Here is a 230,686-nt window from a genome sequence, read left to right as displayed (position 1 = left end):
GTAGATGTATTGGCAGAAGCTACATGTACAAATGACCAAGGAGAAATTCTAATTGACCCAACAGGTGGATATGCTCCTTATAACATTGTTATGACCAATACAACAACAGGTCAGCCGGCATATATCGCAACAGGCGTACAGTCAGTTGTGTTCACGGGACTCTCTGCGGGTAATTTTGATATTACGGTTACCGATGCATCTGGATGTCCACGTTCATATTCTGAGGTGTTGAATCCTGCAACTCCAATTGTGGCTAATGCTACACCATTGATAACCGATTTAGCTTGTTACGGGGATACCGGAGCAGTAGTCACTGCTAATGTTATTGGCGGAGGTAGTGGTAGTTATGAGTATCAATTAAACTATTACGATGACGCAGGTGTAACAATTACATTTACTACCGGTCAACAGCTAAACCCTAGTTTTAACGATCTTGGAGCGGGTATTTATAGCATAACCGTTAGCGATGGATGGAACTGTGATGTTACTACCAACACTGTAGAAGTTAGGGAACCAACACCAGTAGAGGCATTTTTAATACGAACGGATCCTTTAACATGTGCTACTGGGGCAGCATTTGAACTAACGACAATTGGAGGCAGTGGTACCTATGAGTACAGTTTAGACAATGTTACGTTCATGCCTATGACAAGTAACCCAATGGGATTACCTGCTACGGGTTCGTTCCCAGCGGGAACCTACCAATATTATGTCAGGGATGCTGTAAACGGTTGTGAAGCAGCAGTATCTAATGCGATTACCGAAGATCCCATTGAGCCTTTGACTTTAATAGTAGACCAAACAGCAGCATTTATTAACTGCACAGGGGAAAGTACCGCGGTTATTTATGCCGAAGCAACTGGTGGTCTTGGTAATTATGAGTATGAGTTGTTCACAGATGCTTCACTAGCGTTGGCTACCCGTATCGGAGGACCTCAACCTACAGGTATATTTAGAAATCTGGCAGCAGGAACCTATTATGTTACCGTTACCAGCGAAGACTGTAACACCTTACCGGAAGAAGTCATAATAGCAGAACCTATACCGTTATCGTACTCAGACGAAGCGTTGAATATTACTTGTGCAGGGGAAGATAATGGTAGTATTACGGTTACGCTATCTGGAGGCGCGGGTGGATATCTATATGCAATTTCACCCAATCTGGATCAATTTGACACTATAAATACGTTTACAGATCTTGCCCCAGGTGATTATACAGTTATTGCTCAGGATCAGAATGGATGTTTTGAATATTTAACATATACCATTTTAGAACCCACTGTTTTAATGGTAGGTACTACGTCAACTCCAGAAATATGTGTGGGTAGCCAAGACGGCACTATTACCTTGAACGTAACGGGAGGAACAGCACCATATAGCACCGCATTGAATGCTAATGATGATTCAGATTTTGTTGCGGATAGATTGGATTTCATGGATATGGCCGCGGGTAACTATCTAATTTTTGTAAGGGATGCCAATGGTTGTGAAACTAATTTGGTAGTAGATATTGCAGCGGGTGTAAATCTTAATGCAGAAGTAAGCCCTGTGTATGAGTGTACGGGTGATACCCCAGATAATTATGTAAATATTACACTGGAAGACCCAACCGTAATTGGCGATGTACTTTATGCGTTGGATTCAGTTGACCCATCTGCGATGCAATTAAATCCTGATTTCAGGAGTATTGCACCAGGGAATCACTACATAACTATTGCCCATGCCAATGGATGTATTTTAACAATAGACTTTACCATAGAGAATTTTGACCCTTTAACATTGTCGTTGGAGCAGCAAAACATGAATGAGATAACTGCAATAGCAGAAGGAGGTAGGGGCGAGTACACCTATTATTTTGATGGAATTGATAACGGAAATGACAACACGTATTACATAACCAGAACCGACACATATGAAGTTAGGGTGGTAGATGAGAATGGTTGTGAGTCAATTGCGAATATTTTCATGGAGTTCATAGATATAGAAATTCCTAATTTCTTTACCCCTGATGGTGATGGCAATAACGATTTCTGGATACCAAGAAACATGGAGCAGTTCCCAGAAATACTAATAAAAATATTTGATCGTTATGGTAGAGTAGTTTCCAGACAAGCCGTTGATGCCCAAGGATGGGACGGCAAATATGAAGGAAAGGAATTACCAACAGGTGACTATTGGTATGTAATTCAACTAAACGGAGAAGCCGATGATAGAGAATTTGTAGGACATTTTACCCTTTACAGATAAAACTTAACCTAAAAATTATGCGTAATAAATTATTGACCTTGGTGTTTTTCATTAGCGCCTTTGCCCTTAAAGGTCAGGAACTTACCATTCCACAACTCTCCCAATATTTGGCAGACAACCCTTTTGTGATGTCCCCAACGTATGCGGGAATTGGTGACCATGTAAAAATAAGGGTAAATGGTCTTACACAATGGGTAGGGATTAAGGATGCTCCAGACACACAGTCACTGGCAGCAGATATGCGCGTGGGAGAGAAATCAGGTATTGGGGCCTTGCTTTATAACGACAGTAATGGTGAGACCAAACAAAGAGGGGCCCGAGTTTCTTTTGCACACCATTTGACTTTAGATAGGTACGATGATGAGTTTTTATCTTTTGGGATTTCCTATAATTTTAATCAATTTAGAATAGATATTGAAAACTTTGACGCTTTAGACCCTAGTGTTACCGATGACCGCGCAACTACCAACCATAACTTTGATGTAGGTTTGTTGTACCGTTATGATAAATTTTATATAAGCGCTAATGCTTCTAACATACTGGATAAGGATTTATCAAAATTTAACCCAATTTTTGAACCGAATAGGCTAAGGAATTATTATGTTTATACGGGCTACAGATACACAAAGAACAGAAGTAGTAATCTAGAGATAGAACCCTCAGTGTTTTTTCAGCTTTTTGAAAGTGATGGTCGTTCTGTGACAGATTTGAACGTTAAATTTAGATGGTATGATTTTGAGGATTATTACTATGCAGGAGTTACTTACCGTTTTTTAAATGATCAAATAGGTAATCCTTTATATATTGCCCCTATTGTTGGGTTCAAGAAAAGTAATTTCTATTTTGGCTATTCTTATCAAGTAATTTTAAATGAAATTTTAGGGTATAGCTCTGGTACACATGTGGTTACTTTAGGAGTAGACCTTTTTCAAGGAATCAGTAATTGTAGGTGCACCTATTAAATTCTAGTTTCTTTGTTTTATGTTTGCCATATAACGTAAAGGATAACATGGGAAAAGTACAGGTAGAGAATATAAAAGCCTATGCATATCATGGCTGTTTGGCCGAAGAAACAAGAATCGGTAGTGATTATCTTGTGAATGTAACGGTAGAGGCAGACCTTTCCAAAGCCGCGCTTACAGACGCCTTAAAAGACACCGTGGACTATGTTCACATAAATAAAATTGTTAAGGAGGAGATGGCAATTCCCTCTAAATTACTGGAACATGTTGCCAAGCGCATAAGCGACCGTATTTTTGTTGAAATACCCATGGTCTTGGAATCTAGCATATCAGTATCTAAAATTAGCCCTCCAATTAACGGTGATGTTGAAAAAGTCACCATTAGTATTAATTCAAAAAGAACATGATATTATATTTTTGATACCTTGGAATAAGGTACTACATTTGCATTCCTAAAACAAGGCATCGTGGCCGAGTGGCTAGGCAGAGCTCTGCAAAAGCTTGTACAGCGGTTCGAATCCGCTCGATGCCTCAAAAAAACCCCCTCCAATAATTGGAGGGGGTTTTTATTTTTAAAATTAAGGGGTATATTTTTAACTAAAAACACCATAGATTGCATCTAAGAATTAAGGCTGTAACATATAAACAAGGAATATGGCAGGAATAAAATATATTGCGATAGTTTTTGCCCCTTCATAATCCTGCGCCATTCTTTGACCAAAAAGCAACATTAATAGTGCGATACACGAAAAAATAGCACCATACCTTGCCAAGGTAACATCAGCCATTGTCAGAATTTGATACACGCCCAATAGGCAAAGAACACCTGAAATGACTTCCGTGATCAAAACAATCACCAATAATAAGGGCACTATTTTTTTTAATGGTGTTTTGGCAAAATGTCCTTTTAACCAATCAAGGTTACCTTGCCAGTTAATAACCTTATCAATACCACTTTGTACAAAAGTGATAATTAAGAAAACTAGTAATAGAATTTCAGTGGCATAATTTAGGATGGATGACATACTATCAGGTTATTTCTGTTGCTTTTTTATGCAAAAGACGGGTTAGTTTAATTGATAAATCTGTGAATATTATTTTCGCATTACCATTACGTTCTATATGATAAATAGCATTTTCTAGTTCTTCTGTAATGGTAAGGATATTATTCTCATGTATAAAGGGGGCAAATTTTTTAAGTTGAAATCCTTCTGCATGTATTTTCATGTAGGCAAGTTCATCAACGCCATAGTTTAGTAACAAAGCTTGCCGCATTACGGCCATACAAAAGTTTAAAAATTTCTTCTGTGTCTCCCTGCCCGTTTTCGCCAGTTCCTCGCTCCAAAGAATAAGTTCATGAATAACAGCTTTATTTCCTTTGGCCTTAAAGGCACTGCGTACCCATTGTACAAACCACTTTTCAAAAATTAGATCTTCTGAATCTTGGTTTAATAGGTCTAGGGCTTTGTTGAAATTTCCATTGGCTTCATGGGCTATCTGCATAGCTTCTTCATGAGACGCCCCATTATTTATAAGTGCTTTTGCTATTGTATCTTCTGCCAGAGGTGGGAAGTGTAAAATTTGACACCTAGATTTTATGGTTTGTATAATTTGTTCCTCATCTTGGCACAGCAACAGAAATATAGTTTTTTCTGGCGGTTCTTCAATTAGCTTTAGAAGTTTGTTTGCAGCCGCATTGTTCATTCTTTCCGCCATCCATATCATCATCACTTTATATCCTCCTTCATAGGACTTTAGGGATAACTTTTTTACAATTTCTTGTGCTTCGTCTACGCCTATCTGCCCTTGCTTTTTTTCTATTTCTATCAACTGATACCAATCAAAAAGATTTCCGTACGGTTGCTCTTGTGCAAATTGACGCCACTCATGTATATAATGGTCGCTTACAGCATGTGATTTTACTTTATCAGAATTGGCCACCGGAAAGGCAAAATGCATATCAGGATGGGAAAACGAGCTAAATTTTAAGTTGCAAACGGAGTTCCCACTGTTATTTTCTCCATCGGTATTGTTACATATAATATACTGCGCATAGGCCAGAGCCATAGGTAAAAGGCCACACCCCTCAGGCCCAACAAATAACTGTGCGTGAGGAATTCTGCCTGCGTCCGCACTCATTGACAAATGTTTTTTTATGTGGGCAAGCCCAAGTATATCCTTAAATAACATCGATTCAAATATAGTTGTTTTTAAGGCATTACAGAATTGCAGCGTGCTGTTATAAATTATATACCCTAGTACTTTATACACTTCGCATTAATCTTTACATTTGCGACTTACTATAAAGAAAAATCTCATGAAACTATTGGACGACTATAATTTTGAAAATAAAAAAGCATTGATACGGGTTGACTTTAATGTGCCTTTAAATGAGGATTTTGAAGTGACTGACACGAATAGGATAGAAGCTGCAAAACCAACCATAATAAAAGTGTTGGAAGATGGCGGCAGCGCTGTGTTAATGAGTCATTTAGGAAGACCAAACGGCGAAAGAAATCCCGACATGTCATTAAAACATATTTGCGCGAAGGTTTCTGAGATAATTGGGGTAACTGTCAAATTTGTAGATGATTGTGTTGGTGATAAAGCAGAGCAGGCTGTTTCTGAACTTCAAAATGGGGAAGTACTTTTATTAGAGAACTTAAGGTACCATGCAGAGGAGGAGAAAGGAGATGAGACATTTGCAGAGCAGTTATCCAAATTAGGGGATATTTATGTTAACGATGCATTTGGAACGGCTCACCGAGCGCATGCATCAACAACAATAGTGGCTAAGTTTTTTCCTGGAAACAAATGTTTTGGATATTTATTGGCTAAAGAGATAGATGCTATTGAAAAGGTAATGAGAACAGGAGAGAAACCTATTTTGGCAATTTTAGGAGGTGCGAAGGTGTCCTCCAAAATCACCATTATTGAGAATATCTTGGATAAGGTAGATGACTTGATCATTGGCGGGGGAATGACCTATACCTTTATAAAAGCACAAGGCGGACAGGTTGGCGACTCAATATGTGAGGATGACAAAATGGAATTGGCCTTGGATATTTTAAAACAAGCCAAGGAAAAGGGTGTTAATGTGCATATTCCGGTTGATGTTTTGGCTGCTGATGATTTTAGCAATACAGCAAATACTAAAGTGGTGGACGTAGACAAGATTCCTGCCGGATGGCAAGGGTTGGATGCCGGACCAAAAACATTAGAGAACTTCAAATCAGTAATATTAGGTGCAAAAACAATACTTTGGAACGGGCCAGTTGGTGTATTTGAAATGGAAAGTTTCGCAAAAGGCACCATTGCAGTAGGGAATTTTATTGATCAGGCTACACAAAACGGGGCATTTTCACTTGTCGGTGGTGGAGATTCCGTAGCTGCTGTAAAACAATTCGGTTTTGAGGATAAAGTAAGTTATGTGTCTACTGGTGGAGGGGCAATGTTAGAAAGTCTTGAGGGTAAAACATTACCGGGAATTGCTGCAATATTAGATTAGCAAGGGCATTATCGATAAACGGCACATATCGATATTAATCGTATTTTAAGAGATTAAATTTTATTCTCACAAAAAAATGTACGATTTTCGTTAGTCCCGCTAAGATAAAAATGCCATTATGGATAAGACAATTTATAACCTTATATCTTTTTTAGGCTTTTTACTGCTGTCGTTTTCAATTTTGGCACAGGAAAAGCCTACTTTAATTAGTGCTGATGGTACTGGTACATCATCTATGGCTACTGTCGCAACCGATTCGTTGATTTCCAGTAACGACATACCAATCGAACTAGATTCTGTAGTCAGTTTTGCAGATTCGCCTATTACGTTGTTTAAATCGCCAAATTCTGGCGGGTATGATTTAAAAGACCATGAGCTTGCAGCAAAGTATGACAGCCTATGGATGCAGGAATTGGTGCAAAATGCACCACTTTTTGAGGAAATGTATGAGGAAGTGGCCCATTTAGACCCTAATGCCACCTATGATATCGAGATAAATACCGACACCTTAAAAATGCGTTTAAAAAGGTTGAACCAAAAAACACCTTTTAACGTTGCCTATAACCCTTCATTAGAAAGCGTCATTAAATCTTTTTTAACCCGCAAAAGAGAACTAATGGAAAGAATGCTAACAGTGAGCCAATTTTACTTTCCATTATTTGAGCAGCAATTGGACAATTATGACATTCCTTTAGAAATGAAATATCTGTCTATTATAGAGTCTGCACTTAATCCAAAGGCAAAATCTAGGGTAGGAGCCACAGGTTTATGGCAATTTATGTATGGCACCGGTAAAATGTACAAATTAGATGTTACCAGTTATGTAGATGAACGCAGTGACCCAATTAAATCTACCGAAGCCGCTTGTAAATACTTATCAAGATTGTATGGTATTTTCAATGATTGGGACTTGGCACTTGCAGCATATAATTCTGGTCCAGGCAATGTGAACAAGGCAATACGAAGATCAGGGGGATATAAAAATTATTGGAATATTAGAAGAAACCTTCCAAGGGAAACGGCAGGCTATGTGCCGGCATTTTTAGCGACAATGTATTTGTTTGAATATGCCGAAGAACACGGTTTAAAAGGAAAGAAAGTCGATCGTCCCTTTTTTGAAACGGACACGATACATGTGAAAAGTCTGATTACTTTTGACCAAATTTCTGAGTTGGTTGGGATAAGTAAGGATGAATTAAAAATTTTAAATCCTTCCTATAAGCTAGAGGCCATACCTTTTATTAAAGGAGAAAACTATTCGTTACGTTTGCCTGTAGACTTAATGGGTAGGTTTGTTGCCAATGAAGAGGCAATCTATGCACACGTTGATAAGGAGCTCAAAAGCAAGGAAAGTCCGCTGCCCCAATTGGTACAACAGGCTCAAAACGACAGAATACGTTATAAGGTACGTAGTGGGGATTATTTAGGCAAAATTGCCGAACGATATGGAGTTGGTGTAAGCCAAATTAAAAACTGGAACGGTTTGTCAAGTAATAATTTACGAATTGGCCAACGTCTTACCATTTTTCCAAGAAAAAACAGTAGCGCCCTAGTGAAACCAAAAGACACGCCTACTAGAACTGCTGTTGTAAGTAATTCAAAGGTGCACGAAGTACGTAGTGGAGACTCACTATGGACTATTTCTAGAAAATATCCTGGAGTTAGTATTGAAAATTTACGAAAATGGAACGGTATTAGTGGTAACAATCTAAAACCAGGCACAAAATTAAAATTGTGCGATTGTTCATCGTAAAATTGAAATACAAAAAATGAAAAAATCAACTACACTTTTAGCGTTGTTAGTAATGCTAATACTATCCTGCAAGCAGGACAAAAATCAAGATTTTCTACCCAATTCCATTGGCGCCTACAACACACTTACAGTTGTAATTGAGAATGAACTTTGGAAAAGTGAGGTTGGTGACAAGATTCGAGAGCATTTTGCCGCACCGGCCTTAGGCTTAACATGGGACGAGGCTTTATTTAGTATAACCCAAATACCACCACAAGTTTTTTCAGGTTCCGTAAGAAATACAAGGTCTGTACTTTATGTTATGGAAGATTCTTTAGATTTAGCACACATGAAAAAAAACATGTATGCCAAACCTCAAAACGTAGGTGTTATCAAAGGAAGAAACAAACGAGAGATAATCGAAAACTTAAATGAAAAGGCACCAAGTTTTGTAGAGACCTATAAAGACTTAGAGCTTGCTGAGGCCCAAAAGCGATTTTTAAAGTCTTTAAGTAAGGAGAAAGCACTTGAAGATAAGTTTGGGATCAACCTAAATGTACCATCTATTTATAAAGTTGGCCGTGAAGAGGACAACTTTGTTTGGATTGACAGGCAGATACAAAAAGGGAACATGAACATTATTGCATATAGTGTACCCTGGGATACTTTTAAGAACGACACCACTTTTGTACAGGACATTATAAAAATGAGGGATTCTATAGGCAAGTTATATGTTCCCGGAACAGATGTGCCTAATAAGGAAAACTATATGGTTACAGAAAAGGCCTTTTCCCCTTATGTATTTCCTGCGGAAATAGCTGGGCGTAAAGCGGCCGAAGTTCGAGGTATTTGGGAAATGTCCGGATATCCCATGGCTGGCCCATTTCTAACCTATATTATTAATGATAAGCCTAATAACAGAAAGTTAGTGCTAGAAGGCTTTACATTTGCTCCAGCAACAGAAAAAAGGGATTATATGTTTGAATTGGAGGCCATTTTAAAAACAGTAAGTTTTAAAAAGCTCTAACCTAATGTAAATTTTATATACAGAAAAAGGCTTGAGGATTACCTCAAGCCTTTTTCTGTATATAAACTATTTATTTCTTATTAAAGGTTGCTAAAGGAAAAACCTGTAGATACCCTAAAAATAAAGGCATATAAGGCCAATGCAATAAGTGCAAAACATATCCATGAAAATATTTTGAAGTAATTTTCTAACAAGTAGCTTTTCCAATTTCTAAAGGCTTCAATATATATTTCTTTAACGAGTAAAATTTTATCCATATGTGAGCTTTTTTTGGTTATCAACATAAAGAAAGGCACTAATATTCAGAGTAATGAATAGTTTAGACAAAAGGAAAATTTATACTATGAAAAACAATCCTTATTTTATAAAATCTACCAATTACACAAATAAACGATATATGGATTTAGAACTGGAAAGGCTTTTCTTGGTATTAGGAAACGGGCCAAGGAGTAACCATAATAGAACATTGAGGAATTTTACAATCTTGGGAATTGTTTTAGAAAACAAACTCGGATACTAATATAGTTTTACATCTAACTAGGAATAAAAAAAGGCCATTGAGAATACAATGGCCTTAAATATTCAATAATATTAATAGTTACATTTTTACGATTATAAATTCAGACCTACGGTTTAAGTAATGCTGTTTTTCTGTACAGCGTATACTGCCATCACATTCATTTAATAACCTATTTTCACCATACCCAATCGCGCTTTCAATACGTTCTGGCGCAATACCTTTAGAGATGATATAGTCCCGGGTTGATTTTGCCCTTTTGTCAGACAGGTATTCGTTGTAAACCTTACTACCTCTTGAATCCGTATGTGATTCAATTTTAATGACCATTTCAGGATACTCGGTCATCACTTCTACCAATTTATCAAGCTCAAAAGTAGCATCATTTCTAATATATGATCTATCGAAATCAAAATGAATCATTTCTGTTTTAAGCTTACGTATGCCTTCTTCTACAGCTATCATGTCTTTAAGTTTACGCATGGTAATATCAACATTAATAGTGTCATTCTCTGTAGTGGTCACCATATGCTCATCAACAAAATAAGTTTCTTTGTTTGTTTTTAGGTTATATCTAGTTTCAGAGTCCAAGTCTTCAAAAACAAAACTACCCTCTTCATCTGTTTCAATCTCTTTTAGTTTTATATTATTTTCATCTAAAAGTTCAACTAATGCTTTGGGCATTACATCCCCAGTTACTAAATCTGTAACCACACCAGCTATGGCATTTACATTTTCGGGCACCTCTTCTATCATTAGCTTTTTGAATGAATAAAGATCATCACGGCCTTTCCCGCCAATCCTATTGGATGCAAAATATCCTTTTTGTGTTTCCTCATTAATAATATATGAAAAATCATCTTTGTTACTGTTTATGGGCTTTCCTAGATTTTTAACGTTAGTAAATCCACCCTCATCGTTTATAAGTGCTTCATAGATGTCTAATCCACCTAGTCCGGGATGACCGTTTGAAGAGAAATATAGTTTGCCTTCGTCAACAAACGGAAACATTTCTTTCTGCTCTGTATTGACTTCTGGCCCTAAGTTTCTTGGCGTAGAAAAACTACCATCTTCACCAATATCAGTCACAAAAATATCTGTTTCTCCGATGCTTCCTGGCATATCGGAAACGAAGTACATTTTTTTGCCGTCTTTACTAAGTGCTGGATGCCCTGTAGAGTATTCGTCACTATTAAAGGAAACCTCAGTCGCTTCAGACCATTCTCCGTTTATTTTTTGAGAGCGGTAAATCTTTAAATTGTTTATCCCATTTTTATCTCTACGAAGTTTTTTACCATAATTATTGCGGGTAAAATACATGGTCTCGCCATTGGGTGAAAAGGTAACAGACGCTTCATGATATTTTGTGTTGATAGATTTTGAAAATTTTATAGCATTTTTTAGCTCTGATGTTTCTTCGTTTAATTTGGAAACATAAAGATCAAGATAGGGTTGGTTATCCCATTTATACCGTCTGGTACTAAATACGGAAGAATCCATAGCAGATGCAAAAACAACTTCATCAGTATTTAGAAACATTGGAGAAAATTCTGAATATTTGGTGTTCACCTTTAAGTTTTTAATTTCAAATTGGTCTTTAGAACTTAAAAGGTTATCTAGAATTGCTTCTCGTTGTTCATCGGATATTTTCTTTATATTTATGTCGGATTTTATCTTTTTATCATAAAGGCGCATTAAACGCTTTGATCGGGCATATTTCCCCGTTCCTTTTAAGGAATGCGCATATTTGAAAATATTGTCCGCCGATAATTCGTCCTGATATTTTTCATATAATATAGTATACCATTTATAAGCTTGCTCCATATTGGTGTTGAAATAGTGTGCATCCCCCGCTTTTTGTAAAACTTCAAACGAGTAATTATCATGGTCTTTTGATAAGGCTATTTCATATAATTTAGCTGCTTCTGCATACCACATTTTATCAAAATATTCATCTGCTCTCTCAATGAGTTTTGATTTAGGTGGGCTGTTGCTTATTTTAAAGCTATTATTTTTATCTGCACTTAAATGGGATGGCTCTAATTTGGCCTTATCGCGAATAAGCGTTTCATAAGTAACTTCTTCTAAGCTTATGTTTTCTGTATTTGGAACACTATTGGAAATTTTTAGCAACCACATGTCATCTTTAAATTTTCCATTAAAATTGGTTTTGCAATCCTCCAATGCGCTTTGCCATGTCATATAGTGGTTTAGATAAAAATAAAATAAATTGTTCTGTGTATTTTTTAAATAGCCAGAATTAAACCCTTTCTTATTGAACTTTTTAACTTGCTTGTCAAGTTTACCCTTTTTGCTATAAACGCCTGAAATAACATAGTAACCATTTTTTACATTTTCTAGATTTTCAATTTTTCTATATGGAATGTCATTTTGTTCTGCGGCTTTGTTAAATGCCAGTTCATCTGCTTGTTCATCTACTTGTTCTGAAGCTTTAGTAGATTCCTTAATAGTACTATATGCAATATCTTCTTTATGTTCGGACAGCAGATTATTCTGATAATCTTGGGCATAAAAGCCCATAGATAAAAAAAGTAATGTAATCGAAACTATTGTTTTCATGCTTTATAAATCAATTGACACAGTGCCTTAATGATAGTTGGTGATAATCAAAAAATAAGATGGATTTTTCCAATTTAATTTCGAAAGTAACCCTAAAGCCGTAAAAGTTTTATTTTTTGTTGTGAAAGGCTGGTTATTTGTCGTGTGTTGCCTATTAATAGGCAGGTAACATTTTTTAAAAAGCCAATTTAAACCAGTTTGATTGGTGCATGTATTGTAAGAAACTTCATTTTTTTAACAAAAAAAAGCGCCAATATTATTGGCGCTTTATACAGTGTTTTATTTGAAAACTAATCTTTCTTTTCGTCTTCAACAACCTCATCTTCCTTTGAGGCATCTTTGAATTCTTTAATACCACTTCCAAGACCTCTCATTAGTTCCGGAATTTTTTTTCCTCCAAAAAGTAAAAGAACAACTAATACTACTATGGCTATTTGCCACGGTCCTATGGCTAAGAATATATTTGCTAATGTCATATCAAAATCTTTTAAAGCGATTACAAAGGTACTAAAAACTAAGATAGTTTACTAAATTATTAACGATTGTGATCTTTATTAAATAGTTTAAGCTAAACTTCCGTTAAATCTTAGAGATACACCAATAAAGAAACTAATTGTTAGTTTATATTTTTTATGTGGAAACACGGTCAATATCAATTCTAAACATATCTTTGTTGTAATGGCCAAAAAAGTAAAAAAAAGAAAAGAAATAAAACGAAAGCTCCTTCATAAGTATAGGCTTGTAATACTTAATGAAAGTACTTTTGAGGAAAAAATATCTTTTAAGCTAAGTAGATTAAATGTTTTTGTAACAGGTTCTTTATTTATGATAGGGTTAATTGGGCTAACCATCTTATTGATAGCTTTTACACCCTTGCGTGAATATATTCCAGGGTATTCATCAACAAAACTTAAAAAACAGGCAACGGATTTAACCTATAAAACGGATTCGTTAGTCAGAACCTTAAATTATACCAATAGGTATTTGGATAATATAAGAATGGTTTTGAAAGGTGACATTGAGAATAACCAAATTAATAGGGACTCTCTATTTGAACAGTTTAAGATAGATCCATCAACTGTAGATCTAACACCAACAAAGGAAGACTCTCTTTTAAGGGCAGAGGTAGCTTTGGAGGACAAATACAACTTATTTGAAAATAATACCACAACAAGAAATTTAATTCTTTTCCCCCCAATTTCGGGTTCGGTATCCATGAATTATGATGTGCAACAAAAACATTATGCCGTAGACGTAGTTGCAACACAAGACACCCCAGTAAAAGCGGTAGCCAATGGTACGGTTATATTTGCAGAATGGACCGCAGATACGGGTTATGTAGTTCTCTTGGAACATGAAGGTGGTTTATTAAGTGTATATAAACACAATGGCTCGTTAGCAAAAAGCCAAGGAACTGTTGTTCGTGGAGGTGAAGTAATTGCCTCTATTGGAAATACCGGTGAATATAGTACTGGCCCACATCTACATTTTGAGCTGTGGGACAATGGTAACCCTGTAGATCCTTTAGATTATATAGACTTTAATTAATAGGTATGTCTTTAAAAGCATTCGCTGCTAAATTTTTTGCAAAATATATTACACAACAAACCCAAAAATGGGTTTCTAGGCCTTTAGACACACAACAAGCAGTGTTTAATGATCTTATTAGCAAGGCAATTGGAACAAAGTTTGGCAAAGATCATAATTTTGCTGCGATAAGATCCTTTAAGGATTTTGCAGAATACGTGCCAATTAGGGATTACGAAGATTTTAAGCCCTATGTAAATCTAGTTTTACAAGGAGAGGAAAATATATTATGGCCTGGAAAGCCCATTTATTTTGCAAAAACTTCAGGCACTACAAGTGGTGCAAAATACATTCCCATAACCAAGAGTTCTATTAAATGCCAGGTTGAGGCATCGCGAAATGCAATTCTAACTTATATTGATGAAACAGGAAGGGCTAATTTTGTAGATGGAAAAATGATTTTCCTTCAAGGGAGTCCCGTTCTTGACGAAAAAAATGGAATTAAACTTGGCAGATTATCGGGTATTTCTGCGCATTACGTTCCAAATTATTTACAGAAAAATAGATTACCTAGTTGGGAAACAAATTGCATAGAAGACTGGGAAACTAAAGTTAATGCAATAGTTGAGGAAACTAGAAATGAGGATATGACGGTTATTGCCGGAATACCTTCATGGATTCAAATGTATTTTGAAAAATTAAAAGAGACCACCAAAAAGCCCATCGGTGAGCTTTTTGAAAATTTTGAATTGTTTATTTATGGCGGAGTTAATTACGAACCCTATAGGAGTAAGTTTGAGAATTTAATAGGACGAAAAGTTGCCAGTATAGAGCTATTTCCTGCTAGTGAAGGTTTCTTTGCATACCAAGATTCACAAAAGGAAAAGGGTATGTTGTTGTTGTTAAATTCTGGCATCTTTTATGAATTTGTTAAGGCTGATGAATTCTTTAACGAACATCGGAATCGTATAACGCTCAAAGATGTTGAAGTTGGAGTTGATTATGTCATGATAATTTCCACAAATGCTGGTTTATGGGCTTACAATCTTGGAGATACCATTCGGTTTATTTCTATGGGCCCCTATAAAATAGTGGTTTCAGGGAGGATAAAGCATTTTATATCTGCATTTGGCGAACATGTTATTGCAAAAGAAGTAGAGGAAGCCATGATGGCTGCAATATCAAAAACGGATGCCCGTGTAAACGAATTTACGGTGGCTCCGCAGATAACACCAAACAATAACGAACTACCCTATCATGAATGGTTTATTGAATTTGAACATAAACCAACAGATATGGATTTGTTCATTAAAACACTTGATAAAACATTGCAAGAACAAAATAGTTATTATTTTGATTTGATTGATGGTAAAATTCTACAGAGGCTAAAAATCACCCCAATAAAAGTAGGTGGCTTTAAAGAATATATGAAGTCTATTGGAAAACTTGGGGGTCAAAATAAAGTACAACGTTTATCCAATGATCGAAGCGTTGCCAATCTACTCATTTTGCAAAAGGAAGCTTAAGACCTTATTTAATAAATCTTAAATCGTAATTTTGTAAGAAGTTTTTTATGGAAAAAACAGTAATAACTACGCGCGCACAGGAATCTACCAATGCAATAGAACGCATGTATATTACTATGCGTCATCTTTTTAACAGAGGTTTTTATAAACCAAATGGTATTTCTGGTGATGCCCTTAAAAATGCACTTCTATCATTACGACCAGAAATTTATGGCACTATAGCAGAAGAAAAGACCGAGCTCAACGGATTAATTTATGTGCTTGAGCGTTTGCCAGAAGGAATAGAACAATGTAGGTTTATCAATTTAACTTCAGATGAGGGTTATGGCATATCTCACATGAGCCCCATAGTACCCCCAAAAAGAAGGAGAAATTGTTATCGAATAGATGATGAGCAAATGAATATTGAGATTACCAGAGGCAGGTCTGATATTTATGACATCCTAACACACCTTACTTTTCTTTTTATAGAATCTGAAAAGATTTGCAAAAAAATACTTATTCCCAATACCGAGAAAACCATTAGGGATTGGACCAAGTTAGAAGAAGCTTTGAAAAAAGAGGAATTGTCGCAATCTGATAAAGAAATAGCATTAATTCATACGGCAAATATTCTAGGTCGTTCTTTTGAGGAAATATTGGAAATTTACAGTAAGCTTGCTACTAAAAGTAATCCAGAACGCTTTTTAAAAATTATTTTCTGGTTAGGAAAGCTAGCCCTTGAAGAAGAAGTAACTGGGGAAAAAAGGGCAATCACCTTTAGTTCCTTACTTAGGGAAAGGCTAGGACATCACATTCATGGGGAACGTTGGGCCACCAATATTAAAAATCTTTTAAAGGAGCATAAATTATTACAACGGCCAATTCATATTATTTCCGCTAATATGCATAGTGTTATGAACTCATTGTTCGCAAAACACACCTTGCAGGAAGAACTATCGGACTTCAGTGAATTGGAGATTTATGAAGCACTCAGCGCACCTGATAATGTAATCTTAAGAAACAAGGTTAAAGAGGTCGCGGAAAATAACGGAATGATAACTTTGGATGACATATCGGGCACTAATATAGATGTTCAAATATTTGATACGGCAAAATTTGGCCAGAACATATGTTCCTATCAATTTACTGAAAACCAAGATGATAAAAAACCTGTTATCTTTGTGATGGATTATGCATTTGGAGAGCAAGCATATGAAACAATAGACGAGCTATTGAAACCATTTGGAAAAAGTAAAAAAAGTGAATCATTGTTAAATGTTATTTCTATATCCATTATGGGAAAAGCTGGTATTTTGGAAGGTGGCAAGGGGGATTTAATGATTCCTTCCGCACATATTTTTGAGGGCACCGCCGATAACTATCCGTTTAAGAATGAGTTATGTGCCAAAGATTTTGAGGGGTATGGTTTAAAGATTTTTGAAGGCACAATGGTTACGGTTTTAGGAACATCACTTCAAAATAAGGATATATTGAAATTTTTTCATAACTCAACTTGGAATGTGATAGGATTGGAAATGGAAGGAGTTCATTATCAAAAAGCAATTCAGTCCGCATCAAAAATCAGAAAGAGTATACGTGAAGATGTAAAAGTTATGTATGCGTATTATGCATCGGACAATCCATTAGAAACGGGGAGTACTTTGGCATCTGGAGGATTAGGGACAACGGGTGTAAAACCAACGTATTTGATTACAGATAGAATATTAAAAAAAATAGTTAATAGCGATTCATAAATTATGGCAGACCAACAAACTACTAATTCAACTAGTTCAGATGAAATTGATTTGGGACAGTTGTTTAAATTGATAAAGAAAGGATTTGATTCTGTTTTTAGATTTATACTTAGGGTATTTCTTTACCTTAAGAAAAATATTATTATACTCATTACCCTGACTGCGATAGGCTTAGCTTTAGGCTATGTCTTAAACAAGATTACTTCTAAAAAATTAAAGACCGAAATTATAGTAAAACCACAACTGGAGAGTAAAAATTATTTATATGAAGTTATAAATGAAATAGACGCCAATTTGAAATCTAATGATACGGTTTTTTTCAAAAATATGGGTGTTAATATTTCAGATACAAAGGGTCTAGAAATCACAATTAGTAGAGTTGAAGGAGATGTAAGTTCTGAAGGTGATATAAAGTATTTGGAATTACTACAAAGTTTTGAGAATACGGCTGCAATTTCAGATATTCTAAGGACAGAATTACAAAATAAAAGTTCCTACAATCATAAGATTACTTTATTTTACAAAGACCCTATAAAAGGCCAAAAAGTAATAGATAAACTAGTTAATTATTTAAATACAAACAAGTATTTTGAAGAACTTATCGAAGTGTCTAGGTCAAATGCAAAAAATAGGATTTCACAGAATCAGAAATTATTGGAACAAGTAGATGAGATTATTTCCAATTATGCCAAGAAAATGGTTAGGGATGATAATGTTTCAAGTAACGATAGAATTGTGCTGGACAATCAAGAAACAGTAAATATTACGGGTCTGTTCAGTCTTAAAAATAATTTAATCCAAGATATTGAAAGTAAAAAATTAGAACTGATAAGGATAAATGAACCAATTAAAGTGATAAACTTAGGGAAACCTCAAGTAGTGCAAAAATCATTTTTTGGAAAGAATATTGTTTTGATTCCATTACTGTTTTTGACAATCTTCTTTTTAATGTCCTTTATCAAATTTCTTAATAAGAAAACAAAAGAATTATACTAAAGAAATCTATGAATTTATTGATTACAGGTGGAGCAGGTTTTATTGGATCTCATGTAGTGAGAAGATTTGCGCAAAGTTATCCAAATTACCACATCTACAATTTAGATGCGCTTACCTATGCCGGTAACCTTGAAAATTTAAAGGATATTGAGGATTTGCCTAATTACCATTTTATTAAAGGGAATATAGTAGATGAACCCTTTATAAATGACTTGTTTGATAAAATTAATTTTGATGGTGTCATTCATTTGGCAGCAGAGTCACATGTAGATCGGTCAATTGAAGATCCATTATCATTTGTAAGAACAAATGTTATTGGAACTGTAAATTTGTTAAATGCTGCAAAAAGAATATGGTCTAATTCGTATGATAAAAAACGATTTTATCATGTTAGTACAGATGAGGTCTATGGCTCCTTAGGTCAAGAGGGCTTATTTACGGAAACTACTTCATATGATCCCAATTCACCATATTCAGCTTCAAAAGCTAGTTCAGACCACTTTGTAAGGGCTTATGGAGAAACATATAAGCTACCCTTTGTAATTACCAATTGTTCTAATAATTATGGGCCTTTTCATTTCCCTGAAAAGTTAATCCCTCTATTTATAAACAACATTATTCAAAATAAACCATTACCTGTATATGGTGATGGAAAATATACTAGAGATTGGCTTTATGTGGAGGATCACGCAAGGGCAATAGACTTGGTTTTTCATAGAGGAAAAAATCATGAGACCTATAATATTGGCGGTTTCAATGAATGGCAAAATATAGATTTAGTAAAATTACTCTGTAGGGTAATGGACAAAAAATTAGGTAGGCATGCCGGTTCATCCAAAAATCTAATTACTTATGTAAAAGATAGACCAGGACATGATTTAAGGTATGCGATTGATGCCACCAAAATAAACAAGGAATTAGGGTGGGAGCCTTCAGTTACTTTTGAAGAAGGATTGGAAAAAACTGTAGAGTGGTACCTAAATAACTCTGAATGGCTCAAAAATGTAACTTCTGGCGATTACCAAGAATATTATTCTAAAATGTATTCTTAAACGCCATAAATACTATATATGAAAGGAATAATTCTAGCAGGCGGTTCTGGTACTAGGCTTCACCCACTAACACTTTCGGTTAGTAAACAATTGATGCCTATTTATGATAAGCCAATGATATATTATCCCCTGTCTACTTTAATGTATGCAGGTATTCGAGAAATTTTAATAATATCAACCCCTAAGGATTTACCCCTTTTTGAAGAGTTATTGGGAGATGGTAAAAGATATGGCTGTACCTTCTCTTATGCGGTTCAAGAATTACCCAATGGTCTCGCGGAGGCTTTTATAATTGGGGCTGATTTTATAGGTAAAGATAAAGTAGCATTGATTTTAGGAGATAATATTTTTTATGGATCCGGCTTAGCAAAGTTACTACAAACAAATAATGATCCAGATGGGGGAATTATTTACGCCTACAGGGTTCATGATCCTGAACGTTATGGGGTTGTGGAATTTGATGACGATGGCATCGCCATTAGTATAGAGGAAAAGCCATTAGAACCAAAATCGAATTATGCTGTTCCAGGTATTTATTTTTATGATAACGATGTTGTAGAAATAGCGGCAAATATTCCTCCAAGTCCAAGAGGCGAACTTGAAATTACCGATGTAAATAAAGAATATTTAAAACGGAACAAGTTGAGTGTAAGTATCCTCGATAGAGGAACTGCGTGGTTAGATACCGGCACATTTCAATCTTTAATGCAAGCTTCTCAATTTGTAGAAGTCATAGAGGAAAGACAAGGGCTTAAAATAGGTGCAATTGAAGGTGCTGCATACGAAATGGGGTATATCAATAAGGAACAATTTAAAAAATTGGCAGAGCCGCTTATGAAAAGTGGTTACGGTAAGAATCTATTAGGAATATTAAACAAGAATAAATGAAGTTTACCGAAACCAAACTTAAAGGATGTTTTGTTTTAGAACCCAAAGTATTTGCAGATGATAGAGGATATTTTTTTGAGTCCTTTAATAAAGGAGCATTCACTTCTGGCATTGGAAAAAGCATAAATTTTGTGCAGGATAATCAATCCTATTCTACATATGGTGTCATAAGAGCAATACATTATCAGTTAGGGGAGCATGCACAGGCAAAATTGGCAAGGGTCTTAAGCGGTAAGGTTCTTGATGTAGCTGTAGATTTAAGAAAATCTTCACCTACGTTTGGAGAGCATATTGCCATAGAATTGAGTGAGGAGAATAAAAAGCAACTTTTTATTCCAAGAGGTTTCGGTCATGGTTTTTCAGTATTATCTGATACGGCGGAGTTTTTTTATAAATGTGATAATTACTACAATAAGGAGTCTGAAGGCGGTATTATTTACAATGACTCAACATTACAAATAGACTGGAATTTAGCTCCAGAGGACATTAAGGTTTCTGATAAAGATTTGTTTTTGCCAACCTTAAATGAAGCGAGATTATGAAAAACATTCTTGTAACTGGCGGTAAGGGGCAATTGGCTAGCTGTATTAAAGATGTATCAGGAAATTTAGACAATCTGAACTTTATTTATGTAGATATTGATCAATTAGATATTACAGATATAAAATCGGTAAAAACCTTTTTTAAAAAAAATAACGTTTCATATTGCATTAATTGTGCCGCATACACCGCAGTTGATAAGGCAGAGTCAGACAAAGAATTCGCCGAAATGGTAAATGTCCTAGGGGCAAAAAATCTTGCAATAACTTGTGATTCGAATGACGCGGTTTTAATACATATTTCCACTGATTTTGTTTTCGATGGGACGCATACAAAACTTTATAAGGAGGAAGACGAGGCAAATCCCTTAAGTGTATATGGGTTGACCAAACTTAATGGTGAGTTAGTCATAGCCGACGTTTTAAAGAAACATATTATTATTAGAACGTCTTGGTTGTACTCAGAACATGGTCAAAATTTTTTAAAAACCATGATGAAGTTAGGTTCAGAAAGAGATAGCCTAGGAGTAGTAGTAGATCAAATTGGCACACCCACTTATGCGGGTGACTTAGCAAAAGCCATTGTATCAATAATTGACAAAGAAAAAACTAGTTATGGCACCTATCACTATAGCAACGAAGGTGTCGCTAGCTGGTATGATTTTGCCAAAGCTATTTTTGATATTAGCGGTATTAATGTGGACCTGTCACCAATTAAAACAGAAGCATACCCTACACCAGCGGTTAGACCTAGATATAGTGTAATGGATAAGTCTAAAATTAAGCAAGAACTAAAATTTAATATACCCAATTGGAGAGATAGTTTAAAGATATGTCTTACGAATTTACAGAACATTACCCATGATCTCTAATTACACATCAAGTCAACTACGAAAACATCTTAAATTTTCTTTTATTAATAAAATAAGAGCATTCTATCATTCTTTTAGGCTTGGTAAGTTGGGTAATAATGTATTTATTGACAAGGATGTTTCTCTTTTAAGATTTCCAAAAAACATATTAATTAATAATGAGGTAGTTTTAAAAAAAGGAGTTAATATTTGTTCGTGCAATAATAAGGCAATAATTAGTATAGGAGAAAGAACAACAGTTGGCTTCTATACTTTTATTTATGCTTCTGAAGGAATAAGAATAGGGAATGATTGTTTAATAGCCCCTTTTGTTTATATTGTTGATAGTGATCACTCTATCGAGTTGGGAACAAATATCAATTTACAACTTAATAAAACTGCAGAAATTATAATAGAAGATGATGTTTGGATTGCAACAGGCGCAAAAATATTAAAAGGAGTTACCATTGGTAAAGGATCTGTAATAGCCGCTGGCGCACTTGTTAAGGAAGATGTAGCACCAAATAGTATTGTGGGTGGAATCCCCGCAAAATTAATAAGCAAAAGAGAATGACAGGTATAATTGTTTTATGTAGGTACAATTCTTCGAGATTACCTGGAAAAATATTAAAAAAAATAAATGGCAAGCCAATACTCGAATATATTATAGAAAGATTGGATGGTCTTAAGAAGCATTACCCATTTGTAATTTGTACATCTTTAGAAAAAACAGATGAACCAATAATTACGTATTGTAAAAACAATAACATTGATTATTACAGAGGCCCACTAGACAATGTGGCCCTTAGGTTTCTTGATTGTGCTAAAAAAAAAGGTTTTGATAATGCGGTGAGAATAAACGGTGATAATCTTTTTTTAGACACTTCTTTAATTCTAACCTTAATAGAAAAAATAGAATCAAAACAGTTAGACTTTATTTCAAATGTAAAAGATAGGACTTACCCAAAAGGTATGAGTATTGAGATTGTAAATTTAAAATTTTATGAAAAGTCTTATCCTTTGTTTAAACCAGAAGACCTTGAACATGTGATGACATATTTTTATAGAGGAGATTTAGATAACATAGAGTATGTGTATAATCCAAAGAAAATGAATAGCACGGTTAATCTAGCTATAGATACTCAAGAAGATTTTGAGAATGCCCAATTAATTTTAGACTATATGCAAGAAAACCATACCACTTATGATTACAATGATATAATAAATATTTATTCAAAAATAGGATAGTTATGACCAATACTTGGAAAGGAAAACACGGACCTTTACTAATTGCTGAAATTGGGGGAAACCATGAAGGAAATTTTGAATACGCATTAAAGTTGACCAAATTAGCAATTGAGGCAAATGTCGATTTTGTTAAATTTCAACTTTACTCCGGTGATAGTTTGGTGAGTAAATTAGAATCTCCAACGCGAAACAAACACTTTAAAAAGTTTGAATTATCAAAAGAAAACTATTTGGAATTGGCCCTGCTTTGTGAAAAAAATGGAACCAGGTTTATGGCCTCTGTATGGAACCCAGACTACGTTTCTTGGATAGATGAACACAATTCAATATACAAAATAGGTTCCGGAGATTTAACAGCTTACCCTGTATTAAAGCAATTTACAAAACTCAAAAAGCCTATAATTCTCTCGACTGGCCTCTCCACATTCGATGATGTTGTAGGTGCTGTTAACTTTATTCAAGAACAAGAAGAAATTTATAAGGACCCAAATTATCTTTCAATTCTTCAATGCACATCCATGTATCCTATTCCTTACAGTGATGCGAACTTAAACGTAATGGACAGCTTAAACAATTTATTTGGCTTGCCCGTTGGATATTCTGACCACACAGAAGGCAAAAAGGCACTAGTAACAGCTGTAGCTAAAGGGGCTAAAATTCTTGAATTTCATTTTACAGATTCTAGAGAAAATAAAACTTTTAGAGACCATATGGTATCATTGACAAGAGATGAGGTTTTGGAAATGATTGAAGAAATAAAAGAAATTGAAGAATTGATAGGGAGTAAAATAAAAAAACCTTTACCAGTGGAAGGGGAACATGTTACTACTTTTAGAAGAGCTGTTTATCCTCTAAAAAACTTGAAAAAAGGGACTCTTCTTACTGAGTCCAATCTCACCGTCTTAAGGCCTAATCATGGTATTGATGCTAGAGAATATTACAATGTAATAGGAAAAAAATTAAAGGTAGATGTTAAAGAACATCAAAAATTATCTTGGGATATATTAGAATAAGCTATGTTGTTTTTTTTATTGAAATGGTATTATGGCATTAAACCTAAAGTTATGGGAAGAACATATAGACTCTTGTTTTCCCACAAAAATCTAAAGATAGGTAGAAACTTTCAATGCTATACATTCCCTAAAATACTTTTAGATAAAACAGCTAAAATACAAATTGGCGATAATGTTGTTCTAAGAAGAAATGTCGAAATAAGGGCACATGGTAATTCAACACTTAACCTAGGCAATCATTGTAGAATTGACAGGGGTGTTAGATTGCTTGCGGCCAATAACGCGAAACTTCATCTTGGAAACAATGTACGTATTGGGCTTTATTCTGTTTTTAATGGAGGAGACTCTATTACCATAGGTGATAAAACATTAATATCTGGCTTTGTATATTTGCAAACAAGCATGCATAATTTCCAAGGCAAGACAGAAATACAATCACAAGGTTATGCACATAAGCCTATTGTTCTTGGTGAAGATGTATGGATTGGAACGCACGCGGTAATTTTTCCTGGGGTACTTTTAGAAAAAGGATGTGTTGTTGGAAGTTCATCAATAGTAAATAAATCTTTTGAATCATATTCGGTTATAGCAGGCTCCCCTGCAAAAATTTTAAAGAACAGAGAATTTTAAATAGATATGAAATCACCATTAGTAACTGTTTACATTACAAATTATAATTATGGAAAATTCATTAGAAAGGCTATTGAAAGCATTTTAAACCAAACCTTAAAGGATATTGAATTAATCATTATTGATGATGGTTCCACCGATAATTCAAAAGATATTATTGAAGAATATTCCAACCATGACATAATATCTATAATATATCAAAAAAATAGAGGGTTAAACATAACCAACAATGTAGCCTTAAAGGCGTCTAAAGGCAAATATATAGTTAGATTAGATGCGGATGATTATATGGAGTTGAATGCTTTAAAAAAAATGTCAGATTTTCTAGAAAATGATGATGAATTAGGGTTAATATTTCCGAATTATTACATTGTTGATATAGATGGCAATGAGTTGTCGGAAATAAAAAGGCATGATTTTAAGAAAGAGGTAAATATTTTGGACCAACCTGCTCATGGCGCTTGCACGATGATCAGAACAAACTATTTAAAGGAAATAGGGGGTTATGACGAAAGTTATAGATGTCAAGATGGGTATGAGTTGTGGGTTAAATTCATTAATAAATTTAAAGTTACCAATATTAACGAAACACTGTTTTCATACCGTCGACACAATAATAACCTTACTAACAATGAGAATAGAATTTTAGGGACTCGTCAAAGAATTAAACAAGCCTATGTAAGTAAGAATAATTTAAATTTACCTAGAACTACTGCAATTATTCCTTTAAGGCCTAATTATGACACTGCACTGGAGCTTTTTGGTAATGTAACATTTTTGGAAGTTAAAATTAATGAACTTGTTAAAGCTACAAATGTATCTGAGATAATTGTGACAACAAGTGATAAAAGGATTGAAACTTTTGTTTTAGAAAAGGGCTTAAACGTAACTTTTGTTAAACGTCCTGAAATAACAGAAAGAATAAATGTCTCCTTATTTCAAACCTTAGTATTTTTAGAAAATAACAACTATTTAAATAATAGTGACGCTTGCCTTTTTTGTGCAGTCTCCTTTCCCTTTGTGAATGCTGGTATTATTGATGATGCAGTAAATACGTTATCTATTTTTAAAGCCGATTCATTAATAAGTGTTCGTCCAGAGGGCAATAAATTTTATAGGCATACAGGAGATGGTATGCAAGCAATTCTTAAGCAGGACATGTTTACTAAAATGGAAAGAGAATCCATATATAAATATACAGGAGGTGTGTTACTTTCAAATAAAAAAAGTGCTCTTAAAAATGGAAAATTAGTTCATGGGAATGTTGGGCACATTGTCGTTGGGGAACAAGCATCTTTAAATGTTGACTCAAGTTTTGAAAGAAAAGTATCTTATTCACTACTGGCAGAACAACAAATTGAAAAAACTACAGTTTAAAAGGCATCTTAAAAAAGATAGTATTCTTAACCTATGTTTGAGAGGGCTTACAATACTTTGTAAGTTTTTACTATCAATTTTGATAGTTAAAAAATTAAGTGTAAATGATTTAGGTGTTTTTGGGATTTTTCAAACGACAATTACGCTAGTAATTTATATACTTGGTTTTGATTTTTACACATATAATGCAAGAGAGTTAATAAAAAATGAAAGAGGCTCTATAAATTATTATATAGGTAATCAGGCCGTTTTTCATTTACTAGTGTATCTCATTGTATTACCATTATCTTTTTTTTTATTCCTTAAAAATATAATTAATATAGAGTACGTCTTGTACTTCTACATTATCTTGGTATTTGAACATATTTCTCAAGAAATATATAGAATGCTAATAGCGATAAAGAAATCTGTTATAGCATCGCTAACCCTTTTTTTAAGATCTGGATTATGGGTTTTAATGCTTTTCATGTTTTGGGAGTTGATATATGGTAAGGCTGAAATTAGTTTAGTTTTTAGCTTGTGGATTGTTGGAGTTATAATTTCTATTATTGTTGGCGTTGTATTCTTAAAATTTAAGCCTAGGTTTAAGGTAGATTTATATTGGATTGGAAAAGGCATAAAAATGTCTTTACCCTTTCTAATTGCGACAATTTTTTACAAGATAATTGAATTTTCAGGGCGTTATTTCTTAGATTTTTACTGGACTAAAGAAGAGGTTGGAATTTTTACTTTTTATTCGGGAATTTCAAATGCTATGTTTGTGTTTGTGCAATCAATGGTGATAGTTGTAATGTCTCCATACTTAATAGAAAGTTCTAATATAGGCAAAGAAGAATTTTTTAAAGTTTTCAAGAAATACAAAAAGCAAATTATAACAACAACCATTATTGGCTTTTTGTTGGCATGTATATGTATATATCCTTTACTTTTTATAATAGGCAATGAACTCTTATTAAAGAATATAGATGTTTTTCTATTATTATTGTTAGCAGTAGTTTTCTTTTGTTTTTCTTATATTCCACATTATGGTTTATATGTTTACCATCAAGACAAACAACTATTATCTACATCAATAATGGGTGCATGCGTCGTGGTTTTACTTAATTTTAGTCTTGTGCCGAGATTTGGCGTTTTAGGCGCTTCTTTTGCTCAGGTAATAAGTATGTTTACACTCTTTATTTCTAAATGGTTTATATATAGAAAATTTAAAAATGAAAATTGAAAAACAGACCAATATTTTTATAGCCCACACTCCATTACAAAATTTTATTGCCACTGAAATTGTAAAGCAATTTTTCATGGAAGACAATTTTGAAAATAGGTTATATACATCAGTATTTGTAGAAGGAGACAGTTTGTTTGAAGAAAGATATTTTATTAATAAAAAGGGAGGATTTAAAAAAATATTTCAATTTGCAAAAATTAAGCGCCAAATCAATAGATTGCTAAAAGAAGGGAATGGTAATATATTTATACCCCACACAGCTGCATTATTGGACAATTATTATTTTTATGACTTTCCATTGGAAAGGTATAATGTAAAGATAAATTTTTATTATGAAGGAATTTTATACTTTTATCACTACCTAGAACCTTATAAAACACACACACATTTAGTACGTAAAACTATTGGTTTTTTAAGTGGTTTTAATTACAGAATAGAGCCAGAAATATTGCCGGTTAATAATGATAAAGTAAATAAAATATTTACAATTTTAAAAAAATTCACACTTGGTCCTAAGGAAAAACTAAATGAAATCTCCTTACTGCAAGAAGGCTATACCCCTCAACCTGGTAATATTCTTATTTTGGGTGGCAAACCAACTTTACTGAATAACGAAGAAGTAATATCTCTCTATAATGAAATGATTGAATTTATTCTTAACCTTGAATTAAAAACACAAATATTTTTCAAAGGACACCACGCAGATGTTTCTAACAACTTTGAAAAAGCAAATATAGGACGTATTAATATAATTGACATAACTAGGAATAGTCCGGTAGAAGAGGTGATTGAAGATTTTTCACCAAGTATTATATTATCTTATCCTTCATCTGGCTTAGTCAATTTAAAAGCAATGTATGGCGAAAATATTGAGGTTAATAGTTATTATATTAGGCAAAAGAATGAACACCTATCTAAATTATGGCCTATTTTTGATGAGCTTCAAATAAAAAAGATACTTATATAATTATTGGCGATGGCAAAATTCTTTAAGATAAATTTTGTTATATTTTTGACTATTGTTTTTGGTTGCAAGGGGCCATCTAAAAACATAGAACCCGCTTTACAAGATAAATTGGCAATAAGTTTTGACGCAATATTTTACGCTGATGATGAGCTTCAATTATATTACAAAACGAAGGAAGGAATATATACAGAAGAAAAAAGTATAAAATTACAATTAGAAGGGTCGGATAGTTTTCAGAAAATCCAATTTGTTCTTGATCAATTAATTTTCCCTCAAAATATTAGAATAGACTTAGGAAAAAACAAGGAGCAAAAAATTATTAGAATAGAAAATTTTCGGTTCAATTATAATAATCAAAAGCATGTTTTAACAGATCAAGAGTTTAAGAAATATTTTGTGCCTAATAAATATATAAAGGCCAACTTTAACAATCTCACTTTTACACCTTTGGTAATTGATAAGCTCTATGACCCTTACCTTAGTTCCTATGATATATCCTACTTTGTTAATAAACTAATTTTATATTAATTAAGGTTCGGTTAATGAGTAATGGAAAAATGAAGGAGAATAAAATTTTCACACTATTATGTTTGGCATTTTTAGGCATCTGCTATTTGTTTCCATTCTCCACCATTTTTTTTGCTTCTATGGGCAAGGTTTCATTTTGGCAATTTGGTGCATTGACCATTCCTTCCTTAATCTTGTTCCTAGTTGTTGTTTTTCTATCTATTTGGAAAAGAAAATTATACTTTTTATTTCTTGTTTTTATAATTTTAGCATTTCCTGCACCAATAGATGATATCTTTCCCAGTATCCCATTAACAAACCCTAATGATAGGACCCAGGTGGTTTTTCCTCTTATAACAAGAATAGATATCTATTTAATCCTTGGTATTTTATTGAAATTGTTAAATGGCTCTGCCAAAATAAAACCAGTGAAATTCACCTTAGTAATAAAGATATTCCTATCATTATTTTTTGTTGTATTCATTGTTAACAGTTTAAAATCTGAGGACTTATGGGATTTTAACTTGTTATTATCTTATTCTTTTCACTTGCGTTATTTTATATTGTTCTTAATACTTCTTCAGTTGTACGATATAGGTAAGTATCAAAAACAAATTCTAATAGGTTTCGTTATAAGTATATTCTTTCTCTTTTTTGAAGCAAGCATAAACACTGTCATAAGAGGCTCTGGCAGACTTTTAAGCGGAAGCTTGTCGCTTAACACTTTTGCAAATATTTCTGCCGCAATTGCTCTTTATATTGGATTTGTGACAATGAAATCTCAAATTTCTAAGTTTTGGGGACTCTTAACTATTTTTATTTCTATTTTAATTTTAATTGGTTCTGGTACAAGAGGGGCATTTTTGGCCTTGGTTTTAGCATATATTATTATTTATCTAACGGCTAATCATAAAAAATTTGTTTTAAATTTTTTAAAAGTTGGCATAGGGCTTTTAAGTTTAGTGGTTGTTTATTTTATTGCTTCTTCTAATCAATGGATACCAGAACGATTTTCTGTAAATGAGATTTCTAAGAAAATAAAGGTTGATTTTTCAAAAAGTAATTTATCTAATGTTATAAAAGTTAAGGTTACCGAAGAAACAACTTCTATAAAATCTAGGATTGACCTTTTTGATAGTTCGTTAAATATGATAATGGAAAATCCCTGGACTGGGATTGGAGTAGGAAGGTGGAATAGATATAAAAACGATTATAGCATATCCAATAGAGTCCCAAATGTACTTTTAGACACTCATAATGATTATTTGGCATTAACAACTCAATATGGTCTTCCATTAGGTTTATTATTTGCATATGTAATTTTTTTATATCCAATGGTGTTACATAAAAGAACCAATTATAAGGGCAGTGGACCGCTAAATTGGCTCTTTGTGATTAATTTTGTGATGGCTATAGCGGCAATTTCTAATGCAGGATTTTTTAAGCATCAAGTTTCTGCGATGTTGCTTTTTAGTATGTGCTGCAACTTAAAAATGTATACAGAAAATGAAAAAACTTAAAAAGTTTTTTGGTCAATTTAACGCTTTACAATGGAGTGCGATTTTTTTTTCAATCTCTTTTGGTTTTGGCATGGCGGTAAATTCAATAGGTTTTTTTTTGTTTTGCTTAACTGGTTTTTCATATAGTATTATAGATTTTAGAAATAATGAACTTTTGGTAAAGAGTGAAATATTATTGTATGTAACTATAGGCTATTTTGGATTAATAGTGGTTAGAGAGGTATTTGCTAACATATCCACTACACTAGATATAATTTATTATAACTTGCCCTTTCTTTTTATTCCAATAATATTTTTATTTCAATCCATAAGACTTACAAAGTGTAAAGAAGCAGTGTTTATTGCTTTTTTGGCAGGAATGGTTTTGAATGCAATTGTCAATTTAAGTTTTGGCATATATAGAGGCATACTAGTATGGGAGAATGGTATTAGTTTCTGGTATTTTACCTACAATTTTTTATCTGAGCCGTTTGGCATTCAACCAATATATTTAGGATACTTTTATGTAATTGCTTTGTTAATTTTATTTCATTTTAAGGGTTATATAAAAATCTCATTACTTTTCTATTTTATTATAACACTTTTAACTTTAAGTATTTTTCTTTTGGCAGCTAGGAATGCTATATTAAGTATGATAATTCTCATGCCATTTTATTTATTTATATCTAAAACAATATCAATAAAAAAAGCGTTCATATTCCTCGGTATTGTAATTATATGCTTTATTGGAGCATTACAGAACCCAGTGGTGAAGAATAGAATTATGAAAGTGTCCAATAAAGGAAATTTTTATTCTGGTTCTTCCTTACGTTCTAATATTTGGCAAAGTGCATTATCAGTGTCAAATAAAAATTTTGTATGGGGGTTAGGTGAAGATAAGGCTGGTTTATTGCTTCATAAGGAGTTTGAAAAAAGAGGTTTAGAAGTACCCTTAAAATATAAGTATCATTCTCATAATCAATTTTTACATACATTGATTCAATATGGGGCAATGGGAGTTGTTTTTTTAATAACATTATTTATAATTGCAATATGGACAGCATGGAAAAATGAAAATTATTTAGGTTTAACTTTTACTCTTTTATTCCTTCTTACAATAATGACAGAAGCAGTATTTACAAGACAATGGGGGCAGCTTAGCTATGTCTATTTTACTTGTTGGTTAGTATTTAGTCTAAAGAATGATAAGGGCTTAAATACTTATCACATATTTAGGCTCCAACAAAAAGTATAACATAAATGAAAAAATGGTTAATTTCTAAAATTACTGATTTTGAAAATTGGGACTGTATAGCTGCGTTAGATGATTTTTCATACCCTTGGTTAAATGAAGTTTCTCCAAAAACAGAATTTCGTGGCTATTACGATACAAACTTTTTTCATTTCCACTTTACTGCTTATGGAAGTGTCCCAAAGGTATATGTTGAAACTAACGATAAATTGGAGGTTAGATTTTCAGAAAGAGTTGAATTGTTTTTTAGAGGTAATGATAAAATGCAACCTTACTACTGTTTAGAAATGGATCCAAGAGGCCGCGTATTAGATTACAAAGCGAATATGTATCGCAAGTTTGATAGAAGTTGGACTTGGCCCGACTCTTTAGGTATTAAGATAAAATGTGATCGTGAAAAGTACACTTTAGAGGGTCGTATAAAATTAAAAAGATTAAAGGAATTAGGTTTGTTAAGTTCATTTGAAATACAAATAGGACTATACAGAGGTCAGTGTGTTAGTCTTGACAGGAAAAGTGAATCAATAAAATGGATAAGTTGGGTGGATCCAAAAACTAAAAATCCAGATTTTCATGTCCCATCATCTTTTGGAATATTAAGATTAAGATAATTTCATTACTACACGATTTTGATTTATTAGCTCTCAAATTGATATAGACTTGCTTCTGTATGACTCGTTCTTTTTATTTTAAAGGGTATATTTGTTAAGAGAAGCTTTAGATTAATGAAAATCGGAATAATAGGTACAAGAGGAATACCCAATAACCATGGAGGTTTTGAACAATTCGCAGAATATTTATCCAAATATTTGGTTGAAGAAGGCCATGACGTTTATGTCTATAATTCCCATGCACATCCATATCAGAAAAAGACCTGGAACGGGGTTTATATAATTCACAAGAATGACCCTGAGGACAACATTGGTACTTTTGGTCAATTTATTTATGATTTTAATTGCATCATAGATAGTAGAAAAAGAAATTTTGACATAATTCTTCAATTGGGTTATACAAGTAGCTCTATCTGGGGTTGGTTGCTTCCAAAAAAATCTATAATCGTTACTAATATGGATGGTTTGGAATGGAAAAGGAGCAAGTATTCTAAACCAGTACAAATATTTTTAAAAATCGCAGAAAGTTTAGCAATAAGGACTAGTGATTTTTTGGTTGCTGACTCGATAGGTATCCAGGATTATCTTAACGAGAAATACAAGACTGTTTCCGAATATATTGCATATGGTGCGGAGTTATTCACAAACCCGCAAGAAATAGTTTTGGAGTCGTATGGTGTGGAAAAACATTCCTTTGATCTCTTAATCGCAAGGTTGGAACCAGAAAATAATATTGAAGTGATTTTGGATGGTGTAGTTATGAGTGGTATAAATAGATCTTTTTTGGTAATAGGTAAGCATGATACAAAGTTCGGGGAATATTTAAAAAGGAAATTTAGCAGATCCACTAACATTATATTTCTAGGAGGAATTTATAATCTGAATCATTTAAATAATTTAAGGTATTTTTCTAACCTTTATTTTCATGGACATTCAGTTGGGGGTACCAATCCGTCCCTTTTGGAGGCTATGGCAAGTAATAGTCTAATTATTGCTAATGATAATATCTTTAACAAGGGTGTTTTGGGTGATAATGCATATTATTTTAAAAATAGTGATGATGTGGCCATATTATTACAAAAGAATAAGATGGAAGCTTCAGAATTTTTGACAATTAATGCCGGAAAGATTAAAAATGAGTTAAACTGGAATAGTATAAATAAGAAATATGAAACTTATCTATTAAGTATTTTGCAAAAATCATGAAATTTTAATTGGATGATTTTGGATATATCTATTTGCACAATTATAAAAACTTATACTTAGCATTATTGTAAACAATGTTTTTCAAACAAGGCAGATATTCTGGATTTATTACACCCTTATCTTATTTTTTGGATTTGCTGGTAATAAATCTGTTTACCAATTTTTTACCTATCAATTTTCAAAATCCGTGGCTTTTTCATAGTTATATCTCCTTAGCTTGGTTAATTCTTTCCTTTAAAAATGAGTTTTATGTAGTTCACCGGTATTCTAAAGTGGTGGTTGTAGTTAGAAAACTATTTACGCAATTTGTTTTCTTTTTTCTCATTCTGTATGCCTATATAGGCTTTTTTAAACAGCCTTTAATGAGTAGGTTGGCTCTTGGCAAGTATTTTCTTTTAGTGTTTTTAGGTGTTGCTTTTCTCAAATTTTTGAATTATTTTCTTTTAAATACGTATAGAGAACGCATTAAGGGAAACCTACGTAATGTTGTTGTTATAGGTAAAAGTAAGAAGGCCAATCAATTGATCGACATATTCAATGAAAGAAGGGAATTTGGTTTTAATTTTATCGCTCAGTTTACACCCAGAGACAAAGGTTTTGAATTGTTGAAATGTTTTCAATTTATTGTAAAGAATAACATAGATGAAATATACTGTTCGGTTTCTGAGTTAAAGAATGATGAATTAACAGCATTCATTAACTTTGCCGACAATAATTTGAAAACACTAAAATTCTTACCTGATAATAAGAACATTTTTTCGAAGAAATTAAAGTTTGAATACTATGATTATCTTCCTATTCTTTCATTAAGGGATATACCTTTACACAACTCGTTAAATGGGGCGTTAAAAAGATTGTTTGATATATTGTTTTCAATATTTGTGATTTTCGGTATTTTAATCTGGTTAGGGCCTTTAATGGCGCTATTAATTAGATTGGAATCAAGAGGGCCAGTGTTTTTCATTCAAAAACGCACCGGTTTTGATAACCGTGAGTTTCAGTGTTTTAAATTTCGTTCTATGGCAATGAATGATTCTGCAGATGATAGACAAGCTGGTAAGAATGATATGCGGGTAACCAAAATCGGTAAGTTCATTCGCAAAACAAGTATTGATGAACTTCCACAGTTCTATAATGTTTTATTTGGGAATATGTCTGTAGTTGGTCCACGACCACATATGTTAAAACATACTGATGAGTATGCTAATCGTGTAGATAAATATATGCTTCGCCATTTTGTAAAACCAGGCATCACCGGTTTGGCACAAGTAAGGGGGTATAGAGGGGAAATAGAAAAGGATAGTGATATACAAAATAGAATAAAGTTTGATATTTTTTATGTGGAGAACTGGTCGTTTTTTCTAGATTTAAAAATCATTGTCCAAACTATTTTAAACGCTATTAAAGGGGAGGAAAAAGCATATTAATATGAAAAGAATTTTGATTACTGGCGCTGCGGGTTTTTTAGGCTCTCATTTGTGCGATCGTTTTGTGGCCGAGGGGTTTCATGTTATTGGTATGGATAATTTAATAACTGGTGATCTTAAAAATATAGCACACTTGTTTCCTTTAGAACGATTTGAGTTTCACCACCATGATGTTTCCACGTTTGTACATCTAGAAGGAAATTTAGACTATATATTGCATTTTGCATCGCCAGCAAGTCCTATAGATTATCTAAAAATACCAATTGAGACCTTAAAAGTGGGCTCTTTAGGCACCTTAAATCTTTTAGGACTCGCGAAAACTAAAAATGCCAGAATATTGGTTGCTTCCACTTCTGAAGTTTATGGAGATCCATTGGTACACCCACAAAATGAAGATTATTATGGTAATGTTAGCCCGGTAGGGCCTAGAGGGGTTTATGATGAGGCAAAACGTTTTATGGAATCTATAACTATGGCATATCATAGACATCATGGACTTGAAACACGTATAGTCCGCATTTTTAATACGTATGGTACGCGTATGCGTTTAAATGATGGCAGGGTGGTACCAGCTTTTATGGGTCAAGCCATACGAGGTGAGGATTTAACGGTTTTTGGTGATGGTTTGCAGACGAGGTCTTTCTGCTATATCGATGACCAAGTAGAAGGAATATACCGTTTGTTATTTAGTGATTATCCTGAACCCGTTAATATTGGCAATCCTCATGAAACTACTATTTTGGAATTTGCAGAAGAAATTATTGCGTTGACAGGAACGAATCAAAAGATTATATATAAGCCTTTGCCAAAGGATGACCCATTGCAAAGACAACCGGATATTACAAGGGCGCAGGAGATTTTGGGATGGGAGCCAAAAGTAAATCGTAAAGACGGCCTTAAAATCGTATATGATTATTTTAAGTCCTTATCTCCAGAAGAACTTCAAAAAAAGGAACATAGGAATTTCTCCAGTATTTAAAGATAAATTTCTTAACAAGACTTATTTTTGTAAAAATCACTTTAAATGAAAATTCTTATTCTTGGTTCCGGTGGTAGGGAACATGCCATTGCTTGGAAGTTATCACAAAGTAAAAAGCTCAAAGAATTAATTATTGCTCCAGGAAATGCTGGTACGGCACAAATTGCAAAAAATATACCAATTGGTGTAAACGATTTTGTGGCGATTAAAAAACTTGTTCTGGACTACGGTATAAATATGGTTGTAGTGGGTCCTGAAGACCCCTTGGTCAATGGTGTTCACGATTTCTTTTTAAAGGATTCCAAGCTCAAAGGTATCCCCGTGATTGGTCCGGAAAAAGCGGCTGCAAACTTAGAAGGCAGCAAAGAGTTTGCCAAGGAATTTATGATGAAGCATAATATACCTACAGCCCAATACGAAAGCTTTACAGCTAAAACTATAGATAAAGGTTATCTGTTTTTAGAAAAATTAGATCCGCCTTATGTTTTAAAGGCAGATGGTCTTGCAGCGGGTAAAGGTGTGGTTATCCTGAACAATTTGGAAGAGGCCAAGGCAGAACTTAAATCCATGTTGTTGGATGAAAAGTTTGGATCAGCAAGTACAACAGTGGTTATAGAGGAGTTTTTAGATGGTATAGAACTTAGTGTATTTGTACTTACCGATGGTAAAAATTATAAGGTTCTCCCAACTGCAAAAGATTATAAGCGTATTGGTGAAGGCGATACGGGACTTAACACGGGAGGCATGGGTGCAATTTCCCCTGTTCCCTTTGCGAACAAGGAGCTTATGGACAAGATAGAGCGCCTAATAGTAAAACCTACAGTAGAAGGTCTTAAAACGGATAACTTGCCGTACAAAGGCTTTATTTTTATTGGCTTGATAAAAGTAGGTGAGGAACCTAAGGTTATTGAATATAATGTAAGACTAGGCGATCCAGAAACCGAGGTCGTTTTACCAAGAATCCAGAATGATCTTGTTGAACTGTTTGAAGCGGTTGCAGAAGAAAGATTGGATGAGATAGATTTGAAAATAGACCCACGCACCGCTACTACGGTTATGACCGTTTCTGGAGGTTATCCTGGTAGTTATGAAAAAGGCAAGGTTATCTCGGGCATGGATACTATTGATGGTTCTTTAGTGTTTCATGCTGGTACAACGCATGATAAGGATGGCAATGTAGTTACCAATGGCGGTCGTGTAATGGCGATAACCTCTTTCGGACCAGATTTTAAATCGGCTTTGGCGTTATCGTATAAAAACGTGAAAAAACTTTCCTTTGAAGGAATGAACTATAGAAAGGATTTAGGTTTTGATCTTTAAAAAAAGTTCAAAACCTTATATACCTTAATTACTTAAGGCGTGTCTATAAATAAGAATGGGAAGAAATTGACTTATCCTCTTCGCCATTATCGTTGTATTTTTTCAATTGCAACATCCAATAAACAAAGGCAGCAAAACCAATGATCATGAATAACCAATTCAATGCATTGGAAACGGTCCAGCTTTCAACAAATCGGAAAAAATCGAATGGTGCAAAAAGCACATTTACGAATAAATCCTCGATACCTTCAAAAAATGACTTCATCTTATTCTATATTTACAACACAAAAGTATAAAAATCATAGATGATTTCAAGCATTTTTGGAAAAACAAAGCCCATCAATTTTATAATCCTAATGGGTTTTCTCTTTGTTTTTTACTGGACAGTTCAGATTTCCCTGTTTAAAATAGAATTGGATACTGAATCCGTTATACTTAAATCCTTAGTTTTAAGTGTATTATTGTTTAGTGTATTTGTGGTCGATTTTATCATAAAAAGAAACAAGATCACTTCACCAAATTCTTATGGAATACTTTATTTTACCCTATTAATACTAGTATTCCCGGAGACACTCAATGATAATAATGCCATAGTATGCTCCTTTTTTCTGTTACTGGCAATACGAAGATTACTAAGTATAAAATCCCTTAAGAATATAAAGGTGAAAATATTCGATGCTTCATTATGGATTTTAATGTCTAGTATTTTTTACAATTGGGCAATACTATTTTTAATACTCGTGTTTGTATCAATATACATTTACGATCCAAAAAACATAAGAAATTGGTTGGTTGTTATAGCGGCAACCTTCTGTTATTTTGTATTGCTATACGCAGTACTAACACTTATAAATCTAACGAACTATTTAGAAACACACTACAACTATACATTTAACAACAATGTTTTAACAGCTTCATATTGGACATCTAGTGTAAAAATGCTTCTGTATACCATCATAAATATTTTCTTAGGGTCTATAGGGTTTTTAAGGTTAGGAAAATCTGGAGTTGGAAAAATAACTACATTACGTTTGGTTTCCTTGTCATTTGTTTTGGGGTTATTGGCAAATTTGTTGTTGCTCAGAGAATCAAATAGTGCTATTTTGATAACCTTCTTCCCTGCTGTTATCTTTATTACAAATTATTTAGAGTCCTTAAAACGAAAAAATGTCTTAGAGGTTATTTTAATGTTGAGTGTATTTGTTCCATTGATAGTGTTTATTTCTAAACTTCTAATTTCCTAATTAAGGGTATCTTTGTATAAAAAATAGGACATGTTCAGTACTTTGGCATTTAAAATTTTTGAAGAAAGCATCAATACATATCACATAAAAGATGATGTGTATCAGATATTTAGTAACCCATATCCCAAGGATAGTATTGAACACTTATTATATAGAAAAAATTGGATCGATACAGTTCAGTGGCATTATGAGGATATTATACGTGACCCAGAAATTCACCCTGTTGCCGCATTAGACTTAAAAAGAAAAATAGACGCTAGTAACCAGGATAGAACCGATTTGGTTGAGTATATTGATAGCTATTTTTTAAATAAGTACCAATCGGCAGATATTAGGGGAAACGCTACAATTAATACCGAGAGCCCTGCTTGGGCAATAGACCGATTGTCCATTTTGGCACTTAAGATTTATCATATGAACGAAGAAGCTACTAGAAAAGATGCCTCCGCGGAACATTTGATAAAATGCCAAGCTAAATTGCAGGTTTTGTTAGCGCAAAAACAAGACCTCTCTACGGCAATAGACCAGTTACTTTCAGATATCGAAGCCGGTATTAAATATATGAAAGTGTACAAACAAATGAAGATGTACAATGATGAGGAGTTAAACCCCGTTCTTCGTGGTCAAAAGTAAACTTGAGCATCTATTAGTCATACGATTGTCCGCAATGGGTGACGTTGCAATGACCGTTCCTGTGCTTATGGCACTTAAAAAAGAATATCCAACACTGCATATAACAGTTCTCACAAAAAATCTTTACGAACCTATTTTGTCCCAAATTCCCGATGTTAAGGTATTCCCCGTCGAGGTAAAAGGAAAACATAAAGGAATTATTGGAATTTGGAAACTTTATAAAGAACTACAAATTCTAAAAATAGATGCAGTGGCCGATCTGCATAATGTACTTAGAAGTAATTTACTAAAACAGTTCTTCAAACTAATGGGCACCCCCTTTAATCAATTAGATAAGGGAAGGCCTGAAAAGAAGGCATTAATTGCTTTAAAGAACAAGGTTTTCAAACCATTGAAACCAACACATGAGCGTTATGCCGATGTGTTCCGTTCCCTTGGTTTTGAATTTACCTTGAACAAAGAAGCTGTTCTTGCCAAATTAAATGTTGAATCTGTATTAGGTTCTAAACTTGGTTTAACCAATAAAAAATGTATTGGTATTGCACCATTTGCCGCTTTTAAAGGGAAAATGTATCCCATAGAACTAATGGAACAAGTAGTTTCGCTTTTATCGGATTTAGAGGGGTATCAAATTTTGCTTTTTGGAGGTGGGGAAAAGGAAAAAAAGCAGTTAGAGGTATGGGCCAATTCTTACGATAATTGTACAAATGTTGTAGATAAAGTTTCCTTTTCAGAAGAATTAACAGTGATATCCAATCTGGAGCTTATGATTTCAATGGATAGTGGTAATGGGCATTTGGCTGCGATGTATGGCGTTCCTGTACTAACATTATGGGGTGTAACCCACCCTTATGCTGGGTTTGTCCCTTTTGGTCAGGATATTTCTAATCAAATTTTAGCAGATCGGGGAAGATATCCTTTAATTCCAACTTCGGTTTACGGTAACAAAGTCCTTAATGGTTATGAAAGGGTTATGGAAACCATTTCCCCCAATGAGATATGTCAAAAGGTAAAATCTATGTTAAAAATCACCTGATTAAACAGGTATATTCTTAGCCTCCAAAGACCTGAAATATTGGCGTAGCTGACCCATAAAACGATATTTTTTGGCACTCGGCGCTACACCTACCATCAAGGTTCGAATTCCAAAATAGGAGCTCATAAGGTATGTTGCTACCGCTTCACAATCTACATGACGATCTAAATAACCATTGAACTTTCCTTTTTGTAAGGCAGAGACCAAGTTAACTTCCCATAAGGAAACAATATCATTCAAATGCCTCATGATGGTATCATTCTTACCTTGAAACTCTGTAAGAAAGTTACTTAGGATACAGCCAAAATCCATTTCGTTATGTACTGCTGTTTCTAGGGCATCTTCAAAACAATTGCTGATAAGATTTAGAGGGTTTTTATGTCCTTCAATGGGTTCTATTAAACAACTATATACTTTTCTGGCCAAAAGATTTTGAATAATTTGTATAAAAAAGTCTTCTTTAGATTCGAAATGATAGTAGAAAGCACCTTTAGAAAGGTTTAATTTCTTCAAAATATCGTCTACACTAGTATTGTAGTAACCTTGTGCATAAAATAACTCTAAACCGGTAACTTGCATTTTTTGCATGGTAGCCATGCGTTTTAACGTTTTGTCCATAATTTCAAGATTTGGGTTAATCCGACCGTTTGGTCTCTACAAAGAACTGGTGAAGTATATCTCAAAGTGGTTTCTTTGGACGTAGATAATCAAAAAATCGATGAAAGTTTAAAAATCCGATGTATGACAATTAATTTTAAATTTGGTACAAACCAAGCGGTCGGTTTAAGTGTTCAAAAGTTAGGTTCATTCAACTATTATTTCAAGTAAATAAATTGTATTTATAATGGTTTGCATATGAATCAGATTATCAATAAAAATTAGAAAAGCCGTTCCATACTATACTGGAACGGCTTTTTTTATAAAATGTAAATCAAATTAGCAACATCCTCCACCGTCATAATGATAGGTAGATGTACTGATAAAAATATCCTCCCTACCTAAGGATGTCAAAGCACCCGCAGTTTTATCACAAATGGCCAAAGGTTGATTTTTAAGTAATACGTGACCTTTTTTATCGTCAAAGTAATCCTCAGAACCATAGTAGATAGCTGCTTTTCCGGTAAAAACACAAGGCCCGTCTTCTGGCATCGGGTCTTTAATGGCCGCAACCTCAATAGATTCTATATAGATAAGTTCATCTGTTGGGTAGTTTTTTGGGTCTAGGATACGGTAGGGCTTTCTTGCCCTAATTTCGATGGTCCCGAAACCAACATCGGTCAATGCTTTTATATACTCTTTTATCGGCAGGCTTCCGCTTAGACACAATGCCCTTAAACGGTCATCATTTCTTAGTGTATCGTTCATTTCTTGTTCACAGGTTGGATCACTCATCACTAACTTGCCATGTGGCTTTAAAACCCGGTACATCTCTTCTATAGCACGTTTAAGGTCTTCTGCCTTGAAGATGTTGAAAAGGCAGTTCTGCGCGGCCACGTCAATAGTATTGTCCTCTACAGGCAGGTTAAGGGCATCGCCTTTTTTTAGTTCTATAAATTCTGATTTAAACCAAGTGTTTTGAGCCTCTGCTACCTTGAAGTTTTTTCTACTGGCTTCAAGCATTTCATCAACGACGTCCACCCCTATAACACCTCCTTTCTGGCGATTAAAATAGGAGAATTGTAAAAGTTCCATACCCCCTCCTACGCCTACATAAAGCATTTTGGGGTTGTTGGATAGATCTCTAGCGTGAACGGTACTACCACAACCATAATTCATTTCCTGCATTATTTTAGGAATCTTTAATCCAGGTAACTCCCAAATAGGATTGGTGGTACAACAAAGACCCACATCAGGGGTTAATGCTGCTTGCTTATACAAATCGTTAGTGGCTTCTAAATAACTCATAGTATTTTGTTTTTTTGATTACGTGCCCAATTTTCATGAGCTGTTTTATAAAATAGGTCTAAGACCTTTATGCTACTGTTCCTTGGCAACTGCTTCCTGCGCCAGCGGTACAGCCATAGCAATGTTGGGAAATGATAATGTTTCTGTCGTTTAAAAAATCTTCGTTATAATCCTTTATATGTTTGATTTTGCTGGCAACCTTTAAATCTAACATTTGGTTGAAATCACAATCGTACAACCAACCATCCCAACTTACGGAAATGGTATTGGTGCACATGACATTGGCAACGGCCGATGGATTATAGGCCTCTACCAAGGCATACATATAATCCTCATAGTTTTCAGAGGCAATAAGATAATCTAGAAAACGTGCAATGGGTAAATTGGTAATAGCAAATAAATTATGGAACTGAATGCCAAAATCTTGGTCTAATGCTTTTTTAAAATCCTTTTCCATGGCTGCTTGATCTCCTGGCAGGTAGGCCCCGGATGGATTGTATACTAAATCTAACCGTAAATCGCTATCAGGCATACCATAGCCTCTTTCGTTTAACTCTTGTAACGCTTTGATAGACTTATCAAAAACCCCATCACCTCGTTGTTTGTCCGTTTTACCTTTTGTCCAGTGGGGCATTGATGATATGATGTGAACGTTGTGCTTTTTAAAGAAATCGGGCAGGTCATAGTATTTCTTATTAGCACGGATAATGGTCAAATTAGACCGAACGATAAAATCCTTGATGCCCGATTTGGCAGCTTCCTCTACAAACCATTTAAAATCGGGATTCATTTCCGGTGCTCCTCCAGTTAGGTCTAATGTATGGGCACCTGTATTTTTAATGACCTCCAAACACTGCATCATTGTTTCACGGGTCATGTTTTCCTTACGGTCCGGACCGGCGTCTACATGGCAATGTTCGCAAACTTGGTTACACATGTATCCTACATTGATCTGAAGGATTTCCAGTTTTTTAGGTCGCAAGGGAAAATGTCCAATTTGCGCGATTTTGTCCTTAAAATAAGGAAGTTCGCCATCGGCAAAGATGCCTCCGTTGAGAATTTCCAGTTGTTTGTTGGAAACCGCTAAATCGTCTCCTTTTGCTTTTAATGATTTTGTAGCCATTTTATTTAGTTGTTGGTTGATGGTAGTTGATCATGGATGTATCTAAAATTTCTAATCATTTACAATCAATCAAATTATCTTTTTCTTTTCAATCTTTTTGTTCCCCCTTTGGGGGTTAGGGGGTTTACATTGACAATTTATTATACTTGTTCATCATCTGTACACCGTGAACCAAGGTCGCGCCACTTTCGATGGCTGCACCAACGTGTACCGCTTCCATCATTTCCTCTTTGGTAATTCCTTTTTGCAGGCCATCCTTGGTATAGGCATCTATACAGTAAGGGCATTTTACAACGTGGGAGACAGCCAATGCAATGAGTGACTTTTCCCTCGCACTTAGTGCTCCTTCTTCAAAAACCTTACCGTAATAATCAAAAAACTTGGTACCGAGCTCCTCGCTCCATTCCGTAATTTTTCCGAATTTTCTTAAATCTGCGGAATCGTAATAATTATTTGCCATTCTAAAATATGTTTTGATTTTTAAATAAAAAATGAATGTATGGCTTCCATTAATTGTGGGCCATATGGTTTTTTAAATCAGTTCAATTTTCCATTGAATTGAGCAAACCTAATTTTTAAAATTGCTAGGTTTAACTGTAGTTGTTAATTAACCAGGGATAAAGGCGAACCTTTATTAAAGGGGATTTGGAAGAAATATGTGTAAACAGATAACCTAACCTTGTTAATTATACCGTTAGCAATACCAATAAGTGTGGTAAAAAGCGCTCTTATTCTGCTTGAAATTGAGTGTGTAAAATTGTTTAGCCTCGTAACATCCTTTATGGTGTCTAAATCTTGTAGGGCTGGCAGATTAAAAACTGAACAATTAGAATTTTTAAAGAAATACGATATTTTATTAAGTAAATCAAAACGTTGCCATGGCAGTTGGTTAAACACATACGGGTTGAATTCGGATTTATGTATTCCTAATAGATAAAATCCACCATCTAGGGAAGGTCCCAATACAGTCTTGCCATTTTTCAAGGCCTCTATGGCAACATGTAAATGACTTGTTTTAAGTTGGGGTGTGTCATTACCAATTGTTATAATATTTTCAAATCCTTTATAAAAAACGGAACGTATGGCATGGGTAAAACGTTCGCCAAAATTAGCGCCAACCTGATCTTTTTCCGAAAAATGAAAGTAGGGAAGGCCTGTTCGTTCAACTTTTTTTATGGTATAATCAGTTAGTGAATCAAATAAATTCTCACCATGCAAAATCGATTTCCTGCAGCAATCTTCTTTCGAGGAATTCGCAAAAATTAAAATAGCGGTATTTGGTAATGTATTCAAGTTAAATTTCTTTTTCCTATTTAAACTTACGATTAAAATTCGCAAAGGTTTTGTTTGATATAAAAATTTACACCTAATGGCTCTTTTAAAATAGGCAGAAAGTCAAAATGACAGTAACAGACCACTTGGTTGGTCATTCTTCAATAGATGAACTGCCATGATTATATAAATACCTATCAACACTTAGAAAAAGTCGTTTAAAAGATGAATCCTTTCAGTATTTCATATAAATTTTAATAACGACTGACCAGATAGTCTAAAAAAAGACTTAAAAACTATATAAATTTTAAAACAATTTTATGCTTTTAAAGTTTTGAAATGGCACAGGAATTGCAAATTTTGAGTTCGATAAAACATAAACTAAAATTATATTATATGGAAACAAACAAAACGGGAAAAGGAGCATGGAAAATGTACTTTATTTCGGCTAGTATTGCGTTAGGGGTAAGTCTTGGAGTACTAGGTTTGAATAAAATGAACCAAGATGAAACTAAGAAGGATAATGTACAGGTTGTAGATGTTCCAACTAAAAATATATTATATACTGCTGATAGTGATGGCAACATAAAGCCATTGGATTTCACGGAAACTTCTGAGAAGGTGCTTGATGCCGTAGTGCATATTAAATCTATACAAAGTAGTTCGCAATATGGAAATCAAGGGGCAAGGGAACTGCCGGACCCGTTCAAAGAGTTTTTTGGCGATATGTTTAGGGGGCAATCACCTGCCCAACCAAGAGTAGGTACCGGTTCTGGGGTAATTATAAATGATAATGGATACATCGTAACCAATAACCATGTTATCGATAATGCAGATGAGGTTGAGGTAACACTATATAACAACGAGTCATATAAAGCCAAAGTAATTGGTACGGACCCAACAACGGATTTGGCACTTTTACAGATAGAGGCAGAAAACCTGAAGACTATGGCACTAGTAAATTCCGATGATGTTGAGGTAGGTGAATGGGTATTGGCAGTCGGTAATCCTTTAGGATTAAACTCTACAGTAACAGCGGGCATTGTTAGCGCCAAGGCTAGAAGCATCAATATTAATCACGAAAAATTTGCAGTTGAAAGCTTTATTCAGACCGATGCCGCAATAAATCCTGGAAATAGCGGGGGTGCATTAGTGAACCTCGATGGTAATTTGGTGGGTATTAACACGGCAATTGCCAGTAGAACTGGAACGTATACAGGTTACGGGTTTGCAGTACCTAGCAACATTGTAACCAAAGTGGTAGAAGACCTGTTGAAATATGGGAATGTGCAACGGGGTATGCTTGGTGTGTCTATACGCACTATGGATGGTAATTTTGCTAAGGAAAAAGATGTGGATTTCACCAAAGGGGTTTGGGTAGAGCAGGTTGGTGAGAAAAGTGCGGCTGATAAGGCTGGATTGCAGTCAGGGGATATCATTTTGGAAGTTAATGGTATAGAAACAGATTCATCTCCAAGATTACAGGAATTGATTGCCGGAAAAAGACCGGGAGATGAAGTAACCTTATTGGTGAACAGAAATGGTAAGGAAAAAGAGTTTAAGGCTGTTCTTGAAAATGCCAATGGAGGTACCGGAATCGTAAAAAAAGAAGAGAAGGAAGTACTTAACCTACTTGGGGCTGAGTTTGAGGCTTTGGATAAGGATTTGGCTGAAAAGTTAAATCTGGATGGTGGTGTGCAAGTGAGTAAATTGTATCCTGGTAAAATTAGAAAGGAAACACAAATGCGTGAAGGTTTTATTATTACGCATATCGATGGTAAACATGTGAAATCTGTAGAAGATGTTACAAAAATCCTTGATAATAAAAAAGGAGGGGTAATGTTAGAAGGTGTATATCCAGATGGAAGCAAATATTATTATGCTTTTGGATTAGAATCGTAACTCAGTATTTGGTTAATTTTAATGCCATACAAGTTACCCAAAATCTTGTATGGCATTTTTTTATGGAAGCATTGCAAAACAGTACTGGTTTAAAGTCAAAAAAAATTGGACTAGTCCTATCTGGTGGCGGAGTACGTGGCATGGCCCATATTGGTCTTATAAAGGCCATGCAGGAATTTGGCTTGGAGGCAGAAAGCGTTGCTGGTAGTAGTGTGGGGGCTTTGGTTGGCGCACTGTATGCCAACAACACGTCCGTTTTGGATATGCTACGGTTTTTTAAGGAAACACCACTTTTTAAGTATAATTTCTTTGCCATTGCTAAACCTGGTTTATTGGATACTGAACGTTATACATCAAGCTTTAAACAATATTTTCCGCATGATAGTTTTGAGGGGCTAACTAAAGCATTATCCGTTGTAGCTACGAACTTGGAAAAGGGGGAAGAGCTCTTCATAAGCAAAGGTGAATTAATCAAGCCATTATTGGCATCGGCAGCACTACCCCCAGTTTTTAGTCCGGTAAACTATCAAGGTATGTTATATGCTGATGGTGGTATTATGAATAATTTTCCTTTAGAACCTATTCATGGTACTGTTGACTTTATTATCGGCAGCAATGTGTCCATCGTTTCAAAATTGGAGAAAAAACAGCTGAACAATTCACTTCAATTAACGGGAAGGGTAACCGGTTTAATGGTTTATGCCATTAACCGAGATAAAATAAACAGGTGTGATTTGGTAATTGAACCACATGAACTGGAACATATTGGTATTCTAGATCGTAAAGGCATAGAAAAAGCATATGCCATAGGTTATGAAAAAGCAGTTAGAGCTTTGGAGGGACTTAACAGATAGTAAAGCGTATTGAGTAATTAGTATAAAGCATTTAGTTTTTTAACCAACAACCAACAACCAACAACCAACAACCAACAACCAAATATTATACATCATCATAATCTATAACCAAAGTTGGGGTAGTAGGATGTGCTTGGCACGTAAGAACATATCCCTCTGCAATTTCACGATCTGTTAGAATTTGGTTCAGTGTCATTTCTGCTTTACCTTCCTTTATCTTCGCAATACAACTGCTACAAACACCACCTTGGCAAGAATATGGGGCATCAATATTTTGTTTTAGAACCGCGTCTAAAACGGTCATCTTTTTGTCCATCTGTAACTCAAACTCCTCATCGTCCAAAATAACTTTTAAGGAAGTTTGGCCCTCAGGAAGTACGGGCATCTCATCCTTGATTTCAGTTGCCGTAAATAGCTCAAAATGTATTTTGTCCTGTGGCACTTCATTTTCTAAAAGGGTATCCTTTACCAAAAGGATCATTTTTTCAGGTCCACATAAATAATAGCCGTCAAATGATATATCCTTGTGCTTATTTTTTAGGGCATAGTTAACGGTAGCCGTGTCTATGCGGCCAAATAACGCTTGCTCTTCTTTAGCTTGACTATTGGTGAAGTATACAAAAAACCTATTGGTATAATCTAATTCTAGCTTGACCAAATCTGTATAGAACATGGTTTCCTCATATGATTTATTACCATAAACCAATACAAATTTATTTTTTGGATTGCTGTCCAATACGGACCTGGCAATACTCATTATAGGTGTAATACCACTACCAGCGGCAAATGCAGCTATATTTTGAACATCATGGGTTGGTTTGAACACAAACCTACCTTCGGGCTCCATAATGTCTAAAACATCCCCTGCTTGTAATTTGGTATTGGCATAATCGGAAAACCCACCCCGGTCAACTTTTTTTATACCAACAGTAATACTGTCCTTTTTTGGCGATGAGCTAATGGAGTATGCCCTTCTTAACTCTTTACCCTTAATCTCCTTTTTAATAGTAATATATTGACCTGCAGTAAATGTAAATTTCTGTAAAAGTTCTTTTGGAATATCAAAAGTTACCGCTACCGAACTAGGGGTTAGTTTTTTTATTTGTTTTACTGTGAGGGAATGAAAATCTGCCATAATGATTACTACTTTAAATAGTCCGTAAAATTAAGCATTGACTACGCGATATAAAATTGGAATTATAAAAAATATTATTTCTGTAACAAATCTGCTTTTTTTATTACCAATATCTCGAACAAAAAACCAACCCTATGTTCAAAACGTTTACTTCCTTACAGTGGAAATCCTTTTTTAGATCTGCCAATCTAGGTAAAAGCATGGCCATAAAGATCATCATGATATTTTTCGGGATTTACATGTTAATTTCATTGGCAGTAGCTGGTGGAGGAATGTATTTCTTATTGAGAAAAGTTTTTCCAGACCAAAACCCAATGTGGATGATAAGCCAATATTTTGTGTATTGGGTGTTAATAGAGCTGTTCTTGCGTTACTTTATGCAGAAATTGCCGGTAATGGATATTAAACCTTTCTTGACAACCCCTGTGAAGAAAAGCTCCATAACCCATTACATTTTAGGAAGATCGGCAGCATCTATCTATAATTTTTTGTCCTTATTCTTTTTTGTTCCTTTTTGTGTAGTGCTTCTGTTTAACGCGTATCCGGTATTGAACGTTTTGCTTTGGCTTTTGGCAATTTGTGCCATTGTTATGGGTATAAACTATATTAATCTTCTTATCAATAAGAATGATAAGGCCTTAATTGCATTAGGGACATTAATTGTGGTGTTGTATGCACTTGATTATTTTGGAGTATTCTCCGCAAAAGCATTTTTTGGACCGGTATTTCATGCACTATATGCATATCCTTTAACGGTTCTAGTGCCAATAGTTTTGGCACTTCTTATATATTATATTAACTACAACTACTTGCAAAATAAGATTTACTTGGATGCCACCTTAAAAACTAAAACCGTAGAAGCAAATGCTAGTGATTTGGCATGGACTAAAAGATTTGGGGATATGGGTCCGTATTTACAATTAGATCTAAAAATGATATGGCGTAATAAGCGTACCAAATCCCAGGTATTTATTTCGCTATTGTTTGTTTTTTACGGATTGATATTCTACACACAGGATATTTATGCAGAAATGATGCCCATGAAAGCCTTTCTAGGGGTATTTATGACGGGTATATTCCTAAGTAATTTCGGTCAGTTTATCCCGGCTTGGGACAGCAGTTATTATGGCATGATGATGTCCCAAAATATTCCTTTACGTAAGTATTTGGAGTCAAAGGCTATGTTGATATCCGTAAGTGTAGTCTGCATGTTTTTGCTAACGATACCCTATGTTTACTTTGGCTGGGAGGCATTGGCCATTAACCTAAGCTGTGCGTTGTATAACCTTGGCATAAATATACCGGTCATTTTATTTTTTGGCTCCTTCAATAAAAAAAGAATAGAATTAGATCAGAGTCCTTTTGGAAATATGCAAGGGACCAGTGCCAATCAATTTTTAATCATGGTTCCTGTTTTACTCGCTCCTATTGCCTTATTTTCAATATGCTACTATCTTATTTCATTTGAAGCTGCAGTAATTCTGCTTTCGGTTTTAGGGATTATAGGTTTTGCATTGAGAAATGTTCTATTAAACAAGGTTACGGAGCAATACAGAAAGAAGAAGTATGGCATGCTTGCTGGTTTTAAAGAAAAGAATAGCTAACAATATTTATTTACAATGATAAAAACACAGAATTTAACCAAGAAATACGGTAAGCAAATCGTTTTAAACATTGAGAGCTTAGAAATTCCCAAAGGTCAAAGTTTTGGACTAGTGGGAAACAATGGAGCCGGTAAGACCACTTTTTTTAGCTTACTGCTGGATTTGATTCAGCCATCCACAGGACATATTGATAATAATGGTATACAAGTAAATACCAGTGAGGATTGGAAACCATTTACATCTTCCTTTATCGATGAAACGTTTTTGATAGGCTATCTGACCCCAGAGGAGTATTTCTATTTCATTGGCGATTTGAGAGGGCAAAACAAAGCAGATGTTAACGCATTACTATCTAAATTTAAAGATTTTTTTCATGGCGAAATACTAGGTCAAAAGAAGTATCTGAGGGACCTTTCCAAGGGAAATCAGAAAAAAGCAGGTATTGTTGCCTCATTTATAGGCAACCCTGAAGTGGTAATATTAGATGAGCCGTTTGCCAATCTAGACCCCACCACACAGATACGCTTAAAAGGTATTATTAAAGAATTGGCCGAAAAGGATAACGTAACTGTTCTTGTCTCTAGTCATGATCTGATTCATGTGACAGAAGTATGTGAACGCATTGTGGTTTTGAACAAAGGGGAGGTAGTAAAAGACATCCAAACCTCTACCGAAACTTTAAAGGAATTAGAGGCATTTTTTGCTGGATAAGCAATAATTTGTCCCAAATAAGCTTTTTTACATCAAATGCCTAAAACCGACCAGCGAGTCGGTTTTTTAATTTTACCATATTTGTTTTTTGAATAGAGAGTATCGATTTGGCTCCAATAAGTATCGATAAAGCAACAAATCCAACCTATTTTTTCGGGCTTAATTACCTAAAACCAACCTCTTGGTTTGTTAAATAGATCTTTCTAGTTAATAATTTAAGCTTTTCACACAAAAATAAATTAACGCTTTGTCGATGAACTGCATAATAATATGGTTGTTTTTTAGTTATGCATACATACGTAGACAGTCTATTTTGAAACTCAAACAGCAACTTATTTTATCCGGTCTTTTGGCAATAATGCTTTTTAATGCATGTTCCACAAAAAAGGATGCCTTTATAAATCGTAATTGGCATGCACTAAATACCAAGTACAATACTTTGTACAATGGTAATATTGCCTTTGAAGAAGGAAGGAACACGCTCAATGATAATTATCAAGATGATTATTGGGAAATACTGCCAATAGAGCGCCTAGAAGTTTCTGGTGAGATTAAACTAGATTCAGAAAATAATAACCCAAACTTTATCATTGCCGAAGAAAAGGCTACCAAAGCTATCCAACGTCATAGTATGGATATAAAGGATGAAGAGCGTAACCCAAAAACCGACGAGGCTTTTTTATTATTGGGAAAAGCACGCTATTTTGATGAAAGATACTTGCCAGCACTGGAATCCTTTAATTACATTTTAAATAAATATACAAGTAGCGACAAGCTTAACGAAGCAAGTATTTGGCGAGAGAAGGTGAACATAAGGTTGGAAAATGAGGAGCTGGCAATTAAGAACCTTAGGCGCTTAATGAAGTTTGAATCGTTAAAGGACCAGGAATATGCTGACGCAAGGGCCATGATTGCACAGGCATATATTAACCTAAACGCCCCAGATACAGCTATTCAAGAACTTAAGATTGCATCCTACTATTCCAATAAGAATCCAGAGAAGGGTAGATACTATTATATTATAGGACAATTATATAATCAATTAGGTTATAAGGATAGTGCTAATTATGCTTTTGACAAGGTGATAGATTTAAATAGAAAATCACCAAGGGTGTATATGATCAACGCTGAAATCCAAAAATTAAAAAACAAGGAGATTACCCAAGAAAACAAAGAGGAAGTACTGGAGTATTTAACTCATTTGGAAGAGAATAGGGAGAATAGGCCGTTCTTGGATAAGATTTATAGACAAATAGCTGAGTTCCATCTAAAGCAAGGGTCAGACAGTTTGGCTTTGGCGTATTTTAATAAATCACTTAGGGCCACACAAAATGAACCTAAGTTAAACGCCATGAACTATGAGAATTTGGCAACCTATAATTTTGACCAAAACGAGTATAAGGCTGCTGGTGCGTATTATGATAGTGTTTTGACCAATTTAAATGAAAACACTAAAAAATATAGGATTACAAAGAAAAAACTGGACAATCTGGAAGATGTAATCAAATATGAAGATATAGTACAATACGCAGATAGTGTAATTATGGTTTATGAACTTCCTGTAGATGATCAGATCGCCTATTTTGAGAATCATATAGCAGACTTAAAAAAAGCGCAAGAGGAAGCTCAAAAAAAGGAGAAGGATAGAATTACGGAAGGTTTTGCCGCTTTTGCAAAAAGCAAGGGAGGTAAAGAAAATAAGGGCAAATTCTACTTTTATAATTTAACTAGTTTGGGTTACGGCCAGAACGAGTTTAAAAACAGATGGGGAAATAGGGACTTGGCAGATGATTGGAGATGGTCCAACAAAACTATTGCAGCGGTTTCGGAAGCAACTGCTGAAGAAGTAGCACAAAATGGACAGACAGATGTTGCCATTAGTGATGACGAAAAATTCTCTTTGGATTTTTATATGGATAGATTACCTAAAGATATTACTGTTATTGATAGCTTAAAGGAAGGTAGAAATTTTGCCAATTATCAATTAGGAATTATTTATAAGGAAAAGTTTAATGAAAATCTTTTAGCAGCAGATAAATTGGAACAGGTGTTGGCATCCAATCCAGAAGAGCGATTGATACTTCCATCAAAATATAATCTTTTTAAGATATACGAAGAAGAGGGGAGTCCATTACAAGAGTCCATGAAAGCTAATATTATAGCAAATCATCGCGACTCCCGTTATGCTGAAATTTTACTCAACCCACAAGCGGTTTTAACGGGCAATGAAGATAGTCCAGAAAAAAAATATGAGGCACTTTTCAAAAAATTTACCCAGCAAGAGTTTTTGCAGGTGATTACTGGGGCAGAGGAGAATATTAGTCGTTATACCGGGGATCCAATAGTTCCCAAGTTTGAAATGCTAAAGGCAAATGCAATAGGAAGATTACAGGGGTACAATGATTTTAAAGAAGCCTTAAATTATGTAGCCTTAACATATCCTAATAATCCTGAGGGCAAAATGGCCGAGCAAATGATCGCTGAACAACTTCCGAAATTAGAACCAACCGAATTTTCTCCAGAAACAGATTCCAAGGGAACCTCTAATTGGAAAGTGGTTTTCCCGTTCAGGAGAAGTAACAATGATATGGCCTTGAAATTAAAGGAAACTTTGGAAAAATCTATTGAGGACCTTCGTTATAAAAATAGGGTGTCAAAAGATATTTATAATTTAGAAGAGCAGTTTGTTGTGGTGCATGGGTTTATATCTAAAGATTTTGCCTTGGGCTATGCAGAGCTTCTAAAAAACAACAAGGATTACCGTGTTGCCCATGAGAATTTTGTAATTTTATCGGACAACTATAAAGTTGTTCAAGTCCATAAGAACTTACAAGAATATAGAAATACAGTTTTAACCCCAAAACCATGAAAAATGTTTTCAGATAAACAAAAACCTAGAACTATGAACGAAATCGGAGGCCAACCAAACAGAATAGAGAAAAACACGAAAATAAAGGGAGATATTATTTCCGAAGCAGATTTTCGTATCGATGGTAAATTAGACGGAAACGTAAAGACTTCAGGTAAGGTAGTTATTGGTAAAGATGGCTATATCCACGGTAAAGTGGAATGTGTAAATGCAGATATTGAAGGGAGCTTTAATGGCGAACTTTTGGTGTCAGACTTACTTTCCTTAAAAGCAAGTGCAGTAATAGAAGGTACCGTTTCAGTATCTAAATTAGCGGTGGAACCAGGCGCTACTTTTAACGCTTCTTGTAGTATGAAAGGGAAAGGAGGCTTAGGCGGAAGCTCTAACGGTTCAGGATTTAATGGCGAGAACCCTTCTATGAAAAATGAGTCAGCAAAAGCCACAAGATAATTCAAATCTATTACGTACCGCGGCAAGTTTATCTGGGTTGGCGATACAAATGGGTGTCACAATTTATTTGGGAAACCTATTAGGAAGTTGGCTGGATGATAAATATGAAAAAACATTTTTAGAAGATACAATTACCTTACTTGCCGTATTTTTGTCCATCTACTTGGTCATAAAAAAAGTAATGGCCTTAAATAAATAGGTAAATTGTTAAAAAAAGTACTCTTATATATGGTCGTGTTCACTCTAGTGGGCGCGACTTCTTATTTTCTACAGGACTTACTTTTGTCCGAAACGGAATCTTCGTTCAACCCTATTTTGAAAAAGGCATATTGGTTCCATTATGTCTTTTCAATAGTGCTCGTTATTTTTTTTCAATTTGCCTCTAAAAGCGATAGGTTTTTTGAACAATTGGGATTCATCTATCTAGGGGTATTGGTTTTTAAGATTATGGTTTTTGCTGCGTTGTTCTATCCCCAGCTTTTAGGGGAAAAGCTTATGCCCCAGTTTTATAGGGCTTCGCTTTTACTGCCCGTGTTTATTTTTTTATTTCTGGAAGTATTTTTTATTTCCAAAATAATGCGAAGTAAAAAACTGTAAATTTTAAAGTTCTAAAATTGCGTAGTTTAGGTTATTATTAACTACTTTTGCGCAAAATTTTCAGGAGCTTAATTTTTGACAAAGAACTAATGATGCAAGTTTCAAAAACGTTTAAAACCTTATTACAGCTTATAATACTTTGTTTTTCATTACAAAGTTTTGCACTATCCGAAACTGAAAAACAAGAGGGTGCCGTTAGCACCAAGGAAGAGGTAAACGAATATATTTTACATCACATCAAAGATTCTCACGACTTTCATTTGTTTTCATATACAAATGATGAAGGGGAAAGAAAACATATAGGATTTCCTTTGCCTGTAATGGTATGGTCCAACAATGGTTTGGTAACTTTTATGTCATCAGAATTCCATCATGATGATAATGGTGAGGTAATTGTAGAGAGAAAGGGTTCTAAGTTTGTTAAGCTTCATAGTAAAATATATGAATTAAAAGCAGGTGCTTCTTCGGTTGAGTTTGATGAGGAACATCATGCGGCGAATGCACATAAAGTTTTGGATTTTTCGATTACAAAAAGTGTTTTCGGCGTATTATTGGTGGGCCTTTTTATGTTGTGGGCTTTTTCTTCATTGGCAAGACAATACAAAAACAAAAGTGTTCCTACAGGATTTGGCAGGGTATTAGAGCCATTGGTGCTTTATGTACGTGATGAGATTTCTAGACCAAATATTGGCGAAAAACATTACAGAAAATTTACTGGATACCTACTAACGGTTTTCTTTTTTATCTGGATTCTTAACTTATTAGGGTTAACTCCTTTTGGTTTTAATGTGACAGGACAATTAGCAGTAACGGCATGTTTAGCTATTTTCACTTTGGTTATTTATACCGTTAGTGGTAATAAAGATTATTGGAAACATATTTTATGGATGCCAGGTGTGCCAGTATTCGTTAAGCCTGTGCTGGCTATTATAGAATTGGCAGGAGCATTGATTATTAAGCCATTTTCATTGTTGGTACGTCTTTTTGCAAACATATCTGCTGGGCATATTGTAGTAATGAGCTTAATAGCCATTATGTTTACCTTAAAGGAGACTTTGGGTGTGGCCGGTGCAACGGCACTATCCTTTATTTTGGCATTTTTTATCACCTTAATTGAGGTGTTGGTTGCCTTTTTACAGGCCTATATTTTTACTATGCTTTCTGCCTTGTTTATTGGTATGGCAGTAGCAGAGCATGACCATGAGCATCACCATGATGAAGAAGGTCACGAAATTCCAGATGCAGAAGATGTAAGGGCGGATTTCATTTAACAACGAGTTTTTTAATTTAATATATAAATCAGTTTACTATGTACAATTTAATTGGAGCAGGTTTAATCGTAATCGGAGCAGGTATTGGACTTGGTCAAATTGGTGGTAAGGCAATGGAAGGTATTGCACGTCAACCAGAAGCGACCGGTAAAATTCAAACTGCGATGATTATTATCGCTGCACTTTTGGAAGGTTTGGCATTCGGTGCATTGTTCTTAGGAAAATAAGAACTAAAAAACCAAAGACATTTTCCTGTAACGGTTGGTTGCAGGAAATGTTCTTTAACTATTGATTGATATTTTAATTATAGATAAATGGAAACTTTATTAAACGATTTTTCGCCAGGTTTGTTCATCGTTCAGACCATACTGTTACTGGGTCTAATTTTCTTATTGGTGAAATTTGCCTGGAAACCTATTTTAAATTCTTTGAACGAAAGGGAAGCTGGGATACAGGATGCATTGGCTGCTGCTGAAAAAGCAAAGGCAGATATGCAGAACTTACAAGCAGACAATGATAGAATGTTGCAGGAAGCGCGTGCTGAGCGTGAGGCTATGTTGAAAGAAGCGCGTGAGATCAAGGATAAAATGATTGCCGATTCTAAGGAACAAGCCAAGGTAGAAGGGGATAAAATGTTGAAACAAGCGCAAGCAGCTATAGAAAGCGAGAAAAAAGCTGCGGTTGCTGATATCAAAAACCAAGTGGCAGAACTTTCTGTTGCCATTGCGGAGAAAGTCATAAAACAAGAGCTATCTAGTAATGACAGGCAATTGAAGTTGGTAGATGAAATGTTGGGCGATATCAAATTGAATTAAACAAACATGAGCAATTCTAGAGCAGCGATACGTTATGCCAAGGCCATTTTAGATTTGGCTGTAGAAAATAAGGCGATAGATGGGGTTGAGAAAGATATGCGGTCTATAGTGGGCACCATAACCGACAGCAAAGAGTTAAAGGATGTATTGGCAAATCCTGTTATATCAGGTACGGCCAAAAAAGACGTGTTATCTAAAATTTTTACCGGCAGCCATGCTATCACAGAAGGTTTGATTTCAATGTTGGTAGATAATAAAAGGGTGGCGATTTTGAATGAGGTGGCAATCAAATACATTATCCTTAACGAGCAGTTGAAAGGAAAAGATGTAGCTTATGTAACTACGGCCGTTCCAATGACAGAAGCTTTAGAAAAGAAAGTACTTAAACAAGTTGCCGCGTTAACAGGTAATGAAGTATCTATTCAGAACAAGATAGATGAAAGTATTATCGGTGGATTTGTGTTAAGGGTTGGCGATTTGCAATATGATGCAAGTGTAGCTAACAAATTAAATAATTTAAGAAGAGAATTTACAAATAGTCTATAATTAAATTTCGTTTTTAAAGAAATTTACCCTGAGCGTAGTCGAAGGGATTATCATAAACAAGAACAAAAATGGCAGGAGTAAAAGCCGCTGAAGTATCAGCAATTTTAAAGAAACAATTATCAGGATTTGATGCTACCGCTACTTTGGACGAAGTAGGAACTGTATTGCAAGTTGGGGATGGTATCGCCCGTGTATATGGTTTGGCCAATGCCCAATATGGTGAGTTGGTAGAGTTTGAGGGTGGGCTTGAAGGTATTGTGCTTAACCTTGAGGAAGATAACGTAGGTGTGGTTCTTTTAGGGCCTTCTAAATCAGTTGGTGAAGGTGCTACCGTAAAACGAACACAACGTATAGCTTCTATTAATGTTGGTGAAGGAATTGTTGGTCGTGTTGTTGACACATTGGGTAACCCAATAGACGGTAAAGGGCCTATATCTGGTAAAACCTATGAAATGCCATTGGAGCGTAAAGCACCAGGTGTAATTTATAGGGAACCGGTAACCGAACCAATGCAATCTGGTATTAAGGCCATTGACGCTATGATCCCGGTTGGTAGGGGACAAAGGGAGCTTGTGATTGGTGACCGTCAAACAGGTAAGACTACTGTTTGTATCGATACCATTTTGAATCAGAAAGAATTTTATGATGCAGGTGAACCTGTATATTGTATATATGTTGCGGTAGGTCAAAAAGCATCTACGGTAGCTGGTATTGCCCAGGTATTGGAAGATAAAGGCGCTATGGCCTATACAACTATTGTTGCTGCCAATGCATCTGACCCAGCGCCAATGCAGGTATATGCCCCTTTTGCAGGTGCTTCCATAGGTGAATATTTCAGGGACACTGGTCGTCCAGCGTTGATTATTTATGATGATTTGTCAAAACAAGCGGTTGCTTACCGTGAGGTATCCTTGCTGTTAAGAAGACCACCAGGACGTGAGGCATATCCAGGAGATGTATTTTACCTACACTCAAGATTGTTGGAACGTGCTGCGAAAGTGATCAATGATGATGATATTGCAAAGAATATGAACGATTTACCAGAGGTGTTGAAACCAATGGTGAAAGGTGGAGGTTCTTTGACCGCTTTGCCAATTATTGAAACTCAAGCTGGTGACGTATCAGCTTATATTCCAACCAATGTGATCTCTATTACGGACGGTCAGATTTTCTTGGAGCAGGATTTATTCAACCAAGGTGTTAGACCAGCTATTAACGTGGGTATCTCCGTATCTCGTGTTGGTGGAAACGCTCAGATTAAATCAATGAAAAAAGTTGCCGGTACACTAAAGTTAGACCAGGCACAGTTCCGTGAATTGGAAGCATTTGCCAAGTTCGGTTCAGATTTGGATGCGGCAACATTAAATGTCATTGAGAAAGGACGTAGGAACGTTGAGATACTAAAACAAGCTCAGAACGACCCTTTTACTGTAGAAGATCAGATTGCCATTATCTATGCCGGTTCCAAGAACCTGTTAAGGGATGTGCCAGTTGAAAAAGTAAAGGAATTTGAGCGTGATTATTTAGAATTCTTAAATGCAAAGCACAGGGATGTTTTGGATACCTTAAAAGCTGGAAAACTTACAGATGAGGTTACAGATACTTTAGCATCTGTTTGTAAGGACCTTTCTGCGAAATATAAGAGTTAAATAAGTACAGAGTGCTAAGTAGTAAGTAAGTACAAGGTATGATAATAACTTGATACTTTTTACTGCTTACTAAATACTGAATAAAATGGCCAATTTAAAGGAAATACGTAACAGGATAGCATCGGTTTCTTCAACAATGCAGATAACCAGTGCCATGAAAATGGTTTCTGCCGCTAAGTTGAAAAAAGCGCAGGATGCCATTACTGCCATGAGGCCTTATGCCGATAAACTTACGGAACTATTACAGGGTTTAAGCGCAAGTATAGAAGGTGATGCCGGGAGTAAATTTGCCGATGACAGAACGGTAAATAAGGTTTTGGTTGTTGCAATAACTTCTAACCGAGGTTTGTGTGGGGCGTTTAACACCAATATTCTTAAGCAAAGCACCAATCTTGCAGAGAATGTTTATGCAGGCAAGCAGGTAGATTTTGTAGCGATTGGTAAAAAGGCAAATGATTTCCTTGAAAAAAGATATAATGTTATAGCCAACCATAGTGGAGTTTTTGATGACCTGACATTTGACAATGTTGCTGAAATAGCAGAGGGTTTAATGGAGCTATTCACCAAGGGTACTTATGATTGTATTGATATCGTTTACAATAAGTTTAAGAATGCAGCCACACAGATTATAATTACGGAGCAGTTTTTGCCTATTGTACCTATTAAAGGGGAGGAAAATGTTAGTGCTGATTATACTTTTGAGCCTTCTAAAGTTGAAATTATAGAGCAATTGATACCTAAATCCTTAAAAACACAATTGTATAAAGGGATTAGAGATTCTTTTGCCAGTGAGCATGGTGCGCGTATGACAGCGATGCATAAAGCTACTGATAATGCAAAAGAGATGCGTGACCAATTAAAGCTGACTTATAACAAAGCAAGACAGGCTGCCATTACCAATGAAATTTTAGAAATTGTTGGTGGTGCGGAAGCGTTGAATAATTAAAGATTACATTTTACAAAATAGTATTAAAATAGACCCTACAAACGTGTAGGGTTTTTTTATTTTAAAATGTTCAACACCAATTTTTAACCGACTTTTGTTGCACGAATGAAATCAAACAAAACTGCTTTACTTTTTATTTTTATTACCATATTGGTAGATGTTATAGGTATTGGTATCATCCTTCCCATAATCCCAGAGTTAATAATGGAACTTACCGGCGAAGGAAACCATATGGCAATCATTTATGGTATGTGGCTGACTACCGCCTTTGCTGGTATGCAGTTTTTATTTTCCCCTGTACTTGGTGAAATTTCAGACAAGTATGGTAGACGTCCAATTTTATTAATAGCATTGTTAGGCCTTAGTATAGATTACCTTATACATGCTTGGGCACCTACAATAACTTGGTTGTTTTTAGGGCGTTTCTTAGCAGGAATTACGGGAGCTAGTTTTACGGTAGCATCCGCATATATTGCTGATGTTAGTACAAAAGAGAATAAGGCAAAAAACTTTGGGTTAATTGGAGCTGCCTTTGGATTAGGGTTTATTATAGGACCTGGTATAGGGGGTTTTTTTGGTGAAATAAATATAAGACTACCGTTCTATATAGCTGCCGGATTAACGTTTGCTAATTTCTTATTTGGGTGGCTATTCGTACCTGAATCACTGGCACCAGAAAACAGACGCCCTATATCTTTAATGAAAATGATTCCTGGCGTATCATTATTGGCACTCAGAAATTACAAGGGTGTGCTACTGCTGATTTTCGCTTTCTTTTTGGCCAATTTGGCTGGCCAGGCACTACCTTCTACTTGGTCCTATTACGGTATTGAACGCTATAATTGGAGTCCTAAGGAAATTGGGGTATCGTTGATGGTAGTGGGGCTATTGGTTGCGATAGTTCAAGGCTTTTTAGTGGGTTATTTCGTAAATAAATTTGGCAAGAGAGTAGTAGTATCGGTAGGATTCTTGCTTTGGACCATTGGTATGTTTTTCTTTTCCCTGGCCACTGAGCCATGGATGTTATATGCCTTTTTAATCCCTTATGCCCTTGGGGGTATTGCAGGCCCAACAGTACAGGGGGTCATCTCCAATCAAGTATCGGAAAAGGAGCAAGGTAATTTGCAGGGCTCTATCACTGGCTTGGTAAGTATTACCGCTATAGTAGGACAATTAATATTTGCTCCGGTATTTTACTTTTTTATACGGCCAGAAGGCTCTATTTACTTTCCAGGCGCACCTTATACCTTAGCTGCTATTTTTTTATTGATGGCCTTTGCCTTAGCTTTTACGGCCATGAAGCGTATGGGTCTAGAAGCAGATTAGTTGTGTAAATTTAAATATTTCAGGGACCTAAATTCTAGGATGAATTGAATAGAATAAAAAGAACCCCTAATTTAATTTTAAGCGCTTTAAATCTTACTTTGTTTAACGACGGTAATTAGGTACTTTTAAACCTTCAACAAAAGGAGTTTGAATCCACTCAAAAAACTTTTTAAGCAAACAGCGATATACGGCTTGGCAACTGTCTTGCCACGGATGTTGTCATTTCTGTTAGTGCCTATATATACTGCCGTAATGCCTCCAGAGGATTATGGAGAAATTACGCTTATATTTTCTTGCTTCGCCATTTTCAACGTTTTTTTGGCCTATGGTATGGAAACCGCATTTTTTAGGTTTTATAAAGAAGGCGAAAACAAAAAAATCGTGGTAACTACATCATTGTTGTCCATTGCTGGTTCGTCATTGCTATTTCTTATTCTAGGAATACTATTTAAAACAGCAATTGCAGATGTTCTAAACATAGAGCTAAAGTATATGAACTATGTTTTTGGCATTTTGGTTTTAGACGCCTTGGTTATTGTTCCTTTTGCTTGGCTAAGGGCTAACGAAAAACCGATGCGTTATGCTCTGGTGAAAATTTTGAATATAGCGCTCAACTTGGGACTTAATCTTTTCTTCCTCATACTTTTGCCCAAATTGGCGAGTACAGATGTGCAAGGTTTATTTAACTCTATTTATGTTCCCGATTTTGAGATTTCCTATATTTTAATATCAAATCTATTTGCCAGTGGTATAACCTTGTTATTAATGCTTCGAATTTATATTAGGAGACCTTATACTTTTGACAAGGGCCTCTGGAAGCGTATGCTTGCCTATGCTATGCCTGTAATGGTAGCCGGTATAGCGTTTACAATTAATGAAGTTTTTGATAGGATATTATTAACCGAATTATTGCCTACGGATATAGCAAAGAGCGAAATGGGAAAATATTCTGCTTGTTATAAACTAGCCTTGTTCATGACGCTGTTTGCAACAGCCTTCCGAATGGGCATTGAGCCTTTTTTCTTCAGTCATTCTGAAACTAAGAACCCACAAAAGGCTTATGCACAGATAACAAACTACTTTGTAGTATTGGGGAGTATTATTCTATTGGGTGTTGTAGTTTTTGCGGATTTTCTGAAAAGAGTAATAGTGCTAAACGAATCTTATTGGGATGCTATGGCCATTGTGCCAATAATTGTGCTGGCAAGTTTTTTCTTGGGAATTTATCATAATCTTTCGGTATGGTACAAGGTAACGGATAGAACAAAATTCGGGGCATATATTTCTATGATTGGTGCGGTACTTACCATTATCATCAATTTTGTATTCATTCCTTATTTTGGATACATGGCTTCCGCTACAGCCACTTTAGTGGCGTATGGTACGATGATGTTACTTTCTTTTTATTTTGGAAGAATGTACTATCCCATTCCTTATAATTTTAGAAAAATTATATTTTACTTAGGAATTTCTATACTGTTTTCCATTCTTTCCTTCTATATCTTTGATAGAAATTTAATTGTCGGAATACCATTGTTCTTAATTTTCCTTGGTTTGGTCTATAAATTGGAAGTAGAGAACCTAAGAAAAGTATTTATTAGGAAATAACTATATCCCAACTAAAAGTATAAATACACGCAGATGAAAATCAAGATTATCAATACCTCCACTCATAAACTACCTCATTATGAAACAGGGGCTTCAGCAGGGATGGACCTAAGAGCCAATATTACAGAAAATGTAATCTTGGAACCCTTAGCGCGCGCCATTATACCTACTGGTTTATTTTTAGAACTACCTATAGGCTTTGAGGCGCAAGTAAGGCCAAGAAGTGGTCTGGCGGCAAAAAAAGGAATTACCGTGTTAAATGCACCTGGCACGGTTGATGCTGATTATAGAGGGGAAGTTGGTGTTATTTTGGTAAACCTGTCCAATGAATCTTTTACCATTGAAAATGGGGAACGTATTGCCCAAATGGTAATAGCCAAACATGAACGGGCCGATTGGGAAGAGGTAGAAGTGCTTTCTGAAACAGATAGGGGTGCAGGGGGTTTTGGAAGTACGGGAGTAAAATAGAACCCTCAGGCGAGTGAAGGGGAATTAATTTACAACATGATAAAGGAAAATATTCTTGGTTTTATATTCTTTCTGGGATTGTTTACCATTCCAAAAGGAAGCTATGCGCAAGAAGAAAACCAAATTGAGGTTGAAGAAAGTGCTGAAGTTTTTTTAGAAGAATACACAGATGATTTTCAAGAGAAATTCTTTGAAGCGTTAAAGCAAAAAGGAATTCAAAATTATGATAGGGCTATCAATGCTCTTCTTTCTTGTATTGAACTAACCACGGAAAAGGATGTTATTTCCCATGAGCTTTCAAAAACGTATTTGTTGGATAAGCAATATATAGCTGCTGAACAACATGCTTTAGATGCTATTAAAGGTAATCCCGATAATTATTGGTATGCTTACACCTTGGTTACCGCTTTAGAAGTTCAAAACAAGTCTTTAGAGCATGTAAAAAGTGACTTGCCTTGGAATAATGAAGAGTTAAAATCTAATTTGGCAAAAGCATACTTTGTACAAGGTAATTTTAGGGAAGCTAAAACTATTTTAAAAGACGTTAAAAAAAATAACCCACTCAGATATTTAGAATCAAAAGTTAAGGATTCACTAGCCAAGAAAGACCCAAAGAATAAACCGGTTGTAAATAATAAGATAGTGGTGCAACAAGGTGAAAACAATGTGTTAGACAATTATATAAAGTCAATAGAAGATTTATTAAATTCTAGTAAAAGTTTAGAGCTAATACTGGCTTCTGAGGAAGCAATGGATAATTACCCATCCCAGCCCTTTTTTTATTATGCCAATGCGGTTGGACTGAAAAGAAACAATAAAAACCCAGAAGCTATAGAAGCCTTGGAGACTGCTTTAGATTATGTGTTGAGCGATGTTGTTTTGGAAAATAAAATTTATAAGGAACTGGCTGAGGTATATACATTATTGAACAATCCTGAAAAGGCAAATATGTATCTTAGTAAGGTTAAACCCGGATTTTAGCATATGATAAATAGAAAACGGAAGAACGCAAAGTATATAGTGTTATGCATGATAACACTGTTGGTCGTTTCTTGTAAAAGCACAAAGGTTGTAACAGGTGGAGAGGTCGATAGCCGGCTTAGTTCTAAATCGGTCATAAAAACCCACTATCAAAACACAACAAGTTTTAAGACCTTAAGTGGTAAGGTGAAGATTGACTATTCTGATGGTGATGCTTCGCAAAACTTTACGGTAAGTCTTAGAATGGAGAAGGATAAGGGAATTTGGATGAGTGCTCCTTTAGGGATTGTTAAGGCCTATATTACCCCTACTAGGGTTTCTTTTTATAATAAGTTGGAGAATGAGTATTTTGATGGTGACTTTTCTTATTTAAGTAAATTATTAGGAACAGAGGTTGATTTTGAAATGCTTCAAAACTTACTTCTAGGTCAGGCAATTGTCGATTTACGTTCAGAAAAGTACACCATTTCCATTGCTGAAGATTCTTATCAGCTTAAACCAAAAGGTGTAGGCACACTTTATAAGATGCTATATCAAATAGAACCTCAAAATTTTAAAATGGCCCTACAGCAATTAGCACAGCCTTCAAAGAAACAACTTTTGGAAATCCGTTATGAAAATTACCAACGAGTAGAGAAGGATATACTTCCAAATGAAATTCGAATTTTAGCATTGGAAGAGAATAGACGAAACGCTATAGTGTTGGAGTATAGGAATATAGAGTTAAATGGCGCAATTAATTTTCCATATAAAATACCAAAAGGTTTTAAAGAGGTGGTCTTAAAGTAATATGAACTTCAAATCATTACAAAAATTTGTTTTCTACACACTCGTGGTCATTTCGGCCCAAACTTTTTATGCCCAGACCAGTGAACAGAAGGCTTTGGAAGAAAAACGGGAGCGCTTACAAAATGAAATAAGGGAAATTAATCGTTTGTTGTTTGCGGAAAAAAAGGAAAAAGGTGATGTTTTGGATCAGATGGAGGCCTTGGATAAGAAGATTACGGTAAGGCAACAGTTAATTCGTGTAACCAACCAGCAGACAAACCTTCTCAATAGACAAATAAATACGAACATACGAAGTATTGGGAAACTTAAAAATGAGTTACAGGAAATAAAGGATGAGTATGCCAAGATGATACAGAAATCCTATCAAAACAGGTCCAAACAAAATAGATTAATGTTCCTGTTGTCTTCAGAGAGCTTTTACCAAGCATTTAAAAGGCTTCAATATATGAAGCAATACACAGATTACAGAAAAGAGCAAGGAGAGCAAATAATAGCTAAAACGGATGAGCTTACAAGGCTAAACAGTGATTTAAATGAAGAGCGGAAGGTGAAAGAGGTGTTATTGGCGCAGAACACCAAAGCGAAAGATCAACTTTTTGGTGAGATTCAACAACAGAAAGCATTACTTGGCACTATTAGAAAGAATGAGAATAAGTATGTAAGCGCCATTAACAAGAAAAAGGCGGAAGCACGTAAGATTGACCAACAAATAGAAAAATTGATTCGCTCAGCGATTGCTGCATCTAACAAAAAAGTAGGGAAAGCCACGGCTACTAGCAACAGTAAATTTGTGCTGACCCCAGAAGCTGCGATTGTTGCAAATAATTTTTCCGCTAATAAAGGCAAATTAATTTGGCCGGTAGAAAAGGGCATAAAGAGTCAAGGATTTGGCATATATAAAGACGCTGTTTATCCTGGAATACAACATCAAAGTAATGGTGTTATTATTGCAACAGATCCCGGATCAAAGGCCAGGGCAATCTTTGAAGGGGAGGTGATTGCCATTTTAGCCGTACCCGGAGGAAATAAAGGTGTGCAAATAAAACACGGAAATTTTATTAGTACCTACTATAACTTGTCTGACCTATACGTAAAGAAAGGTGATAGAGTTGCTATAAAGGAGGAGCTTGGCACAATTTATACCAATCGGTCAAATGGCCAGACCAGATTAAAATTCTATTTATATCAAGATACATCAAAATTAAATCCAGAGGATTGGGTATATCAATTATAAAACGTGAGCATGCAGGATAAGAAGAAAATTAACGGATTACAGGGTACTTTTAAATTACATAATGGAGTTGAGATGCCTTATTTGGGCTTAGGGACCTATCAAGCAGAAAACAATCAAGAAGTAATAGATTCGGTAAAGGATGCACTGGAGATAGGCTATCGTCATATAGATACCGCTTCAATTTATAAAAATGAAGAGGGCGTAGGACAGGGAATCAAGGAAAGTCAGGTTACTAGGAAAGATATATTTTTGGTGACCAAAGTGTGGAATTCCGATCAAGGCTATGAAAGTACCCTACAGTCATTTGAGGATAGTATTAACCGTCTTCAAGTTGATTATTTGGATTTATTGCTGATTCACTGGCCGGTGAAGGAGAAATATAAAGACACTTGGCGAGCTATGGAATACCTTTATAAACAAAAAAAGGTGAGGGCTATTGGGGTGAGTAATTTTTTACAGCATCACTTGGAGGATTTAATGACTACGGCGAATATTGTTCCTATGGTAAATCAAATGGAATTTCATCCCTACGTAGTACAGCAGGCCTTACTTGACTTCTGCAATAAAAATACCATTCAGTATGAAGCTTGGTCCCCATTTATGCAAGGAAAAGTTTTTGGCTTGGATATTTGCAAGGAACTCGCGGAAAAATATGGTAAATCCGTTGCGCAGATAATCTTACGATGGAATCTACAGAAAGGGGTCGTTACCATTCCAAAATCTATTCATAAAGACCGTATCGTTTCCAATGCGGATATTTTTGATTTTGAATTATCAGAAAAAGATATGGCCTACCTAGATAGCTTGGATAGGGATGAGCGAATTGGGCCTCATCCAGACCATTTTGATTTTTAGGATTTCGTAAATAGTGCTTTTAATTCAGTAGCATTATCAGGTTTCATTTTTCCGGCAAGAACAAGACTTAATTGTTTTCTTCGTAAAGCACCGGCATACCGTTCTTTTTCTAAAGGGGATTCTGGTAGTAATTCTGGAACTTCGGTAGGTTTGCCCGTTTCATCTACGGCAACAAAAGTATAAATTGCCTCATTTGCCTTCGTACGTTTTCCATTGTAACGATCTTCTATCCAAACATCAATATATACCTCCATCGAAGTGTTGTATGCCCTGGATACGGCAGCTTCCACAGTAACCACACTACCCAAAGGTATTGCCAAGTTAAAAGCTACGTGGTTTACAGATGCAGTAACCGTAATTCTTCTACTGTGTCTGCCAGCTGCAATACTTGCGGCACGGTCCATCCGCGCCAAAAGTTCCCCTCCAAACAGATTTTGTAAGGCATTGGTCTCACTTGGGAGTACCATATCCGTCATTGTAGTTCTAGATTCTGAAGGTGTCTTTGCTTTCATAGTTGAAAATTTTGGCAAAGATACAAGCAACAAATTTCCTAGGCTTAACCAAAGCTGCTTATTTTTCTGAAAGCATCCAAGCATCCCTAGATTGGGAGCGTTTTATTTCTTTTAGGGCTTGTAAGGCTTTTTGTGCGTCATTATAACGGTCATAGGTCACCATGTGAAGCCCATATGCATTTGTACCGTAATACGCGGCATTATAACCCTTATCTTGTAGTGATTTTATCTTTTTGTCAGCATTTGCCCTAATTCTAAAAGCACCTGCAACGATATGATGTTTCCCTGTAGTAATTGGGTTTAGAACGGCTGAAGAAAGGGCGTCTACATTGACTGTTGGCAATTCTAACGGTGTGGTATCAAAAAAAGTGGCTTCCTGTATTTGGCGAGTAATCTGTTTTTGTGCTTCTTGGCGTGCAACTTGCTCATTTTGAATACGGTCTTGAACAAATCTAAACCCTGTAAGTCCCGTGGATAGGGCTAAAAGAATAATAGCTGCATATTTTAAATACGGTCTAAAGGTGTTCTTTTCCCTTTGTTCAGGACTTATAATAAAGGGAATTTGTTCCTCAATAGCAACAACTTCTTCTTTTAGGATTTCACGGGTAATTGGAATAGATTTACAAGGAGTCAAACCAAATGAAGATGTCAAATAATTAACTTCTTGATACGGTTGAAATTGTATTTTGCCTTCGGTATTTATCCAAAGTAGACCAATGTTTGGTAAACTCAGTTTATCTCCAATTGCCAGTGTGCTTTTCCAATTTTTAGTAACTTCCTCAACAGCGGTAAGTGCTGCTTCAAAAGTTTTTTTCTCCATTTCAGCAATGTAGGTTACTAAGAGACCATCATTACTTGTTAACTGTTCGTTGAAAGAAATGGACTTTGCAGGGGCGAAAAAGGTATTGGTAACAGTATTTAATCTGGCAGATGATTTTTGTGTTAGGAATGCGCCAAAACTTGGCACAACCACACAATTATATCTGTAAAGTAAATCGCTTATATATTGTTCTACAACCATTGTTCACAAATATCAATAAAAAATAGAGTCTTCAAAACCGATACCATAACTTTTTATTAACATTATATTTGTTGTCCTATTACGATTCTTAATGAGCAACTCCCAACATACTAATGATGAACTTCTTGCAATTTTAAGGTTGCAAAATATCCCTAATGTTGGAGATGTTATAGCAAAAAAATTAATTTCCCACTGTGGTAGTCCATCAGCAATTTTTGATGACAAACGGAATCATCTCTTAAAAATAGATGGTATTGGAACGCATACCATAAAGCATTTGTTTGATGTTGAACATTTGGAGGCTGCTGAAGAAGAGTTACAATTTATTGAAGCAAATAATATAAAGTACACCTATTTTTTAGACTTGGATTATCCAAATTATTTAAAACACTGCATAGATAGTCCTATTTTATTATTTAAGCAGGGGAATATTGAATTGGAGGGGCGCAGGATAATCAGTGTGGTTGGCACAAGGAATATTACTAGTTATGGTATGGCTTTCTGCGAACAGTTTGTTGAAGATATAGCGCCATTGAACCCTATCATCGTTAGCGGTTTTGCCTATGGCGTTGATATATGTATTCAAAAAGCGGCTTTAAACCACGGCCTGCAGACCATTGGTTGTTTGGCACATGGTCTAAACCAAATCTACCCTAAGACACACGCCAAGTACCAAGCTGATGTTAGGGCCAATGGCGGGTTTTTAACTGAATTCTGGAGCACTAGTAGTCCGGAAAGGGAGAATTTTCTAAAACGAAACCGCATTATAGCCGGTATGAGCGAAGCTACTATTGTTGTTGAATCTGCAGAAAAAGGAGGTAGTTTGGTAACCGCCAATATAGCCAATAGTTATAATAGGGATGTTTTTGCGGTTCCGGGAAGAACATCTGACAAGTACAGTCTCGGGTGCAATATTCTTATAAAACAGCAGAAGGCACATATGCTTACTTCTGCAGCGGATTTAATTTATTTGTTGGATTGGTCTTTAGACGAAGAGCAAGTATCAAAGACCATTCAAAAACAGTTGTTTGTTAATTTGGACGACACTGAACAAGCTATTTACACCTATTTAGAACAAAATGGAAAACAACTTTTAGACACCATTTCTTTAGTATGTAAGCTTCCCATTTTTAAAACCTCTTCTACTTTGTTGACCATGGAAATGAAAGGGGTTATACGACCTTTGCCTGGAAAATTGTTTGAGGCGATTTAGGGTTTTACAAACCGCTCAGTTTGTATTTTCATTTTTAGATTGATGGATTTTCCTGAAAAACACCATTTATCGATTAAAAATTGAATCAAATCCCCAAACAAGGACATATGCGGCTATAGGTCAAACAATAAAACGACCTATGGGTCTTTTTTAAGATGTAGTTGGTTTTTTACTGTCATTCTCAGGGTTATGAAAAATGACAACAAAGGGACTGTTAAAAACAGAAACTTAATACCCCAATTTTCCTCGAACACGTTCCAAGACGCCATCCGCTACTTTTTTAGCTTTTTCAGCTCCTATGGCCAAGGCTTCATCTACTTCATTAAGATGGTTTATATAGTATTCAAACTTTTCCCGTGGTTCCTCAAACTTGTTTAGAATGACTTCGTAAAGTGCTTGTTTTGCATGGCCATAGCCATAATTTCCCGCTAAGTAATTTGCGGTCATTTCCTCAATCTGTGGCTGAGTGGCCAGTATTTTATATAAAGCAAAAATGTTATCTGTTTCTGGGTCTTTAGGGTCTTCCATAGGGGTGCTGTCCGTTTGAATTCCCATTATTGACTTGCGTAATTTTTTATCAGTCTGAAACAGATTAATGAGGTTTCCTTTGCTTTTGCTCATTTTTGCACCATCTGTACCAGGTATGTACATCGTTTCTTCGTGTACCTTGGCATCGGGCAGTACAAAGGTTTCCCCTAATTGCGCATGAAAACGGGAAGCTACATCACGGGTCATTTCCAAATGCTGTAATTGGTCTTTTCCAACAGGTACAATATTGGCATCGTACAATAATATATCAGCAGCCATAAGCATTGGGTAGGTAAAAAGTCCGGCATTAACATCATCCAACCTATCGGCCTTATCCTTAAAGGAATGCGCCAAGGTTAACCGTTGATATGGGAAGAAACAACTTAAATACCATGAAAGTTCGGTGACCTGCGGTACGTCACTCTGTCTATAAAACACTGTTTTTTCTATATCCAACCCAAAGGAAAGCCATGTAGCGGCAGTACGATACGTGTTGTTTCTTAATTCCTCGCCATTTTTTATTTGGGTCAAGGAATGCATATCCGCAATAAATAGAAATGATTCGTTCTTAGGGTCTTGGGCCATTTGTATTGCTGGGATTATTGCTCCCAAAATATTCCCCAAGTGAGGTGTTCCGGTACTTTGTATTCCCGTTAAAATTCTTGCCATCTACTTTTTGTCTAAGTTCACAAAGGTAAAACAAATGAAAAAAAATGAGTGCAAATAACTATTTTTGATGCATGCTTAAAATTCTAAAGCAAATAGGATGGACATTGTACCGTATCTGGTTCTATATTTTGGTTGCTGTTCCTATTTTTATTTTTTTTCCTTTCCTGTTGTTGTTTGCCTCAAGGGAGGCATGGTATCCCCAATTTTTTTGGATGGCTCGTAACCTCTGGGCGAAGCCTATTCTCTATGGCATGGCCTGTTTTCCAAAGACCATTTATAAACAAAAACTTATCCGCAAGAAAAGTTATATGTTGGTGGCAAACCATACTAGCATGATGGATATTATGCTGATGTTATACGTGAGTAAAAATCCTTTTGTGTTTGTTGGCAAAAAAGAGTTGGTTAACATACCTGTTTTTGGATTCTTTTATAAAAGGGTCTGTATTATGGTAGATCGGGAGAGCACGCAGAGTAGGACAGGGGTTTACAGAAGAGCTCAAAAAAGATTAAAGCAGGGTTTGAGTATATGTATTTTTCCAGAAGGAGGCGTTCCTGACAATGAATCTATCGTTTTAGATCAATTTAAGGATGGAGCCTTTAAAATGGCCATTGCGCATAAAATACCTGTGGTGCCAATGACCTTTCATAATAATAAGGAACGATTTTCATTTACCTTTTTTAGTGGGGGACCGGGTGTAATCCGTGCTACCGTGCATGAATTTTTTGAAACCGGTATCCTAGAACAAGAAGATAAAGGCACCTTACGGGAAGAGGTACGTAATGTTATCTTCAATTCATTGCATCGCCATTAAAATTTAAAGCTTAAGCCGCTGTAAACCCCTATGGAATAAGGATTAAATGTGCCTTGGGTCTGCGTAAAGGTATTTAATTGGTATTTAAAAACCGGTTCTATATTTAGCTTAACTTTTTGAGATAATTTATAGTTTACACCCAAGCCAAAATTAGCACTAAAATTTAAGTCATTCATATTATTGGCCTCACCCATTTCTGTAGTAAGATCACCAGATGTCAACGCAACGGCATTATCGACCAAAAACAATGAACTAACACCTCCAATAATATTTAATCCAAATGTATTATCTATTACGGCATAGTTTAATTCCAAAGGCACCTCAATATATCCAAATTGTTGGGACATAACACCATATTTTTCTGGGTTTTGCGCCAAGAAATCGATAGATTTATTGGCAACCGAAAAGTCCGACACTGAATTATCCCTACTGGTTACCACTAAATTCTTTGAAGTTGAGTTATAATCTATCGTTTTTATCTGACCAGTGTTGGTGGAGGCCAACGATGTAGAAAAGGAAACATCATTGGTGTCATAGCCATAATCTACTTTATGAACCCCTGATTTCACCGTAAGCTTGGGGCTAATTTCATAGGCTATGGCTAAACCGTAACTAAGATTGACATTACCGGATTTAGAATTGGGAACAAAACTAGGATGAACAGGCGAGCCTTCTCCCATAGCGTTAAAATAGACAGGTGCTATGCTAGGTCCTACAGACCATCTTTTGCCCTTATTGCTCTCGACAACTAGTTCCCTGCCCTCTTCAGGTATTTCTTCAAAAATGGATTTTTTATTAGCATCAGCATTTTTGTCTGATGATTTTTGATCATTGTCGGTAATGGCGGTTTCTAATTTTTGACTTGCGGTTGCTGTCCGTTCATCTTTTACGGTCGTTAAAAAGGACTTGTTTGTTTGAGATGTATCAACATTAGCGGTAGTGTTGGCATCAGTAACTGAGTTGGGTGGAATTCGTTCTGTTAAAATATCATTTTGATGGCCATCAGTATTTGTATTTACTACTATTGAATTCTGCTCTTTATAATTTTTCTCGACCTTACTAAAATTGTTCGGGTTGCCCGACTTAATATTTTGCTTTGTATTATTTGAAACTAAAACTTGTTGGGGGTTTTTCGTTTTATTCTGTTCGGTATTTATTTGTTGGGTGTCCTTATTTTTGAGGATTGACGAATTATTTGTTATTGGGTCGTTTTTTTTAACGACATTTCTATCAATAGTATCAGCTTTCTCATGTTCTGATTTCTTTTCTAATTGTTCTGTATCTGTAATGGTGTCATCTGAAGTTATTGTTTTATTAAATGGGTTCATAACAATAAAACCAATTATCAATGCTGCGGCAATACCACCCAATTGCCACCAAAATGGAATAACTTTCTTTTTCCGTTTTTTATTCAACGTAGTTTCAATTGCTGTCCAGACCTTTGCATCAGGTATTTCCTTGAAATCCTTAAATTTCTTTTGAAAAAGTTCGTCTATGTTTTGTTTACCCATCTTTGAAAGACTTATATGTTTTTGTGTGCGATCGTTAAATCCACATGTAATTAGTAATGATTATGACCAACCCTATAACTGATTGGGAAAGTTTTGATTCTATTTTTTGTTTTAATAGTATTCTTGCCCTTGCAAGATTGGATTTTGAAGTACCAATGGTTGTGCCTAATAACTCACCAATTTCTTTATGTGTATACCCATCAAGAACGTATAAATTAAAAGTTGTTCTATATTTATTGGGCAGTTCCCTAATATATTTAAGTAGGGTTTGCAAATCTATTTCTGTATAAATAGAATCCAAAGTAACTTCTTCCCCTGTGTTTTCATCAACAACATTTAAATATTCTTCTTTTCTATATTTTTGTAGTACTGTATTTACAGTTATTCTTTTTATCCAACCTTCAAAAGAACCTTTAGAATTATATTGGCCAATTTTGTCAAAAATGGTTATGAAACTATCATGTAGGTTATCTTCGGCCTCCGTTTTATTTCGCGAATATTTTAAACATATACCAAAGAGTATATTTGCGTACTCTTGATACAGCTGTCCTTGGGCTTTTCGTTCTCCCTTTTTGCATTTATGTATGAGTTCTTCTAGGGCACTCAACGTTGGTTAGGTTAACTTAGGTTTTATTCTACTGGCACAACGATCTCAAGAAATTCTGGCTCGCCATCGCTATTGTCACCTTGATAAAACTTAAAGGTGTAGGGTTCGTTATAAATGACGACGAAGTTAAAGGATGCTTCTTGCTCTATAACTTGCTCAGTACAAGATACAGCATCTGTATGAACAGCTCCAACCACAACAACATTTCTTGTTGTAATATCTTCATTACTAACATCAAAACCTTCATAAGAGGTACACCCGTTAGGTAAAAGATAAGTAACGTTTATTTTGTAAGTTTGGTTAAGCACAAAAGATTCTGGCACTTCAGCATTGGTAATAGATAGTGCCGTAAAATGAAAGTTTGGCGCATCATCCTCAATGGAACAACTACTAAACAACAACGAAAACGCTACCATTACTACTAATATCCCTCTCTTCATCACAAAAATTCCTTTATGACCAAGATGAAAATATAGAAAAAAGGTTGCGTTACCCCTTAAATTATAAGAAGAAAAAGACTTTTTTACTGATTAAGGGCGTTTATAGCTTCTCTAATTTTGCTGTCTAACTCTTCAAAAAGTTCCGGATTGTCTAACAATAAGGTCTTAACGGCATCCCTTCCCTGGCCAAGTTTGGTATCGCCATAGCTAAACCAAGAACCACTTTTCTTAATGATTTCGTATTCAACACCTAAGTCTATCACCTCACCAATTTTAGAAATACCTTCGCCATACATGATGTCAAACTCGGTAGTACGGAAGGGTGGGGCAACTTTGTTCTTAACTACCTTAACCCTAGTTTTGTTTCCTTTTACATTCCCATCTGTATCCTTAATTTGAGTAGAACGTCTAATATCTAAACGCACGGATGCATAAAATTTTAAGGCATTTCCACCGGTTGTTGTTTCAGGATTACCGAACATAACACCAATTTTTTCCCTTAATTGGTTAATGAAAATAACGGTACAATTGGTCTTGCTTATAGAACCTGTTAATTTTCTAAGTGCTTGGGACATTAAACGGGCATGAAGACCCATTTTGGAATCTCCCATTTCACCTTCAATCTCACTTTTTGGTGTCAAGGCCGCCACAGAATCTATAATTACGATATCAATAGCACCGGATCGGATAAGATTATCGGCAATTTCTAAAGCTTGCTCACCGTTATCTGGTTGGGAAATGATTAAATTATCAATGTCAACACCTAGTTTTTGTGCGTAAAAACGGTCAAAAGCATGCTCTGCATCAATGAAGGCAGCAATGCCACCATTTTTTTGGGCACCAGCTATAGCATGCAATGTAAGTGTAGTTTTACCTGAAGATTCAGGACCATAAATCTCAATAACACGTCCGCGAGGATAACCACCTACCCCTAAAGCAATATCAAGGCCAAGGGATCCAGAAGGGATTACTTCAACATCTGCAACAACACTATCCCCTAATTTCATGACAGCACCTTTTCCATAGGTTTTGTCCAATTTATCCAAGGTTAATTTAAGGGCTTTTAATTTCGCTTCTTTTTCGGAACTCATGAGTTATTTTTTAGGGAAGCTAAATTAGCATTTCTTTTTTGAAAAGAATAATTATGTGTTCTTTTACGCAACCATTTTAGTAAATATACGTCTACTTTAAAAACAGTTAGTGGTTAGTATGTTATATGCCATTGTACTTAATGACAATGGCAACTGTTGGCTATCTCCTTTATTTTGATTTTATGAAAGAATGCTATGAAAAAGAATAAATTGGAATAGCCTAATAAAGAGTCCCGAATATTCGGGACTCTTTGCATTTCAATTCTAGGGAATAGCATAGTATTCACCTGATGTTTTGCTCATAATTAGTATCTTTGCTGACTAAAATTTCGTTTAACTTAAATTATTGGTATAGCATGCAACTGTACAATACATTAAGTGCAAAGGAAAGAGCAGCGCTTATAAAAGAAGCAGGTAAGGACCGTCTAACCATCTCTTTCTATAAATATGCACATATTGGAAACACTTCCATTTTCAGAAATCACTTATTTATTCATTGGAACGATTTAGAAGTTCTTGGGCGCATTTATGTGGCCAATGAGGGTATTAATGCACAGCTATCTGTTCCGGCGGAAAATTTTGGGCCTTTTAAGGAGCACTTGGACAGCATTTCTTTCTTAGAAAATGTAAGGCTTAATATTGCCATTGAGCAAGACAACCTCTCATTTCTTAAACTAAAGGTGAAGGTGCGGCATAAAATTGTTGCGGATGGCCTTAACGATAAAAGTTTTGACGTGACCAACAAGGGCATTCATGTTGGCGCAGAAAAATTCAATGAACTTATAGAGGATCCAGACACAATTCTTGTCGATATGAGGAATCATTATGAAAGTGAAATTGGACATTTTAAAAATGCAATCACTCCAGATGTAGATACATTTAGGGATTCTTTGGATATTATAGAACAGGATTTAGCGGATCATAAAGAGGATAAAAAATTAGTGATGTACTGTACTGGGGGTATCCGGTGTGAAAAGGCCAGCGCTTATTATAAGCACAAAGGCTTTAAACAAGTGTACCAATTGGAAGGCGGTATTATAGAATACACGAGACAAGTGACCCAAAAGAACTTGGAAAACAAATTTAGGGGAAAGAACTTTGTTTTTGATCATCGTAGAGGAGAGCGAATAAGTGAGGATGTTATTGCAAAATGCCATCAATGTGGCGCTTCTTGTGACGAACATGTGAATTGTGCAAATGAAGCCTGTCATTTATTGTTTATACAATGTGAGGCTTGTGCGGAAAAGATGAACAATTGTTGTTCCGATCACTGCAAAGAAATTCATGAATTACCTTACGAAGAGCAAAAAGCACTAAGAAAGGGTAAGGTAGTAAGTAATAAAATCTTTAAAAAAGGGCGATCAGAGGTGTTGAAGTTTAAGAACTAAATAGTAGCTGCTTCATTGCTGTGCAATTTAAAAAATACCCGTGTGGTATTCCTTAAATCTGAAGTTCTTATTAGTAGCCCCACTTTATATCACATTAAAAAAACACTATCTTTACCTATAAGTTTTTTATGAACCTTTTTTGGTAAAACCAAAGATGTTATACCAAATCAATATATAAAATATGGGTTGTAGTAGTTGTTCTACCGGTAAGGATGGACAACCAAAGGGATGCAAGAATAACGGTACTTGCGGTACAGATGGTTGCAATAAATTAACTGTTTTTGACTGGCTTTCAAATATGGCACTGCCAAATGGCGAAAAACCATTTGAATATGTTGAGGTCCGATTTAAAAATAGTAGAAAGGAATTTTTTAAAAATTCAGAAAATCTATCATTGTCTATAGGAGATATTGTGGCTACCGAGTCGCAATCGGGCCATGACATTGGTTTGGTAACCTTGATTGGGGAACTGGTGCGTGTTCAAATGAAAAGGAAAAAGGTAGATTTTATCAAAGAGGAACTACCAAAAATATACCGTAAAGCTTCTCAAAAAGATATTGATATCTGGCAGAAGTGTAGGAATCGCGAAGAAGAGATAAAAAAACGAGCCAGAGAAATTGCAATTATCCTAAAATTGCAAATGAAAATCTCTGATGTTGAGTTTCAAGGCGATGCTTCCAAAGCCACGTTTTATTATACCGCTGAAGATCGTGTAGATTTTCGCCAATTGATAAAGGATATGGCAAAGGCCTTTGGTATTCGGATAGAAATGCGCCAAATAGGATATCGTCAAGAGGCACAACGTCTTGGTGGTATTGGCTCTTGCGGAAGGGAACTATGTTGCTCTACTTGGTTAACTGATTTTAGATCGGTGAGCACTTCTGCCGCACGCTATCAACAGTTATCCCTAAATCCACAAAAATTGGCAGGACAGTGTGGTAAACTTAAGTGCTGTTTAAATTATGAGTTGGATGTTTATCTTGATGCGCTAAAAGATTTTCCATCCCAAGACACTAAATTATTTACCGAAAAGGGATTGGCATTTTGTCAGAAAACCGATATTTTCAAAGAAATGTTATGGTTCTCTTATAAAGATGAACCGGCCAACTGGCATATGCTTTCTAAAAGTCAGGTAAATGAAATTTTGGAAAAAAACAAAAAGAAGGAAAAAGTTGATAGTTTAGAGGCTTTTGCTGTAGATAATCTTGAGGAGGAAAAAGTAGTTTTTGAAAATGTGGTTGGACAAGATAGTCTTACCCGTTTTGATAAACCTAAAAACCAAGCAAATAGAAATAAAAACAGGAATAGGAAAAAGAACAATAAAAACAGAAATAGAAGTAAAAGGAATGCGTAGTACACTGTTGATTCTTTTGGTAGCTTTGTGTCTCTTCTCATGCAATACCAACGTAGTCACTTCTGAATTTAAAAGCGTAACGGGGGCTTCCTGGAACAGGGATTCTGTTATGCAGTTTACGTTTTCGAAGATGGATACTTTACAAAAACACCATATGTACATCAATGTTAGGAATGATGATACGTATCCTTACAGTAATCTCTTTTTAATTGCAGCGTTAACCACACCCGATGGTGAAGTGATACAAGATACATTAGAGTATACCATGGCATTACCAGATGGTACTTGGTTAGGAAAAGGTAGCGGTAATCTAAAGGAAAACAAATTATGGTATAAGGAGGACATCGTTTTTTCTTCTTCTGGCGTATATACCTTAGAAGTAGCCCACGCAATGCGTAAAAATGGTAATGTGTCCGGTGTAATTGGATTGGAAGGTGTTACCGATGTTGGTTTGGAAATAACAAAAAGTAATCCTTGAGCTTATGGCAAAAGTGGTAAAAAAGAAACAAACGTCAAGTTTTGGTAAGTATATAAAATGGTTTTGGATATTGTTCGCCTCAGGTATAACATTGGTGGCGTTAATTTTCCTCTCTGCCTCTTGGGGTTTTTTCGGAGAATTACCTCCCTATGAGTATTTGGAAAATCCACAGACTAACCTTGCTTCCCAGATAATTTCTTCAGACGGTAATCTTTTGGGTAAGTTTTATTTGGACGACAACCGTACCGACGTAAAGTTTGAAGACTTACCAGAGAACTTGGTCAATGCACTTGTGGCGACCGAAGATGCCCGTTTTCATGATCATTCAGGAATAGATTTTAGAGGGACTGTTCGGGCATTTTTCTTTTTGGGTACAAGGGGAGGTGCCAGTACCATTAGCCAACAGTTGGCACGTCAACTTTTTGTTGGGGTCCGTTCTAGGAATAAACTGGAAACATTACAGCAAAAAATTAAGGAATGGGTTCTGGCTACTAGATTGGAAAGAAGTTACACAAAGGAGGAAATCATAAGTATGTACTTTAATATTTATGATTTTGGGAATAATGCCGATGGTATCCGTTCTGCTGCCCGAATCTATTTTGGTAAAGAACCTAAGGATTTAAGGATTGAGGAATCTGCCATGTTGGTGGGGATGTTCAAAAACTCATCATTATTTAATCCTTTACGAAGGGAAGAAATGGTAAAAAACCGCCGGGATGTAGTTTTGGCCCAAATGGCTAAATATGATTACATCACAGAGCAAGAAAAAGATTCTTTGCAAGGTTTAAAAATGGATATCAATTTTAATCCAGAGAACCACAGAGAGGGCCTTGCCACTTATTTTAGGATGTATTTACAACGATTTATGAAAGATTGGATCGAAAAAAATCCTAAACTGGCTTTAGCTGGGGAAAGAGACCGCTACAATCTGTATTTAGATGGATTAAAAATTTACACCACCATAGATGCCAAAATGCAAGCAAATGCTGAGGATGCAGTATATGAACACATGAAAAATCTGCAAGCCGAGTTTTTTCATCAAAACACACCAGATAGAAATCCAACTGCCCCTTTCTTAGATTTAACCGATGAGGAGACTAATAGTATTATGGATCGGGCGATGAAAACTTCAGAACGTTGGAGAATAATGAAGGCATCGGGCAAGTCAGAAAAGGAAATCCGGGATTCTTTTAGCAAAAAAACAGAGATGACCGTCTTTGATTGGAATAGTGATACTAAGGAGAAGGATACAGTTATGACCCCTTTGGATTCCATACGTTATTATAAAACTTTCCTAAGGGCGTCAATGATGTCTATGGAACCACAAACCGGTCATGTAAAAGCATGGGTAGGCGGTATAAATTATAAGCATTTTCAATACGATAATGTTATTCAAGGAGCAAGACAAGCGGGTTCTACTTTTAAACCTTTTGTATATGCTGCCGCCATTGATCAATTGCGACTTTCACCTTGTGAAACCTTACCAGACACGCAATATTGTATTGAAGCGGATAAACATGGCAACCCAGAGCCTTGGTGTCCAAAAAATTCCGATGGTAAATATTCAGGAAAAGAGTTAACCTTAAAATCGGCATTGGCGAATTCAGTAAATACGGTTACCGCGCAATTAATTGATAAGGTTGGGCCAAAATCGGTAGTGTCAATTGTTAAGAATTTGGGTCTAACAGGAGACGTTCCTGAAGTACCTTCAATTGCTTTAGGCACGGTGGATGTTAATGTATATGAGATGGTGGGTGCCTATGGTGCCTTTGCCAATCAAGGTGTATATGTAAAACCTGTAATGGTGACTAGAATAGAGGATAAAAATGGCACAGTGCTTTATGAATATGTGCCAGAAACCAAGGATGTCTTGAGCAAGGAAGTTTCATATGCCATGATTGATTTAATGAAAGGGGTTACCCAAGGCGGTTCTGGTACGAGGCTTCGGCATACTTTCAATACGGAAAACACGGTGTACAAGGAGATTATTACTGGTTACCCGTATAACTTAACCAATCCTATTGCAGGTAAAACGGGTACTACGCAAAACCAAAGTGATGGTTGGTTCATGGGCATGGTGCCTAATTTGGTCACCGGTGTATGGGTGGGTGGTGAAGAGCGAGCCACACATTTTAAAAGTATTTTGTATGGCCAAGGAGCTTCAATGGCCCTACCTATCTGGGGTCTGTATATGACTAAAAATTATAAGGATAAGGATTTAGGTATCTCTATGGATGATTTTGAGAAACCAGAAGATATGAACATTGTTACAGATTGTGTAGAGTTTTTGGACAATCAACAAAAGGACATACAAATAGGGGACGATCTGGACGATTTGGATTTCTAAAAAGAGTATAAATTTCTGTATAAATAGAGGCCCTGGAGAACACTGGGGCCTTTTTATTTTATCATCTTAAAAATCGTTATTTTAGAGGGAATATTTAAAGAATAGAAATGATAAAAAAAACGGTTTCAAATGTGCATGAGGCCTTGGATGGTGTTTGTGATGGTATGACTTTAATGTTGGGAGGTTTTGGGCTTTGTGGTATCCCTGAAAAAGCCATTGATGAATTGGTTAGACTTGGGGTAAAGGATCTTACCTGTATTTCCAATAATGCTGGTGTTGATGATTTTGGTCTAGGTCTGCTTTTGCAAAAACGCCAGATTAGGAAAATGATATCTAGTTATGTTGGTGAAAATGATGAGTTTGAGCGTCAAATGTTGAGTGGTGAACTAGATGTAGAGCTAACACCGCAAGGTACTTTAGCTGAGAAGTGTAGAGCGGCTCAAGGCGGGTTTCCTGCTTTTTTTACTCCTGCTGGTTATGGCACAGAGGTAGCTGAAGGTAAGGAAACAAGGGAATTTAATGGTAAAATGTATGTCATGGAGGAAGCTTTTAATGCTAATTTCTCTTTTGTAAAGGCATGGAAAGGGGATGAGGCAGGCAATCTTATTTTTAAGGGAACCGCCAGAAACTTTAATCCCTGTATGTGTGGAGCTGCTAAAATAACTGTAGCAGAGGTGGAAGAGTTGGTTCCGGCAGGCGAATTAGATCCTAATGAAATTCATGTTCCTGGAATTTTTGTACAGCGAATATTTGAAGGTAAAGATTACGAAAAAAGAATTGAGCAAAGAACGGTAAGAAAGAGGGATTAGATTATGCTAGATAAAAACGGTATTGCGAGACGAATTGCAGAAGAAGTGAAGGATGGCTATTATGTGAATCTAGGAATAGGGATTCCCACATTGGTAGCAAATTTTGTAAGGGATGATATAAGTGTTGAGTTTCAAAGTGAAAATGGGGTACTAGGTATGGGACCATTTCCTTTTGAAGGTGATGAAGACGCTGATATTATAAATGCTGGGAAGCAAACGATAACAACCTTGCCTGGCGCATCATTTTTTGATTCGGCCACTAGTTTTAATATGATTCGAGGCCAGCATGTGGACTTAACCATTTTAGGCGCTATGGAGGTGGCTGAAAATGGTGATATTGCCAATTGGAAAATACCGGGCAAAATGGTTAAAGGTATGGGCGGGGCAATGGACTTGGTTGCCTCTGCAGAAGATATTATTGTTGCCATGATGCATACCAATAGGGCTGGTGAGTCCAAACTTTTAAAAAAATGTACACTTCCTTTAACTGGGGTACAATGTGTTAAAAAGATTGTAACCAACCTAGCAGTAATAGAAATTATTCCAGAAGGTTTTTTATTATTGGAAAGGGCACCTGGTGTGAGTGTGGAAGATATTAAAAAGGCTACAGAAGGCACATTAATTTGTAAAGGTGTGATTCCAGAAATGAAATTATAAATTGTTTTGTGGCTATTTTAAAGGCAAAAACATACCAGTTGTTTTTTCACAACATTTTGTAATATATTCACAACAATAATATAGAACTTAATTGCGTTAGTTATTATATTTATGTCGTAGAAATAATTAAATACCCACAATAACATATTTAAATTTAGCCAGAATGAACTCTCACAACCACATTGCGCCCGAAGAAAAAGTACAAGTTTACCGAAATGATTTTTTTAGTGGCATAATTCAGTTGACCAAAAAATTATTTATGCTATAGACTAATTCAATAAAATTGGTTTAAAGAGCAACTTCCCCAAGTTGCTCTTTTTTTTGCCTTTTTTCAACCAGTAAATCTTTACATGGCATATTATAGGGCAATTATAAAAAACAACATCAAGTATAGTAAGTTATACCACATGGAGATAACTTCTTACAACAAAATTATATAAGTAAGAAAAATATTACATATATTCATTTTAAATTTGGTTGATTTTATATGGAATATTGACGATGAAGTCTATCATATATCCTATCCTAGGACGGATTTCCCTGATGATGAGGTTAACATTGTTTCGGACAAAAACGTTTTTATGTAACATACATGTCAAGAAGTAGATTCGCTTTTAAATCTGTTAGCCTTAATTAAAAACACTCATATTACTTGGTTAATTTCCCCCGGAAGGAGCAATGTATATTGCTCCTTTTTTTATTTTAGTAGTATGCTACTGATCTATAAAAAATGCGAAATAAAAAACCTCAAGAAATTGGTGGAAATGTCCATTACTACCTTTACAGAAGCTTTTCAAAAAGATAATGACCCACAAGATTTTCAAGATTATCTTGCCAAAGCTTTTTCTGCGAATATCCTTAGGGAAGAATTATGTAATCCAGATAGCCATTTTTATTTTGTTCACCATAATGACAAGTTGGTTGGCTATTTCAAATTAAACTTTAACAGTGCTCAAACGGATATTAAATTAAAAGATACAGTTGAGCTAGAGCGTATATATGTTGTAAAGGCCCATCAAGGCAAAAAAATAGGCGCTGCCATCCTAAGTAAAGTTAAGGGGATGGTTTCCAATACCCAGAAATCATTTTTGTGGTTAGGCGTTTGGGAGCATAATGTAAATGCGATTAAGTTTTATAAGAAACATGGATTCTATCAATTTGGCACCCATCCTTATTTTATTGGAAAAGATGAACAAACAGATTGGTTAATGCGATTTGATTTGGTAAATTTCAATTCACAATAATAGATTTTTAATGAAGTACGGTTTGTTTTTTGTTTTTTCAGCTATTTGTTTTAACGTTTCACTGGCCCAAGTATATTTTCCTGAACCTAATTCTGTTTGGGAACAAGTATCACCTATAAATATGGGTCTTAATGAAAATAAGCTACAAAAGGCAGTATCTTTTGCTGAGGCAAATGAGTATTCTGGTTCCCGAGATTTACGAATTGCCATTTTAAAGGGTTTTGAAAGTGAGCCTTTTCATCAGATTTTGGGACCAACCAAAAAAAGGGGAGGTCCTGCAGGGCTAATTCTTAAAAACGGATATGTAGTAGCATCTTGGGGAGATATCAAACGCGTAGATATGACGTTTAGCGTTACTAAAAGTTTTTTGAGTACGATGGCGGGTCTTGCGGTTGATAGGGGTCTTATTGTTAACACAGATGATTTGGTAAAGGATTATTTATGGGACGGAACTTTCGGTGGTGAACATAATGGAAAAATAACTTGGAAGCATCTATTACAACAAAACTCTGCTTGGTCCGGAGAATTATGGGGAGGAAAAGATTGGGCGGATAGACCTCCAAAAAATGGAGGTATTGATGATTGGAAGTTTGAAATACCTAAAGAACCGGGAACATATATGGAGTATAATGATGTGCGTGTAAATGTTTTGGCCCATGCGCTTACCCATGTCTGGCGAAAACCTATGCCTTTAGTGTTAAAGGAGCAGATAATGGACCAAATAGGCGCTTCTACCACATGGCGATGGTTTGGTTATGATAATGCTTGGACAGAGATAGATGGTATTAAAATGAAATCCGTTACGGGAGGTGGTCATTCTGGTGCAGGAATATTTATTAGTGCGGAAGATATGGCACGCTTTGGCTTATTGTTTATGAATAATGGGAAATGGAAGGATAAGCAATTGATTAGCGAAACATGGGTGAATGAGGCACTTGAAGCATCACTACCTAATTCTAATTATGGGTATATGTGGTGGTTAAACAATAAAGGGGAACGTCATTGGGATGGCCTATCAGAAAACATTTTTTATGCGGCTGGTTTTGGAGGTAATTTTATTGTGATAGATAAAGAAAATGATTTGGTGGTAGTTACCAGATGGTTAGAGCCTTATAAAATTGCTGAATTTATGAATTTGGTAAATGCATCTTTGAATTAAAATGTGCATAAAATATCTAGTGCCTGTTTTAGCGTTTCGTCTTTTTTGGCAAAGCAAAACCGTAACATGTTATCATTTCGGTTATCCACATTAAAGGATGAAATTGGGATACAAGCTAGTTGATGACTAACTATCATTCTTTTTGCTAAGTCCTCATCCCTTTCATTTGATATATTGGAATAATCCAATAATTGAAAATAGGTGCCTTTTGATGGATTAAATCTAAATTTAGAATTTTTGAGTCCATCTAAAAACAAATCCCTTTTATGTTGATAAAAATCATTTAATTCTAAATAATGGTTGGGTGATTTAAGATACGTGGCAATAGCACGTTGTACGGGATGGTCAACACAAAACACGGCAAACTGGTGTACTTTTCTAATTTCTTCCATTAGCACTTCAGGAGCAACACAATATCCTATTTTCCAACCAGTCACATGAAAGGTTTTACCAAATGAAGCACAAACAATACTTCTTGATGCTAATTCAGGAAATCTAGATACACTTTCATGTTCATTATGATCAAAAATGATGTGCTCATAAACCTCATCGCTCAAAACAATAATATTGGTTTCCCTTAGAATCTCCTGCAATTGTAACATATCTTTTTTGTTGAGAATATGTCCAGTAGGGTTATGAGGGGTATTAATAATTATCATCCTAGTTTTTGACGATAGCCGCGATTTAAATTTGTCCCAATCTATTTGATATCCATCGGCATCTAATTGTACAAATACCGGAATCCCACCATTTAATTCTATGGCAGGCTCATAGCAATCATAGGCGGGTTTAAAAAGAATTACCTCATCTCCAGGATGTACGAATGCAGATATTGCCGTAAAAATGGCCTGGGTTGCACCCACGGTGACGGTTATTTCGCTTTCGGGATGATAGGTTTTTCCATGCATTGATTCAATCTTTTCAGAAATAATCTCTCTTAGGCCATAAAAACCGGGCATGGATGCATATTGGTTATGCCCTTGCTTCATAGCATTGGAAACCAAGTTTATAAGATTTTTGTCAGTTTCAAAATTTGGAAATCCCTGTGACAAATCTATAGCATGGTGCTGTCTGGCCAAATTGCCTACTGTAGTGAATATAGTAGTTTTAACATTTGGTAATTTTGATGTAAAAGCGTTTTTTAATTTCATCCCAATAAAAATAAGGAATAAAACTTTTGGTCATAATTGATTTTTAGTAACCCACTAAGATGTCTTTACGGATAGCAAGTGGGTAATCACTTTTTGGATGCAGAAGTCCAAAGATTTTTTAATATCACTTTCCCAAAAACGAAACACTGTATACCCAAGTTCATTTAATTTTTGATTCACTTCTGTGTCCCGTTGCATATTGCGCTCTATTTTAGCAATCCAAAATTCCCTGTTAGTTTTTATTTTCGGCTTGCGTTCATCCCAATTATAGCCATGCCAAAATTCACCATCAATAAAAATTATGGTTTTATATTTAATGAGTACAATATCCGGCTTACCAATCAATTTTTTATAGTCTATTCTATACCTATAGCCCGAGGCATATAAAGCTTTTCTAAAAACAAGCTCGGGTTTAGTGTTCCTGCCTTTTATTTTGCTCATTATTTTAGAGCGCTGTGGTGTAGTGTAGAAACCGGATTCCTCATTAAATCGCGGTACTTTTATTGGTTCTTTGGGATATTCTTTAGGCATATCTTAAAAATAAAAAATCCCGAACCTTTACGGCCGGGATTTTGAATAATTTATGATTGTACCTTAATCTTTAACGTTGGCCATTAAATATTCACGGTTCATTCTAGCTATATTTTCAAGTGAAATTCCTTTTGGGCATTCAATTTCACAAGCTCCTGTATTAGTACAGTTACCGAAACCTTCTAAATCCATCTGTGCCACCATGTTCTTTACGCGGTCAACTGCTTCTATACGGCCTTGTGGCAGTAATGCATATTGAGAAACTTTTGCACCTACGAAAAGCATTGCCGATGCATTTTTACAACTGGCTACACAAGCACCACAACCAATACAAGTAGCGGCATCCATAGCTTCATCTGCTGCATGCTTAGAAATTAAAGTAGCATTGGCATCCTGTGTATTACCAGAAGTATTTACAGAAATATAACCACCTGCATGTTGAATTCTGTCAAAAGAACTTCTGTCAACCACCAAATCCTTAATCACAGGAAATGCTTTTGCCCTAAATGGTTCTATAGTAATGGTGTCACCATTTTTGAACATACGCATATGTAATTGGCATGTCGTTACGCCTCTATCAGGGCCATGTGCTTCACCGTTTATAAACATTGAACACATACCACAAATACCTTCGCGACAATCATGGTCAAAAGCAACTGGCTCTTCTCCTTTATTGATCAATTGTTCGTTTAAAACATCCATCATTTCCAAAAAGGACATGTGTTCAGATATTTCTGTTACTTTATAATCGACCATTGAACCTTTATCTTTTGGTCCTTTTTGTCTCCAGATTTTTAACGTCAGATTCATATTTTTTAGTTTTTGATTGTTAGTTGTTCGTTGTTGGTTTTTATAAAAACCAGCAACTAGCAACCATCAACTACTTATAACTTCTTTGTTTTAATTCAATTTCGTTGAACTCTAATTGCTCTTTATGTAAAACAGCGTCAGATGGTTCACCTTTAAATTCCCAAGCGGAAACATATGCAAAATCTGCATCATTACGTTTGGCTTCTCCTTGTTGTTCTCCATCTAGTTCAACAGACTCCTCCCTAAAGTGCCCACCACATGATTCTTCTCTAACTAAGGCATCTTTGGCAAACAATTCCCCTAATTCTAAAAAGTCGGCTACTCGGCCCGCCTTCTCAAGTTCGGCATTTAGTTCATTTGCGGTTCCAGGAACACTTACATTCTTATAGAAATCTTCGCGTAAGGCTTTAATTTCTACCATTGCTTCTTTTAAACCTTGTGCATTACGGGACATTCCGCATTTATCCCACATGATTTTACCTAATCTTTTATGGTAATAATCAACAGAACGGGAACCTTTATTGTTAATGAAGAAATCAATCTTGTCTTTAACAGATTTTTCTGCTTCATCGAATTCTGGGGTATCCGTTGCTATCTTGCCAGTACGAATTTCATGCGAAAGATAATCTCCAATGGTGTAAGGCAATACAAAATATCCATCCGCTAATCCTTGCATTAAAGCAGAAGCCCCAAGTCTGTTGGCACCATGATCAGAGAAATTTGCTTCCCCGATACAGTAAAGACCTTCAACCGTAGTCATCAAATTATAATCAACCCAAACTCCGCCCATTGTATAGTGTACTGCAGGGTAAATCATCATTGGTGTTTTATATGGATCTTGATCTACGATCTTCTCATACATTTGGAAGAGGTTACCGTACTTGGCTTTTACGATAGCGGCACCTAACTCATATATTTTTTCTGGGGATGCATTATTGATATTATGAATTTTGGCCTGCTCCGCACCATATCGTTGAATAGCGGCAGCAAAATCTAAATAAACGGCTTCTCCTGTAGCATTAACGCCATAGCCAGCATCACAACGTTCTTTTGCAGCTCTGGAGGCAACATCACGCGGTACCAGGTTACCAAATGCCGGGTAACGACGTTCTAAGTAGTAATCTCTTTCATCTTCGGACAAATCGGTCGGTTTTTTCTTGCCTTCACGAATTGCCTTTACATCTTCTAGACTTTTAGGAACCCAAATACGACCATCATTACGCAAAGACTCTGACATCAATGTTAATTTAGATTGATAGTCTCCAGAACGAGGTATACATGTTGGGTGAATCTGAGTGTAACAAGGATTCGCAAAGAATGCCCCTTTTTTATGTATTTTCCAAGCAGCAGTTGCATTAGATCCCATTGCATTGGTTGAAAGGAAATAAACGTTTCCATACCCACCGGAAGCTATAACAACGGCATGTGCAGAATGGCGTTCAATTTCACCAGTAACCAAATTACGAGCGATAATACCACGAGCTTTTCCGTTTACCTTAACAACATCTAACATTTCATGACGGTTGAACGGGGTAATTTTACCTCGCGCAATTTGTCTGTTCATTGCTGAATATGCACCTAACAATAATTGTTGTCCGGTTTGTCCTTTAGCATAAAATGTACGGGATACCAAAACACCACCAAAAGAACGGTTGTCTAATAATCCACCATAATCACGGGCAAAAGGAACACCTTGAGCAACACACTGATCAATTATATTGCCAGAAACTTCTGCCAAACGGTAAACGTTTGCTTCTCTAGATCGGTAGTCACCACCCTTTACAGTATCATAAAATAAACGATAAGTAGAGTCACCATCACCTTGGTAATTCTTTGCGGCATTGATACCACCCTGTGCTGCAATGGAATGTGCCCTTCTTGGTGAATCTTGATAGCAAAACGTTTTTACGTTATACCCTAATTCTGCTAAAGTAGCAGCGGCAGAACCACCAGCTAATCCTGTACCAACCACAATAACATCTATATTACGTTTGTTGGCAGGGTTTACCAAATCTATATGGTTCTTATAATCAGTCCATTTCGTTTTCAACGGACCTTTAGGTACTTTTGAGTCTAATACAGACATAAGTAATAGGTATTAATGATTAAAATGATGATAAAGGGCAATGAAAATAAATCCTAAGGGAATAATGATTGCATAGGCCTTACCAAACAATTGTAGTTTTTCTTTTCTCATACTTGTTGCTCCTGCCGATTGGAAAGCAGAGCTGAAACCATGCATAAGGTGTAGTGATAAGAACACAAACGCTACCACATAAGCTCCTACACGTAATGGATTAATAAATTTGTGTGTTAACTCTTCGTAATAACGATATCCTTCACCATCGGCTAACAGTCCAGACATATCCCCTTCTATAAATTTAGTATTGATTTCAGGTATCCAAAAATCAATAAAATGTAGCACCAAGAAGGCTAAAATGGCCAAACCACTATAAATCATGTTTCTACTCATCCACGATGAATTTGCAGCACCATTGTTTTTGGCATACTTTTTTACCCTTGCGCCCCTGTTTTTGGCCTCAAGGATAAAACCCATTACAAAATGGTAGATTACCCCAAATATCAAAACCGGTTGCAACAGATATTGAACTGCCCAAAAAGTTCCCATAAAATGGGATGCTTCATTAAATGCGTTTGGACTAAAGACAGACAAAATGTTAATGGCAAAATGCTGAAGAAGAAAAATCATTAAAAAAAAAGCAGAAAGGGCCATAGCATATTTCCTGCCTATTGAAGATTTAAAAAATCCGCTCATTAGTTTTTAGTTTTGCCAACAAATTTACTGCACAGGTAAGTTATTAACAAGTTTTCAAACGGTTTAGTATATTATTTAGACCCATTTTGATCATGACAAAATTTACTGTTTATTTTATTTCAAAAAAAATACCCGTTTTACCTCATTTTATTAAACAAAATTATTTTTGGCATTTGTCAAAATTGGAAATACTAATTCGTAATTTCTATTTTTAAGAATTGAATAATGACCACTAACAAACGATAATGGATATTGCACTGCTTTCAGTTGGTTTAAATGTATACTCAACAAAAAGACTTAAGGAGGAAGCTGAAAAGTTAGGTCACTACGTTGAAGTAATAGACCACACCAAGTGTTCGGTTGCACTTGGCTCTGCCTTCCCAAAAATTTATTTTATGGGTGAGGATATTGGGAGAGCTTATGATGCCATTATTCCGAGAATAGGCGCAAAGGTGACCAAACATGGCGTGGCTATTGTTAAGCAATTTGAAATGAACGGTGTATTTAGTGCGGCTAGGTCATTAAGTATTAGCAGGGCTAGAAACAAAATAAAGACCCTTCAGATTTTGGCAGGAAAGGGCATTCCCATTCCTTACACCCTCTTTTCTATAAACCCCGATAATATTCAAGAACAGATTGACGCCTTGGGTGGTGCTCCTGTTATAATTAAAATACAGGAGGGGACACAAGGTTTAGGTGTTATTTTGGCGGAAACCACCAAATCTGCCAGATCTATTATCGATACTTTTTATAAAATGGACACGAGTATACTTATCCAAGAGTATATCGCAGAAAGTAATGGAGAGGATATTCGTATCATAGTTATAGGTCTGAAAGTAGTTGCCAGTATGAAAAGAATTAGTATTCAAGACGAATTTAGGTCAAATGTACATCGAGGTGGTACGGTGCAAAAAGTGAAACTCACTAGTAAGGAAAAAGAGATAGCTATTAATGCAGCCAAATATCTAGGTCTTGGAGTTGCAGGGGTTGATATACTACGATCAAAAAAAGGTCCATTATTGATAGAGGTAAACGCATCACCCGGTTTGCAAGGTATTGAAAGTGCTACAGGAGTTAATGTTGCTAGGGCAGTTATAGAATTTGTGCAAAATAATGTAGGAATAAGAAATTAGGGTCGTTGCAATAATGCATGATTAAAAATTAACTATTTACCCTTCCATATCCTTTAATTGGATTTCCAATGCCTTTGTTGACAATTGAACTTCTATAAACGATAAAACCAAGGATATCATTAAAGCAAATAAACTAATGCCAAATATTAGGTTTGCCCAAAAAGACAATGCAACATATATTAAAGACATCGTTATTACTGCCAAGAGAAAACTTAGGATTGCAGTGGCTTGCATATTTTTTATGATCGTTAATCTTTTCCTTAATTTTTGTACTTGCAACCCAATGGATTTTGAATTGGTTTCCTCATATTTTTGATAAAGCTGCCTTATTAATGCGGCTATAGCTAAATATCGTGCATTATAGGCCAACATGGTTAATGATATTGCTGGGAAAAGTAGGGCAGGTATTCCTAAAGTAAGTTCCATAAAGGAGAAATTTAAGTTTTAATTTTAATCTGTTGCGATTCCAAAATAGGTCCAGCTTACATCTTCTTCAAAAGGGTTGGTTTGTGCATGCAATTCCCCAGGGGCTATAGTTATACAGTGACCTGAAGTAAGTTCATGTTCTACGCCATTTACCTCAAAAATAACTTTGCCTTTTTGAATGTAAAATACTTCATACATGGTATCATGTTTGTGTAAATTTACACGTTGGCCTGGTTTAAAAACAGCGGTTCCAAACATCATTAATTGAGGAATTTCGCCATTACCAATAAGCGTTTTTTTCTTGATTTCTGGATCATGACTAACACCTTGCTCAGGTAGATTGTGCCAATCAACTATTTTCATCTTTTAGCGGTTAATTCTATTTTTAATATTTTGATTTCTTCGGCCCTATTTAATTGTTTAGTGCATTGATTTGGATCCTATTTAATTCCTGTAATCGACCTTGGGCTTTAGTAATCACAGAAGTTAGTTCTTTGTTTGGTTTTTGAACAAGATCAGCGACACTTTCAAAAGATTTTTCATAATAGTCTCCCCAAGCCTTTAAAATTGATACTTGCTCCTGATATTTGCCATTATTGGATAATGCATCCGCACTTAATTTAAATTCAGCTTTTAATCTTTTGGTCGCTATTTCTTCTAAATCCTTTAGTAGTATTATGGCATTTTTCGAATCAGCATTTACTAACTCTAGCGCACTTGCTAAAGTAGCTGTCCCAACATTTTTCAATGTTTCTTGGGATACGTTTACCAATCGGTCATTATCGGTATGGTAAAATTGATCCGTAAAATGCCATAGGAGTAACCCTGGAATATTGGCATCAAGGAAGGGGGTATGGTCACTGCCGCCTTCGAAGGGATTGGTGTGTACTTCCCAATTGGCAAAAGCTCCCTGCTTTTTAAAATTCTTAATAATAAAGTCATTGAGATAGTGTGGTTTCATATCTTCAAGGGAGAGTACATCACCACCCCATTCCGAATGTTTGTCGTTTCCCCTAGTCCATATGGCACTGGGATCTGGCATTTTTTCAATGAGGAAAGTACCACCTGTTTTCTCGGTATTTTCACCAACCATGTCCAAACTAATCCCCCATTTTATACCCTTGGACCTTTCGGCATCTTCTTGAATATATCTTCTAGTAGAAATTATCTCATCCCCCCAGAGAAAAGTCAGTGTGCGGTTAAGTTCAACGGACTTATTTTTAAGGAGTTTTGCTGCCAAGGTGGCTATTTCCAGTTGTGCGCCAACACCGGTGGCATTGTCGTTAGCGCCAGGTTCTTGTATGTGGGCACTTAAAACCAATCGTTCTTTTGGGTTGGTTTTGCCCGTAATGCTTGCGACGACAGTTAGTTCTTCCGAAGGGTAAATTTTGGTTTGGATATTTACACGTACTTCTGTTTTGCCTTTATCAAGGAAGGATTTTAATTTCTCCTTGGCTTTATATGAGAGCGCAATGCCCCAAAGTTTGGTTTCCTCCCTTGGTGGTAAGCTTCTAAATTGTATAGAGGTTTGGTTCTTTTCTGGTTGGAGGTACAATGGGTTGTTGTATGTAATTATACCTAAAGCCCCCTCTTTTACCAGTTTGTTATAATACAATCCAGCGCTATTTTCCGTAAATCCTATTTTGCCTTTTAAATTGGTATTTTCATTTTGATCAAGGTCTATAACTTCAGCAGTTATTCCCTCTTCGGGGGTAGAAACGGAGTTGAGGTAGGTCATGTTTCTATTTGTCTCAGATTCTAAAAGCATCTCTTGATTACCGATTATTTGTAAGGAAGCGGAGACAGGTTCCCAAGTAGGGTGTTTCATCGGACGCTTTTCAATACGAAAGGTTAGCCTATCTCTGCTTGTAGCCTCTGTTTCTAATACATACCCTGCTTTTTCCAAATGTTCCCTTATCCAATCTACTGTTTTATTAAACCCGCTATTTCCCGCCACTCGCCAATATTGTTCTACAAAAGCGGTGGTTTCAAAGGCCAGTTCCCCTGTATATTCGGGTCTAATAATTTTAAAATAATCTTCCTGCCCTGATACGGTTTCCTGTGAGCATGCAGAAATAATTGATAAAAGGGAAACAACACCTATAGACCAGGAGAAAAGTTGGTACCAGTAAGATTTATAACTTGCTATTTTTCCCATTTCCATTCGTTACCTATGATAAGTTTTTCCTTCAGGTTATTATCAATCATAAACTGTTTGGTAGTTTCACTGTCCATTTTTGTAGCAGGGAGTATATTGGAATTTGCCAAAGCATACAACATCATGGAGCCAAAACGGGCAGTATTGGTCAGGTGGTCTTTATTTACCAAATTAAAATCATCACAATCTGAGTGATAGCAGTCGTAAACAGACTTGTCCAAATTACTTTGCACGGAAAGAATAGGAACCCCTTCCAACATAAACGGTTGGTGGTCACTATGTAACCCAGAACGGTTTGAAAATTTATTTTGGTAACTACTATCCTGTTGTTGGATGGCAGCACCCAGGTCATTAAAAAATTCATGGTTATCCAATTTACCGCTGGCATTCATTCCAATAGGGTTGCCCGACATATCCAGATTCATCATGTATTTGATATTGTCAATCGTATTGTTTTTGATGGCCTCATGAACTAAAAATTTAGAACCTAACAAACCTTGTTCCTCCCCCATGAACATTATAAATTTTATAGTTCTTTTCGGCTGAAGATTATTTGCTTTAAATGCCCTTGCAATATCCAAAACGGCAAAAGACCCAATACCATTGTCAATGGCACCTGTTGCCAAATCCCATGAATCTAAATGACCACCAACTACAATTTCTTCCCCATGTATTTCACTGCCTAGCAAAGTGGCAACTACATTTCTAGCCTTTATCATGTCACTATTGTTGGTCATTTCAATAGTAGCTGTAGATTTTCTCAACTTTAGGGACTCTTTTAAGGCCATGCCATCCTCTTTTCCAATACAAACAGCTGGTATAGGAATTAAGTCACCGGTAACGGAGGCAGTTCCTGTCAATAAAACACCATTGTCTACTTGGTTAATAATAATGATTCCTTTGGCACCATATTTTATGGCCAAGGCAGTTTTTTCGCTTCTATGTAAATTGGTTAACCCTTCTGGACTTCCTTCCAAAATGTTAATGTACACCAATGCAATTTTATCCTTAGCAGCATCTGGACTGGCTTGGTAATCTGCATCAAGGCCATTTCCCATATCTACAATTTCACCAGTAATATTGGTTGATACCGGTGAATGCCCTAAGGTTACTACTTTTAATGGTTTCCCATCTATATGCAATGCTACAGTTCCCCTAGACCATGCCTCTACCTCAAAAGTTTGATATGCCACGTCTTTAAAGCCATACTCCTTAAACTTGTTGAAAGTGTATTCTTCTGCTTTAGCACCATTTTCTGAGCCTGTAAGTCTATGGCCAATAATTTCAGTAGCTTCTTTTAAGGTTTCATAACCCTTAGCATTTGCTTTTATCTCCTTGTCTATACGAGCAAATAACTGGGCCTGGGTTTCCTCTTTTTTAGTTTCTTTACATGCAATGAACAGTAAAGAAAAGAGGAATAGAGAGTGTAGCTTATTCATTTAAAAAATTTAAAATTTTATTGTTTTTGATATCAAATATCGCATCACAAGTTACTAAAATATGAAGGGGAACAGGAAATATTAGACATCTTTTATCTCATAATTATCAGTGCTATTTTCTATTAAAACAATAGCTATTGCGTAATTTTATAGTCAAATTGAAAATTTATGAAATACGAGCAAATACCAAATTCTTTGTTTATAAAGAACCGAGAAAAATTTATGCGCCGAATGCGACCTAAAAGTATTGCGGTTTTCAATTCCAATGATATTTATCCTATAAGTGCAGATAGTGTAATGCCTTTTGAACAGCATAGGGATATTTTTTACCTAAGCGGTGCAGATCAAGAAGAGACTATTTTGTTGTTATTTCCTGATGCCAATGATAAAAAACATAGAGAAGTATTGTTTGTAAGGGAAACCAATGAACACATCGCCATATGGGAAGGTGAAAAATTAACGAAGGAAAAGGCAACAGAAGTATCGGGAGTAAAAACCATTTATTGGTTGAGTGAGTTCGACAAAGTGTTTTTTGACTTGATGACCGAGGCGGAAACCATATACTTTAATACCAACGAACATTACCGTCAGGCGGTAGAAACCCAAACCAGGGAGGATAGATTTATCTTAGATTGTAAGCAAAAGTTTCCAGCACATGCAGTAGCAAAAAGCAATCCTATTTTACAAGAGATACGGGGCATAAAGGAGACAGAGGAATTGGAGTTAATGCAAATGGCCTGTAATATTACCGAAAAGGGATTTCGGCGTCTTTTAGATTTTGTGAAGCCAGGGGTTTGGGAGTATGAGATAGAAGCAGAATTGATTCATGAATTTATTCGAAATCGCTCCAAGGGGTTTGCCTACCCTCCTATAATCGCCGCTGGTAATAATGCCAACGTATTACACTATTTGGAGAATAATAAGGAATGTAAATCTGGAGACTTAATTTTGATGGATGTAGCAGCGGAGTATGCAAATTATTCAAGTGATCTTACCAGGACTATCCCGGTAAGTGGCACATTTACCCAAAGGCAAAAGGATGTTTACAACGCAGTTTTAAGGGTAAAGAACGAAGCTACAAAAATGCTGGTTCCTGGAACACTTTGGGCTGAATACCATAAGGAATGTGGTAAAATAATGACCTCTGAATTACTCGGTTTAGGGTTATTGGTCAAAGCCGATATACAAAATGAAAAACCAGAATGGCCCGCCTATAAAAAATACTTTATGCATGGTACCAGTCACCATATTGGTTTAAATACCCACGATTATGGAGCGCTTAAAACACCTATGCAGGCAAATATGGTTTTTACTGTTGAGCCAGGAATTTATATCCCAGATGAGAAAATGGGTATTCGTTTGGAGGATAATGTTGTGATACAAGAAAAAGGGGAGCCTTTTAATTTAATGAAAAACATTCCTATAGAAGTTGAGGAGATAGAAGAATTAATGAAAAAGTAAGGTTTCTAATTTATTTGCATATAGCCCTTTAAGTATGAATATAGTAATTGTCATACAGGATGTTTCCAAAATTGAGAAGAAAATTGAGGAAGCCCCTGATAGTGCCTATGAAATTGGGGTTGCCATAGGCACCTATCTGCCATTTATTGTTTTGATATTGGTAGCTTACGCTTTTTATTATTATTCCAAAAAGCGGAGGGAACAATCTTAATTCATATCCTATTTGAGGTTTGGTTTTAAGGAAAACAGGTTAACGGTTATAAATACCATAAACGCAGGCAATACCCAGCCCAAGCCATCATTGATTAAGGGTAACCAAGAAAATAGTTCACGTATGCCGTCAAATCCCATATACATAGGCTCTAGCCCATAATGAACAAAATCTGGCAAACTAAATAAAATAGTTGTCCCTACCACCCATTTAAAAACCTTAGGACTAGCATAGGTGTTGGGTAAAACATTTAAAAAGATAAGGATAATAGTAACCGGGTAAATTAACGCCAATACAGGAATTGCTACCACTATAATATAACCCACATTAAATTGACCTATAATCACACCAAGGAGTGACCCAACAATTGCAGTAATCAGATAGGCATTTTTAAAGTTTGGGAAACGAGATGCAATAAAATCGGCAGTACCTGTTATAATACCTATCGCTGTGGTAAAACAAGCTAAACTAACCAATATACTAAGTAAAAGATTGCCATAGTTGCCCAAAGCCAAAGAGGACATAGCAGTAAGTAATTCCGTTCTGGAAATATCATGTTCAAAAGAATTGTGAACCAACGCCCCTGATAAAATAAGGTCCATATATATCAGAAACAAGCCTATACCGGCTAAAATACCGGCTTGCGATATCAAGCGTTTTTTATTTTCAAAACTTTCTGTTTTATGCTTTAAGTTTATAGATATGATGATGACCCCTCCAACCACTACGGCACCAATAGCATCAAAAGTTTGATATCCTTCTAAAATTCCGGTGGTGAAGGGATTTTTAAATTGCGATATTGGAAAACTATAGTCAAAACCAAAGGTGATAATGCCTATCAATAATAGTAAAATAAGTATAATCCCTGGCGTTAAAAGCTTACCAATAAGATTGAGGAGATTAGATCTGTTTATTACAAAAACAAAGACCAATATAAAGTATAGAACACTGGTAACCCAAGCAGGAGAATCAAAAAATGGAGCTATGGCCATTTCATGAGTAACCGATGCTGTCCTAGGTGATGGCAAACTAATAGCAATACCATAGATAATAAATGAATATAGTAAACTAAAGGCAGGTGAAACCTTTTTTCCGAAATCAAAAATGGTTCCTTGTAATTTTGCATGGGCAAGAATACCTAGGATAGGAATCACAATTGCTGAAACACAAAACCCTATGGTGATAAGCCACCATAATCCGCCAGATTTAAATCCTAATTGTGGGGGTAAGATTAAATTTCCCGCTCCAAAAAAAAGTGAAAATAATGCAAAAGCCGTAACAAGGGTTTCCTTGGTTTTGTTCATAGAGAGAAATTACTCAGAAAGATAAAATAAAATACGTAATTGAGCAGGTGCAATTAACAAGACCGATCAAAATGAATTGTTGACCACATTTTTTGGACACGTCACAACAAATTATAGTTCAAGTGATTAAAAACTTTTAACTTGACAATAATTAATGAGAAAACCCCGTTATTTTCATTAGTTCATCAATAAGCCATATTAATTACGCATTTTTTCGATCCCCAAATCGTACCAATGCAGCCTGAAAAACCTATTTATCATGAAGAAAATATTATGCAATATTTTTGGCCATCATTATTCAGTTTCCAAAAAAGTGACCTCACATATTAAGGAGTACAAATGCATACACTGTAACAAACAAGTAACTACAGATGTTAGTGGAAACCTGTCTAATCTTACTCCTGAGCTCCAAGATATCAATAAGACCTTGGAGCGTATTTATCAAAGCAGGCACAATACACATCAAGTAGCATAGAGATTGCCTCAAATCAGACTATGATATAATTCCGATTAAAATATCGGAACCATAAGAGTATTCCTGGAAATTTAGTAAGCACCTTTATTCTTACCTGTCGTATGCCCCACAACGGATAAGTAAGGACAGCCCTTTATTTTCAGGATTTTTTTATTCTGCTCGGAAAGAATTCCAACCTTGGGCCGTTATGGGAATTTGAGTTTCGCCACGGGTAATCAAATTAGCACCAGAAGTAGCTTCCGTCATATGTCCAATTACCGTTAAATTTGGATTTCCCTTAATTTTTGGAAAATCGGCTTGATCTATTGTAAATAGTAACTCATAATCTTCGCCGCCACTTAAAGCGATCATAGTGCCGTCTACCTTAAATTCCTCACAACTTGATATTACGGTTGGGTCCAATGGAATCTTATCTTCAAAAAGATTACAACCCACATTGCTGTTTTTACATAAGTGTAAAATCTCAGAGGAGAGTCCGTCACTTATATCTATCATTGCAGTAGGTTTTACCTTTAAACTATGAAGTAGTTCAACAATGTCTTTTCTTGCTTCAGGTTTTAATTGTCTTTCAACAATGTATGAATAAGGTTCTAAATCTGGTTGGTTATTTGGATTAACCTTAAAAACCTCTTTTTCACGTTCTAAAACCTGTAAACCCATATAAGCACCTCCTAAATCACCCGATACCACCAATAGATCATTTGGTTTTGCACCAGAGCGATAAACCAGCTCATTTTCATCTGCTTCACCAAGTGCTGCAATACTGATCATCATTCCTGTTTTTGAAGAGGTAGTGTCACCCCCAACTAAATCTACACCATATGTTTTACATGCTAGGGCCACACCGGCATAGAGTTCTTCCAGAGCTTCTAATGGAAACCTGTTAGATACCGCAATGGATATGGTTATCTGTGTTGCCTTGGCATTCATGGCATACACATCGGAAAGGTTAACCATAACCGATTTATAGCCCAAATGCTTTAGGGGCATATAACTTAAATCAAAATGCACCCCTTCTATTAATAAATCTGTGGTGAGCACCGTTTTTTTGTACTTAAAATCTAAAACCGCAGCATCATCTCCAATCCCTTTTATAGTAGACTTTTGCGTTATGGCAAAGTCTTTGGTCAAGTGTGAAATCAATCCAAATTCACCTAATTTTTCTAGTGAAGTAGCTTCTTTGTTCTTGTCTTCTAACATAATGCAAAAGTAATGAGGATATTTTATACTATATGTCTAATTTTAGGTATAATTATTGATGTATTAAGGCTATGAAACAAACCATTCTTCTCTTTGCTGCCATTTTTGTTGCCTCTTGTTCTAAAAACGACACTAGCATTCCAGAGACGGATGATTTGGGAAATATGGATGCCGATATAGAAATCACATCTTTTGTACCCTGTGAAAATGGAATGGCGGGTGAATATCCGTGTAATGGATTCGATTTATTGGGTCACATTCCCCTGGCAGCCTTTCAGTCACAGGCAGGTAATGATTGTTGGGGGTGGACAGATACTACAACCGGCAAGGAGTACGCTTTAATGGGTCTTGATGATGGTACAGCTTTTATTGATATTTCAGACACAGAAAACCTTATATATTTAGGTAAATTGCCAACGGCTACAAGTTCCAGTATTTGGAGGGATATTAAAGTGTATAATAATTATGCCTATATCGTTTCCGAGGCAGATAATCATGGCATTCAGGTTTTTGACTTAACAAAATTGAGGCAGACAGATGGAACCGTTAAAACATTTTCATCTGATGGGCGGTATACGGGGATTGGAAATGCACATAATATTGTGATCAATGAAAACACTGGTTTTGCTTACCCTGTGGGTACCGCACGTAACGATGCTTATAACGGTGGTGTTCATTTTTTGGACTTACAGAATCCGGCTTCACCGGTCTCAGCCGGAGGGTGGGGAGAAAATGGCTATACGCATGATGCCCAGGTTGTCACCTATCATGGTCCTGATGTAAGTTATGTTGGGGCTGAGATTTTTATTGGTGCCAACGAAAATCAGGTAGTTGTTATAGATATTTCCAATAAAACGTCTCCAGTGGAACTGGCAACATTACCTTATCCTAGCATTGGTTATACACACCAAGGTTGGTTCACGGAGGACCATAGATTCTATATTTTGGGGGACGAGCTAGACGAGATAAATTCTGGATTTAGGTCCAGAACGTTGATATTTGATATGACCGATTTAGAAAATCCTGTCTTACATGACACCTACCTTGGTCCAACTAGCGCTATTGATCATAACGGTTATGTTGTTGGGGATGATTTTTATTTGGCTAATTACACTGCAGGTGTACGTATGTTGGATCTTTCTCAAATGGAATCAAAATCAATAGTAGAATCGGGTTATTTTGACACTTTCCCAGCAACTGACAATACACAGTTTGATGGCGTTTGGAGTGTTTATCCATTTTTTGAAAGTGGAAAAATTCTTGTGAGTGACATTAACAGAGGGTTTTTTGTAATTAGAAAATCTGAATAAAACCATGCGTCATCTACACCTTTTAATGGTTATACTCCTCATTTCGGCTTGTGCCAAAGACGAGGTTGTGGATTCTGGTTTAAATCCTAAAAATAATTTTAAGGGTGAGGTTGAGTGGATTAAGTCCTATGGCGGAAGTGGCGAAGATACTGGCCAGGCTATTGTCCAAACCACCGATGGAGGCTATGCTATTTTAGGGTTTTCCAATAGTACAGATGGTGATTTACAGCATAAGACTGCCGAAGTAAATGATTATTGGCTATTGAAGTTAGATGCCGATGGAAATTTAGAGTGGACAAAAACCTATGGAGGTAGTAAGGACGATAGAGGTCAAAGTCTGGTTCAAACCTTTGATGGGGGCTATGCCCTTACGGGGTATGCAATGAGTGATGATGGAGACGGTTCCTTGAACAATGGTTTTCATGATAACTGGATATTAAAATTGGATGCCTCAGGCACCATAGAATGGGAGAAGAGCTTCGGTTTTTCAGGCCATGACCATTCCTATGACATCTTACAAACCCAGGACAATGGTTTCTTTTTTACTGGTTTTTTAGATTTAACTTCGGCTAGGGCAGATGGAAACACAGAAAAGGCAAATACCTTAACGAGCCACGGTGTTGGGGAGTTTTGGGGTACCAAAATTACCGCGTTTGGTGAGATTCAATGGCGTGGCTATTTCGGCGGAACTAATAACGACAGGGCACATGCGGCCGTTTTAACCAAAAGCAATGGCTTTGTTATGGCGGGTTTTTCAGAAAGCGATGATTATGACATAAGCAATACACAAGGTGGCTATGATTTTTGGTTGGTTAAAGTAGATGAAAAAGGAAATTTATTATGGGAAAGATCTTTTGGAGGTTCCGGAATAGAAATATCCTATGACATTGCCAACACTATAGACGATGGTTATATAGTTGCTGGAAATACATTTAGCACAGATGGGGATATTTCTGAAAACAAAGGGGAATCGGATATTTGGCTTATTAAGGTTGATGATGTTGGTAATTTGGTTTGGGAACATACCTATGGTGGCACTGGGTTTGATGCCGCACAATCGGTTATTGCAAGCAAAGATGGGGGATATTTCGTTGTTGGTAACTCAAAGAGTACAGATATTGATGTAGAGGTAAACAAAGGCGAGAATGATATTTGGATACTTAAAACAGACGCTAATGGTAAACTTATTTGGCAAGAATCTATAGGTGGTGTGGATCTGGATTATGGTTTTGATATCCTAGAAAACACAGACGGAAGTATCTTGGTGGTAGGGGAAACCTTGAGTGCCGATTTCCAAACCTTAACCAATATGGGAAAGACAGATCTTGTCCTTATAAAAGTGAAGTAGCCTCCACAACTTCAAGCAATAGAAAACACCTATAGTTTAATACGTTATAATAATGTTAGGTTTTGTGGTAAAAACCTACTTATGGCGTATATTTGTAAACTATTTAGACCAAATCCATTTAAGAAATGATTCAAGTATCGGAAACGGCAAAAAAGAAGGTGATTAACCTAATGACAGAGGAAGGTTTTGATGTTACACAGGATTATGTTCGTGTAGGTGTTAAGAGCGGTGGTTGCAGTGGTTTGTCATATGAATTAAATTTTGACAATAAAATAAATGAAAGCGACAAAGTTTTTGAGGATAACGATGTGCGCATTATTGTAGATAAAAAAAGTTTTCTCTATCTGGTAGGAACAGTTTTGGAATACTCAGGTGGACTCAACGGAAAAGGTTTCGTTTTTAACAACCCAAATGCACAACGTACTTGCGGTTGTGGGGAAAGTTTTTCGTTATAATAAAGAACTATGGCATATACTGAAGAGGAATTAAAAAAAGAGCTGGAAACCAAGGAGTATGAGTATGGTTTCTACACAGATATAGATTCAGATACCTTTCCTAATGGATTGAACGAGGAAATTGTTGTGGCAATTTCCAAAAAGAAGGAAGAACCAGAATGGATGACGCAATGGCGCCTTGAGGCATTTAAGGTTTGGAAACAGATGGAAGAGCCAGAGTGGGCGAATGTACACTACAAAAAACCAGATTTTCAAGGGATATCTTACTATTCTGCCCCTAATAGCAAACCAAAATATAATAGTTTGGACGAGGTAGACCCAGAGCTGTTGGATACCTTTAAAAAACTAGGCATTTCCTTGGATGAACAAAAGAAATTAGCCGGGGTTGCAGTGGATATTGTTATGGATTCTGTTTCTGTTGCCACTACTTTTAAAAAGACCTTGGCGGAAAAGGGAATAATTTTCTGTTCTATTTCAGAAGCCATAAAAGAGCATTCAGAATTAGTAAAAAAATACATTGGTTCTGTTGTGCCCCAAAAGGATAATTTTTATGCAGCCTTGAATTCCGCTGTGTTTTCAGATGGTAGTTTCTGTTATATCCCTAAAGGCGTTCGCTGCCCAATGGAACTATCTACCTATTTTAGAATTAACCAAGCAGGTACGGGTCAGTTTGAGCGTACATTGGTAATCGCAGATGAAGGTAGTTACGTTAGTTACTTGGAAGGTTGTACGGCACCATCTAGGGATGAGAACCAATTACACGCCGCTGTGGTGGAATTGATTGCCTTGGATGATGCGGAAATTAAATATTCTACCGTTCAAAATTGGTTCCCTGGTGATAAAGAGGGTAAAGGCGGGGTTTTCAATTTTGTGACCAAAAGAGGACTTTGTGAAAAGAACGCAAAAATATCTTGGACGCAGGTAGAAACAGGTTCAGCGGTTACTTGGAAATATCCTTCTTGCATCTTAAAAGGTGATAATTCTATTGGTGAGTTCTATTCCATTGCCGTGACCAATAATTATCAGCAAGCGGATACGGGAACAAAAATGGTTCACTTAGGTAAGAATACGAAGAGCACTATCATCTCAAAAGGAATTTCAGCAGGTAAATCACAGAATAGTTATAGGGGATTGGTACAGGTGAACAGTCGAGCAGAAAATGCAAGAAACTTTTCACAGTGCGATTCATTGTTAATGGGCAATGAGTGCGGCGCACATACTTTTCCGTACATAGAGGTTAAAAACAAAACCGCCCAAATAGAGCATGAAGCAACTACCAGTAAAATTGGTGAGGACCAAATTTTCTATTGTAACCAAAGGGGTATAGATACTGAAAAGGCCATTGCGCTGATTGTAAATGGTTTTAGTAAGGAAGTGCTGAACAAACTACCCATGGAATTTGCCGTTGAGGCACAAAAACTATTAGAAATTAGCTTGGAGGGATCTGTAGGATAGTTTTGGTTACGCTCAGCTATCATTACTTTTTGGTGATTGAGCGGAGTCGAAATCACCTTATAAAAAGAGTAGCAAAAACAAAGATTAAGAAATGAAAAAAATACTTTATGTTTTCTTGGTATTGGGAATATTTGCCTGCAAGGAAACCAAAAAAGAACAACCCGATGCAACTGTTGCTACAGAAGTGATAGAAAAGCCTGAAATAAAGCTTTATACTTTTAGTGGTGGTACGGTAATGGTAAATCAACTAGAACTGTTTTCACAAGACACTACATATCAAGGGCAGACCAAAGAATTTGCAGATCCATTTTATGTAATTAGCCATCCAAAGGGAAATTTAATGTGGGATGCGGGTTTACCAGAAATGTTGGTTGGCCAACCAGCCTATACCGATCCAAGTGGTGCTTTCACGGTTTCTAGACAAGATTCAGTGGTAAATCAATTAGAGAAGATAGGAATGACGCTTGCCGATATTCAGTATTTGGGTCTTTCCCATACCCATTTTGATCATAGTGGACATGCAAATGCACTTAAAAATGCAACATGGTTGGTACAAGAAGTAGAATATGACTTTGTAACAAGTGAGGAGACACAAAAGAATCAGGCAGACATTTATGGTGCAATTAAAGAACTTTCGAATGTCAAAAAACTTAAAGGCGATTTTGATGTTTTTGGTGATGGCACCGTCGTTATCAAAGCTATGCCTGGTCACACACCTGGTCACCAAGTGCTATATTTAAATTTACCGGAAACCGGACCTGTGTTATTATCTGGCGATTTATATCATCTATATGAAAATAGAGAACATAAAAGAGTGCCTATTTTTAATTTTGATGTAGCGCAAACCTTAAGTAGTATGGAGCAGTTTGAAGCTTTTGCCAAAGAAAAGAATGCTACGGTTTATTTACAGCACCAAAAAGAAGATTTTAATAAAATGCCTAAGGCACCAGAATATTTAAAGTAACATATTATGTTGAAAATTACAGATCTACACGCTAGAGTAGAGGACAAGGAGATATTAAAAGGGATTAACCTAGAAGTGAAAGCAGGAGAGGTACACGCTATTATGGGACCTAACGGTTCTGGGAAGAGCACATTGGCTTCTGTTATTGCTGGGAAAGAAGAGTTTGAGGTTACACAAGGTTCAGTGACTTTAAATGGTGAGGACTTAGAGGATGTTGCTCCAGAGGAAAGAGCCCATAAGGGAGTATTCCTTTCTTTTCAGTACCCAGTGGAAATACCTGGGGTATCCGTAACTAATTTCATGAAAACGGCAATAAATGAATCAAGAAAGGCAAAAGGATTAGAGGATATGCCGGCCAATGAAATGTTGAAACTGATACGTGAAAAGTCTGAATTATTGGAAATTGACCGTAAGTTTTTGTCTCGTTCGTTAAACGAAGGATTCTCTGGTGGTGAGAAAAAACGTAATGAAATATTTCAAATGGCCATGTTGGAGCCTAAAGTGGCCATCTTGGATGAGACCGATTCAGGACTGGATATTGATGCTTTAAGAATTGTTGCCAATGGTGTAAACAAACTTAAAAGTAAGGATAATGCGGTTATCGTAATAACACACTATCAACGCTTGTTGGACTATATAGTGCCGGACTTTGTTCATGTACTTCACAATGGTAAAATTGTAAAGTCTGGTGGCAAGGAATTGGCAATGGAGCTTGAAGAAAAAGGATATGATTGGTTAAAACAAGAGGCTGCTGTTTAAATAGTACAAAGTAGGCGGTGCTAAGCATATCTTTTTTACTGGATAATTTAGTGCTATCGACTTATAAATTTGTACTTAATACTGAATAAAATGGATTTAAAAGATAAATTAATTTCTTCCTTTATGGCGTTTGAGAACAATGTGGATGTAGAACATCCTGTTCATGACGTACGTACGGAAGCCATAAAGAACTTTGAGGTTAAAGGCTTTCCTTCTAAAAAGGAAGAAGCTTGGAAATACACGTCGCTTAATAGTCTACAAAAAATAGATTTCAGCATTTTCCCCAAGGAAGAAAATGCGCTAGAATATAAGGAAGTTAAGCGCTATTTTATTCATGAAATAGATACCTACAAGATTGTTTTTATAGATGGCATCTATAGTTCATATTTATCTGAAACTACGCACGATGGTGTAGATATTTGCCTAATGAGCTCTGCGTTGACCAAAGAAATGTATAAGCCTGTTATAGATGTTTATTTTAATAAAATTGCATCTAAAGAGGAGTCTTTAACAACATTGAACACGGCTTTTAGCAGGGAAGGGGCATATATCTATATCCCTAAAAATAAAATGCCTAAAAAGCCTATAGAAATTTTACATTTTGCAACAGGTAATGAGGCATCCCTTATGTTACAACCACGTAATTTGGTGGTGGTAGAGGAAAATGCTGAAGTACAGATTATAGAACGTCACCAAAGCCTAACCTCCAATGAGGTTTTAACCAATTCTGTAACGGAAATCTTTGCTGCAAAAAGTGCTATAGTTGACTTTTACAAGATTCAGAATGATGCTGCTACTGCTTCATTAATAGATAATACATATATCAACCAAAAGGATAAAAGTGTGGTTAAGGTACACACGTTTTCATTTGGCGGTAAATTAACAAGGAACAATTTAAACTTCTTTCAGAATGGGGAATATATTGATTCTACCATGAAAGGGGTTACTATTTTGGGTGACAAGCAGCATGTAGACCATCATACTTTGGTGCATCATATAGAACCTAACTGTGAAAGCCATCAAGATTATAAGGGTATTTATGGTGATAGTTCCACCGGAGTTTTCAACGGTAAGATTATAGTGGATAAGATTGCCCAGAAAACCAATGCCTTTCAACAGAACAATAATATTTTGATCAGTGATAGGGCCACCATCAATACAAAACCACAATTAGAGATTTTTGCTGATGATGTTAAATGTTCGCATGGTTGTACCATTGGTCAGTTAGATGAGGATGCCTTGTTTTACCTTCAATCTAGGGGAATTCCTAAGAAAGAGGCCCAGGCCTTGTTAATGTATGCTTTTGCCAACAATGTTTTGGAAAGTGTCCGCATACCAGAGTTAAAAGCCCGTATCAATAAATTGATCGCTAAAAAATTGGGAGTTAATCTTGGGTTTGATTTGTAGGAGACAAAAACTTTCTAATTGCCATATGAAGATTTTTTCATTTAAGTCTTATGTGGTAGTTTTGCTAATTCTATTTACTGCCAATAGCATAATTGGACAAGAGAAGGTAAGTGTTGGTATTAAGTTTGGCTCAAACATTACGACTCGATTAAGAAATACGGAAGGTTCTTTCAATTATACTCCCGGTATTTCTTTTCACCTAGGGTCTTTTGTCAAAATTCCATTAAATGAGAAATTAGGGGTGCAACCGGAGATTTTATATTCCTCGAGGGCATTTTATTCTAAAATAGATATTGAGGATTTCGCTTTTATACAGCCCTCTGTAAATAGTGGTGAGTATAGAGCTCTTATAAGAGATAACTACCTCTCCATTCCAATTAGTTTAAATATTAGATTAAATCAGACATGGATTTTCCAAACAGGGCCACAATTTGGATTTTTACTGAATACAGTAACCAAGGATAAGTCGAAAGAAGAACGCCTCAATACAGAAGATGTGAATTTTGAAGGTGATTTTAAATTGGATATAGGACCCTTGGTCGGACTGATGTTTAAGCCTAATGAAAATTGGTATTTTCAGGGTAGATGTTATCTCGGATTTGGAGAATTATTGAGAAAAACAGAATTTGAGGAACGTTCGGGCATGAATGATAATTGGCAGGATTTGGTGTTTCAGTTATCAGTTGGCTATACCCTGTTTTAATCCCAATAATTTCAATTTAAGAATTTGTGTCATTATTAACGGTTTGTTAGGTCATTCTTAACAAACCGTTTATTTTTCCTACACACATTTACTTCTATTTTAGCCCGACAAACATCTAATCTAAAACTGATTCTTTATGAAAAATTTTTTACTTACCTCCACTTTAGTTATTACTGTATTTTTTGTCCAAGCTCAGGACCGTAATTGGAGTGTTGAACTCAATTATCCTTTTTCTGTCGACAATGGATACTTTAGTAATAATGATGGGGCATTTGACATAGGAATTAAGTATCGTTTTTTAAATACAAGTCTGGTTCATATAGGTTTGGACCTTAATGGTGGGTTGGTCTACGATAAAGCAGGAAGAAATAATGAGGACACTTATAAATCTAAAACTTATATTTTTCAACCTAAAGTTTTTGCAGAGTTTGATTTACCCATGGTAACAAAATTGCACCCTATGATTGGGCTAGGGTACACCATAGTAAGTAATGATATTAGTGGTACTATCTCGGGTACAGATTTGTCAGATCGAAGTGGCGCTGACGGAGGTTTTAATTTTGATGTTGGCCTTTCTTATGATATTTCAAAAAAATTCTTTGTTCAAATAAAGTATGATTTAATACTACTTCAAGTAAAAGATGAAGTGATTTTTGATCAAGAAAGAATAAATATTGATTTTAGAGAAAATATTAATAGATTGAAAATTGGTGTAGGATTTAGATTCTAAAACAATATTTACAATAGTCTTCATACCCGATATGTATTCATTATCGGGTATCTTTGTATATAAGAAGATTGACTATGTTAGATATTAATAAGATACGCGAAGATTTCCCAATTCTCAAAAGAGAGGTAAACGGTAAGCCATTAGTGTATTTGGACAATGCTGCTACCTCACAGACACCAAAACAGGTTATAAATGCCATTGTAGACTATTATGAAAACTACAATGCCAATATTCATAGAGGTGTTCATACGCTCTCTCAAGAGGCAACGGATAAATACGAGCAGGCAAGACAAAAAATCCAGAAACATTTTAATGCCGCTAAACCTTATGAGTTAATATTCACATCGGGCACTACGCACGGTATTAATTTGGTGGCGAACGGTTTTTCGTCAATCCTAAAAAAAGGAGATGAAATATTGGTTTCGGCCATGGAACACCATTCCAACATTGTGCCTTGGCAAATGACATGTGAACGCACAGGTGCTGTCCTAAAGGTCATTCCCATGAATGGGGAGGGTGAGTTGATCATGGATGCCTATGATCAATTGCTGAATGATAAAACAAAATTGGTTTTTTGTAACCATGTTTCAAACGCACTTGGAACCGTTAACCCAATTAAGGAAATTATAGATAAGGCACACCATGTTGGCGCTGCAGTACTTATTGATGGGGCACAAGCTGCTCCCCATATAGTTGCGGATGTACAAAAGTTAGATGTTGATTTTTATACCGTATCTGCCCATAAAATGTGTGGGCCAACTGGGGTAGGTGTTTTATATGGCAAAGAAGAATGGCTAAAAAAATTACCACCATACCAAGGGGGAGGAGAAATGATTGCTGAGGTTACCTTTGAGAAGACCACCTATGCGGATTTACCCCATAAATTTGAGGCAGGTACTCCCAATATTTGCGGCGGTATTGCTTTTGGTGCTGCGTTGGATTATATGCATGCCATAGGTTTTGAAAACATAGCCGCCTATGAACATGAACTTTTGGAATATGCCACACAAGAGCTCTTAAATATAGATGGACTTAAAATTTATGGTACGGCCGAACAAAAGACTTCCGTAATCTCTTTTAATATTGACGGTCTTCACCCATACGATATTGGCAGTATACTTGATAAATTGGGAATTGCCGTACGTACAGGACACCATTGTGCCCAACCCATCATGGATTTTTATAAAATACCTGGTACCGTACGCGCTAGTTTCTCATTTTATAACACTATGGATGAAGTGGATGTATTGGTAGCGAGCATCCGAAAAGCGGCTTCTATGTTGATTTAGAGGGTGAGGTCTCACTTTTGCATGTAATTGTTAATAACTTTTTAACACAGTTTTACCTACAAAATACGCGCCTTATGGGCGAAAAGCATTACATTTTCCCTATGTAATTTAATTATTTTTATAACATTTCATTAACTCAATGTTAAGATTTTATATTTTAGGGCAAACTAATTTATAATCATTAACTATTTATGAAAAAAGTAATTTTAAGTGCAGTAGTATTGGGTACATTGTTTTTCTCGTGCGAAAATGATTCCCTTAATTCAGACAATAAGCTAGAAGAGCTACAAGAAGTTCAAGTTGATATGAGCGATTTTTCGCTATATGTAGACCAGGACGATGTAACGGGGAAGTCCGAAAATAGCTTTGAAAAATGTGTTTCTATGAAGAATTTGGAATACAGATTAGCCAAAAACAGTGACTTAGCAAAAAAAATGTACGATATTGAGTACAACACACGTAAAGCAATAGCTTTAAAGGCAAATAGCAACAAAGGCAAGCCAGGAGGTGGTGGAGGCGGTGGAACCCCATCTATATATGAAGGTGCTATTACCATTCCCGTGGTTATTAATATTATTGAGCAGTTCCCAGGCCAAGTGACACAATCACAAATCAATTCACAAATCAGAATTTTAAATGAGGACTTTCAGAATACCAATACTAATACGAGTAACGTTCCTTCAGAATTTGCAGGTCTAGTAGCGGATGTTAATGTAACTTTTATTTTAGGACCTGTTAATAGGGTGGTTAATACAAAGGCATCTTGGGGAACCAATGATGCCATGAAAATACCTTCTCAAGGCGGTATTGCTCCAACGGATCCTACGACTAACTTAAACCTTTGGGTTTGTGAAATTGGAGGCGGTATTCTTGGTTATGCCCAATTCCCTGGCGGATCTGATGCAACCGATGGTGTAGTAATCGGTACCGATTTCTTTGGTGAAACCGTGGCTGGTGGCATTTATGGAAAAGGTCGTACGGCAACCCATGAAGTAGGACACTGGCTAAACCTACGCCATATTTGGGGAGACGGAAGGTGTAATAGAGATGACTTTGTATCTGATACACCAATATCTGATGGTCCAAACTATAATTGTCCAGCGTATCCTACGGTTAATTGTAGAACTACGGATATGACAATGAACTATATGGATTATGTACAGGACGATTGTATGTATATGTTCACTGTGGGACAAAATGATCGTATGAGGGCACTTTTTGTTGCTGGCGGACCAAAAGAAGGTTTTGTAAACTAAGGGTCTTCTTAAGATTTTAATAAAAGGACATCATTTTAGATGTCCTTTTTGTATAATTACTAGAAAGGAATCACTATGAAATATGTATTGTTTTCTGCGATTTTAATGATCTTACATAATTGTACAGGTCAAACCAAAGGCACTAAAAATGAACTTCAATTTGTTTCCTATACCGCAACCACAAGGGGGTCTAGTTTTAATTGTAAAATAAGTGCTGATAGTATTAAAGTCAATGTCTTAGGAACTAAGAACAAAAGTAGTACCATTGCCACCAAAGAAGGCGATTGGAGAATTTTATCAGAATTGGTAAATCAGTTAAGTTTGGATTCTATCAAAAGTTTAAAATCTCCTACAGATAACCGGCATACCGATAGAGCTAGAATAGCAGAGATTGAAATTAAAAAAGACGATAAATTATATCTATCCAATAGTTTTGATGAAGGCAGTCCGCCAAAAGAATTAAAACCACTGGTAGATAAAATATCGTTGCTGTCACAAACAGTTGAATAGCATAGAGACTTATCGTATTTTTGTTTAAAATTTGGAAATGGGCATTAAAGAAATACAAGAGGAAATTGTTGAGGAGTTTTCCATGTTCGATGATTGGATGCAACGGTATGAGTACATGATAGAATTGGGAAAATCCCTTCCTTTGATCAATGACGAGTATAAGACCGATGACAATATTATTAAAGGATGCCAAAGTAAGGTATGGGTACATGCGGAACTTAAAGACGATAAATTGGTTTTTACCGCAGATAGTGATGCAATTATCACTAAAGGCATTATTGCCATTTTGATTCGAGTATTTAGCAATCAAAAACCACAGGACATTATAGATGCAGATACCGATTTTATAGATGAAATAGGTCTTAAGGAGCATTTATCCCCAACAAGGGCAAATGGTTTGGTAAGCATGATAAAACAATTAAAATTATATGCAATTGCCTACCAGACACAATTAAAATAAAAAAGAATGAGCGAAGAAACAGAAGAAAAAGACACAAGTGAATTGGGCGAGAAAATAGTTAAAGTGCTAAAGACTATTTATGATCCGGAAATACCAGTAGATATATATGAACTGGGATTAATTTATGACGTACTTGTAAATGAGGATAACGAGGTGAAAATTTTAATGACCCTAACATCTCCTAATTGTCCTGTTGCAGAAACCTTACCGGTGGAGGTGGAGGAAAAAGTTAAGTCGCTCAATGCAATTAAGGATGCCGAAGTGGAAATAACTTTTGATCCCCCATGGACACAAGACCTTATGAGTGAAGAAGCCAAACTTGAACTTGGATTGCTTTAGTTTTCCGGATAATGGAATAACCCATAAAGGGGTATTAATGTATGTCAGAAGAAATAATAAATAAAGTAGCTCAAAGTAAGCTGATCACTCTTAATTTGGAGGAGTATTATCCACCAGGTAAAAGAGTGTTGTTAGATATCAAGGAATGGCTTTTTGAAGGTATTATTTTGCGTGAAAAGGAATTTAGAGCTTATTTGGATAATCATGAATGGGCACAATATCAAAATTCATATGTTGCCATGTCCTGTTCAACAGACGCCATAGTTCCTGGGTGGGCCTATATGCTTATAGCTACAAAATTACAGCCTTTTGCAAAAAAAACTATTGTGGGTTCATTAGAAGACTTGGAGGTTTGTTTATATCAATCCATAATAGAAAACCTGGATGTTTCCCAGTTTAATGACAAGCCGGTAATCATAAAAGGATGTAGTAATAAACCAGTGCCTGCCAACGCATATATATTGATGACCAATAAACTTCAACCCGTCGCAAAGTCAATCATGTACGGGGAGGCCTGTTCTTCCGTTCCTCTTTTCAAAAAGAAATAGTTAGAAATTTTTCCTACAGAAAAGTGACTATTTGTACATTTGGGTTTCTAACAAACTATAAATATAATAATGATGAAAAACACTTTACTACTTACAGTCATGTTCTTGGCTAGTGTCCTTGGGTTTTCACAGACCGAGGAGGAACTTAAGGCAGAGATGGGGCCAAAAAAGGATTCTATCGCTGCTATACAAGGCCGTGTAGATGCCATTAAAGCAAAAATTGATGCATTACCAGGTTGGAAAAAAGGGGCGTTTGGCACCATTGGTGCAAATTTGTCCAGTTTTAGTAACTGGTATGCACAAGGTTCACCTAACAATTCTTCTGGTAATATAGGGGTTACGGTAAACGGCTTTGCTAATTTGAACCAAGAGAAGTTCTTTTGGAGAAACTCTGGTAATATTAACCTAAGTTGGGTGAAATTTGATGACAAGGACAACCCGAATGATGACGATAGTTTTAAACAAGCCGCTGATGTTTTTACGATAACATCTTTATACGGTCGTAAACTAAGTGAAAAATTTGCTATCTCAGGTCTTGGTGAATACAGAACAACAATCTTGAACAACTTTAACGATCCTGGATATTTGGATTTGGGTGTTGGTGCTACCTGGACTCCTATTACAGATTTAGTTGTGGTTATTCACCCTTTGAACTACAATTTTGTATTTAGTAACAACGATGCTGTTTTTGAATCTTCCTTAGGTGCTAAAATAGTAGCGGATTATACAAGAAAGATTGGGGCTGTTAACTTTAAGACCAATTTATCCATGTTCCAAAGCTATAAGAGCGGGGACCTTTCTAATTACACGTGGGTCAACTCTTTTGGTTACACTTTGTGGAAAGGTATAGGTTTAGGTTTTGAATTTGGTTTAAGAAACAACAAGCAAGAGGCGTTAAACTATGCATTGAACCAAACACCTGCAACGGCTACATCTTTTGAAGATGTAGAGAACGATTTACAAACATATGTTTTGTTTGGTCTTAACTATGCTTTTTAATTTAAAAAATTGATTATAAAAAAAGCCCTCTTTTTAGAGGGCTTTTTTGGTTAAGTAGGTATCGTAAAATTTGGGATTTTACTTTTAGCTATAAGTTAAATATCGATTTGGGGTCAACACTATCACTTAAACACGGGGTAAAGGTAAGAACCACTACTTGTTTCAGCCATATTTATGTTGTGAACCTTATCTAAAATGTGGTGTACAATATGAGCGGATAAATTTGATCGATGAACTGCACAAATTGATGTAAATTTTGCAATTAATATTCATCTAAATGTTCTGGATAAAGGAAGTTGTTATAAGGAAAACGTGTTATGTGTATGTCCCTTACCTCATCATAAACCCTTTTTCTAAACTCATCAAGGTTCTCCTTATTTAAGGCAGAGATAAATATTGCCCTGTCACCTACTTTTTCCATCCAAGTTCTTTTCCATTCTTCAATGGTAAAGTGGATTGAACTACGCTCGGTAACCAAGTCATCATCATCAATAGTCTCATGTTTATATTGGTCAATTTTATTAAATACCATTATGGTTTTTTTGTCAGAACTACCAATTTCAGATAAAATTTGGTTAACGGAGTCTATGTGTTCTTCAAACTGTGGATGTGAGATGTCCACAACATGAAGCAATAAATCTGCTTCCCTAACCTCGTCAAGTGTGCTTTTAAAGCTTTCTACCAATTGAGTGGGCAACTTTCTAATAAACCCTACAGTGTCACTCAAAAGAAAAGGTAAATTGCCTATGACGACTTTACGAACGGTAGTATCCAATGTTGCGAATAGTTTATTTTCTGCAAAAACATCACTTTTGCTTATGACGTTCATTAAGGTAGATTTGCCCACATTGGTGTAACCAACTAGAGCTACCCTAACCAAAGCGCCCCTATTGCCCCGTTGGGTCTCCATTTGTTTATCAATTTTAAGTAATTTCTTTTTTAGCAGCGTAATCCGGTCGCGTACAATTCGCCTGTCCGTTTCAATCTCGGTTTCACCCGGTCCTCGCATACCAATACCACCTTTTTGCCTTTCCAAGTGGGTCCATAACCCGGTAAGTCTTGGAAGTAAGTATTCATATTGTGCCAATTCTACTTGGGTTCTTGCATAACTGGTTTGTGCTCGTTGCGCAAAAATGTCGAGTATAAGACTAGTACGATCAATTATTTTACAGCGCAATTGTTTTTCAATATTGCGTTGTTGAGCAGGGCTAAGTTCATCATCAAATATTACCGCACCTATTTCATGTTCTTCAACATATTCTTGTACCTCCAACATTTTTCCACTTCCAATTAGTGTCTTAGGGTTGGGAATATCCATTTTTTGCACAAATCGCTTGGTTACCTCACCACCTGCGGTATAGGTAAGAAACTCCAATTCATCCAAATATTCGGTTACCTTCTCTTCGTTCTGTTCTTTATTAATAATTCCAATAAGAACTGCTTTCTCGTATTCTGTTGTTTTCTTTTCTAACATAATATCTTAAAGTGCAAAATTACACAAAAGCGACCAAGCTATTTTAGTTAAATTAGCTTCATAATTAGGGTCTTTTATGAAATTTTCATTTTTCAGAAAAAAAAGGGGGAAACACGTATATACCATTGCATTTTACAATTTGGAAAACTTGTTTGATGCTGAAGATAATCAATACACCTTAGACAGTGATTTTACCCCTGATGGATTTAAAAAATGGACACCAAAAAGATACCAAAGAAAACTTTCCAAACTTGCAAAGACTATTTATAGGATAGGAAGGGATATCAATGATTACCCCCCTATATTGGTTGGAGTGGCAGAGGCAGAGAATAAAGGCGTTTTAAACGACTTAATACAAACAAGTCCATTAAAGCAAATTGAGTATGGATTCATCCACTATGAATCACCAGATGAGCGCGGAATAGACACAGGACTTATTTATCATAAGCGTTATTTTAATGTAATCTCGTCAAAACCAATACCCTTAATAATTGATAATTTGGATGGTTTGAGGGATACAACACGTGATATACTTTATGTTCACGGCAAACTTAATGGGGAAGAGGTTCATGTTTTTGTTAATCATTGGCCTTCTAGAAGGGATGGAAGCGAGAACACAGAATATAAGAGAATTGCGGCCGCCAATGTTATAAAAAATGAAATGAAACGTATTGAGCAATTAAATACCTCACCAAATTACCTTATTATGGGTGATTTTAATGACGATCCAAGTTCAGCGAGTATACAGGTGCTTACGGAAGACTCAAATTTATATAATCCCTTGGCCAAATTACATGCGCCTAAATTTAGTGGTAGTACGAATTATAAGAAAGGTTGGAGCCTCTTTGATCAAATCATCCTATCACATAGTTTCCTTAATTATGAAAAAGGCAAGCATACTTTTATGGAGGCAAATATTTTTAATGATAATGCCTTACAGGAAGATAAGGGCAAGTACAAGGGAAGTCCTTTCAGAACCTATGTAGGTAGAAAGTACTTAGGAGGTTACAGCGATCATTTCCCTGTTTATGTTATCCTTAAACTTAATATCTAGATGATTTATCCATAATATTAATTGTAAGAATAATCTTATACACAACATAAACCCACACTTTCACAACACCAAGAGATAAAAAACTATGTAGTTCGTCGAATAATACTTTTACGAGGTCCATGTAAATTTACCTTCCACATATATTTGTAGTCCAAATCTTACTTATTTGACTGCAGCTATGAACTCTTTTAACCGCTCCCAAAAAACAATTCATGTTTTAACATTTACGTTCTTGTTGTTATTCTCTTTGTGTCTTTCTGCACAGGACAATAAATCTAGGGCACTTATTAAAAAAGACTATGATTTTTCAAAAATTGGTTCTATGCATGTAGATCTTGAGTTTGATTATGCCAGAAATAGGGAAAAGACTTTAAAACTTGCAAAATCTAACAACTGGAAAGTGAAAGAAGTTTTGCCAAATGGAAAAAAAGTAGAGTTGCAAGAAATTGGTGAAGATGGTAGCCCATTATATTATGAAACCTATTCAGATAATGCAAGTCAAGTTTCAAGAGCATCGACCTTACATGAGAATGGTCTTTTGGATTTAGATTTAAGTGGTGCAGGAATGCAAGTTGGCGTTTGGGATGCGGGTGTTGTGCTTACCACACATCAAGAATATGATATTAGAGCTTTGGTAGGTGATGGGAGTAGTGAAGTTGATAAGCACGCTACGATGGTCGCAGGTAGTATTATTTCTTCTGGCATTAAAAAAGAAGCTAAAGGTGTTGCCTACGAAGCAAATGTAGTTTCCAATAACTGGACAAGGGATAAAATTGAAGTTACCGAGGCAGCAGCAAACGGATTATTACTTTCAAATCATTCATATGGAATAAAATCTGACCGCGTTCCGGATTGGTATTTTGGATCATATATTAAAGTGGCACAGGATTGGGATAAAATTATGTTTAATGCACCCTATTACTTAATGGTTACTGCCGCCGGAAATTCACAAAAAAGTGGTGATAACGAATCACCGATTTTTGGCACCAATGTAGATGGTTTTGATCTAATGTTAGGATTTACAGTGGCCAAAAATGGCATTACAGTAGCAGGTGCAAACACAAAATTGGATCGTAAAGGCAATCTTAAGGAAGCTTATGTTTCCGCATATAGTAGTTTTGGACCAGTTGATGATGGTAGAATAAAACCAGATATAGCAGGTGATGGTTCTTCAATTGTTTCTACCTCGTCTATTGGCAATACAAGTTATGATGCTTCTTCTGGTACTTCTATGGCCACACCCGGTGTTACAGGTGCATTATTGTTGCTACAGCAATATAACGAACAACTATATGGTAGTTTTTTAAAAGCGGCCACCTTAAAGGCATTGGCATTGCATACCGCTGATGATATAGATAATCCTGGTCCAGACTATAAAATGGGTTGGGGCATAATGAATGCTAAAAACGCGGCAGAGGTTTTGTTCAATAAAGAATATACGTCGCAAATATCTGAGCTTTCGCTTACACAGGGTTCTCAATATTCATTTACCATAGAAGCTTTGGAAAATGAACCATTAATGGTGTCCTTGTCTTGGACAGATCCAGAATCTGAATTCCTTAATAGAGGTGAATTAAATGTCACCAATGCGGCTTTAGTAAACGATTTGGATATTCGTATTACCCAAAATGGCAAAACCTACCTTCCTTGGAAACTTAATCCCCAAAATCCATTGGAAAGAGCCACCCAAGGAGATAACCTTGTAGATCCTTTTGAGCGAATAGATATTCCAAATGCAAGTGGAACATACACTATAACAGTATCTCACAAAGGAACTCTTAAATATGAAAAGCAAGATTATTCGTTGGTGTTATCAGGTGTTCAAATGACAAATTGTAGTGTTAATGCACCTGAAAATTTATCGTTTAATACACCTTTAGATGATGAAATTACTTTGGTTTGGTCTGAAATGGTCGATGGTTTATTTGAAATTCAATATAAAAAATTGAATGAAGAAAATTGGATTACGGAGTATACGGGTAATACTTCATCAACTTTGACAGAATTGGAAAACGGTGAGGATTATGTTTTAAGAATACGAACGTTTTGTTCCCAGAATATAGCATCTGAATATACAATGGACTATAAGTTCACATTTTTAGGAAACGAAACAACTATAGGGGATTTGGAAATACAAGATGTAATGTCATTTGACGATGATTTAAATTTTACCGTATATCCTAATCCAGCGGTTAACGAAATTATATTAAATACAGAAGTCAGTGATGAAGCCATGTATAGTATTGTTTCAACATCAGGTATCGAATTAAAGACAGGTGATGCTAAGGATGCAAGAATAAATGTGTCTGATTTGGCAACCGGACTTTACATTATTCAAATACAAGATTTTCAAGGTAAGAAAAGCACCAAATTCTTTAAGTATTAGGTTCTTCTACTAATGTTAATGCTGTCGTGATAGGACCCGTCTTGCTTTAATGCTTGGCGGGTCTATTTAATTTAATAGGCGTACAAAGATTTCATAAAAAATGAAATACCTAAGGAGCTATAGATAAAATCAATATTAGAATAATGTAAAACAAGATTTTATCAATAAATCGGAGTAATAATATTGGTAACTTAGTAAGAGAATTTAACAACACTATAAATCAGTAAAATTATGGGAAGTAATACTCATGGACATGGTGACGCTTGGGATGTAAATAATTCTGACGCCGCTAGCTGTCCATTTCTAAACGGGGAATTAAATCAGGCCGCAGGTGGTGGTACTACAAACCGCGATTGGTGGCCAAATATGTTGAACTTGAACATCTTGAGACTGCATTCTAAAAAGGCAGACCCAATGGATGATGATTTTAATTACGCTGAAGAATTCAAATCTTTGGATTTGGCAGCTGTCAAGAAGGACTTAACAGAACTGATGACTAAAAGCCAAGATTGGTGGCCAGCGGATTATGGGCATTATGGTCCTTTCTTTATACGTATGGCTTGGCATGCAGCCGGAACGTATCGTATTGCAGATGGACGCGGAGGTTCGGGGACAGGGAATCAACGTTTTGCACCACTGAACAGTTGGCCTGATAATGCCAATTTAGATAAAGCACGCTTATTATTATGGCCAATAAAACAGAAATATGGAAAAAAGATTTCTTGGGCAGACTTATTGATTTTGACTGGCAATGTTGCCCATGAGTCCATGGGATTAAAAATGTTTGGTTTTGGTGGTGGCCGTGCAGATATTTGGCAACCAGAGGAGGATATCTATTGGGGTTCTGAAACCGATTGGTTAGGAAACAAACAACGTTACGATTCTGAAGGCAATGAATTGGAAAACCCCTTAGGCGCTGCCCACATGGGATTAATTTATGTTAACCCTGAAGGACATAATGCCAATCCAGATCCTATTGAAGCCGCACACTATATCCGAGATACGTTCGGTCGTATGGCCATGAACGATTATGAAACAGTTGCGCTTATTGCAGGTGGACATACTTTTGGTAAGACACATGGTGCAGCAAATCCAGATGATTATGTGGAAGCCGAGCCAGCAGCAGCCCCTATTGAGGCTCAAAGTACCGGATGGCATAATAAATTTGGTAGTGGCGTTGGTGCTGATACCATAACTAGTGGTCTTGAGGGGGCATGGAGCCAAACCCCCACCCAGTGGAGCAATAATTACTTCAAAAATCTATTTGGATTTGAATGGGAACTTACTAAAAGCCCTGCGGGTGCATGGCAATATAAACCTGTTGGTGATGCGGGAGCCGGTACTGTTCCAGATGCGCATATTGCTGGGAAGACACACCAACCTTTTATGTTGGTAACTGATCTTTCATTACGTATGGATCCAGATTATGAAAAGATATCTAGACATTTTTTAGAAAACCCTGATGAATTTGCAGATGCCTATTCTAGGGCTTGGTTTAAACTAACCCATAGGGATATGGGGCCAGTAGACCGTTATTTGGGACCAGAAGTGCCACAAGAGGAATTATTATGGCAGGATCCAGTGCCTGCTGTCGATTTTGAGCTGATAAATGACCAGGATATTGCTGACCTAAAAGCAAATATTTTGGCCTCTGGTTTATCAATTTCAGAATTGGTAACTACAGCTTGGGGTGCGGCATCGACGTTTAGGGATTCCGACAAAAGAGGTGGTGCGAATGGGGGCAGAATTCGTTTAGCACCGCAAAAAGATTGGAAGGTTAATAAACCAAAACAGTTAGCTGGGGTGGTTGATACCTTAGAACGTATTCAAAAGGAGTTTAACGATGTACAGTCTGGCAATAAAAAGGTTTCATTTGCAGATTTAGTGGTTTTGGCAGGTTCAGCTGCGGTTGAAAAAGCTGCAAATAATGCTGGACATAAAATTACTGTTCCTTTTACGGCAGGTAGAACAGATGCTACACAAGAACAAACAGATGTTGAGGCTTTCGAAGCCTTGGAGCCATTAGCTGATGGTTTTAGAAATTTTACCAAGGGTAAATACAGTGTTAAAACTGAAGAATTACTGGTAGATAAGGCTAATTTAATGACGTTAACAGCGCCAGAAATGACCGTTCTAGTAGGTGGCATGAGAGCTTTAAATGCTAATACTGAAGGGACCGTACATGGCATTTTTACAGATAAAAAAGATCAGTTGACCAATGATTTCTTTGTGAATCTCTTAGATATGGGAACCACTTGGAAAGCCATGGATAATGACAATACTGTTTTTGAGGGAACTGATAGAAAAACAGGTGCCTCAAAATGGACAGGTACTAGGGTTGACCTTATTTTTGGGTCAAATTCAGAATTAAGGGCTTTGGCTGAGGTATATGCAACTTCAGACTCCCAAGAGAAGTTTGTTAGGGACTTTGTTAAGGCATGGACAAAAGTAATGAACCTAGATCGCTTTGATGTGAAGTAATTTGAAGTTATTTAGAACTTTCTTAAAAGGGCAGCCTAATTGGGTTGCCCTTTTTTTATTCGCAATCTTGTCACTTTGAGCAGCCTGTCCTGAGCGTAGTCGACAAGTTACATCTTATTAATACGAAGAATCCAGACTTACATTAATGAGTTCAAAGTGCGTTATTTTATTAATTTATACGTATTTCATCGATAAAAGCATACAGTTTGCCGTAAAAATAATAAAACCTCCATTTTTGTAAGGTTTTTATCGGGGGGGGGGTAAAGAAAAGTTTTACTAGTTTGAAAGGAAACAAAAACACTGACCTTATGAAAACCATTGTAAAAAAGCCTTTCAAATTTTTAATCCTGTTCGTAATGCCATCTTTATTTATTCTTGGTTGTATAGATAAAGATTTGGAATCGGTTATTTTGGACGATCAAGAAATGTCGCAGCAAAACTTGGATATTGAAGATAATACCAAGATTAATCTTATATCCAGTAAAGATGTACCGGATGTGGTTAACGTTTTATCTTCCATTTCAGGTAAAAACTTAAATGACGCCGGTAAAGTTCTTTATAACAATACCCGCATAGACCTTGATAGTATTTCCGAAGTAATAAATATAGATGATGGCACCAACTATACTCTTGAGATGCGTGTCAAAAATGCCCCTGCCAACCATATCTACAATTTGGTATTCCACAGAAACACTGATGGGGCATTGGAAGAACCATACGTAATTAGGTATGAAATTGAAACTGAGCATATGCCAGACCTTATGTTGAGCGACGGGGACTTGTCTTTTTTCATAGGCAAATACCGATTTTATAAATTCAACCAGTTCTTTGAAGATACAAAGGCAAATAGGGTAGGTAAATCTGGTGATTGTGGAGGAGGTTATACCGGCGGAACTTCAGGGCCACCAATAGCACCAGGTTCCACTTTTACCCAGACCTTTGATGGTAGAACCATGGAAGCCATTTTTAGTAGCCAAACAACTGTCCCCTATAATTTTAGCCATACCATAAGAACAGAGAATGGGGTACAAACACATGTGGCTACCGCTACTAGCGGTGTAGTTACTTTTCCCAACGCAACTCCCTATGGCAATTACACTATAACCACCCATTCAAATACGGCATCGGTAAATGTAACTACGGATGATTCAGGTGGGGGCGGTGGTGCGCCATGTACCAATGGTTCCCAAATTAGCGACAGTGGAATCGTAGATTTTAATGATAGTTGCCCAGATGCTGGTTCAAATTCCAATAAAGCCTCAGTAAATGGCAAACTATATGATTGTGGTGACCCACAAGGCAGTTTGGCCATTAGGGGGTATGACAGGCCTGTACAAAAGATTTTTTATTTTATGGACGAATCGTTAACTTGGGAGGAGATAAACTTTTTGGAGGACAATAACGGTTTTCCGGAGATACTGGTAGCTTTCTTTGCGGAATTCACTATAACTAATGAAACAAAGGATTTTGTTGATGAAGCAATAGATGCTGCTGTGGATGGTAGTATTATAACACTATCTCCTTTTGTCAAATATCCAAAAAATAGTAATTATTCCAGCCAATACAAAAAACTAACGGAGTATTTAAAGAACCAGTTGCCTAAGGTAGGAAAAATTGATAAAATTATCGATGCAATACACCTGTTTACAAAATTACCAAAAGAACAGATTAAACTAGATTTGCAATGGGGAGAAGGTCCGTTCATTGAAATTGTCCAATTGGATAATTTTCCAAATTGTAATACCTGTAGCAATATAACTGTGGGACATTTTGCCAAGGAAAGCAACCCTAATACGTTATATTTGGACATAGATTATGTAAATCAAATGGAAAATGGGACTCTTGCTGAAAATGATAATGATGCCGCAATATTTTTTATTGGTACTACCATTTTGCATGAATATGTCCACTACGGAGATTATACAGATGGATTTGATTATCCTGGAGAAGAAGGTTGGAAATTTGAAATTATGGTCTACGGAAACAATGTAAACCCAGAAAATGCAAGGTTCGTTCTAAATAAAATAAGTAATTAAGAATGAAAACTATTTTGCTATTTGTAGTTTGTTTATTTTTTTCTTGCAAAAGGGAACAAAAAAATAATTCTGAGTTGGAAAAAAAAGACCAGGATAAATGTTTTGATCGAATCGAAAAAATAAGCCTAATTAATGAAATTCTTAAAACCAAGAATATTCAAACCTACCTACATTTAGATATTGAGGAAAGAAATCCAGTTAGAATAATTAAAAATGAATTCTTTTTTGAATTGGATTCGTTTTTGATAGACAATCGTGGATATGTTAAAATAGTGGATTCCTTACCATATAGTAAATTGAAGCTACAATTAGAAATAGACCCAATGGATTCTTGTTATTTTAGTAAAGGAAATTACGTTTTTTATAGTCCAATAGAAAATGCGGAAGTAAAAGGTGTTATTGAATTAAAAGATTCAGTTTGGGTAACATCTGTTATTCAGGATATTGAATTTTAAATAGAATATCCTTTAATCGTCATAATTATGTAATCCTCCGCCCGACAAGGAATCCTGATTGTGCCGTGTACGAAGAATCTGTTTTACGACAGGATTTTGAATAATATTCACTTTAATAAATTCCTGTTTATTGAAATTGTTCAATTGGATAACTATAACTTTGATACCAATTCTGATGCTGCGGGATATTTTGACAAGGAAAGGCCAGATCGATTATTATTGGATATTGATTATGTGAACATGGTAGAAAATGAATCTTCCGATCCGGATGCCCTAATTTCTGGATTGGAACAACAGTTTTACATGAATATGTACATTATGGAGAAAACATTAACCCGGAATTTCTCTTTTGGGGAGAAGAAGGGGTTAAATTTGAGATTAAAGCATATGGATGGAATGTTACCTATGAAAATGCAAGGATGATTCTAAACCGTCTCAAAAACTAACTTTATGAAAAAAATGGGAAGTGCATTATTTTTAATAATAATGGTGATGGGCCTAGTTAGTTGTAAAGAATATAAGACTGAAAATGGCGCTTCGGAAATCAGTAGGAACAACAAAGAATGTTTTACTGAAATTGAAACAGAAAAAATTGTTAACAGTATTTTTAACAATGATTACATTCTCAAGCATATGGATCCAAGGGTAAAAAACTCCTCTTTGCCTCTTAAAATTTTAAGCAATGAATTAATTGAAAAAAAAAGCAATCAAGTTTCGGGATAAAATGGCTTTGGTAACGAATTCCGTTAATATGACGGAAGATGTTTTCAGAATAAACATTTTAAACCTTGACTGTGATAATAAGGAATTGGAGTTTGTCTTATTATATCCCATAGAGGGCAATTGGTACGCAAAGGGAATTGTCTCTTATCGTGAAAATCAGTGGGCAACGGAAATTTCTTCGGGGGGAACAGCAGATTAAAAATTAACCGGATTGTTATACATTGAGCTATTTTAACAAAGAACATCCATATATAGTGTTTTTGGATGTTGATTATGTGAACATGGTAGAAAATGAAACTTCCGATCCTGATGCTCTTATTTTTTGGATAGGAACAACATTATTACATGAAAATGTTCAACCAGATAGAGCAAGAATAGTTTTAAATCGCCAATTATGAAAATTAAACAGATAATATATTTTTTAACTCTGTTGTACCACCTATTTGCTAGTTTATCCAGCTGTAAAGAACGCTGAACTAACAAAGTTATAGATAAAAACCCGTAGAAAAAATCGACAGTTCTAAATGTTTTACTAATGAGGAAAGAGAAAAAATTCTTGAAGCTATAATCGATACCCCAGATTTTCAGATGTTCTTACATCCTGAAGTTCAAGGTAGACGTCTAATTCAATTAGTTAAAAATGAATTTGTGACACCTGATTTATTTATGAAGAGTAATGGGCATAATGTTCAATTTATGGATTCACTTATTTTGCCAGATGGAACTATGCATAGAATACCTGTAACTAATATTGATTGTGAAGAAAAGAGGGTGCAATATTCAGTGTTTTATCCTGTGGAAGGGGCTGTCATAACAGGATCTATTTTTAAACTTGATTCAATTTGGAAGGCAGAAGATACAAATTGGGGTATAAAAAATTAGAAAATTACATCACCAGATGATAATTACAATTATCAAGAACCTAAGGTATGTATGCCAAATCTCACCCTGTCGCAAACATCTCACCTTATAGTCAAGATTTAGGTAGATATCCTTACATTGTAACTATGGTTAGAAAAAGTAAATTAATTAATTATGAAGTTTTTAGGAATACTAGTGTTTGTATTGATTTGTTGTACTTTATATTCTCAGAATGATGAGAAAATATTGTTTATAAGCAATAACCAAAACCAACAACACTTTCCTTTTGATCAGTTAAATAAAAAAGGCAATTATTATACCATAACGTTAAAAGTTCAAACCTTGGGTTTGGGAAAATTTCGAGATCAAAATACAAACATTATAGACATATTTGATACAACAACAGCTTTAGAATTTGAACTGAATGATTCTTCCGGAAGAATATATTATTACCCAATAAATAATAAAAAGTTTAATTATAATTATTTCGAAAAAAAAATTAATTCTCTTCGGAAATATCCTATCGAAATTTGCCTTAAACTAAAATTATTAAAAACCTCATTATCTGAGCGTTATATCATATTTAATAAAATAAAATTGTTAAAACCCTAATCTAAAAGTACAGATTCGTGGTCTGTAAAGTAGTATTAATAATAAACACTTTGAAAAAAGGCGACCAATACAGTCGCCTTTTTTATTATCCTATATCGCTACTATACTTTTTTAATCTCGTAATCTTCCAACAAATCCTCATTTCGTAATTTCAAAAAAACTTGTGCGGTAGTGGCCACATCTAATTCACAGTAGGTTACGATCCTATCCAAATTTTTTTCTTCGTAATACACATCCCTTACCATACTGCCATCTATATCTTCTTTGGGTGAAGGTATGCCAAGTACGTTGGCCATTAATTTAAGCGAGGTATAATGTTTAAAATCGCCGAACTTCCATAATTCCATCGTATCCAAATGTGATACTTCCCAGGGTTTTTTGCCGAACAAGTCTAATTTATAGGGTAAGGAAATTCCGTTAATAATCATTCTACGGGCAATGTATGGAAAGTCAAATTCCTTACCGTTATGGGCACAAAGCAAATGTTTTGCATGGCTAAAATGACCGTTCAATAAATTTTTAAACTCTTTTAGGAGTGTAGTTTCTTCCCCAAAAAAGCTGGTTACCCTAAAACTTTTTGTATCCCCGTTCAATTTAAAGTATCCAACAGAAATACAGACTATTTTTCCAAATTCGGCCCAAATACCTGCTCGGTCATAAAATTCTTCTGGTGTAAATTCGTCTTTTCTTTGATATCGTGTCTTTTGCTCCCAAAGTTCTTGTTTGTCTTCGCCTAACTCTTTAAAATCAGCAGTTTCTGGAACGGTCTCAATATCCAGGAAAAGAATATGTTCTAAGTTAATTTTATATAGCATGGCTTCTTTGATAAAAGGAACCTATAATGTATGATTTTATAATTAAAAATGGTTAAAATTCTTACATGCATTTTATATTGTAACTTGAGAAGGAATAAAAACTGCTATTTTATGGGCTTTATTAAAGGTGTTTCTTTACAATGATAGTATGCTTGTTAATTTATATTCTACTATGAAAAGAATTTTGATGTTGTTGCTTTTGTGTTTAGGGTTAAGTTCATGTTCTACAGACGATTCTGAAATAGTGTCTGAAACTAGTACAATTCCGAATATTGAATTTGTAGGCGTAGATAACGATAACACGTATCTTTATGATTATAGGGCAGAAGTTGGAATAGGTGAACAAACCAATTTAAGTTCAGAATTGGGTCTGGGCACTAATTTCTTAACCTTAAGACAAACAGAACAGGAACTTTCATTTTACACTTTTAATTCCGGTAAATTTTCATTATTAAAAAAAGATATAGAATCTAGAGAAACAGATACTTATATTGATTTTTACACCAACACCAATGAACGTTCCATTGTATGGGGAATCAATACCAAAGACCAGGTTTATTTTGGATTTTATAACCCCAAAGGATCTACCAATCTGGCATTAAGGGCAATCTCGTTGACCACTTTAAATGGCAATGATATTTCATTGGAGTTTAATATAAACACACTTTACCAGCCTATTCTTATAGATGAAAACTTGTTTATTACGTATTTGGATGGACAAGAAAGATATAAAATAACACGGTATAATACGGACACCAATACCTTGACCCAAACACTAGATTTTGGAACATCTTCCCCTAGCTTGTTTGATGATGACCTTGGTAATTTGGTAATATTGAAGTTCGCAGAAAATGGAAAAGTCGATATGGAAATTAGGGATAGTAATTCCTTATCCCTTATCAAAGAACAGAATTTGGCTTTAGAGCAACGATTTCTGCCTGGTCCTTTGAATGCCAGTTTAATAGGAAACAAATTATATTATCAATATACCTATCAACAACCATTTATTATTGATAAGGGTCCAGCAATTTTTAATATAAATACATCTGAAAATAAGGTTTTGGATTTTATTGGAATAATAGATGAGGTAGAGCAGGAATTAGATGTGTCAGTCAATATTATTACTGAATATTATGATCCAGGAAAGAATGTATTTTTGGCTTCCTATCAAAAATTTGATGAATTATATGGAGGTGTACTTATTATTAATGAGGACGGGAAACTTTTAAAAAATATAGAACTGGATTTTGTCCCTATTTATTTTGTGAAATAACACCAATATAATCTATCATCGACAAATGGTTAAAACCAACCACATGGTCTAGCTTATCTTTGAAGTGCTCTTGAAAAATTTTGATTCTATAGATTTAGGGGATTAAATCTCGTTTAAGTGCAAATAAATGGGGAATTGTAAGGTCAATCTTAAGTATCCAAACCGGCTGGTCTGTAAATTTTAAAACAAAGATTGCTGTTTAACGGGACTCTCATGTTCCAAAAGCCATTTTTTACGGTATAAACCTCCCGCATAACCGGTTAATGAACCGTCACTACCAATTACCCTATGACAGGGCACAACTATCCAAAGTGGATTTTTACCATTGGCTGCAGCTACGGCGCGTATAGCCTTTACGTCACCTAGTGTTTTGGACAACTCTAGATAAGAAATGGTTTTTCCATAGGGAATGTTCAATAATTCTGTCCAAACTTTTTTTTGAAAATCTGTTCCTTGGGGATGTAATTCAAGATCAAAGACTTGTCGCTTTCCTTCAAAATATTCTTGTAATTGGTAAACAGCGTCCTCTAGAGTTTCTGGAATTATTGTAGTGATTTTTTCCTTATTATTTAATACCGTTATTGATGCCAAACCGTGGATATTTCCTTCCAGTTTAGTAATGCCCAAAGGAGTTTCTATATAGGCCGTATCCATAATAAAACTATGATTTCTTTTCTATGCTTTTATCTGGGGCACTTTCAATAACACCACTTTGTTTAGCCCTGTTTTCCCAATTTTTACGTGCTAGTAGCTGTAAGTCTGCAACATTATCACTTTCGTCCATAATTTCGAGGCCTAAAAGGGTCTCAATGACATCTTCCATGGTCACAATGCCAGCTACGGAACCATATTCATCTACTACAAGGGCAATGTGCTCTCTTTTAGCCACAAAAATATCGAATAATTTAGGTATAGGGGTGCTTCTTCTGGTGATTAGAATATCTCTTTGGATTTCTTGCAAAGGCATATCGCCATTATCGTTTATAATCTCCTCATACACATTGTCCTTTAGAACAAAGCCTGTGATATTGTCCATTTTATCTTTATAGACTGGTATTCGAGAATAACGCAATTTAGGATTATCCTCAAAAAAAGACCGAATGGTTTTATCTGACGGGGCAATCTTCATGACGGCACGTGGTGTCATAATATCCTTTACCAATACTTCATCAAAACGAAGCAGGTTTTTTATTATAGTACTTTCTGATTTTTCAAAAACTCCTTCTTCATGGGCCATATCTGTCATGGCAGTAAAGTCTTCCCTACTTAACACACTGCCGTGATGACCTTTGCCACCAACTAATTTGGTGAATAGTTGTAATACCCAAAGTAACCCGGTATACTTTAGTCCGAGCACCATGATTTTTAATGTTTTTGCAGTAAAGTTTGATAGTTGTCTCCAATACGTAGCGCCAATGGTCTTGGGTATTATTTCTGATGCCACCAGTATTAATATGGTCATAATCGTAGAAACCACACCCACCATTAAATCTTCGGTAAACTCGACACCTAAAATAGAGCGTTTGGCAGTGCCGTAAATTTCGACGTAGGCCACTTTTGCTTGCACACCTACTAGGATGGCACCCACGGTATGTGCAATTGTATTTAAAGTTAATATAGCAATTAATGGCTTGTCTACATCTTTTTTTAAGTCTTCAAGAGTGGTCGCATAAGCCTTCCCTTCCCTTTTTTTAACGTTTAGGAATGTTGGGGAAATACTTAAAAGAACAGCTTCTAGTATTGAACATAAAAAAGAGAAAAAAATGGAAATAAGGGCGTAAAAGAGTAATAATCCCATAAGGTTGTTTTGAAAGTCTAAGATACCAATTAATTGGTAAAGAAACTTGGCTTATTTATTGCTGAAATGCTTTATAAAATACCTGTTGTAAAGCAGGCCGTATATTCAATGAGTATAAGTTTCTATTGGTCCTGGTAGGATACACCCTATTCGAAAGAAAAACAAATACCAATTGGTTTTCTGGGTCTGCCCATACGTATGTGCCGGTAAAACCACTATGTCCGAAACTTTTAGTGCTTACTTCAGGATTTGGGTAGGCCTCAGAGAAAGGCAACTCTGTATTGTTTAATAAGGGTTTGTCAAAACCTAAACCGCGCCTGTTTTCGTTTTCAGGATATTGTACCGATGTGAATTCTTTAACAATATCTTCTGATAGAATTTGACGGTTATTATAGTAGCCAAAATTCATATACAATTGCATCATTTTAGCCACATCTTCAGCGGTTCCAAATAGTCCTGCGTTACCTGAAACACCACCCATAAGTGACGCATTTTCATCGTGCACCCATCCATGGGTCAAGGTATGTCTATAAATGGTATCTTGTTCAGTAGGGACAATGTTATTGGGGTAATTTTTAGTAAGTGGTAAAAATCCCAATGTTGTTGAACCAACTGGAATGTAAAAATGATCCGTTACATATTTTTCGTAAGGAACACCTGTTAATTGATATATCAATTCGGGAAATAGAAGAAAGCTTAGGCCTGAGTATTTGTATTTCTTTTCGGGTGACACTTTAGACCGGTTAATCATTCGGTACATTTTTCTATTAAATCGGTCTTTTACAAAGATACCTGTGTATGCTTGGTTGCTAAACGCTTTTTTCTTGGAAGTTTTTATAAATCTTTTCTTGATTTTCCCATTCTTTTTTAAAACCTTATTTAGGAAAACTATATAAGGTTCTAATCCGGCTTGATGTGCTAGTATTTGTCGTAAAGTAATATCGCGTTTATCTTTTCTATTTTTCCAAGGTTTCCAATAATAGCTAAATGGTAAGTCTAAATCTAGTTTGCCTTCTTCCACCAGCTTCATTAGAGCTGGTAATGGACCTAAAATTTTGGTAACGGAAGCCAAATCATAAAGGTCGGATACACCAACCTTTTGAACACTATCATATGTATGATATCCATAGGTTTTATGAAAAATTATAGAGCCTTCTTTGGCAACCAGAACTTGACCGCCAGGAAAAGCATAGTTTTTTATACCAATAGTTATAATACTGTCAACTTGCTTGTTTACTGCAACAGAATCCACTCCAAAGGAGGAAAGTGAAGAGGCTACAAGACCAGAATTTGCAGTAATAAGTAGAGGCTTGGAGGTATCCTCTTGAGCAGTAAGCGGAATACTGAATAAACCAATTAGTATAATAATTACAATTCTCATTTCTAGATGCTTAACCCATTAGTTTTACCGCATCTTTAGCGAAGTAGCTAGCTATAATATTTGCACCAGCCCTTTTAATGGCAATAAGTTGTTCCATCATCACGGCATCATGATCTAGCCAACCTTTTTCGGCAGCGGCTTTTAACATGGCATATTCTCCTGAGACCTGATATACAGCAACGGGAACATCAACTTCGTTCTTAATTTCCCTTACAATGTCTAAATAGCAAAGTCCAGGTTTTACCATAACAATATCTGCACCTTCATCAATATCTTGTTGCGTCTCCCTTATGGCCTCAAACCTGTTGGCTGAATCCATTTGGTATGTTTTTTTGTCTTTAGGCACATTTTTGATATCCACGGGGGCTGAATCTAATGCATCTCTAAATGGACCGTAGAAGGCACTGGCATATTTGGCACTGTAGCTCATGATACCGGTGTTAATAAGACCTTCATCTTCCAAAGCCTCACGTATGGTTAATATTCTACCATCCATCATATCACTTGGCGCTACAAAATCGGCTCCGGCATTTGCATGGGAAACGCTCATCTCTGCTAAAATTTCAACGGTTTCATCATTTAAAATTTGTCCGTCAGCAACAATGCCATCATGGCCGTATGAGGAATAGGGGTCAAGCGCAACATCTGTCATGACCAACATCTCCGGACAAGCATTTTTAACAGTTTTAATCGCCATTTGCATTAATCCGTTTTTGTTCAAGGCTTCTGAACCCTTGTTATCTTTTAAATTATCTGGGACTTTAACAAACAAAAGCACGGCACAGAGCCCCATATTCCAAAGTTCTTTAACTTCCTTTTCTAAATTATCTAAACTAAGCCTAAAATAATTTGGCATAGAGTTTATTTCCTCTTTTATGCCTTTACCCTCAACTACGAAAAGTGGTACTAAAAAATCACTGGGCGTAATTATAGTTTCCCTTACTAGGTGTCGTATGGCTTCTGAGCTTCTTAGTCTTCTGTTTCTTATAAGTGGGTACATATCTTTTTGTTTGGTTAATTTAAATTGGCTATTGTCTAGTCAAATATAAAACTATTAAGAACCTTCTTGTGGAATTTCAATTTCTCCAATAAGAAAGCAAACAGCTTTGCCTGATATTTTAACCCGATTTCCTAAATATTCACAAGTTAGGATGCCACCGCGTTTTGAAAGTTGTTTAGCAGTTAAAACTGACTTATTCAGTTGTTTTGACCAATAGGGTGACAGTGTTGTATGTGCCGAGCCTGTCACTGGATCTTCTGGAATTCCGCATTTTGGCGCAAAAAAGCGAGACACAAAATCAACCTCTTTTCCAGGTGCTGTAACGATTACTCCTCTACAGTCTAACTCATCTAAAAGGTGAAAATTTGGTTTAATATTTTCAATTTCCTCTTGATTGTCGTAAACCAACATATAGTCGGTTTTGCCTTTAAAGGATTTTAAAGGACTTAAACCAATGGCTTCTATAATATCCATAATTGTCTCTATTTCAGTTAATTTATCGGATGGAAAATCCATAGAAAATGAGCCATTTGACTTTTTTTCAACAAACAGTTCACCACTTCGAGGAGAAATAAAACGAATGGTATTATTTTTATGATAATAATAATGGAAGATAACAAAGGCAGTGGCCAAAGTAGCATGGCCGCAAAGGTCTACTTCCACTTCTGGAGTAAACCATCTTAATTCATAACTATCTTCATTTTTAACGGCAAAAGCGGTTTCTGCTAAATTATTTTCTGCAGCTATTTGCTGCATTACGTCATCTGATAACCACCCATCCAATATACATACGGCCGCAGGATTGCCTCTAAAAATCCGGTCTGTGAAAGCATCAATTTGAAATATTTTCTGTTTCATTTCCTTATAAAATTATTTAGCTTCTTTAGATTTTTCCATAATGGCCTTAAGATGTTCCTTGCGTATTGTTGCTTCTTTAGTAAGTTTATTTTTTTTACGCGTCATAAGTTTACTATGCTTGGCCTTGTTAACTGTATTTTTAGCTTTTCCTTTTTTAGCCATATTGCATTAATTTAAACCCAAGTTTTGGGTTCTTTTAAAACTTGAACCAGTTTTTCCTCTTCACTGCCTTTTTCAGGATGGTGATCGTAACGCCATTGTACATGTGGTGGAAGACTCATTAAAATACTTTCTATGCGGCCATTCGTACGCAAACCAAATAGGGTACCCTTGTCATGAACTAGGTTAAATTCTACATATCGACCGCGTCGTATCTCCTGCCAATCCTTATGTTTACTGGTGTAAGCGAGACTATTTCTTTTTATAACAATTGGTATGTAAGAATTTAAAAAACTATCCCCTATCTCCTTTACAAAATTATACCAATCGTTCATATTGCGAGACGCTGTAGCTTTGCAATAATCAAAAAATAGACCCCCAATGCCTCTTGCTTCATTTCTATGGGTATTCCAGAAATATTCGTCACAACGTTTTTTGTAAGTTTCATATAAGGTGTCATCGTGTTTGTCACATGTTATTTTACATATTGAGTGGAAATGAATGGCATCTTCTTCAAATAAATAATATGGGGTTAGGTCTTGTCCACCACCAAACCATTGGTCAACAATGTTGCCTTTCTGGTCATACATTTCAAAATAGCGCCAATTCGCATGTACTGTTGGAACCATGGGGTTTTTAGGGTGTAAAACCAAACTTAATCCACAGGCAAAGAAATTGGCGTCTTTAACGCCAAAATAGTCCTGCATGCTTTTTGGCAGTTCGCCATGAACCCCGGATATGTTGACACCCCCTTTTTCAAAAACATTGCCATTTTCAATTACTCTGGTACGGCCACCACCACCTTCTGGTCTTTTCCAGATATCTTCCTTAAAAGCTACCTTGCCATCCACTTCTTCTAATTTCTTGGTAATGGTATCTTGTAAATCTTGAATGTACTGGTAAAATTTATCTTTCATTGCTTAGTTCGTATAGTTCCATATCCAAGGTAGGACCTTGTTCTGGTGTATATTCTTTTAATAATGTTGTTCTCCAGGTAAAACCGCATTTTTCCGCAACCCTAATACTTGAGGTATTTTCTTTGTTAACTACAACTTGGAGGGTTCTAAATCCTTGTTGAAAAGCCCACATTGATAGTTTCGCAACACTTTTTGTAGTATACCCTTTTCCTTCAAAAGTTTTGGTAATGGCATAGGCTAACTCAGCTTGACCTTTGTTCCAATCTAATTTTTTGAGGTAGATAAGCCCGATTATAGCCCTATTTTTTCGCTCTTTCAAGACAAAAAGAAATTCTTCCTTTCTTAGAAACTCTTTTGCCTTTTTACTAGCGAAGTATTTAGATAAATCTGGCGTTAGATTTAGTGCCAATGTCCTTGGGAAATACTTTTTTAATCGGTCTGAATTTATAATAACGAAATCACATAAGCGCCATGCATCTTTTTCCTGCACGGGATAAATGATAAAGTCATCAAATTCAAATTCTGGCACTACAACTTCATTTAAGGTTGCTTGTATTCTTTAACGGCATCAATAAAAGCCTTTGCATTTTCAACAGGGACATTGGGTAATATGCCATGACCAAGGTTAACCACATATTGATCTTTACCAAACTCGTTGATCATTTGAGTAACCATCTTTTTTATCTCTGATGGAGGGGACAACAACCTTGCTGGGTCAAAATTACCTTGTAACGTTATTTTCCCACCAGTTAAATATCTTGCATTTCTCGCTGAGCAGGTCCAATCTACACCAATGGCAGAAGCTCCAGATTTTGCCATTTCACCTAGAGCAAACCAACAACCCTTTCCAAATACGATAACTGGTATCTCTTCTTTTAATGCATCAATAATTTGTTGGATATACTGCCATGAGAATTCTTGATAATCTACAGGGGATAACATACCACCCCAAGAATCAAAGATTTGCACGGCATTTACACCAGCTTTTACTTTTGCCTTTAAATAGGCGATGGTGGTATCGGTAATTTTTTGTAATAGTTCGTGTGCCACAACTGGCTGGGTAAAACATAATTCCTTGGCCTTATCAAAAGTTTTACTTCCTTGACCTTGAGCACAATAGCAAAGAATGGTCCAAGGTGAGCCTGCAAAACCAATTAAGGGCACTTCATCTTTTAACTTTTCTTTCGTTGCCTTAATTGCTTCCATAACATAACCCAAGGTGTCTTGGATATCTGGAACGATAACGTTGTCAAGGTCTTTTTGTGAACGAATGGGATTAGGTAAATATGGACCAAAATTGGGTTTCATTTCAACTTCAATATTCATTGCTTGTGGTATTACCAAAATATCACTGAATAAAATGGCAGCATCCATTCCGTATCTGCGGATTGGTTGTACGGTTATTTCAGAAGCCAATTCAGGTCTTTGGCACCGAGTAAAGAAATCGTACTTTTCTTTAATGGCCATAAATTCTGGCAGATATCTACCCGCTTGGCGCATCATCCATACTGGTGGTCTTTCTACTATTTCCCCTTTTAATGCTCTTAAGAATAAATCGTTTTTCATATATAGCTTATTGCTTTTGGCCTATTGCTTTTGGCTAAAAAGTACTAACTTTTTTTATCTTATTTATTAAACTATTTATCATTTTTGCTTCAAACTCAAGCAGTTCAAAAACCGATTGTAAATCACTTTTGTTCAAAAATTTTAGTTCTTCAGATATTATTAACTGTGTTTGGACTTCAAAAAGAGATCCTAGTGCTATTTCCAAAAATCTTTTGAACTCAAGTTCGCTATTTCTGCTACATCCCTCGGCTATATTGGAAGGTACTGAAACTGAAGCTCTGGAAAGTTGACCCTTAAGGCCAAATTTTTCTTCATTTGGTAATTTGCCAGCAAGACCATAAATGTGTTTAACTATTAGAATTCCATTATTCCAAATATCAAGCTTTTTAAAGTCTCTCATTTATTTATTTTTGCGAGATGCCAATTGCTAAAGGCTAATAGCCATCAGCTATTTTTTATAATTTTCGTTTACCAAATCTATTACGCTTTCAACATCCGGTATGTTTGCCACTTTTACCTCTTTAAAGTGTTTTCGTGCTACTTTGGCAGTGGTTTCGCCAATACAATAGGCTACTTTATGGGGTGTGTTGTCCTTAAGATAACTTTCTATAGCAGAGGGGCTAAAGAATAAAATACCTTCTGTGGTCTGTTCAATGTTTTTGCCTGCTAGCTTAGTCCTGTAGGCCTCAATTGAATTTACAATGATGTTGTTGTCTAGTAATATATCAGGTAGTATGTCTAAGCTTAAATTTCCTTGGAAAAAGGTGACTTCTGAACCTTCCATAAATTCAACCAGATGATTTGCCAAAGCAGCTGCATCATTTTCAAAATGGGATACTTTACCAATTTTCTTTTGAATGATACGCCTAGTTTTACGTCCAACACAATAGATATTCTTAAATTTCAGCTCTTCTGGGTTGATACTCATTAATAGGCTTTCCACAGCATTTTTACTAGTAAAAACAACATTATCTAGTTCTTGTTTAAGTAAAACGGGAGAAATCCTATTAGGATTAATCTTTATAAAATCTTCCGAGGCTACCCGAATACGGGTATCAAAACGTTGTAATTGTTCATCGGTTAATTTTTTGGTAGAGAATATTTGATTGGGTAGGTGGGTGTTCTGAAGCTCGTTCATTAAACGTCTTCCCCCACGGCTAAGTATACTTTTAGCACAATCGATACCTAATTTATGGTGTTTTCCTAATGGGGCGGTAAGTTCCGCTTCCAGTTTTTTAGAACCATTTACGGTAAGTAAAACCCCTTTTAGTTTTACGATACTAGCTTTGTCAATATACGCTAGGGCTCCAATAGGCGCGGTACAACCCCCCTCCAATTCACGAAGAAAATCTCTCTCTAACTGTGTGCAAATTGATGTTTCTACATGGTTTAACCCTTCGCAAATCTCACGTATTTCTTTATCTTGCTCCATAGCAACCACCATAATGGCCCCCTGCGCGGGTGCTGGTAGCATCCAGGTAAGGCCAATCGTATTTTCTGGTTCTAAACCTATCCTTTCCAAACCTGCTGCTGCAAAGATAGCGCCGTTCCAATTGCTATTATTTAATTTTTCTAATCTGCTATTTACATTTCCGCGTAAATCTACCACAGTATGGGTAGGGTAGCGGTTAAGCCATTGCGCTTTTCTTCGCAAGCTTCCAGTTGCTATTACACCTTCTGGCTGACCTAAGAACTCTTCATTGTCCTTAAAGGCCATAATGTCCATGAAATTCCCTCGTTTAAGAACGGCAGCTTGCACAATACCTTTAGGCAAGGCCGTAGGAACGTCTTTCATGGAGTGTACAGCAATGTCTATATCACCATTTAACATGGCAACATCCAATGTCTTGGTGAAAATACCGGTAATCCCTAGCTCATAAAGAGGTTTGTCCAGAACAATATCGCCCGTAGATTTCACACGAACTAATTTTACTTTATGGCCTAATGCTTGTAACTGGTCTTTTACTGTATTTGCTTGCCATAGTGCCAATTCACTATCGCGGGTGCCTAATCTTATGACTTTACTCATTCTTGATTCAGTTCTAATTGAAATACCTTTTGGATCAACTCCAGGCTGGAATCAGAATCTATTTGGTCGTTCTTTAAATGGTTTGCGAATTGCTTGGTAATTTTCTGGATAATTCTATTGGATACAATATCTGCCTGCTCGGCATCAAAATCAGCAGTTTTCTTGGATTGATAATCCAATTCCTCATCCTTCATAGTCTTCAGCTTCATTTTTAAGGCTTTTATCACGGGTGCAAATTTCCTTGTTTCCAACCACTGGATAAAATCTGCCTTAACATCTGCAATTATTGATTCTGCCTCTGGGATAGACTGCTTTCTGTTTTCCAAGGTCTCATCGGTCATTTGGGATAAATGATCTAAATGGATAAGTGTAACATTATCAAGTTCCGTAACATTGTCGTCTACATTTTTAGGAACCGAAAGATCTAGAATAAGTAAAGGATTCTTAGTGTATATAAGTTCTTTACAAATGGTGGGCTTTTGCGCTCCAGTAGCAACAACAAGTACATCTGTTTTTCTTATTTCGGGTTGTAAGTCGCCATAATCCTTAACGGTTAGGTTAAACTTGCCTCCAATCTTTTCTGCTTTTTCCTTAGTTCTATTGATTAAGGTAATATGTGGATTTTTGGTATGCTTGATGAGGTTTTCACAAGTGTTTCTCCCAATTTTTCCAGTGCCGAACAATAAAATATTCTTGTTGGCAATGTCTTCTACATTTTTAAGAATGTACTGTACCGAAGCAAAGGCCACTGAAGTAGCACCAGATGATATTTCGGTTTCATTTTTTATACGTTTGCTTGCTTGTATAACAGCATTACATAGTCGTTCTATAAAAGGATTGGCGATGCCTATTTTTTTAGAACGGTTAAAACTCTGTTTTATCTGACTAATAATTTCAAAATCGCCCAAAATCTGACTATCCAAACCAGTACCTACCCTGAAAAGATGACCAATAGCCTCTTTATTCTTGTACACATAGGCTACTTCCTGAAATTCCTCAACACTACCGTTGGAGTAGTCACAAAGTAATTTAATTAGTTGAAAGGGATGTTGGGCAAAGCCATGTAGTTCTGTCCTATTACAAGTAGAGGTGGCCAAAAGCCCATCTATGCCTTGGCTCTGTGCTTTTTTAAGTAGCTGTACCATGGCATTTTCATCCAAGCTAAATTTGCCGCGTACAACGGCATCGGCCTTTTTGTAGTTAAGACCAATGGTGTAAAAAGAGCTATGTTTAGAAATATGATAGTCCTTCATAAGAAACGAAAGCAAAAATAGAAGCATATGCTTTATAAAAATAACGCTAGAGGAACTATTAACATCGATTCAGGTTTTTTATAACTGAAATTTTAGCTATCATCCTAAAAACCACTATTTTTAAGGTCTATAAAAGCTTTTTAAACAATTTTATTTAGAATATTTCTAAATAAAAAATATTTTTTCGCTATGGATGAAATGCTTAAAAATGTCGCTAAAGGTTCATTTGATGAAGTTCTCATAGAAGACGGATTTTATGTTCTGAAAATTCAGAATAATGGTAATGAAGATGTTCAAATTACACGTGAGATCAACCGTAGGTATATTCAATTTCATTTCTGTTTAAAGGGTGGTGGCAAGTTCATTTTTAATGATGGCAATTATGCTTTGGAAGTATCTGAAGAAAACTCATTACTGCTTTACAACACGCAATTAGATTTGCCTTTGAATTTGGTCTTGACCCCCAATTCATGGATGGTTACCGTGGTAATGACCATTCGCAAGTTTCATTCCTTATTTTCAGATGAGGCCAGTTACATTCCATTTTTGAGTAATGAAAACCAAGAGAAAAAATATTACGCACAAGAACCGGTTTCTGCTGCAATTGCTGTTGTTTTGAGCCAGATAATTAATTACAACCTACATCCAACCATTAAAAAATTATACATTAAAGGAAAGGTGTATGAATTGATATCGTTATATTTTAACAAAAGCACAGATGCCAGTATCGAACAGTGTCCCTTTTTAGTGGATGAGGATAATGTAAAACGCATACGAAGGGCAAAGGAAATAGTAATCACAAATATGGCAGAACCACCTACCTTACCAGATTTAGCCCAAGAAATAGGGTTGAGCTTAAAAAGGCTGAAGGAAGGTTTTAAACAAGTGTATGGCGATTCTGTCTATAGTTTTTTGTTTGATTATAAGATGGAACATGCTCGTAGGTTATTGGAATCTGGCCAATATAATGTGAATGAAATAGGGTTAAAGATTGGGTATAGCACATCAAGCCATTTTATAGCGGCATTCAAGAAAAAGTACGGCACAACACCTAAAAAATACGTAATGGCACTGGCTAATAGTTGATTTTTTTAGACCGATTAGTTTGCTAATGGTTTAGTAAGTTTCCCTAACGTACTTTAAGCTGTATTTCGTAGATAAAATGCTGTGTTTTGGAGGGGTTACCTTACCTATTGATGCGATTATCAAAAATTGGAACCAACCGATCAGTCTTTTTGCCTTAATTGTAATTATAAGGGTCTGGCCACCATGATGCCGGTATTGTTTTTCACTTTTTTTAAGTAATCAACTAGTGGAACTTTAGATATAACTACTTCACCAATTGTTGAAGCATGTAATAAATGTATCCTGCCATCCTTCTCCTTTGTAGCAATACCGGTATGGGTAACATCCAGCCCATTTATTGATGTGGTTAATGCAATAATATCCCCAGATTGCATTAAATGCTCATTGGCTTCAATCTTATCTTGCGGCAAATAACAAATGGACCTATTGTTTAAATAAGATTCCGAGGCTTTTATTTTCTCAAAATTTATGTCATCGCTTAAAAAAGGATACAAGTTTCTATGCGTGCTCATAAAATTGATGTCCTTTGTAATCTCCACACCACCAATATCCGCGGAAATATCTTTAAGAAGTCCCTTTTCTGAATTATTTGCAATCCATTCCGAGAAATAGTGTAATCGGCTTGCGTAACCATTTAACAGGCCATCTTTGTATCGAATTATTTCCAGGTTCTTTACAAATGACTCAAAGGTATATTCCTTTTGCTGTAGCAACATTGAAAAGGCCAGTACATTTTCTACAAAAGTGGTGCAATCCAATCCTTGTAAGTTAACCACTAAAGTTTCTGTGGCACCTATCTCTAGTGTTTTGGCTACATAAGGTGTGCCTAAAAAAGTTTTGCCAATACTAACCATAGATGCCCCAATGGTTGGCAAGTTCAAATTTTTAATTGATTCTATTTTGTTATCTACCGCTATTTTGTCTGTTGGTGAACAAGTGATTTGTTGGGCTAGGGAAAGCTGGGTTAACATCAGTATAAAACCAAAAAGACTAGTTATTTTCATAGGTAGCTATTGCTTTAAGAATTGTTGTCTTGATCAAATTTAGAAAGTAACACGCGATTATGGACAATACTCTCCGGATATTTTTCCTGTAAAAAAGCGATGAGCCTTTCACGAACGTGCACCCGTAAATCCCAGGCCGTGCTGGAGTCTTTTGCACTCATTAGGGCCCTAATTTCTACATAATTAGGTTTACTATCAGTAACCTGAAGTACATTTACTTCTTGGTCCCAAAGGTCGGTATTTTCCAAAATCCGTGTTAGCTCTTCCCTAATGGCATCAATAGGTACTTTATAATCGGTATATAAGAAAACAGTCCCTAAAATATCAGCTGAGGTTTTGGTCCAGTTTTGAAATGGTTTTTCAATAAAATAGGGTGTTGGAACAATTAACCTGCGTTTGTCCCAAACTTTGACCACCACATAGGTAAGTGTAATTTCTTCTATGCGTCCGCATTCCCCTTCAACCACGACTACATCATCAAGTTTAATAGGTTGTGCTATGGCAATTTGGATTCCAGCTAAAATAGTCCCAATCAGCTTTTGTGCAGAAAAACCTATAATGATACCAGCAACACCGGCCGATGCAAAAATACTGACACCAATTTCACGAATTTCTTCAAAACTCATAAGAGCGAGTCCAGTAGCTAGAATTATGACAATAAAAATGATGATGCGTTCTAAAATATTAAACTGGGTATATATTTTTCGCGCCCTTAAATTATTGGATTCACTAACATTGTAATTATGGATTATTAAACGCTTGGCTACTTTTAAAATGGAAATAATAAGCCATGTCATTGAGAAAATGAACAATAAAGTACTTGCTTTTCTAAACCAATATGCATGTTCTTCCAAATGAAGAATGGTACGCAAGGATTGTGAGCGTAGCAATATGGAGATAAAAATAAAAATGATTGGCCAACTTAATTTTCTAAATGTACCTTCTGGCATTAGGTATTTGGGGTCCTTGCCCAACTTTCTAAAAAAATAGGATATAAGCCAATAGAGCACCAAAATCGCCCCTAAGGAGGCCATAAAGTAGTATAAGGAAGTTTTTGGGATGGAATCAAAAAAGGCATTCATGTGATAGCGTATTGTTCTGGGTATAACTTACAAAAATTAAGTTGCATAAAAGTACGTAATCACAGAAGATTGATACTCTTTATGTAGGTATAGAAAACTAATGGGCTAAATTGAAATATCATCGATTAGCAAGTGTTATTTTTGCAATTCAAATTCAACAAACAAAAGATGAAAGGAGTTTTATTGGTTAATTTAGGTTCACCTGACAGTCCTACAGCTAAAGATGTAAAACCTTATTTAGATGAGTTTTTAATGGATGAAAGAGTCATTGACACACCTAAATGGCTAAGGAATATTATTGTGAGAGGTATTATACTGCAAACACGACCAAAAAAATCAGCTAAGGCCTATGCTAAAATATGGTGGGAAGAAGGTTCTCCATTGATCGTTTTGTCCGAGCGCTTTGCCAATAAGCTTAAAACGCATACAAAGCTACCCGTAGCATTAGGAATGCGGTATGGCTCCATGACCATTAAAAATGCTCTGCAAGAATTAAAGGCCAAAGGGGTAGATGATGTGTTGTTGGTCCCTTTATATCCGCACTATGCCATGTCATCCTTTGAGACCGTTGTAGTAAAGGTATTAGAAGAGCAACAAGCATTTTTTCCAGAAATGAAGGTAACTACCATGCCAGCGTTTTATAAAAATCCAGATTATATTAAGGCTTTGTCAGAAAGTATAGCAGAGGGATTAAAGGATTTTGATTATGACCATATCTTATTTTCATACCATGGTATTCCTGAGCGACATATTCGTAAAAACGACCCAACGAGATATCATTGCAAAATAGATGGTAGTTGTTGTAAAATAAATTCTGTTGCCCATAATACTTGCTACAGGCACCAAGTATATGATACCACCGAAATGGTAAAATCTTATTTAGGCTTGCCAGAGGAAAAAGTAAGTACTTCTTTCCAGTCACGTTTAGCAGGTGACCCATGGTTAAAACCGTATACTGATTTTGAATTTGAAAGACTTGCGAAGGAAGGAAAAAAGCGCTTGGCAGTAATAACACCGGCATTTGTTAGTGATTGCTTGGAAACTTTGGAAGAGATTGCCATGGAAGGCAAAGAGCAATTTAAAAAGGCGGGAGGTGAAGATTACAAGCACATTCCTTGTCTTAATGATAGTGATAATTGGGTGAAAGTTATGGCCAACTGGGTGAACACTTGGGAGACAGAAAACACATTACCGGTATAGCAGGATTCAAAATTCACAATAGCTAAAAATTGTATGGAAAACACAGAAAAAATACAGTTGGGATTAGGTCTGTATAAAAAAGAATTACAAGAGCATCGATTATACCGACAACTTTCTTCAGTGCATGATATCAAAATCTTTATGGAGAGTCATGTGTATGCCGTATGGGATTTTATGTCGCTTTTAAAGGCTTTACAAATACAGTTAACCTGTGTGCATACGCCTTGGAAGCCCACTAAAAACAACAATACAGCTCGTTTTATCAATGAAATAGTTTTAGAGGAGGAAAGTGACCGTAATGAAGAGGGGGAATTCATGAGCCATTTTGAAATGTATCTTGATGCCATGAATGAAGTCGGTGCCAACACCAAGCCGGTAATTGAATTTTTAGATACGATTTCTACATTAGAGGATATAGTTGAAAGGATTGAAGCATCAAGTTTAAATGAAGTTGTGAAAGCTTTTATGCAGTTTACATTTGGGATAATCCAAAGTCAGGAAGCCCATAAGGTTGCAGCCGCGTTTACTTTTGGTAGAGAAGAATTGATACCTGATATGTTTCTAGAAATAATAGACCAAGGTGAAAATGGTAAAATAGACTATCCTAAACTCAATTATTACTTAAAAAGGCATATAGAGTTGGATGGTGATGAACATGGTCCATTGTCCTTAAGGATGATTGAAGAGCTTTGTGGTTCTGATGATAATAAATGGGATGATGTACTCAAAATTTCACAGGAAGCCTTACGACATAGAATAAATCTTTGGGATAGTATTGCTGATGAGATTAAACAAAACAAAATAGCAAAGGAGGTTTTGGCATAGTCTTAAATATTGGTTTAATGCCAAATTACCATAAAGCTTATGGCAAGAGTTTCATCAGAAAAACTAGGTACAGATTCTATCGGTAAACTATTGGTTAGCCAGGCAGTACCGGCAAGTATTGGGATTCTAGTCATGTCTATTAATGTGTTGGTGGACAGTATTTTTGTTGGAAATTGGATTGGATCAATAGCAATAGCTGCCATAAACGTAGTACTTCCTGTCTCATTTTTTATAGGTGCTTTGGGCATGGCCATTGGAATAGGTGGCTCTAGCATAATTTCCCGTGCTTTAGGTGCTGGTAATAAGTTAAAAGCATTAAACACATTTGGAAATCAAATAAGCCTAACCGTGCTAATTACCATTTTTATGGTAATCCTTGGACTTACCTTTGTGGATAGTCTTATCCCTGCATTTGGTGGTAAGGGCGCCATATTTGAACCAGCAAAAACATACTATGTAATTGTACTCTATGGCGTGCCCATTTTGGCCTTGAACATGATGGGAAGTTCTGTGATTAGGGCAGAGGGTAAGCCAAAATTCGCTATGGTTGCCATGATAATCCCTTCGATAGGAAATCTTTTAATGGATTATGTTTTTATAAATGTTTTGGACATGGGAATGGTCGGAGCAGCTTGGGCAACAACGATAAGTTATGCATTGTGCTTTAGCTATATTTTTTATTTCTTTTTTTCAGGTAAATCAGAATTAAGGCCATCATGGAACTATTTGGGTTTTAATCTAAATATTCTAAAAGAAATTGGTTCATTAGGTTTTGTAACACTAGCAAGACAAGCAGTAGTAAGTATCATTTATCTGTTAATGAATACTATTCTTTTTGGTTTGGGTGGTGAGGCAATGGTTGCGGTATATGCCATAGTGGGTCGTATGCTTATGTTTGCCTTGTTTCCGGTATTTGGCGTCACACAGGGGTTTTTACCAATAGCGGGATTTAATCATGGCGCAGAAAAATATGACCGTGTAAAAGAATCGATCTATACCGCTGTCAAATATGCATCAATTTTGGCGACTGTAGTCTTTTTGGGATTAATGATTTTTCCTGCCGAAATAACCAGCTTGTTTTTAAGTAGTAGGGAAGGCATGTCACAAGTAGATTTGGAAATGAATGCTTTTGTATTGGCAAACACACCATCTGCTATGCGATGGGTCTTTGCGGCTACACCAATAATTGCATTGCAGCTAATAGGGGCAGCTTATTTTCAAGCTATTGGGAAAGCGATACCTGCCTTTCTATTAACCTTGAGTAGACAAGGTTTTTTCTTCATTCCTTTAATTTTGATATTACCTAATTATCTTGGAGCTTTGGGAGTATGGATTTCATTTCCTATTGCCGATGTGTTAGCAACTATTGTAACGGGGTTGTATTTAAGAAAAGAAATCCAGCGATGTAAATAACACTTTTGCTCAATAAACAAATAATTGAGGTGTGGTGAATTAATAAAGTGGCCAATATATTATTATGTAAGCAGTATTTAATTTGTAATTGTGACTTATTACTAAATACTGTTTCTAATAAGTAAACTAACACAGTCCCCCGTGAATTTACTTTTATCAATTATTATGTTAATCTTCGTTGTACTACTAATAATTACATTCGTTGATTACAGAAGGACCAAAAAAAAATACCGTCAATTTATTGAGGAAAATAAGAAGGAAAAGACTTAATTTTTTGTATAAATAGACCAAATGTCATGGGAAGTATCTATTTTTAAAAATATAATATTGTTTCCATGAAGTACACGTTTCCCGTATTCGCATTATTCCTTTCTTTGTTCTTATTAGGATGCAAAATGACTCAAGATAACCAGAACTACACATTGTATGTGGGCACATACACTGAAGGTGACAGCGAAGGCATATATGAATACCAATTTAATCCAAAAACGGGTGCAATGAAATCCAAAATCTTGGCAGCACCCTTGAATAATCCTTCTTTCATAAAGTTATCACCAGATAAAAAATATTTGTATTCGGTAATGGAAACTGACGAATTTGAAGGTTCTACAGGGGGTGTAATGGCTTACCGTATTAATGAAAAAGGTGGTTTAATAGAGATTGGTCCAAAAGCTAGTGTAGGTGCGCATCCTTGTCATATTGCAATATCCGATGACGGAAAATTTCTTGCTGCAGCTAGTTATACTGGTGGTAGTGCATCTATATTTAAATTAAACATTGATGGAGCTTTACAGCAAGACCCTCAATTTATAGATTTAAAAGTGCTTGATACAATAAAGACTTCACATGCACATTCCGCAGCTTTTACAGAAGATGGGCTTTTTATTGCCGATTTGGGACTGGATGCAGTGAAGAGGTACAAAAACAAAGAAGGTCAATTTGTTCCAAATGTACAAGCCACAATAAATTTGCCAGATGGGGCAGGACCTAGGCATTTTACATTTAACAATAAAGGAAATCAGTTATTTGTGATCAATGAGTTAAACTCAACAATTACCTCATTTAAAAGAGAAGGGTCAGGTACTTATACAGTGATGCAAACCGTAAATACACTTGATGAAAACTTTGCAGGTGATAGTTACTGCGCAGATATTCATTTATCTGAAGACGGTAAATTTTTATATGGTTCAAATAGGGGTGAGAATACTATCGTCATTTTTAAGGTTGATGAAAATTCGGGAAAACTAACTTTGGTAGGAAGAGAAAGTGTGCATGGGGATTGGCCCCGAAATTTTGCCCTTGACCCAAGTGGAAATTTTCTATTGGTAGCCAATCAAAAAAGCAATAATATTGTCGTGTTTAAAAGGGATTCGGAAGATGGAACCTTAAGGTTTCTTCATGAAATTGAATTGCCTAGTCCCGTATGCTTGGAGTTTTTAGAAATTTTATAGGCGTCTATTTTTCAACGTATTCCCACTGGTAATCAAATCTACTTTTATTACTTTAAGATACACTTCATATCTGATTATTAGATTAATCACAACAATTATGTAAGAAAAAACTTAAATAATCGTTTTTTAATGAAACATTAATTCATTTAAAAACAAACAAGATGATTAACAATATGTATCGTATTTTATTTTTATTATGCTTCCCAATGTTGTTTCATTCCCAAGAAACTAACTGGGGAATTGGAATTATAAACTTTCCGGAGACAGAACAAGCGGTTTCAATATATAATGCCCCACAAGGTAATGAAATAGGATTCTTGGAATTGAGTAATTATGGTTCGGATTCCAATCCTGTAGCGCTCAATTGGAGAAACCAAGAAGGTATAAGTCTAAGGATTCCAAGTTCGGCCCTGATGGAAATTGGATACGAGGAGCAAGGATTGGTGGTGTTGGAAAACAAAGATGGTTTTATAAGGGTGTTTGATGATAATGGACAACAGTCACAATGGCTATCCTTGGAAAAACTACGGGAAAATGGATTTGAATATTTACCTTGGATTCGTTTTATGGTTACATCAGACCGTTCTTTTTTACCTATGTTTTATGGAATGAATGTTCGTAATGCGTCAACTGCGGCTGCTTCATTGTTAGTTTTGGCCAAAGGGGAGCAGTTTGAGATTACCCCTACAGGAAAAGTAAATGGACTTTGGGCAGAAGTCATAGTTCAAGAGTTCGATTCAGTTTATTGCGAAATGCCCCATAACCTATTAAACACGTACACGGGCTGGATTAAAATATTGGACGATGCAGGGTATCCCAACATTTGGTTTTACGCTAGAGGGTGTTAGACTTGACCGCCAAGATTAATGTATTTTATTGTCTAGATTTTAGCCTATACATATCGATTAGCAAACACTAAAAAAATGGGACGGTATTTAGGGGAATTCCTATTTAAAGGTTGAATTCATTGTGAGGTTACAAATTCAAGCCTTAAAACAGTAATATTATCCCTTATTTATATAGCTTTTTCCCTAAATTTAGCTTGGACTAATTCAATATTTCTAAAATGAAAAATCAGTACACTAGGACAGGCATACTATTGCTTGCTCAATTGTTATCTGCCAATGTTGTTAATTCTCAAAGGAAAAACAAGAAATGTAACTACTCAATTAGATGATTTTTCTAAGCTGTAAAGTGATGATACTAACAAGGTCCTAGTCTAAACAGCAAAGAGGATGAAGGAACATATGGGAAAGGTAGAAATGGTATTGTAGCAAACAAAAAACGGAAGTAGTCAGGAACCGCTAAACTTCCCGATTAAACTAACCAGCAAACTGGGACATTTGAATAGTTTGGTGGCACTGGATGATATTCCGCCAACTGATTAAGATATTGCCGTTAAAAATGAACTTACAAGTAAAATCAACAAAGAATTGGAAAAGTTTGATGTTGTAATCAGTACAGAATTACAGGCCTTTAACGAATTAAAATTGAACTATTTATTCGTTTAATAGTTTAAAGAAACAACTATAATCAAATGAAAAACATAAATAAATATATCCTAAGTCTCGCTTTTATATGTACAGCGATGAGTGTTTTGTCCCAAACGGCAAATGATTATTTCAAATCCATGAAATACCGGAACATTGGTCCCTTTCGTGGAGGAAGATCGGTTACTGCCTCTGGGGTTGTCAATGACCAAATGACCTACTATATGGGAACTACGGGGGGTGGCCTATGGAAAACAGGGACCGCAGGGCAAAAATGGGAAAATATTTCAGACGGTTATTTTAAAACAGGCTCCGTAGGAGCAGTTGCCGTGTCCAAATCCAACACCAATATTGTATATTGTGGTATGGGAGAGCATGCACCTAGAGGAGTTATGACCTCCTATGGTGACGGAGTATATAAATCTACGGATGCCGGAAAAACATGGAAACATTTGGGATTGGATAAAACCCAACACATCTCTAGAATTATTATTCATCCCACGAATCCAGACATCGTTTATGTTGCTGCCCAAGGGGCTTTGTTTGATGGGAATCCGGAAAGAGGTATCTACAAATCGGAAGATGGCGGGAAAACATGGAAGAATACTTTGTTTGTAAACAGTCTTACAGGAGCCGCCGAACTTTCGATGGATGCGAATTATCCTGAAATCATGTACGCCGCAATGTGGGAGCATCAACGTAAACCCAATATGGTAATTAGTGGTGGTGAAGGAAGTGGATTGTACAAATCTACTGATGCCGGCGAGACCTGGGTAAAGATTCATGAGGGCTTACCGGAGGAAAAGGGAAAAATGGCCATTACGGTCAGTCCTGCCAATTCCAATAAACTATATGCGGTTATTGAAAGTGATTCCAATGCTGATAAGGGCGGACTCTTTGTATCCAATGATGCTGGTAAATCTTGGTCTATGGTCAGTGGAGATAACCGATTAGTTCAGCGTGCATGGTACTACATTGAAGTATTTGCAGACCCAAATGATGAGGATACGGTTTATGTGCTAAGTGCCTCAATGTTTCGTTCAGAAGATGGGGGTAAGACTTGGGAAACCATTGATGTTCCGCATGGAGACACCCATAATCTTTGGATTAATCCAGAGAATTCAAAAAATATGGTCCTAGCAGATGATGGGGGAGCCACAATTACCTTTGATTATGGGAAGACATGGTCTTCACAGGATAATATGCCAACGGGTCAGTTTTACAGAATTAGTGTGGATAACTTGTATCCATATAATATTTATGGCGGACAACAAGACAACACATCGGTGAGGATAGCAAGCCTTTCCATGGGACGAAGCAGCATTGGAAGGGAAGATTGGACGTATTCGGCCGGTGGGGAAAGTGCCTTCTTAGCTTTTGACCCAGACAATCCCAGATATGTATTAGGGGGTAGTTATTTAGGCACCATTGAAGTATTGGACATGGAGACCAAAAGCTTTACCAATATCATGGCCGCACCCGTTCAGTATCTAGGGCGTGAGGCCAGGAACATGAAATATCTCTATAACTGGAATGCTCCTATTATTGGCTCCAAACATGAACCGGGAACGTATTATCATGGTGCCCAATTGGTACTGCGAACTCGGGATATGGGTGTTACTTGGGAAGAAATTTCACCAGACCTTACAAGGGACATTGATGAAAAACAAGGTAATGGTGGTGGTCCCTATACCAATGAAGCTGTTGGAGCAGAAAACTATGGAACGTTGGCGTACATGATAGAATCACCTCACGAAAAGGGTGTTTTTTGGACGGGAAGTGACGATGGACTTGTACATATAACCAAAAATGGGGGAGAAAGTTGGGATAATGTAACCCCAAAGGGATTAACGGAGTGCTTGGTTAATGCCATAGAAGTGTCTCCACATGACCCAGCTACGGCGTATATAGCCACCACTCGGTACAAGTTTAATGACTATACCCCAGCACTTTATAAAACAAATGACTTTGGTAAAACATGGACAAATATTAGTTTAGGTATTCCTTATGGTGCCTTTACACGGGTCATTAGGGAAGACGAAAAGAAAAAGGATTTGCTCTTTGCAGGCACCGAACTGGGAATGTATATTTCATGGAACGGAGGTAGGACCTGGGAGCCTTTTCAGTTGAATTTACCCGTAACACCAGTGTTGGATTTAAAAGTCCATAAAGGTGAATTGATAGTGGCAACTTCAGGTCGTTCTTTTTGGATATTGGACAATTTGGAAGTATTGTCACAATATGAACCGTCCAAAAGATACTTAAAGATTTTGAAGCCAAACCCGGCTTATGCAGGTCATTGGGGGAGTTCGCTATCAAGTAATTCCAAGGAATTAAAAGCCACCGATGCTTTTGAAGGCGTTAACCCTGCCAACGGACTGGTACTATATTACGAGTTGCCAAAAGTGAAAGATTCCACCAAAATTTCCATGAAAATAAGTGATTCTAAGGGTAATCTTGTGAGGAGTTTTAGTTCAGAAAAGGAAAAGCACTATATTCCACACCATGGGGGAGGTGCACCACCGGCCCCTGTACTTCCCAACAAAGAAGGATTAAATAGATTTGTCTGGGATATGGGCCACGCCATTGTCCCAGGAATACCTGATGTCTATATAGAGGCTGATTTTAATGGACATATGGCCATTCCAGGAATTTATACGATTGAACTTACGTTAGGAGAGGAAACGGTAGTTACACAAAGCGAAATTAAGGTGGTGCCCAATTTAGATATGAAGCCAGGCCAATATGAGGCGTATGATGCTTTGATGAGCGAGATGGAACAAAAGATTACCGAGATGCATACCATGATAAATAAATTATACAAAGTTCAAAAAGATTTGAAAGAAGTTATTGCTACGATAGAAAATCAAGAACTGAAAAACCAAGGGAATATGCTTTTGAAAAAAATGGACGCTTGGGATAAGGACATGGTACAAAGAAAGTCACAGGCATACGATGATGTTGAGAATTTTCCAAATAAGTTTACAGCAGAGTATTTATTTCTTTTAAATCAGACAAGTGGTAGTATACCAAGGGTAAATCAATCTAATCTGGATCGGAAGAGAGAACTAGACCAACAATGGACGCGATTAAAGACTAGAGGGACCGAGTTGATTACGTCAGATATTCCAGAATATAATAAAGCGCTTTGGGAATCCGGAATTGGTGTGTTAAGGCTGTAACCTTTCATCACTTTGAAGAGGGTTTCCATTGTATTTAGATTTGCTAACTTTGAGCTCTACATTATCAATTGATTAACTCAATGACGGAATATTATAACTATATAAAGGCCTTGCACCTTATTTTTGTAATTACATGGTTTGCGGGCCTTTTTTATATCCCTAGATTGTTTGTCTATCATATAGAAGCCCAACTAAAACCATCGCCCGAAAAGGAAATACTTAGCAAACAGTTAAAGTTAATGACCAAAAGGCTATGGTACATTATTACATTGCCGTCAGCAATTCTAGCGACCTTATTTGCCGTATGGTTATTAATTTTAGCTCCGTATTGGCTACAACAACCTTGGATGCACATAAAGTTGGGCTTTGTAGTTTTATTGATCATATACCATATCAAAAACCATCTTATTTTTAAAAAGTTCCAGAACGATGAAATCAACTACACCTCTTACTATATGCGTTTATGGAACGAGGGCGCCACATTGATCCTTTTTGCCGTCGTCTTTTTGGTCATCCTTAAAGGTACCTTTAATTGGATTTTTGGAGTGGTAGGTATAGTGGTTTTAGGGATCCTTTTAATGCTGGGAATCAAAATCTACAAAAGGATTAGAAATAAAAATCCCGAAGGGTAATTAATCAGCATTCTTACTTAAAATCCGCTAATTGACTGCATCTTTTTTATGTGATTGAATTTGATTTTGCCCTCTAACCTTCTTTGGTGTGATATTTGCTAACTTTGAACGAAACACCAAACCTTTGTTTAGTAGATTTTCTTTAAGATCCCGGATTTTTGTATCAATGATATTGTTGGTACTTATCGCCTCTGTCCTCATTTTGGGTGTCACCATCTATCAATTCAGGGAAATAAATAGAGATTATCATGAGAATCGTATGGAGCGTAAGGAAGAACAGATCAGGCAAAGTATTGATTTGACTATCCAAAAAACAACGTATCCGGTTACAACAGAGAATCTAGGTCTTATTTTTAAGGATGAAATTTATGAGATTGCCGTGGTGCAGAACATGAATTTCAATTTATATAGCTTGGAAGGCCAACTTATAAAAAGTTCCCGGCCAAAGTTTGAGAATGATTCACTTTCTGTTTGTTTATCTGCTGAGGTATTAAATAACCTAGAGCTAAGTCCCGACAAAAGATATGTAGAAAAGAATAGGGCTGCGGGTGATCAATACCAAGCATCTTATACCTATATTGCGGATAGACAATTTAAACCAATAGGGATATTGAACCTACCTTATTTTGAGGATAATTCGTTCAATGATAAAGAACTGAGGGAGTTTTTAATGCGGTTGGCCGGGGTGTACTTTTTAATGTTGCTGCTTGCTATTGCCCTTGCCTATTTTATATCTAAATATATTACCAGGTCTTTAGAGACCATTTCAGATATGATGGAACATACGGACCTTACAAAACGCAACAAAAAAATAGATATTGAAAAGCCCGGTGAGGAAATAGAGAAATTGATTTCCTCTTATAATGCCATGATCGATGAACTTGGACAAAGTGCCGCAAAACTTGCTAAGAGCGAACGTGAGCAGGCATGGCGAGAAATGGCCAAACAAGTGGCACATGAAATTAAGAACCCGCTTACACCAATGCGTTTAAGTGTGCAGAGTTTTGAACGTAAGTTTGATCCAAAAGATCCGGATATAGATAGGAAAGTAAAGGAATTTTCCAATACACTTATACAACAAATAGATACCATGAGCAGTATTGCATCTGCCTTTTATAATTTTGCTGAAATGCCGGCACAACAGAATGAAACCTTAAATGTTGTTAAGATCGTAAAATTGGCCTTGGATATTTTTAATGAAGAATACATACATTTTATTGCGGAGGAGGAGGAAATAATTGCTAAACTAGACCGTACACAGCTTATTAGGGTGGTGACCAATTTAGTTAAGAATGCAATTCAGGCTGTTCCAGAAGTTGAGTCGCCACGTATTCTTGTTTCAGTAGCAACTGATGGGGATATGGTCAAAATTTCTGTAGCCGATAATGGAGTGGGTATAGAGGCTGAATTTGAGGACAAAATATTTGAACCTAAATTTACGACAAAAACCAGTGGTATGGGCCTTGGATTGGGAATGGTCAAAAATATTGTAGAAACGTATAAGGGCAGTATAAAATTTACCTCGCAACCAGGTAAGGGCACGGTGTTCTGCGTCAAGTTTCCTAAAGAAAAAAATGTACCCGCGTTAAAATAATCCAGAATATGTCTTATAAAACCGTTCTTTTTAAAATAAATGATTCCATTGCCACGGTGACCATCAACCGTCCAAATAAATTAAATGCCTTAAACAAGGAAACCATTCAAGAGCTACATGAAGTTATATCGGATATTGAAGACAATCCTGATGTAAAGGTAATTGTACTTACAGGCAGTGGTGAAAAGGCTTTTGTTGCCGGTGCCGATATTTCGGAGTTTGCTGATTTTTCAGAAAAAAAAGGGAAAAAGCTTGCTGCTAAAGGTCAAGAATTGCTGTTTGATTTTATTGAGCGGTTATCTAAACCGGTTATCGCAGCCATTAATGGATTTGCTTTGGGCGGTGGTCTGGAATTGGCCATGGCCTGTCATTTTAGAATAGCAAGCGACAATTCAAAAATGGGACTTCCAGAGGTTTCCTTAGGCGTAATTCCCGGGTATGGGGGAACACAGCGCCTTCCTCAATTGGTGGGTAAAGGCAGGGCTATGGAGATGATTATGACTGCAGCCATGATTACTGCTGAACAGGCTAAAAATTACGGGTTGGTGAACCATGTTACCTCCCAAGAGGAACTCCTTCCTTTATGTTATAAAATAGGAAGTAAAATCAGCAATAACTCACCAGTAGCCATTTCTTATGCAATAAAAGCAATAAATGCGGGTTTTATGAATACTGTAAATGGCTACGAACAGGAAATAGATGCCTTTGGCGCTTGTTTTGGAACAGGTGATTTTGCCGAGGGTACTACTGCATTTCTAGAGAAAAGAAAAGCTGAATTTCCAGGTTCGTAAACGAAACTGGAGCGAATATGTTTAAAAAAATTCTTGCCGTCTTATTTTTTGTGTCGACCTTGGGTGCTTTTGCACAAGAAAACGATATTGCCTATACCATTGGTGAAAAATACAATGATAAATACAGGTATTCCAATCTTTTAGCTATTGCAGATGATGGCGAAGGGGGTACGGTTATTATAAGAGCTTACTATACCGGTATTGTATTAAAGCCTAAAGGTTATTTTATAGAACATTACAACAAGGATTTGGAGTTGTTGTCAGAATTTAACTATAAGCTTAAAAACGCGAATTTTGTAGATGCCTATGTAAAAAATGGTCAGGCTTACTTGCTTTTCTTGGAATACAATTTTGATAGGATGGCTTACGAATATCAAATTCATAGAAGTCCTTACACGGATTTTCAGTTCACTCAAGAAACCATTTTAAGCATTACTTCAGACTCAGTATCGGAACCCTTGGATCGTAACTATTACAATAGAAACTTTTCTTCAGGTTTTACCACTTCCGTACTTTTCAATGATGAAAAAACGGCTTTTGCCATAACTACACATTTTAAGAAGGGTAAGGATAATAAGCACTTTATCTACGTGTTTGATGCCAGTCTTACAAAATTGATGGAACATGATTTTTCCGATGAGGTTGAGGAAAAGAATTATGCTTTTGAGACCATTACCTTTTCTGAAGATTTAAAAAACGTGTATTTAATAGGAAAGGCTTACTTTAAAAAGAAGCGATTCAATGCCACTGAAAGAAAATTTCAATATGAAATGGTAAGGGTCTCATCGGTAGGTAGAAGTACACAGTCGTTCTATACACCGGGAAAATTTCCAGAGGCCCTAAAACCAATTTTTAAAGGGAACGAGTTGCTTAGTCTTGGGTTTTATTCAGATAGAAAGGATAGTCGCTATAATGGCATCTCTTATTTTAAGCTGAATCCAAAAACATTGGATATAGAGGCACAAAAATTTAATCCTTTCTCACAGCAGTTTATGATGGATAAATTTGGAAGGGAAGATGATAAAACATTGAAGGACTTGGTTTTTAAAAGTATGGACATTACCTCTAAAGGTGAAATATTGTTCAATGCCGAAGAATATTTTACCAGCACCAGTACCCAGGCCAACAGTAGTGGTGGTCGGGTAATGGTTACTAGATATCATCATAACGATATTGTAAGTGCAAAATTAAATGGTAACGGAGATTTGATTTGGGCCAGGAATATAAACAAGACAGAGGTTACACAAGGAGACGGTGCTTATGCTTCTTATAGTGCCTATACTAAAGATGACAAAACCTATTTCTTTATTAGTACCTCGGCTGAAAATCCACAACAATTAAACGATGAGCGTATCATGTTTAAACAAGGATTGAGTAGAAACAGAAATGTTTTTTTAATAAAATTGGATGAATACGGGCACATGAATTATGAAAAGGTTATCGATGACACGGACGCACGCTTACCTTTGATGGTTTCCAAACCTTATGTGGACCATCTTAACGATGAGCTCATGTTTTATGCCAAAAGAGGTTCTAAAAAACAATTGGTTCAGGTAACTGTTAAATAATCCCAATTTTTGTATTAATTCCATATTTTTGGAATAAATCCATAAAATGAAACCAAATGAGTTTATAAAAGGAAGAGGAGCGCAGCAAAATAAACCCAATAAGTTTCTAGAACATATTTACGAAACACGAGATGATTTTCTTGAGTTTTGCCGTACTGAAGGTGAAAACGCCGATCATAACAAAACGCAATACTTACCAATATTTCCAAAAACAATAATAAACAAGGTCACGAGTCCAGATGTGGGTATGATGTACTCTATGAACACGTATCAAGGATGTGAACATGGATGTATTTATTGTTATGCCAGAAACACCCATGAATATTGGGGGTATAGTGCCGGATTAGATTTTGAACGTAAAATCCTTATCAAAAAGGATGCACCAAAATTATTGGAGGCCAAATTAAAAAGCAAGTCCTGGAGAGCATGTACCATTGTACTCTCTGGCAACACGGATTGTTACCAACCCGCCGAAAAAAAGTATAAGATAACAAGGGCTTGTTTGGAGGTTTTTTTAAGGTACAGGCATCCCGTTGGAATAATCACCAAAAATTCTTTGATTTTAAGGGATTTGGATCTGTTAAAGGAGTTGAATAAATATGGTTTGATTGCCGTAAACGTCTCCGTAACCTCATTATTAGAAGAAACTAGAAGGATTTTAGAGCCGAGAACGGCTACCATCAGCAATAGACTTAAAGTGATTGAAATATTGTCAGAGAATGGAATCCCTGTTAATGCTATGTTGGCACCCATTATTCCTGGAATCAATAGTCATGAAATCTTAAAGCTTGCCCAAACAGTTTCAGAGAAAGGGGCGCTTTCCTTTGCGTTTACCGTGGTACGTTTAAATGGTGCTATAGGGAGTATTTTTACAGATTGGATACATAGGACCATGCCCGATAAGGCGGATAAGGTATTACATCAGATCCAGGAGTGTCATGGGGGAACCCTTAATGACAGTCGGTTTGGTATCCGAAGTAGGGGTGAAGGTAAAATAGCCACTCAAATCCATGATATGGTGAAGTTGGCAAAACGGAAGTATTTCAAGGACAAAAAACCCCCGGTCTTAAATACAGAACTTCATGAACAATTTAAAACTGGGCAGATGACCTTGTTTTAGTTTAGATGCTATATCTTATTTAAAGTCGAGATAAAAATCAAAAAAAGGTAACATTTGCTGGGGAATACGGCCATCTTTGGAGTATATATTGTTGACATGGGTACCAATGTACTCCTCGGCAAAGTGCTTTACACCTACATTTTCCAATCTTTGACTAAACATTTTACATTGAATGGTAAAGCGCTCTCCTGCATTACGGCCCCAGTCCAATTTTATGGCCCTAAGTTTATTTAAGTTGTCTAGATATTCATCGATCATATGAACAGGCATTTGGGAATACCATTTTTCCAGCGCTTCAGGATTGGCAATGATTTCGTTATTCTTATATTCAAAAGGTAGGTCAAAATAAAACGGAGGTTTGTTCGGGTTGGGTGACCAAGACCTACCGAAGGCCATGATGACCTTTCCAAAATAAGAGGTGGACAAGTCCTCAATGGTCTTCATTTTGGAGAATTCCATATAGGTATTGCTGTTGGGACCGTACTCCCTTACTATAGTAAGTGCTCCGGGACTTAAAGCGTAGACCGTTTCAAAAATATCCGGATGCTTCATGGCAATTTTTAAGGCACCATAACCGCCCATACTATGCCCTGTAATACCGCGACTCCCTGGTTTGGACAAGGTTCTGTAATTTTTATCCATGAAAGAGACCAAATCATATGCCGTAAAATCCTCCCAGTTTCCAAAAACTTCTGTATTGCTATAGAAACTCCCATCATATGTGGTTTTCTGGTCGGGAATAACGAGGATAAAAGGATTAATTTTTTTGGCTGAAATTGCATAATCCAAAAGATCTTTCATGTAGTCCATTAGACTATTGTCATTTAAAAATCCATGAAGGAAATAGATAACTGGATACCTTGTTTGCGATTGGTCATAATTTGGTGGTAAATAAACGGATACCGCCCTAGTTGGGTTTTCGCCAAAATTGTTCTCCAGATTTTTGGAGTAAACAGAATCTATAATAACTTTTCCTTGGGCGATTTCTTGAGATGAAACCACTCCTACAATTGCTGTGAACAGTACTACTAAAATCTTCTTCATACTCTTATTGCTTTAAAAAGGGATATCCAATAAATAGGACCCTAAGGTTTTCCCATGTTTGTCAATTGCGGTAGACGAGGTTACGCCACCACCAAGTGCGTCGTACAGAACAAAATTAAGTGCTCCCAGTTGGGGGAGTTCATAGCGTAAGATTTCACCTTGGACCTGTTCGCCAAGCCATTCTTTAATGAAATCAGGAGTAAGTTTTTCCTTAATCGACCTGAAATCTTTAGGGTCATAGACCGTTACAGAAACATTACTGATGTTTCCTTTGTCGCCTGTTCTTATATGTGCTAAATCCCATAATTTCATGAAGATGTATTTTTATAGAGTACTTTTATTTTAAAATCTTCTTTTGGAAGTAATACGGATGCTATAGAAATAATTTCATCAACTTTTTTGGTAGCACCACCACCACCATAAGGTCCGTTTGTATATAATGTTTCAACTTCATTAGCAAGAAACTGTGCTTCACCTTTTGAGGCTGTTTTACCAGCCACTCTTAGTCGTACTTCATTTATTTTACTTGGCATTTCACCTTTGTCAAAGAGTGAGTTTATCCCAATCAGGTCACATCTCAATTCGGAGATGGAAAAAGGAAGTTTCCCTAATCGTTTTTCAACTATTTCCTTCGCCAATAAGGCTCGAGCAATACAATTTGGACCACCATAACTTATTTGACCTTCCCCAATAAAACCATTTTGGTACCCTACACTTACTTTATAGCTGGTAGTGGCAGATTTCCCCGTTGCACCAGAAAACGCAACTTTGTTGTTTTCGATCTCCCTAAACTTGACTTCTGAAAAATCGGCAACACAATCGGGAGTAATATAATTTTCCGGGTCATGGATTTCATATAGCAATTGTTCCGTGCATGTAGCTGTGGTAACCATTCCACCAGCATTTTTTAGTTTGGTAATAAATCCTTCACCTTTTTCATTTACTTCAACATAAGGAAAGCCAAGATTCCAGAGCTTAGGAACCTCTTTTATACCAGGGTCGGCATAATAGCCACCAGTGACCTGACCAGCACATTCCAACAAATGGCCAATAAGTGTGCCAATTCCTTTCTTTTCCCAATCGGAATGTTTCCAGCCAAACTCATACATCATAGGAGCTAAAAAAAGAGAAGGGTCCGCTACGCGACCAGTAATAATGATATCTGCATTATTTTTCAAGGCATCAACAATTCCATCACAGCCCAAATACGCATTGGCAGAAATGATGTCCTTTTCTATATGGGATAGTGGTTGGTTGGTTTCAAGAACGGTATGATCTAAATAGTCTAAAATGGTAAAGCTGATATCATCCCCTAAAACGGCAGCAATCTTTAAATTATTCAAGCCCATTTGTTTGGCTAATACAGTAATTTCCTCCATGGCAGATTCAGGATTGGCAGCTCCCATGTTGGTAATGACCTTTATCTTGTTTTTATGGGCTAAGGGAAGTACTTTCTCCATTCGGTATAAAAGCAAGTCATTATAGCCCTTATTCGGGTCCGTTTTTTTTGTTTTTTGGGCCAAAGCAATAGTTCTTTCAGCAAGTCCTTCAAAACAGATATAGTCCAAATTACCAAGCTCCATCAAATCCAAGGCAGGTTCTAAACGATCACCTGCATACCCTGCGCCACTGCCGATTCTAATTTTTTTCATTTTCTACCAGCTTATTGCCCCAATCAATAACGATAAGACTAAAATTACAACAGTTACTAAAAATGCCAATGGAATGGTTTTTTTTTGATGGTCGCCCAATTCAATTCCGGTTAGCCCAATTAAAAGATAGGTAGACCCCGTTAAGGGGCTTACAGGAAAGCCTGTAGTCATTTGGCCCATAATGGCAGCCCTTCCAACTTCGATTGCGTCCACCCCAAAGTGGACTGCGGTGGTAGATAACAGTGGCAATATTCCAAAGTAAAAAGAATCTGGATCGAACAAAAGACTTGCAGGCATTGAAACAAGACCAGTGATTACCGCCAAATGACTACCAACGTAATCCGGTATGAAAGCCACAGCACCTTCTGCCATGGCATCTATCATGCCCGAGCCTTTTAAAATTCCTGTGAAGCAGCCAGCGGCAAATAAAATACTGGCCATTAGAAGAGCGGCCTTGGAATGTGCATTTATACGTTCACTCTGTTGTTTTGGATTGGGATAATTGAGTATCAGTGATATTGCAAAAGCCACCAGGAAAATAATATGGGGAGGTGCTACACCACTTATCAAAGTTCCAACCGCTATTAAAACCAAAATAATATTAAGAAAGTATAGTTTAGGACGTTCCAAATCACCATTTTCATCCATATTCTCTGACAAACCTGTTACTTCTGCTGAAAAACCATTTGGCCTTTCTCTTTTTCCAAGTAAATAGGAAATTATAAGAACTGTAAGTAGGCCCCCAATCACCGGAATCAATATTGGGTTAAATAATTCCGTGACATTGACTTCTAAAGCCGTTGCCGCTCTAATGGTAGGTCCTCCCCAAGGTAATATGTTCATTGTGCCAGCAGCTAATGCCGCAATAGTGGCCAATGTGGAACGCTTCATTTGTAAGCTGTCATACAATGGTAAAAGTGCGGGAATAGTCACTAAAAATGTAACGGCACCTGAACCATCTAAATGAACCGCCATAGCCAATAGTGCCGTTGCCACTGCCACCCGTGCAGGATCATTTCCCGCAAAGCGGAGCAAGGTCCTAATCAAAGGTTTAAAGGTTCCAGCATCTGTAAGGATACCAAAGAATAGAATAGCAAATATGAACATGACCCCCGTTGGGGCAATTGACTTTAGACCATCGGTGACAAAGGTGATTATCTCAGAAGTAAACCCTCCTATGAGAGCAGTGATTATGGGAACAATAATCAATGCCACTACTGCTGCCATTTTTTTGCTCATTACCAAAAATAGTAGGACAACAATAGTTAAAAGTCCAAGCCATGCTAACATTTAATAATTATTTGATGTGCTAATTAATGATTTTTTTCTGGATTGTCAACAATCTGCCGAAGCTGTAAACTATTGAAAATAAATTGGGATAGCCCCTACATGAAATAATTTTTCGCTAATTATTGAATAAACTAAAGCGCTATTCTTTTGTAAGATTTTTAATTAAATCAACTTCTTCTTGTTTGTAGGCGCTACCATCTTTTCTAAAGATTTCATGAAACCAAAGTTCTGGTTCAGAGCCATCTGGAATAGGTTCATCCCATGCATATTTGGTATTGGATTTTCCTGCTACAAGACCCCAGTTGATGGCACCAATATTTTGTTCTTTTAAAATAGGCATAATATTGGTAAATAAACTGTTGTTTCTACGCGCCATGTATTCCGTACATATCATTGGGCGTTCATACCTGTTTAAGGTATCAATGGCCTGTTGATGCTCTATTTCATCATTATAGTTATGATAGGTGATGATATCTGAATGTTCTACCTGAAACTTGTTTAAGTCGGTTAACTCTAAATTCCATACGCCAGAAGTTATGGGTTGGGAAGGCCCTATCTCCCTAGCCCAGTTAAATACATTTTTTAATAGGGGCAATGATTTATTTTTGTATCCAGAATTTCCTGGTTCATTGTATAAATCCCATAGGATTATCCTTTGGTCATTCTTAAAGGTCTCTAGAATATCTTTGGTATATGCTTCGAGAGTAGTGATAAGGTCCTTGGAGGTGTAAAGCAAATCTCCTGGGTCCCTAACCCAACCTGAGTTGTGGACACCGGGTTTAGGTTCTGGTTGCATGCCTGCTTCATATGTTGGGTTCCAACAATCATCAAAAAAAACAAAAATTGTTGCAATGCCATGTTTATCTGCAATGGACAAATAGGTATTTAACCTATCCTTAAAACCACTATTGTCTACTTCCCATGCAACATGATGTAAATATACACGCATGCAATTCAATCCAATAGCTTCCGCCCATCCTAGTTCTTCATCAATGGTATCAGGATCAAATGTTTCTTCTTGCCAGAATTCTAATTGATTAATTGCCGTACTAGGATTGAAATTGGCACCCCTTAGCCAAGGTTGATTATTTGACCAAAGTTGTGCTTTTTCCTTAGACCAACGTTCATAGTTTGAACTTATCTCCTCTATTTCCTGGGTCTTTTTTTGTTGTTGCAAACAGGACATAAGTAGTGCCGATAAAAAAATTCCTAAAGTAGAAATTTTAAATATTTTTGGAATCATATTGAATTATTTTAGTGTATTTCCGTAAGTATACCAGTGATGTATATCTTGGATTATCAACATATCTTTTATCATTGGTATACCAACTGGAAATCAGATTAAATTTATGTTGGTGAAATTCTATCTAACTGAAAAATACTAGCTCAATTCCCAACCTTTTCGGTATGATCCCTTGACCCACTCATTGGCTTTGTCCCAATTGGTGACATTCATATTGTCACCATCCCAAAGAATTTTGCGTCTTCCTGGGTATTCAAATGGATCCCAATCTCCAATTTTTTTGCCTTCTTTCAATTTTTTATACTGAAATGCTTTTATAGCCAAATTACCCATTAAAACAGCCTCTGTTAAAGGTCCAGATCTTTTGAAGTCCGATGAGGTTTCACCGCCGGTTAAACAAGCCTCAACAAAATTTCGTTGGTGCCCACCCGTATCACCTTCAATGCGGTTTAAATAGGGTTTGGGAGGGGTAAGTAATTCCATGGTAGTTGAAGGTAATAAACGGGCATTTCTAGAATATGTATCACAAACAAGGATGCCCCTTATGCCATAAAAAATACTTCCACCACTATTGTCACCAATGGTTTCACCGTCTTTTAACTCATCCGGTAAATCGGGCAATAAACCACCATCATACCAATTTAAGGCAATATCGCCGTGTGTTTTGGTATTGAATTTTAAACGGACAATGGAAGATGCAGGACAGGATTTGCTATAGTCAGCTTCAATAAAATCGCCTACCCAGTTGGTAGTGCAGCTCGCTTCTGCTTCGGTTGGGTATCCAAGGTCTAGAACACTAAAAGGGGTTTCCATGATATGGCAACCCATATCACCTAAAGCCCCAGTTCCAAAATCCCAAAAACCTCGCCATTTAAAAGGAAGGTAAGCATCATTGTAATCCCTCATTTCAGCTGTGCCCAACCATAAATCCCAATCCAGACCTTTTGGGATTCGGTCTTTTCCCACTGGTACTGGAACACCTTGTGGCCAAACAGGTCTATTGGTCCAACAATCCACCTTATATACTTTGCCAATAACACCCGATTCTATCCACTCTTTGGCTTCTCGACTACCATTGCTAGATGCCCCTTGATTGCCCATTTGCGAGACTATTCCGTTCTCATGAGCCACTTTGGTCATCAATCTAGCTTCATTAATATTGTGTGTTAATGGTTTTTCCACATAAGCATGTTTTTTTGCCCTAATAAAAGGGAGCGCAATAGAGGCATGCATATGATCTGGTGTTGCCACCATAATGGCATCAATATCATTTAGGTGCGTATCATATACTTTTCTAAAATCCTTATATCGTTTAACATCTGGGAAGTTTTTATAGGTATCCGCTGCACGTCTGTCATCGACATCACAAAGGGCTACAAATTTTACCTTTTGGGTCTCGTTTAGACCTTGGATAACACCGGCACCTCTTCCACCTACTCCAAAAGCCCCCATATATAAAGTGTCACTTGGTGGAACATGCGTTTTGCCTAGTACAAAACTAGGCACAATGGAAAACGCTGCGGTGGTAGCTGCAGCGTCTTTAATAAACTTTCTTCTTTGCATGGTTTTAATTAATTGGTTGTGGACTGAAGATACAAAAATTAGGTTGATAGAACAGTCATACTTTTAATGTTGTTTGTTTGGTATTAAATAATTACCAAAAAAGCTTGATAAATCTGTTAATAATGTTGTAGAAGTGTTAAAGAACACTTTTAAGCTTAAAAAAGTCATAATGTTTAATCCAAAGTTGGCACTGTGTCGTATAATCATCAGAACATATCATTAAGACACATTTATGAGAACTGAGAAGTTAACCAATGAATCAAAAAATAAGAAAAACTTTTTATTAAATAACAAGATCAAAACATTTGTAGAGACCGCAAATGCATGGGGAGTTTTTGTTATGGGGAGTACCTTTGTTCTAATGATTGCATCCATTTATGTGGTGTATGTGTTGCAAACGGACTTTGAACAGTTTAACATGGATAGAATGAGCACTACATTTGGTCTTGTCTTCATGATTATTGCTGGAAGTCTGTTTCTATTTAAGGCTGGTTTCTTTTTGTTTACCCTATATAGATATTTTGTTTATAAAGCTATACCAAGTGTAAAAGATGAAGAACTTCCTACTTGTACAGTTATTGTACCTGCATATAATGAAGGTAAGCAAGTTTGGGCTACATTGATGAGTCTTGCAGAAAGTGATTATCCTATGGAAAAATTACAACTATTATCTATTGATGATGGTAGTAAAGATGATACTTGGTATTGGATGCAAGAAGCGAAAAAAGTTTTAGGTGACCGTGTTGTTATTTATCAACAGCCACAAAACAAAGGAAAAAGACATGCTCTGTACAGGGGTTTTAATGAAGGAACGGGAGAGGTTTTTGTTACTGTTGATAGTGATTCTATTGTAAAAAAGGATACGTTAAGGAATCTGGTAAGTCCGTTTGTTATCAATGAAAAATGTGGCGCTGTTGCAGGGAACATTCGTGTGCTGAACAACAAAAAAGCAATTTTACCAAAAATGCTCGATGTAAGTTTTGTATTAAGTTTTGAGTTTGTACGTTCAGCAGAAAGCACATTAAACTCGGTGTTGTGCACACCTGGTGCATTAGCTGCTTATAGGGCTAAAGCAGTATTTGCGTGCTTGCCAGATTGGATCAACCAAACCTTTATGGGACAGCCTTCCGATATTGGTGAAGATCGTGCCATGACCAATATGATCTTAAAACAAGGATATCATGTACTATTTCAAAGAAATGCATATGCCTATACAAATGTACCCGAGCAATATAAAGGTCTTTATAAGATGTTTATAAGATGGGGTAGAAGTAACGTGCGTGAAAACATAGAAATGTCTAAGTACGTATTCAAGAATTTTAGAGAAGGCTCAAAGGCCGGTACTAGACTTTTGTTTTTTAGTCAAGCCACCAAAATTGTGATGAGTTATCCTTTCGTTATATTCATGCTGTTTTTTGTACTTACACATCCATTGTTATTCGTAAGTTCAACACTGCTTAGTATTTTGGTGTTATCCACTTTCCCAGTAATTTTTTATGCTAACAGGTATAATTTTCAGGAGTCCTTTTGGGCCTATTCTTATAGTATCCTATATACTTTTGGACTATTTTGGATTACTCCTTATGCCATTGCAACCGCTAATAGAAGAGGTTGGTTAACCAGAGGCTTGTCAGAGAAAAAATAGCGTATTTTAAAAAAGTACTAAGGCGGAACTTATGTTCCGCCCTTTTTTGTTTAAACCTGCGACTTAATTGCCAGAGGATTCCATTCACTATAAAATTGTTCTAAATAATTAACCATATATTGATGCCGTTCTTCTGCTAATTTCTTACCTGTTATTGTATTCATTTTATTTTTTAACAACAGGAGCTTTTCGTAAAAGTGATTAATGGTTGGAGCTGTAGATTTTTTATATGCTGACTTGGTCATGTTTAAATTTGGGGAAATATTAGGATCATATAAGGGCCTGTTTTTATAACCGCCATAATTAAATGCCCTAGCTATGCCAATTGCACCCAAAGCGTCCAACCGATCCGCATCTTGAACCACTTGAAATTCTGGTGAGGAAAATTGCTTTTCTTTAGAATTGCCATTTTTCAGACTCGATTTAAAGGAAATGTTTTCAACAATCTTTACCACATGAGAAATTACTTTAGGTCTTACCCCAATGGATTTTAAAAATGTTGAGGCCATTTTTGGTCCAATCGTTTCGTCACCATCATAAAATTTAGCATCTGCTATATCATGTAATAATGCTCCGAGACTTACTACAAGGATATCTACTTTTTCGTCTTTTGCAATGAGAAGTGAGTTATTGAAAACACGTTGAATATGAAACCAATCATGTCCGCCTTCCGCGTTATATAAGGTTTCTTTTACAAAGGTTATTGTTTCCTCAACTATTGAAACATCATTCATTTAAACGAGTTTATGCCAGAAACAACTGCGTTTTCGGTTTGCTTAATAATAGTATCTATATCACCAGAATTCTCTATTGGTTCATGGACTTGAAAAGTCACCCTTGCGCCTAGACCCATAGGAAATTTGCCATAACGGACTAATTTCCAAGAGTTGTTAATGCTAATGGGGACTATGAGTGCAGAAGGTGCTTTTTTTAATAGCATTTTCAGTCCCATAGGTTTAAATGGTTTTGGGTGCCCGTCCCTACTTCTAGTTCCTTCGGGGAATATAACCGCACTTCTGGTATGTTTTTCTATGTAGTTGCCAAGTTTTCCAATTTCCATAATGGCACTTTTACCATCTTTTCTATCTATTAAAACAGAACCTCCATATCTCAAATTATGTGAGACACTTGGAATACCTTTTCCCAATTCTTTTTTGCTTACAAATTTTGGATGATGTTTTCGCATATACCAAATAATTGGGGGAATATCATACATACTTTGATGATTGGTGACAATTATCAAAGGCCTATCTGTAGGTAAATTATAGGGGTTGGTGAATTTATATGTGGTACCTAGAATATTGGTACAACGCATTAGGCACCAATTTAGAATGCTTACAGTTTTTTTAAGGGCATTGTACCCTATAATTTTAAATCCTAACCATTGTATAGGATGAAACAAAACCAAAGTGGCTCCAAAAGCAATAAAAAATATTATGGTAATTGGGTATGATAAAATTTTAGCCATAGAATAAATCACTTTGAACAAGACAAGATGCTAAAAACTTTAAAAATGAGCAAACATTATTAAAAAACAAGTGCTAACAAAAATAATTGTTAAAATGTTGTATTTCATCGATTTTATGTAATGTGTTTGATCTAAGCTGCGTTAAAGTGTCGTAGAGATAATCTATATGTTCCCCAACATATATTCATTTTTGCTATTAACCTACTTAAAGTGCCCTATTTTGCTATGAATAATTTATACTCTAAGTCAGTCCGGTTACTTATATTTTCTACAATCTTGATTTCACTATTTAATTGTGAACAATTACAATCACAAGCCTTAGTAAAACACCAAGGCGTTTTCGAAGATCTAATTCAAGCACCAGAAGTTGCGAACAGGCACAAACAAGGTTATATATTTGAATATTATCAAGATGATATTATTCAAAATAGAAAGAGACAATTGGAAAATTATATTGCAGAAGAGAATCATCTTTTGTGGGGTACAGAATATACGTACGCACAACCAATTCCTTTAGAGAACCCTTTGGACTTTTATACTGAAACTGAAGCTCGCTATGATGAACCCTATTTCTCTGGTGGGCATCCTGAGTATAAGAGATATAGTGAATATACCAATGCCCTACATGTGGCTGCACAATATGCCTATCTTTTTACTCAAGATGCTTATTTAAATCAAAGCATCACTTTAAATGGCACATCCAAATTGGCCCAGGATTGGGCTGTTGAAATCTCTTTAAAGGTGCTTCAGGACTTATACGAGACTGTTACCGACGATGATTTGGATATATGGAATGGTACTTATCGTGAAAACAAAACATGGGGTAGGGCGGTAAGGTATGTAAAAGGTGTTCATTTTAGACCTGTTAATCCTTATTTTGTTTCTATTTCAAAGGCTTCGGCAATGTGGGATAGCTTTGCACTTATAAGTCAAATAATATCTGAAGAAAATATTTTTAATTCAGAACAGAAAATAATCTATGATTGGTTAATAGAACTATCAGAATATGCAGAAGCAGCTTTGGATCGTTCCTTCGAATATTATGTTTCCGATTGGAGGTTGTTTGGAAACTATGAAAATGGTTTTAAAAACGCGTCCATTTTTTCTGAGACAGATTATAAGCAAAGTAGCTATTATTATGATTCTAATGGAAATCAATCTGGAGGCAAAATACATGCAATAGCAGATGTAGGCAATAACCGTAATTTGGGTCATTTAGAATATATAGCTAAAACAGCGACTTATACAGAAAATCAAGTTTTAAAAGTTAAGGTAAAAGACTATCTCCGTAGAATATATGAAGTAGCTACATCCACTGAAGGAGCTAATGTTGATATACAAAGAAACAATGGTCCTGGCTTTACGGAATTAAATTATACATGGATAGCACTTTCAGAAATTGCCATGATTGCGCAACATCATGCCAATTATGCTATTAATAGTGGTAATGTTAATGATTGGGACGAATTTTATGCACTTACCTTCTCAGAAGGTGTTGAGGATAGGATGCCTACTTTGGATGATAGTTTTGCAACCGGAAATAGTGATAAAAACCTAAAGCTTATGTTGGATTATCAAGCTGGGTTTTTAGGTAATTCAACTAGATTTGCATTTGATGGCGAGTTATTTTCAATGGATAATGGTACCGGAACAATAATTTGGAGAAGTTTCCAGATGTTCGATGGTGGGCAATCTAGCATAAATGATTATTTGGATGTTTTTAATGGTCAATATGAGTACAATACTTCGCTTTGGGGAAAGAATGAGGGTCTTATGTCTTGGCACAAATGGGAAACAGTTTTTGGTGGACCTTATAGCATTGTGAACTTTCCCGACCTATATCCAAAGGCGGTAATTCTAAGAGGAAATATACCTAATGATGGTAAACCTATTGATCCCATTAATAAAGCAAATGCCGCCACACCCTCTCCTAATGAGTCAAATACTATAGGTGATTGGACTTTAGCACAAGGAGGCACTACTGTAAATTCAGAATCGTCTGACGGTAATTTTTCAATTAATTTGACACAAATTGGAGTTGGTGATCAATATTCTGTTTCAAAAATTGTGCTTTCAGGTTTAAAACAAGGCGAAACATATGCGTATAGTTGGGATATAAAAAGTAATAATAGTACAATGTTTTATGTTAGTTTAATTGGAGGGCAAACAGTAGAAGGAGATGCTGTTTATAGTGAGACATCCTCAACAGATTTTCAGGTTTTTGAAGGTTCTTTTATTGCTACTATTGATAATCCTATTCTCGAAATACATTCTAATATTGATGAAATTGGTAATGGGGGCAGTATAGATAATATAAGAATCGATATTGCAGAAGTCAACGGAAATGTAAATGAAGGTAATGATGGTGCATCGAACTCTTCTAACGGGGAAGTAGGATCAGTAGAAGCATATTTTTATAAGGTCATTGTCTATCCAAATCCGTTATCGGAAGAAATCCTTACGATAAGAGCAACTGAATTTCCAAATATGGACTTGGGCCTTGTTCTCTATGATTTAGATGGTAAGCAATTAAAAACAGAGCAAATTACATCTGATGATGAAGGTCAAATGACCTTAGATGTAGGCTTTTTGGTTGCGGGTATTTACTTTTTAAATATTTGGAACCTAAATAAAGGAGAAATAATTGGCACTAAAAAATTGATCAAATTATAGATTTTATAAAAAATTAAATTATTGAATTAAAATCAACGCCCAAGAATATATGAGTTTATTCTTGGGCGTCACTTTTTAGAATCTATAATAATTATCAACTAATTTAGGTTAACAAAACTCATTGTAAGCTTGAACCAAATTTTCAGCAATCATTTCAGCGGGTCTTCCCTCAATATGATGACGCTCTATCATATGTACCAACTCGCCATCTTTGAACAAAGCCATGGAAGGGGAAGAGGGAGGAAAAGGAACCATTAAATTACGGGCTGCATTTACTGCTTCGGTATCTACACCTGCAAAAACAGTAACTGTATAATCCGGTGTTTTTGTGTTTTGTAAACTCATTTTGGCAGCAGGTCTTGCATTTGCAGCGGCACATCCACAGACAGAATTTACAACTACTAGTGTAGTGCCTTCTTTTTTAATGGCGTTTTCAACCGCTTCTGCTGTATATAATTCTTCAAACCCGGCAGATGCCAAGTCGTCTCTCATAGGTTTTACTAATTCTGCAGGATACATATTCTTTATTTTAAATTAAAAAATCAATAGGCAAAGATAATTAATTAGTCGTATTTCTTTAACGACCTTAACTTTTCATTGAACATTGCATATCTGGTATATATTTTATCTTTGGCAATTGTCAAAATAATATTATGATTAAATGGGTTGGGGCCTTTATAGGCTTTTTTATTAGAGGATTATCAGGTGCCATATTAGGTTTTTTTGCTGGAAGTGTATTAGATAGTTTGTTTGGAACAAAATCAAACACTACCAGAACGGTATTTACAGATTTTACCAGACCTAATGTATCCCCAGCAGATTTTGAATTAAATCTACTGTCACTTTGCTCTATAGTGATAAAGGCTGATGGTCAAATTAGTCAAAAGGAAATGGATTATGTGCGCCAGTACTTTGTGGGTACCTATGGTAAAGATAAGGCAAATGCCATTTTTAGGACTTTTAATGACATCAATAAAAAACGAGAGATTTCTGCTCAACGTATTTGTGCATTCCTAACACAACGCACAAGATATGAGGTTAGATTACAGTTGCTTCATTTTTTGTTTGGAATAGCGCAAGCAGACGGAAATGTTAGTAATCCAGAGGTAAACAAAATTAAAGAGATTGCTGGATATTTAAGGGTATCCCGGGTAGATTTTGAAAGTATAATGGCCATGTTCATTAAGTCTGCGGATAATTCCTATAAAATATTGGAGATAGATAAAACCTCTACCAACGAAGAAGTTAAAAAAGCGTATAGGAATATGGCGAAGAAGTATCACCCAGACAGGGTCAACACACAGGATGAGGCAATTAAAAAGGGGGCAGAGGAAAAGTTTAAACAGGTACAATTAGCTTATGAAACTATACAAAAGGAAAGAGGTATTGGGTAATAATTAAATTAAAAATAATTGGACTAATGAAAGAGTATCTATTTTATCTAAAGCTAGGTTTAAATCATGTGTTGGATTTTGGGGCCTATGATCACATCCTTTTTTTAACCGCGCTGGCAATACCATTCAGCTTTAAAGCTTGGAAAAAAGTAGTTTTGCTTGCAACGGTTTTTACAATTACCCATTGTTTGTCGTTAATGCTTTCTGTATATGAAATTGTGGGGATGGATGTTTCCCTTATCGAGTTTTTAATTCCGGTAACGATATTTTTAACTGCAATTTTCAATATACTATACCATAAAATGTTACAAACCCATAAAACCATTGCCCTTCATGTTTTGGCAACAGCATTTTTTGGATTGATACATGGATTTGGTTTTTCCAACTATTTTAAAATGTTGGTTTCTGGAGAAGAGGAAAAAGTGTTGCCTCTTATTGGTTTCGCATCAGGTATTGAAGTATCACAAATACTTATTGTTTTACTGGTATTAAGTTTGTCCTTTGGTTTACAGACTGCTGTAAAAGTAAAACCAGCACACTTTATTTGGGGCGCTAGTATTTTAGTGCTACTAATCACAATACCTTTATTGTACCAAACGTTTCCTTTGTAATTGCTTTTGTTAAAATTAACCTTTAAGGGTTGTGGGCGGTTACTAAAGCCGGTATCTTAGTCAAACCTGTAGTATTGCCAATATCAAATATGAAAAAATCTAAGCAGAAGAAGTATGATAAGGCCTATTTGCGCATGGCCAACGAATGGGGCAAACTTTCATATTGTAAACGAAAACAGGTGGGCGCCATCATCGTAAAAGACCGTATGATAATTTCAGATGGTTACAATGGTACGCCAACTGGATTTGAAAATCATTGTGAGGATGATGAAGGTTACACCAAATGGTATGTTTTACATGCGGAAGCCAATGCTATTTTAAAAGTTGCAGCTTCTACACAGTCTAGTGAAGGTGCAACCTTGTACATAACGCTTTCGCCTTGTAGGGAATGTAGTAAATTAATTCACCAAGCTGGCATAAAACGTGTAGTATATCAAATAGGTTATAAAGATGATTCTGGATTAAAATTCTTGGAAAAGGCAGGCGTTGAATTAAAGCATATGCCCAATATTGAAGATTAACGTATAAGTTTATTAACAGCAATGAAAAAGTATAGTTATTTAATACCAATACTAATTGCCTTGGCCTTGGCCATAGGAATCTTTGTTGGAGGTAAGCTTAACTTTAATGATACTCCAGAACGACTATTTACAACCAATTCTAAAAAAGACAAGTTAAATAGGCTTATTGACTATATTGATTATGAATATGTTGATGATGTAGACACGGATAGTATTGTAGATGTTACCGTGAACAGTATACTGGAAAAACTAGACCCACATTCGGTATACATTCCAGAAGAAGAAATGACAAGGGTGTCTGAAAATATGAAGGGTGATTTTGTAGGTATTGGCATTAATTTTTATCCATATAAAGATACCATTTCCGTAATCAAGACAGTTAAGGACGGTCCAAGCTACGCAAAGGGAATATTGCCAGGCGACCGTATTTTAATGGCTGATAACGATACCTTGTACGGTAAGGATATGCCAAGTACGGTTATTGTGGATAAATTAAAGGGAAAAGAAGGTTCTCCGGTGAATTTGACCATTTATAGAAAGCAAGAAAATAAAATACTAAAGGTTACCGTAAATCGTGGTGTAGTACCAATTAAAAGTGTTGAGGCCCATTATATGTTGGCTGATGATATGGGCTATATTAAAGTGAACAGGTTTGCTGAATCTACTTTTAAGGAATTTAAAAAAGCATTAGCTGAGCTTCAACAAAGAGGCGCTAAAAAATTAGTTTTGGATTTAAGGGACAATCCAGGCGGGTATTTAGGAATTGCCGAAAAAATGGCCGATGAGTTTCTTGAAGATGGAAAATTAATTTTATTTACTAAAAATAAGAAAGGGAAGATAGACAAAACATATGCAACGGATAAGGGTAGTTTTGAAGATAAGCCGGTATATGTTTTAATTAACGAACGTTCAGCATCAGCAAGTGAGATTATTGCAGGCGCCTTACAGGACAATGATATTGGAACAATTATAGGTCGTAGGTCTTTTGGCAAGGGCTTGGTACAACGTGAAATGGCCTTAGGTGATGGTTCTGCGGTTCGCTTAACAGTTTCAAGATATTACACTCCAACGGGCAGAAGTATCCAAAAAAATTACGACAAGGGAAATAGGGATTATTATCAGCGTTTTACAGAGCGGTACCATAGTGGTGAGATGATTTCCGTTGATAGTATTAAGGTTGCCGATTCCTTAAAATACACCACTCCCAAAGGAAAAATAGTATATGGTGGAGGTGGCATTATTCCAGATGTTTTCGTTCCTATTGGCTCCAATGAGGAGGAAGCAGTGGAAAGTATGGATAGTTTAGGGTTTTTATCGTTTTTTGTTTTTGAACATTTAGACGAGGATAGACAGCGTTATAGCCAATATAGTGAGGAGCAATTTGTGAATGATTTTAGGGTAGATGATATTCTGTTTGAAAAATTTGTGGACTATTCTGTTAATCGTAATTTGAAAATGAGCTTTTATGACTTTGAAAGTAGTATTAAACTATACTTAAAAGCGGCATTGGCAGAACAGTTGTTTAGCGCAAATATTCATGCGAAAATAAAAAGCAGTGAAGACCCTATGTTAAAGAAAGTATTGGAATTGGACAATCCTATTATTAAACAAGGCGAAGCCGAAGCAATAGAAACTACAAATTAATCTTCCTCTAGTCTTTTTTGCACCTTTTTACTGATGCTGTAGATAAGTATTAAAACGATGGCACATAAGGAGGCCACAATGCCAATAAGAGCAATAGTACTATTACCTTCTAACGGGTTTGAAAAATCTACTAAAGTAACGTTGTAAGCTATTAAAGCTAATGCGGCGACTATGAGTATTATATATAGTTTTTTGTTCATAGTATAAATTTAATTCAAAACTTTAAAAATGGTGTTTTTTAGTGGTTAAAAAGTTCATTGATATTTGCGGCGAATAACTTAACTGCAATTGCCATCAAGATAACACCGAACACTTTTCTAATAACGTTAACACCGTTTTTGCCAAGAACTTTCTCTAATTTCACCGATGATTTTAAAATTAAATACACAAATATAATATTGACAATTATTGCAACAATAATATTCTCCACATAGTATTCTGCCCTTAACGAAAGTAGTGATGTCAAGGTGCCTGCACCAGCAATCAGTGGAAATGCTATTGGTACAATGGATGCGCTTTCGGGTTCATCATCTCTATATAAGGTTATTCCTAGAATCATCTCAATGGCAAGAAAAAATATTATGAAAGCACCAGCAACCGCAAAAGAGTTAACATCAATGCCTATTAAGTTTAATATTTCTTCCCCTAAAAATAAAAAGGCAACCATAATACAAGCAGCAACAATAGACGCTTTTTCAGATTGTATATGGCCTACTTTTTTTCTTAACCCAATAATAATTGGAATGCTTCCCAAAATATCGATTACCGCAAAAAGTACCATACTTGCCGTTGCAATTTCTCTAAAATTAAAATGAAATGTCATTGGGGTAATTTTTTTGCAAATCTACGTTTATAAAAAGGCACTTGGATTTTTATTTCTGCGAATATTGTCAAAAATTCTACTTTAGAATTAACGTATCTTTCAACCCAAAATTAAAACTATGTTTCAAATAGGTAAAACTATTGTTTCTGAAGAAATTATTGAGAATGATTTTGTTTGCAATTTAAGTGCGTGCAAGGGGGCGTGTTGTATAGACGGTGATGCTGGAGCACCTTTAGATGATAAGGAAACAGAGATATTAGTGGATATTTATGCAGATGTTAAGCCATATTTAAGACCAGAAGGCAGAGCCGTTATTGAAGAAGTAGGGGCATTTGTAAAAGGCGAGGATGGTGAGTGGGAGACACCTTTGGTCAATGGAAGTGAATGTGCCTATGTTATTTTTGATGAACATAAAATTGCCAAGTGTGGCATTGAGGAGGCCTATAATAAAGGTAAGATAAATTGGAAAAAACCGGTCTCATGTCATTTGTATCCCATAAGAGTACATGAGTATACAGAATTAACAGCGGTTAATTACCATAAATGGCAAATATGTGATCCGGCATGTGCCTTGGGAGAGGAGCTAAAAGTGCCTATTTACAAGTTTGTTAAAGACGCTCTAATACGCAAATTCGGTAAAGCTTGGTATAGTGAGTTGGAAGAGGTGGCCAAGGAACATCTTAAATAGTTGGAATGTTCAGCATTATTGTTGTTCCCGATGCAATGTTATTTACATCATAAATATCAATAATTTCTACATGAAAGGAATTTATAAAGTCTTTGGAGAAGTTTGCCAAGCGTTCTTTTGTAATGTCAATACCAACTGATTTTCGCTTTAAAACCTTACTTTGTTTTATTTTTTCTGCAGCATCCCTACCTACACCATCATCTGTAATAGCAATATTAATAAATCCTTCAGCGCCTTTTTTTACATCAAGGACAATATTTTTTTCACCTTGTTTAGAGGACAGACCATGCCATAGGGCATTTTCAAGAAATGGCTGTAAAATAAGGGAGGGAATTTTAATGGTGTGAACGTCAATATCATCCGCAACATTAATCTTAAAATTAATTTCATTTGAAAAGCGTATGTTCTCTATGTTCATATAAAGTACTACGGTTTCCAATTCTTCCGCCAATGGTATTTCCCTTTGAGACGAAGCTTCCAATATTTTGCGTACAAGTTTTGAAAACTTGTTTAAATAATGAACGGCATTTTTCTTTTCGTTATTTATTATATAAAGTTTTATAGAGTTTAAAGAATTAAATAAAAAATGTGGGTTCATTTGACTACGTAACATAGTTTGTTCCAAAGTCAATAATTTTTTCTCACTGTTTAATTGATATTGACGATAAAGAATGTACAGTATCCCGGCCAATAAGACCAAAGAAATCCCGCTTATTAACAACATGGTGCGGTTCTTTTGTAATTTTAGTCGTACATCTTCATTTTCTTTGGCAAGGGCCTCTAGTTGATTACTTCGTTTTTCGGATTCATAACGAACAATCATATCATTCACGTATCTGAGATTAAGATTGTTGGTAATTTCCTCATCATATTTTTTAGACTCCTTGTAAAAGTTCATTGCCTTCTTAAAATCATCTTTTTTTATCCATAGTTCAGATAAAAACTTGTTGGATTCTGCCAATTCTTCGGGAAAATTATATTTTTTAGCAATATTTAGACCTTGTGTTAAATTACGTTCAGCTTCATCATATTGGTTTACAGTAATATAAGCCCACCCTAGATTTATATATATTGCAGCTATAATCTCTTGGTCCGCTACTGCTTTGGCTCTTTGTAATGTTGATTTTAATAATTCAATAGCCTCTTCTGTTCTTTGTAAGTGAACATATACATGTGCTATACTATAGTTGCATATCACAATTCCTTTTTCTGAGCCTATCTCATTATTGTAAGACAGTGATTTTTCATAATTATCCATGGCTTGCTCTAAAAGCCCTTGTGCCTCATAACATTCGCCAATATTTTGATAATTTATTGCAAGCCCTAGTTTATTATTAAGTTCTTCTTCCAATTTTAAGGATTCTTTATACTTAACTATGGCAAGATCATATTGTTCCAGTGTTTGATAAATGTTTCCAATACCATTTAATGAAACATTAATACTTCTTTTTATACCAGTAGATGGGTTTTCTATTTTTTCGGCTATTTCCAATGCTTTTTGGCTATAATCTAAGGCAGATTTAATGGCATCTGTTCTTCTGAACACCACACTGATCATATTTAGGCTGTAAATCTGAAATTCAGTATTATCAGTTTCTTCAGCTATTTTCAATGCTTCTTGGAATAGGCCCAATGCTTTAGAAAACTCTGAAATATTGCGATAAGATCTTCCAATTTGGTTCAATGCATATGCTTGTCCAATTAAATATTGGGGCTTTTTACATGCATTAATAAAATTTCTCATTAGAGAAGTATCATTTCTAATGGGTCTTAAAACACGGTCTATTTCAGAATAGGTTTCAGGTGCCTGTACAATTAAACTGTCAATATTTATTTTACGTTCATCCGGAGTTTCTTGCGAAAATGTTGGAACGTACATTAAAAAAATATGGATACTGATCAATATCGGTGTTCTCAAAAAAACCAAGGGCGTTAAGGAAGAAAATAGCTTTACAATGTTTAAACCCATAAAATATTCTATAATAGGTCCAAAAAATCTGATTTTTTCTGTCTTGAGACAGGTATTTTATGGTTGGATTTTAAAACTACGTAACCATCGGTCTTTAAAAATTCTTTTATTTTATCTAGATTGATGATATAAGAGTTGTGTATCCTAAAAAAGGAATCTTTAGGAAGTAAGGTATTCACTTCTTTTAATTTTTTGGTCAAAACTATTTTCTGTCCATCAGTCAAAAAAATGGTACTATAATTTCCATCAGATTCTGCGAATAAAATTTCATCGCTCTCCAAAAAAAGTAGTTTACCATCTGTATTAAGCGTAATTCTTTTGTTAATTGATCTTGCATTAAAATTTAGAAGAATTTGCTCTAGTTTTTCGGCAGAAAAATTTTTGGCATTAAATTTCTTGATCTTAATAATGGTTTCTTTAAGATCATCAGTATCTATTGGCTTTAGCAAATAATCTATGGCATCATTTTTTAACGCTTTAATGGCATATTGGTTATAAGCTGTGGTTATAATTACCGGAAAATTTTTGTTGGTTAGTTTTTGAATGAACTGAAAACCATCCATAGTTGGCATTTCTATGTCCAAAAAGAGACAATCGGGTGTATTCCTCTCTAAATATTCAAGAGCTTCATACGGATTGGTAAAGGAAGCAGAGACATTTATTTCTTCGCTAAAATTTGTAAGCTCCCAGGAAAGGCTTTGTAATGCCTTAATTTCATCATCTACTATTACCGCTTCTAACATACTGTAACTAATATGAGAGATGAAAGTTAATCAAATTATAATATAGGATATTGACTTAATTAAAGTTTTGTGTCAATGGAACTTTTTTAAGTATAGTTGGTAATAATTGGGTTTTAATGCGGTTTTGGTATAATTAACATGTAAAAACATAAGAAAAAGACTACAATTTTATTGATTCGGTTGTTGATGAAAGATTGCATATTCCGTTTATACAGTAAATAAGGCAAATTATACATATTCGCCAATTGCGGGCATTACATCATGTAATTTAGACTGGTATTTAAATGATATAGAAAATTAATTTATCATGAGAAAATGTGTTTTAATGTTTGGAATATTTTTAATTGCCCTGATTATTGCATCTATTTTCGATAAAACAAAAAAGGGGGCTGTTGAGAATGAGATTGTTATGGACAGTATAAATCTGTTATCAAATACCAATAATAACTAAACCAAACCTGTTGAAATGCCCAAATTGTTTTTTAAGGTATCAAAATTTATTGTTTTAGGTCTTTTGCCTTTCTTCCTAATTTCCAGCTCTGGAAAAGATTTGTACTATCATTCTAATTTACATGATGAAGACTTGTCCTTAGCAGTTTGGAATTTTGACTTTGAAAATATAGGTAACAATACCTTTGAAACAAAGGTTGGACAAAATCATCTGGGTTCATCTTTTAGTACCATAGAGCTGTTTTTAGACAATTCTTATAAAAATCAATTATATAACATGGAGTTTGTGATCTCTAGAGAAGCTAAAGCCAGGACTTGGTTGCCTGGCACTTATCAAGTGAGAGACATCAATGGTCTTTTAGACGAGTTTGATGGGGTATTTGGAGTGGCTACTATTGATACTTTAGGAGAGGCCCCTTTCTTTGCAAAGAAAGGTAGTATAGATATTCTATCAATAAACGATACCCATTGTAAGGGCAAACTTGATATTGCGATGAGAAATACAGATGGTTATGTTATTAATATAACTGGCAGTTTTGAAGCCAAGGCAGTAAATAATTAGTATACGGCTCGGGGAAAGTGTTAATTCATATTTCCAGCCAATGTTTTGAGCGCCAAAAAAGTGACTTTAACAGGTATTCTGTTAAGTCGCAAGTCTAATGATAGGTTTCGGGGGAACTACCTTAATTAGTCTTGGTGGGCATTTTCGTCATCAGAAACCTTGGTGAGCCGTATTAATTATTAGTGCTTTTTTAAAAAAAAATTTAATAAACCAAAAGGTATAGGATATATACTTTTTGGTTTATTTTTTTTCGTTTAATTTCTTCTTTTATTTATCAGAATCGGGTATGCCTTGTTAGGGCAATAAACATCAATCGTGAGCCTAGATTTCAACAAATTGTGTTAAAAACTTTGTGATGGAAATCGTAAAACAACCTTTAGAAATCGATCACAATTTTGAATCTTTGTTATTCCCGATTAGAGGGTAAATTCCCCCTCTTCACACTAACTTTTTTAAAATATAATATTATGTCCACAGCCCTAGAGCCTATTTTGGAAGCAAATGATGACCGCTTTGTGATTTTCCCTATTAAACATGATGATTTATGGGAATGGTATAAAAAGTGTGAAGCATGTTTTTGGACTGCTGAGGAAATAGATCTTCATGAGGATTTGACAGATTGGAATAACAAGTTAAGTGATGATGAGAAGTATTTTATTAAACACATACTTGCTTTTTTTGCGGCTTCTGACGGTATTGTAAACGAAAATTTAGCAGAGAATTTTGTAAGTGAAGTACAATATGCGGAAGCTAAGTTCTTTTATGGCTTTCAAATAATGATGGAGAATATTCATTCTGAAACCTACTCTCTATTAATTGATACCTATGTAAAGGACGAAAAGGAAAAAAGTGTGCTGTTTAAGGCAATTGAAAATTTCCCCGCTATAAAGAAAAAGGCCGATTGGGCGTTAAACTGGATTGAGTCGCCAAGTTTTGCAGAAAGATTAATTGCTTTCGCAGCTGTGGAAGGAATTTTCTTTTCTGGTGCTTTTTGTTCTATTTTTTGGTTAAAGAAGAGAGGATTAATGCCTGGGCTTACATTTTCAAATGAATTGATTTCGAGAGATGAAGGTATGCACTGTGACTATGCTGTTCACTTACATAATAAACACCTTATAAATAAAGTGCCCAAAGAAAGAATCAAAGAGATTTTAACAGATGCACTTACTATTGAGCGCGAATTTATTACTGAATCGCTTCCAGTAAGCTTGATCGGAATGAACTCTAAGTTAATGACACAATATCTTGAGTTTGTCACCGATAGATTATTGGTAGAGTTAGAATGTGATAAAGTGTATAATGCAACAAATCCATTTGATTTCATGGATATGATTTCCTTGCAAGGAAAAACCAATTTCTTTGAAAAAAGAGTTTCTGAATATCAAAAGGCTGGTGTGTTAAACAAGGATAAAGATGAAGATGCGCAAAAAATAAGTTTTGATGCGGATTTTTAAAAACATCCAATTAAAATAGGCCATTGTTTTATCAATGGTTTTTAAAGCCTTAAAATATAGTAATCATAAATGTTTCAAGTAATATCAATTTAAAATAAGTGTAGCCAAATGTATGTAGTAAAAAGAGACGGAAGAAAAGAACTGGTCATGTTCGATAAAATCACGGCCAGAGTAAGAAAATTATGTTATGGTCTTAATGATCTTGTAGACCCATTAAAAGTGGCTATGCGGGTTATAGAGGGGCTTTATGATGGTGTTACCACCTCAGAGCTGGACAACTTGGCGGCTGAGATAGCGGCAACCATGACAACTACGCATCCAGATTACGCTAAACTTGCTGCCCGTATCTCTGTATCTAACTTACATAAAAACACAAAAAAATCCTTTTCAAGCACCATGAAGGATTTATATGAATATGTAAATCCTAGAACTGGTAAGAAGGCGCCATTATTGTCCGATGAAGTGTATAAGGTAATAATGGATAATGCGGATAGATTAGATTCTACCATTATTTATAACCGTGATTTTGGCTACGATTATTTCGGTTTTAAAACCTTGGAACGTTCTTACCTTTTAAAATTAAACGGACAAATTGTAGAAAGGCCACAACATATGTTGATGCGTGTTTCTGTCGGTATACATTTGGATGATTTAGAATCAGCTATTGAGACATATGAGCTAATGTCTAAAAAGTATTTTACACACGCTACACCCACTTTATTTAACTCTGGAACACCAAAACCACAAATGTCGTCCTGTTTCCTTTTGACTATGAAGGATGATAGTATTGACGGTATTTATGATACATTAAAACAAACAGCTAAAATATCACAATCTGCAGGGGGTATAGGCTTATCTATTCATAATGTTAGGGCTACAGGCTCTTATATTGCCGGTACCAATGGCACCTCCAATGGAATCGTGCCTATGTTGCAAGTATTTAACGATACTGCAAGATATGTTGATCAAGGTGGTGGAAAGCGTAAAGGTAGTTTTGCTATTTATATGGAGCCATGGCATGCTGATATTTATGAATTTCTTGATTTGAAAAAGAACCATGGTAAGGAGGAGATGCGTGCCCGCGACTTGTTTTACGCCATGTGGATTTCCGATTTATTTATGAAAAGGGTTGAAGCCAATGAGGAATGGACCTTAATGTGTCCTAATGAATGCCCTGGACTTTTCACAAACCATAGTGAGGAATTTGAGAAGTTGTATACAAAATATGAAGCAGAAGGTAAAGGTCGCAAAAAAGTAAGGGCTAGAGAACTTTGGGAGAAAATATTGGAATCCCAAATAGAGACGGGTACGCCTTATATGCTATATAAAGATGCTGCCAATAGAAAAAGTAACCAGAAAAATTTAGGTACAATTAGGTCTTCAAACCTTTGTACGGAAATTCTTGAATATACATCACCAGATGAGGTAGCGGTATGTAACCTGGCCTCTATAGCCTTGCCAATGTTTATTAAGAATGGTGACTTTGATCATAAAGAATTGTTTAAGGTAACCAAGAGGGTAACCAAAAACCTAAACAGAGTAATTGATAGAAACTATTACCCTGTAAAAGAGGCTGAAAACTCAAATATGCGTCATAGGCCAATTGGGTTGGGTGTACAAGGGTTGGCAGATGCATTTATAATGCTACGTATGCCTTTTACAAGTGATGAGGCTAAAAAATTAAACCAAGAGATATTTGAGACACTTTACTTTGCTGCAGTAACCGCCTCTATGGAGATGGCAAAAGTTGAAGGAGCTTATTCTTCATATGAAGGTTCACCTATTTCCAATGGTGAATTTCAATATAACTTATGGGGTATTAAGGATGAGGAGCTTTCTGGACGCTGGGATTGGGCCAAGCTAAGAAAGGATGTAAAGAAAAATGGTGTAAGGAACTCTTTGCTAGTAGCTCCTATGCCAACAGCATCTACATCGCAGATTCTTGGGAACAATGAGTGTTTTGAGCCCTATACATCTAATATTTATACAAGAAGGGTACTGTCTGGGGAATTTATAGTTGTAAACAAGCACTTATTGGAAGACCTAGTTGGCTTAGGTATGTGGAATGAAAATATGAAGCAAGAATTAATGCGTGCAAATGGATCTATTCAACACATTGAAACTATTCCACAAGACATTAGAGATCTGTATAAGACCGTTTGGGAACTTAGTATGAAAGACATAATAGATATGTCTCGTCATAGAGGGTATTTTATAGATCAAAGTCAATCTTTGAATCTTTTTATGGAAAATGCAAATTATTCCAAGCTTACTTCGATGCATTTCTACGCCTGGAAAAGTGGTTTAAAAACAGGAATGTATTACTTGCGTACCAAAGCAGCTGTAGACGCCATTAAGTTTACTTTAGATAATAGTAAGAAGAAGGCAGCTCCTGTTAGTGTAGCGGCAGAGGCGGAAGCTGAAGCGACAACACCCAAGGCCATAATTACTGAGAACATCAGTGTTTCTGCAACTCAGGTTACTGCTATGGCAGAAGTGGACATACAGCCAATGACAGCTGCAGAGATGAAGGAGATGATTGCTAGGGCCAAGGAAGGTCAAGGCGACGATGATTGCCTTATGTGTGGTTCTTAATCTGGAAATTTTAAATAAAAAAGGCCCCATATGGGGCCTTTTTTATTTAAATCGGATATTCTATTAAATCCATTATTTATTTTTTTGTGTACGACTTCAATGCGTTGACTAAAAAGAACGCAGAAGAATAAACAAGTAAAAATAGAATGTAATTATCCATGATGCTTTATCGAACTATACGTATATACGTTAGTACTACGTTTTTTGGATCATGTATATTTTATCAAATCGCCTAAAAAAGTGTTAAAGTTAAAAGAATACAGCTTTTTTCTTTTAACAGGATTAGTTTCTAATGCCTTTTTAAAGGAGGTATTTGCTGTATTCTTTTTAACTTGATAAAAATAGTAGGCCATTTTGGATATACAAAATAGCGCTAAGTAAACGATAAGTAGGTAGATATATGGGAACATATTCAAATTAACGAATAAGTATTTTAATTCTTACTATACAAGTGTGCCACTCATCGAAATGTTAGTTTTTTTCGACGAAATGCATATCTAAAAATTAGATATAAGTATTATGCGTAATAAAGCACAATACTTTATACCGTTTGATAAGAATTAATTTTGGGAGAGTATCCAAATGCCAATGAAGAGAGAATCTAATTATGACAATAGGGTAGAATAGAAGGTGAGATCAATTATAAGAAACCATCAACTTCTTGGTAGGCCTTAATAACGGCTTCCTCACCAATTTCACCTTTTTGCGAATTGCCATGTTCCATGCCAAGAATGCCGTCATAACCTTTACTATGGATGTACTTAAATACATTCTTATAATTGATTTCACCGGTTGTTGGTTCCTTACGACCAGGGTTGTCACCGATTTGGATATATGCGATTTCGTCCCAAGTAATGTCCATATTATGAATTAGGTGTCCTTCGTTTTTCTGTAAATGGTATATGTCGTAAAGTATTTTACAAGATGGACTATCTACAGCTTTACATATCATATACGTCTGATCAGATTTTTGAAGATATAGGTCGGGAGAATCGGAAAGTGGTTCTAGAACCATAACCAATCCATGAGGTTCTAAAATTTCGGCACCTCTCTTTAATGCTTCAATAACATGGGCATCCTGGACGCCAATAGGTAAGCTTCTATCATAACCTCCAGGGACAACAGTCATCCATTTTGCATTTGTACGTTTGGCAACCTCAATAGACTTTTTACAGCCATTGAGGAAAATGTCTATATACTCTTTTTTGCCGGCAGCCAATGTGTTGGCCATATTACCGCCTTTATCAATTACAAAAACACCCATGCCCATGCCTCTTTTAGATAAGGTATTACCAATTTTTTCCTGCAAGGCAACATCCCGCTGCATCATGCTGTTATCTTCAAAGGCGATAAAACCTTGATCTGCCATAAAATTGATTTGGTCAATGGGATCATCACCAGCCAAATTTTTGAACATACCTAGGTGAGGTGCATATTTCAGATTGAATTTATACTCTGGTGATAACTTCTTTTTAGTTGAGGCATAAGAAAAAGCCCCACCAGAGGATAATAATCCTCCGGTAAGGGCAGTTTTTTTAATGAAATTTCGTCTTTTCATTGTTATAAGGACCAAGCTTTACCACCAGTAAGCTCTTGTGTGTCTCCACATGCTATAAATTCGCCTGGGACAGGTAAATATGCCAAAACTTCTTCGCCAACATATTCTGAAGTCTTATAGCCCCAAATGGTCATTCCGCGTAAATTGTTCGCGAACGCAAATCTTGATGTCTCATCATCCAAAGTGGTAGTTTTCCCTTCTGCAATTGCATCATTGTAAGAAGAAATAGACTCGAACATTTTGGCTTCATCTTCCTTCGTATTTTTTAAAGCATTTGCCAAAACAGGTTCAAGATCTTCTGCAGTAAGATCGCCCACATTTTCCTTTCCGGAATCAGCTAAGGCCTTATCCAAGAATTTACCCATGGACATTCTAACAAAATCTTGCTGTTCTTTTTCCATTACCTCATCGGCAAAACGGTCTATGAAAGCATGTACATTTACATCTGATGCTGATGGAGTCTCCGTCTTTGGAAGAATAATATCCACTAGTTTGATAAGTGGAGCACCTTCATTTTTGTTAAAAAAGATAGGTGTCCATTCTACTATTTGTTCTCCCTTACAGCTCTGAAATAAGCTAATTAAGGTAGGTGTGGCCACGGTATATCCCATAGCCAGTCCCATATTTTTAAGCGCTTTTCTTCTATCCATTATATATTTCCTTTTTTAAGTTCTTCTGCTGCATGGTTTGCAGCTCTGGCAGTAAATGCCATGTAGGTTAATGATGGGTTAACACATGATGCAGAGGTCATGAAAGAACCATCTGTTACATAAACGTTGGGTACATCGTGTAAGGCATTATTGCCATTTAACACAGATGTTTTACGGTCTCTACCCATTCTGGCAGTTCCCATCTCATGAATTCCAAGACCTAAACCTGTTGGACCATCATGGCCTTTGACATCTTTAAACCCGGCTTTTTCCAACATTTCAACCGCAGATTCCTGCATATCTTTACGCATGGCAAACTCATTTTCCTGTAAATCGGCATCAAAAGTTACCGTAGGCAGTCCCCATTCGTCTAATTTATCATAATCCAATGTCATTCTATTGTCCTCATATGGTAGAACTTCGCCGAAACCACCAATACCCATAGTCCACCCTCCTGGTTTTAAGATGGCATCCTTAAGGTTTTTACCATGGGAAAGTTCTGCAACAGAATCTTCCCAATCACCTCTACTTGCACTACCTTGGTAGCCAAAACCACGTTTATAGTCGGTTCTATTTGAAGCACCACCTAGATTTCTAAATCTTGGGATATAAACACCGTTAGGTCTTCTTCCTTTATAATATTTATCATCAAAGCCATCAAACTTGCCGGAAGCGCCTACACCTAAATGATGGTCCATAATATTTCTTCCCAGTTGATCAGAATCATTCCCCATTCCATTTGGAAAACGGTCTGACTTAGATTGCATTAAAATAGAAGTTGATGCGATGGCAGAAGCACATAGAAAAATAACTTTTGCCTTAAATTCATAGGTCTCCTTGGTTACTCTGTCAATAACTTTTACACCGGTTGCTCTTTTGGTATCGGCATCATAAATAACCTCGTGTACAATAGAATCTGGTCTAAGCGTCATGTTTCCAGTTGCCTCCGCTGCAGGAAGTGTAGATGATAAACTGCTAAAATACCCTCCAAAAGGACACCCTCTTATACATCTATTTCTATATTGACATTTAGTACGGCCATCAAAATTTTTAGTCCCAGTAATATGGGCTACACGACCAACGGTTACTGCTCGACCATCAAATCCTTCTTTGACTTTATTTTTGAATACCTCTTCCACACAATTCAATTCCATTTGAGGTAAAAAATTACTATCGGGAAGTTGCGGTAGGTTTAATGCTTCCCCACTTACCCCTATATAGTCTTCGACCTTGGCATACCAAGGTGCAATATCTTTATAGCGAACTGGCCAGTCAACAGCTATTCCATCTTTTTTATTTGCTCCGAAATCAATATCGCTCCAGCGATAACTTTGCCTACCCCATTGTAATGACCTACCACCTACGTGATAGCCACGCATCCAATCAAAACGTCTTATTTCGTTGTAAGGGTGCTTAAGATCATTAACAAACCACATATTACTAGCTTGACTAGTAGTGTATCCAGTTCTATGTTGCTTGGGTTGTTGTTCAATAATTTCTTTGGTTGCCTCACCGGCGTTTGGAAAATCCCACGGATCTTTGTTGGCGGTTTCGTAATCCTCAATGTGCTTAACCATACGACCTCTTTCAAGAACTAATGTTTTTAGTCCTTTTTCACAAAGTTCCTTTGCGGCCCAACCGCCACTTATGCCTGTTCCTACAACAATTGCATCGTAAGAATCGGCTTCTTCATTATAATAAAATTTACTCATAGAATTTGTTTATTCCCTAAATTTATTAAATATAAAATTAATTTTCTACATTTATTCGCTAATCCTCTTATGAATCCCATATTCTTACATTGTTGAAATTAACCTTAATTAGCTTAGGGAGAAGTACTTATTTAAAATAAATTCTGAATTTAGATTGATTATAAAATGAAAAGAAGAAATTTTATTACAAAAACATCTGTTGCAGGAGTAGGTTTAACCCTATTTGGAACGTACGCCTGCAAGGAAACTAAGAAAGTAGATGGCCAAGAAACCACTGATGTCCAAGAAGCGATTGAGACTGCCCCATTTTTTAAATTGTCATTGGCACAATGGTCTATGCATAAAATGATTATGGAAGATGGGGTTGACCCTTATTCTTTTGCAGAAAAAGCCAAAAATTGGGGCTTTGAAGGTTTGGAATATGTGAGCCAATTGTATAACCCAGAACTATCTGATGCCAATTATTCTGATGAAGCTATGGCGGCATTTGTGGAAAAATCCAATGCTGAAGCCCAAAAGCACGGTTTAAAGAACGTATTAATTATGATTGATGGGCAGGGAAACCTTGCCGTATCGGATGAAACCGAGCGTAATGAAACGGTGGAAAAACATAAGAAATGGGTTGATGCTGCGGCTGCTATGGGTTGCCATGCCATTAGGGTAAACCTGAGTGGCAGTAATGAGCCTGAGGAATGGAAAAAGAATTCTGTTGACGGACTCACAAAACTAGCCACCTATGCAAAAACCAAGAATATTAATATACTCGTGGAAAATCATGGCGGACTTTCATCAAATGGAGCTTTGCATGCAGAAGTAATGGAAATGGTAAATATGGATAACTGTGGAACTTTGCCAGACTTTGGAAATTTCTGTATGACCAGAAAACCTGATAGCTGGGATTGTCTAGAATCGTACGATAAATACAAAGGTGTTAAAGAATTAATGCCATATGCCAAGGCAGTGAGTGCAAAGTCCAATAACTTTGATGCTCAAGGTAATGATACTGGAATAGATTATGTTAAAATGCTTCAGATGGTAAAAGATGCCGGTTATACTGGGTATATAGGAGTAGAGTACGAAGGTACTGAGTTAGGAGAGGAAGCTGGTATAATAGCCACAAAGGAACTTCTACTAAAGGCCGCCAAAGAGGTTGTTTAAAAAATGTCGGGTTTACTATGAATGCTTTTTTTAACGAATTATTCGATTATAATTTTTATTGCAACAAAAAAATTATTGATCAATGTTTAGTGATGGACACTGTGCCAAACAAAAGCCAAGAACTGTTTAGTCATATATTAAACGCACATCATATTTGGAATGCAAGAATACTCGGTAAACCCAGTGATTTTAACCCGTGGGAAACGCATCCTATCAATGCATGGGGAGATATTCATTATGAAAATCAGAGGACCTCTTTTGAGATTGTCACCAATGCCGATGGGTTTGACAAACGTATAGATTATGAAAATTCAGAAGGGCGCCTTTTTACAAATACCTTGCAGGATATGCTTTTTCATATAATTAATCACAGTACCAATCATAGAGGTCAAATTGCGGTAGATTTTAGGAGCAACCAGTTAGAGCCGCTTGTGTTTGACTATGTTTTTTATAAAAGATAATAAATGAGCGTACTTGTCCGTGTTCAGCTTTGTTTCATGATGTTCCTGGAATTCTTCATATGGGGAGGATGGTTCGTAACCTTGGGAACATTTTTGAATGCAAATTTAAATGCTTCGGATAACGACATTGCCTTGGCTTTTTCTACCCAATCTTGGGGTGCTATTTTAGCGCCCTTTATAATTGGGATTATTGCCGATAAATATTTTAATGCGGAACGCATTTTAGGGGTGCTTCATTTAATAGGAGCAGGCTTATTATATGCTATGTACGGAGTGGAGGATTTTGGTATGTTTTACCCTTTAGTTTTAGGCTATATGGTTATTTATATGCCAACCTTGGCTTTGGTTAATTCTGTATCGTTCAATCAAATGAAAAACCCAGCTAAAGAGTTTTCCATGGTACGAGTTTTTGGTACTTTAGGATGGGTTTTGGCTGGTATCATGATTAGCTACTTTTTTCATTGGGATGCTAAAAGTGGAATTGCCCAAGGCTTGTTAAAAAATACATTCTTAATGACTGCTATTGCTTCAATAGTCTTAGGTGTTTTTAGTTTTACGTTACCTGGTACCCCGCCAAGGCACAAAAGTTCTGGCAAGCCCAAAATACGGGAAATTCTTGGCTTGGATGCGCTTAGCCTGTTTAAGGATAGAAATTTCATTATCTTTTTTATTTCATCAATTCTGATCTGTATTCCGTTAGCATTTTATTATCAAAATGCTAATCCATTTTTAGTTGAGATAGGGATGGATAATCCAACAGGGAAAATGACCCTAGGTCAAATATCAGAAATACTATTTATGCTTTTACTTCCTTATTTTTTTACAAAATTTGGATTTAAAAAAACAATTATGGTTGCCATGTTAGCGTGGGTAATAAGGTACACATTGTTTGCTTACGGGAATGTTGGGGAATACGGCTTTATGTTGCTTATTGGAATTGCGCTACATGGTATTTGTTATGATTTCTTTTTTGTTTCAGGGCAGATATATACAGATAGTAAAGCAGGTGAAAAATTTAAGAGTTCTGCACAAGGATTAATAACATTGGCTACTTATGGCCTGGGAATGTTAATCGGTTTCTGGATAGCAGGAATTATTTCCAATCACTATATGGCAATGGACGGTTCACATTTTTGGAATATTATTTGGTTATATCCATCTGGTTTTGCTTTATTGGTCCTTATTTTATTTACAATATTCTTTAAAAATGAGAAAATTGATTATAACACTTGATTACTTGTTAGTGGTTTTGTAGTTTCATTGATTCAAATAAATTAAACAACTAAATACGATTATAACATGCCAAAGAAGATTAGATTAGGAATTTTAGGAGGGGGAGGAGATTCCCTTATCGGCGTATTACACAGGGTTGCATCACATATTAATGATAATTATCAAATTACTGGTGCCGTTTTTAATCCAGATTTTGAGGCAAACATGGAGTTTGCCAAGGAGATAGATGTTCCTTTAAATAGAATTTATAAGGATTTTGACACCTTTGTTGAGGAGGAGTTAAAATTGCCAGTAGATGAACGTATTCAAGTCTGTTCTATTTTAACACCTAATTTTTTACATTTCCCAATGGCCAAAAAACTATTGGACAATGGTTTTCATGTTATTTGCGAAAAGCCAATGACAACCACTTTGGAAGAGGCTAAAATACTTCAAGAGGCATATAAAAAAGCAGGTACAGTTTTTGCTTTGACACATACATACACTGGTTATCCTATGGTGCGCCAAATGAGGGAGATGATCAAAGCTGGTGCTTTGGGCAAGATCCATAAAGTAGATGCCAGATATTATCAAGGTTGGATCAACCCAATTATACACGACAAGGAAAAAAGATCCAGTGTGTGGCGTTTAGATCCTAAAAAAGCGGGTATCAGTTCTTGTATGGGAGATATAGGCGTACATGCCTTTAATCTAGTGGAGTATACTACCGGTTTGGAAGTTGAATCTTTATTATGCGATTTTAACTACCTATATGAGGATAACCAAATGGATGTTGACGGTACGGTTTTGATACGTATGGGAGATTATGTAAAAGGCGTAATTAGGGGTAGTCAAGTGGCAACTGGAGAAGAAAACGGTTTGGCCATTGCTATTTATGGCGAAAAGGCAGCTTTTAGATGGGAGCAGGAAAAACCGAATTTCCTTTATATGATGAGTGATACGGAACCTACGAAGATTTATAAGCCTGGCCATGCCTACAACAGTGAGTTTTCTTTGGATGGAACTAAATTACCAGCAGGTCACCCAGAAGGGATTTTTGACTCTATGGCCAATATATATTTAGGCGTAGCAAGAGCAATTCGTGGAGAAAAGCAAAATGATGGTGCCTATCCTACTATGAGAGATGGTGTTAGGGGCATGAACTTTATAGAAGCATCTGTGGCATCCCATAAGAATGGAAACACATGGGTAGAAATGGAGGAATAACCTTAATTAAACTAATAAAAAAAGGGACGAATTAACGTCCCTTTTTTTATTTACTAAAATACTTTTTCAAATTCTTGACAAACCACAATCATACTATCTCTCGGCACACGATTGTATGGTGCCAATTCTCTTGTATAGTAGTCCCAGTGTGTTTTTTTCCAGTGACTTAGGCTTTGGTCGCCTTCCCCTTCAAGTTTAGCATAAGCGGCATCAATACTAAAATAGGGTTTAAGTTTTACCGATTTTATCTGAATGATGCACTGTGCTTCGCCTTTCCAATTGGTGACTACTTTGAAATCCCCAATTTTTGGCAAAGGTTCATTTCTAAATTGTAGTCCTAATAGAGAATCGGATATTGCTTTTTTAATCCCTTGTTTGGTTAATCTAGCGTAAGTATTGGCATCTTCTTCGTTGTCATAAAAATGAATCACTTGTGGCGCTTCATGGAAAGCATGTTCTAAATGTTTGTCCAAATAATCGCCCCACATATTTCTTGCCGAAGCATTTTCCATAAGGTAAAATTAATTTATATCAATCTATTTAATAGCTAAGAAAGAAAATTCAATTGGTTCAAAGTAATTAAATTGATGCTTTCTTAATGATTTTCGTTTGGTTACATAATTATCTAGGAAAATTTGCCTGACTTAAACTCCTTAGCGGCGTGGTTGGCTGCACGAGCGGTAAACGCCATATAGGTCAAGGAGGGGTTTACACAGCTGGATGACGACATAAATGCCCCATCAGTAATATAAACATTTGGTACCAAATGTACTTGGTTATTTTTGTTTAAGATAGAGGTCTTTGCGCTATGTCCCATTCTTGCACCTCCCATTTCATGGATTCCCAATCCAGGGCCGGTCTCTTGGTCATAGGCATTAACATCCTTAAAGCCCGCGGCTTGGAACATATCCACGATTTGTTTTTTAATATCCTCTCGCATATTGTATTCATTTTCCTTGAATTCCACATCAAAATCCAATTGGGGTAAGCCCCATTTGTCTTTTTCGGTATTGCTTAAGGTTACCCTGTTATCGTCATAGGGTAAAAACTCCCCAAATCCGGTTACACCAATGGTCCAATGGCCAGGTTTTAGTATTTGGTCCTTTAGATCTTTACCATAATTTAATTCAGCAATAGCCTCTGTCCAATCTCCTCTACTGGCCCTGCCTTGATATCCGAACCCCCTTAAATATCCCTCTCTCTTTGTTTTTTCATCAAGATTGACAAAACGTGGAATATAGAATCCAGTGGGTTGCCTTCCTTTGTAATATTTATCAAGGTATCCATCAACTTTGGCTGAGGCACCCAATTTATAATGGTGGTCCATGATACCACGTCCCAATGCATCTGAATCGTTCCCTAATCCATTAGGAAAACGTTCTGATTTGGACTGCAATAAAATGCCTACAGATGCCATAGCTGAGGCACATAAAAATATAATTTTAGCTTTAAATTCAAGTTTTTCATGTGTCTCCGTGTCAATTACACGAACACCTGTGGCTTTTTTTGTTGTATCGTCATAAATAATCTCATGTACAATAGAATTTGGCCTTAACGTCATATTTCCTGTTCGTTCCGCTGCGGGAAGTGTAGATGAATTACTGCTAAAATAGCCTCCAAATGGACAACCTCTTGAGCATCGATCGCGATTTTGGCAAGTGCCCCTGCCTTCAATAGCTGCATCGGGGTCTGTAATATGTGCCGTACGACCAATGGTTATTAAGCGGCCATCATCAAATCGTTCAGCTGTGGCTTTCTTAAAATCCTCCTCAACGCAATTTAACTTCATGGCGGGTTGAAATTTACCATCCGGTAATACATCCAAACCTAAATTTTCACCACTAACACCTATATATTGCTCAACCTTATCATACCAAGGTGATATGTCCTTATATCTAACCGGCCAGTCAACCCCAATGCCTTCTTTTTTATTGGCCTCAAAATCTATATCGCTCCAACGATAACTCTGTCTGCCCCAAGTAAGTGATCTTCCGCCCACTTGATATCCCCGAATCCAATCAAAACGTTTGGTTTCTACATATGGGTGTTCCAAATCGTTTACAAAAAAATGTTTGTTGTCATCTTTTGGCGCCCAGTTTACCCTAGATTGCACGTGATATTTTTTCTTATCATCACTAGATAACTCTCCTTTATAGGGATAGTCCCATGGGTCATCATTCATGGTTGGGTAATCTTGGATGTGTTTTACCATCCGGCCACGCTCAAGAACAAGCGTTTTTAAACCGTTTTCTGTGAGCTCTTTAGCAGCCCAACCACCGCTAATTCCTGTTCCTACTACAATGGCATCGTATGTTTCGTTTTGATTCATTCTTGAATTTTTATCTTTTTATAATGGTATTTCCTATATTTATAAATTGACTTTGGATAAATAGCGTATTATTCAATAATTTCTCTAAATATAATGTTTATCCTCATATTTGTAGTAGTCAGAATAACAACATTTTAAACTAATAGATAGTAAGAACCAGTATGAAAACAATTAAAGGTCCAGCAGTATTTCTAGCACAATTCGTAGATAGTAAAGCCCCATTCAACACTCTTGATGGGATGTGTAAATGGGCATCCGATTTAGGGTATAAGGGAATTCAGATTCCTACTTGGGAAAATTTTCTGATAGATTTAGACAAGGCTGCGGAAAGTCAGACGTATTGTGATGAGCTTAAAGGAAAAATAAACTCATATGGACTTGAAATTACCGAGCTTTCTACCCATTTACAAGGCCAATTGGTAGCAGTACACCCAGCATATGATTTAATGTTCGATTCTTTTGCTCCAAAATCGGTACACGGTAAGCCAAAAGCAAGAACGGAATGGGCCGTAGAAACCGTAAAAAAAGCTGCTACGGCCAGTAGAAGACTTGGTTTAAATGCCCATGCAACATTTTCAGGATCATTATTATGGCATACCATGCATCCATGGCCGCAACGTCCGGCAGGATTGGTTGAGATGGGTTTTGAGGAATTGGCAAAACGCTGGATGCCCATTTTAAATCATTTTGATAAGGAGGGGGTAGACGTATGTTATGAGATCCACCCAGGTGAAGACCTTCATGATGGAGATACGTTTGAACGTTTCTTGGCGGCCACTGGGAATCACAAAAGGGTAAACATATTATATGACCCGAGCCATTTTGTCCTACAACAGTTAGATTATATAGAATACATCGATTTTTATCATGAGTTTATAAAATCTTTTCATGTTAAAGATTCTGAATTTAACCCAACAGGTAAAAAAGGAGCTTTTGGAGGTTATAACGATTGGGGAGATAGAGCTGGAAGATATCGTTCTTTAGGGGATGGTCAAATAGATTTTAAAACCATATTCTCTAAATTAACCCAGTACGGATGTGATGTTTGGGCAGTCATGGAATGGGAATGCTGCATCAAGAGCCCTGAGCAAGGAGCTCGGGAAGGCGCAAAGTTTATTCAAGATCATATTATTGAGGCAACAGAAAAAACTTTTGATGATTTTGCAGGTGCAGAAATAGATAAGGAAATGCTAAAAAAAATGTTAGGGCTATAATTAATTGAAAAAATGATTCAAATGAAAAGCATATATAAAACAGCAATTCTGGCACTTCTCATAATGGGTTGTAAAGAGGCGAAAAAGGAGGTTGATAAAGCTGAAGAAATAATAGAGGAAACTGCTGTTGGGACTACTGCGGATGAATGGACTGTTATTTTTGACGGAGTATCTTTTGATGGTTGGCATGAATATCTAAAAGAGGGTATTTCTGATAATTGGAAAATAGAGGAAGGTGCCATGGTTTTATATCCACCAGGAGAGCATGGTAATGGTGAACAATTTAACTTGGTAACGGACCATGAGTATGAGGACTTTGTACTATCCTTGGATTGGCAAATCTCGGAAGCAGGAAACAGTGGCGTTATGTGGGGAGTAAAGGAAATAGCAGATTTAGGGCAGCCATACTTAACAGGGCCTGAGGTTCAAGTTTTGGATAATGAAAAACATCCAGATGGTAAAAATGGCACTAGTCATCAATCAGGGGCATTATATGATATGGTTTCGCCTGCGAAAGATGTAACCAATCCTGTGGGTGAGTGGAATACCATGGTAATCACCATTAACCATAAAACCAATGAAGGCAGTGTTATGCTTAACGGAGAAGAAGTTGTAGATTTTCCGGTCAATGACCCTGAATGGCAAGAAATGGTAGCAAAATCCAAATTTGCCGAATGGGAACATTTTGCTAAATATAAAAAAGGTAAAATTGCACTTCAGGACCATGGAAACATGGTGGCATTCAAAAACATCAAAATAAAGGAATTATAAATCATAACTAATACTAACAATTAAAATGAAAAATTTATACATACTTTTTGCAGTGACAACTCTTGTGCTTGTTTCTTGCCAGGAAAAAGTAAAGGAAGAAAAATCTGAGGTAATCGCGGAAGTAGGGAATGCAGTAATTGTCCATGAGGAATATAGTGGAACTGAGCCAACCACTCCTGAGGAAACAGAATTTTATGAGCCAAAAGTGCCAGTGGTTAAGCCAGGGGTTATGGGTGCACCACCAAGTGATGCCATTGTTCTTTTTGATGGATCTAGTTTGGATAATTGGATCAGTTCTACCGATAGTACGGCTGCCAAATGGCATTTGAACAAAGACGGAAGTATGACTGTAAATGATAAAACAGGAAATATACAGACCAAACAAAATTTTGGAGATATACAATTACATATAGAATGGAAATCCCCATTGCCTGTTCAGATGGAAGGTCAACATAGAGCCAATAGCGGAGTGTTTTTAAATGGTATGTATGAAGTACAGGTCTTGGACCAAAATGATAATCCTACTTACGTAAACGGACAAGTAGGTTCAATTTACAAACAACATGTTCCTCTAGCTATGGCTTCCGTGCCAACAGGGGAGTGGAACACGTATGATATTATTTACCATGCACCTGAGTTCAATGAGGATGGTGGTAAAATTAAGTCTGGCAACATTACCGTAATACATAATGGTGTACTGGTTCAAGACCATATTGAAATCAAGGGAACTACACCTTATATAGGATGGCCTAAAAACCCTCCACACGGTAAGGGGCCATTATTATTACAAGACCATGGTGATGACAGTAGGGTAAGCTATAGGAATATTTGGGTAAGGGAACTTTAGTGTTTTTTAATACTATTGTAAAAGAATTACCTTTGCCTAAACCAAAATTTCCTCTATGATTAAATCCATGACCGGTTTCGGTAAATACGTGGTTCAATTACCGGCAAAAAAGGTAACTGTAGAAATAAAATCACTCAACAGTAAAAGCATTGATCTAAATGCGCGTATGCCACAAGGCTATCGTGAAAAAGAATTGGAGCTCAGGAAGCTAATAGCCAATTCTTTGCTTAGGGGAAAGGTAGATTTTAGCCTTTACATTGAATATACAGGTGATGAAACATCAGCCCAAGTCAATGAAAGTGTTGTGAAACAGTACATGAAGCAACTAAAATCCATTGCCGATGGTGATGATATTAAGCTATTGGAAATGGCCTTACGCTTTCCCGATACCATGAAAACCGATAAGGAGGATATTGATGAAACTGAATATGAGGCCATAAAAGAAGCATTGAACGGTGCCTTGGTAGAGATAAACCAATTTAGGGAAGAAGAAGGAAGTGTACTAGAGCAGGATTTTATAGAGCGAATTACCTCATTATTGGCCTTGTTGGATATGGTGAAGAATATAGATCCAGAAAGACAGGACACCATAAGGGAACGATTAGAAAAGGCGGTACAGGATCTTAAGGTCGAAGTTGATGAAAATAGATTTGAGCAAGAATTGATCTATTACTTGGAAAAGTATGACATTACCGAAGAAAAAGTAAGGCTCGCAAATCACTTGGATTATTTTAGTAAAACCTTAAAATCTGAGGATAGCAATGGAAAGAAATTAGGCTTTATTTCCCAAGAAATTGGTAGGGAGATCAATACTATAGGTTCTAAAGCCAATTATGCACCAATGCAGCAACTAGTAGTTCAAATGAAGGATGAACTAGAAAAGATTAAGGAACAAATGCTAAATGTACTTTAGATGAAAGGAGGGAAGCTACTTATATTTTCTGCCCCATCTGGAAGTGGTAAAACGACCATAGTACGCCATTTGCTATCAAAACCAGAATTAAATCTGGCGTTTTCTGTTTCTGCTACATCAAGGCCAAGAAGGGTAAAGGAGAAAAATGGTGAGCACTACTATTTTATGTCGGTTTCCGAATTTAAAAAACATATAAGGGATGATGATTTTTTAGAATGGGAGGAGGTATATAGGGATAATTTTTATGGCACTTTAAAAAGCGAGGTAGAGCGTCTTTGGGCAGAAGGTAAAAATGTAATTTTTGATATTGATGTAGTTGGTGGACTGCGCATTAAAAAGAAATATCCCGAAAGGACATTAGCCGTATTTGTAAAACCACCTAGTGTAGATGAACTAAAGATACGTTTAAAGAAACGTAGTACTGAGAGTGAAGATAAAATTAATATGCGCATTGCAAAGGCCTCTGTAGAGCTGGCCACTGCACCTCAATTTGATAAAATCATAAAGAACTACGATTTAGATGTTGCCCTAAAAGAAGCGGAGGAACTGGTGGCCGGGTTTATAGCGGATTCTAAATGCGAGTAGCATGAAAAGGGTTGGACTCTACTTTGGTACTTTTAACCCCATCCACATAGGCCATTTGATCATTGCGAACCATATGGTGGAGTTTTCCGACTTGGATGAGGTTTGGTTTGTAGTAACACCACAAAGTCCATTTAAGGCAAAGAAAACCTTATTAGATAATAACCATCGCTATCAGATGGTATATGAGGCAACCAAGGATTACCCAAAATTACGGCCCAGCAACATAGAATTTGATTTGCCACAGCCTAATTATACCGTTGATACTTTGGCGCATTTGGGGGAAAAGTATTCAAAGGATCATTCCTTTAGTTTGATAATGGGAGAGGACAATTTAAAAAGCTTTCATAAATGGAAGAATTACGAGGTTATTTTAGATAATTATAGCCTCTATGTATACCCTCGAATTTCCAACGGAACTGTTGCCCATCAGTTCAATGAACATAAGGAAATACATTTTGTGGATGCCCCGATTATGGAAATATCCTCTACATTTATTAGAGAGGCCCATAAATTGGGAAAAAACATCAAACCGATGCTACCTGTAGAAGTTTGGCAGTATATGGATGAGATGAATTTTTACAGATAGTTTTTTGTACAATTATTAATTAATAAGGAGACTAATTAAAGGATAGGTAATTCTTAAACTTTACTTTAAGGGGCCTCCCTTAAGTAGTACATCGGTGCCTAAATAGGTGTTGTCCTTATTATAGTACCATGCCCTTGTTTTGGGCATGTTAATGCCATTTACTTCTAGAATATCTGAAAGTAGAATATACTCTCCATCATTTTTAGATTCATCATGGTAAAACTGGTAAACCTCCATAGCATAGGTATTAGGGTCAAAATAGAAGTACCAAATGTCTTTGCCAACATTGGCATCGTAGGTTACTTTAAGTCTCAGGTAGTCTTTGCCTTTAAACTTCTTTTTTATTACTGTTGGATCAACGTTCGTCCCTGCATCTTTTAATTTCATAGGAAGCCCGTACAAATATGTATAGTAGTTTTTAAGCATTTTAGCACGCCCACAATTAATTTGAAGACTATCCCTATAGTGGTCCGCTATGACCTCACTATAGTTTAGCTTTAAATTACAACTGTCCTTATCTAGGATGTATTCTACAGTGTTTGGTTTTTTTCTAACGGTGGCTTTAAAATAATCTTTTGGGAAATTAAGTTCCAACAGGGTAAGGCGAGGTGTCTTTTCTGGTGTTGTCATCTCTATAACAAACTTCCCTTTAAAGGTTGACCATTTACCTTGGGGATCATGGTAGTTGATAGCGTTATCTAGCAATTGATTTCCACTTAGCTGCTGTGCGCTCAAAATGGAACTAGAAAAGATTGCTATCCCAACAATGAAATATTTTAACATAACCGTGAATTATTATGTAAGATACCACAAAATGTTTGATGTTTCCTTTTCTATTTCGTAGACTCTACAATCTTCGCCGGTTTAACAGAACTATCATGTTCACTGTAATAAAGCTCCAACAAATCCATGGTCGCAGTCATCAAATCCTTGGTTTCCAATAATAAGGAAAAATATAATGTTGTGTTCTTAGGACTGGATTCTTCAGTACGGGTACGTTCTACCTGAGTCTGTATTTTTTCGGAAATAAAATCGAACAACTCTTGTTTTTTAAGCAGTACATTTCCAATTTCTTCGAATGATCTGTTATCAAAGGCAGTTTGCGTAAGACATAGTACCTCATCTATTTTTGAATCTATCTGTTTTAGTTCCTTAATCTGGTTGTATTTTAACTTCTTATGGTTGTTGTTTACGTGTTTGTGACTAACCTTACCAATGTACTCCAATGATTGGGCAATGTCCGTTAAATGTCCTAAAACGTTAATATAAAAATTACTTGCACCTATACTGTTTTCGTCTAAATTTTTAATAAAAAAGAAGATATTGTCGCGAAGTGCATCTATTTCTGTGCTAAGTTTAGCACCATGTTTTTTGTTCTTTTTTAATAAATCCAAATCTTGAACAGCTAATCCATTAATAGAGTTGGAATAAATTTTATTGGATCTTTTAAGTACATTTGAAATGTTATGTGCACTTTCTTCGATAACCCCTTGAATAGAACTACTCTCAGCTTTATTTAATGTATATTCCGCTTTAATCTCTTTTGATTTCTTTTTATGTGAGATATAGTTCCTTGCTAAAAGTAATATAGCGGCAAAAAGTAATACCGCTATTGCAGCACCTTTACCAAAACTAATGATTGCCAAAATTGCTCCAGAAGCGACAAAAGCTATGATAGCAGTGCCAAACCAGCCACCGATTACATTCAAGACACCGGCAACCCTGTAAACAGCACTTTCTGCACCCCAGGCTCGATCCGCTAGTGAAGTACCCATTGCTACCATAAATGTTACATATGTAGTGGATAGCGGAAGTTTATAGGAGGTGGCTATAGATATTAAAATACCCGCTACCATAAGGTTTACAGCTGCTCTGACCATATCAAAAGCAGGAAGTTCATGAACCTTGTTTTTAGTAAGCGGAATTACTGGTTTTTTAAAACGGTCCTCTATTTTCGCTTGCCAGCTTTTGGGTAATAAGTTAGTAGTTACCTCTGATAAACCTACAGAAAACCTGACAATACTTCTAGATAAATAGTTGGGTTGAAATCTTTCTTTTGCCTCTCCCTCTCTTGATAGGTTGATTTCAGTCTCTGCAACATACCGGGCTTTTTTAGACAACCATAAAGTTGCCACCATAACAATACCTGAAAGAAATAATAACAGGGTAGGAGTAGGTACTTTTGCACTTAGAATTTCCATACTGAATTCCGTTGCTGGTATTCCCGAGGATTCCCACTCCATGTATGATTGCCATGCCGCAATAGGTACACCAATAAAATTTACCAAATCATTGCCAGCAAAAGCAAGTGCTAAAGCAAAAGTGCCGACACCAATAATCAATTTATAAATGTTGGTCTTGGCAAAATTCATAAGCAAGTATGAAATTATAGACCATAAAACAAAATTAGCGGACACAACTGAAATCCACTGCTGTTCCAAAAAATCCTTAATGGTTAACCCTCCAATGATATTAAAACTTTGATCTGCATATGGGGTTCCTTTAATACCTTTTAATAAAATGAAATAGGTTATTGCGGAAAGGGCAATCCCACCGAATAACGCACCTACCCATGTTGCTTTTTTATGGTAATCATAAGACAATAACAATCTTGAAATATACTGTACCAAAGCACCAATGGTAAATGCAACTACCACCGACATAAGAATTCCTGAAATTATCTGGATTGCTTTTTCATTATTGATGTAATTTACAACCTCTGTAATGCTACCATTATTGGCGGCAATTTTTATGAGTGCCATTGCTACTGCCGCTCCTAATAAGTTGAATACTATGGAAACGGTTGTAGAAGTCGGCATTCCAAGGGTATTGAAGAAATCTAGTAATAAGATATCCGTTATCATCACTGCCATGAAGATGAACATGATCTCATCAAAATAGAATTCTCCTGGGTTGAAAATTCCTTTTCTAGCTACCTCCATTAATCCACTTGAGAATACAGTACCACAGATAATACCTAAACTGGCCACAATCATAATGGTTTTAAACGAAATGGCTTTGGAGCCTATTGCAGAATTTAAAAAATTGACAGCATCATTACTAACTCCAACTACCAAATCCGCTACAGCTAATACGGCTAAAGCAATAACGATCAACAGGTAAATATTATCCATAGTTCAAAAAAAATAAGTTTACAAATATCTGTAAGAGTCCTTTTAGAAATGTTATCTAAATGTTATGTTTTTATCTTAAAAATGAATATCAAACTGAAGTCGGCCCATAAGTCTGTCTGTTCCATTATCTATTGATAAGTAGCTTACATCTGTTTGAACTTTCAACTTGTGTCCTAAAATATATTTTGATAATCCAAAGGTATATTGGTTCTCAGGATTTTTACCTGTAATATCCTCATCCAACTGTATATTGGTATATCTTCCTGATATCTCCCAATTATTTTTGAAAAGATAACCACTTTGAACGTTAATACCACTACCTACCTGAACTTCGTCACCTGTTAATGTCCCATCAGAATTTTTAGCAATGGGATCATCGGCCGTTCTATTGGCATATTCTGCCATTAAAGAAAATCCATTGTATTTAAACATGGCATCTACAAATACGGTATTGATGTCAGTTTGATAAAAACCATTATCGTTGAACATGTAGGAACCTTGGTTGCTCCTTGTTTTTACCGCGTCCTGGTTGGTGTCAAAAGTGGCGGCTAATAGTAATTTTGGTATTTCCTCCCTTTTTAAATCACTTCCTGAGTAATCTCCCTTGCTTTTAAATGAACCAAATGGAAGTAGTTCCAATCTTGCCGTGTGTTGGTATCCGCCTAGGTTTCCCGTAGTAATATTTCTTCCCTCACCCATAGAGACAGCCAGTTTTTCACGAACCAAAAATTTGTCTGTTAAGTTGAAATGATGTCTTAATTGAATCCCAAGGTCTCGATCAATATTAAAACGACTGTTCAATAGCGATCGATCTACTTGTTGCAGATTACCGGAAGAGATTACGCGTTCAATATTACCTGGAAGTTTGGTTTGGCCCATCCAAAACTCAAAATTCCCGTAGAAATTCCACATAACCACTGCGTCCAAGATATATCTAGGTGCATTGCCAGTGAATTGGGAAGCACCTGCAATATCCCTATTTGACAAGCCAAGTTCTATCTTGTACTTTAATTTAGGGGAATAGGCAAAACCATCAAATTTTAAACGTGCCCTGCGCACTAGGAAACTTTGTTCAGGGTTTACCAAACCACTATCTGTACCTTCATCCCAAGTGGCTATAGTTAGAAATTGCATTCTGGTAGCAACTTTCATGCTCCAGGTGCTGTCTTTGCCCACTAAATTGAACAGTCCATTTCCAAAAGTTGGAGAATTGGTTTCTTGAGCATAGGTAACGGCAAAAGAAAGTAATAATATCCCGAAGGATAAATATTTGAATTTCATAATTACGAGTAATGATTTTTGTCGCCGCAAATAACTAGAACCAATGTTAACTTAATGTTTACTGAATGTTATTTATTTGATTTAAGGCGAAAAAAAAAGCTACCTTGAAACAAGGTAGCCCAGGAATTCAAGGAAAGAGTCGACAAAAACCATTATCCCATTGAAATTCCATACCCGTAAGGGTACTAACAAAACTCTATCTTTTAAATAAATTTAATGTGACCTTAAGTTTAAGTAATTATTAAACTTAAAATTTCCTAAGGGTTATAATGCGCTGCATATATAGTTTACTAACTAAGTATGGTAAAGCTTTTTTTGTGCCGCTATTATCGTATATCCTTGTCGCTATTGGTGTATAATGCCACACCAATCTCTATTGAGGTCAGGGATTTAGCTGATAATGATTCTTGTATGTACGTGTTTTCATCGGCAACAATTTCTACTTCCTTTTCAATGGGTTCGTAGCCTAGAAATGTTATCAGAATTTTGTAAGATCCGGGTGCAATAGCTGTTATTTCAAAATTGCCGTTAAAATTTGTTATGGTAGACCGTTCAGTGTTTTTTAACTCCACTGAGGCCATGAGCAATGGCTCATTAAATAATTCGGCATCCAAAACTTTCCCACTTATTGTTCCAGTACTTTGGGAAAAGGAAAATGCTGAAACAAACGTTAATATTGTAAAAATTAATTTTTTCATTAGGGTGTATGGATGTTTATTGCAAATAAAAGATGGCAAGGTTAAGATAAGGTTAGCATCAGGTTATTTATATATTTTGAAAAGGTTAAGAATAGGGGTGAAAAATGAATTGCATAGGTTGCCTGATTATCAAAAAATGTATCTTGCACTTACTAAAAATGTATCATGAACTGGGAGCAATTACTATCCTTGCGTAGGAAGGGAGACGTTAATAAGAGATTGCGAAATGAACAGAACGAAACCCGATTGGGTTTTGACGTTGACTATGACCGTATTATTTTTTCCGCAGCTTTTAGGAGTTTACAGGATAAGACACAGGTAATCCCGTTATCCAAGACCGATTTTGTTCATACGAGGTTAACCCATAGTTTGGAAGTTTCCGTGGCAGGTAGGAGTCTAGGAAGATTGGCGGGTCAAAGAATTCTAGAGAAACATCCGCACCTTAAGGAGGTTCATGGTTATAAATTTAATGATTTTGGTGCTATTGTTGCTGCCGCGGCCCTAGCACATGATATTGGGAACCCACCATTTGGACATAGCGGTGAAAAGGCTATAGGCGAGTTTTTTATGAATGGAAATGGAAAGGATTATAAGGGGATGCTTTCGGCAAAGGAGTATCAAGATATTATTGATTTTGAGGGGAATGCCAATGGTTTTAAGTTAATGACCCAGGATAGGGCAGGAGTGTCCGGCGGATTACGTCTAAGCTATGCCACCCTTGGAGCTTTTATGAAGTACCCTAAAGAATCACTTCCCAAAAAACCTACAAAACATATTGCCGACAAAAAATTCGGATTTTTCCAGACTGAAAAAGATGTTTTTGCCGATGTTGCCAATCATTTAGGCTTAATTAAGACCAGAGAGGGAGCATCTAATTCCTTCGCGAGACATCCTTTAACATTTTTAGTAGAAGCTGCTGATGACATCTGCTACACCATAATAGATTTTGAAGATGGTATAAACCTTGGTTTAATTTCAGAGGATTATGCTCTTGAATACCTCATAAACCTAGTTAAGGATACCATTAACACAAAAAAATATAATGGTCTTGAGTATAAGGAAGACCGACTTAGCTACTTGCGTGCACTGGCCATAAACACCTTAATACAAGATGCTGTAAGTATATTTATGGATAATGAGGAAAAAATACGTAATGGCACTTTTGATGTTTCATTAATGGACAAGAGCAAATATGATGCTCAAATTAAGGACATCATCAATCTGAGTGTGCATAAGGTATATAGGTCCCAAGAGGTAATTGAAAAGGAGATTGCCGGATATAAAATTATTGCTGATATTCTTGAGGTATACACTGATGCGCTAGTGAAAAAGAAAAACGATAATGCTACAAATTATCATAAATTGATATTACGGACACTTCCAGAATTCTATCAACAAACAGAAGGTTCTTTGTATGAAATATTGTTGAATACGTGTTGCTATGTAGCTAGCCTTTCAGATAGGGCCGCAGTACACATACATAATAAAATTAAAGGTAGTCACCTTTAAAATTCATAGGCAACACCTATGTTTAGAAGTTGCTTAAACTGTATTCGTGGTACTCCAGGATCAATAACAACACCATCGTCATTCTTTACGGCATCAAAAAGAATATCATCATCATAAATAATCTGTGCGCCGATGCTGGTTAAGATATATTTGTTTACCCTAAGTTTGAGGTTAAGTTCCCAATCTACATCAATATTTCCAAAACTAGATAGGTAGTCCGTATACAGGTTTAAGCGACTTTTTAACTGCACGTGCTCCGCAACATCCCATGTCCAATTATTGGTAATAAGAAACCCAAATTCCAAAAGATGGTTTTCACCTGGTGTTATGACATTGCCATCTGTATCTAAAACAGCTTTTTTAACGCCAAAGGAACCTTTGTCCGCCAAATATTGATCCAATACAAATGTGGATTTTTGAGTAAGAGGGGATAAATACAGATTAAATTTCTGATCTCTTGTTATATACGATGTACCAGCACCAAAAAACAGATAACCAGGAGCCATGAATGCAGATATGGGTTCATCTCTGTTAGGGTATTTATAGCCATTGGCAAACTGGGTGTTAAAATTCAATTGTACTGAATAGTACCAGTTACTAATGGTATCCCTTCTGTAGCCTAGATTGGAACTCATCCTAATTACATCTTCTGACTTTCTTAATTTACGACCTTCTTGCGCATTTAATCCATATCTAAGTTCAACATTATTATCCCACTGTACATATCTAAACTTATAGTTTCTCACAAATTTTAAGTAGCCAAGGCCACTTACAGCGTTATTACCACCGGCATTCCAATTTACGAAGGCCACTTCACTTACATTAATCCCCAAAGTATTTTCTGTAGTCCAAAACGAAGGAATTCTAAACCTTCTGTATTTGTCTTTCAAGGGCTTTGTTCTATTGAAGGATATATAGGGATTGGTCAAGTTTACGCCCCTTGGAATGTGTTTTATCTTATCCTGGGTTTTTCTAATTACTATGGTGTCTATGGCCATGGTATCTATAGCCATGGTATCTATAACCGTGGAATCTGGCAAAATACGAGTTGGTATAGTGTCTTGAGAAATAAGTAAGCTTGACTGAAAAATTAGGAAGCAAAAAAATAGTACAATTTGAAATGGGAATAATCTTCTCATAAAAGGTTCTCAATATAGGATTTTAAGGATAATTTATCCAATCCTGCAATTTCATATAGTTGTGTTACCGAACCATGTTCTATAAATTTATCCGGTACCCCAAATATCTTAATATTTTTATTTATTTGTAAACTGTTGGCGAATTCAACAATGGCACTACCAAACCCACCAATAATCGTGCCGTCTTCAATAGTTATTATAGCAGAATATTTTGCCAATATAGCGTTTAACATTTGGTGATCTAAAGGTTTGATAAATGGAAAGTTATAATGGCCAATACGTTCTTTGCTTTCTAGTTCGGCAATAAGTTCTTTAACCAGATTGCCTATTGGGCCAGTACTTAAAATCGCAATTTTATCACCTGATTTTAATTCTTCAGCTTTTCCAATTTTTAATTTTTTCATTGGAATTTGCCAATCTATCAAAACACCCCTTCCACGTGGATATCTTATAGCTATTGGTTGATCTAATCCCAATTGGGCAGTGAACATTATATTTCTTAATTCAATCTCGTTTAATGGTGAAAAAACAATTAGGTTAGGAATACATCTTAAATATGCAATATCAAACACACCATGGTGTGTAGGACCATCTTCGCCAACCAACCCTGCCCTATCCAAACAAAATATTACAGGTAAGTTTTGCAAGGCAACATCATGGATTACTTGATCGTATGCACGCTGTAGAAATGTGGAGTAAATATTGCAAAAGGGAACCATGCCTTCAGAAGCCATACCAGCCGCCAAAGTTACCGCATGTTGTTCTGCAATGCCAACATCAAAGGCGCGATCAGGAATTTCATCCATCATAAATTTTAAGGAACTCCCTGTAGGCATGGCGGGAGTTATTCCAACAATTTTAGGATTCTTAAGGGCAAGTTCTACAATGGTTTTTCCAAACACATCCTGAAATTTTGGTGGCTGAACCAAAGTTGGTTTTTTCATTAACTCACCTGTGACCTTATCAAATTTTCCAGGGGCATGATACATAACTTGGTTTTCTTCAGCTTTTTGTAGACCCTTTCCCTTGGTAGTAATAACATGAAGAAGTTTAGGTCCATTTACAGTTTTAAGTCGTTCTAATTCCTGTAAAAGAACAGTAAGGTTATGGCCATCAATTGGACCTGTATAGTTTAAGTTTAGGCACTCAAAAATATTTTCGTCTTTAGCGGTACCTTTTTTAACATTCGTCAAATACTTTTTTAGCGCACCCACACTTGGATCTATTCCTATGGCATTGTCATTCAAAACAATTAAGATATCCGTATTGGAAACCCCGGCATGGTTTAAGCCTTCAAATGCCATACCACTTGCTATAGATGCATCGCCAATTACAGCAATATGTTGTTTCTCAAAGTCACCTTTTATTTTTGAAGCTATGGCCATTCCTAATATTGCAGATATAGAGGTAGAACTATGCCCTGTGCCGAAAGTATCAAACTCACTTTCCTCAATTTTGGGAAAACCACTTATGCCACCTAATTGACGATTGGTTTCAAAAATATCTTTTCTGCCAGTTATAATTTTATGGCCATATGCTTGGTGGCCAACATCCCAGATTAATTTATCAATGGGGGTGTTAAAAATGTAATGTATGGCAATGGTAAGCTCCACTACCCCTAAGCTAGCGCCTAAATGGCCTTCTTTGGTTGAAACAATATCTATAATAAATTTACGTAATTCATTCGCCAGTATTGGTAGTTGTTCAGGTGACAACTTTTTTAGGTCTTTAGGAGAATGAATTTGGTCTAATAGATTGCCCACAGCAAATAAAATATGAGAACAAAAGTACTTCTTTTATAAGGTAAAACAATTGTTTTTAATTGACATGCTTTAATTGTGTGATGTCGTATTTTTGGGGTATGATATTACCTTACGACGATACCTACTTCATGAAAAAGGCACTTCAGGAAGCTAAATATGCTTTTGAGCATGGAGAAATACCAGTAGGTGCCGTGATAGTGATTAATGACCGTATTATTGCCAGGGCACACAATCTTACGGAACAACTTAATGATGTAACCGCACATGCCGAAATGCAAGCAATAACAGCTGCTGCCAATTACTTGGGTGGGAAATACCTAAAAGGATGTACCTTATATGTTACATTAGAACCTTGTCAAATGTGTGCGGGTGCCTTGTATTGGAGCCAAATAGATAAAATAATCTATGGTGCCTCGGATGCTGATCGAGGGTTCACGGCAATGGGTACTAGCCTTCATCCAAAAACAAGTATTAAAGGTGGTATATTGGAACAGGAAGCATCAGATTTATTAAGGCAATTTTTTGAAAAAAAACGCAATAAATAAAATAAGGGCATATAATGAAATAAAAAAACCACGTTTTAACGTGGTTTTTTCAATTTACAAAATGTAATACTTTAATTATAGGACTTGTACCTGTCCTGCAACTATTCCTTTTCTTCCTTCTTCCTCAACGTATTCTACTTTGTCTCCTTCCCTGATTTCCGTTCCGTTAAGAGCGGTCGCATGGACAAATATGTCCTTTCCCGTGTCGTCGTTGGTAATAAATCCATATCCTTTGGACTCATTAAAAAATTTAACCGTGCCAGTCATTAAAATAAAATTAAATATTAATACCCTAATTTAAGCATTTTTGATTGAAGTTTGGAATGATATTTAAAATTTGTTATTCAGAAATCACTGATTGTCAGTCTTTTTAGGTGGTTTCCCTTGCATTTTTCGAACATTCTCTTCGGTTAGCAAATAGTCATTCATTTTTTTTCCCTTGCTTTCTCTGTATAAAAATAATGGCATGGCAAGTAAAAATAGACCCACGGTTCCACCGCCAATATATTTATTTGCTTTTGCTTCCTCTTGTTTTTCCAATGAAAAACCATACCCAATTGAGGTCAATGAAGCTAGTACAATAAGGGTGATTATGTATTTCATATTGGCAAATGTATAAAATCCCTTAATTTTTTAGGATTAAGCTTGTTGTTTGTGTCTAATTACCCGTAAAATTAATAAGCTCTCTACGATACGCTGTAAGTAATTTTGACTTGGATACAAAACCAACATATTTCCCATTTTTAATTACAGGAAGATTCCATGCCCCGCTATCTTGAAATTTTTGCATCACTTTTTGCATGCTATCCTCCCCATGAAATATGTACTCCGGTGCATTATGCATAAAACTTTCTACCTTAATGGTATTATGAAGGGAGATATCAAACATAAATTCCCGAATATCATCTAATAATACAATGCCTACCATGGCTTTCTCTTTGGTCACTACCGGGTATATATTCCGAGTAGATTTAGCTACAGATTCATGTAACATTTGCCCTAGGGTCATTTCTGGATGAACAACTTTAAAGTTGGTCTCAATAATATCGTCCAATTCCATTAAGGTAAGTACGGCATGATCCTTATCATGTGTCAATAAATCCCCACTTTCCGCTAGTTCTCTAGTATATATGTTATAGTCTATGGCATTTTTGGTAATTAAGTAAGATATGGATGCCGTAATCATTAAGGGTACAAATAGGGCATAGCCTCCAGTGATTTCTGCAATTAGGAAAATGGCAGTTAAGGGGGCATGAAGCACACCGGCAATTAGCCCAGCCATACCAATGAGGGTAAAATTACTTTCAGAGACCGAAAACCCTAAACCTAGATTATTGATAACTTTCGCAACTACATTTCCAAGAGCACTTCCCATAACCATGGTAGGAATAAAGGTCCCACCAGCCCCACCTGCTGCAAGTGTAGTTGTCATGGCAACAGCCTTAAAAATGGTTATACCAAATAATAAGGCTATGACTACCCAAATATTGTCAATATAATTATCAAAAGGAGTGTTGCCCAAGGCTTTAAGATGGTTGTCATCCAATAAATCATTAATAAAGCCAAAACCTTCACCATATAATGGGGGGATAAGATAGAGCATTATACCAATGGCCAATCCTCCGACCAAAAGTTTATATTTTGGACTTTTTAGAGGTTTAAAAAGATGTAATATCCCAAAGTACATTTTAGTAAAATATATGGATGCCACAGCAGTGCCAATACCTAATAAAACATAAAACAAGGTATCTTTTACCTCAAAAGACTGGTCTATATTAAATTTGAAAAGTACCTCATTGCCCAAGAAAAAATAGGAGGTAAGGACACCAGAAATAGAAGCCAATAGTAAAGGTAGCATAGAAATCATGGTAAGATCTAAGCTAAAGACTTCAACTGCAAAAATAATAGCTGCAATAGGGGATTGAAATATTGAGGCAATAGCACCTGCGGAAGCACAGGCAATAAGTAATGAACGTGTTTTTGCGTTCATGTGAAAGAGTTGGCCTACATTGGAGCTAATGGCAGCTCCAGATGCCACAGCAGGGCCCAATAGTCCTACAGAACCACCAAAGCCCACGGTTAATGGCGCTGTAATAAGTTGCGTTAAAATTTGTTTGCGTGGAATTATACCTTTTTTTCTAGATAATGATAAGAGTATGGATGATACAGCGTGTTTTAATTTTTCCTTATGTATAAATTTTACATATAAATACACCAACGTTAGACCAATAGTTGGTAATATAAAGTAGAGCTGATTACTGGAGACTATAATTCCTTTTTCTAAGGAAGCCTCAATAAAGTAAGTAATGTTCTTAAGGGTAACTGAAGCCAAACCTGCCAATAAACCTACTACAACACTTAAAATGTAAATGAACGTCTTTTGCGATATGTATTTATATCGCCATTTAAAGATGCGCTTAAGAATTCGTTTTTTACGGTTAGGCATACTCTTGATATTACCTTAAAAGTATTAAAAAATCCCGCTGTTAAGCGGGACTTTACTATTTAGATGGAATATCTAATTTTAGGTTGAGTTCCTTTAGCTGTTCATCATCGATTGGTGCAGGAGCGTCGATCATTACATCACGACCACTATTGTTTTTAGGAAAGGCAATAAAATCCCGTATGGTTTCCTGTCCACCCAGAATAGACACCAATCTATCCAGACCAAATGCAATACCACCATGTGGTGGCGCACCGTATTGGAAAGCATCCATTAAAAATCCAAATTGGGCCTTAGCTTCTTCTGGCGTAAACCCCAAATGTTTAAACATAATGGCCTGTGTTTCGGCATCATGGATACGAATGGAACCACCACCAATTTCATTACCATTTAGGACAAGGTCATAAGCGTTTGCCCTTACTGCTGCCGGGTCTGTATCCAGTAATTCCAATTGACCTGGTTTCGGTGATGTAAACGGATGGTGCATGGCATGATAATGTCCGGTTTCCTCATCTAATTCCAATAAAGGGAAATCTACCACCCATAATGGGGCAAATACTTCTGGATTTCTTAATCCCAAACGTTGAGCCATTTCCATACGCAAAGCACTTAATTGGGTTCTGGTTTTATTGGTTTCTCCAGAAAGCACACAGATAAGGTCACCAGGTTTTGCGCCTGTTTTTTTTGCCCAATTAGCCAAATCTTCCTCAGAATAAAACTTATCTACCGTAGATTTAAAAGTGCCATCGGGGTTGCATTTAACGTAGACCATGCCCAAGGCACCCACTTGTGGGCGCTTCACCCAATTCACTAGGGCATCCAGTTCCTTGCGAGTGTACTCTGCCGCACCAGGCACTGCTATACCCACAACAAGCTCTGCAGCGTTAAATACGTTAAAATCTTTATGTTGCGCAACCTCATTAAGCTCACCAAATTCCATTCCAAACCTAATGTCCGGTTTGTCATTACCGTATTTGGCCATGGCATCATCAAAGGTCATTCTTGGGAATTTATCTACACTGATGCCTTTTATTTCTTTTAAGAGATATTTTGTAAGCCCTTCGAATACATCCAAGATATCTTCCTGTTCCACAAAAGCCATTTCGCAATCTATTTGTGTAAACTCTGGTTGCCTATCTGCCCTGAGGTCTTCATCCCTAAAACATTTTACAATCTGAAAGTATTTATCCATCCCACCTACCATGAGCAATTGCTTAAAGGTCTGTGGGGATTGGGGTAGGGCATAGAACTGACCCTCATTCATGCGGCTAGGGACTACAAAGTCTCTCGCACCCTCTGGTGTTGATTTAATTAAGTAAGGGGTTTCTACCTCTATAAAACCTTGGTCCGATAAAAACTTGCGCACCTCCATGGTTACCTTACTTCTAAAAATAAGATTGTTTTTTACGGGGTTTCTGCGAATGTCCAGATACCTGTATTTCATTCTTAGGTCCTCACCACCGTCAGTTTCATTTTCAATAGTAAATGGCGGGGTCTTAGATTTATTAAGTACCGTGAGTTCTTTCACCAAAACCTCAATAGAACCAGTAGGAATGTTATTGTTTTTAGAAGCCCTTTCGATTACGGTTCCCATTACCTGAATAACAAATTCACGGCCTAATCCCCTAGCGGTTTCCAAAAGGGAGGTAGCGGTACGGTCTTCATCAAATACCAATTGGGTTATTCCATATCGATCTCGAATATCTACCCATACCACAAACCCTTTATCACGGGTTTTATGTACCCATCCAGATAGGGTAACATCTATTCCAATATGGGATTCTCTTAATTCACCGCATGTGTGGCTTCTATACATAATGTTGTTATTAACAAAAGGCAAATTTAAGAAGTCTATTCCACACTATTTATAAAAGAGGTGAATGCTTTTATGGTATTTGTGGAAGCTTGCATATCGTTAAATATTATACTTAAATAAATGAAAAACAGTTAAATATGTTTCTAATGTTAAATTAACGTTACGTAAATATTGATTTATTGTAAAATAACCTTAAGTTTGTATCTCATTGTTAGGCAGATGTTGAATCTTAAAATATTCATGTTATGAAAAAAATACTATTTATATTCATTTTAGCTCTTTCCTTTGGAGTATACGCTCAAAAAGTAGAACCCAAGTTTGAAGTAGAGGGTAATAAAGTAAAGGCAACGTACTTTCACGCCAATGGGGAAATTTCCCAAATGGGGTATTTCTTAAATGAAAAATTGGAAGGGCAATGGAAAATGTTTAATGCCAAAGGTGATAAAATTGCAATGGGTAATTATAAAAATGGTGTAAAAACTGGAAAATGGTTATTCTGGGAAGGGGATACCATGAAGGAAGTTAATTTTGATGATAACAAGATTGCAAGCGTTGCTAATGTAAAGCAAAAAGAGGCAATGGTTATTAATTAATTGGTAGTCAAAATTAGAAAAAGCCCGTAGTTTAAACTACGGGCTTTTTTTATGCACACTATTACCAATACGATAAATGTTCTTTGAGCGTTTTGTTTTTAGAAAAAATATAATGCCCTTTACCTTTTCACATCCCGCCGCAATTTTACCATGGTTAAATAGGAACAAGCATTTTTCTAGTTCTGGTTTGATTGCAGGTAGTTTAGTTCCAGATTTTGAGGGGTTTATTAGAATGGACTTAGATGGACATTTTGCGGATACCTTGCCCGGTGTTTTTCTTTTGGATCTTCCCTTAGCAGTATTACTTTTATTTGTGTATCATAATTTGATTCGTGAGTTTTTAATTGCCATTTTACCAAAATATTTTGCTTGTCGTTTGGCCTTTGGCACCCATTTTAAATGGATTAATTATTTTAAAAGTCATTGGTTTATTGTATTGATTTCAATCCTTACAGGAATAGTTACCCATTTAATTTGGGATGATTTTACTCATTATGATGGGGTTGTGGTGAATCATTTTCATGGATTTTTTTATCAAAAGATTGGGACAATGTCTCTTTTTAATGTCTTTCAACATGGTAGTAGTCTGATAGGAGCCATGACTATTTTAACATATTTTCATAAGATGCCGATAAACGCCAGCACCAAAATTCCCCTTGCCTTTCAGCAACAAATGTGGTTAAAAATTATCTTTTATACCCTTTGTTTTATCCTATGTAGAACTTATTTTGGTTTTGATGTATTTGGTGAAATAATTGTATCTATAATAGCATGCTTATTATGGTCCTTGGTATTGGTATGTTTGCTGTACAGGACAGAATTTCAAAAAATAAAGCAAAAAGGCTTTTCTAACCTGGTTGAATAAATTCAACAAATTAAAAAAGCCTATTGCAATACCTTAGTTATTTATGCGGCATTTTCCATAGTATCCACTTGAGAGTTCTGCTTAGATTTTAAACCCCTAAGCTTAATCTTTATTCGGTAAACAATATTAAATAGTACAGGCACAATAACCAAGGTTAGGAATGTCGCCACTATTAATCCAAAGATTACTGTCCATGCCAATGGGCCCCAAAATACCACGTTGTCGCCTCCAACATAAATATTTGGATTAAGTTCACTAACTAAGGAGGCAAAATCAATATTAAGTCCAATAGCCAAGGGCACTAATCCTAGAACTGTTGTAATAGCTGTAAGGATAACGGGACGTAATCTTGCTTTTCCTCCAACAATCATGGCGTCCGTGGCATCATCTAGCGTTAAAAGATCGGCATCGTTCATATCTAGTTTTACTTTTTTACGGTCTATTAAAATTTGTGTATAGTCCAGTAGTACCACTCCGTTATTTACAACGATACCTGCTAAGGAAATGATACCCATCATGGTCATCATAATAACAAAAGACCACCCTGTAAGCATTAACCCTCCAAACACGCCTATAAAACTTAAGAATATGGCGATCATAATAATGAACGGTTTGGAAATACCACCAAATTGAAAAATCAATATTAATAAAATCAATCCTAGTCCAGAGAAAAATGCCCCTATCAAGAACATTTGTTGTTTGTTCTGCTCTTCAATTTCTCCAGTATAATCTATTTTGATAGTATCTGGCAATCCTTCAAACTGTTGCATCTCTTCTTGTATCTCGGCTACAATTGCCGCCGCATTACCACCTGCCTTAAGCCCAGAATATACGGTTACAACACGCTTACCATCCCTGTGTTTTATAGCACTATAACCAGAAGTGTTTTTCTCACTTGCAACAGCTGATATCGGTATTTCCTTTATTTGGCCGGTCGCTTGGTCCCTAAATATCACATTCTGATTGAATAAGGCACTTTTGTTGTACCTAAGGTCTTCGTTAAAGCGAATGTTGATATCATAATCGTCCCCGTCTTCTTTGTAAATTCCTGCTTTTTCACCAAATAGTGAGCGCCTCAGCTGCTGTCCAACTTGACCAACGGTAACACCTAACTCGCCTGCCTTTTCGCGATCTACCAAAACACGCATTGAAGGTTTACTTTTATTAACATCGACCTTTAATTCCTCTATTCCTTCAATATTCTTGGTATTGATGAAGTTTTTTACGTTCTCGGCCGTGTTTATTAGAAGCTCATAATCCCTGCCTTCCAGTTCAATATTAATTGGAGGTCCAGCTGGGGGTCCGTTAGCCTCTTTTTCTACTGAAATGGCAACTCCGGGATAAATACCATCCAGGGCATCTTGAACCTTTGCCCTCATATTTTCCGTATTTACACCTTGTCTATATTTAAATTCACTAAAGTTTACGGTTACTTTGCCTTTATGTGGCATTTCTGCAGACGAACCACCATCTGTTAATGGATTGCCAGCACCCTCACCAACAACGGAAACACCGGAAGTAACCATAAAGTTCTCCCCATTTTGCTTGTATGCATCGTCATCTAAGGTTTCATATACCAATTTTTCAATATCCTTGGTAATGGTATTCGTTTTTTCAATAGAGGTGCCTTCTGGATACTCTATGTATACATATATCTCATTAGGAATATTGTCGGGGAAAAATTCAACTTTTGTGCGCCCACTTCCTAATGAACCCCCAAAAAGTATAAATATACCAATGAGCAATAAAAACGTTGCCCCAAAATACCAATACACATTTTTTCCTTTGAGCGCATGTTTTAATCGTCTTTCATACCAATTTTCAAAACGGACCATAGTCTTCTTTTGAAAATTTTGCGCAGCCCCTTTAATCACATATTTGTAGATCCAGAAAAGAATTGCCGTAAATATCATTACTGTGCCAAGACCTCTAAGAGCGCCACCAAAAAGAACAATTAACAAACCAAAGCCTCCTAAAATGGCACTGATGCGAATCAACTGTTTTATGGTTACCTCTTTTTCATCGGTACTCATAAATTGTGAAACCAACATGGAGTTCATAAAAATGGCAACAAACAATGATGAGCCAAGGACTACAGATAGTGTTATTGGAAAATATATCATGAATTGTCCAAAAATACCAGGCCATAATCCTAGGGGTACAAAGGCCGCTACGGTAGTAGCCGTAGATATAATGATCGGGAACGCAATTTCTCCTATACCTTTTTTAGCAGCTTCGGTTCGTGACATGCCCTCGTCCATTAACCTATATACGTTCTCAACCACCACAATACCATTATCTACCATCATTCCTAGCCCCATGATCATTCCAAAGAGAATCATGGTATTTAAGGTATACCCCAACAAAGAAAGAATGACAAAAGACATGAACATGGACATGGGTATGGCAAAACCAACAAACAATGCATTTCTAAACCCTAAGAAGAACATTAATACGGTAACCACAAGTATGATCCCAAATATGATATTGTTTACCAAGTCCTCTACCTGGTTCAATGTGCGCGTTGACGAGTCATTGGCAATTGAAATATTAAGATCGGGAGGAAAATAATTTTCCGTTTCTTGTTTTACCAGTGCTTTTATTTTGTCCGCTGCTGAAATGGCATTTCTGCCTGCCCGTTTTTTAACATCGAGCATTACCACATTATCCCCAAACTCACGTGCATAAGTAGTTTTGTCTTTTTCCTCAAAAGTAATCGTGGCAATATCTTTTAAATAGACTGCACCATTTTCTGATTTGACAACAAAATTTTCTAGCTGTTTAGGGTTTTCTATCTCACCAAGTATGCGAATGGTACGTCTTTGACCACTTGTTTTAAGGTTACCTGCGGACATGGTCATATTACCGTTGGAGATAGCCGAGAGTACATCCTGAAAACTGATTTTAGCAGCCATCATTTTGTAAATATCTACAGCAACCTCTACTTCTTTTTCCTGTGCCCCTCGGATATCTGCTTTTTTAATTTCAGGAAGGTCCTCAACTTCATCCTGCAAATATTCTGCAAATTCCTTTAGCTTTTCTACAGGATAATCTCCTGTAAAGTTGATGTTCATGATGGGGACTTCCTCAGAAAAGTTAAGATCAAATACATTGGGCTCAACTTTGGCATTGTTAAAAGTGGGCCAATCTTCACTAGCCTTTTCACTATCAACCTCATCTTTTACTTTTTGCTTGGCCTGTTCTACCGTAATTTCCTCATCAAACTCAACCGTAATTATGGCATAGTCTTCCTGAGAGGTAGATACAATTTCCACAACATTACTAATATTCTTAAGACGATCTTCCAAGGGATCGGTAATCAATCGCTCTATATCCTCGGCAGTATTTCCTGGGTAAGGAGTACTTATGTATATTTTGGTCTCAACTATTTCTGGGAAATCTTCCCTAGGCATGGCCATATAGGCTTTAAAGCCTAACCAAAGAAATATCGCAATCATCACATAGATAACCGATGGATTTTCAATAGCCCATGTTGAGAGTTTAAACTCTTTATCCGCGTTCTTTTTAACTTTACTCATGGATTTTTAGTTTTTTATTTTCACCTTTTGACCATCCTTTACACTTCGTGCCCCTTCTTTGATGACCAAAGATCCCTCTTCAAGTCCAGAAAGTACTTCTACAAGGCCGGCTTGAACCTTACCAGTAATAATTATGGTTCTTTTTACAATCGCCTCTCCTTCATCATTTGGGTCATGTGCTACATAAACATATTGTTCTCCTTCCGCATTTTCAGATATAATGCCTGATGGAATTAAAATTGCCTCCTCACTAGTATAATCATTAATATTAACCTTAGCGGTCAGGTTTGGTTTGATTGTACCTTTTTTATTGGGAACCGGTATTTCTACACTAAAGGAACGGTTTGACGGATTTATAAAGTTGCCCGTCTCCCTAATTTTGGTAGTTACCGTATCATTAAGCACAGGAAAGTAAACTATGGCCTCTTTTCCTTTCGTTACAGCACCTAAATAGGTTTCTGGCACATCAACCTCAATATACATTTCTGATAGGTTTACAATGCGGAATACCTCTGATCCCGGTCCTGGGGAAACCACTGTACCCTGATCTTTGATGACGTCGTCTATGATACCTGAAAATGGAGCTCTAATAGAAGATTTTCCTAATTGGCTTTCCATTTGTTTAATAGCATCTTGTGCGGCCTCATATTCTGTTTTTGAAGCTAAATATTCTATTTCAGAACCAATTTGTTGATCCCAAAGACGCTTGCGACGTTCAAAAGTAGTTTTAGCAAGTTCTGCCTGTGTCTTTAATTGCGATAACTGGCTTCCTATACCCCCATCATCAATTTTTGCCAAAAGCTGACCTTTGTTTACACGGTCCCCTTCCTTAACATACACATTTTGTAATGTGCCTGCCATTTCTGGATAGATCAATACGTTCTGTTTGGTACTAACATCACCTTGAAGTTCTAGAAAGTGGTTAAATATTTCCTTTTTAATGGTAGTAGTATTTACCAAAGCCAATTTTTCCTCATTTCCCAATGCAGAAATGGCTGAATCTAATTGCATTAGTTGCGCATCCAATATCTTTTGTTGCGAGGACACCTCATTTTTTTTAGCTCGTATTGCTTCCAGATTACCTTGGGTAATGAGGTCGGTAACTGATTGTTCTTTACTACCACAGGAATATAACGCAACAGTGGCTAGGATTACGTATAGGTATTTTTTCATAATATTATTTTTAGTGTTTGCTATTTAGGCTTTTTCGTTAAGGATGGTTTCTAATTCTGTTTTCTTATTGATAACTTCTACCATGTATTGAAGATATTCTTGTTGTGCGCTATATAACTGTGTTTGTGCTTGTCTCAGCTCAAAACTACTGGCAATACCTTCCATATATTTTATTTGGTTTTTTCGCTCTATACGTTCTGCAAGGGCCAAGTTATTTTTTGATGTTTGATATTGTTCTATCGCTAAGATGTAATTGCTTTTCGCATTTTCTAGCTGTAAGCGTATTTGCTGTTCTGCCTCTGTTAATTGGGTTTTTGCTTTTTCCAAGGCAATCTTGGCGCGTTGTGTACCGGCACTTCTTTTAAATGAGCTGAAAATGGGAATACTTAGATCAAAACCTAAAACTGAAGAATCAAACCATTGCTGTTCACCATCAAAAAATGTAAATTCATCAGAGAAGGCAGAACTGCCATAATTTACAAATGCATTTAAGGTTGGCAACGCACGACTCTTGGCCAATTTCCATTCAAAATAACGTTGCTCGTTTAAATTAAGCGCCAACTTGTAATCTACATTATTCTCTAAATTAAATTCGGTCTCCATTAAACCAAAATCAATTTTTTCTTCGGTCAGATTTTCTAGATTTTCGGCTAGTTTGGTTGGGGTTTCCAAATCTAGCCCCATAACCACGTTTAACATTTGTAAGGTTATTTTTTCTAACCTTTGGGCATTTTTTAATTGGTTTTCAATAGAAGATAGCGTGATTTGAAGTTGTTCCACACTTTCCTCATCACCAAGTCCGTTTTCAAACAATTTTGTGGTTTCATACAGGTTCTTTTCAAGCGCTGTCTTATTCTTTTGCAATATTGAAACGCTTTCCTGAGCCAGAAGAACATTGCCATATGATTCAACAATTGATTTGCGAACGTCTAAAGCAGTTTTTTCTTTATTGTTGGCACTATAGCTAAGGAAGGCTTTTGTAGCTTGAACCCCAACTATATAAGAACCATCGAAGATTTGCTGTTTTAACGTAGCGGTAGCAGTTGCCGTTTGTGGTTGTCCAAAAACAACTTCGGCATATGTGCCAGGTTCTCCCCCAAAAATTTCAGCTGGTATTACAGAAACAGGTTGTTTCAACTGATTTTGATAGCTTATGGCACCTGAAATTTGTGGTAGGCCGTCTGCAATGGTTTCCCATTTTTGTTTTTGGGCATCTATGAGGTCCCTGTCTGCGTTTAATGCACTGTAATTATGCTCCAAGGCATAGGAGATGGCCTCTTCTAAAGTAAAGGTATATTGCTCTTCTTGGGCATACCCTAGCTGTGATGCTAAAATGATGATTAGAATTAGGATTGGTTTTCGCATTTATTGTTGATTTGAATTGATGATTCCGTTTAATATTTCACGTCCCTTTGGCGTTACAATACCCCTTAGGTGATATTCCAAATAAGTATCCATTAAATAGGCAACGGGAAACCGTTCCAGTGGAAAAACAGATTGATCCTTTATGCTATTTACACCGGAAAAATAGATTCTTGCCACAAACTCCACGTTTAGGTTAGATCTATAGATTTCTTGTGTAACGCCACGTTCTACATTTGAAAGTACACAGCCTTGCATTTTATCAAAATGCAACTTTTTAAGATTCCCATAAATCTTGGGATAGTATTTCATTAATTGATATTGTGGGGAAGTTTTTTCATCCTTAAGGTGGGAGAGTACATATTTTTTAATTTCATAGAGCTCCTCAATAGGATTTTTGCCTAAAGCTACAATATCATCTATGCCATCGCTCATGGTACAGAATTTATGCATTACACAATCTTCTACCAAAGCTGTTTTATTGCTATACTCTGTATATATGGTTTTTTTGGAAATGCCTATTTCGTGGGCAATATCATCCATGGTAACACTTTTAAACCCCAGGTTTAAAAACATGTCCACTGCTTTTGTAAGAATTTTTTCTTTCATAACGGGGACAAAGGTAAGGCCGGAAACTTTAAAAACATTTATAGTTTCCAAAGTTTTACAATTTTTTAACATTACCTCAAACCTGTGGGTCTAATTGTATTTTAGTAGGATTTTCATTTTGTTCCCTGTTTTCATTGTTACCGGTTGTTAATCCATTTAAACTCCAGAAAAAGGCTTTGTTTCGCAAATAATATTTTCTTTTCTTAGGTGTGTCGCTGGCCATTAGTCCTGATTTTTTCTTTCTAAATAGTTGTTGTATAACTGTTCTCCCTCTTCTTTCCAAAATTCGTCATAGTGTTTCCAATCTTTAAAATCTTTTCTCATTGAAGAACATTTGGAAGATTCGAATCTTTTCTTGGATTTTTTACCTTTTCCAGGTCCATTCCCGCCACCAAACCCAAATATGATTTTAGCTAAGATAAGGGCGCCAACGGCTTTCCAATAGCTCAATTCTGGCACTCCAAATAGGTCTGGCATTATCCAATTCCATAGTCGCATAAAAATGTAGCCTACTAAAAAGGCGATACCGATACCAAGGAGGATAAAAAAGAGTATTTTAAAAGTCTTGTATACATAGTATTGAACTTTATTTTCCATGTTTTTTTGAATTTTAGATTTCATAAGTATGTTTTTTAATATGCTGTATTTCTATATTTTTTAATAAGAGCGCCATGGCTCTATGTCTTCTAGACATTAACGTACCTTGTGGTATGCCTGTTTCTTTTGCTATTTCTTTATAACTATAATTCTCAAAGTCTACCGCTATTATGATATCACGGTACACTGGTTTTAATTCAGAAATGGCAACCTTCAATTTTTCCTTAATTTGTTCTGGGTATTCTGTATTTGACCCATCATAAAAAATAGTGGCAAAATTGGTCCAAAGTTCTTCTAGATCTTCTTCATTGTCAACTCGCTCTTTTTTGGTTCTCATTAGGTCTGTAATCCTATTTTTAATAGAATTGTATACAAAGCCACCAATGTTGTGAATTGGTAAGGCATCGATTGGTCTAGAAAAAATCCTTAAGGCAACGTCTTGAATGATATCTTCAGCATCACTTTCTGAAGTGTGTTTGATCTTAGATTGAATATATCGCTTTAACGAGCTATATTCTTCCTCAAAGAAACTGTTCAGGTTAGTACTATCTTTATTTTTGGATGCCATCCAAGGGTTTTTTCAATTGGTCCTCACATATATAGACGAAGAATTTAAAAGCCATTGCAATTATTTTGCAATTTTTTATACAACATCAGACGGTTATAGGATGTTTTTGTAACAATTTGGAATAGAAAATAGGGGGTATACTTATTTTCAGGCATTGAAAAAACGTGCTCTAGAAAGAAAATATGGAAGCATTTGTTTTTTAATGAATAGGGTAATGAAGAAAAAATATCATTTATCTCTGTGCTGATATTTTTTAAATAAATAAAAAACGATAATCAAAACTAGGATAGTTACTAGCGTAGGAATACCAAATTTACTGTAGTTAGTTTTGGGTTCTGTCTCTTCAATTTTTAAAAGTTGGTTACTTTTAATATTGGTAAAAACCTGTTGGTTGCCACCAGTCCAATCTACAATTATGGAGTCAACCACTTTAGCTTTGCCAAGGCCAAAATGGGTGAGGACAGAATTTTGTGATAAATGGCTAGATCCCCCGCCATCTACTTCCCTAATCATTCTTTTACCATTGCAGATTATCGTAATTCTAGATCCAATACCTGAAGTTTCGGACCAAATACCATGTAAGGCAATCTTAATCCAATTACCATCGGACAAGTCGTTCCTAAAAAGGCGGGTTAAAGAAGAGGTAGGATATTCTAAAATAGGTTCTTGATTAACTACCAATAGATCTAGGTCACCATCATTATCCATATCAAAAACAACAGAGCCCCTGCCAATTCCATAATCGTTTATTTTTAATTCTCGGCCACGCTCCAAAAATTTAGTCTGGGTATTTTCAAAGTAGAAATTTCCCATTGGGGTACAATTTGGATTAAGATCTCCATTAGATACAAATAGGTCTAGGTCTGTATCCTGATCAAAATCTGCAAAATTCGCACCCCAGCTAATAGCTAAATTATACGTTCCCAATTCTTTTGCGCGATCAATGAATGAACCATTCTTGCCTTGATTCTCCATGAGCATATTAAACTTAATGTTGGTAACATAATAATCCATCCATCCATCTCCATTATAATCGCCCACTGCCGACCCCATTGCGTTTATCTTTAAATCCATGCCTGTTTCCTGGCTAACATCTTTAAAATTTGCCTTTGGGTATTGGTTCTTATATAGAAAATTAGGTATCGCTTTATAACCAAAATCTTGGTTTACCAAAAGATCTTGATCTTGGTCATTATCAAAATCTGTAAAAACTCCTCCAAAACCGAAACCTTTATGCCCCAGTTCGTATGAATCATAAACATCCTCAAACTTTTTACCTTCTATGTTTAGTAAAAGATAACTTTTGGCTGTCTGATTTGCACTGACGATGGTTGCATCTTTTATAATGCCTAGCTTTCCCTTGAATTCCTGAAAGTAATTACCTATGAAAAGATCTGGATAGCCATCGGCATTTATGTCTCCAAAACTTGCGCCTGTACTGAAGGAATTTAACTCCTCCAAGCCGTATTCTTTAGTTACGTCTTTAAAGGTTAAATTTCCCTGATTCAGGAACAATAGGTTTTCAGCCCTAGGAATAGTTTTTGCACCATCTGTTGTGGTTATGGTTGTTATGAAGAGATCTCTAAGACCATCTTTATTAACATCTGCACTTACCGCACCTTGGGTAACGTATTCGTTTGATTTTTCTAGTCCGGATTCACTATAAATATCTCTAAATGTACCGTTGCCTTCATTCAAATAAAGCACATCAGAATTCATTCCGCCGGCAATAAAGATATCCTCTAAACCATCATTGTTTATATCAAACACAACAGCGCCGCCGCCAAAAGTACCTTCGTAAACCTTGTATTGATGTGTAATTCCGGCTGAATCGGTTACATCCGTAAATAATTTTTGGGAATTAGCATTAAGGCAAAGGAGTAAATTTAGGAATACGACCGCTAGTCTTGATAATTGTAACCTGCTATACATATTATTTTTTCCAATTCAACTTATTAATGTTCTGGGCAATCACTGTACCTTTTTCCAGTCCTACCTGATTATCCAAATGTGTATGAATACCACCCCAAAATCTGGAATCTGCAGTCTCTTGTGCCGCTTCCCAAAAGGAATTGAAAGAGCGAATTTTAAAGTCAGTATCCCTTACATCATCCCTTGCCCTACCTTCATGTGCCCTATCTGTAAATTTAAAGTTTGTCCCATAGTTTTTTTCTAAAACTTTGGCCGCGGCGGCAGCTTGGATGGCATGACCAGAAGGGAAAGAGGGGAATGGAGGGTCTGGCCAAAAAGATTCCCATTCTTCATCAATATATTTAGGAACAAAAGTGTTGGGTCTTTCAGTGAAAAAAGAATATTTCCATTTCCAACATTGTATAAAGGCATCGGCTACGGCCATACCAGTATGTGCATAGGCTTTTGCCACTGTGATTAAATCTGAATTACTGGATTCTGCCGCTAATGTTGCGATATAGTAAGAATGACCTGGCGGAGTAAAGCTAACATCAGGATCATCTCCCCACCAGATGGCAGCTTCTTTCTCCGATTGTGTAAGTTCTCCCTCCTTCTTGTAAACATCGTAAAATTGTTGGTAATAAGGAGATCCAGATATGGTATCATATGGGAGATAATCTGGGTCGGGAATATTGGAGTTTTCTTTTACAAACGTTCTATTTTCACCCCAATGAGGGTGCAGGGGATGGTGACTAAAGGATTGTGCAAACAATGGTGGTTTCCATGACCCAGGAACGTTCGAATGCACCATAGTTTTGTCAAAGTTTTTTAAATATCCACGATGGCCTCCATCATTTTTTGACCATTCAAATATAGCTTTTGCCACTTCCTTTCCATACGTGATGGAATTAGACACCACTTTTTCTGGGATACCATTGGAAAACTGTTTTAAAATTACGTTTTCAAGAGAATCTATTTGCTTGATATTTTTTTCTGAAGTCTGGACATAAATATTTTTTAAAATATAGGATTGACCAGCATTCAGTGCCAAAACCCAGTTATATTCTTTTGTGTTTTTTGGTATGGGCAAAGTAGTAAGTCCATTTAACTGTCCTTGTAAACTATTATGATTTTCATACCCGTTTACAACGCACTCATACATGGTAACACCAATATATCCAAAAGCCCTTGAAGCAAAGGTGGGAGAATTTGACGGGGTGTTTTTGGTAATGAATAAGGTCATTTTGGCCCATTCTATGGCAACGTCATTTGGTTGCAAAGCTTTATTTTCACTGTCTGTTCTACAGCTAATAAAAATCAAAGGTCCAAGAAGTGATACAAAAGTAATTTTGTAAAAACACCTATTTATTTGAAACATCCCCACTAATTTAAAATATACGTTCTTAGGGTTTCGCCATACCCTTCTATTAACAATTCATTATTTAAAATCACTCCATTAATGTCACTTCCTCGTATGTCAAGCCCGGTATTTTTTTGGAAAATGTATTCAAAACTACCATCTCCATTTCCAGACAATAAAGTTCCGTAATTAGCATCAAATTTTCCAATTCTTAATTTATAAAAATCATCGTTGCCTAGAAGTAGTACATCTTCCGATCCATTAGTGTCAAAATCACTTATTAGTATTTTAGTGACAGGGGAGAACTGCGCTTGAATAGGAAGTTGCTGTTCTTGAAATTTCACTCCTTTATTGTTAAGAAACAATGATGTTTTTGAATAATTGGCACTAATTTTATTTGCATTTTCAAGAATTTCTTCTGAAAATATATCGGTAAGCTTTTCATCAGAATATTGGGCATAGCTCGTATACTTCTGCCGTAAAAAGGCTAATTGCCCTAAAAGTTCATCGCGTGTTACATAAGGATAACTGGTGTCTCCAATGTAGAAATTGAGAATGGGGTCTACTGAGTTATTATTATCAAAATCCTTATAAATAATGGTAGCAGGATGTTTTTGATCAATATTAAACTGTGTATTGGTGCCTAGGTTTCCCGCTATAAGGTCAATAAAACCATCCTTATTTACGTCACTAATCTCTAACGTATTCCATAGACCCGAATAATCTTGATCAAAATAGTTTGAGGTCTTATCGGAAAGTTTTCCATTTAGATTAATAAATATTTTTATGGGCATAAATTCACCAATAACAATTAAATCTGGTAGATGATCACCGTTCAAATCGGTCCATGCGGCATCAGTAACCATACCTATATTTTGTAGGGTAGAATTAACCTCTATTGTTTTATTGGTATAGGAACCTTTTCCGTCATTAATAAATATATAGCTTTGTGGTTTTTCTGGATATCTACCTGGTACAACTCTACCCCCCACAAAAATATCTGGATGTGAATCTCCATTAATATCAGCAACAGCTACAGTGCCCGTACTGCATGAAATTTTGGGCAATTGCTCCGTTGTTTTTTTAAAACCACCTTTACCATCACCAATATATAACCTGTCTATTAATAAAGGGTCATTGACCTTAAAATTATGGTAACCTCCACTTGCAATGTAGACATCTAGATTACCATCATTATTAGCATCAAAAACGGCAATATCTGTGTCTAGGCTTACACTGTCTTTATCAAAATCAGGAACAATTTTTTTCAAAAGCTCCCCATTTTTTTGTTGAAGATAAAGAGTTGCGCTTTGTCCAATGCCTCCACCGATCAAGAGATCATCAAGGCTGTCATTATTGATATCTGCCTTAATCATAGCTGGGCCCTGATGTGACAATTGCTTAGTAAGCAAGGTTTGTCTTTTAAAATCGTTTATTTTCGAGGATTTGTTTTTATGGACAACTTTAGGTTTTATTTCTTTAAAAAGTATGTTATGTAACTTGTTAGATGTAGATAGTTTAACAGCATCTTTTTCGTTTAGGATTATGGTCGTATTAGGGTTTATTTTTGACTTAGTCTCAACTTTTCCCGAATGCCATTGAACAACGAGCGAATCTATCTGATCGTTATTGCCTAATCCAAAATGTAGTACTGATGATACTGAGGATAGATATCCCTGATTTGGTATTTGTTCTAATACTTGCTGTTGGTTGTTAGCATATAACGTTACTTTAGAGCCAATTCCCTGTGTGTTTTTGTTTTCGCCCTTAAGAATTACTTTCACATAGTTATTACTTGACTCGGAAGTGTTGTTTTTATAAATAAATACAGGTTTGTTTATGTTATTGACAATTAAGTCAAGATCACCATCATTATCTAAATCTGCATAGGCCGCACCATTACTATTGGAAGGTTGGTCAATGCCAGCCTGTTTGCCAATATTGGAGAATGAAGTACCGTTGTTGTTTGAGAAATAGTAGTTGGTCAAATCTGATGATGGCATCTTTTGAATTAATTGTAATACATCCTCTCTCTGTAACCTTCCTTTAGATTTTACAAAATCTTCCATATAATTGATAAAGTCCAAATTGGTATAATCTCTGTAATAACCGTTGGTTACATAGAGATCCTTTAAACCATCGTTATCAAAATCAGCTACTAAGGGGGCCCAACTCCAATCGGTATTTGAAACACCGGATAATTGCCCAATCTCACTAAAACTGTTGTTTCCATTGTTAATTTGAAGCATGTTGCGCATGTATTGATAATGAAAACCACTTCTAAGATTTAAATCAAACTTTTCATAATTATCTGGCGATAAAAGTAGTTTTTGTCGTTTATTATCTTCTGGCAACATGTCTAAAGTATAAATGTCTTGCCAACCATCATTGTTTATATCCGCAATATTATTACCCATAGAGAAGTGACTCGTATGTCCAATTTGATTTTTTAATTGGTCAGTGAATGTGCCGTTTTTGTTATTTATATAAAGATAATCTGGAATAGTGTAGTCGTTGGAAACATAAAAATCCAACCAACCATCATTGTTGACATCGCTTATACCAATACCCAAACCGTAACTTAGTCCTGACCCGTTAATACCTGATATTGTGGTAACATCCTTAAACTTGCCCTTGTCTTGGTTGAAAATGCGTAAACCTTGTAATTGGTCATCTTTTTTTAATATTTCCTTAGTGAGGACCTCATTAAGAACGGGTAAGGATTTTGGACTATGGTTTAATAAAAGCATGTCTAAGTCGCCATCTTTATCATAATCTAAAAAGTAGCCTTGATTACTATATGCAGCACTGGCCAAACCATAAGTTTCTGCTTCCTCTTTAAAAATGGGGATGTTTTCTAAATTATTACCTTGGTTTATAAAAAGCTGATTCTTTCTTTTTGGGCCTGGTAATGCACCTGAGTAACATAAATATAAATCTAATTTTCCATCTCCATTAACATCCGCGGTACTAATTCCTGTTTTCCACGGACCCGGTCTTCCTTGAACTTTTGAAATTTGGGTAACCTCCTTAAATTTAAAATCTCCTAGGTTGATATAAAATTTGTTTTCACCCATGTTTGATGTAAAATATACATCTTGCAAACCATCATAATTAAAATCTCCAACCGCTACACCGCCACCGTTGTATAAGTACTCATATACGAGCACGTTGGCATTTAATCCCTCTTTTAAGTCATTTTGAAATGAAATATTCGTTTCACTTTCATGCAAAAGAGTAAAAAGGGTACCCTTATTCGTTATCGTATTAGTAGAATGAACAGGGTTTTTTATTGTTTCGGTATTACATCCATGAAGTATTACAAACAGGATAAAAAGCTGATAACTTAGTTTTTTTGCCATTGGTTTAAAAATAAAAAATCTATCCCAATACTGGGATAGATTTTTTATATAACTCATTATGAAATTAGATTAATAACCTGGATTTTGAATCAATAGGTCATTTCTATTTATTTCATCTCTACTTAATGGCATAAAGTACATTTTATCATCCCATGTTCTGGTTTCATTATCTGTATTTTCGACAACATTGTAAGTATAGTCGTAAACAGATGTGTCATGTCTATATGGTGATAAAGGTGTTGCACCTGCCTTTAAGGTGGCAACAACTTTCATAATTTTAATACCACGGCCCAATGTCTGTTCTGCAATCATCCATCTACGGGTATCATGGTACCGATGTTCTTCATACGCTAATTCAACCCTTCTTTCATTAATATAATCTTCTAATAATGCTGTACCAGAAGATGTGAGTGCTGGCATTCCTGCTCTAAAACGAATTTTGTTTAGCCAAGTTAAAGCTTCACCTTCATCGCCTGTAGCAATAGAAGCCTCAACATAGTTCAATACCATTTCAGTATATCTAATAAAAGGCCATGGCACCACTTGTGCACTTGATTGGTTATCTACTACTGCAGGATCCGCATCTATAAACTTACGTACATAATACCCAGTTCTACTACCGTTCCAGTTTTCGATTGGAGAATCACGCATATCAACACCTGCGATAATTCCACCTGAACCATCCGCATAAGTACCCGTTTGAATTTCATCATAAGGATCTATGCTGGCTACATCTGAAGGACGTGGTTTCCAACCTGCTCCATCGTAAAGAATAGTCGCAGTAAGTCTAGGATCTCTATTTTCGTAGGGTGCAGCGGCATGTGCTGGATTTCCCCAATCAAAATCTGACCCATCCATCATTTGATAGTCATCTACCAATTGTTGAATAGGGGTGTTCCCTGCCCAGTTATGGTAGCCGTTAGGACCATTATTAATACCTTGATGAATTCCACCTAATGGCCAATTACTTTCGACAGTGAACAATGGTGTGTGCGTACGTTCGAATAAAAGTTCAGCTCGAGCTGCAGGATCGCCAATAGCACTACCACCACCCATAGCTATAGAAACATATGTTTGTGTGGCTGCTTCCGCTGAGGCGGGAGCAGCTAAATCCAATTTATAACCAGTGGTAGCATCTAAAACCGCTTTTGCGGCTGTTTTAGCCGCATTCCATCGCGAAGCCCTATCACCAGAGGTGTACGCCACCAAATCAAGGTTGGAATAGCTTGCATGAGCCGAAGATTTAGAACTTGCAGTTGGACCATCCCTTAAATCACTAGCTGCATAAAGTAGAACCCTCGATTTTAGACCCATAGCACTTAATTTAGAAGCCCTACCTGCAGTAAAATCCTTACCGTCCAGTAAGGTTATTGCCT

The 230,686-nt window shown here is 36.1% G+C and carries 216 protein-coding genes and 1 tRNA gene (2 of these 217 cut by a window edge); 132 read left to right on the top strand and 85 right to left on the bottom strand.

All coding sequences use genetic code 11. From position 1 onward, the window contains the following. From ACOCEA_RS04595 to ACOCEA_RS04580, 4 genes are all read left to right on the top strand, one after another. On the top strand, positions 1 to 2,247 hold part of the coding region annotated (locus ACOCEA_RS04595) for a T9SS type B sorting domain-containing protein (RefSeq protein ID WP_420755021.1) (this coding region is incomplete at its 5' end). 3,301 nt of the annotated region lie to the left of the window's left edge; 2,247 of 5,548 annotated nt are visible. 17 nt (positions 2,248 to 2,264) lie between these two features. Then, positions 2,265 to 3,209 carry a PorP/SprF family type IX secretion system membrane protein gene (locus ACOCEA_RS04590; protein WP_420755020.1) on the top strand — a complete coding sequence of 315 codons (945 nt, stop codon included), beginning with the start codon at positions 2,265 to 2,267 and terminating at the stop codon, positions 3,207 to 3,209. A gap of 47 nt (positions 3,210 to 3,256) precedes the next feature. After that, the gene (gene folB / locus ACOCEA_RS04585; protein ID WP_420755019.1) at positions 3,257 to 3,616 is read left to right on the top strand and encodes a dihydroneopterin aldolase; all 360 of its coding nucleotides are present in this window, start codon (positions 3,257 to 3,259) and stop codon (positions 3,614 to 3,616) included. A gap of 54 nt (positions 3,617 to 3,670) precedes the next feature. Next, positions 3,671 to 3,741, top strand: a tRNA-Cys gene (locus ACOCEA_RS04580). Between the two features lie 94 nt (positions 3,742 to 3,835). Here ACOCEA_RS04580 and ACOCEA_RS04575 read toward each other — a convergent pair. Further along, positions 3,836 to 4,234 (bottom strand): DoxX family membrane protein, encoded by a 399-nt coding sequence (locus tag ACOCEA_RS04575; protein WP_420755018.1) that lies wholly within the window; start codon positions 4,232 to 4,234, stop codon positions 3,836 to 3,838. Positions 4,235 to 4,238: 4 nt separating this feature from the next. Next, entirely contained in the window at positions 4,239 to 5,399 is a 1,161-nt protein-coding gene (locus ACOCEA_RS04570; RefSeq protein WP_420755017.1) for a DNA polymerase III subunit, read from the bottom strand. A 127-nt stretch (positions 5,400 to 5,526) separates the two neighbouring features. Between ACOCEA_RS04570 and ACOCEA_RS04565 the strand changes: the two genes are divergently transcribed. The 3 genes from ACOCEA_RS04565 (at position 5,527) to ACOCEA_RS04555 (ending at position 9,476) form a co-directional block, all read left to right on the top strand. Then, positions 5,527 to 6,717, top strand: a complete 1,191-nt coding sequence (locus ACOCEA_RS04565) for a phosphoglycerate kinase (protein WP_420755016.1) — start codon at positions 5,527 to 5,529, stop codon at positions 6,715 to 6,717. Between the two features lie 118 nt (positions 6,718 to 6,835). Further along, a complete protein-coding gene (locus ACOCEA_RS04560) occupies positions 6,836 to 8,470 on the top strand; it encodes a LysM peptidoglycan-binding domain-containing protein (protein ID WP_420755015.1) in 1,635 nt (544 codons plus the stop codon). Between the two features lie 16 nt (positions 8,471 to 8,486). Then, on the top strand, positions 8,487 to 9,476 hold the full coding sequence (locus tag ACOCEA_RS04555; protein ID WP_420755014.1) for a DUF4837 family protein: 990 nt from the start codon (positions 8,487 to 8,489) through the stop codon (positions 9,474 to 9,476). An 80-nt stretch (positions 9,477 to 9,556) separates the two neighbouring features. Here the strand turns inward: ACOCEA_RS04555 and ACOCEA_RS04550 are convergent, their stop codons facing one another. The 3 genes from ACOCEA_RS04550 to tatA form a co-directional block, all read right to left on the bottom strand. Next, a complete protein-coding gene (locus ACOCEA_RS04550) occupies positions 9,557 to 9,733 on the bottom strand; it encodes a DUF6747 family protein (RefSeq protein WP_420755013.1) in 177 nt (58 codons plus the stop codon). A gap of 341 nt (positions 9,734 to 10,074) precedes the next feature. Next, the gene (locus tag ACOCEA_RS04545) at positions 10,075 to 12,573 is read right to left on the bottom strand and encodes an OmpA family protein (RefSeq protein WP_420755012.1); all 2,499 of its coding nucleotides are present in this window, start codon (positions 12,571 to 12,573) and stop codon (positions 10,075 to 10,077) included. A gap of 290 nt (positions 12,574 to 12,863) precedes the next feature. After that, positions 12,864 to 13,049, bottom strand: a complete 186-nt coding sequence (tatA, locus tag ACOCEA_RS04540; RefSeq protein ID WP_420755011.1) for a twin-arginine translocase TatA/TatE family subunit — start codon at positions 13,047 to 13,049, stop codon at positions 12,864 to 12,866. Positions 13,050 to 13,251: 202 nt separating this feature from the next. Between tatA and ACOCEA_RS04535 the strand changes: the two genes are divergently transcribed. The 23 genes from ACOCEA_RS04535 to purD all read left to right on the top strand — a co-directional run bounded on the left by ACOCEA_RS04535 (position 13,252) and on the right by purD (position 36,949). Further along, complete coding sequence (locus ACOCEA_RS04535; protein WP_420755010.1) at positions 13,252 to 14,121, top strand: M23 family metallopeptidase; 870 nt, start codon at positions 13,252 to 13,254, stop codon at positions 14,119 to 14,121. 5 nt (positions 14,122 to 14,126) lie between these two features. Continuing rightward, positions 14,127 to 15,626 carry a GH3 family acyl-acid amido synthetase gene (locus tag ACOCEA_RS04530; protein WP_420755009.1) on the top strand — a complete coding sequence of 500 codons (1,500 nt, stop codon included), beginning with the start codon at positions 14,127 to 14,129 and terminating at the stop codon, positions 15,624 to 15,626. Positions 15,627 to 15,673: 47 nt separating this feature from the next. Then, entirely contained in the window at positions 15,674 to 17,362 is a 1,689-nt protein-coding gene (locus ACOCEA_RS04525; RefSeq protein WP_420755008.1) for a DUF6909 family protein, read from the top strand. Between the two features lie 3 nt (positions 17,363 to 17,365). Next, complete coding sequence (locus ACOCEA_RS04520; protein WP_420755007.1) at positions 17,366 to 18,358, top strand: hypothetical protein; 993 nt, start codon at positions 17,366 to 17,368, stop codon at positions 18,356 to 18,358. Positions 18,359 to 18,366: 8 nt separating this feature from the next. Further along, positions 18,367 to 19,410, top strand: coding sequence for a dTDP-glucose 4,6-dehydratase (gene rfbB, locus ACOCEA_RS04515; protein WP_420755006.1), 1,044 nt, complete (start codon positions 18,367 to 18,369; stop codon positions 19,408 to 19,410). Positions 19,411 to 19,428: 18 nt separating this feature from the next. Then, on the top strand, positions 19,429 to 20,298 hold the full coding sequence (rfbA, locus tag ACOCEA_RS04510; RefSeq protein ID WP_420755005.1) for a glucose-1-phosphate thymidylyltransferase RfbA: 870 nt from the start codon (positions 19,429 to 19,431) through the stop codon (positions 20,296 to 20,298). Beyond that, the gene (gene rfbC / locus ACOCEA_RS04505; RefSeq protein WP_420755004.1) at positions 20,295 to 20,840 is read left to right on the top strand and encodes a dTDP-4-dehydrorhamnose 3,5-epimerase; all 546 of its coding nucleotides are present in this window, start codon (positions 20,295 to 20,297) and stop codon (positions 20,838 to 20,840) included. Before rfbA ends, rfbC begins: the two co-directional genes overlap by 4 nt. Next, a complete protein-coding gene (rfbD, locus tag ACOCEA_RS04500) occupies positions 20,837 to 21,709 on the top strand; it encodes a dTDP-4-dehydrorhamnose reductase (RefSeq protein WP_420755003.1) in 873 nt (290 codons plus the stop codon). The genes rfbC and rfbD overlap by 4 nt, the downstream gene beginning before the upstream one ends. Next, complete coding sequence (locus ACOCEA_RS04495; RefSeq protein ID WP_420755002.1) at positions 21,699 to 22,262, top strand: acyltransferase; 564 nt, start codon at positions 21,699 to 21,701, stop codon at positions 22,260 to 22,262. Before rfbD ends, ACOCEA_RS04495 begins: the two co-directional genes overlap by 11 nt. Further along, positions 22,259 to 22,936: a cytidylyltransferase domain-containing protein gene (locus ACOCEA_RS04490; RefSeq protein WP_420755001.1), complete on the top strand. Its 678-nt coding sequence runs from the start codon at positions 22,259 to 22,261 to the stop codon at positions 22,934 to 22,936. The genes ACOCEA_RS04495 and ACOCEA_RS04490 overlap by 4 nt, the downstream gene beginning before the upstream one ends. Positions 22,937 to 22,938: 2 nt before the next feature. Continuing rightward, positions 22,939 to 23,949, top strand: a complete 1,011-nt coding sequence (locus ACOCEA_RS04485; protein WP_420755000.1) for an N-acetylneuraminate synthase family protein — start codon at positions 22,939 to 22,941, stop codon at positions 23,947 to 23,949. Positions 23,950 to 24,000: 51 nt separating this feature from the next. Continuing rightward, on the top strand, positions 24,001 to 24,579 hold the full coding sequence (locus ACOCEA_RS04480; RefSeq protein WP_420754999.1) for an acyltransferase: 579 nt from the start codon (positions 24,001 to 24,003) through the stop codon (positions 24,577 to 24,579). A 6-nt stretch (positions 24,580 to 24,585) separates the two neighbouring features. After that, positions 24,586 to 25,956, top strand: coding sequence for a glycosyltransferase (locus ACOCEA_RS04475; RefSeq protein ID WP_420754998.1), 1,371 nt, complete (start codon positions 24,586 to 24,588; stop codon positions 25,954 to 25,956). After that, positions 25,937 to 27,178, top strand: a complete 1,242-nt coding sequence (locus ACOCEA_RS04470; RefSeq protein ID WP_420754997.1) for an oligosaccharide flippase family protein — start codon at positions 25,937 to 25,939, stop codon at positions 27,176 to 27,178. Before ACOCEA_RS04475 ends, ACOCEA_RS04470 begins: the two co-directional genes overlap by 20 nt. Then, positions 27,168 to 28,148, top strand: a complete 981-nt coding sequence (locus tag ACOCEA_RS04465) for a hypothetical protein (RefSeq protein WP_420754996.1) — start codon at positions 27,168 to 27,170, stop codon at positions 28,146 to 28,148. The genes ACOCEA_RS04470 and ACOCEA_RS04465 overlap by 11 nt, the downstream gene beginning before the upstream one ends. 9 nt (positions 28,149 to 28,157) lie before the next feature. Beyond that, complete coding sequence (locus ACOCEA_RS04460) at positions 28,158 to 28,676, top strand: hypothetical protein (RefSeq protein ID WP_420754995.1); 519 nt, start codon at positions 28,158 to 28,160, stop codon at positions 28,674 to 28,676. A 563-nt stretch (positions 28,677 to 29,239) separates the two neighbouring features. Then, positions 29,240 to 30,175 (top strand): O-antigen ligase family protein, encoded by a 936-nt coding sequence (locus ACOCEA_RS04455; RefSeq protein WP_420754994.1) that lies wholly within the window; start codon positions 29,240 to 29,242, stop codon positions 30,173 to 30,175. Next, positions 30,162 to 31,409 (top strand): O-antigen ligase family protein, encoded by a 1,248-nt coding sequence (locus ACOCEA_RS04450; RefSeq protein ID WP_420754993.1) that lies wholly within the window; start codon positions 30,162 to 30,164, stop codon positions 31,407 to 31,409. The genes ACOCEA_RS04455 and ACOCEA_RS04450 overlap by 14 nt, the downstream gene beginning before the upstream one ends. A 5-nt stretch (positions 31,410 to 31,414) precedes the next feature. Next, a complete protein-coding gene (locus tag ACOCEA_RS04445) occupies positions 31,415 to 32,017 on the top strand; it encodes a sugar-binding protein (protein WP_420754992.1) in 603 nt (200 codons plus the stop codon). Between the two features lie 114 nt (positions 32,018 to 32,131). Then, positions 32,132 to 33,223: a DUF1972 domain-containing protein gene (locus tag ACOCEA_RS04440; RefSeq protein WP_420754991.1), complete on the top strand. Its 1,092-nt coding sequence runs from the start codon at positions 32,132 to 32,134 to the stop codon at positions 33,221 to 33,223. Between the two features lie 74 nt (positions 33,224 to 33,297). Next, positions 33,298 to 34,650: an exopolysaccharide biosynthesis polyprenyl glycosylphosphotransferase gene (locus ACOCEA_RS04435; RefSeq protein WP_420754990.1), complete on the top strand. Its 1,353-nt coding sequence runs from the start codon at positions 33,298 to 33,300 to the stop codon at positions 34,648 to 34,650. A gap of 1 nt (position 34,651) precedes the next feature. Then, the gene (locus ACOCEA_RS04430) at positions 34,652 to 35,629 is read left to right on the top strand and encodes a UDP-glucuronic acid decarboxylase family protein (RefSeq protein ID WP_420754989.1); all 978 of its coding nucleotides are present in this window, start codon (positions 34,652 to 34,654) and stop codon (positions 35,627 to 35,629) included. Positions 35,630 to 35,674: 45 nt separating this feature from the next. Further along, positions 35,675 to 36,949 (top strand): phosphoribosylamine--glycine ligase, encoded by a 1,275-nt coding sequence (gene purD / locus ACOCEA_RS04425; protein ID WP_420754988.1) that lies wholly within the window; start codon positions 35,675 to 35,677, stop codon positions 36,947 to 36,949. 43 nt (positions 36,950 to 36,992) lie between these two features. On the opposite strand, the gene ACOCEA_RS04420 is transcribed toward purD, so the two are convergent. Next, positions 36,993 to 37,214, bottom strand: a complete 222-nt coding sequence (locus ACOCEA_RS04420) for a DUF6341 family protein (RefSeq protein WP_420754987.1) — start codon at positions 37,212 to 37,214, stop codon at positions 36,993 to 36,995. A 40-nt stretch (positions 37,215 to 37,254) separates the two neighbouring features. Here ACOCEA_RS04420 and ACOCEA_RS04415 point away from each other — a divergent pair, with 40 nt between their 5' ends. From ACOCEA_RS04415 to ACOCEA_RS04405, 3 genes are read left to right on the top strand one after another with little or no spacing between them, the layout of a single operon-like run. Further along, on the top strand, positions 37,255 to 38,193 hold the full coding sequence (locus ACOCEA_RS04415) for a hypothetical protein (protein WP_420754986.1): 939 nt from the start codon (positions 37,255 to 37,257) through the stop codon (positions 38,191 to 38,193). Positions 38,194 to 38,223: 30 nt separating this feature from the next. Beyond that, positions 38,224 to 38,826 carry a DUF4254 domain-containing protein gene (locus tag ACOCEA_RS04410; RefSeq protein WP_420754985.1) on the top strand — a complete coding sequence of 201 codons (603 nt, stop codon included), beginning with the start codon at positions 38,224 to 38,226 and terminating at the stop codon, positions 38,824 to 38,826. Next, complete coding sequence (locus ACOCEA_RS04405; RefSeq protein ID WP_420754984.1) at positions 38,813 to 39,862, top strand: glycosyltransferase family 9 protein; 1,050 nt, start codon at positions 38,813 to 38,815, stop codon at positions 39,860 to 39,862. Before ACOCEA_RS04410 ends, ACOCEA_RS04405 begins: the two co-directional genes overlap by 14 nt. On the opposite strand, the gene ACOCEA_RS04400 is transcribed toward ACOCEA_RS04405, so the two are convergent. From ACOCEA_RS04400 to ACOCEA_RS04380, 5 genes are all read right to left on the bottom strand, one after another. Continuing rightward, on the bottom strand, positions 39,863 to 40,480 hold the full coding sequence (locus tag ACOCEA_RS04400) for a TetR/AcrR family transcriptional regulator (RefSeq protein WP_420754983.1): 618 nt from the start codon (positions 40,478 to 40,480) through the stop codon (positions 39,863 to 39,865). A gap of 318 nt (positions 40,481 to 40,798) precedes the next feature. Continuing rightward, positions 40,799 to 41,767 (bottom strand): arsenosugar biosynthesis arsenite methyltransferase ArsM, encoded by a 969-nt coding sequence (gene arsM, locus ACOCEA_RS04395; protein WP_420754982.1) that lies wholly within the window; start codon positions 41,765 to 41,767, stop codon positions 40,799 to 40,801. Between the two features lie 67 nt (positions 41,768 to 41,834). Continuing rightward, a complete protein-coding gene (gene arsS / locus ACOCEA_RS04390) occupies positions 41,835 to 42,890 on the bottom strand; it encodes an arsenosugar biosynthesis radical SAM (seleno)protein ArsS (RefSeq protein ID WP_420754981.1) in 1,056 nt (351 codons plus the stop codon). A gap of 124 nt (positions 42,891 to 43,014) precedes the next feature. Next, on the bottom strand, positions 43,015 to 43,350 hold the full coding sequence (locus ACOCEA_RS04385; RefSeq protein WP_420754980.1) for an arsenosugar biosynthesis-associated peroxidase-like protein: 336 nt from the start codon (positions 43,348 to 43,350) through the stop codon (positions 43,015 to 43,017). 143 nt (positions 43,351 to 43,493) lie between these two features. After that, positions 43,494 to 44,183, bottom strand: coding sequence for a TIGR04282 family arsenosugar biosynthesis glycosyltransferase (locus tag ACOCEA_RS04380; RefSeq protein ID WP_420754979.1), 690 nt, complete (start codon positions 44,181 to 44,183; stop codon positions 43,494 to 43,496). Positions 44,184 to 44,558: 375 nt separating this feature from the next. Here ACOCEA_RS04380 and ACOCEA_RS04375 point away from each other — a divergent pair, with 375 nt between their 5' ends. Next, the gene (locus ACOCEA_RS04375) at positions 44,559 to 46,064 is read left to right on the top strand and encodes a Do family serine endopeptidase (RefSeq protein WP_420754978.1); all 1,506 of its coding nucleotides are present in this window, start codon (positions 44,559 to 44,561) and stop codon (positions 46,062 to 46,064) included. Between the two features lie 62 nt (positions 46,065 to 46,126). Further along, complete coding sequence (locus tag ACOCEA_RS04370; RefSeq protein WP_420754977.1) at positions 46,127 to 46,918, top strand: patatin-like phospholipase family protein; 792 nt, start codon at positions 46,127 to 46,129, stop codon at positions 46,916 to 46,918. An 85-nt stretch (positions 46,919 to 47,003) separates the two neighbouring features. Here ACOCEA_RS04370 and ACOCEA_RS04365 read toward each other — a convergent pair whose 3' ends face one another. Beyond that, entirely contained in the window at positions 47,004 to 48,053 is a 1,050-nt protein-coding gene (locus ACOCEA_RS04365; RefSeq protein ID WP_420754976.1) for a 2Fe-2S iron-sulfur cluster-binding protein, read from the bottom strand. A gap of 134 nt (positions 48,054 to 48,187) precedes the next feature. Here ACOCEA_RS04365 and ACOCEA_RS04360 point away from each other — a divergent pair, with 134 nt between their 5' ends. The 19 genes from ACOCEA_RS04360 (at position 48,188) to ACOCEA_RS04270 (ending at position 66,772) form a co-directional block, all read left to right on the top strand. Next, entirely contained in the window at positions 48,188 to 49,657 is a 1,470-nt protein-coding gene (locus ACOCEA_RS04360) for a DUF5687 family protein (protein ID WP_420754975.1), read from the top strand. Positions 49,658 to 49,672: 15 nt separating this feature from the next. Then, a complete protein-coding gene (locus ACOCEA_RS04355) occupies positions 49,673 to 50,368 on the top strand; it encodes an ABC transporter ATP-binding protein (protein WP_420754974.1) in 696 nt (231 codons plus the stop codon). 358 nt (positions 50,369 to 50,726) lie between these two features. Further along, on the top strand, positions 50,727 to 53,237 hold the full coding sequence (gene porW / locus ACOCEA_RS04350; protein ID WP_420755035.1) for a type IX secretion system periplasmic lipoprotein PorW/SprE: 2,511 nt from the start codon (positions 50,727 to 50,729) through the stop codon (positions 53,235 to 53,237). A gap of 3 nt (positions 53,238 to 53,240) precedes the next feature. Beyond that, positions 53,241 to 53,687: a bactofilin family protein gene (locus ACOCEA_RS04345; protein WP_420754973.1), complete on the top strand. Its 447-nt coding sequence runs from the start codon at positions 53,241 to 53,243 to the stop codon at positions 53,685 to 53,687. After that, positions 53,662 to 53,886 (top strand): AtpZ/AtpI family protein, encoded by a 225-nt coding sequence (locus ACOCEA_RS04340; protein WP_420754972.1) that lies wholly within the window; start codon positions 53,662 to 53,664, stop codon positions 53,884 to 53,886. The genes ACOCEA_RS04345 and ACOCEA_RS04340 overlap by 26 nt, the downstream gene beginning before the upstream one ends. 5 nt (positions 53,887 to 53,891) lie before the next feature. Next, positions 53,892 to 54,284: a DUF6168 family protein gene (locus ACOCEA_RS04335; RefSeq protein ID WP_420754971.1), complete on the top strand. Its 393-nt coding sequence runs from the start codon at positions 53,892 to 53,894 to the stop codon at positions 54,282 to 54,284. An 89-nt stretch (positions 54,285 to 54,373) separates the two neighbouring features. Then, entirely contained in the window at positions 54,374 to 55,555 is a 1,182-nt protein-coding gene (gene atpB, locus ACOCEA_RS04330; RefSeq protein ID WP_420754970.1) for a F0F1 ATP synthase subunit A, read from the top strand. Positions 55,556 to 55,593: 38 nt separating this feature from the next. Next, the gene (atpE, locus tag ACOCEA_RS04325) at positions 55,594 to 55,782 is read left to right on the top strand and encodes an ATP synthase F0 subunit C (RefSeq protein ID WP_013993139.1); all 189 of its coding nucleotides are present in this window, start codon (positions 55,594 to 55,596) and stop codon (positions 55,780 to 55,782) included. Positions 55,783 to 55,869: 87 nt separating this feature from the next. Next, the gene (locus ACOCEA_RS04320; RefSeq protein ID WP_420754969.1) at positions 55,870 to 56,370 is read left to right on the top strand and encodes a F0F1 ATP synthase subunit B; all 501 of its coding nucleotides are present in this window, start codon (positions 55,870 to 55,872) and stop codon (positions 56,368 to 56,370) included. Between the two features lie 6 nt (positions 56,371 to 56,376). Next, the gene (atpH, locus tag ACOCEA_RS04315; RefSeq protein ID WP_420754968.1) at positions 56,377 to 56,916 is read left to right on the top strand and encodes an ATP synthase F1 subunit delta; all 540 of its coding nucleotides are present in this window, start codon (positions 56,377 to 56,379) and stop codon (positions 56,914 to 56,916) included. 68 nt (positions 56,917 to 56,984) lie between these two features. Continuing rightward, positions 56,985 to 58,565 (top strand): F0F1 ATP synthase subunit alpha, encoded by a 1,581-nt coding sequence (gene atpA, locus ACOCEA_RS04310; RefSeq protein ID WP_420754967.1) that lies wholly within the window; start codon positions 56,985 to 56,987, stop codon positions 58,563 to 58,565. 85 nt (positions 58,566 to 58,650) lie between these two features. Then, positions 58,651 to 59,511 carry an ATP synthase F1 subunit gamma gene (gene atpG / locus ACOCEA_RS04305; RefSeq protein WP_420754966.1) on the top strand — a complete coding sequence of 287 codons (861 nt, stop codon included), beginning with the start codon at positions 58,651 to 58,653 and terminating at the stop codon, positions 59,509 to 59,511. 105 nt (positions 59,512 to 59,616) lie between these two features. Further along, positions 59,617 to 60,837 (top strand): TCR/Tet family MFS transporter, encoded by a 1,221-nt coding sequence (locus ACOCEA_RS04300; RefSeq protein ID WP_420754965.1) that lies wholly within the window; start codon positions 59,617 to 59,619, stop codon positions 60,835 to 60,837. Positions 60,838 to 60,984: 147 nt separating this feature from the next. After that, positions 60,985 to 62,445 carry a lipopolysaccharide biosynthesis protein gene (locus tag ACOCEA_RS04295; protein WP_420754964.1) on the top strand — a complete coding sequence of 487 codons (1,461 nt, stop codon included), beginning with the start codon at positions 60,985 to 60,987 and terminating at the stop codon, positions 62,443 to 62,445. Positions 62,446 to 62,478: 33 nt separating this feature from the next. After that, positions 62,479 to 62,913, top strand: coding sequence for a dUTP diphosphatase (gene dut, locus ACOCEA_RS04290; RefSeq protein WP_420754963.1), 435 nt, complete (start codon positions 62,479 to 62,481; stop codon positions 62,911 to 62,913). Positions 62,914 to 62,949: 36 nt separating this feature from the next. Beyond that, entirely contained in the window at positions 62,950 to 63,894 is a 945-nt protein-coding gene (locus ACOCEA_RS04285) for a tetratricopeptide repeat protein (protein WP_420754962.1), read from the top strand. 48 nt (positions 63,895 to 63,942) lie between these two features. After that, positions 63,943 to 64,683 carry a lipoprotein insertase outer membrane protein LolB1 gene (gene lolB1, locus ACOCEA_RS04280; RefSeq protein WP_420754961.1) on the top strand — a complete coding sequence of 247 codons (741 nt, stop codon included), beginning with the start codon at positions 63,943 to 63,945 and terminating at the stop codon, positions 64,681 to 64,683. A gap of 1 nt (position 64,684) precedes the next feature. Then, positions 64,685 to 65,917 (top strand): murein hydrolase activator EnvC family protein, encoded by a 1,233-nt coding sequence (locus ACOCEA_RS04275; RefSeq protein WP_420754960.1) that lies wholly within the window; start codon positions 64,685 to 64,687, stop codon positions 65,915 to 65,917. 9 nt (positions 65,918 to 65,926) lie between these two features. Beyond that, complete coding sequence (locus ACOCEA_RS04270; protein WP_420754959.1) at positions 65,927 to 66,772, top strand: aldo/keto reductase; 846 nt, start codon at positions 65,927 to 65,929, stop codon at positions 66,770 to 66,772. Here ACOCEA_RS04270 and ACOCEA_RS04265 read toward each other — a convergent pair. Together ACOCEA_RS04265 and ACOCEA_RS04260 are read right to left on the bottom strand one after the other, a co-directional pair. Next, positions 66,769 to 67,284, bottom strand: coding sequence for an acyl-CoA thioesterase (locus ACOCEA_RS04265; protein ID WP_420754958.1), 516 nt, complete (start codon positions 67,282 to 67,284; stop codon positions 66,769 to 66,771). The two genes, ACOCEA_RS04270 and ACOCEA_RS04265, sit on opposite strands and share 4 nt — an antisense overlap. Before the next feature lie 58 nt (positions 67,285 to 67,342). Continuing rightward, complete coding sequence (locus ACOCEA_RS04260; RefSeq protein ID WP_420754957.1) at positions 67,343 to 68,305, bottom strand: HU domain-containing protein; 963 nt, start codon at positions 68,303 to 68,305, stop codon at positions 67,343 to 67,345. Positions 68,306 to 68,396: 91 nt separating this feature from the next. On the opposite strand from ACOCEA_RS04260, the gene dprA reads away from it, so the two are divergent. Next, on the top strand, positions 68,397 to 69,518 hold the full coding sequence (gene dprA / locus ACOCEA_RS04255; RefSeq protein WP_420754956.1) for a DNA-processing protein DprA: 1,122 nt from the start codon (positions 68,397 to 68,399) through the stop codon (positions 69,516 to 69,518). 228 nt (positions 69,519 to 69,746) lie between these two features. On the opposite strand, the gene trpS is transcribed toward dprA, so the two are convergent. After that, positions 69,747 to 70,715, bottom strand: coding sequence for a tryptophan--tRNA ligase (gene trpS / locus ACOCEA_RS04250; protein ID WP_420754955.1), 969 nt, complete (start codon positions 70,713 to 70,715; stop codon positions 69,747 to 69,749). Positions 70,716 to 70,786: 71 nt separating this feature from the next. Between trpS and ACOCEA_RS04245 the strand changes: the two genes are divergently transcribed. Further along, a complete protein-coding gene (locus tag ACOCEA_RS04245; protein WP_420754954.1) occupies positions 70,787 to 71,527 on the top strand; it encodes a lysophospholipid acyltransferase family protein in 741 nt (246 codons plus the stop codon). Here the strand turns inward: ACOCEA_RS04245 and ACOCEA_RS04240 are convergent. From ACOCEA_RS04240 to recA, 4 genes are all read right to left on the bottom strand, one after another. Then, the gene (locus ACOCEA_RS04240) at positions 71,524 to 73,038 is read right to left on the bottom strand and encodes a hypothetical protein (RefSeq protein WP_420754953.1); all 1,515 of its coding nucleotides are present in this window, start codon (positions 73,036 to 73,038) and stop codon (positions 71,524 to 71,526) included. The genes ACOCEA_RS04245 and ACOCEA_RS04240 overlap by 4 nt on opposite strands. Positions 73,039 to 73,072: 34 nt before the next feature. Next, on the bottom strand, positions 73,073 to 73,645 hold the full coding sequence (locus ACOCEA_RS04235) for an RNA polymerase sigma factor (protein ID WP_420754952.1): 573 nt from the start codon (positions 73,643 to 73,645) through the stop codon (positions 73,073 to 73,075). A 23-nt stretch (positions 73,646 to 73,668) separates the two neighbouring features. After that, positions 73,669 to 74,085 (bottom strand): hypothetical protein, encoded by a 417-nt coding sequence (locus tag ACOCEA_RS04230; protein ID WP_420754951.1) that lies wholly within the window; start codon positions 74,083 to 74,085, stop codon positions 73,669 to 73,671. A gap of 83 nt (positions 74,086 to 74,168) precedes the next feature. Beyond that, positions 74,169 to 75,176: a recombinase RecA gene (gene recA, locus ACOCEA_RS04225; protein ID WP_420754950.1), complete on the bottom strand. Its 1,008-nt coding sequence runs from the start codon at positions 75,174 to 75,176 to the stop codon at positions 74,169 to 74,171. A gap of 356 nt (positions 75,177 to 75,532) precedes the next feature. On the opposite strand from recA, the gene trhO reads away from it, so the two are divergent. From trhO to ACOCEA_RS04185, 8 genes are all read left to right on the top strand, one after another. Beyond that, complete coding sequence (gene trhO / locus ACOCEA_RS04220; RefSeq protein ID WP_420754949.1) at positions 75,533 to 76,564, top strand: oxygen-dependent tRNA uridine(34) hydroxylase TrhO; 1,032 nt, start codon at positions 75,533 to 75,535, stop codon at positions 76,562 to 76,564. Between the two features lie 181 nt (positions 76,565 to 76,745). Further along, positions 76,746 to 77,918, top strand: coding sequence for a PSP1 domain-containing protein (locus tag ACOCEA_RS04215; RefSeq protein ID WP_420754948.1), 1,173 nt, complete (start codon positions 76,746 to 76,748; stop codon positions 77,916 to 77,918). Further along, positions 77,911 to 78,396: a gliding motility lipoprotein GldH gene (locus ACOCEA_RS04210; protein ID WP_420754947.1), complete on the top strand. Its 486-nt coding sequence runs from the start codon at positions 77,911 to 77,913 to the stop codon at positions 78,394 to 78,396. Before ACOCEA_RS04215 ends, ACOCEA_RS04210 begins: the two co-directional genes overlap by 8 nt. A gap of 4 nt (positions 78,397 to 78,400) precedes the next feature. Further along, positions 78,401 to 80,743 carry a penicillin-binding protein 1A gene (locus ACOCEA_RS04205; protein WP_420754946.1) on the top strand — a complete coding sequence of 781 codons (2,343 nt, stop codon included), beginning with the start codon at positions 78,401 to 78,403 and terminating at the stop codon, positions 80,741 to 80,743. A 107-nt stretch (positions 80,744 to 80,850) separates the two neighbouring features. Continuing rightward, positions 80,851 to 81,552, top strand: a complete 702-nt coding sequence (locus tag ACOCEA_RS04200; protein ID WP_420754945.1) for a CoA transferase subunit A — start codon at positions 80,851 to 80,853, stop codon at positions 81,550 to 81,552. Positions 81,553 to 81,555: 3 nt separating this feature from the next. Continuing rightward, positions 81,556 to 82,209, top strand: coding sequence for a 3-oxoacid CoA-transferase subunit B (locus tag ACOCEA_RS04195; protein ID WP_420754944.1), 654 nt, complete (start codon positions 81,556 to 81,558; stop codon positions 82,207 to 82,209). Between the two features lie 764 nt (positions 82,210 to 82,973). Beyond that, a complete protein-coding gene (locus ACOCEA_RS04190; protein WP_420754943.1) occupies positions 82,974 to 83,453 on the top strand; it encodes a GNAT family N-acetyltransferase in 480 nt (159 codons plus the stop codon). Between the two features lie 10 nt (positions 83,454 to 83,463). Beyond that, positions 83,464 to 84,612: a serine hydrolase domain-containing protein gene (locus tag ACOCEA_RS04185; protein ID WP_420754942.1), complete on the top strand. Its 1,149-nt coding sequence runs from the start codon at positions 83,464 to 83,466 to the stop codon at positions 84,610 to 84,612. On the opposite strand, the gene ACOCEA_RS04180 is transcribed toward ACOCEA_RS04185, so the two are convergent. The 5 genes from ACOCEA_RS04180 to ACOCEA_RS04160 form a co-directional block, all read right to left on the bottom strand. Beyond that, positions 84,609 to 85,763, bottom strand: a complete 1,155-nt coding sequence (locus ACOCEA_RS04180; protein ID WP_420754941.1) for a methionine aminotransferase — start codon at positions 85,761 to 85,763, stop codon at positions 84,609 to 84,611. The genes ACOCEA_RS04185 and ACOCEA_RS04180 overlap by 4 nt on opposite strands. Before the next feature lie 54 nt (positions 85,764 to 85,817). Further along, the gene (locus ACOCEA_RS04175; protein ID WP_420754940.1) at positions 85,818 to 86,294 is read right to left on the bottom strand and encodes a very short patch repair endonuclease; all 477 of its coding nucleotides are present in this window, start codon (positions 86,292 to 86,294) and stop codon (positions 85,818 to 85,820) included. A gap of 63 nt (positions 86,295 to 86,357) precedes the next feature. Beyond that, positions 86,358 to 87,104 (bottom strand): succinate dehydrogenase/fumarate reductase iron-sulfur subunit, encoded by a 747-nt coding sequence (locus tag ACOCEA_RS04170; protein ID WP_420754939.1) that lies wholly within the window; start codon positions 87,102 to 87,104, stop codon positions 86,358 to 86,360. A 70-nt stretch (positions 87,105 to 87,174) separates the two neighbouring features. Continuing rightward, positions 87,175 to 89,190 carry a fumarate reductase/succinate dehydrogenase flavoprotein subunit gene (locus ACOCEA_RS04165; protein ID WP_420754938.1) on the bottom strand — a complete coding sequence of 672 codons (2,016 nt, stop codon included), beginning with the start codon at positions 89,188 to 89,190 and terminating at the stop codon, positions 87,175 to 87,177. A gap of 12 nt (positions 89,191 to 89,202) precedes the next feature. Beyond that, positions 89,203 to 89,880, bottom strand: a complete 678-nt coding sequence (locus ACOCEA_RS04160; protein WP_420754937.1) for a succinate dehydrogenase cytochrome b subunit — start codon at positions 89,878 to 89,880, stop codon at positions 89,203 to 89,205. Positions 89,881 to 90,125: 245 nt separating this feature from the next. Between ACOCEA_RS04160 and ACOCEA_RS04155 the strand changes: the two genes are divergently transcribed. After that, the gene (locus ACOCEA_RS04155; protein ID WP_420754936.1) at positions 90,126 to 91,013 is read left to right on the top strand and encodes a RimK family alpha-L-glutamate ligase; all 888 of its coding nucleotides are present in this window, start codon (positions 90,126 to 90,128) and stop codon (positions 91,011 to 91,013) included. A gap of 36 nt (positions 91,014 to 91,049) precedes the next feature. On the opposite strand, the gene ACOCEA_RS04150 is transcribed toward ACOCEA_RS04155, so the two are convergent. From ACOCEA_RS04150 to ACOCEA_RS04135, 4 genes are read right to left on the bottom strand one after another with little or no spacing between them, the layout of a single operon-like run. After that, positions 91,050 to 91,439, bottom strand: coding sequence for a DUF2721 domain-containing protein (locus ACOCEA_RS04150; protein WP_420754935.1), 390 nt, complete (start codon positions 91,437 to 91,439; stop codon positions 91,050 to 91,052). A 24-nt stretch (positions 91,440 to 91,463) separates the two neighbouring features. Then, positions 91,464 to 91,802 carry a cupin domain-containing protein gene (locus ACOCEA_RS04145; protein WP_420754934.1) on the bottom strand — a complete coding sequence of 113 codons (339 nt, stop codon included), beginning with the start codon at positions 91,800 to 91,802 and terminating at the stop codon, positions 91,464 to 91,466. A gap of 49 nt (positions 91,803 to 91,851) precedes the next feature. Further along, positions 91,852 to 93,597: a M28 family peptidase gene (locus ACOCEA_RS04140; protein WP_420754933.1), complete on the bottom strand. Its 1,746-nt coding sequence runs from the start codon at positions 93,595 to 93,597 to the stop codon at positions 91,852 to 91,854. Then, positions 93,585 to 95,036 (bottom strand): M20/M25/M40 family metallo-hydrolase, encoded by a 1,452-nt coding sequence (locus tag ACOCEA_RS04135; protein ID WP_420754932.1) that lies wholly within the window; start codon positions 95,034 to 95,036, stop codon positions 93,585 to 93,587. The genes ACOCEA_RS04140 and ACOCEA_RS04135 overlap by 13 nt, the downstream gene beginning before the upstream one ends. A 168-nt stretch (positions 95,037 to 95,204) precedes the next feature. Between ACOCEA_RS04135 and ACOCEA_RS04130 the strand changes: the two genes are divergently transcribed. Both ACOCEA_RS04130 and ACOCEA_RS04125 read left to right on the top strand, forming a co-directional pair. After that, complete coding sequence (locus ACOCEA_RS04130; RefSeq protein ID WP_420754931.1) at positions 95,205 to 96,497, top strand: aminopeptidase P family protein; 1,293 nt, start codon at positions 95,205 to 95,207, stop codon at positions 96,495 to 96,497. Positions 96,498 to 96,531: 34 nt separating this feature from the next. Beyond that, positions 96,532 to 96,708, top strand: coding sequence for a hypothetical protein (locus tag ACOCEA_RS04125; RefSeq protein ID WP_420754930.1), 177 nt, complete (start codon positions 96,532 to 96,534; stop codon positions 96,706 to 96,708). 8 nt (positions 96,709 to 96,716) lie between these two features. On the opposite strand, the gene brnQ is transcribed toward ACOCEA_RS04125, so the two are convergent. After that, complete coding sequence (gene brnQ, locus ACOCEA_RS04120) at positions 96,717 to 98,012, bottom strand: branched-chain amino acid transport system II carrier protein (protein ID WP_420754929.1); 1,296 nt, start codon at positions 98,010 to 98,012, stop codon at positions 96,717 to 96,719. 259 nt (positions 98,013 to 98,271) lie between these two features. Between brnQ and ACOCEA_RS04115 the strand changes: the two genes are divergently transcribed. After that, positions 98,272 to 98,487, top strand: coding sequence for a hypothetical protein (locus ACOCEA_RS04115; RefSeq protein WP_420754928.1), 216 nt, complete (start codon positions 98,272 to 98,274; stop codon positions 98,485 to 98,487). A 150-nt stretch (positions 98,488 to 98,637) separates the two neighbouring features. Here ACOCEA_RS04115 and thiL read toward each other — a convergent pair whose 3' ends face one another. After that, positions 98,638 to 99,687 (bottom strand): thiamine-phosphate kinase, encoded by a 1,050-nt coding sequence (thiL, locus tag ACOCEA_RS04110; protein WP_420754927.1) that lies wholly within the window; start codon positions 99,685 to 99,687, stop codon positions 98,638 to 98,640. Positions 99,688 to 99,758: 71 nt separating this feature from the next. Here thiL and ACOCEA_RS04105 point away from each other — a divergent pair, with 71 nt between their 5' ends. The 16 genes from ACOCEA_RS04105 (at position 99,759) to ACOCEA_RS04030 (ending at position 114,219) form a co-directional block, all read left to right on the top strand. Next, the gene (locus ACOCEA_RS04105; protein ID WP_420754926.1) at positions 99,759 to 100,997 is read left to right on the top strand and encodes a choice-of-anchor B family protein; all 1,239 of its coding nucleotides are present in this window, start codon (positions 99,759 to 99,761) and stop codon (positions 100,995 to 100,997) included. Between the two features lie 4 nt (positions 100,998 to 101,001). Next, positions 101,002 to 102,345, top strand: coding sequence for a hypothetical protein (locus ACOCEA_RS04100; RefSeq protein ID WP_420754925.1), 1,344 nt, complete (start codon positions 101,002 to 101,004; stop codon positions 102,343 to 102,345). Between the two features lie 125 nt (positions 102,346 to 102,470). After that, on the top strand, positions 102,471 to 102,800 hold the full coding sequence (locus ACOCEA_RS04095; protein WP_420754924.1) for a HesB/IscA family protein: 330 nt from the start codon (positions 102,471 to 102,473) through the stop codon (positions 102,798 to 102,800). Between the two features lie 9 nt (positions 102,801 to 102,809). Continuing rightward, the gene (gene sufB, locus ACOCEA_RS04090; RefSeq protein WP_420754923.1) at positions 102,810 to 104,255 is read left to right on the top strand and encodes a Fe-S cluster assembly protein SufB; all 1,446 of its coding nucleotides are present in this window, start codon (positions 102,810 to 102,812) and stop codon (positions 104,253 to 104,255) included. A 91-nt stretch (positions 104,256 to 104,346) separates the two neighbouring features. Then, the gene (locus tag ACOCEA_RS04085) at positions 104,347 to 105,219 is read left to right on the top strand and encodes an N-acyl homoserine lactonase family protein (RefSeq protein WP_420754922.1); all 873 of its coding nucleotides are present in this window, start codon (positions 104,347 to 104,349) and stop codon (positions 105,217 to 105,219) included. A 6-nt stretch (positions 105,220 to 105,225) separates the two neighbouring features. Then, positions 105,226 to 105,978: a Fe-S cluster assembly ATPase SufC gene (gene sufC / locus ACOCEA_RS04080; protein WP_420754921.1), complete on the top strand. Its 753-nt coding sequence runs from the start codon at positions 105,226 to 105,228 to the stop codon at positions 105,976 to 105,978. A 90-nt stretch (positions 105,979 to 106,068) separates the two neighbouring features. Beyond that, on the top strand, positions 106,069 to 107,385 hold the full coding sequence (gene sufD, locus ACOCEA_RS04075; RefSeq protein ID WP_420754920.1) for a Fe-S cluster assembly protein SufD: 1,317 nt from the start codon (positions 106,069 to 106,071) through the stop codon (positions 107,383 to 107,385). A 25-nt stretch (positions 107,386 to 107,410) separates the two neighbouring features. Continuing rightward, positions 107,411 to 108,088: a porin family protein gene (locus ACOCEA_RS04070; RefSeq protein WP_420754919.1), complete on the top strand. Its 678-nt coding sequence runs from the start codon at positions 107,411 to 107,413 to the stop codon at positions 108,086 to 108,088. A 136-nt stretch (positions 108,089 to 108,224) separates the two neighbouring features. Beyond that, on the top strand, positions 108,225 to 108,818 hold the full coding sequence (locus ACOCEA_RS04065) for an outer membrane beta-barrel protein (RefSeq protein WP_420754918.1): 594 nt from the start codon (positions 108,225 to 108,227) through the stop codon (positions 108,816 to 108,818). A 74-nt stretch (positions 108,819 to 108,892) separates the two neighbouring features. After that, positions 108,893 to 110,107: an aminotransferase class V-fold PLP-dependent enzyme gene (locus tag ACOCEA_RS04060; RefSeq protein ID WP_420754917.1), complete on the top strand. Its 1,215-nt coding sequence runs from the start codon at positions 108,893 to 108,895 to the stop codon at positions 110,105 to 110,107. A 191-nt stretch (positions 110,108 to 110,298) separates the two neighbouring features. Continuing rightward, positions 110,299 to 111,363: a zinc metalloprotease gene (locus ACOCEA_RS04055; RefSeq protein ID WP_420754916.1), complete on the top strand. Its 1,065-nt coding sequence runs from the start codon at positions 110,299 to 110,301 to the stop codon at positions 111,361 to 111,363. A gap of 75 nt (positions 111,364 to 111,438) precedes the next feature. Beyond that, positions 111,439 to 111,873 (top strand): hypothetical protein, encoded by a 435-nt coding sequence (locus ACOCEA_RS04050; protein ID WP_420754915.1) that lies wholly within the window; start codon positions 111,439 to 111,441, stop codon positions 111,871 to 111,873. A gap of 37 nt (positions 111,874 to 111,910) precedes the next feature. Then, a complete protein-coding gene (locus tag ACOCEA_RS04045) occupies positions 111,911 to 112,333 on the top strand; it encodes a SufE family protein (RefSeq protein WP_420754914.1) in 423 nt (140 codons plus the stop codon). A gap of 6 nt (positions 112,334 to 112,339) precedes the next feature. Further along, positions 112,340 to 112,672 (top strand): SUF system Fe-S cluster assembly protein, encoded by a 333-nt coding sequence (locus tag ACOCEA_RS04040; protein ID WP_420754913.1) that lies wholly within the window; start codon positions 112,340 to 112,342, stop codon positions 112,670 to 112,672. A 41-nt stretch (positions 112,673 to 112,713) separates the two neighbouring features. Next, the gene (locus ACOCEA_RS04035; RefSeq protein WP_420754912.1) at positions 112,714 to 113,220 is read left to right on the top strand and encodes a DUF2480 family protein; all 507 of its coding nucleotides are present in this window, start codon (positions 112,714 to 112,716) and stop codon (positions 113,218 to 113,220) included. Between the two features lie 72 nt (positions 113,221 to 113,292). Continuing rightward, complete coding sequence (locus ACOCEA_RS04030) at positions 113,293 to 114,219, top strand: DUF3078 domain-containing protein (protein WP_420755034.1); 927 nt, start codon at positions 113,293 to 113,295, stop codon at positions 114,217 to 114,219. A gap of 262 nt (positions 114,220 to 114,481) precedes the next feature. On the opposite strand, the gene hflX is transcribed toward ACOCEA_RS04030, so the two are convergent. Then, positions 114,482 to 115,693: a GTPase HflX gene (hflX, locus tag ACOCEA_RS04025; protein ID WP_420754911.1), complete on the bottom strand. Its 1,212-nt coding sequence runs from the start codon at positions 115,691 to 115,693 to the stop codon at positions 114,482 to 114,484. 76 nt (positions 115,694 to 115,769) lie between these two features. On the opposite strand from hflX, the gene ACOCEA_RS04020 reads away from it, so the two are divergent. The 10 genes from ACOCEA_RS04020 (at position 115,770) to ACOCEA_RS03975 (ending at position 126,301) form a co-directional block, all read left to right on the top strand. Then, complete coding sequence (locus tag ACOCEA_RS04020) at positions 115,770 to 116,747, top strand: endonuclease/exonuclease/phosphatase family protein (RefSeq protein WP_420754910.1); 978 nt, start codon at positions 115,770 to 115,772, stop codon at positions 116,745 to 116,747. 178 nt (positions 116,748 to 116,925) lie between these two features. After that, on the top strand, positions 116,926 to 119,133 hold the full coding sequence (locus ACOCEA_RS04015) for a S8 family serine peptidase (protein WP_420754909.1): 2,208 nt from the start codon (positions 116,926 to 116,928) through the stop codon (positions 119,131 to 119,133). A 231-nt stretch (positions 119,134 to 119,364) separates the two neighbouring features. Beyond that, positions 119,365 to 121,614, top strand: coding sequence for a catalase/peroxidase HPI (katG, locus tag ACOCEA_RS04010; protein ID WP_420754908.1), 2,250 nt, complete (start codon positions 119,365 to 119,367; stop codon positions 121,612 to 121,614). Positions 121,615 to 121,922: 308 nt separating this feature from the next. Beyond that, on the top strand, positions 121,923 to 123,650 hold the full coding sequence (locus tag ACOCEA_RS04005; RefSeq protein ID WP_420754907.1) for a hypothetical protein: 1,728 nt from the start codon (positions 121,923 to 121,925) through the stop codon (positions 123,648 to 123,650). A gap of 74 nt (positions 123,651 to 123,724) precedes the next feature. Further along, entirely contained in the window at positions 123,725 to 124,105 is a 381-nt protein-coding gene (locus ACOCEA_RS04000; protein WP_420754906.1) for a hypothetical protein, read from the top strand. A gap of 96 nt (positions 124,106 to 124,201) precedes the next feature. Continuing rightward, entirely contained in the window at positions 124,202 to 124,528 is a 327-nt protein-coding gene (locus ACOCEA_RS03995) for a hypothetical protein (RefSeq protein WP_420754905.1), read from the top strand. A 27-nt stretch (positions 124,529 to 124,555) separates the two neighbouring features. Continuing rightward, entirely contained in the window at positions 124,556 to 124,828 is a 273-nt protein-coding gene (locus tag ACOCEA_RS03990; RefSeq protein WP_420754904.1) for a hypothetical protein, read from the top strand. Position 124,829: 1 nt separating this feature from the next. Next, the gene (locus ACOCEA_RS03985; protein ID WP_420754903.1) at positions 124,830 to 125,027 is read left to right on the top strand and encodes a hypothetical protein; all 198 of its coding nucleotides are present in this window, start codon (positions 124,830 to 124,832) and stop codon (positions 125,025 to 125,027) included. Positions 125,028 to 125,476: 449 nt separating this feature from the next. After that, positions 125,477 to 125,710: a hypothetical protein gene (locus ACOCEA_RS03980; RefSeq protein ID WP_420754902.1), complete on the top strand. Its 234-nt coding sequence runs from the start codon at positions 125,477 to 125,479 to the stop codon at positions 125,708 to 125,710. A 153-nt stretch (positions 125,711 to 125,863) separates the two neighbouring features. Continuing rightward, on the top strand, positions 125,864 to 126,301 hold the full coding sequence (locus ACOCEA_RS03975; RefSeq protein WP_420754901.1) for a hypothetical protein: 438 nt from the start codon (positions 125,864 to 125,866) through the stop codon (positions 126,299 to 126,301). A gap of 101 nt (positions 126,302 to 126,402) precedes the next feature. Here ACOCEA_RS03975 and ACOCEA_RS03970 read toward each other — a convergent pair whose 3' ends face one another. Further along, complete coding sequence (locus ACOCEA_RS03970) at positions 126,403 to 127,116, bottom strand: 3'-5' exonuclease (RefSeq protein WP_420754900.1); 714 nt, start codon at positions 127,114 to 127,116, stop codon at positions 126,403 to 126,405. A 172-nt stretch (positions 127,117 to 127,288) separates the two neighbouring features. Between ACOCEA_RS03970 and ACOCEA_RS03965 the strand changes: the two genes are divergently transcribed. After that, positions 127,289 to 128,389, top strand: a complete 1,101-nt coding sequence (locus ACOCEA_RS03965) for a hypothetical protein (protein ID WP_420754899.1) — start codon at positions 127,289 to 127,291, stop codon at positions 128,387 to 128,389. Positions 128,390 to 128,569: 180 nt separating this feature from the next. On the opposite strand, the gene ACOCEA_RS03960 is transcribed toward ACOCEA_RS03965, so the two are convergent. The 12 genes from ACOCEA_RS03960 to hemA are packed head-to-tail and all read right to left on the bottom strand — an operon-like array spanning position 128,570 to position 139,350. Continuing rightward, positions 128,570 to 129,043, bottom strand: coding sequence for a methylated-DNA--[protein]-cysteine S-methyltransferase (locus ACOCEA_RS03960; RefSeq protein WP_420754898.1), 474 nt, complete (start codon positions 129,041 to 129,043; stop codon positions 128,570 to 128,572). A 7-nt stretch (positions 129,044 to 129,050) separates the two neighbouring features. Next, positions 129,051 to 130,187 (bottom strand): CNNM domain-containing protein, encoded by a 1,137-nt coding sequence (locus ACOCEA_RS03955; protein ID WP_420754897.1) that lies wholly within the window; start codon positions 130,185 to 130,187, stop codon positions 129,051 to 129,053. A gap of 55 nt (positions 130,188 to 130,242) precedes the next feature. Continuing rightward, positions 130,243 to 131,568: a serine hydrolase domain-containing protein gene (locus tag ACOCEA_RS03950; protein ID WP_420754896.1), complete on the bottom strand. Its 1,326-nt coding sequence runs from the start codon at positions 131,566 to 131,568 to the stop codon at positions 130,243 to 130,245. Between the two features lie 10 nt (positions 131,569 to 131,578). Then, a complete protein-coding gene (hemB, locus tag ACOCEA_RS03945; RefSeq protein ID WP_420754895.1) occupies positions 131,579 to 132,568 on the bottom strand; it encodes a porphobilinogen synthase in 990 nt (329 codons plus the stop codon). Positions 132,569 to 132,622: 54 nt separating this feature from the next. Beyond that, a complete protein-coding gene (locus tag ACOCEA_RS03940; RefSeq protein ID WP_420754894.1) occupies positions 132,623 to 133,426 on the bottom strand; it encodes a PhzF family phenazine biosynthesis protein in 804 nt (267 codons plus the stop codon). A 12-nt stretch (positions 133,427 to 133,438) separates the two neighbouring features. Then, the gene (locus tag ACOCEA_RS03935; RefSeq protein ID WP_420754893.1) at positions 133,439 to 133,588 is read right to left on the bottom strand and encodes a hypothetical protein; all 150 of its coding nucleotides are present in this window, start codon (positions 133,586 to 133,588) and stop codon (positions 133,439 to 133,441) included. A gap of 11 nt (positions 133,589 to 133,599) precedes the next feature. Then, on the bottom strand, positions 133,600 to 134,502 hold the full coding sequence (hemF, locus tag ACOCEA_RS03930) for an oxygen-dependent coproporphyrinogen oxidase (RefSeq protein ID WP_420754892.1): 903 nt from the start codon (positions 134,500 to 134,502) through the stop codon (positions 133,600 to 133,602). Further along, positions 134,492 to 135,031, bottom strand: a complete 540-nt coding sequence (locus ACOCEA_RS03925; RefSeq protein ID WP_420754891.1) for a GNAT family N-acetyltransferase — start codon at positions 135,029 to 135,031, stop codon at positions 134,492 to 134,494. The genes hemF and ACOCEA_RS03925 overlap by 11 nt, the downstream gene beginning before the upstream one ends. An 11-nt stretch (positions 135,032 to 135,042) precedes the next feature. Continuing rightward, the gene (hemE, locus tag ACOCEA_RS03920) at positions 135,043 to 136,068 is read right to left on the bottom strand and encodes a uroporphyrinogen decarboxylase (RefSeq protein ID WP_420754890.1); all 1,026 of its coding nucleotides are present in this window, start codon (positions 136,066 to 136,068) and stop codon (positions 135,043 to 135,045) included. Positions 136,069 to 136,102: 34 nt separating this feature from the next. Further along, on the bottom strand, positions 136,103 to 136,468 hold the full coding sequence (locus ACOCEA_RS03915) for a four helix bundle protein (RefSeq protein WP_420754889.1): 366 nt from the start codon (positions 136,466 to 136,468) through the stop codon (positions 136,103 to 136,105). A gap of 48 nt (positions 136,469 to 136,516) precedes the next feature. Beyond that, a complete protein-coding gene (hemC, locus tag ACOCEA_RS03910; RefSeq protein WP_420754888.1) occupies positions 136,517 to 138,097 on the bottom strand; it encodes a hydroxymethylbilane synthase in 1,581 nt (526 codons plus the stop codon). Next, positions 138,094 to 139,350: a glutamyl-tRNA reductase gene (gene hemA / locus ACOCEA_RS03905; protein WP_420755033.1), complete on the bottom strand. Its 1,257-nt coding sequence runs from the start codon at positions 139,348 to 139,350 to the stop codon at positions 138,094 to 138,096. Before hemA ends, hemC begins: the two co-directional genes overlap by 4 nt. A gap of 189 nt (positions 139,351 to 139,539) precedes the next feature. Here hemA and ACOCEA_RS03900 point away from each other — a divergent pair, with 189 nt between their 5' ends. Further along, complete coding sequence (locus ACOCEA_RS03900) at positions 139,540 to 140,436, top strand: helix-turn-helix transcriptional regulator (protein WP_420754887.1); 897 nt, start codon at positions 139,540 to 139,542, stop codon at positions 140,434 to 140,436. A gap of 164 nt (positions 140,437 to 140,600) precedes the next feature. Here the strand turns inward: ACOCEA_RS03900 and ACOCEA_RS03895 are convergent, their stop codons facing one another. Together ACOCEA_RS03895 and ACOCEA_RS03890 are read right to left on the bottom strand one after the other, a co-directional pair. Further along, complete coding sequence (locus ACOCEA_RS03895) at positions 140,601 to 141,440, bottom strand: N-acetylmuramoyl-L-alanine amidase-like domain-containing protein (RefSeq protein ID WP_420754886.1); 840 nt, start codon at positions 141,438 to 141,440, stop codon at positions 140,601 to 140,603. A gap of 14 nt (positions 141,441 to 141,454) precedes the next feature. Continuing rightward, positions 141,455 to 142,522, bottom strand: coding sequence for a mechanosensitive ion channel family protein (locus ACOCEA_RS03890; RefSeq protein ID WP_420754885.1), 1,068 nt, complete (start codon positions 142,520 to 142,522; stop codon positions 141,455 to 141,457). Positions 142,523 to 142,690: 168 nt separating this feature from the next. On the opposite strand from ACOCEA_RS03890, the gene hemH reads away from it, so the two are divergent. The 11 genes from hemH to ACOCEA_RS03835 all read left to right on the top strand — a co-directional run bounded on the left by hemH (position 142,691) and on the right by ACOCEA_RS03835 (position 157,788). Then, the gene (gene hemH / locus ACOCEA_RS03885) at positions 142,691 to 143,722 is read left to right on the top strand and encodes a ferrochelatase (RefSeq protein ID WP_420754884.1); all 1,032 of its coding nucleotides are present in this window, start codon (positions 142,691 to 142,693) and stop codon (positions 143,720 to 143,722) included. A gap of 33 nt (positions 143,723 to 143,755) precedes the next feature. Further along, complete coding sequence (locus tag ACOCEA_RS03880; protein ID WP_420754883.1) at positions 143,756 to 144,547, top strand: DUF3050 domain-containing protein; 792 nt, start codon at positions 143,756 to 143,758, stop codon at positions 144,545 to 144,547. Positions 144,548 to 144,586: 39 nt separating this feature from the next. After that, the gene (locus tag ACOCEA_RS03875; RefSeq protein ID WP_420754882.1) at positions 144,587 to 145,960 is read left to right on the top strand and encodes an MATE family efflux transporter; all 1,374 of its coding nucleotides are present in this window, start codon (positions 144,587 to 144,589) and stop codon (positions 145,958 to 145,960) included. A 335-nt stretch (positions 145,961 to 146,295) separates the two neighbouring features. Beyond that, positions 146,296 to 147,411 (top strand): lactonase family protein, encoded by a 1,116-nt coding sequence (locus tag ACOCEA_RS03870; RefSeq protein ID WP_420754881.1) that lies wholly within the window; start codon positions 146,296 to 146,298, stop codon positions 147,409 to 147,411. A 161-nt stretch (positions 147,412 to 147,572) separates the two neighbouring features. Next, positions 147,573 to 148,259: a hypothetical protein gene (locus ACOCEA_RS03865; protein ID WP_420754880.1), complete on the top strand. Its 687-nt coding sequence runs from the start codon at positions 147,573 to 147,575 to the stop codon at positions 148,257 to 148,259. Between the two features lie 689 nt (positions 148,260 to 148,948). Next, positions 148,949 to 152,083: a WD40/YVTN/BNR-like repeat-containing protein gene (locus tag ACOCEA_RS03860; protein WP_420754879.1), complete on the top strand. Its 3,135-nt coding sequence runs from the start codon at positions 148,949 to 148,951 to the stop codon at positions 152,081 to 152,083. 80 nt (positions 152,084 to 152,163) lie between these two features. Then, on the top strand, positions 152,164 to 152,715 hold the full coding sequence (locus tag ACOCEA_RS03855) for a CopD family protein (protein ID WP_420754878.1): 552 nt from the start codon (positions 152,164 to 152,166) through the stop codon (positions 152,713 to 152,715). Between the two features lie 166 nt (positions 152,716 to 152,881). Beyond that, positions 152,882 to 154,309 carry a sensor histidine kinase gene (locus ACOCEA_RS03850; RefSeq protein WP_420754877.1) on the top strand — a complete coding sequence of 476 codons (1,428 nt, stop codon included), beginning with the start codon at positions 152,882 to 152,884 and terminating at the stop codon, positions 154,307 to 154,309. 8 nt (positions 154,310 to 154,317) lie between these two features. Further along, the gene (locus ACOCEA_RS03845) at positions 154,318 to 155,100 is read left to right on the top strand and encodes an enoyl-CoA hydratase/isomerase family protein (RefSeq protein WP_420754876.1); all 783 of its coding nucleotides are present in this window, start codon (positions 154,318 to 154,320) and stop codon (positions 155,098 to 155,100) included. Between the two features lie 17 nt (positions 155,101 to 155,117). Continuing rightward, positions 155,118 to 156,668: a hypothetical protein gene (locus ACOCEA_RS03840; RefSeq protein WP_420754875.1), complete on the top strand. Its 1,551-nt coding sequence runs from the start codon at positions 155,118 to 155,120 to the stop codon at positions 156,666 to 156,668. A 46-nt stretch (positions 156,669 to 156,714) separates the two neighbouring features. Further along, on the top strand, positions 156,715 to 157,788 hold the full coding sequence (locus ACOCEA_RS03835) for a PA0069 family radical SAM protein (protein WP_420754874.1): 1,074 nt from the start codon (positions 156,715 to 156,717) through the stop codon (positions 157,786 to 157,788). A gap of 15 nt (positions 157,789 to 157,803) precedes the next feature. On the opposite strand, the gene ACOCEA_RS03830 is transcribed toward ACOCEA_RS03835, so the two are convergent. The 6 genes from ACOCEA_RS03830 to ACOCEA_RS03805 form a co-directional block, all read right to left on the bottom strand. Beyond that, a complete protein-coding gene (locus ACOCEA_RS03830) occupies positions 157,804 to 158,832 on the bottom strand; it encodes an alpha/beta hydrolase (RefSeq protein WP_420754873.1) in 1,029 nt (342 codons plus the stop codon). Positions 158,833 to 158,844: 12 nt separating this feature from the next. Then, positions 158,845 to 159,144, bottom strand: a complete 300-nt coding sequence (locus tag ACOCEA_RS03825) for an AtuA-related protein (RefSeq protein ID WP_420754872.1) — start codon at positions 159,142 to 159,144, stop codon at positions 158,845 to 158,847. Further along, entirely contained in the window at positions 159,141 to 160,484 is a 1,344-nt protein-coding gene (locus ACOCEA_RS03820; protein ID WP_420754871.1) for an acyclic terpene utilization AtuA family protein, read from the bottom strand. Before ACOCEA_RS03820 ends, ACOCEA_RS03825 begins: the two co-directional genes overlap by 4 nt. 3 nt (positions 160,485 to 160,487) lie before the next feature. Continuing rightward, positions 160,488 to 161,774: a CitMHS family transporter gene (locus ACOCEA_RS03815; RefSeq protein ID WP_420754870.1), complete on the bottom strand. Its 1,287-nt coding sequence runs from the start codon at positions 161,772 to 161,774 to the stop codon at positions 160,488 to 160,490. Positions 161,775 to 161,913: 139 nt separating this feature from the next. Then, positions 161,914 to 163,017: a glycoside hydrolase family 2 TIM barrel-domain containing protein gene (locus ACOCEA_RS03810; RefSeq protein ID WP_420754869.1), complete on the bottom strand. Its 1,104-nt coding sequence runs from the start codon at positions 163,015 to 163,017 to the stop codon at positions 161,914 to 161,916. A gap of 138 nt (positions 163,018 to 163,155) precedes the next feature. Further along, positions 163,156 to 164,580 (bottom strand): Gfo/Idh/MocA family protein, encoded by a 1,425-nt coding sequence (locus ACOCEA_RS03805; RefSeq protein WP_420754868.1) that lies wholly within the window; start codon positions 164,578 to 164,580, stop codon positions 163,156 to 163,158. 232 nt (positions 164,581 to 164,812) lie between these two features. Between ACOCEA_RS03805 and ACOCEA_RS03800 the strand changes: the two genes are divergently transcribed. Continuing rightward, entirely contained in the window at positions 164,813 to 166,225 is a 1,413-nt protein-coding gene (locus ACOCEA_RS03800) for a glycosyltransferase family 2 protein (protein WP_420754867.1), read from the top strand. 50 nt (positions 166,226 to 166,275) lie between these two features. On the opposite strand, the gene ACOCEA_RS03795 is transcribed toward ACOCEA_RS03800, so the two are convergent. Continuing rightward, positions 166,276 to 166,959, bottom strand: coding sequence for an HD domain-containing protein (locus ACOCEA_RS03795; RefSeq protein WP_420754866.1), 684 nt, complete (start codon positions 166,957 to 166,959; stop codon positions 166,276 to 166,278). Further along, entirely contained in the window at positions 166,956 to 167,693 is a 738-nt protein-coding gene (locus ACOCEA_RS03790; protein ID WP_420754865.1) for a lysophospholipid acyltransferase family protein, read from the bottom strand. The genes ACOCEA_RS03795 and ACOCEA_RS03790 overlap by 4 nt, the downstream gene beginning before the upstream one ends. Before the next feature lie 276 nt (positions 167,694 to 167,969). Here ACOCEA_RS03790 and ACOCEA_RS03785 point away from each other — a divergent pair, with 276 nt between their 5' ends. After that, on the top strand, positions 167,970 to 170,366 hold the full coding sequence (locus tag ACOCEA_RS03785; RefSeq protein ID WP_420754864.1) for a T9SS type A sorting domain-containing protein: 2,397 nt from the start codon (positions 167,970 to 167,972) through the stop codon (positions 170,364 to 170,366). A gap of 108 nt (positions 170,367 to 170,474) precedes the next feature. On the opposite strand, the gene ACOCEA_RS03780 is transcribed toward ACOCEA_RS03785, so the two are convergent. Beyond that, positions 170,475 to 170,885, bottom strand: a complete 411-nt coding sequence (locus ACOCEA_RS03780) for a BrxA/BrxB family bacilliredoxin (RefSeq protein ID WP_420754863.1) — start codon at positions 170,883 to 170,885, stop codon at positions 170,475 to 170,477. A 134-nt stretch (positions 170,886 to 171,019) separates the two neighbouring features. Here ACOCEA_RS03780 and ACOCEA_RS03775 point away from each other — a divergent pair, with 134 nt between their 5' ends. From ACOCEA_RS03775 to ACOCEA_RS03760, 4 genes are all read left to right on the top strand, one after another. Further along, the gene (locus tag ACOCEA_RS03775) at positions 171,020 to 171,760 is read left to right on the top strand and encodes a TerB family tellurite resistance protein (protein ID WP_420754862.1); all 741 of its coding nucleotides are present in this window, start codon (positions 171,020 to 171,022) and stop codon (positions 171,758 to 171,760) included. Between the two features lie 26 nt (positions 171,761 to 171,786). After that, positions 171,787 to 172,371, top strand: a complete 585-nt coding sequence (locus ACOCEA_RS03770; protein WP_420754861.1) for a HupE/UreJ family protein — start codon at positions 171,787 to 171,789, stop codon at positions 172,369 to 172,371. Between the two features lie 89 nt (positions 172,372 to 172,460). Continuing rightward, entirely contained in the window at positions 172,461 to 172,892 is a 432-nt protein-coding gene (locus tag ACOCEA_RS03765; RefSeq protein ID WP_420754860.1) for a deoxycytidylate deaminase, read from the top strand. Positions 172,893 to 172,913: 21 nt separating this feature from the next. Next, positions 172,914 to 174,536 carry a S41 family peptidase gene (locus ACOCEA_RS03760; protein ID WP_420754859.1) on the top strand — a complete coding sequence of 541 codons (1,623 nt, stop codon included), beginning with the start codon at positions 172,914 to 172,916 and terminating at the stop codon, positions 174,534 to 174,536. Here ACOCEA_RS03760 and ACOCEA_RS03755 read toward each other — a convergent pair. Together ACOCEA_RS03755 and ACOCEA_RS03750 are read right to left on the bottom strand one after the other, a co-directional pair. After that, on the bottom strand, positions 174,533 to 174,736 hold the full coding sequence (locus ACOCEA_RS03755; protein WP_420754858.1) for a hypothetical protein: 204 nt from the start codon (positions 174,734 to 174,736) through the stop codon (positions 174,533 to 174,535). The genes ACOCEA_RS03760 and ACOCEA_RS03755 overlap by 4 nt on opposite strands. A 38-nt stretch (positions 174,737 to 174,774) precedes the next feature. Next, on the bottom strand, positions 174,775 to 175,359 hold the full coding sequence (locus tag ACOCEA_RS03750) for a MarC family protein (protein WP_420754857.1): 585 nt from the start codon (positions 175,357 to 175,359) through the stop codon (positions 174,775 to 174,777). Between the two features lie 118 nt (positions 175,360 to 175,477). Between ACOCEA_RS03750 and ACOCEA_RS03745 the strand changes: the two genes are divergently transcribed. Beyond that, positions 175,478 to 176,047, top strand: coding sequence for a DUF3109 family protein (locus tag ACOCEA_RS03745; protein WP_420754856.1), 570 nt, complete (start codon positions 175,478 to 175,480; stop codon positions 176,045 to 176,047). On the opposite strand, the gene ACOCEA_RS03740 is transcribed toward ACOCEA_RS03745, so the two are convergent. Both ACOCEA_RS03740 and ACOCEA_RS03735 read right to left on the bottom strand, forming a co-directional pair. Continuing rightward, positions 176,040 to 178,016 carry a tetratricopeptide repeat-containing sensor histidine kinase gene (locus tag ACOCEA_RS03740; protein WP_420754855.1) on the bottom strand — a complete coding sequence of 659 codons (1,977 nt, stop codon included), beginning with the start codon at positions 178,014 to 178,016 and terminating at the stop codon, positions 176,040 to 176,042. The two genes, ACOCEA_RS03745 and ACOCEA_RS03740, sit on opposite strands and share 8 nt — an antisense overlap. A gap of 8 nt (positions 178,017 to 178,024) precedes the next feature. Continuing rightward, positions 178,025 to 178,759, bottom strand: a complete 735-nt coding sequence (locus tag ACOCEA_RS03735; protein WP_420754854.1) for a LytR/AlgR family response regulator transcription factor — start codon at positions 178,757 to 178,759, stop codon at positions 178,025 to 178,027. 325 nt (positions 178,760 to 179,084) lie between these two features. Between ACOCEA_RS03735 and ACOCEA_RS03730 the strand changes: the two genes are divergently transcribed. The 4 genes from ACOCEA_RS03730 (at position 179,085) to ACOCEA_RS03715 (ending at position 183,820) form a co-directional block, all read left to right on the top strand. After that, positions 179,085 to 179,210 carry a hypothetical protein gene (locus tag ACOCEA_RS03730; protein ID WP_420754853.1) on the top strand — a complete coding sequence of 42 codons (126 nt, stop codon included), beginning with the start codon at positions 179,085 to 179,087 and terminating at the stop codon, positions 179,208 to 179,210. A 15-nt stretch (positions 179,211 to 179,225) separates the two neighbouring features. Then, complete coding sequence (locus tag ACOCEA_RS03725; protein ID WP_420754852.1) at positions 179,226 to 179,771, top strand: hypothetical protein; 546 nt, start codon at positions 179,226 to 179,228, stop codon at positions 179,769 to 179,771. 467 nt (positions 179,772 to 180,238) lie between these two features. Further along, positions 180,239 to 181,225 (top strand): ribonucleotide-diphosphate reductase subunit beta, encoded by a 987-nt coding sequence (locus tag ACOCEA_RS03720; protein ID WP_420754851.1) that lies wholly within the window; start codon positions 180,239 to 180,241, stop codon positions 181,223 to 181,225. Positions 181,226 to 181,333: 108 nt separating this feature from the next. Beyond that, complete coding sequence (locus tag ACOCEA_RS03715) at positions 181,334 to 183,820, top strand: ribonucleoside-diphosphate reductase subunit alpha (RefSeq protein ID WP_420754850.1); 2,487 nt, start codon at positions 181,334 to 181,336, stop codon at positions 183,818 to 183,820. A 640-nt stretch (positions 183,821 to 184,460) separates the two neighbouring features. On the opposite strand, the gene ACOCEA_RS03710 is transcribed toward ACOCEA_RS03715, so the two are convergent. From ACOCEA_RS03710 to ACOCEA_RS03700, 3 genes are read right to left on the bottom strand one after another with little or no spacing between them, the layout of a single operon-like run. Then, entirely contained in the window at positions 184,461 to 185,378 is a 918-nt protein-coding gene (locus ACOCEA_RS03710; RefSeq protein WP_420754849.1) for a hydroxypyruvate isomerase family protein, read from the bottom strand. A 2-nt stretch (positions 185,379 to 185,380) separates the two neighbouring features. Continuing rightward, positions 185,381 to 186,028 carry a gluconate 2-dehydrogenase subunit 3 family protein gene (locus ACOCEA_RS03705; protein WP_420754848.1) on the bottom strand — a complete coding sequence of 216 codons (648 nt, stop codon included), beginning with the start codon at positions 186,026 to 186,028 and terminating at the stop codon, positions 185,381 to 185,383. After that, positions 186,028 to 187,740, bottom strand: coding sequence for a GMC oxidoreductase (locus ACOCEA_RS03700; protein WP_420754847.1), 1,713 nt, complete (start codon positions 187,738 to 187,740; stop codon positions 186,028 to 186,030). The genes ACOCEA_RS03705 and ACOCEA_RS03700 overlap by 1 nt, the downstream gene beginning before the upstream one ends. Positions 187,741 to 187,905: 165 nt before the next feature. Between ACOCEA_RS03700 and ACOCEA_RS03695 the strand changes: the two genes are divergently transcribed. From ACOCEA_RS03695 to ACOCEA_RS03680, 4 genes are all read left to right on the top strand, one after another. Next, positions 187,906 to 188,898 (top strand): sugar phosphate isomerase/epimerase family protein, encoded by a 993-nt coding sequence (locus tag ACOCEA_RS03695; RefSeq protein WP_420754846.1) that lies wholly within the window; start codon positions 187,906 to 187,908, stop codon positions 188,896 to 188,898. Positions 188,899 to 188,915: 17 nt separating this feature from the next. After that, positions 188,916 to 189,359, top strand: a complete 444-nt coding sequence (locus tag ACOCEA_RS03690) for a DinB family protein (RefSeq protein ID WP_420754845.1) — start codon at positions 188,916 to 188,918, stop codon at positions 189,357 to 189,359. Positions 189,360 to 189,362: 3 nt separating this feature from the next. Next, positions 189,363 to 190,592, top strand: coding sequence for a nucleoside permease (locus tag ACOCEA_RS03685; RefSeq protein WP_420754844.1), 1,230 nt, complete (start codon positions 189,363 to 189,365; stop codon positions 190,590 to 190,592). Between the two features lie 66 nt (positions 190,593 to 190,658). Then, entirely contained in the window at positions 190,659 to 191,798 is a 1,140-nt protein-coding gene (locus ACOCEA_RS03680; RefSeq protein ID WP_420754843.1) for a Gfo/Idh/MocA family protein, read from the top strand. 53 nt (positions 191,799 to 191,851) lie between these two features. Here ACOCEA_RS03680 and ACOCEA_RS03675 read toward each other — a convergent pair whose 3' ends face one another. Both ACOCEA_RS03675 and ACOCEA_RS03670 read right to left on the bottom strand, forming a co-directional pair. Further along, entirely contained in the window at positions 191,852 to 192,310 is a 459-nt protein-coding gene (locus ACOCEA_RS03675; protein WP_420754842.1) for an ASCH domain-containing protein, read from the bottom strand. 113 nt (positions 192,311 to 192,423) lie between these two features. Further along, on the bottom strand, positions 192,424 to 194,127 hold the full coding sequence (locus tag ACOCEA_RS03670) for a GMC oxidoreductase (protein WP_420754841.1): 1,704 nt from the start codon (positions 194,125 to 194,127) through the stop codon (positions 192,424 to 192,426). Positions 194,128 to 194,288: 161 nt separating this feature from the next. Here ACOCEA_RS03670 and ACOCEA_RS03665 point away from each other — a divergent pair, with 161 nt between their 5' ends. The 6 genes from ACOCEA_RS03665 to nadD are packed head-to-tail and all read left to right on the top strand — an operon-like array spanning position 194,289 to position 199,043. Then, on the top strand, positions 194,289 to 195,341 hold the full coding sequence (locus ACOCEA_RS03665; RefSeq protein ID WP_420754840.1) for a sugar phosphate isomerase/epimerase family protein: 1,053 nt from the start codon (positions 194,289 to 194,291) through the stop codon (positions 195,339 to 195,341). 21 nt (positions 195,342 to 195,362) lie between these two features. Beyond that, positions 195,363 to 196,112: a 3-keto-disaccharide hydrolase gene (locus tag ACOCEA_RS03660; RefSeq protein WP_420754839.1), complete on the top strand. Its 750-nt coding sequence runs from the start codon at positions 195,363 to 195,365 to the stop codon at positions 196,110 to 196,112. A 25-nt stretch (positions 196,113 to 196,137) separates the two neighbouring features. After that, complete coding sequence (locus tag ACOCEA_RS03655; protein WP_420754838.1) at positions 196,138 to 196,959, top strand: 3-keto-disaccharide hydrolase; 822 nt, start codon at positions 196,138 to 196,140, stop codon at positions 196,957 to 196,959. A 55-nt stretch (positions 196,960 to 197,014) separates the two neighbouring features. Next, positions 197,015 to 197,872 (top strand): YicC/YloC family endoribonuclease, encoded by an 858-nt coding sequence (locus ACOCEA_RS03650; RefSeq protein WP_420754837.1) that lies wholly within the window; start codon positions 197,015 to 197,017, stop codon positions 197,870 to 197,872. Beyond that, positions 197,873 to 198,457: a guanylate kinase gene (gmk, locus tag ACOCEA_RS03645; RefSeq protein WP_420754836.1), complete on the top strand. Its 585-nt coding sequence runs from the start codon at positions 197,873 to 197,875 to the stop codon at positions 198,455 to 198,457. A gap of 1 nt (position 198,458) precedes the next feature. After that, a complete protein-coding gene (gene nadD / locus ACOCEA_RS03640) occupies positions 198,459 to 199,043 on the top strand; it encodes a nicotinate (nicotinamide) nucleotide adenylyltransferase (RefSeq protein ID WP_420754835.1) in 585 nt (194 codons plus the stop codon). A gap of 60 nt (positions 199,044 to 199,103) precedes the next feature. Here nadD and ACOCEA_RS03635 read toward each other — a convergent pair whose 3' ends face one another. The 4 genes from ACOCEA_RS03635 to ACOCEA_RS03620 all read right to left on the bottom strand — a co-directional run bounded on the left by ACOCEA_RS03635 (position 199,104) and on the right by ACOCEA_RS03620 (position 204,156). Further along, positions 199,104 to 199,826 (bottom strand): DUF6503 family protein, encoded by a 723-nt coding sequence (locus tag ACOCEA_RS03635; protein ID WP_420754834.1) that lies wholly within the window; start codon positions 199,824 to 199,826, stop codon positions 199,104 to 199,106. A 50-nt stretch (positions 199,827 to 199,876) separates the two neighbouring features. After that, on the bottom strand, positions 199,877 to 202,177 hold the full coding sequence (locus tag ACOCEA_RS03630) for an inorganic phosphate transporter (RefSeq protein ID WP_420754833.1): 2,301 nt from the start codon (positions 202,175 to 202,177) through the stop codon (positions 199,877 to 199,879). Positions 202,178 to 202,252: 75 nt separating this feature from the next. Beyond that, on the bottom strand, positions 202,253 to 203,458 hold the full coding sequence (locus tag ACOCEA_RS03625) for a porin (RefSeq protein WP_420754832.1): 1,206 nt from the start codon (positions 203,456 to 203,458) through the stop codon (positions 202,253 to 202,255). Positions 203,459 to 203,784: 326 nt separating this feature from the next. Beyond that, complete coding sequence (locus tag ACOCEA_RS03620) at positions 203,785 to 204,156, bottom strand: carboxypeptidase-like regulatory domain-containing protein (protein ID WP_420754831.1); 372 nt, start codon at positions 204,154 to 204,156, stop codon at positions 203,785 to 203,787. A gap of 165 nt (positions 204,157 to 204,321) precedes the next feature. Here ACOCEA_RS03620 and dgt point away from each other — a divergent pair, with 165 nt between their 5' ends. Further along, the gene (gene dgt / locus ACOCEA_RS03615) at positions 204,322 to 205,665 is read left to right on the top strand and encodes a dGTP triphosphohydrolase (protein WP_420754830.1); all 1,344 of its coding nucleotides are present in this window, start codon (positions 204,322 to 204,324) and stop codon (positions 205,663 to 205,665) included. On the opposite strand, the gene ACOCEA_RS03610 is transcribed toward dgt, so the two are convergent. Both ACOCEA_RS03610 and ACOCEA_RS03605 read right to left on the bottom strand, forming a co-directional pair. After that, positions 205,662 to 206,804: a DUF3078 domain-containing protein gene (locus ACOCEA_RS03610; RefSeq protein WP_420754829.1), complete on the bottom strand. Its 1,143-nt coding sequence runs from the start codon at positions 206,802 to 206,804 to the stop codon at positions 205,662 to 205,664. The two genes, dgt and ACOCEA_RS03610, sit on opposite strands and share 4 nt — an antisense overlap. After that, positions 206,801 to 208,567, bottom strand: coding sequence for a 1-deoxy-D-xylulose-5-phosphate synthase (locus ACOCEA_RS03605; protein WP_420754828.1), 1,767 nt, complete (start codon positions 208,565 to 208,567; stop codon positions 206,801 to 206,803). The genes ACOCEA_RS03610 and ACOCEA_RS03605 overlap by 4 nt, the downstream gene beginning before the upstream one ends. Before the next feature lie 98 nt (positions 208,568 to 208,665). Between ACOCEA_RS03605 and ACOCEA_RS03600 the strand changes: the two genes are divergently transcribed. Next, positions 208,666 to 209,112 (top strand): nucleoside deaminase, encoded by a 447-nt coding sequence (locus tag ACOCEA_RS03600; protein ID WP_420754827.1) that lies wholly within the window; start codon positions 208,666 to 208,668, stop codon positions 209,110 to 209,112. Positions 209,113 to 209,187: 75 nt separating this feature from the next. Here the strand turns inward: ACOCEA_RS03600 and ACOCEA_RS03595 are convergent, their stop codons facing one another. The 4 genes from ACOCEA_RS03595 to aspS form a co-directional block, all read right to left on the bottom strand. After that, entirely contained in the window at positions 209,188 to 209,379 is a 192-nt protein-coding gene (locus ACOCEA_RS03595) for a cold-shock protein (RefSeq protein WP_420754826.1), read from the bottom strand. 84 nt (positions 209,380 to 209,463) lie between these two features. Further along, entirely contained in the window at positions 209,464 to 209,715 is a 252-nt protein-coding gene (locus tag ACOCEA_RS03590) for a hypothetical protein (RefSeq protein WP_420754825.1), read from the bottom strand. A gap of 55 nt (positions 209,716 to 209,770) precedes the next feature. Beyond that, complete coding sequence (locus tag ACOCEA_RS03585) at positions 209,771 to 211,558, bottom strand: chloride channel protein (RefSeq protein ID WP_420754824.1); 1,788 nt, start codon at positions 211,556 to 211,558, stop codon at positions 209,771 to 209,773. 55 nt (positions 211,559 to 211,613) lie between these two features. After that, positions 211,614 to 213,371, bottom strand: a complete 1,758-nt coding sequence (gene aspS / locus ACOCEA_RS03580) for an aspartate--tRNA ligase (protein ID WP_420754823.1) — start codon at positions 213,369 to 213,371, stop codon at positions 211,614 to 211,616. A 245-nt stretch (positions 213,372 to 213,616) separates the two neighbouring features. On the opposite strand from aspS, the gene ACOCEA_RS03575 reads away from it, so the two are divergent. Both ACOCEA_RS03575 and ACOCEA_RS03570 read left to right on the top strand, forming a co-directional pair. Then, positions 213,617 to 213,964: a toxin-antitoxin system YwqK family antitoxin gene (locus ACOCEA_RS03575; protein WP_420754822.1), complete on the top strand. Its 348-nt coding sequence runs from the start codon at positions 213,617 to 213,619 to the stop codon at positions 213,962 to 213,964. 112 nt (positions 213,965 to 214,076) lie between these two features. After that, on the top strand, positions 214,077 to 214,829 hold the full coding sequence (locus tag ACOCEA_RS03570; protein ID WP_420754821.1) for a DUF4184 family protein: 753 nt from the start codon (positions 214,077 to 214,079) through the stop codon (positions 214,827 to 214,829). A gap of 41 nt (positions 214,830 to 214,870) precedes the next feature. On the opposite strand, the gene ACOCEA_RS03565 is transcribed toward ACOCEA_RS03570, so the two are convergent. The 11 genes from ACOCEA_RS03565 to ACOCEA_RS03515 form a co-directional block, all read right to left on the bottom strand. Continuing rightward, entirely contained in the window at positions 214,871 to 218,368 is a 3,498-nt protein-coding gene (locus tag ACOCEA_RS03565; RefSeq protein ID WP_420754820.1) for an efflux RND transporter permease subunit, read from the bottom strand. A gap of 6 nt (positions 218,369 to 218,374) precedes the next feature. Continuing rightward, complete coding sequence (locus tag ACOCEA_RS03560; protein WP_420754819.1) at positions 218,375 to 219,541, bottom strand: efflux RND transporter periplasmic adaptor subunit; 1,167 nt, start codon at positions 219,539 to 219,541, stop codon at positions 218,375 to 218,377. A gap of 24 nt (positions 219,542 to 219,565) precedes the next feature. Beyond that, positions 219,566 to 220,906, bottom strand: a complete 1,341-nt coding sequence (locus tag ACOCEA_RS03555; protein ID WP_420754818.1) for a TolC family protein — start codon at positions 220,904 to 220,906, stop codon at positions 219,566 to 219,568. Then, positions 220,907 to 221,512: a TetR/AcrR family transcriptional regulator gene (locus ACOCEA_RS03550; RefSeq protein WP_420754817.1), complete on the bottom strand. Its 606-nt coding sequence runs from the start codon at positions 221,510 to 221,512 to the stop codon at positions 220,907 to 220,909. 76 nt (positions 221,513 to 221,588) lie between these two features. Beyond that, positions 221,589 to 221,735 carry a hypothetical protein gene (locus ACOCEA_RS03545; protein ID WP_420754816.1) on the bottom strand — a complete coding sequence of 49 codons (147 nt, stop codon included), beginning with the start codon at positions 221,733 to 221,735 and terminating at the stop codon, positions 221,589 to 221,591. After that, positions 221,735 to 222,133, bottom strand: coding sequence for a hypothetical protein (locus ACOCEA_RS03540; protein WP_420754815.1), 399 nt, complete (start codon positions 222,131 to 222,133; stop codon positions 221,735 to 221,737). Before ACOCEA_RS03540 ends, ACOCEA_RS03545 begins: the two co-directional genes overlap by 1 nt. After that, on the bottom strand, positions 222,123 to 222,677 hold the full coding sequence (locus tag ACOCEA_RS03535; RefSeq protein WP_420754814.1) for an RNA polymerase sigma factor: 555 nt from the start codon (positions 222,675 to 222,677) through the stop codon (positions 222,123 to 222,125). The genes ACOCEA_RS03540 and ACOCEA_RS03535 overlap by 11 nt, the downstream gene beginning before the upstream one ends. A 228-nt stretch (positions 222,678 to 222,905) precedes the next feature. After that, positions 222,906 to 224,609: a CRTAC1 family protein gene (locus ACOCEA_RS03530; protein WP_420754813.1), complete on the bottom strand. Its 1,704-nt coding sequence runs from the start codon at positions 224,607 to 224,609 to the stop codon at positions 222,906 to 222,908. A gap of 1 nt (position 224,610) precedes the next feature. Continuing rightward, positions 224,611 to 225,966, bottom strand: coding sequence for a phosphatase PAP2 family protein (locus tag ACOCEA_RS03525; RefSeq protein ID WP_420754812.1), 1,356 nt, complete (start codon positions 225,964 to 225,966; stop codon positions 224,611 to 224,613). Positions 225,967 to 225,971: 5 nt separating this feature from the next. Then, the gene (locus tag ACOCEA_RS03520; protein ID WP_420754811.1) at positions 225,972 to 229,310 is read right to left on the bottom strand and encodes a VCBS repeat-containing protein; all 3,339 of its coding nucleotides are present in this window, start codon (positions 229,308 to 229,310) and stop codon (positions 225,972 to 225,974) included. 69 nt (positions 229,311 to 229,379) lie between these two features. Further along, on the bottom strand, positions 229,380 to 230,686 hold the 3' portion of the coding sequence (locus ACOCEA_RS03515; RefSeq protein WP_420754810.1) for a RagB/SusD family nutrient uptake outer membrane protein. The gene runs 571 nt beyond the window's last position; 1,307 of the gene's 1,878 nt are visible here — the last part of the coding sequence; the start codon falls outside the window, past its right edge; the stop codon is at positions 229,380 to 229,382.

Origin of the sequence: Maribacter luteocoastalis, assembly GCF_048890225.1 — a bacterium.
GTDB classification, from domain to species: Bacteria; Bacteroidota; Bacteroidia; order Flavobacteriales; family Flavobacteriaceae; genus Maribacter; species Maribacter luteocoastalis.
The sequence above is the reverse complement of the archived record's forward strand: the minus strand, read 5'-3'. Positions and strand labels throughout refer to the sequence as shown.

What these genes read in the sequence shown, in the direction of transcription:
- ACOCEA_RS04355 (WP_420754974.1), top strand. Translation starts at nt 49,673, where the DNA reads ATGATAAAAACACAGAATTTAACCAAGAAATACGGTAAGCAAATCGTT.
- atpH (WP_420754968.1), top strand. Translation starts at nt 56,377, where the DNA reads ATGAGCAATTCTAGAGCAGCGATACGTTATGCCAAGGCCATTTTAGAT.
- katG (WP_420754908.1), top strand. Translation starts at nt 119,365, where the DNA reads ATGGGAAGTAATACTCATGGACATGGTGACGCTTGGGATGTAAATAAT.
- ACOCEA_RS03660 (WP_420754839.1), top strand. Translation starts at nt 195,363, where the DNA reads ATGAAAAGCATATATAAAACAGCAATTCTGGCACTTCTCATAATGGGT.
- rfbD (WP_420755003.1), top strand. Translation starts at nt 20,837, where the DNA reads ATGAAAAACATTCTTGTAACTGGCGGTAAGGGGCAATTGGCTAGCTGT.
- ACOCEA_RS04190 (WP_420754943.1), top strand. Translation starts at nt 82,974, where the DNA reads ATGTCCATTACTACCTTTACAGAAGCTTTTCAAAAAGATAATGACCCA.
- ACOCEA_RS04150 (WP_420754935.1), bottom strand. Translation starts at nt 91,439, where the DNA reads ATGGAACTTACTTTAGGAATACCTGCCCTACTTTTCCCAGCAATATCA.
- ACOCEA_RS04300 (WP_420754965.1), top strand. Translation starts at nt 59,617, where the DNA reads ATGAAATCAAACAAAACTGCTTTACTTTTTATTTTTATTACCATATTG.
- purD (WP_420754988.1), top strand. Translation starts at nt 35,675, where the DNA reads ATGAAAATTCTTATTCTTGGTTCCGGTGGTAGGGAACATGCCATTGCT.
- ACOCEA_RS04040 (WP_420754913.1), top strand. Translation starts at nt 112,340, where the DNA reads ATGAGCGAAGAAACAGAAGAAAAAGACACAAGTGAATTGGGCGAGAAA.
- ACOCEA_RS04450 (WP_420754993.1), top strand. Translation starts at nt 30,162, where the DNA reads ATGAAAAAACTTAAAAAGTTTTTTGGTCAATTTAACGCTTTACAATGG.
- ACOCEA_RS03585 (WP_420754824.1), bottom strand. Translation starts at nt 211,558, where the DNA reads ATGCCTAACCGTAAAAAACGAATTCTTAAGCGCATCTTTAAATGGCGA.
- ACOCEA_RS03865 (WP_420754880.1), top strand. Translation starts at nt 147,573, where the DNA reads ATGATTAACAATATGTATCGTATTTTATTTTTATTATGCTTCCCAATG.
- ACOCEA_RS04135 (WP_420754932.1), bottom strand. Translation starts at nt 95,036, where the DNA reads ATGAATAAGCTACACTCTCTATTCCTCTTTTCTTTACTGTTCATTGCA.
- ACOCEA_RS04050 (WP_420754915.1), top strand. Translation starts at nt 111,439, where the DNA reads ATGAAATATGTATTGTTTTCTGCGATTTTAATGATCTTACATAATTGT.
- ACOCEA_RS03565 (WP_420754820.1), bottom strand. Translation starts at nt 218,368, where the DNA reads ATGAGTAAAGTTAAAAAGAACGCGGATAAAGAGTTTAAACTCTCAACA.
- ACOCEA_RS03635 (WP_420754834.1), bottom strand. Translation starts at nt 199,826, where the DNA reads ATGTTAAAATATTTCATTGTTGGGATAGCAATCTTTTCTAGTTCCATT.
- ACOCEA_RS04480 (WP_420754999.1), top strand. Translation starts at nt 24,001, where the DNA reads ATGGGAAGAACATATAGACTCTTGTTTTCCCACAAAAATCTAAAGATA.
- rfbA (WP_420755005.1), top strand. Translation starts at nt 19,429, where the DNA reads ATGAAAGGAATAATTCTAGCAGGCGGTTCTGGTACTAGGCTTCACCCA.
- ACOCEA_RS04095 (WP_420754924.1), top strand. Translation starts at nt 102,471, where the DNA reads ATGATTCAAGTATCGGAAACGGCAAAAAAGAAGGTGATTAACCTAATG.
- ACOCEA_RS03800 (WP_420754867.1), top strand. Translation starts at nt 164,813, where the DNA reads ATGAGAACTGAGAAGTTAACCAATGAATCAAAAAATAAGAAAAACTTT.
- ACOCEA_RS03990 (WP_420754904.1), top strand. Translation starts at nt 124,556, where the DNA reads ATGAAAAAAATGGGAAGTGCATTATTTTTAATAATAATGGTGATGGGC.
- ACOCEA_RS03630 (WP_420754833.1), bottom strand. Translation starts at nt 202,177, where the DNA reads ATGGATAATATTTACCTGTTGATCGTTATTGCTTTAGCCGTATTAGCT.
- ACOCEA_RS03860 (WP_420754879.1), top strand. Translation starts at nt 148,949, where the DNA reads ATGAAAAACATAAATAAATATATCCTAAGTCTCGCTTTTATATGTACA.
- atpE (WP_013993139.1), top strand. Translation starts at nt 55,594, where the DNA reads ATGTACAATTTAATTGGAGCAGGTTTAATCGTAATCGGAGCAGGTATT.
- ACOCEA_RS03970 (WP_420754900.1), bottom strand. Translation starts at nt 127,116, where the DNA reads ATGCTATATAAAATTAACTTAGAACATATTCTTTTCCTGGATATTGAG.
- ACOCEA_RS03550 (WP_420754817.1), bottom strand. Translation starts at nt 221,512, where the DNA reads ATGAAAGAAAAAATTCTTACAAAAGCAGTGGACATGTTTTTAAACCTG.
- ACOCEA_RS03955 (WP_420754897.1), bottom strand. Translation starts at nt 130,187, where the DNA reads ATGGGATTATTACTCTTTTACGCCCTTATTTCCATTTTTTTCTCTTTT.
- ACOCEA_RS04285 (WP_420754962.1), top strand. Translation starts at nt 62,950, where the DNA reads ATGATAAAGGAAAATATTCTTGGTTTTATATTCTTTCTGGGATTGTTT.
- atpB (WP_420754970.1), top strand. Translation starts at nt 54,374, where the DNA reads ATGATGCAAGTTTCAAAAACGTTTAAAACCTTATTACAGCTTATAATA.
- ACOCEA_RS03900 (WP_420754887.1), top strand. Translation starts at nt 139,540, where the DNA reads ATGGATGAAATGCTTAAAAATGTCGCTAAAGGTTCATTTGATGAAGTT.
- sufC (WP_420754921.1), top strand. Translation starts at nt 105,226, where the DNA reads ATGTTGAAAATTACAGATCTACACGCTAGAGTAGAGGACAAGGAGATA.
- ACOCEA_RS04060 (WP_420754917.1), top strand. Translation starts at nt 108,893, where the DNA reads ATGTTAGATATTAATAAGATACGCGAAGATTTCCCAATTCTCAAAAGA.
- ACOCEA_RS03675 (WP_420754842.1), bottom strand. Translation starts at nt 192,310, where the DNA reads ATGGAAAATGCTTCGGCAAGAAATATGTGGGGCGATTATTTGGACAAA.
- ACOCEA_RS04385 (WP_420754980.1), bottom strand. Translation starts at nt 43,350, where the DNA reads ATGGCAAATAATTATTACGATTCCGCAGATTTAAGAAAATTCGGAAAA.
- ACOCEA_RS03770 (WP_420754861.1), top strand. Translation starts at nt 171,787, where the DNA reads ATGAAAGAGTATCTATTTTATCTAAAGCTAGGTTTAAATCATGTGTTG.
- ACOCEA_RS03870 (WP_420754881.1), top strand. Translation starts at nt 146,296, where the DNA reads ATGAAGTACACGTTTCCCGTATTCGCATTATTCCTTTCTTTGTTCTTA.
- ACOCEA_RS03960 (WP_420754898.1), bottom strand. Translation starts at nt 129,043, where the DNA reads ATGGATACGGCCTATATAGAAACTCCTTTGGGCATTACTAAACTGGAA.
- ACOCEA_RS03775 (WP_420754862.1), top strand. Translation starts at nt 171,020, where the DNA reads ATGATTAAATGGGTTGGGGCCTTTATAGGCTTTTTTATTAGAGGATTA.
- ACOCEA_RS03760 (WP_420754859.1), top strand. Translation starts at nt 172,914, where the DNA reads ATGAAAAAGTATAGTTATTTAATACCAATACTAATTGCCTTGGCCTTG.
- ACOCEA_RS03535 (WP_420754814.1), bottom strand. Translation starts at nt 222,677, where the DNA reads ATGGCATCCAAAAATAAAGATAGTACTAACCTGAACAGTTTCTTTGAG.
- ACOCEA_RS03830 (WP_420754873.1), bottom strand. Translation starts at nt 158,832, where the DNA reads ATGAAGAAGATTTTAGTAGTACTGTTCACAGCAATTGTAGGAGTGGTT.
- hemA (WP_420755033.1), bottom strand. Translation starts at nt 139,350, where the DNA reads ATGAAGGACTATCATATTTCTAAACATAGCTCTTTTTACACCATTGGT.
- hemF (WP_420754892.1), bottom strand. Translation starts at nt 134,502, where the DNA reads ATGAAAGATAAATTTTACCAGTACATTCAAGATTTACAAGATACCATT.
- ACOCEA_RS04155 (WP_420754936.1), top strand. Translation starts at nt 90,126, where the DNA reads ATGGATATTGCACTGCTTTCAGTTGGTTTAAATGTATACTCAACAAAA.
- ACOCEA_RS03950 (WP_420754896.1), bottom strand. Translation starts at nt 131,568, where the DNA reads ATGAGAATTGTAATTATTATACTAATTGGTTTATTCAGTATTCCGCTT.
- ACOCEA_RS04360 (WP_420754975.1), top strand. Translation starts at nt 48,188, where the DNA reads ATGTTCAAAACGTTTACTTCCTTACAGTGGAAATCCTTTTTTAGATCT.
- ACOCEA_RS04205 (WP_420754946.1), top strand. Translation starts at nt 78,401, where the DNA reads ATGGCAAAAGTGGTAAAAAAGAAACAAACGTCAAGTTTTGGTAAGTAT.
- rfbC (WP_420755004.1), top strand. Translation starts at nt 20,295, where the DNA reads ATGAAGTTTACCGAAACCAAACTTAAAGGATGTTTTGTTTTAGAACCC.
- ACOCEA_RS04495 (WP_420755002.1), top strand. Translation starts at nt 21,699, where the DNA reads ATGATCTCTAATTACACATCAAGTCAACTACGAAAACATCTTAAATTT.
- ACOCEA_RS03820 (WP_420754871.1), bottom strand. Translation starts at nt 160,484, where the DNA reads ATGAAAAAAATTAGAATCGGCAGTGGCGCAGGGTATGCAGGTGATCGT.
- ACOCEA_RS03710 (WP_420754849.1), bottom strand. Translation starts at nt 185,378, where the DNA reads ATGAAAAGACGAAATTTCATTAAAAAAACTGCCCTTACCGGAGGATTA.
- ACOCEA_RS04045 (WP_420754914.1), top strand. Translation starts at nt 111,911, where the DNA reads ATGGGCATTAAAGAAATACAAGAGGAAATTGTTGAGGAGTTTTCCATG.
- ACOCEA_RS03855 (WP_420754878.1), top strand. Translation starts at nt 152,164, where the DNA reads ATGACGGAATATTATAACTATATAAAGGCCTTGCACCTTATTTTTGTA.
- ACOCEA_RS04125 (WP_420754930.1), top strand. Translation starts at nt 96,532, where the DNA reads ATGAATATAGTAATTGTCATACAGGATGTTTCCAAAATTGAGAAGAAA.
- ACOCEA_RS04575 (WP_420755018.1), bottom strand. Translation starts at nt 4,234, where the DNA reads ATGTCATCCATCCTAAATTATGCCACTGAAATTCTATTACTAGTTTTC.
- ACOCEA_RS03810 (WP_420754869.1), bottom strand. Translation starts at nt 163,017, where the DNA reads ATGATTCCAAAAATATTTAAAATTTCTACTTTAGGAATTTTTTTATCG.
- arsS (WP_420754981.1), bottom strand. Translation starts at nt 42,890, where the DNA reads ATGGCTACAAAATCATTAAAAGCAAAAGGAGACGATTTAGCGGTTTCC.
- ACOCEA_RS03850 (WP_420754877.1), top strand. Translation starts at nt 152,882, where the DNA reads ATGATATTGTTGGTACTTATCGCCTCTGTCCTCATTTTGGGTGTCACC.
- ACOCEA_RS04320 (WP_420754969.1), top strand. Translation starts at nt 55,870, where the DNA reads ATGGAAACTTTATTAAACGATTTTTCGCCAGGTTTGTTCATCGTTCAG.
- ACOCEA_RS04440 (WP_420754991.1), top strand. Translation starts at nt 32,132, where the DNA reads ATGAAAATCGGAATAATAGGTACAAGAGGAATACCCAATAACCATGGA.
- ACOCEA_RS04435 (WP_420754990.1), top strand. Translation starts at nt 33,298, where the DNA reads ATGTTTTTCAAACAAGGCAGATATTCTGGATTTATTACACCCTTATCT.
- ACOCEA_RS04275 (WP_420754960.1), top strand. Translation starts at nt 64,685, where the DNA reads ATGAACTTCAAATCATTACAAAAATTTGTTTTCTACACACTCGTGGTC.
- hemB (WP_420754895.1), bottom strand. Translation starts at nt 132,568, where the DNA reads ATGTACCCACTTATAAGAAACAGAAGACTAAGAAGCTCAGAAGCCATA.
- ACOCEA_RS03890 (WP_420754885.1), bottom strand. Translation starts at nt 142,522, where the DNA reads ATGAATGCCTTTTTTGATTCCATCCCAAAAACTTCCTTATACTACTTT.
- ACOCEA_RS04140 (WP_420754933.1), bottom strand. Translation starts at nt 93,597, where the DNA reads ATGGGAAAAATAGCAAGTTATAAATCTTACTGGTACCAACTTTTCTCC.
- ACOCEA_RS03835 (WP_420754874.1), top strand. Translation starts at nt 156,715, where the DNA reads ATGAAACCAAATGAGTTTATAAAAGGAAGAGGAGCGCAGCAAAATAAA.
- ACOCEA_RS03690 (WP_420754845.1), top strand. Translation starts at nt 188,916, where the DNA reads ATGAATGCTTTTTTTAACGAATTATTCGATTATAATTTTTATTGCAAC.
- ACOCEA_RS03530 (WP_420754813.1), bottom strand. Translation starts at nt 224,609, where the DNA reads ATGTATAGCAGGTTACAATTATCAAGACTAGCGGTCGTATTCCTAAAT.
- rfbB (WP_420755006.1), top strand. Translation starts at nt 18,367, where the DNA reads ATGAATTTATTGATTACAGGTGGAGCAGGTTTTATTGGATCTCATGTA.
- ACOCEA_RS04180 (WP_420754941.1), bottom strand. Translation starts at nt 85,763, where the DNA reads ATGAAATTAAAAAACGCTTTTACATCAAAATTACCAAATGTTAAAACT.
- ACOCEA_RS03715 (WP_420754850.1), top strand. Translation starts at nt 181,334, where the DNA reads ATGTATGTAGTAAAAAGAGACGGAAGAAAAGAACTGGTCATGTTCGAT.
- ACOCEA_RS03880 (WP_420754883.1), top strand. Translation starts at nt 143,756, where the DNA reads ATGGAAAACACAGAAAAAATACAGTTGGGATTAGGTCTGTATAAAAAA.
- ACOCEA_RS04400 (WP_420754983.1), bottom strand. Translation starts at nt 40,480, where the DNA reads ATGGACAAAACGTTAAAACGCATGGCTACCATGCAAAAAATGCAAGTT.
- ACOCEA_RS03685 (WP_420754844.1), top strand. Translation starts at nt 189,363, where the DNA reads ATGAGCGTACTTGTCCGTGTTCAGCTTTGTTTCATGATGTTCCTGGAA.
- ACOCEA_RS03845 (WP_420754876.1), top strand. Translation starts at nt 154,318, where the DNA reads ATGTCTTATAAAACCGTTCTTTTTAAAATAAATGATTCCATTGCCACG.
- ACOCEA_RS03725 (WP_420754852.1), top strand. Translation starts at nt 179,226, where the DNA reads ATGCCCAAATTGTTTTTTAAGGTATCAAAATTTATTGTTTTAGGTCTT.
- ACOCEA_RS04410 (WP_420754985.1), top strand. Translation starts at nt 38,224, where the DNA reads ATGTTCAGTACTTTGGCATTTAAAATTTTTGAAGAAAGCATCAATACA.
- ACOCEA_RS04545 (WP_420755012.1), bottom strand. Translation starts at nt 12,573, where the DNA reads ATGAAAACAATAGTTTCGATTACATTACTTTTTTTATCTATGGGCTTT.
- ACOCEA_RS03825 (WP_420754872.1), bottom strand. Translation starts at nt 159,144, where the DNA reads ATGAAATTATGGGATTTAGCACATATAAGAACAGGCGACAAAGGAAAC.
- ACOCEA_RS04030 (WP_420755034.1), top strand. Translation starts at nt 113,293, where the DNA reads ATGAAAAACACTTTACTACTTACAGTCATGTTCTTGGCTAGTGTCCTT.
- gmk (WP_420754836.1), top strand. Translation starts at nt 197,873, where the DNA reads ATGAAAGGAGGGAAGCTACTTATATTTTCTGCCCCATCTGGAAGTGGT.
- ACOCEA_RS03895 (WP_420754886.1), bottom strand. Translation starts at nt 141,440, where the DNA reads ATGAAAATAACTAGTCTTTTTGGTTTTATACTGATGTTAACCCAGCTT.
- porW (WP_420755035.1), top strand. Translation starts at nt 50,727, where the DNA reads ATGCTTTTTAATGCATGTTCCACAAAAAAGGATGCCTTTATAAATCGT.
- ACOCEA_RS04165 (WP_420754938.1), bottom strand. Translation starts at nt 89,190, where the DNA reads ATGTCTGTATTAGACTCAAAAGTACCTAAAGGTCCGTTGAAAACGAAA.
- folB (WP_420755019.1), top strand. Translation starts at nt 3,257, where the DNA reads ATGGGAAAAGTACAGGTAGAGAATATAAAAGCCTATGCATATCATGGC.
- ACOCEA_RS04035 (WP_420754912.1), top strand. Translation starts at nt 112,714, where the DNA reads ATGTCAGAAGAAATAATAAATAAAGTAGCTCAAAGTAAGCTGATCACT.
- ACOCEA_RS04430 (WP_420754989.1), top strand. Translation starts at nt 34,652, where the DNA reads ATGAAAAGAATTTTGATTACTGGCGCTGCGGGTTTTTTAGGCTCTCAT.
- ACOCEA_RS04375 (WP_420754978.1), top strand. Translation starts at nt 44,559, where the DNA reads ATGGAAACAAACAAAACGGGAAAAGGAGCATGGAAAATGTACTTTATT.
- ACOCEA_RS04265 (WP_420754958.1), bottom strand. Translation starts at nt 67,284, where the DNA reads ATGAAAGCAAAGACACCTTCAGAATCTAGAACTACAATGACGGATATG.
- ACOCEA_RS03790 (WP_420754865.1), bottom strand. Translation starts at nt 167,693, where the DNA reads ATGGCTAAAATTTTATCATACCCAATTACCATAATATTTTTTATTGCT.
- brnQ (WP_420754929.1), bottom strand. Translation starts at nt 98,012, where the DNA reads ATGAACAAAACCAAGGAAACCCTTGTTACGGCTTTTGCATTATTTTCA.
- ACOCEA_RS03875 (WP_420754882.1), top strand. Translation starts at nt 144,587, where the DNA reads ATGGCAAGAGTTTCATCAGAAAAACTAGGTACAGATTCTATCGGTAAA.
- ACOCEA_RS03840 (WP_420754875.1), top strand. Translation starts at nt 155,118, where the DNA reads ATGTTTAAAAAAATTCTTGCCGTCTTATTTTTTGTGTCGACCTTGGGT.
- ACOCEA_RS04270 (WP_420754959.1), top strand. Translation starts at nt 65,927, where the DNA reads ATGCAGGATAAGAAGAAAATTAACGGATTACAGGGTACTTTTAAATTA.
- hflX (WP_420754911.1), bottom strand. Translation starts at nt 115,693, where the DNA reads ATGTTAGAAAAGAAAACAACAGAATACGAGAAAGCAGTTCTTATTGGA.
- recA (WP_420754950.1), bottom strand. Translation starts at nt 75,176, where the DNA reads ATGAGTTCCGAAAAAGAAGCGAAATTAAAAGCCCTTAAATTAACCTTG.
- hemE (WP_420754890.1), bottom strand. Translation starts at nt 136,068, where the DNA reads ATGAAAAACGATTTATTCTTAAGAGCATTAAAAGGGGAAATAGTAGAA.
- ACOCEA_RS04555 (WP_420755014.1), top strand. Translation starts at nt 8,487, where the DNA reads ATGAAAAAATCAACTACACTTTTAGCGTTGTTAGTAATGCTAATACTA.
- ACOCEA_RS03815 (WP_420754870.1), bottom strand. Translation starts at nt 161,774, where the DNA reads ATGTTAGCATGGCTTGGACTTTTAACTATTGTTGTCCTACTATTTTTG.
- ACOCEA_RS04340 (WP_420754972.1), top strand. Translation starts at nt 53,662, where the DNA reads ATGAGTCAGCAAAAGCCACAAGATAATTCAAATCTATTACGTACCGCG.
- ACOCEA_RS04560 (WP_420755015.1), top strand. Translation starts at nt 6,836, where the DNA reads ATGGATAAGACAATTTATAACCTTATATCTTTTTTAGGCTTTTTACTG.
- ACOCEA_RS04170 (WP_420754939.1), bottom strand. Translation starts at nt 87,104, where the DNA reads ATGAATCTGACGTTAAAAATCTGGAGACAAAAAGGACCAAAAGATAAA.
- ACOCEA_RS04005 (WP_420754907.1), top strand. Translation starts at nt 121,923, where the DNA reads ATGAAAACCATTGTAAAAAAGCCTTTCAAATTTTTAATCCTGTTCGTA.
- ACOCEA_RS04460 (WP_420754995.1), top strand. Translation starts at nt 28,158, where the DNA reads ATGGCAAAATTCTTTAAGATAAATTTTGTTATATTTTTGACTATTGTT.
- ACOCEA_RS03780 (WP_420754863.1), bottom strand. Translation starts at nt 170,885, where the DNA reads ATGTATCCTGCAGAATTAGTAAAACCTATGAGAGACGACTTGGCATCT.
- ACOCEA_RS03705 (WP_420754848.1), bottom strand. Translation starts at nt 186,028, where the DNA reads ATGGATAGAAGAAAAGCGCTTAAAAATATGGGACTGGCTATGGGATAT.
- ACOCEA_RS04485 (WP_420755000.1), top strand. Translation starts at nt 22,939, where the DNA reads ATGACCAATACTTGGAAAGGAAAACACGGACCTTTACTAATTGCTGAA.
- ACOCEA_RS03730 (WP_420754853.1), top strand. Translation starts at nt 179,085, where the DNA reads ATGTTTGGAATATTTTTAATTGCCCTGATTATTGCATCTATTTTCGAT.
- ACOCEA_RS03650 (WP_420754837.1), top strand. Translation starts at nt 197,015, where the DNA reads ATGATTAAATCCATGACCGGTTTCGGTAAATACGTGGTTCAATTACCG.
- ACOCEA_RS04260 (WP_420754957.1), bottom strand. Translation starts at nt 68,305, where the DNA reads ATGGTTGTAGAACAATATATAAGCGATTTACTTTACAGATATAATTGT.
- ACOCEA_RS04415 (WP_420754986.1), top strand. Translation starts at nt 37,255, where the DNA reads ATGATTTCAAGCATTTTTGGAAAAACAAAGCCCATCAATTTTATAATC.
- ACOCEA_RS03560 (WP_420754819.1), bottom strand. Translation starts at nt 219,541, where the DNA reads ATGAAAAAATACCTATACGTAATCCTAGCCACTGTTGCGTTATATTCC.
- ACOCEA_RS03540 (WP_420754815.1), bottom strand. Translation starts at nt 222,133, where the DNA reads ATGAAATCTAAAATTCAAAAAAACATGGAAAATAAAGTTCAATACTAT.
- ACOCEA_RS04175 (WP_420754940.1), bottom strand. Translation starts at nt 86,294, where the DNA reads ATGCCTAAAGAATATCCCAAAGAACCAATAAAAGTACCGCGATTTAAT.
- ACOCEA_RS04100 (WP_420754925.1), top strand. Translation starts at nt 101,002, where the DNA reads ATGCGTCATCTACACCTTTTAATGGTTATACTCCTCATTTCGGCTTGT.
- ACOCEA_RS04520 (WP_420755007.1), top strand. Translation starts at nt 17,366, where the DNA reads ATGGCAGACCAACAAACTACTAATTCAACTAGTTCAGATGAAATTGAT.
- ACOCEA_RS04020 (WP_420754910.1), top strand. Translation starts at nt 115,770, where the DNA reads ATGAAATTTTCATTTTTCAGAAAAAAAAGGGGGAAACACGTATATACC.
- atpA (WP_420754967.1), top strand. Translation starts at nt 56,985, where the DNA reads ATGGCAGGAGTAAAAGCCGCTGAAGTATCAGCAATTTTAAAGAAACAA.
- ACOCEA_RS03940 (WP_420754894.1), bottom strand. Translation starts at nt 133,426, where the DNA reads ATGAAACAGAAAATATTTCAAATTGATGCTTTCACAGACCGGATTTTT.
- ACOCEA_RS03680 (WP_420754843.1), top strand. Translation starts at nt 190,659, where the DNA reads ATGCCAAAGAAGATTAGATTAGGAATTTTAGGAGGGGGAGGAGATTCC.
- ACOCEA_RS03700 (WP_420754847.1), bottom strand. Translation starts at nt 187,740, where the DNA reads ATGAGTAAATTTTATTATAATGAAGAAGCCGATTCTTACGATGCAATT.
- ACOCEA_RS03755 (WP_420754858.1), bottom strand. Translation starts at nt 174,736, where the DNA reads ATGAACAAAAAACTATATATAATACTCATAGTCGCCGCATTAGCTTTA.
- ACOCEA_RS04445 (WP_420754992.1), top strand. Translation starts at nt 31,415, where the DNA reads ATGAAAAAATGGTTAATTTCTAAAATTACTGATTTTGAAAATTGGGAC.
- hemC (WP_420754888.1), bottom strand. Translation starts at nt 138,097, where the DNA reads ATGAGTAAAGTCATAAGATTAGGCACCCGCGATAGTGAATTGGCACTA.
- tatA (WP_420755011.1), bottom strand. Translation starts at nt 13,049, where the DNA reads ATGACATTAGCAAATATATTCTTAGCCATAGGACCGTGGCAAATAGCC.
- ACOCEA_RS04240 (WP_420754953.1), bottom strand. Translation starts at nt 73,038, where the DNA reads ATGGGTAAACAAAACATAGACGAACTTTTTCAAAAGAAATTTAAGGAT.
- ACOCEA_RS03735 (WP_420754854.1), bottom strand. Translation starts at nt 178,759, where the DNA reads ATGTTAGAAGCGGTAATAGTAGATGATGAAATTAAGGCATTACAAAGC.
- ACOCEA_RS04145 (WP_420754934.1), bottom strand. Translation starts at nt 91,802, where the DNA reads ATGAAAATAGTTGATTGGCACAATCTACCTGAGCAAGGTGTTAGTCAT.
- ACOCEA_RS03665 (WP_420754840.1), top strand. Translation starts at nt 194,289, where the DNA reads ATGAAAACAATTAAAGGTCCAGCAGTATTTCTAGCACAATTCGTAGAT.
- ACOCEA_RS03805 (WP_420754868.1), bottom strand. Translation starts at nt 164,580, where the DNA reads ATGCAAAGAAGAAAGTTTATTAAAGACGCTGCAGCTACCACCGCAGCG.
- ACOCEA_RS03620 (WP_420754831.1), bottom strand. Translation starts at nt 204,156, where the DNA reads ATGAAAAAATTAATTTTTACAATATTAACGTTTGTTTCAGCATTTTCC.
- thiL (WP_420754927.1), bottom strand. Translation starts at nt 99,687, where the DNA reads ATGTTAGAAGACAAGAACAAAGAAGCTACTTCACTAGAAAAATTAGGT.
- ACOCEA_RS04130 (WP_420754931.1), top strand. Translation starts at nt 95,205, where the DNA reads ATGAAATACGAGCAAATACCAAATTCTTTGTTTATAAAGAACCGAGAA.
- ACOCEA_RS04535 (WP_420755010.1), top strand. Translation starts at nt 13,252, where the DNA reads ATGGCCAAAAAAGTAAAAAAAAGAAAAGAAATAAAACGAAAGCTCCTT.
- lolB1 (WP_420754961.1), top strand. Translation starts at nt 63,943, where the DNA reads ATGATAACACTGTTGGTCGTTTCTTGTAAAAGCACAAAGGTTGTAACA.
- ACOCEA_RS04215 (WP_420754948.1), top strand. Translation starts at nt 76,746, where the DNA reads ATGGGTTGTAGTAGTTGTTCTACCGGTAAGGATGGACAACCAAAGGGA.
- ACOCEA_RS03610 (WP_420754829.1), bottom strand. Translation starts at nt 206,804, where the DNA reads ATGAGAAGATTATTCCCATTTCAAATTGTACTATTTTTTTGCTTCCTA.
- ACOCEA_RS04065 (WP_420754918.1), top strand. Translation starts at nt 108,225, where the DNA reads ATGAAAAATTTTTTACTTACCTCCACTTTAGTTATTACTGTATTTTTT.
- ACOCEA_RS03600 (WP_420754827.1), top strand. Translation starts at nt 208,666, where the DNA reads ATGATATTACCTTACGACGATACCTACTTCATGAAAAAGGCACTTCAG.
- aspS (WP_420754823.1), bottom strand. Translation starts at nt 213,371, where the DNA reads ATGTATAGAAGCCACACATGCGGTGAATTAAGAGAATCCCATATTGGA.
- ACOCEA_RS03965 (WP_420754899.1), top strand. Translation starts at nt 127,289, where the DNA reads ATGAAAAGAATTTTGATGTTGTTGCTTTTGTGTTTAGGGTTAAGTTCA.
- ACOCEA_RS04055 (WP_420754916.1), top strand. Translation starts at nt 110,299, where the DNA reads ATGAAAAAAGTAATTTTAAGTGCAGTAGTATTGGGTACATTGTTTTTC.
- ACOCEA_RS04245 (WP_420754954.1), top strand. Translation starts at nt 70,787, where the DNA reads ATGCTTAAAATTCTAAAGCAAATAGGATGGACATTGTACCGTATCTGG.
- ACOCEA_RS04230 (WP_420754951.1), bottom strand. Translation starts at nt 74,085, where the DNA reads ATGAAGAGAGGGATATTAGTAGTAATGGTAGCGTTTTCGTTGTTGTTT.
- ACOCEA_RS03765 (WP_420754860.1), top strand. Translation starts at nt 172,461, where the DNA reads ATGAAAAAATCTAAGCAGAAGAAGTATGATAAGGCCTATTTGCGCATG.
- ACOCEA_RS04185 (WP_420754942.1), top strand. Translation starts at nt 83,464, where the DNA reads ATGAAGTACGGTTTGTTTTTTGTTTTTTCAGCTATTTGTTTTAACGTT.
- ACOCEA_RS04370 (WP_420754977.1), top strand. Translation starts at nt 46,127, where the DNA reads ATGGAAGCATTGCAAAACAGTACTGGTTTAAAGTCAAAAAAAATTGGA.
- ACOCEA_RS04530 (WP_420755009.1), top strand. Translation starts at nt 14,127, where the DNA reads ATGTCTTTAAAAGCATTCGCTGCTAAATTTTTTGCAAAATATATTACA.
- ACOCEA_RS04345 (WP_420754973.1), top strand. Translation starts at nt 53,241, where the DNA reads ATGTTTTCAGATAAACAAAAACCTAGAACTATGAACGAAATCGGAGGC.
- ACOCEA_RS04210 (WP_420754947.1), top strand. Translation starts at nt 77,911, where the DNA reads ATGCGTAGTACACTGTTGATTCTTTTGGTAGCTTTGTGTCTCTTCTCA.
- ACOCEA_RS03520 (WP_420754811.1), bottom strand. Translation starts at nt 229,310, where the DNA reads ATGGCAAAAAAACTAAGTTATCAGCTTTTTATCCTGTTTGTAATACTT.
- ACOCEA_RS03670 (WP_420754841.1), bottom strand. Translation starts at nt 194,127, where the DNA reads ATGAATCAAAACGAAACATACGATGCCATTGTAGTAGGAACAGGAATT.
- ACOCEA_RS03625 (WP_420754832.1), bottom strand. Translation starts at nt 203,458, where the DNA reads ATGAAATTCAAATATTTATCCTTCGGGATATTATTACTTTCTTTTGCC.
- ACOCEA_RS04085 (WP_420754922.1), top strand. Translation starts at nt 104,347, where the DNA reads ATGAAAAAAATACTTTATGTTTTCTTGGTATTGGGAATATTTGCCTGC.
- ACOCEA_RS04195 (WP_420754944.1), top strand. Translation starts at nt 81,556, where the DNA reads ATGCTAGATAAAAACGGTATTGCGAGACGAATTGCAGAAGAAGTGAAG.
- ACOCEA_RS03985 (WP_420754903.1), top strand. Translation starts at nt 124,830, where the DNA reads ATGGCTTTGGTAACGAATTCCGTTAATATGACGGAAGATGTTTTCAGA.
- trhO (WP_420754949.1), top strand. Translation starts at nt 75,533, where the DNA reads ATGCAACTGTACAATACATTAAGTGCAAAGGAAAGAGCAGCGCTTATA.
- ACOCEA_RS03720 (WP_420754851.1), top strand. Translation starts at nt 180,239, where the DNA reads ATGTCCACAGCCCTAGAGCCTATTTTGGAAGCAAATGATGACCGCTTT.
- ACOCEA_RS04465 (WP_420754996.1), top strand. Translation starts at nt 27,168, where the DNA reads ATGAAAATTGAAAAACAGACCAATATTTTTATAGCCCACACTCCATTA.
- ACOCEA_RS03555 (WP_420754818.1), bottom strand. Translation starts at nt 220,906, where the DNA reads ATGCGAAAACCAATCCTAATTCTAATCATCATTTTAGCATCACAGCTA.
- ACOCEA_RS04490 (WP_420755001.1), top strand. Translation starts at nt 22,259, where the DNA reads ATGACAGGTATAATTGTTTTATGTAGGTACAATTCTTCGAGATTACCT.
- dut (WP_420754963.1), top strand. Translation starts at nt 62,479, where the DNA reads ATGAAAATCAAGATTATCAATACCTCCACTCATAAACTACCTCATTAT.
- ACOCEA_RS03595 (WP_420754826.1), bottom strand. Translation starts at nt 209,379, where the DNA reads ATGACTGGCACGGTTAAATTTTTTAATGAGTCCAAAGGATATGGATTT.
- ACOCEA_RS03935 (WP_420754893.1), bottom strand. Translation starts at nt 133,588, where the DNA reads ATGGCTAAAAAAGGAAAAGCTAAAAATACAGTTAACAAGGCCAAGCAT.
- sufB (WP_420754923.1), top strand. Translation starts at nt 102,810, where the DNA reads ATGGCATATACTGAAGAGGAATTAAAAAAAGAGCTGGAAACCAAGGAG.
- trpS (WP_420754955.1), bottom strand. Translation starts at nt 70,715, where the DNA reads ATGGCAAGAATTTTAACGGGAATACAAAGTACCGGAACACCTCACTTG.
- ACOCEA_RS04015 (WP_420754909.1), top strand. Translation starts at nt 116,926, where the DNA reads ATGAACTCTTTTAACCGCTCCCAAAAAACAATTCATGTTTTAACATTT.
- arsM (WP_420754982.1), bottom strand. Translation starts at nt 41,767, where the DNA reads ATGAGTTATTTAGAAGCCACTAACGATTTGTATAAGCAAGCAGCATTA.
- ACOCEA_RS04420 (WP_420754987.1), bottom strand. Translation starts at nt 37,214, where the DNA reads ATGAAGTCATTTTTTGAAGGTATCGAGGATTTATTCGTAAATGTGCTT.
- ACOCEA_RS03795 (WP_420754866.1), bottom strand. Translation starts at nt 166,959, where the DNA reads ATGAATGATGTTTCAATAGTTGAGGAAACAATAACCTTTGTAAAAGAA.
- ACOCEA_RS04525 (WP_420755008.1), top strand. Translation starts at nt 15,674, where the DNA reads ATGGAAAAAACAGTAATAACTACGCGCGCACAGGAATCTACCAATGCA.
- ACOCEA_RS04475 (WP_420754998.1), top strand. Translation starts at nt 24,586, where the DNA reads ATGAAATCACCATTAGTAACTGTTTACATTACAAATTATAATTATGGA.
- ACOCEA_RS03655 (WP_420754838.1), top strand. Translation starts at nt 196,138, where the DNA reads ATGAAAAATTTATACATACTTTTTGCAGTGACAACTCTTGTGCTTGTT.
- ACOCEA_RS04565 (WP_420755016.1), top strand. Translation starts at nt 5,527, where the DNA reads ATGAAACTATTGGACGACTATAATTTTGAAAATAAAAAAGCATTGATA.
- ACOCEA_RS04550 (WP_420755013.1), bottom strand. Translation starts at nt 9,733, where the DNA reads ATGGATAAAATTTTACTCGTTAAAGAAATATATATTGAAGCCTTTAGA.
- ACOCEA_RS04070 (WP_420754919.1), top strand. Translation starts at nt 107,411, where the DNA reads ATGAAGATTTTTTCATTTAAGTCTTATGTGGTAGTTTTGCTAATTCTA.
- ACOCEA_RS04115 (WP_420754928.1), top strand. Translation starts at nt 98,272, where the DNA reads ATGAAGAAAATATTATGCAATATTTTTGGCCATCATTATTCAGTTTCC.
- ACOCEA_RS03570 (WP_420754821.1), top strand. Translation starts at nt 214,077, where the DNA reads ATGCCCTTTACCTTTTCACATCCCGCCGCAATTTTACCATGGTTAAAT.
- ACOCEA_RS03745 (WP_420754856.1), top strand. Translation starts at nt 175,478, where the DNA reads ATGTTTCAAATAGGTAAAACTATTGTTTCTGAAGAAATTATTGAGAAT.
- sufD (WP_420754920.1), top strand. Translation starts at nt 106,069, where the DNA reads ATGGATTTAAAAGATAAATTAATTTCTTCCTTTATGGCGTTTGAGAAC.
- ACOCEA_RS03695 (WP_420754846.1), top strand. Translation starts at nt 187,906, where the DNA reads ATGAAAAGAAGAAATTTTATTACAAAAACATCTGTTGCAGGAGTAGGT.
- ACOCEA_RS04200 (WP_420754945.1), top strand. Translation starts at nt 80,851, where the DNA reads ATGATAAAAAAAACGGTTTCAAATGTGCATGAGGCCTTGGATGGTGTT.
- ACOCEA_RS03740 (WP_420754855.1), bottom strand. Translation starts at nt 178,016, where the DNA reads ATGGGTTTAAACATTGTAAAGCTATTTTCTTCCTTAACGCCCTTGGTT.
- nadD (WP_420754835.1), top strand. Translation starts at nt 198,459, where the DNA reads ATGAAAAGGGTTGGACTCTACTTTGGTACTTTTAACCCCATCCACATA.
- ACOCEA_RS04160 (WP_420754937.1), bottom strand. Translation starts at nt 89,880, where the DNA reads ATGAGCGGATTTTTTAAATCTTCAATAGGCAGGAAATATGCTATGGCC.
- ACOCEA_RS04105 (WP_420754926.1), top strand. Translation starts at nt 99,759, where the DNA reads ATGAAACAAACCATTCTTCTCTTTGCTGCCATTTTTGTTGCCTCTTGT.
- ACOCEA_RS03975 (WP_420754901.1), top strand. Translation starts at nt 125,864, where the DNA reads ATGAAGTTTTTAGGAATACTAGTGTTTGTATTGATTTGTTGTACTTTA.
- ACOCEA_RS04590 (WP_420755020.1), top strand. Translation starts at nt 2,265, where the DNA reads ATGCGTAATAAATTATTGACCTTGGTGTTTTTCATTAGCGCCTTTGCC.
- ACOCEA_RS03590 (WP_420754825.1), bottom strand. Translation starts at nt 209,715, where the DNA reads ATGAAATACATAATCACCCTTATTGTACTAGCTTCATTGACCTCAATT.
- ACOCEA_RS03545 (WP_420754816.1), bottom strand. Translation starts at nt 221,735, where the DNA reads ATGGCCAGCGACACACCTAAGAAAAGAAAATATTATTTGCGAAACAAA.
- ACOCEA_RS03575 (WP_420754822.1), top strand. Translation starts at nt 213,617, where the DNA reads ATGAAAAAAATACTATTTATATTCATTTTAGCTCTTTCCTTTGGAGTA.
- ACOCEA_RS04570 (WP_420755017.1), bottom strand. Translation starts at nt 5,399, where the DNA reads ATGTTATTTAAGGATATACTTGGGCTTGCCCACATAAAAAAACATTTG.
- atpG (WP_420754966.1), top strand. Translation starts at nt 58,651, where the DNA reads ATGGCCAATTTAAAGGAAATACGTAACAGGATAGCATCGGTTTCTTCA.
- ACOCEA_RS03750 (WP_420754857.1), bottom strand. Translation starts at nt 175,359, where the DNA reads ATGACATTTCATTTTAATTTTAGAGAAATTGCAACGGCAAGTATGGTA.
- dprA (WP_420754956.1), top strand. Translation starts at nt 68,397, where the DNA reads ATGAGCAACTCCCAACATACTAATGATGAACTTCTTGCAATTTTAAGG.
- hemH (WP_420754884.1), top strand. Translation starts at nt 142,691, where the DNA reads ATGAAAGGAGTTTTATTGGTTAATTTAGGTTCACCTGACAGTCCTACA.
- ACOCEA_RS03915 (WP_420754889.1), bottom strand. Translation starts at nt 136,468, where the DNA reads ATGAGAGACTTTAAAAAGCTTGATATTTGGAATAATGGAATTCTAATA.
- ACOCEA_RS03525 (WP_420754812.1), bottom strand. Translation starts at nt 225,966, where the DNA reads ATGTTTCAAATAAATAGGTGTTTTTACAAAATTACTTTTGTATCACTT.
- dgt (WP_420754830.1), top strand. Translation starts at nt 204,322, where the DNA reads ATGAACTGGGAGCAATTACTATCCTTGCGTAGGAAGGGAGACGTTAAT.
- ACOCEA_RS04365 (WP_420754976.1), bottom strand. Translation starts at nt 48,053, where the DNA reads ATGGCAGATTTTCATTCCCTCACAGTAAAACAAATAAAAAAACTAACC.